General features: G+C 64.6%; 202 protein-coding genes, 19 pseudogenes and 1 riboswitch (2 of these 222 cut by a window edge). Of the genes and pseudogenes, 132 read left to right on the top strand and 89 right to left on the bottom strand.

Annotated features, from left to right (window positions below; all coding sequences use genetic code 11):
* Positions 1-357, top strand: the 3' portion of a protein-coding gene (locus tag H7K34_RS23725) for an SDR family NAD(P)-dependent oxidoreductase (RefSeq protein WP_264064428.1). 450 nt of this gene lie to the left of the window's left edge; only the last 357 of its 807 coding nucleotides appear in the window; its start codon lies beyond the left edge, outside the window; the stop codon is at positions 355-357.
* 16 nt (positions 358-373) lie between these two features.
* Here the strand turns inward: H7K34_RS23725 and H7K34_RS23720 are convergent, their stop codons facing one another.
* The 3 genes and pseudogenes from H7K34_RS23720 to H7K34_RS23710 form a co-directional block, all read right to left on the bottom strand.
* Positions 374-1,111 carry a class I SAM-dependent methyltransferase gene (locus H7K34_RS23720; RefSeq protein WP_264064427.1) on the bottom strand — a complete coding sequence of 246 codons (738 nt, stop codon included), beginning with the start codon at positions 1,109-1,111 and terminating at the stop codon, positions 374-376.
* 123 nt (positions 1,112-1,234) lie between these two features.
* Positions 1,235-1,399: pseudogene (locus H7K34_RS23715) on the bottom strand (adenylate/guanylate cyclase domain-containing protein); the annotation flags it as partial.
* Positions 1,400-1,514: 115 nt separating this feature from the next.
* Complete coding sequence (locus H7K34_RS23710; protein ID WP_108921922.1) at positions 1,515-2,114, bottom strand: TetR/AcrR family transcriptional regulator; 600 nt, start codon at positions 2,112-2,114, stop codon at positions 1,515-1,517.
* Positions 2,115-2,204: 90 nt separating this feature from the next.
* Here H7K34_RS23710 and H7K34_RS23705 point away from each other — a divergent pair, with 90 nt between their 5' ends.
* A complete protein-coding gene (locus tag H7K34_RS23705) occupies positions 2,205-3,173 on the top strand; it encodes an oxygenase MpaB family protein (RefSeq protein WP_264064426.1) in 969 nt (322 codons plus the stop codon).
* On the opposite strand, the gene H7K34_RS23700 is transcribed toward H7K34_RS23705, so the two are convergent.
* On the bottom strand, positions 3,170-4,159 hold the full coding sequence (locus tag H7K34_RS23700) for an amidohydrolase family protein (protein WP_264064425.1): 990 nt from the start codon (positions 4,157-4,159) through the stop codon (positions 3,170-3,172). The two genes, H7K34_RS23705 and H7K34_RS23700, sit on opposite strands and share 4 nt — an antisense overlap.
* Positions 4,160-4,248: 89 nt before the next feature.
* Between H7K34_RS23700 and H7K34_RS23695 the strand changes: the two genes are divergently transcribed.
* The 4 genes from H7K34_RS23695 (at position 4,249) to H7K34_RS23680 (ending at position 8,634) form a co-directional block, all read left to right on the top strand.
* Complete coding sequence (locus H7K34_RS23695; RefSeq protein WP_264064424.1) at positions 4,249-5,187, top strand: LysR family transcriptional regulator; 939 nt, start codon at positions 4,249-4,251, stop codon at positions 5,185-5,187.
* A gap of 93 nt (positions 5,188-5,280) precedes the next feature.
* Entirely contained in the window at positions 5,281-6,054 is a 774-nt protein-coding gene (locus H7K34_RS23690; RefSeq protein WP_264064423.1) for an SDR family oxidoreductase, read from the top strand.
* Between the two features lie 116 nt (positions 6,055-6,170).
* Positions 6,171-7,262 (top strand): long-chain fatty acid--CoA ligase, encoded by a 1,092-nt coding sequence (locus H7K34_RS23685; RefSeq protein ID WP_264064422.1) that lies wholly within the window; start codon positions 6,171-6,173, stop codon positions 7,260-7,262.
* 10 nt (positions 7,263-7,272) lie between these two features.
* On the top strand, positions 7,273-8,634 hold the full coding sequence (locus tag H7K34_RS23680; protein ID WP_264064853.1) for an aldehyde dehydrogenase family protein: 1,362 nt from the start codon (positions 7,273-7,275) through the stop codon (positions 8,632-8,634).
* Here H7K34_RS23680 and rpsR read toward each other — a convergent pair.
* The 4 genes from rpsR to rpmB are packed head-to-tail and all read right to left on the bottom strand — an operon-like array spanning position 8,631 to position 9,595.
* On the bottom strand, positions 8,631-8,888 hold the full coding sequence (rpsR, locus tag H7K34_RS23675) for a 30S ribosomal protein S18 (RefSeq protein ID WP_108921928.1): 258 nt from the start codon (positions 8,886-8,888) through the stop codon (positions 8,631-8,633). The genes H7K34_RS23680 and rpsR overlap by 4 nt on opposite strands.
* The gene (rpsN, locus tag H7K34_RS23670) at positions 8,889-9,194 is read right to left on the bottom strand and encodes a 30S ribosomal protein S14 (protein ID WP_264064421.1); all 306 of its coding nucleotides are present in this window, start codon (positions 9,192-9,194) and stop codon (positions 8,889-8,891) included.
* On the bottom strand, positions 9,195-9,359 hold the full coding sequence (gene rpmG, locus H7K34_RS23665; protein ID WP_036465848.1) for a 50S ribosomal protein L33: 165 nt from the start codon (positions 9,357-9,359) through the stop codon (positions 9,195-9,197).
* Entirely contained in the window at positions 9,359-9,595 is a 237-nt protein-coding gene (gene rpmB / locus H7K34_RS23660; protein WP_264064420.1) for a 50S ribosomal protein L28, read from the bottom strand. Before rpmB ends, rpmG begins: the two co-directional genes overlap by 1 nt.
* 118 nt (positions 9,596-9,713) lie before the next feature.
* Between rpmB and mrf the strand changes: the two genes are divergently transcribed.
* The 3 genes from mrf to H7K34_RS23645 all read left to right on the top strand — a co-directional run bounded on the left by mrf (position 9,714) and on the right by H7K34_RS23645 (position 13,507).
* On the top strand, positions 9,714-10,907 hold the full coding sequence (gene mrf, locus H7K34_RS23655; RefSeq protein ID WP_264064419.1) for a ribosome hibernation factor-recruiting GTPase MRF: 1,194 nt from the start codon (positions 9,714-9,716) through the stop codon (positions 10,905-10,907).
* Between the two features lie 153 nt (positions 10,908-11,060).
* On the top strand, positions 11,061-11,951 hold the full coding sequence (locus H7K34_RS23650; RefSeq protein WP_264064418.1) for an SDR family NAD(P)-dependent oxidoreductase: 891 nt from the start codon (positions 11,061-11,063) through the stop codon (positions 11,949-11,951).
* Complete coding sequence (locus H7K34_RS23645; RefSeq protein WP_264064417.1) at positions 11,948-13,507, top strand: AMP-binding protein; 1,560 nt, start codon at positions 11,948-11,950, stop codon at positions 13,505-13,507. Before H7K34_RS23650 ends, H7K34_RS23645 begins: the two co-directional genes overlap by 4 nt.
* Here H7K34_RS23645 and H7K34_RS23640 read toward each other — a convergent pair.
* Together H7K34_RS23640 and H7K34_RS23635 are read right to left on the bottom strand one after the other, a co-directional pair.
* A pseudogene (locus tag H7K34_RS23640) lies at positions 13,504-18,355 on the bottom strand (HAD-IC family P-type ATPase). The gene H7K34_RS23645 and the pseudogene H7K34_RS23640 sit on opposite strands and share 4 nt — an antisense overlap.
* Before the next feature lie 162 nt (positions 18,356-18,517).
* The gene (locus H7K34_RS23635; RefSeq protein ID WP_264064416.1) at positions 18,518-19,474 is read right to left on the bottom strand and encodes a sigma-70 family RNA polymerase sigma factor; all 957 of its coding nucleotides are present in this window, start codon (positions 19,472-19,474) and stop codon (positions 18,518-18,520) included.
* A 189-nt stretch (positions 19,475-19,663) separates the two neighbouring features.
* On the opposite strand from H7K34_RS23635, the gene H7K34_RS23630 reads away from it, so the two are divergent.
* The 3 genes from H7K34_RS23630 (at position 19,664) to H7K34_RS23620 (ending at position 22,949) form a co-directional block, all read left to right on the top strand.
* Positions 19,664-20,434: an SDR family NAD(P)-dependent oxidoreductase gene (locus H7K34_RS23630; protein ID WP_264064415.1), complete on the top strand. Its 771-nt coding sequence runs from the start codon at positions 19,664-19,666 to the stop codon at positions 20,432-20,434.
* A gap of 41 nt (positions 20,435-20,475) precedes the next feature.
* The gene (locus H7K34_RS23625) at positions 20,476-21,213 is read left to right on the top strand and encodes a DUF899 domain-containing protein (RefSeq protein ID WP_264064414.1); all 738 of its coding nucleotides are present in this window, start codon (positions 20,476-20,478) and stop codon (positions 21,211-21,213) included.
* 311 nt (positions 21,214-21,524) lie between these two features.
* The gene (locus tag H7K34_RS23620) at positions 21,525-22,949 is read left to right on the top strand and encodes an amidase (protein ID WP_264064413.1); all 1,425 of its coding nucleotides are present in this window, start codon (positions 21,525-21,527) and stop codon (positions 22,947-22,949) included.
* 131 nt (positions 22,950-23,080) lie between these two features.
* Here H7K34_RS23620 and H7K34_RS23615 read toward each other — a convergent pair whose 3' ends face one another.
* The 3 genes and pseudogenes from H7K34_RS23615 to H7K34_RS23605 form a co-directional block, all read right to left on the bottom strand.
* Positions 23,081-23,305, bottom strand: coding sequence for a hypothetical protein (locus H7K34_RS23615; RefSeq protein WP_264064412.1), 225 nt, complete (start codon positions 23,303-23,305; stop codon positions 23,081-23,083).
* A 43-nt stretch (positions 23,306-23,348) separates the two neighbouring features.
* Entirely contained in the window at positions 23,349-23,720 is a 372-nt protein-coding gene (locus H7K34_RS23610) for a nuclear transport factor 2 family protein (protein WP_264064411.1), read from the bottom strand.
* Between the two features lie 304 nt (positions 23,721-24,024).
* A pseudogene (locus H7K34_RS23605) lies at positions 24,025-25,085 on the bottom strand (agmatine deiminase family protein).
* A 288-nt stretch (positions 25,086-25,373) separates the two neighbouring features.
* On the opposite strand from H7K34_RS23605, the gene H7K34_RS23600 reads away from it, so the two are divergent.
* The gene (locus tag H7K34_RS23600; protein ID WP_264064410.1) at positions 25,374-25,844 is read left to right on the top strand and encodes an SRPBCC family protein; all 471 of its coding nucleotides are present in this window, start codon (positions 25,374-25,376) and stop codon (positions 25,842-25,844) included.
* Between the two features lie 22 nt (positions 25,845-25,866).
* On the opposite strand, the gene H7K34_RS23595 is transcribed toward H7K34_RS23600, so the two are convergent.
* The 6 genes and pseudogenes from H7K34_RS23595 to H7K34_RS23570 form a co-directional block, all read right to left on the bottom strand.
* Positions 25,867-27,009: an NDMA-dependent alcohol dehydrogenase gene (locus H7K34_RS23595; RefSeq protein ID WP_372510871.1), complete on the bottom strand. Its 1,143-nt coding sequence runs from the start codon at positions 27,007-27,009 to the stop codon at positions 25,867-25,869.
* 28 nt (positions 27,010-27,037) lie between these two features.
* A complete protein-coding gene (locus H7K34_RS23590) occupies positions 27,038-28,510 on the bottom strand; it encodes an AMP-binding protein (protein WP_264064408.1) in 1,473 nt (490 codons plus the stop codon).
* A pseudogene (locus tag H7K34_RS23585) lies at positions 28,507-29,289 on the bottom strand (SDR family NAD(P)-dependent oxidoreductase). The gene H7K34_RS23590 and the pseudogene H7K34_RS23585 overlap by 4 nt, the downstream one beginning before the upstream one ends.
* A complete protein-coding gene (locus H7K34_RS23580) occupies positions 29,282-30,892 on the bottom strand; it encodes an AMP-binding protein (RefSeq protein WP_264064406.1) in 1,611 nt (536 codons plus the stop codon). Before H7K34_RS23580 ends, H7K34_RS23585 begins: the two are co-directional and overlap by 8 nt.
* A gap of 1 nt (position 30,893) precedes the next feature.
* A complete protein-coding gene (locus tag H7K34_RS23575) occupies positions 30,894-31,643 on the bottom strand; it encodes a GntR family transcriptional regulator (RefSeq protein WP_264064404.1) in 750 nt (249 codons plus the stop codon).
* Positions 31,643-33,277 carry an SMP-30/gluconolactonase/LRE family protein gene (locus H7K34_RS23570; protein WP_264064402.1) on the bottom strand — a complete coding sequence of 545 codons (1,635 nt, stop codon included), beginning with the start codon at positions 33,275-33,277 and terminating at the stop codon, positions 31,643-31,645. Before H7K34_RS23570 ends, H7K34_RS23575 begins: the two co-directional genes overlap by 1 nt.
* 218 nt (positions 33,278-33,495) lie before the next feature.
* On the opposite strand from H7K34_RS23570, the gene H7K34_RS23565 reads away from it, so the two are divergent.
* The 8 genes from H7K34_RS23565 (at position 33,496) to H7K34_RS23530 (ending at position 45,184) form a co-directional block, all read left to right on the top strand.
* On the top strand, positions 33,496-34,359 hold the full coding sequence (locus tag H7K34_RS23565) for an SDR family NAD(P)-dependent oxidoreductase (protein ID WP_264064401.1): 864 nt from the start codon (positions 33,496-33,498) through the stop codon (positions 34,357-34,359).
* A complete protein-coding gene (locus H7K34_RS23560) occupies positions 34,359-35,759 on the top strand; it encodes an aromatic ring-hydroxylating oxygenase subunit alpha (protein ID WP_264064399.1) in 1,401 nt (466 codons plus the stop codon). The genes H7K34_RS23565 and H7K34_RS23560 overlap by 1 nt, the downstream gene beginning before the upstream one ends.
* Positions 35,756-37,615, top strand: a complete 1,860-nt coding sequence (locus H7K34_RS23555; protein ID WP_264064398.1) for a flavin-containing monooxygenase — start codon at positions 35,756-35,758, stop codon at positions 37,613-37,615. Before H7K34_RS23560 ends, H7K34_RS23555 begins: the two co-directional genes overlap by 4 nt.
* Complete coding sequence (locus tag H7K34_RS23550) at positions 37,612-38,562, top strand: SDR family NAD(P)-dependent oxidoreductase (RefSeq protein ID WP_264064396.1); 951 nt, start codon at positions 37,612-37,614, stop codon at positions 38,560-38,562. The genes H7K34_RS23555 and H7K34_RS23550 overlap by 4 nt, the downstream gene beginning before the upstream one ends.
* Positions 38,563-38,575: 13 nt before the next feature.
* Positions 38,576-39,769 (top strand): CaiB/BaiF CoA transferase family protein, encoded by a 1,194-nt coding sequence (locus H7K34_RS23545; protein ID WP_264064852.1) that lies wholly within the window; start codon positions 38,576-38,578, stop codon positions 39,767-39,769.
* A gap of 2 nt (positions 39,770-39,771) precedes the next feature.
* Complete coding sequence (locus H7K34_RS23540) at positions 39,772-41,484, top strand: thiamine pyrophosphate-binding protein (protein WP_264064395.1); 1,713 nt, start codon at positions 39,772-39,774, stop codon at positions 41,482-41,484.
* A 30-nt stretch (positions 41,485-41,514) separates the two neighbouring features.
* Positions 41,515-42,945: an aldehyde dehydrogenase family protein gene (locus H7K34_RS23535; protein WP_264064394.1), complete on the top strand. Its 1,431-nt coding sequence runs from the start codon at positions 41,515-41,517 to the stop codon at positions 42,943-42,945.
* A gap of 235 nt (positions 42,946-43,180) precedes the next feature.
* A complete protein-coding gene (locus H7K34_RS23530) occupies positions 43,181-45,184 on the top strand; it encodes an acyltransferase family protein (protein ID WP_264064391.1) in 2,004 nt (667 codons plus the stop codon).
* 4 nt (positions 45,185-45,188) lie between these two features.
* Here H7K34_RS23530 and H7K34_RS23525 read toward each other — a convergent pair whose 3' ends face one another.
* Entirely contained in the window at positions 45,189-45,848 is a 660-nt protein-coding gene (locus H7K34_RS23525; RefSeq protein ID WP_264064390.1) for an O-methyltransferase, read from the bottom strand.
* Between the two features lie 137 nt (positions 45,849-45,985).
* Positions 45,986-46,159, top strand: a riboswitch (M-box (ykoK) riboswitch).
* A 270-nt stretch (positions 46,160-46,429) separates the two neighbouring features.
* Between H7K34_RS23525 and H7K34_RS23520 the strand changes: the two genes are divergently transcribed.
* A complete protein-coding gene (locus tag H7K34_RS23520) occupies positions 46,430-46,663 on the top strand; it encodes a hypothetical protein (RefSeq protein ID WP_264064389.1) in 234 nt (77 codons plus the stop codon).
* Between the two features lie 106 nt (positions 46,664-46,769).
* On the top strand, positions 46,770-48,437 hold the full coding sequence (locus H7K34_RS23515) for an NRAMP family divalent metal transporter (protein WP_264064388.1): 1,668 nt from the start codon (positions 46,770-46,772) through the stop codon (positions 48,435-48,437).
* Positions 48,438-48,440: 3 nt separating this feature from the next.
* Here H7K34_RS23515 and H7K34_RS23510 read toward each other — a convergent pair.
* Positions 48,441-49,395, bottom strand: a pseudogene (locus H7K34_RS23510) (NADP-dependent oxidoreductase).
* Positions 49,396-49,522: 127 nt separating this feature from the next.
* On the opposite strand from H7K34_RS23510, the gene H7K34_RS23505 reads away from it, so the two are divergent.
* Positions 49,523-50,116 (top strand): hypothetical protein, encoded by a 594-nt coding sequence (locus H7K34_RS23505; RefSeq protein WP_264064387.1) that lies wholly within the window; start codon positions 49,523-49,525, stop codon positions 50,114-50,116.
* Between the two features lie 9 nt (positions 50,117-50,125).
* Here H7K34_RS23505 and car read toward each other — a convergent pair whose 3' ends face one another.
* Positions 50,126-53,707, bottom strand: a complete 3,582-nt coding sequence (gene car / locus H7K34_RS23500) for a carboxylic acid reductase (protein ID WP_264064385.1) — start codon at positions 53,705-53,707, stop codon at positions 50,126-50,128.
* A 161-nt stretch (positions 53,708-53,868) separates the two neighbouring features.
* Entirely contained in the window at positions 53,869-54,624 is a 756-nt protein-coding gene (locus H7K34_RS23495) for a L,D-transpeptidase (protein ID WP_264064384.1), read from the bottom strand.
* Positions 54,625-55,002: 378 nt separating this feature from the next.
* On the opposite strand from H7K34_RS23495, the gene H7K34_RS23490 reads away from it, so the two are divergent.
* Positions 55,003-55,935, top strand: a complete 933-nt coding sequence (locus H7K34_RS23490) for a LysR family transcriptional regulator (protein WP_264064383.1) — start codon at positions 55,003-55,005, stop codon at positions 55,933-55,935.
* Here the strand turns inward: H7K34_RS23490 and oxc are convergent.
* Positions 55,919-57,673 carry an oxalyl-CoA decarboxylase gene (gene oxc / locus H7K34_RS23485; protein ID WP_264064382.1) on the bottom strand — a complete coding sequence of 585 codons (1,755 nt, stop codon included), beginning with the start codon at positions 57,671-57,673 and terminating at the stop codon, positions 55,919-55,921. The genes H7K34_RS23490 and oxc overlap by 17 nt on opposite strands.
* Positions 57,674-57,916: 243 nt before the next feature.
* Here oxc and H7K34_RS23480 point away from each other — a divergent pair, with 243 nt between their 5' ends.
* On the top strand, positions 57,917-59,503 hold the full coding sequence (locus H7K34_RS23480) for a FadD7 family fatty acid--CoA ligase (RefSeq protein ID WP_264064381.1): 1,587 nt from the start codon (positions 57,917-57,919) through the stop codon (positions 59,501-59,503).
* Between the two features lie 53 nt (positions 59,504-59,556).
* On the opposite strand, the gene H7K34_RS23475 is transcribed toward H7K34_RS23480, so the two are convergent.
* The 3 genes from H7K34_RS23475 to H7K34_RS23465 all read right to left on the bottom strand — a co-directional run bounded on the left by H7K34_RS23475 (position 59,557) and on the right by H7K34_RS23465 (position 62,799).
* Complete coding sequence (locus H7K34_RS23475; RefSeq protein ID WP_264064380.1) at positions 59,557-60,030, bottom strand: DUF2231 domain-containing protein; 474 nt, start codon at positions 60,028-60,030, stop codon at positions 59,557-59,559.
* 42 nt (positions 60,031-60,072) lie between these two features.
* Positions 60,073-62,241: an elongation factor G-like protein EF-G2 gene (locus tag H7K34_RS23470; RefSeq protein ID WP_264064379.1), complete on the bottom strand. Its 2,169-nt coding sequence runs from the start codon at positions 62,239-62,241 to the stop codon at positions 60,073-60,075.
* A 132-nt stretch (positions 62,242-62,373) separates the two neighbouring features.
* Positions 62,374-62,799, bottom strand: a complete 426-nt coding sequence (locus H7K34_RS23465) for a TIGR03668 family PPOX class F420-dependent oxidoreductase (RefSeq protein ID WP_264064378.1) — start codon at positions 62,797-62,799, stop codon at positions 62,374-62,376.
* Positions 62,800-62,947: 148 nt separating this feature from the next.
* On the opposite strand from H7K34_RS23465, the gene H7K34_RS23460 reads away from it, so the two are divergent.
* The 4 genes from H7K34_RS23460 to H7K34_RS23445 all read left to right on the top strand — a co-directional run bounded on the left by H7K34_RS23460 (position 62,948) and on the right by H7K34_RS23445 (position 68,034).
* Positions 62,948-64,015, top strand: coding sequence for a S1C family serine protease (locus H7K34_RS23460; RefSeq protein ID WP_264064377.1), 1,068 nt, complete (start codon positions 62,948-62,950; stop codon positions 64,013-64,015).
* A gap of 108 nt (positions 64,016-64,123) precedes the next feature.
* Positions 64,124-65,908 (top strand): maltose alpha-D-glucosyltransferase, encoded by a 1,785-nt coding sequence (treS, locus tag H7K34_RS23455; protein WP_264064376.1) that lies wholly within the window; start codon positions 64,124-64,126, stop codon positions 65,906-65,908.
* Positions 65,905-67,254, top strand: coding sequence for a maltokinase N-terminal cap-like domain-containing protein (locus tag H7K34_RS23450; RefSeq protein ID WP_264064375.1), 1,350 nt, complete (start codon positions 65,905-65,907; stop codon positions 67,252-67,254). The genes treS and H7K34_RS23450 overlap by 4 nt, the downstream gene beginning before the upstream one ends.
* Positions 67,255-67,326: 72 nt before the next feature.
* The gene (locus H7K34_RS23445; RefSeq protein ID WP_276059915.1) at positions 67,327-68,034 is read left to right on the top strand and encodes a YoaK family protein; all 708 of its coding nucleotides are present in this window, start codon (positions 67,327-67,329) and stop codon (positions 68,032-68,034) included.
* Between the two features lie 56 nt (positions 68,035-68,090).
* Here H7K34_RS23445 and ag85C read toward each other — a convergent pair whose 3' ends face one another.
* The 5 genes from ag85C to H7K34_RS23420 form a co-directional block, all read right to left on the bottom strand.
* The gene (gene ag85C, locus H7K34_RS23440) at positions 68,091-69,110 is read right to left on the bottom strand and encodes a diacylglycerol acyltransferase/mycolyltransferase Ag85C (protein ID WP_108921960.1); all 1,020 of its coding nucleotides are present in this window, start codon (positions 69,108-69,110) and stop codon (positions 68,091-68,093) included.
* 234 nt (positions 69,111-69,344) lie between these two features.
* On the bottom strand, positions 69,345-70,172 hold the full coding sequence (locus tag H7K34_RS23435; RefSeq protein WP_264064374.1) for an ABC transporter permease: 828 nt from the start codon (positions 70,170-70,172) through the stop codon (positions 69,345-69,347).
* Positions 70,162-70,992, bottom strand: coding sequence for an ATP-binding cassette domain-containing protein (locus tag H7K34_RS23430; RefSeq protein WP_372510842.1), 831 nt, complete (start codon positions 70,990-70,992; stop codon positions 70,162-70,164). Before H7K34_RS23430 ends, H7K34_RS23435 begins: the two co-directional genes overlap by 11 nt.
* 2 nt (positions 70,993-70,994) lie before the next feature.
* Entirely contained in the window at positions 70,995-71,450 is a 456-nt protein-coding gene (locus H7K34_RS23425; protein ID WP_264064372.1) for a MarR family winged helix-turn-helix transcriptional regulator, read from the bottom strand.
* 58 nt (positions 71,451-71,508) lie between these two features.
* Entirely contained in the window at positions 71,509-72,006 is a 498-nt protein-coding gene (locus H7K34_RS23420; protein ID WP_264064371.1) for a metallophosphoesterase family protein, read from the bottom strand.
* Between the two features lie 35 nt (positions 72,007-72,041).
* On the opposite strand from H7K34_RS23420, the gene H7K34_RS23415 reads away from it, so the two are divergent.
* The gene (locus H7K34_RS23415) at positions 72,042-72,497 is read left to right on the top strand and encodes a MaoC family dehydratase (protein ID WP_108921965.1); all 456 of its coding nucleotides are present in this window, start codon (positions 72,042-72,044) and stop codon (positions 72,495-72,497) included.
* Between the two features lie 5 nt (positions 72,498-72,502).
* Here H7K34_RS23415 and H7K34_RS23410 read toward each other — a convergent pair whose 3' ends face one another.
* A complete protein-coding gene (locus H7K34_RS23410) occupies positions 72,503-73,834 on the bottom strand; it encodes an acyl-CoA dehydrogenase family protein (RefSeq protein WP_264064370.1) in 1,332 nt (443 codons plus the stop codon).
* 50 nt (positions 73,835-73,884) lie between these two features.
* The gene (locus H7K34_RS23405) at positions 73,885-74,973 is read right to left on the bottom strand and encodes a F420-dependent hydroxymycolic acid dehydrogenase (protein WP_264064369.1); all 1,089 of its coding nucleotides are present in this window, start codon (positions 74,971-74,973) and stop codon (positions 73,885-73,887) included.
* Between the two features lie 76 nt (positions 74,974-75,049).
* Between H7K34_RS23405 and H7K34_RS23400 the strand changes: the two genes are divergently transcribed.
* Positions 75,050-75,235, top strand: coding sequence for a hypothetical protein (locus tag H7K34_RS23400; RefSeq protein WP_264064367.1), 186 nt, complete (start codon positions 75,050-75,052; stop codon positions 75,233-75,235).
* A gap of 29 nt (positions 75,236-75,264) precedes the next feature.
* Positions 75,265-75,870: a GNAT family N-acetyltransferase gene (locus H7K34_RS23395; RefSeq protein WP_264064366.1), complete on the top strand. Its 606-nt coding sequence runs from the start codon at positions 75,265-75,267 to the stop codon at positions 75,868-75,870.
* A 3-nt stretch (positions 75,871-75,873) separates the two neighbouring features.
* Here H7K34_RS23395 and H7K34_RS23390 read toward each other — a convergent pair whose 3' ends face one another.
* On the bottom strand, positions 75,874-76,548 hold the full coding sequence (locus H7K34_RS23390) for a TetR family transcriptional regulator (RefSeq protein ID WP_264064365.1): 675 nt from the start codon (positions 76,546-76,548) through the stop codon (positions 75,874-75,876).
* A gap of 69 nt (positions 76,549-76,617) precedes the next feature.
* Here H7K34_RS23390 and H7K34_RS23385 point away from each other — a divergent pair.
* The 4 genes and pseudogenes from H7K34_RS23385 to H7K34_RS23370 all read left to right on the top strand — a co-directional run bounded on the left by H7K34_RS23385 (position 76,618) and on the right by H7K34_RS23370 (position 80,453).
* Positions 76,618-77,712 (top strand): annotated as a pseudogene (locus tag H7K34_RS23385) (ferredoxin reductase).
* A gap of 26 nt (positions 77,713-77,738) precedes the next feature.
* Positions 77,739-78,860 (top strand): fatty acid desaturase family protein, encoded by a 1,122-nt coding sequence (locus H7K34_RS23380; protein WP_264064364.1) that lies wholly within the window; start codon positions 77,739-77,741, stop codon positions 78,858-78,860.
* A gap of 22 nt (positions 78,861-78,882) precedes the next feature.
* Positions 78,883-79,407: an SRPBCC family protein gene (locus tag H7K34_RS23375; RefSeq protein WP_264064363.1), complete on the top strand. Its 525-nt coding sequence runs from the start codon at positions 78,883-78,885 to the stop codon at positions 79,405-79,407.
* Positions 79,407-80,453, top strand: coding sequence for an LLM class flavin-dependent oxidoreductase (locus tag H7K34_RS23370; protein WP_264064362.1), 1,047 nt, complete (start codon positions 79,407-79,409; stop codon positions 80,451-80,453). Before H7K34_RS23375 ends, H7K34_RS23370 begins: the two co-directional genes overlap by 1 nt.
* On the opposite strand, the gene H7K34_RS23365 is transcribed toward H7K34_RS23370, so the two are convergent.
* Positions 80,450-81,553 carry a DUF1214 domain-containing protein gene (locus H7K34_RS23365; RefSeq protein ID WP_264064361.1) on the bottom strand — a complete coding sequence of 368 codons (1,104 nt, stop codon included), beginning with the start codon at positions 81,551-81,553 and terminating at the stop codon, positions 80,450-80,452. The genes H7K34_RS23370 and H7K34_RS23365 overlap by 4 nt on opposite strands.
* Positions 81,550-82,125, bottom strand: a complete 576-nt coding sequence (locus tag H7K34_RS23360) for a TetR/AcrR family transcriptional regulator (RefSeq protein ID WP_264064360.1) — start codon at positions 82,123-82,125, stop codon at positions 81,550-81,552. Before H7K34_RS23360 ends, H7K34_RS23365 begins: the two co-directional genes overlap by 4 nt.
* A gap of 28 nt (positions 82,126-82,153) precedes the next feature.
* On the opposite strand from H7K34_RS23360, the gene H7K34_RS23355 reads away from it, so the two are divergent.
* From H7K34_RS23355 to H7K34_RS23345, 3 genes are all read left to right on the top strand, one after another.
* Positions 82,154-83,398: a sulfotransferase family protein gene (locus tag H7K34_RS23355; protein WP_264064359.1), complete on the top strand. Its 1,245-nt coding sequence runs from the start codon at positions 82,154-82,156 to the stop codon at positions 83,396-83,398.
* Between the two features lie 183 nt (positions 83,399-83,581).
* Positions 83,582-85,030, top strand: a complete 1,449-nt coding sequence (locus H7K34_RS23350) for a phenylacetate--CoA ligase family protein (protein ID WP_264064358.1) — start codon at positions 83,582-83,584, stop codon at positions 85,028-85,030.
* A gap of 348 nt (positions 85,031-85,378) precedes the next feature.
* The gene (locus tag H7K34_RS23345; protein ID WP_264064357.1) at positions 85,379-87,253 is read left to right on the top strand and encodes a glycoside hydrolase; all 1,875 of its coding nucleotides are present in this window, start codon (positions 85,379-85,381) and stop codon (positions 87,251-87,253) included.
* Positions 87,254-87,317: 64 nt separating this feature from the next.
* On the opposite strand, the gene H7K34_RS23340 is transcribed toward H7K34_RS23345, so the two are convergent.
* Positions 87,318-88,022, bottom strand: a complete 705-nt coding sequence (locus H7K34_RS23340) for a GntR family transcriptional regulator (RefSeq protein WP_264064356.1) — start codon at positions 88,020-88,022, stop codon at positions 87,318-87,320.
* Positions 88,023-88,551: 529 nt separating this feature from the next.
* On the opposite strand from H7K34_RS23340, the pseudogene H7K34_RS27010 reads away from it, so the two are divergent.
* Positions 88,552-88,851, top strand: a pseudogene (locus tag H7K34_RS27010) (RidA family protein); the annotation flags it as partial.
* Here the strand turns inward: H7K34_RS27010 and H7K34_RS23335 are convergent.
* Positions 88,833-90,035, bottom strand: a complete 1,203-nt coding sequence (locus H7K34_RS23335; protein ID WP_264064355.1) for an MFS transporter — start codon at positions 90,033-90,035, stop codon at positions 88,833-88,835. The pseudogene H7K34_RS27010 and the gene H7K34_RS23335 overlap by 19 nt on opposite strands.
* 17 nt (positions 90,036-90,052) lie before the next feature.
* Between H7K34_RS23335 and H7K34_RS23330 the strand changes: the two genes are divergently transcribed.
* Positions 90,053-91,195 (top strand): TPM domain-containing protein, encoded by a 1,143-nt coding sequence (locus tag H7K34_RS23330; RefSeq protein WP_264064354.1) that lies wholly within the window; start codon positions 90,053-90,055, stop codon positions 91,193-91,195.
* Between the two features lie 88 nt (positions 91,196-91,283).
* On the opposite strand, the pseudogene H7K34_RS23325 reads toward H7K34_RS23330, so the two are convergent.
* A pseudogene (locus H7K34_RS23325) lies at positions 91,284-91,738 on the bottom strand (cupin domain-containing protein).
* A 540-nt stretch (positions 91,739-92,278) separates the two neighbouring features.
* Between H7K34_RS23325 and H7K34_RS23320 the strand changes: the two are divergent.
* The 6 genes and pseudogenes from H7K34_RS23320 to H7K34_RS27075 all read left to right on the top strand — a co-directional run.
* Positions 92,279-92,479, top strand: coding sequence for a phosphopantetheine-binding protein (locus tag H7K34_RS23320; protein WP_264064353.1), 201 nt, complete (start codon positions 92,279-92,281; stop codon positions 92,477-92,479).
* A 48-nt stretch (positions 92,480-92,527) separates the two neighbouring features.
* A complete protein-coding gene (locus H7K34_RS23315; RefSeq protein WP_264064352.1) occupies positions 92,528-94,873 on the top strand; it encodes a beta-ketoacyl synthase N-terminal-like domain-containing protein in 2,346 nt (781 codons plus the stop codon).
* A 425-nt stretch (positions 94,874-95,298) separates the two neighbouring features.
* Positions 95,299-97,107 carry an aminotransferase class I/II-fold pyridoxal phosphate-dependent enzyme gene (locus tag H7K34_RS23310; protein WP_264064351.1) on the top strand — a complete coding sequence of 603 codons (1,809 nt, stop codon included), beginning with the start codon at positions 95,299-95,301 and terminating at the stop codon, positions 97,105-97,107.
* A gap of 11 nt (positions 97,108-97,118) precedes the next feature.
* A complete protein-coding gene (locus H7K34_RS23305) occupies positions 97,119-98,834 on the top strand; it encodes a fatty acyl-AMP ligase (protein WP_264064350.1) in 1,716 nt (571 codons plus the stop codon).
* A gap of 90 nt (positions 98,835-98,924) precedes the next feature.
* Positions 98,925-99,341, top strand: a complete 417-nt coding sequence (locus H7K34_RS23300) for an MmpS family protein (RefSeq protein WP_264064349.1) — start codon at positions 98,925-98,927, stop codon at positions 99,339-99,341.
* Positions 99,320-102,129: pseudogene (locus H7K34_RS27075) on the top strand (MMPL/RND family transporter); the annotation flags it as partial. The gene H7K34_RS23300 and the pseudogene H7K34_RS27075, both read left to right, overlap by 22 nt.
* 791 nt (positions 102,130-102,920) lie before the next feature.
* Here H7K34_RS27075 and H7K34_RS23285 read toward each other — a convergent pair.
* From H7K34_RS23285 to H7K34_RS23275, 3 genes are read right to left on the bottom strand one after another with little or no spacing between them, the layout of a single operon-like run.
* On the bottom strand, positions 102,921-103,499 hold the full coding sequence (locus H7K34_RS23285; RefSeq protein WP_264064345.1) for a NifU family protein: 579 nt from the start codon (positions 103,497-103,499) through the stop codon (positions 102,921-102,923).
* Between the two features lie 59 nt (positions 103,500-103,558).
* On the bottom strand, positions 103,559-104,608 hold the full coding sequence (locus H7K34_RS23280) for an amidohydrolase family protein (protein WP_264064344.1): 1,050 nt from the start codon (positions 104,606-104,608) through the stop codon (positions 103,559-103,561).
* Complete coding sequence (locus H7K34_RS23275) at positions 104,595-105,557, bottom strand: NAD(P)-dependent oxidoreductase (protein WP_264064343.1); 963 nt, start codon at positions 105,555-105,557, stop codon at positions 104,595-104,597. The genes H7K34_RS23280 and H7K34_RS23275 overlap by 14 nt, the downstream gene beginning before the upstream one ends.
* Before the next feature lie 702 nt (positions 105,558-106,259).
* On the opposite strand from H7K34_RS23275, the gene H7K34_RS23270 reads away from it, so the two are divergent.
* The 4 genes and pseudogenes from H7K34_RS23270 to H7K34_RS26830 all read left to right on the top strand — a co-directional run bounded on the left by H7K34_RS23270 (position 106,260) and on the right by H7K34_RS26830 (position 109,222).
* Entirely contained in the window at positions 106,260-106,817 is a 558-nt protein-coding gene (locus H7K34_RS23270; RefSeq protein WP_264064342.1) for a PPE family protein, read from the top strand.
* Between the two features lie 44 nt (positions 106,818-106,861).
* Positions 106,862-107,635, top strand: a complete 774-nt coding sequence (locus tag H7K34_RS23265) for a LuxE/PaaK family acyltransferase (protein WP_264064341.1) — start codon at positions 106,862-106,864, stop codon at positions 107,633-107,635.
* Positions 107,532-107,966 carry a LuxE/PaaK family acyltransferase gene (locus H7K34_RS23260; RefSeq protein WP_264064339.1) on the top strand — a complete coding sequence of 145 codons (435 nt, stop codon included), beginning with the start codon at positions 107,532-107,534 and terminating at the stop codon, positions 107,964-107,966. The genes H7K34_RS23265 and H7K34_RS23260 overlap by 104 nt, the downstream gene beginning before the upstream one ends.
* Before the next feature lie 85 nt (positions 107,967-108,051).
* A pseudogene (locus H7K34_RS26830) lies at positions 108,052-109,222 on the top strand (cysteine desulfurase family protein).
* A 45-nt stretch (positions 109,223-109,267) separates the two neighbouring features.
* Here H7K34_RS26830 and ampC read toward each other — a convergent pair.
* A pseudogene (ampC, locus tag H7K34_RS27005) lies at positions 109,268-110,378 on the bottom strand (class C beta-lactamase).
* A 289-nt stretch (positions 110,379-110,667) separates the two neighbouring features.
* On the opposite strand from ampC, the gene H7K34_RS23230 reads away from it, so the two are divergent.
* Positions 110,668-111,333: a GntR family transcriptional regulator gene (locus H7K34_RS23230; protein ID WP_264064334.1), complete on the top strand. Its 666-nt coding sequence runs from the start codon at positions 110,668-110,670 to the stop codon at positions 111,331-111,333.
* Positions 111,334-111,364: 31 nt separating this feature from the next.
* Here H7K34_RS23230 and H7K34_RS23225 read toward each other — a convergent pair whose 3' ends face one another.
* The 3 genes from H7K34_RS23225 to H7K34_RS23215 all read right to left on the bottom strand — a co-directional run bounded on the left by H7K34_RS23225 (position 111,365) and on the right by H7K34_RS23215 (position 113,784).
* Positions 111,365-112,123, bottom strand: a complete 759-nt coding sequence (locus H7K34_RS23225) for a xylulokinase (RefSeq protein ID WP_264064333.1) — start codon at positions 112,121-112,123, stop codon at positions 111,365-111,367.
* A gap of 272 nt (positions 112,124-112,395) precedes the next feature.
* Positions 112,396-112,815, bottom strand: coding sequence for an FGGY family carbohydrate kinase (locus tag H7K34_RS23220; RefSeq protein WP_264064332.1), 420 nt, complete (start codon positions 112,813-112,815; stop codon positions 112,396-112,398).
* Positions 112,816-113,595: 780 nt separating this feature from the next.
* Complete coding sequence (locus H7K34_RS23215) at positions 113,596-113,784, bottom strand: hypothetical protein (protein WP_264064331.1); 189 nt, start codon at positions 113,782-113,784, stop codon at positions 113,596-113,598.
* Positions 113,785-114,536: 752 nt separating this feature from the next.
* Here H7K34_RS23215 and H7K34_RS23210 point away from each other — a divergent pair.
* Both H7K34_RS23210 and H7K34_RS23205 read left to right on the top strand, forming a co-directional pair.
* The gene (locus H7K34_RS23210; RefSeq protein ID WP_264064330.1) at positions 114,537-115,181 is read left to right on the top strand and encodes a superoxide dismutase; all 645 of its coding nucleotides are present in this window, start codon (positions 114,537-114,539) and stop codon (positions 115,179-115,181) included.
* A 181-nt stretch (positions 115,182-115,362) separates the two neighbouring features.
* Positions 115,363-116,920 (top strand): annotated as a pseudogene (locus H7K34_RS23205) (P-type ATPase); the annotation flags it as partial.
* A gap of 8 nt (positions 116,921-116,928) precedes the next feature.
* Here H7K34_RS23205 and H7K34_RS27000 read toward each other — a convergent pair.
* The 8 genes from H7K34_RS27000 to H7K34_RS23170 form a co-directional block, all read right to left on the bottom strand.
* The gene (locus tag H7K34_RS27000; RefSeq protein ID WP_372510840.1) at positions 116,929-117,366 is read right to left on the bottom strand and encodes an L-tyrosine/L-tryptophan isonitrile synthase family protein; all 438 of its coding nucleotides are present in this window, start codon (positions 117,364-117,366) and stop codon (positions 116,929-116,931) included.
* Positions 117,294-117,923 (bottom strand): isocyanide synthase family protein, encoded by a 630-nt coding sequence (locus H7K34_RS23200; RefSeq protein ID WP_264064329.1) that lies wholly within the window; start codon positions 117,921-117,923, stop codon positions 117,294-117,296. Before H7K34_RS23200 ends, H7K34_RS27000 begins: the two co-directional genes overlap by 73 nt.
* Positions 117,920-118,870, bottom strand: coding sequence for a cytochrome P450 (locus H7K34_RS23195; protein ID WP_264064328.1), 951 nt, complete (start codon positions 118,868-118,870; stop codon positions 117,920-117,922). Before H7K34_RS23195 ends, H7K34_RS23200 begins: the two co-directional genes overlap by 4 nt.
* A 382-nt stretch (positions 118,871-119,252) precedes the next feature.
* On the bottom strand, positions 119,253-120,053 hold the full coding sequence (locus H7K34_RS23190) for an ABC transporter ATP-binding protein (RefSeq protein WP_264064327.1): 801 nt from the start codon (positions 120,051-120,053) through the stop codon (positions 119,253-119,255).
* Positions 120,050-121,024: a FecCD family ABC transporter permease gene (locus tag H7K34_RS23185; protein ID WP_264064326.1), complete on the bottom strand. Its 975-nt coding sequence runs from the start codon at positions 121,022-121,024 to the stop codon at positions 120,050-120,052. The genes H7K34_RS23190 and H7K34_RS23185 overlap by 4 nt, the downstream gene beginning before the upstream one ends.
* 95 nt (positions 121,025-121,119) lie before the next feature.
* Positions 121,120-121,944, bottom strand: a complete 825-nt coding sequence (locus H7K34_RS23180) for an ABC transporter substrate-binding protein (RefSeq protein WP_264064325.1) — start codon at positions 121,942-121,944, stop codon at positions 121,120-121,122.
* 197 nt (positions 121,945-122,141) lie between these two features.
* The gene (locus tag H7K34_RS23175) at positions 122,142-123,524 is read right to left on the bottom strand and encodes an MFS transporter (protein ID WP_264064324.1); all 1,383 of its coding nucleotides are present in this window, start codon (positions 123,522-123,524) and stop codon (positions 122,142-122,144) included.
* A gap of 182 nt (positions 123,525-123,706) precedes the next feature.
* On the bottom strand, positions 123,707-125,170 hold the full coding sequence (locus tag H7K34_RS23170) for a PPE family protein (RefSeq protein ID WP_264064323.1): 1,464 nt from the start codon (positions 125,168-125,170) through the stop codon (positions 123,707-123,709).
* Between the two features lie 211 nt (positions 125,171-125,381).
* Here H7K34_RS23170 and H7K34_RS23165 point away from each other — a divergent pair, with 211 nt between their 5' ends.
* Together H7K34_RS23165 and H7K34_RS23160 are read left to right on the top strand one after the other, a co-directional pair.
* Complete coding sequence (locus tag H7K34_RS23165; protein WP_264064322.1) at positions 125,382-126,287, top strand: class I SAM-dependent methyltransferase; 906 nt, start codon at positions 125,382-125,384, stop codon at positions 126,285-126,287.
* A gap of 58 nt (positions 126,288-126,345) precedes the next feature.
* Positions 126,346-127,230 (top strand): alpha/beta fold hydrolase, encoded by an 885-nt coding sequence (locus H7K34_RS23160; protein ID WP_264064321.1) that lies wholly within the window; start codon positions 126,346-126,348, stop codon positions 127,228-127,230.
* Position 127,231: 1 nt separating this feature from the next.
* Here H7K34_RS23160 and H7K34_RS23155 read toward each other — a convergent pair whose 3' ends face one another.
* The gene (locus H7K34_RS23155) at positions 127,232-127,444 is read right to left on the bottom strand and encodes a TOBE domain-containing protein (protein WP_108922005.1); all 213 of its coding nucleotides are present in this window, start codon (positions 127,442-127,444) and stop codon (positions 127,232-127,234) included.
* Positions 127,445-127,495: 51 nt separating this feature from the next.
* A complete protein-coding gene (locus tag H7K34_RS23150) occupies positions 127,496-128,113 on the bottom strand; it encodes a TetR/AcrR family transcriptional regulator (protein WP_264064320.1) in 618 nt (205 codons plus the stop codon).
* A gap of 128 nt (positions 128,114-128,241) precedes the next feature.
* Here H7K34_RS23150 and H7K34_RS23145 point away from each other — a divergent pair.
* A pseudogene (locus H7K34_RS23145) lies at positions 128,242-129,568 on the top strand (cytochrome P450).
* On the opposite strand, the gene msrA reads toward H7K34_RS23145, so the two are convergent.
* Complete coding sequence (msrA, locus tag H7K34_RS23140) at positions 129,565-130,086, bottom strand: peptide-methionine (S)-S-oxide reductase MsrA (protein WP_264064319.1); 522 nt, start codon at positions 130,084-130,086, stop codon at positions 129,565-129,567. The pseudogene H7K34_RS23145 and the gene msrA sit on opposite strands and share 4 nt — an antisense overlap.
* Positions 130,087-130,214: 128 nt before the next feature.
* On the opposite strand from msrA, the gene H7K34_RS23135 reads away from it, so the two are divergent.
* The 4 genes from H7K34_RS23135 to H7K34_RS23120 are packed head-to-tail and all read left to right on the top strand — an operon-like array spanning position 130,215 to position 133,007.
* Positions 130,215-130,724 carry a nuclear transport factor 2 family protein gene (locus H7K34_RS23135; protein ID WP_264064318.1) on the top strand — a complete coding sequence of 170 codons (510 nt, stop codon included), beginning with the start codon at positions 130,215-130,217 and terminating at the stop codon, positions 130,722-130,724.
* Positions 130,721-131,734, top strand: coding sequence for an NAD-dependent epimerase/dehydratase family protein (locus H7K34_RS23130; RefSeq protein WP_264064317.1), 1,014 nt, complete (start codon positions 130,721-130,723; stop codon positions 131,732-131,734). The genes H7K34_RS23135 and H7K34_RS23130 overlap by 4 nt, the downstream gene beginning before the upstream one ends.
* Positions 131,735-131,743: 9 nt before the next feature.
* Positions 131,744-132,583 (top strand): class I SAM-dependent methyltransferase, encoded by an 840-nt coding sequence (locus tag H7K34_RS23125; protein WP_264064316.1) that lies wholly within the window; start codon positions 131,744-131,746, stop codon positions 132,581-132,583.
* 43 nt (positions 132,584-132,626) lie between these two features.
* The gene (locus H7K34_RS23120; RefSeq protein WP_264064315.1) at positions 132,627-133,007 is read left to right on the top strand and encodes a DUF427 domain-containing protein; all 381 of its coding nucleotides are present in this window, start codon (positions 132,627-132,629) and stop codon (positions 133,005-133,007) included.
* Positions 133,008-133,022: 15 nt separating this feature from the next.
* Here H7K34_RS23120 and H7K34_RS23115 read toward each other — a convergent pair whose 3' ends face one another.
* Complete coding sequence (locus H7K34_RS23115) at positions 133,023-133,409, bottom strand: nuclear transport factor 2 family protein (protein ID WP_264064314.1); 387 nt, start codon at positions 133,407-133,409, stop codon at positions 133,023-133,025.
* 49 nt (positions 133,410-133,458) lie between these two features.
* Here H7K34_RS23115 and H7K34_RS23110 point away from each other — a divergent pair, with 49 nt between their 5' ends.
* Positions 133,459-134,385 (top strand): DNA-3-methyladenine glycosylase family protein, encoded by a 927-nt coding sequence (locus tag H7K34_RS23110; protein ID WP_372510869.1) that lies wholly within the window; start codon positions 133,459-133,461, stop codon positions 134,383-134,385.
* A gap of 74 nt (positions 134,386-134,459) precedes the next feature.
* Positions 134,460-135,008 (top strand): annotated as a pseudogene (locus tag H7K34_RS23105) (Dps family protein).
* A gap of 5 nt (positions 135,009-135,013) precedes the next feature.
* Here H7K34_RS23105 and H7K34_RS23100 read toward each other — a convergent pair.
* Entirely contained in the window at positions 135,014-136,459 is a 1,446-nt protein-coding gene (locus tag H7K34_RS23100) for a chloride channel protein (protein ID WP_264064312.1), read from the bottom strand.
* 77 nt (positions 136,460-136,536) lie between these two features.
* Between H7K34_RS23100 and H7K34_RS23095 the strand changes: the two genes are divergently transcribed.
* The 8 genes from H7K34_RS23095 to H7K34_RS23060 all read left to right on the top strand — a co-directional run bounded on the left by H7K34_RS23095 (position 136,537) and on the right by H7K34_RS23060 (position 145,280).
* A complete protein-coding gene (locus H7K34_RS23095) occupies positions 136,537-137,520 on the top strand; it encodes a pirin family protein (RefSeq protein ID WP_264064849.1) in 984 nt (327 codons plus the stop codon).
* 2 nt (positions 137,521-137,522) lie between these two features.
* On the top strand, positions 137,523-138,152 hold the full coding sequence (locus H7K34_RS23090) for a TetR/AcrR family transcriptional regulator (RefSeq protein WP_264064311.1): 630 nt from the start codon (positions 137,523-137,525) through the stop codon (positions 138,150-138,152).
* An 82-nt stretch (positions 138,153-138,234) separates the two neighbouring features.
* Positions 138,235-139,194, top strand: coding sequence for a class I SAM-dependent methyltransferase (locus tag H7K34_RS23085; RefSeq protein ID WP_264064310.1), 960 nt, complete (start codon positions 138,235-138,237; stop codon positions 139,192-139,194).
* A 33-nt stretch (positions 139,195-139,227) separates the two neighbouring features.
* Positions 139,228-140,169, top strand: a complete 942-nt coding sequence (locus H7K34_RS23080; RefSeq protein WP_264064309.1) for a class I SAM-dependent methyltransferase — start codon at positions 139,228-139,230, stop codon at positions 140,167-140,169.
* Entirely contained in the window at positions 140,170-141,093 is a 924-nt protein-coding gene (locus H7K34_RS23075; protein WP_264064308.1) for a class I SAM-dependent methyltransferase, read from the top strand.
* 84 nt (positions 141,094-141,177) lie between these two features.
* A complete protein-coding gene (locus H7K34_RS23070) occupies positions 141,178-142,749 on the top strand; it encodes an LCP family protein (RefSeq protein ID WP_264064307.1) in 1,572 nt (523 codons plus the stop codon).
* Positions 142,750-142,896: 147 nt separating this feature from the next.
* Positions 142,897-144,351 (top strand): aldehyde dehydrogenase family protein, encoded by a 1,455-nt coding sequence (locus H7K34_RS23065; protein ID WP_264064306.1) that lies wholly within the window; start codon positions 142,897-142,899, stop codon positions 144,349-144,351.
* 65 nt (positions 144,352-144,416) lie between these two features.
* Positions 144,417-145,280 (top strand): SDR family oxidoreductase, encoded by an 864-nt coding sequence (locus H7K34_RS23060; protein WP_264064305.1) that lies wholly within the window; start codon positions 144,417-144,419, stop codon positions 145,278-145,280.
* Positions 145,281-145,292: 12 nt separating this feature from the next.
* Here H7K34_RS23060 and H7K34_RS23055 read toward each other — a convergent pair whose 3' ends face one another.
* Positions 145,293-146,117, bottom strand: coding sequence for a tyrosine-protein phosphatase (locus tag H7K34_RS23055; protein ID WP_264064304.1), 825 nt, complete (start codon positions 146,115-146,117; stop codon positions 145,293-145,295).
* Complete coding sequence (locus tag H7K34_RS23050) at positions 146,110-147,330, bottom strand: acyl-CoA dehydrogenase family protein (protein ID WP_264064848.1); 1,221 nt, start codon at positions 147,328-147,330, stop codon at positions 146,110-146,112. The genes H7K34_RS23055 and H7K34_RS23050 overlap by 8 nt, the downstream gene beginning before the upstream one ends.
* Positions 147,331-147,439: 109 nt before the next feature.
* Between H7K34_RS23050 and H7K34_RS23045 the strand changes: the two genes are divergently transcribed.
* The 4 genes from H7K34_RS23045 to H7K34_RS23030 all read left to right on the top strand — a co-directional run bounded on the left by H7K34_RS23045 (position 147,440) and on the right by H7K34_RS23030 (position 150,829).
* On the top strand, positions 147,440-147,910 hold the full coding sequence (locus tag H7K34_RS23045) for a nuclear transport factor 2 family protein (protein WP_264064303.1): 471 nt from the start codon (positions 147,440-147,442) through the stop codon (positions 147,908-147,910).
* 73 nt (positions 147,911-147,983) lie between these two features.
* Positions 147,984-149,078 (top strand): Re/Si-specific NAD(P)(+) transhydrogenase subunit alpha, encoded by a 1,095-nt coding sequence (locus H7K34_RS23040; protein WP_264064302.1) that lies wholly within the window; start codon positions 147,984-147,986, stop codon positions 149,076-149,078.
* A complete protein-coding gene (locus H7K34_RS23035; protein WP_108922025.1) occupies positions 149,079-149,408 on the top strand; it encodes an NAD(P) transhydrogenase subunit alpha part 2 in 330 nt (109 codons plus the stop codon).
* Positions 149,405-150,829 carry an NAD(P)(+) transhydrogenase (Re/Si-specific) subunit beta gene (locus H7K34_RS23030; RefSeq protein ID WP_264064301.1) on the top strand — a complete coding sequence of 475 codons (1,425 nt, stop codon included), beginning with the start codon at positions 149,405-149,407 and terminating at the stop codon, positions 150,827-150,829. The genes H7K34_RS23035 and H7K34_RS23030 overlap by 4 nt, the downstream gene beginning before the upstream one ends.
* Here H7K34_RS23030 and H7K34_RS23025 read toward each other — a convergent pair.
* Complete coding sequence (locus H7K34_RS23025) at positions 150,826-151,431, bottom strand: TetR/AcrR family transcriptional regulator (protein ID WP_264064300.1); 606 nt, start codon at positions 151,429-151,431, stop codon at positions 150,826-150,828. The genes H7K34_RS23030 and H7K34_RS23025 overlap by 4 nt on opposite strands.
* Positions 151,432-151,504: 73 nt before the next feature.
* On the opposite strand from H7K34_RS23025, the gene H7K34_RS23020 reads away from it, so the two are divergent.
* Entirely contained in the window at positions 151,505-152,737 is a 1,233-nt protein-coding gene (locus H7K34_RS23020; protein ID WP_264064299.1) for a cytochrome P450, read from the top strand.
* Between the two features lie 193 nt (positions 152,738-152,930).
* Here H7K34_RS23020 and H7K34_RS23015 read toward each other — a convergent pair whose 3' ends face one another.
* Complete coding sequence (locus H7K34_RS23015) at positions 152,931-153,059, bottom strand: hypothetical protein (protein WP_201263506.1); 129 nt, start codon at positions 153,057-153,059, stop codon at positions 152,931-152,933.
* Between the two features lie 182 nt (positions 153,060-153,241).
* Between H7K34_RS23015 and H7K34_RS23010 the strand changes: the two genes are divergently transcribed.
* The 3 genes from H7K34_RS23010 to H7K34_RS23000 all read left to right on the top strand — a co-directional run bounded on the left by H7K34_RS23010 (position 153,242) and on the right by H7K34_RS23000 (position 155,760).
* Positions 153,242-153,877 carry a TetR/AcrR family transcriptional regulator gene (locus tag H7K34_RS23010; protein WP_108922028.1) on the top strand — a complete coding sequence of 212 codons (636 nt, stop codon included), beginning with the start codon at positions 153,242-153,244 and terminating at the stop codon, positions 153,875-153,877.
* Positions 153,878-153,964: 87 nt separating this feature from the next.
* Positions 153,965-155,266, top strand: coding sequence for an acyltransferase family protein (locus tag H7K34_RS23005; protein ID WP_264064298.1), 1,302 nt, complete (start codon positions 153,965-153,967; stop codon positions 155,264-155,266).
* On the top strand, positions 155,263-155,760 hold the full coding sequence (locus H7K34_RS23000; protein ID WP_264064297.1) for a hypothetical protein: 498 nt from the start codon (positions 155,263-155,265) through the stop codon (positions 155,758-155,760). Before H7K34_RS23005 ends, H7K34_RS23000 begins: the two co-directional genes overlap by 4 nt.
* Here H7K34_RS23000 and H7K34_RS22995 read toward each other — a convergent pair.
* The 4 genes from H7K34_RS22995 to H7K34_RS22980 are packed head-to-tail and all read right to left on the bottom strand — an operon-like array spanning position 155,715 to position 158,808.
* Positions 155,715-156,386, bottom strand: a complete 672-nt coding sequence (locus H7K34_RS22995; RefSeq protein ID WP_264064296.1) for a response regulator — start codon at positions 156,384-156,386, stop codon at positions 155,715-155,717. The two genes, H7K34_RS23000 and H7K34_RS22995, sit on opposite strands and share 46 nt — an antisense overlap.
* A complete protein-coding gene (gene macS, locus H7K34_RS22990; RefSeq protein ID WP_264064847.1) occupies positions 156,379-157,545 on the bottom strand; it encodes a MacS family sensor histidine kinase in 1,167 nt (388 codons plus the stop codon). The genes H7K34_RS22995 and macS overlap by 8 nt, the downstream gene beginning before the upstream one ends.
* A 27-nt stretch (positions 157,546-157,572) precedes the next feature.
* Entirely contained in the window at positions 157,573-157,863 is a 291-nt protein-coding gene (locus H7K34_RS22985; protein ID WP_264064295.1) for a YiaA/YiaB family inner membrane protein, read from the bottom strand.
* Positions 157,864-157,911: 48 nt separating this feature from the next.
* The gene (locus tag H7K34_RS22980; RefSeq protein WP_264064294.1) at positions 157,912-158,808 is read right to left on the bottom strand and encodes an alpha/beta hydrolase; all 897 of its coding nucleotides are present in this window, start codon (positions 158,806-158,808) and stop codon (positions 157,912-157,914) included.
* Between the two features lie 110 nt (positions 158,809-158,918).
* Here H7K34_RS22980 and H7K34_RS22975 point away from each other — a divergent pair, with 110 nt between their 5' ends.
* Positions 158,919-160,019, top strand: coding sequence for an NAD(P)H-dependent amine dehydrogenase family protein (locus H7K34_RS22975; protein ID WP_264064293.1), 1,101 nt, complete (start codon positions 158,919-158,921; stop codon positions 160,017-160,019).
* Positions 160,020-160,036: 17 nt separating this feature from the next.
* Complete coding sequence (locus tag H7K34_RS22970; RefSeq protein ID WP_264064292.1) at positions 160,037-160,780, top strand: glucose 1-dehydrogenase; 744 nt, start codon at positions 160,037-160,039, stop codon at positions 160,778-160,780.
* Here the strand turns inward: H7K34_RS22970 and H7K34_RS22965 are convergent.
* Positions 160,777-161,430, bottom strand: a complete 654-nt coding sequence (locus tag H7K34_RS22965) for a nitroreductase (RefSeq protein ID WP_264064291.1) — start codon at positions 161,428-161,430, stop codon at positions 160,777-160,779. The two genes, H7K34_RS22970 and H7K34_RS22965, sit on opposite strands and share 4 nt — an antisense overlap.
* 82 nt (positions 161,431-161,512) lie before the next feature.
* Here H7K34_RS22965 and H7K34_RS22960 point away from each other — a divergent pair, with 82 nt between their 5' ends.
* Positions 161,513-162,862 (top strand): FAD-binding oxidoreductase, encoded by a 1,350-nt coding sequence (locus tag H7K34_RS22960; protein ID WP_264064290.1) that lies wholly within the window; start codon positions 161,513-161,515, stop codon positions 162,860-162,862.
* A 66-nt stretch (positions 162,863-162,928) separates the two neighbouring features.
* On the opposite strand, the gene H7K34_RS22955 is transcribed toward H7K34_RS22960, so the two are convergent.
* Complete coding sequence (locus H7K34_RS22955; protein ID WP_264064289.1) at positions 162,929-163,735, bottom strand: hypothetical protein; 807 nt, start codon at positions 163,733-163,735, stop codon at positions 162,929-162,931.
* Positions 163,736-163,856: 121 nt separating this feature from the next.
* On the opposite strand from H7K34_RS22955, the gene H7K34_RS22950 reads away from it, so the two are divergent.
* Positions 163,857-164,357: a MarR family winged helix-turn-helix transcriptional regulator gene (locus H7K34_RS22950; RefSeq protein WP_108922265.1), complete on the top strand. Its 501-nt coding sequence runs from the start codon at positions 163,857-163,859 to the stop codon at positions 164,355-164,357.
* A 31-nt stretch (positions 164,358-164,388) separates the two neighbouring features.
* On the opposite strand, the gene H7K34_RS22945 is transcribed toward H7K34_RS22950, so the two are convergent.
* From H7K34_RS22945 to H7K34_RS22930, 4 genes are read right to left on the bottom strand one after another with little or no spacing between them, the layout of a single operon-like run.
* A complete protein-coding gene (locus H7K34_RS22945; protein WP_264064288.1) occupies positions 164,389-164,937 on the bottom strand; it encodes a TetR/AcrR family transcriptional regulator in 549 nt (182 codons plus the stop codon).
* 52 nt (positions 164,938-164,989) lie between these two features.
* Positions 164,990-165,811, bottom strand: a complete 822-nt coding sequence (locus H7K34_RS22940) for a thioesterase family protein (RefSeq protein ID WP_264064287.1) — start codon at positions 165,809-165,811, stop codon at positions 164,990-164,992.
* Positions 165,812-165,831: 20 nt separating this feature from the next.
* Positions 165,832-166,659 carry an SMP-30/gluconolactonase/LRE family protein gene (locus tag H7K34_RS22935; protein ID WP_264064286.1) on the bottom strand — a complete coding sequence of 276 codons (828 nt, stop codon included), beginning with the start codon at positions 166,657-166,659 and terminating at the stop codon, positions 165,832-165,834.
* Between the two features lie 55 nt (positions 166,660-166,714).
* Entirely contained in the window at positions 166,715-167,191 is a 477-nt protein-coding gene (locus tag H7K34_RS22930; protein ID WP_264064285.1) for an SRPBCC family protein, read from the bottom strand.
* Between the two features lie 144 nt (positions 167,192-167,335).
* Between H7K34_RS22930 and H7K34_RS22925 the strand changes: the two genes are divergently transcribed.
* From H7K34_RS22925 to H7K34_RS22915, 3 genes and pseudogenes are all read left to right on the top strand, one after another.
* Positions 167,336-168,217, top strand: coding sequence for an acyl-CoA thioesterase (locus H7K34_RS22925; RefSeq protein WP_276059913.1), 882 nt, complete (start codon positions 167,336-167,338; stop codon positions 168,215-168,217).
* Between the two features lie 5 nt (positions 168,218-168,222).
* Positions 168,223-169,137, top strand: coding sequence for an LLM class F420-dependent oxidoreductase (locus H7K34_RS22920; protein ID WP_264064283.1), 915 nt, complete (start codon positions 168,223-168,225; stop codon positions 169,135-169,137).
* A pseudogene (locus H7K34_RS22915) lies at positions 169,138-170,312 on the top strand (acyl-CoA dehydrogenase family protein).
* Here H7K34_RS22915 and H7K34_RS22910 read toward each other — a convergent pair.
* Complete coding sequence (locus H7K34_RS22910; RefSeq protein WP_264064282.1) at positions 170,296-170,970, bottom strand: DUF427 domain-containing protein; 675 nt, start codon at positions 170,968-170,970, stop codon at positions 170,296-170,298. The pseudogene H7K34_RS22915 and the gene H7K34_RS22910 overlap by 17 nt on opposite strands.
* A gap of 9 nt (positions 170,971-170,979) precedes the next feature.
* Positions 170,980-171,468, bottom strand: coding sequence for a winged helix-turn-helix transcriptional regulator (locus tag H7K34_RS22905; protein ID WP_264064281.1), 489 nt, complete (start codon positions 171,466-171,468; stop codon positions 170,980-170,982).
* Positions 171,469-171,594: 126 nt separating this feature from the next.
* Here H7K34_RS22905 and H7K34_RS22900 point away from each other — a divergent pair, with 126 nt between their 5' ends.
* From H7K34_RS22900 to H7K34_RS22840, 13 genes are all read left to right on the top strand, one after another.
* Positions 171,595-172,515, top strand: coding sequence for an NAD(P)H-binding protein (locus tag H7K34_RS22900; protein ID WP_264064280.1), 921 nt, complete (start codon positions 171,595-171,597; stop codon positions 172,513-172,515).
* A 59-nt stretch (positions 172,516-172,574) separates the two neighbouring features.
* Positions 172,575-173,744, top strand: a complete 1,170-nt coding sequence (locus H7K34_RS22895; RefSeq protein ID WP_264064279.1) for a CaiB/BaiF CoA transferase family protein — start codon at positions 172,575-172,577, stop codon at positions 173,742-173,744.
* Positions 173,745-173,912: 168 nt separating this feature from the next.
* Positions 173,913-174,494 carry a hypothetical protein gene (locus tag H7K34_RS22890; protein WP_264064278.1) on the top strand — a complete coding sequence of 194 codons (582 nt, stop codon included), beginning with the start codon at positions 173,913-173,915 and terminating at the stop codon, positions 174,492-174,494.
* The gene (locus H7K34_RS22885; protein WP_264064277.1) at positions 174,494-175,198 is read left to right on the top strand and encodes an NIPSNAP family protein; all 705 of its coding nucleotides are present in this window, start codon (positions 174,494-174,496) and stop codon (positions 175,196-175,198) included. Before H7K34_RS22890 ends, H7K34_RS22885 begins: the two co-directional genes overlap by 1 nt.
* 47 nt (positions 175,199-175,245) lie before the next feature.
* Complete coding sequence (locus H7K34_RS22880) at positions 175,246-176,421, top strand: cytochrome P450 (RefSeq protein WP_264064846.1); 1,176 nt, start codon at positions 175,246-175,248, stop codon at positions 176,419-176,421.
* A gap of 1 nt (position 176,422) precedes the next feature.
* Entirely contained in the window at positions 176,423-177,391 is a 969-nt protein-coding gene (locus tag H7K34_RS22875; RefSeq protein WP_264064276.1) for a zinc-binding dehydrogenase, read from the top strand.
* A complete protein-coding gene (locus H7K34_RS22870; RefSeq protein WP_264064275.1) occupies positions 177,388-178,134 on the top strand; it encodes an HpcH/HpaI aldolase family protein in 747 nt (248 codons plus the stop codon). Before H7K34_RS22875 ends, H7K34_RS22870 begins: the two co-directional genes overlap by 4 nt.
* A complete protein-coding gene (locus H7K34_RS22865) occupies positions 178,131-178,529 on the top strand; it encodes a nuclear transport factor 2 family protein (RefSeq protein ID WP_264064274.1) in 399 nt (132 codons plus the stop codon). The genes H7K34_RS22870 and H7K34_RS22865 overlap by 4 nt, the downstream gene beginning before the upstream one ends.
* Positions 178,526-179,254 carry an SDR family NAD(P)-dependent oxidoreductase gene (locus H7K34_RS22860; protein WP_264064273.1) on the top strand — a complete coding sequence of 243 codons (729 nt, stop codon included), beginning with the start codon at positions 178,526-178,528 and terminating at the stop codon, positions 179,252-179,254. Before H7K34_RS22865 ends, H7K34_RS22860 begins: the two co-directional genes overlap by 4 nt.
* A gap of 7 nt (positions 179,255-179,261) precedes the next feature.
* Complete coding sequence (locus H7K34_RS22855; RefSeq protein WP_264064272.1) at positions 179,262-180,785, top strand: flavin-containing monooxygenase; 1,524 nt, start codon at positions 179,262-179,264, stop codon at positions 180,783-180,785.
* Positions 180,782-181,699, top strand: a complete 918-nt coding sequence (locus tag H7K34_RS22850; RefSeq protein WP_264064271.1) for an alpha/beta hydrolase — start codon at positions 180,782-180,784, stop codon at positions 181,697-181,699. Before H7K34_RS22855 ends, H7K34_RS22850 begins: the two co-directional genes overlap by 4 nt.
* A gap of 36 nt (positions 181,700-181,735) precedes the next feature.
* Positions 181,736-182,221, top strand: a complete 486-nt coding sequence (locus tag H7K34_RS22845; RefSeq protein WP_264064270.1) for an acyl-CoA thioesterase — start codon at positions 181,736-181,738, stop codon at positions 182,219-182,221.
* Positions 182,222-182,276: 55 nt separating this feature from the next.
* Positions 182,277-182,717: an SRPBCC family protein gene (locus H7K34_RS22840; RefSeq protein ID WP_108922060.1), complete on the top strand. Its 441-nt coding sequence runs from the start codon at positions 182,277-182,279 to the stop codon at positions 182,715-182,717.
* 89 nt (positions 182,718-182,806) lie between these two features.
* Here H7K34_RS22840 and H7K34_RS22835 read toward each other — a convergent pair whose 3' ends face one another.
* On the bottom strand, positions 182,807-183,502 hold the full coding sequence (locus H7K34_RS22835; protein ID WP_264064269.1) for a GntR family transcriptional regulator: 696 nt from the start codon (positions 183,500-183,502) through the stop codon (positions 182,807-182,809).
* Between the two features lie 170 nt (positions 183,503-183,672).
* Between H7K34_RS22835 and fadD5 the strand changes: the two are divergent.
* From fadD5 to H7K34_RS22765, 14 genes and pseudogenes are all read left to right on the top strand, one after another.
* Positions 183,673-185,332, top strand: a pseudogene (fadD5, locus tag H7K34_RS22830) (fatty-acid--CoA ligase FadD5).
* 332 nt (positions 185,333-185,664) lie between these two features.
* Positions 185,665-186,381, top strand: coding sequence for an MlaE family ABC transporter permease (locus H7K34_RS22825; RefSeq protein ID WP_372510868.1), 717 nt, complete (start codon positions 185,665-185,667; stop codon positions 186,379-186,381).
* 1 nt (position 186,382) lies between these two features.
* Complete coding sequence (locus H7K34_RS22820; protein WP_108922062.1) at positions 186,383-187,252, top strand: MlaE family ABC transporter permease; 870 nt, start codon at positions 186,383-186,385, stop codon at positions 187,250-187,252.
* A 5-nt stretch (positions 187,253-187,257) separates the two neighbouring features.
* A complete protein-coding gene (locus H7K34_RS22815; RefSeq protein WP_264064267.1) occupies positions 187,258-188,559 on the top strand; it encodes an MCE family protein in 1,302 nt (433 codons plus the stop codon).
* Entirely contained in the window at positions 188,556-189,596 is a 1,041-nt protein-coding gene (locus H7K34_RS22810) for a virulence factor Mce family protein (protein WP_264064266.1), read from the top strand. Before H7K34_RS22815 ends, H7K34_RS22810 begins: the two co-directional genes overlap by 4 nt.
* Complete coding sequence (locus H7K34_RS22805; RefSeq protein WP_264064265.1) at positions 189,593-191,182, top strand: virulence factor Mce family protein; 1,590 nt, start codon at positions 189,593-189,595, stop codon at positions 191,180-191,182. Before H7K34_RS22810 ends, H7K34_RS22805 begins: the two co-directional genes overlap by 4 nt.
* Positions 191,179-192,792, top strand: coding sequence for a virulence factor Mce family protein (locus H7K34_RS22800; RefSeq protein ID WP_264064264.1), 1,614 nt, complete (start codon positions 191,179-191,181; stop codon positions 192,790-192,792). Before H7K34_RS22805 ends, H7K34_RS22800 begins: the two co-directional genes overlap by 4 nt.
* On the top strand, positions 192,789-193,961 hold the full coding sequence (locus tag H7K34_RS22795; RefSeq protein WP_264064263.1) for a virulence factor Mce family protein: 1,173 nt from the start codon (positions 192,789-192,791) through the stop codon (positions 193,959-193,961). Before H7K34_RS22800 ends, H7K34_RS22795 begins: the two co-directional genes overlap by 4 nt.
* Positions 193,955-195,505 (top strand): MCE family protein, encoded by a 1,551-nt coding sequence (locus H7K34_RS22790; RefSeq protein WP_264064261.1) that lies wholly within the window; start codon positions 193,955-193,957, stop codon positions 195,503-195,505. The genes H7K34_RS22795 and H7K34_RS22790 overlap by 7 nt, the downstream gene beginning before the upstream one ends.
* Entirely contained in the window at positions 195,475-196,332 is an 858-nt protein-coding gene (locus tag H7K34_RS22785; protein ID WP_264064260.1) for an Mce protein, read from the top strand. Before H7K34_RS22790 ends, H7K34_RS22785 begins: the two co-directional genes overlap by 31 nt.
* Positions 196,329-197,300, top strand: a complete 972-nt coding sequence (locus H7K34_RS22780) for an RDD family protein (protein WP_264064259.1) — start codon at positions 196,329-196,331, stop codon at positions 197,298-197,300. Before H7K34_RS22785 ends, H7K34_RS22780 begins: the two co-directional genes overlap by 4 nt.
* On the top strand, positions 197,297-197,854 hold the full coding sequence (locus H7K34_RS22775) for a mammalian cell entry protein (protein ID WP_264064258.1): 558 nt from the start codon (positions 197,297-197,299) through the stop codon (positions 197,852-197,854). The genes H7K34_RS22780 and H7K34_RS22775 overlap by 4 nt, the downstream gene beginning before the upstream one ends.
* The gene (locus H7K34_RS22770) at positions 197,821-198,558 is read left to right on the top strand and encodes a mammalian cell entry protein (protein ID WP_264064257.1); all 738 of its coding nucleotides are present in this window, start codon (positions 197,821-197,823) and stop codon (positions 198,556-198,558) included. Before H7K34_RS22775 ends, H7K34_RS22770 begins: the two co-directional genes overlap by 34 nt.
* A gap of 38 nt (positions 198,559-198,596) precedes the next feature.
* A complete protein-coding gene (locus H7K34_RS22765; RefSeq protein ID WP_264064256.1) occupies positions 198,597-199,295 on the top strand; it encodes a YoaK family protein in 699 nt (232 codons plus the stop codon).
* Here H7K34_RS22765 and H7K34_RS22760 read toward each other — a convergent pair.
* From H7K34_RS22760 to H7K34_RS22745, 4 genes are all read right to left on the bottom strand, one after another.
* Entirely contained in the window at positions 199,292-200,398 is a 1,107-nt protein-coding gene (locus H7K34_RS22760) for a phosphodiester glycosidase family protein (protein ID WP_264064845.1), read from the bottom strand. The genes H7K34_RS22765 and H7K34_RS22760 overlap by 4 nt on opposite strands.
* Positions 200,399-200,477: 79 nt before the next feature.
* On the bottom strand, positions 200,478-201,884 hold the full coding sequence (locus H7K34_RS22755; RefSeq protein ID WP_264064255.1) for a YhgE/Pip domain-containing protein: 1,407 nt from the start codon (positions 201,882-201,884) through the stop codon (positions 200,478-200,480).
* 34 nt (positions 201,885-201,918) lie between these two features.
* Positions 201,919-202,644: a pirin family protein gene (locus H7K34_RS22750; RefSeq protein ID WP_264064254.1), complete on the bottom strand. Its 726-nt coding sequence runs from the start codon at positions 202,642-202,644 to the stop codon at positions 201,919-201,921.
* Between the two features lie 26 nt (positions 202,645-202,670).
* Positions 202,671-203,537 carry a MarR family transcriptional regulator gene (locus tag H7K34_RS22745; protein ID WP_264064253.1) on the bottom strand — a complete coding sequence of 289 codons (867 nt, stop codon included), beginning with the start codon at positions 203,535-203,537 and terminating at the stop codon, positions 202,671-202,673.
* 63 nt (positions 203,538-203,600) lie between these two features.
* Between H7K34_RS22745 and H7K34_RS22740 the strand changes: the two genes are divergently transcribed.
* A complete protein-coding gene (locus H7K34_RS22740; protein WP_264064252.1) occupies positions 203,601-204,734 on the top strand; it encodes an NAD(P)H-dependent amine dehydrogenase family protein in 1,134 nt (377 codons plus the stop codon).
* Between the two features lie 7 nt (positions 204,735-204,741).
* Here H7K34_RS22740 and H7K34_RS22735 read toward each other — a convergent pair whose 3' ends face one another.
* Positions 204,742-205,710 (bottom strand): DMT family transporter, encoded by a 969-nt coding sequence (locus H7K34_RS22735; RefSeq protein WP_372510837.1) that lies wholly within the window; start codon positions 205,708-205,710, stop codon positions 204,742-204,744.
* Positions 205,711-205,866: 156 nt separating this feature from the next.
* Between H7K34_RS22735 and H7K34_RS22730 the strand changes: the two are divergent.
* Positions 205,867-206,717 (top strand): annotated as a pseudogene (locus tag H7K34_RS22730) (LysR family transcriptional regulator).
* Between the two features lie 9 nt (positions 206,718-206,726).
* On the opposite strand, the gene H7K34_RS22725 reads toward H7K34_RS22730, so the two are convergent.
* Together H7K34_RS22725 and H7K34_RS22720 are read right to left on the bottom strand one after the other, a co-directional pair.
* Positions 206,727-208,145 (bottom strand): alpha/beta hydrolase domain-containing protein, encoded by a 1,419-nt coding sequence (locus H7K34_RS22725; RefSeq protein ID WP_264064251.1) that lies wholly within the window; start codon positions 208,143-208,145, stop codon positions 206,727-206,729.
* A gap of 36 nt (positions 208,146-208,181) precedes the next feature.
* A pseudogene (locus H7K34_RS22720) lies at positions 208,182-209,313 on the bottom strand (sigma-70 family RNA polymerase sigma factor).
* On the opposite strand from H7K34_RS22720, the gene H7K34_RS22715 reads away from it, so the two are divergent.
* Genes H7K34_RS22715 through H7K34_RS22700 form a run of 4 tightly spaced genes read left to right on the top strand, consistent with a single transcriptional unit; the run spans position 209,306 to position 213,519 of the window.
* On the top strand, positions 209,306-210,100 hold the full coding sequence (locus H7K34_RS22715) for an alpha/beta hydrolase (RefSeq protein ID WP_261863717.1): 795 nt from the start codon (positions 209,306-209,308) through the stop codon (positions 210,098-210,100). The pseudogene H7K34_RS22720 and the gene H7K34_RS22715 sit on opposite strands and share 8 nt — an antisense overlap.
* 46 nt (positions 210,101-210,146) lie before the next feature.
* Positions 210,147-210,896, top strand: coding sequence for a DUF2786 domain-containing protein (locus H7K34_RS22710; RefSeq protein WP_264064250.1), 750 nt, complete (start codon positions 210,147-210,149; stop codon positions 210,894-210,896).
* On the top strand, positions 210,893-211,414 hold the full coding sequence (locus H7K34_RS22705; protein ID WP_264064249.1) for a TIGR04338 family metallohydrolase: 522 nt from the start codon (positions 210,893-210,895) through the stop codon (positions 211,412-211,414). Before H7K34_RS22710 ends, H7K34_RS22705 begins: the two co-directional genes overlap by 4 nt.
* Positions 211,402-213,519 (top strand): beta-glucosidase, encoded by a 2,118-nt coding sequence (locus H7K34_RS22700; RefSeq protein ID WP_264064248.1) that lies wholly within the window; start codon positions 211,402-211,404, stop codon positions 213,517-213,519. Before H7K34_RS22705 ends, H7K34_RS22700 begins: the two co-directional genes overlap by 13 nt.
* A 36-nt stretch (positions 213,520-213,555) precedes the next feature.
* On the opposite strand, the gene mymT is transcribed toward H7K34_RS22700, so the two are convergent.
* Positions 213,556-213,711, bottom strand: coding sequence for a copper-binding metallothionein MymT (gene mymT, locus H7K34_RS22695; protein WP_272896383.1), 156 nt, complete (start codon positions 213,709-213,711; stop codon positions 213,556-213,558).
* Between the two features lie 200 nt (positions 213,712-213,911).
* Here mymT and H7K34_RS22690 point away from each other — a divergent pair, with 200 nt between their 5' ends.
* Both H7K34_RS22690 and H7K34_RS22685 read left to right on the top strand, forming a co-directional pair.
* On the top strand, positions 213,912-214,577 hold the full coding sequence (locus H7K34_RS22690) for an O-methyltransferase (protein ID WP_264064246.1): 666 nt from the start codon (positions 213,912-213,914) through the stop codon (positions 214,575-214,577).
* Between the two features lie 158 nt (positions 214,578-214,735).
* Positions 214,736-215,173 (top strand): SPW repeat protein, encoded by a 438-nt coding sequence (locus H7K34_RS22685; RefSeq protein ID WP_264064245.1) that lies wholly within the window; start codon positions 214,736-214,738, stop codon positions 215,171-215,173.
* Positions 215,174-215,240: 67 nt separating this feature from the next.
* Here the strand turns inward: H7K34_RS22685 and ilvD are convergent, their stop codons facing one another.
* Entirely contained in the window at positions 215,241-216,953 is a 1,713-nt protein-coding gene (ilvD, locus tag H7K34_RS22680; RefSeq protein WP_108922083.1) for a dihydroxy-acid dehydratase, read from the bottom strand.
* 127 nt (positions 216,954-217,080) lie between these two features.
* Here ilvD and ricR point away from each other — a divergent pair, with 127 nt between their 5' ends.
* The 3 genes and pseudogenes from ricR to H7K34_RS22665 all read left to right on the top strand — a co-directional run bounded on the left by ricR (position 217,081) and on the right by H7K34_RS22665 (position 219,680).
* Positions 217,081-217,383: a copper-sensing transcriptional repressor RicR gene (gene ricR / locus H7K34_RS22675; RefSeq protein WP_108922084.1), complete on the top strand. Its 303-nt coding sequence runs from the start codon at positions 217,081-217,083 to the stop codon at positions 217,381-217,383.
* Positions 217,384-217,523: 140 nt separating this feature from the next.
* Positions 217,524-218,515: pseudogene (locus H7K34_RS22670) on the top strand (MFS transporter).
* A 118-nt stretch (positions 218,516-218,633) separates the two neighbouring features.
* Positions 218,634-219,680: a L,D-transpeptidase gene (locus tag H7K34_RS22665; RefSeq protein WP_264064244.1), complete on the top strand. Its 1,047-nt coding sequence runs from the start codon at positions 218,634-218,636 to the stop codon at positions 219,678-219,680.
* Here H7K34_RS22665 and H7K34_RS22660 read toward each other — a convergent pair.
* The gene (locus tag H7K34_RS22660) at positions 219,677-220,756 is read right to left on the bottom strand and encodes a carbon-nitrogen hydrolase family protein (RefSeq protein ID WP_264064243.1); all 1,080 of its coding nucleotides are present in this window, start codon (positions 220,754-220,756) and stop codon (positions 219,677-219,679) included. The genes H7K34_RS22665 and H7K34_RS22660 overlap by 4 nt on opposite strands.
* Before the next feature lie 462 nt (positions 220,757-221,218).
* Here H7K34_RS22660 and H7K34_RS22655 point away from each other — a divergent pair, with 462 nt between their 5' ends.
* The 5 genes from H7K34_RS22655 (at position 221,219) to H7K34_RS22635 (ending at position 226,927) form a co-directional block, all read left to right on the top strand.
* A complete protein-coding gene (locus H7K34_RS22655) occupies positions 221,219-221,545 on the top strand; it encodes a DUF485 domain-containing protein (protein ID WP_264064242.1) in 327 nt (108 codons plus the stop codon).
* On the top strand, positions 221,542-223,176 hold the full coding sequence (locus tag H7K34_RS22650; RefSeq protein WP_264064241.1) for a solute symporter family protein: 1,635 nt from the start codon (positions 221,542-221,544) through the stop codon (positions 223,174-223,176). The genes H7K34_RS22655 and H7K34_RS22650 overlap by 4 nt, the downstream gene beginning before the upstream one ends.
* A 26-nt stretch (positions 223,177-223,202) precedes the next feature.
* Positions 223,203-224,009 carry a TrmB family transcriptional regulator gene (locus H7K34_RS22645; RefSeq protein ID WP_264064240.1) on the top strand — a complete coding sequence of 269 codons (807 nt, stop codon included), beginning with the start codon at positions 223,203-223,205 and terminating at the stop codon, positions 224,007-224,009.
* Positions 224,010-224,088: 79 nt separating this feature from the next.
* Positions 224,089-224,664, top strand: coding sequence for a TetR/AcrR family transcriptional regulator (locus H7K34_RS22640; protein ID WP_264064239.1), 576 nt, complete (start codon positions 224,089-224,091; stop codon positions 224,662-224,664).
* A gap of 19 nt (positions 224,665-224,683) precedes the next feature.
* Entirely contained in the window at positions 224,684-226,927 is a 2,244-nt protein-coding gene (locus H7K34_RS22635) for a molybdopterin-dependent oxidoreductase (protein ID WP_264064238.1), read from the top strand.
* Here the strand turns inward: H7K34_RS22635 and H7K34_RS22630 are convergent.
* On the bottom strand, positions 226,911-228,893 hold the full coding sequence (locus H7K34_RS22630; protein WP_264064237.1) for a M13 family metallopeptidase: 1,983 nt from the start codon (positions 228,891-228,893) through the stop codon (positions 226,911-226,913). The genes H7K34_RS22635 and H7K34_RS22630 overlap by 17 nt on opposite strands.
* Before the next feature lie 78 nt (positions 228,894-228,971).
* On the opposite strand from H7K34_RS22630, the gene H7K34_RS22625 reads away from it, so the two are divergent.
* Positions 228,972-229,613 carry a hypothetical protein gene (locus tag H7K34_RS22625; protein WP_264064236.1) on the top strand — a complete coding sequence of 214 codons (642 nt, stop codon included), beginning with the start codon at positions 228,972-228,974 and terminating at the stop codon, positions 229,611-229,613.
* Positions 229,610-230,299 (top strand): hypothetical protein, encoded by a 690-nt coding sequence (locus H7K34_RS22620; RefSeq protein WP_108922092.1) that lies wholly within the window; start codon positions 229,610-229,612, stop codon positions 230,297-230,299. The genes H7K34_RS22625 and H7K34_RS22620 overlap by 4 nt, the downstream gene beginning before the upstream one ends.
* A gap of 4 nt (positions 230,300-230,303) precedes the next feature.
* On the opposite strand, the gene H7K34_RS22615 is transcribed toward H7K34_RS22620, so the two are convergent.
* Positions 230,304-230,686, bottom strand: partial view of a helix-turn-helix domain-containing protein gene (locus H7K34_RS22615; protein WP_264064235.1) — the 3' portion only. Its footprint extends 127 nt past the window's final position; 383 of the gene's 510 nt are visible here — the last part of the coding sequence; its start codon lies beyond the right edge, outside the window — the gene reads right to left on this strand; its stop codon occupies positions 230,304-230,306.

Here is a 230,686-nt window from a genome sequence, read left to right as displayed (position 1 = left end):
GGCCAAGCGGCATACGGCGCCGCCAAGGCATTCGTGCTGTCCTACACCCACAGCCTGCGCGGTGAACTGCGCGGCACCGGGGTTACCGCGACCGCGTTGTGCCCAGGGCCGGTGGACACCGGATTCGGTGAAGCCGCCGGCTTCGACAAAGCCGAAGCCGAAGCCGCCCTGCCGCGGATCATGTGGGTTCCCGTCGACAAGGTCGCCCGGGCCGGGATCGACGGGCTGGCCGCCGGCAAGGCGATCGTCGTCCCCGGTCGTGTCAACCGGATTGCCTCGGCACTTTTCCGGATCGCGCCACCCGAATCGCTGTTGCCGCTGCTGAGGCGCGGTCACCCGGCTTTCAAAAACGACTAATAACGAAAATTGGGCTTCAGCCGAATTTGGCGCGCACCCACTGGAACGTGCCGAGGGTCTTCACTCGCACGCTGACGAACCCGTTGTCTTCCAGGATGTCGCCGATTTCGTCCTCACCGAACGCATGCGCCCCAATGTTGGGTAACAGCTGCCAAATTCGCGCGGCACGCCCCGTAGACGGGACCATGATGGCCAGCCGCCCGCCCGGTCGCAACACCCGCCCCATCTCTGCCAGCGCGGCCGCCGGGTCGGGAACCAACTGCAGTGCCGCCATCGAAACCACTGCGTCGACGGTGTCGTCGCGCAGCGGAAGTCGTTGTGCGTCAGCCCGGATGAAGCCTACGTGCGGGCCTGCCTCGTTGCGGACGGCCCGGGCCAGCATGGCCTCGGAAATGTCCACACCCAAGGCCAGGCCGTCCTTGCCCGCCGCGCGGGCGAGCGACGCGGTGACGCTGCCCGGACCGGAGCCGACATCCAGCACGGTCCCGCCGGGCGGGATGTCCAGCCACTCGGCGGGGTGTTGCAACGCGGCGATCAGCCGCCGCGACAACGCCTGGGCGTTGTCGTAGAGCATCGACCCGATGGGTGATGCCCACACCGCCTGGATCGGGCCGGTGTTCTTCGGGACGTCCGGCGATTCGGTGCCGAGTAGATCGAGATAGCCCTTACCGGCATCCGGCTCGGCCGGCGGCTCGGCAAGCAGATCCACTGCCTTGCGCAGCGCGGGCGGAAGCGAGACGTGCACGTCAGTCATGCGTACTCCTTCGATCAAATATCAAGCTGTACGCCGAAATTCTGGAGCCGCGACGCTGACAGCCCCCAACGCAGCCTACGCGCGGCCGCCGGGCACCTCGACCCGCCGAAAATGTGGGGTTCGTTAACGGTTGACGACCGCGTGCTCACTCACCAGGGTGTACAGCCGCCACCGGCCAGGCACGCCTTTGAGTGTGCTCTCGCCGCGGTCGGTGAACCTGTGCCGCGATCCGGTGACGATGTCGCGCAGCGTCGACGACACCAATACCTCGCCGGGGCCGGCAGCAGCAGGTCCATCGGCTCATCGCCAAACATCTGGTAGGCGATGTCCGTCTCGCCACAACTGGCGTATCGGGTTCGTGGTGGCCCGGACGACCTGGTCACTGCTTCAGGCTAAATCAGGACTATGACAAGTCGCCGATGATGGGTACCAGATAGCGCGCGGCGTACTCCCGGACCGCGGCGTGATCCGAGATGTCGAGCCGGTCGGTGGGGAACACGATGATGCCGAGCGCTACCCGCAGCAGAATGTCGGCGATGTTGGCCAGGTCGGTGTCGGGACCGGCTGCCCCACATTTGCGCAGGTTATTGGCGATCCCGCCGGCGAATTGGCCGATCGGGAAGACGTGCGATCGGGAGAACAGGCCGAACAGCTCCGGTTCGCTTTCCACGATCCGGGAGTACAGCGGCGAGTCCTGGACCAGGCGCACGCCGAGCGTGAACGCCTCGATCACCGCTTGTCGCGGATTGCAACCGGCGGTGGCCCGGTCCAGGGTGGAGAAGAAGAGCTCACCCTCGCGGCGTAGCACCTGTTCGACCAGGTCATCCTTGGTGGGAAAACGCCGGTAGATGGTGCTGCGGCTGACCCCGGCGCGAGCCGCGACGTCCTCGATGTTGGCCCGTCGCACGCCGTAGGTCTCGAAGACCGACCGCGCGGTGTCCAAGATGGTGCGGTCAACATCGCTGATCTCAGCGAGATCGCCGCCAAGGCTGCGGTTCTGCATGGATCACGACCCTCACGGCAAACTCGACGCACGAATGCTAGCTTTGGAACAAAGATACACTTTTGTGTCAACGCTTCAGGGGAGGTGGGCATGACCGCCCGTAACGACCAATTAGCCGGCCCGACGGCCGGTGTCCGTTTCGACACCGGCGTTCGGGAAGCGATCCCTGTCTTAGCTGAGGGGCCGATCGACGACGAGGTCGCCGATGCGGCGCCGCGGCTGGGGCCGGAGTCCCTGATCTGGAAGTTCTACGGCGATCACCGCACCCAATTCTTCGGATTCCAGCGCGTCGCCGGTGTCGAGAACTGCATCGAGCAACTCGCCCAGGGAGTGCTCGATCACTCGGTGGTCTTCAGCGACACGTTGGGCCGAGCCAAGCGAACCGCACCGCCGTTGATGAACACCGTCTACTCCGACGACCCACACGAGTGGGGCCGCAAGGTACGCGATTTCCACAAACCAATCAAAGGCACCATCAGCGACGGCTCCAGGTATCACGCCCTGAATCCCGAGTTGTTCTATTGGGCGCACGCCACTTTCGTCGATCAGGTCATCTACAACACCGACATGTTCATCCGTCGGCTGTCGGACGCGGAGAAGGAACAGATCTACAACGAAGGCAAGCTCTGGTACAGCCTGTATGGAGTCAGCGAGCGTGGCCAGCCCCAGACCTATGCCGACTTCGTCGCCTATTGGGACGACATGCTCGAGCGGTTCGTGCCGCATAAGACCGTTCTGTACGGCACCGGCTACATCCGCAAAGGAATCCCGGGGCAGAGCTGGATACCCAAGGGGATCTGGAAGATCCTTTCCGCGCCGCTGAACGCCTACACCCGCCTCGTGCTGGTCGGAACAATGCCGCCTCAGATGCGCGATGTGTGTCAGATGCAGTGGGATGCGAAGAAGGAGAAGAGGTTTCAGCGATTCGCTGCCGTCGTCCGCGGGTTGAATCCAGTGTTCAACCGGCTGCCGCTGTGGTTGCTCTACACATCGTGGGCGGCTAAGGCATGGCGCCGGGCGGGCGTAGACCCGCGCCGGCTCTCCAACCGCGCGTCCTAGCTGATCCGCAGCAGCCGTTCGGCGTTGCCGTGTGCAACCTTTTCCCGGTCGGCTGCCGACAGCGTCGTCTGCTCGAAACCCCGCACCGCATCGTAGGACGACTCGTAGGGGTAGTCGATGGAGAACATCACCGCATCGGCACCGACCTCGAGCACGGCACCCAGCATCGCCGCCGGCGAAAACACGCCACTGTTGGTGAAAACGATGTTGGTACCGAGGTAGACCGACGGCGCGCGCTGCAGCGTGCTGGTCGCCCCCAACGACGTTGACGCGAAACGGGAGTCCAGGCGGCTGCGCTGGAACGGCAGGAACTCGCCCATATGTCCCAAAATCATTGTTGCGCCGGGATGCCGGTCGAACACGCCGCTGAACAGGATCCGTAGCGCGTGCCCGCCGACTTCGGCGGCCCAGCTCCAGGTCGCGCCGTACAATTCCGGACGTCCTTCGATGACCTGCCAGTTGTCGGCCGGCGGTGACCCGGGGTGCAAATACAGCGGTACGCCAAGGGATTCCGCCGCCGACCACACCTCGTCATACTCGGGTGCATCCAGGTAACGGCCGCCGGGTCCCGTCACGCAATCGTTGACCAGCGCGCCACAGAATCCGTCCGCGGTAACGGCGCGTTCGAGTTCTGCGGCTGCGGCGGCGGGATCTTGTAGCGGCAACGCGGCAAATCCGCGGAATCGATCCGGGTGCTCGGCGATGACCTTGGCCAGGTAGTCATTGGCGAACCGCGCGTTATCGCAAGCGCGCTCGGCGTCGATGTCGACCTGTAGTCCCGGAGCCGTCAGCGACAGCACCTGGATGTCGATTCCCGCATCGTCCATCTCCGCGAGCCGGTGCCCGGCGAAATCAGGAAGCCGGAGCTCGCAGCGCGCGGCGTACTGCGGCTGCATGCGCTTCCAAAGCTGCTGATGGACCACCGTGGGCTGGCGCTCGGCCAGCTCGGGGATGAAGAACGCTTCCTCTAAGGCGATGTAACGCATCGGTTTTCCTCACTGTCGTCTGCACTTTCTCCCTTCGACTCTGCGCCCCGAAGCACTTATTTGTGAAATGAATATTTAGTATTACAGTCATGCATGCAACGCATATCGGTCGGGTCGATCTGAATCTGTTGCCGCCGCTGGTGGCGTTGCTCGAGGAGCGCCATGTGTCGCGTGCCGCCGACCGCCTTGCGCTCAGTCAGCCCGCGATGAGTCGAGCCCTGCAGCGGTTGCGCCGGCACTTTGGCGACGAGCTGCTGGTTCGGGGCCCCGACGGCTACTCCCTGACGCCGCGCGCTGAGCGCATCAGAGACCAATTAGCCACCGTGGTAACCGAATTGGATCAGCTGTTCGCCAACGAGACGTTCGATCCCGCCACGACCCCGCAGTCGTTTCGCCTCGCCGTCAGCGACTACACCGTCGCGGCGTTCGGTCCCGCGCTGGTCCGGCGGATCCTGAGGCAATCGCCGAATTCGACGGTCATCTGTGAGGCCCTCGACGCGGGCGTGTTCGACAAATTGGACGCCGGGACGCTCGACCTGACGATCTACGGCCGTGCGACGCCCGAGCGGTACAGCAGCCAGCACCTGTTCACCGATCGGTTCGTCTGCGTGGTGGCCGCCGAACACCCGCTTACCGCGCGCACCTCGGTGTCGCTGTCGCAGTACCTGCGCTGGCCGCACTTGAGCATCGACGTCGGCCGGCCGTGGGTGGACCTGGCGCTCGAATCGCGCGGCGCCACCCGTCGCGTCGCTGTCGTCCTGCCGTACCACGTGGTGGGGTCCAGCATTCTGCCCGGCACCGATCTGGTCCTGACGGTTCCGGCCCGGCTGGTCTCGCAGTTTGCCGATTCGAGCCGCGTTCGGGTACTGCACGCCCCCCGCGAGCTGGGTGACGTGCAGTTCTACACGGTCTGGCATCCACGCCTCGACTCCGATCCCGCCCACAGCTGGCTTCGCGGGATCGTGCGCGAGGTAGCGGGTCCGGCTTCGCGCCGGCGGACCGCGGCGAAGTCCAACGCCGATTCCTGACCGTCAGAAGGTGCCTGGGGCGAAAACTGTGGGCTGGCCCACAGTAGATTGGGGCATCCCGCTACGTCAGCCCGAGCGTGAGGAGCACAAGCGATGCAAATGACGGGTAATACCGTGCTGGTCACTGGCGGCGGCAGCGGCATCGGCCGCGGCTTGGCCGAGTCGTTGCACCGACTCGGCAACCAGGTAGTGATCGCGGGCCGCCGTCGTGAGCTGCTGCAGGCCGTCGTGGCGGCCAACCCCGGCATCGAGTGCATGTCACTGGATCAATCCGACGCGGCCGACGTCAGGCGGTTCGCCGTCGAGCTGACCGACCGCTATCCGGAATTCAACGTCCTGGTCAACAACGCCGGGACACAGCGCGTCGAGGACCTCACCGCCAGTAACGTCGGTCTGGCCGAGCAGAGCATCGCGATCAACCTGATGGGCCCGATCCGGCTGATGTCGACGTTGCTCCCGGCGCTGTTACGCAAGCCGCGCGCGGCGATCCTGAACGTGACGTCGGGCCTGGGGTTCATGCCGAGCGCCCTTACGCCGACCTATTGCGCCACCAAAGCAGCGCTGCACTCCTACACCGAGTCGCTGCGCTTCCAGCTTCGCGATACCGCGGTGCAGGTCATCGAAGTTATTCCGCCGCATGTGCAGACCGGGTTGCAGGGCGAGCGCGGATTCGATCCGCGGGCAATGCCGCTGGATGACTACATCGCCGAGACGATGGCCCTGTTGCAGTCGCGGCCCGACGCCGACGAAATCGTGGTGGAACGCGTCAAGGCTTTCCGATACGCCGAGCGCGACGGCACCTATCACGACATCTACCCCGCCTTCAATGAGGCGATCACGGCCTGGCTGCGTAGCCGGGACAGCTGAAAACCCCGCTGTCACACAGAATTCGCTGCAGCATGGGCTAACGTTCAGTCGTTGTATGCCCGGTGCGGGCTGAGCCTGTGTGGCGGGCCCGACCGGCATGCGACAGGATCGATGGCATGGACGATGTCGACTTTTCGTTGTTGGACGTCCCGAGATCGGCACCGGTCGAAGACCCCGAGGCCTTTTTGCGCGCGGCGATCGCCTGGCACTTCGGTGCCGACACCGGATCCGCCTTCTGGCTGCGGACCGCCGGAACGCTGGATTTCGACCCGTTGACCGATGTGAAGACCTTCACCGATCTGCGGTTGTTTCTTAATCTGCTCAGCGAGCTGCGTCATGTGCCGGTCGAGGATCTGATCCCGCGCGGATACGGCTCACCGCCACCGGTACCGCAGGTATTCGAGTCCGGAGGTACCACCGGCGCTCCGAAACGTACTGCGCAGCTTCCGGATTGGATCGCGCAGGTCGTCGAATGGCAAACCGACGACTTCGCCACCGGCGGCTTCCAGCGTGGCCGGGGCTTCCTGTGCCTGATGCCGAGCGGTCCGCACGGCGTGGGCTACTTCTCGCGGCTGGTCGCCGAGCGGCTGGGCTCGGCATTTCACGCGATCGACCTCGATCCGCGCTGGGTGAAGAAGATCGCCGCGCGTGATGCCGCCGGGGAAGTGGCGGCCTACCTCGACCACGTCCTCGAGCAGGCGGTACACGTTCTGCGGACGCAGAACGTCGCGAATCTGCATGCCACCCCGCCGTTGCTCGAGGCGATCGCCCGCAACGACGATCTGGTGGATTTGGTGAATGCCAAGATCCGCTACCTGTTGCTCAGCGGTGCGCACGTGGACGCCGACACGCTGGATCTGCTGCGCGACATCTTCCCCGATACGACGATCACGATGGCCTTCGGCAGCACGATGATTCTCTCGCAGGCGATCACCCGAATCGATGGCGACGCATTCGTTTTCGACCCGCGAACACCGTATGTGGTGTTCTGGGTGATCGACCCCGACACCGGAGAGCAAGTACCCTACGGGCAGCTCGGCCAGGTAGTGATGAACCACATCAGCAAGGGCATGTTCCTGCCGAACAACCTAGAACGCGATTTGGCGATCCGGATAGCCGGGCCCGCAGGACAACTCAGCGATTCGGTCTGTGCGGTACGGCCGGTCGCCACCTTCGAAGGCGAGGCCGTGATCGAGGGCGTGTACTGACGTGACCAGCGTGCTGATCGACGCGCTCGGACCCAGCGGCGAGTATCGGACGCGCAACCGTGAGATTGTCACCAGCACAGCCGGGATGCCCGTCGCCGAGCTGAGTCTGGTTCCGCCGCTGTATGTGTCGCGCACCGTCAGCGCGCAGCGCAAGGTCGCGCCGCTGCCGGCCGCGCAGCGTGAAAAGGCTTTGGCCGGCGCGGCCGACAACTTCTCGACCGCCGTCATATGCGGCCTGGACTTTGCCTCATATGTCGAACTGGCCAGCCGGATTTCGGGAGTTCCGATCGCGGTCACCCGTGCCGGAGCCCTGGGCGTGGCCGACGCCGTTGCCCACGCATTCGACGCGGTGTGCCCGGCGCGACCGATTGGCGCGGCGCGCGACTGGCGCGAGGACCGCACCCGCCGCGGCAGCGCGGTCTGGACGCGTCGCGGCGAGGTGTTCGCCGTGCACGCCGCGGGAAACGGCCCGGGCGTACACGGCCTGTGGCCCCAGGCGCTGGCGCTGGGCTACCGGGTCGCGGTGCGCCCGTCGCGGCGCGAACCCCTCACCGGCCATCGACTGGTTAACGCTTTGCGCCAGGCCGGCTTTCGACCCGAAGACGTGGTCTTTCTGCCCACCGATCATGGGGGAGCAGACGAGATCATTCGCTGCGCCGATCTCGCCATGGTGTACGGCGGCCAGGATGTGGTGGACAAATACGCCGTCGATCCGGCGGTGATCGTGAACGGACCGGGTCGCGCGAAGATCCTGATCACCGCCGACCGGGACTGGCGCGATTACCTGGACCTGATCGTCGACTCGATCGCCAACCTGGGTGGCATGGCGTGTGTCAACACCACCGCGGTGCTGTTGGAGGGCGACCCGGCCCCGCTGGCGGCGGCGATCGCCGAACGGTTGGCGACGATCGAGCCGTTGCCCACCGAGGATGAGCGGGCGATCCTGCCGACCCAGCCCGTCGCTAGGGCGCAAGCGCTGGCGGACTACCTGGCGACTAAGGCGGCGGGCACCACCGCGCTGCTGGGCGCAGATCAGGTCGTCGCCACGCTGGGCGACGGCTACGCCGCGCTGCGTCCGGCCGTCCATCTGCTGGCCGAACCCGACGTCGACAAGCTCAACATCGAACTGCCGTTCCCCTGTGTGTGGGTGGCGCCGTGGCCGCGCGACGCCGGCCTGAGCCCGCTGCGACAGTCCTTGGTAGTCAACGCGATCACCGGTGACGACGACTTGATCGACGGCTTGCTCGCCGAACCGACCATCAGCAATGTCTACCGCGGAAACCACCCGACGTTCTTGCACGCTCCCGAAATCCCGCACGACGGGTTCCTGGCCGACGTACTGATGCGCAACAAGGGTTTCATTCGGGACTAGCGGGCGTTGACGTAGGGCAGCAGCGCCATCTCGCGGGCATTCCTGATCGCGGTGGCTACCTGCCGTTGCTGCTGAACCGTCAGGCCGGTGACGCGGCGCGAGCGGATTCGGCCGCGCTCGGAGATGAACATCCGCAACGTCGTGATGTCTTTGTAGTCAACGTGCTTGATCCCGAGGGTGCTCAGCAGGTTCTTCCTTTTCTCGAACGGCTGGGTCCGGCTCGGGCGGGTCTGCTGTTTGGACTTGCCGGCCATCTACCAACTCGCCTTTCGGACGCCGGGAAGTTGCCCTTCATGTGCCAGCTCGCGCATCCGCACCCGGGACAACCCGAACTTGCGCAGGTGCCCGCGCGGACGACCGTCGACCGAGTCGCGGTTGCGTACCCGCACCGCGCTGGCGTCGCGAGGCTGGCGAGCCAGCGCCTGCTGTGCGGTCAGCCGTTGTTCGGCAGTGCTCGCCGGAGATCGGATGATCTCTTTGAGGATGGCCCGGCGTTCCGCGTAGCGTGCGACGATCGCGCGGCGCTGGTCGTTTTTGACGATCTTGGATTTCTTGGCCATTTAGCGTTCTTCCCGGAATTCGACGTGGCGGCGGACCACCGGGTCGTACTTGCGCAGCGTGAGTCGGTCCGGGTCGTTGCGCCGGTTCTTGCGGGTGATGTAGGTGTAGCCGGTACCCGCGGTGGAGCGCAGCTTGACGATGGGACGAATCTCGTTGCGCGCCATCAGATCCGCTGCCCTTCTCGGCGCAGTCGCGCAACGACGGCCTCGATGCCGTCGCGATCGACGACCTTGATCCCTTTGGCGCTCACCCGCAGCGTGATACGCCGGCCCTCCGACGGCAGGTAGTACGACTTGGTTTGAATGTTGGGCGACCACCGCCTCCGGGTTCGGCGATGCGAGTGCGACACCGAGTTACCGAAACTCACTGTGCGCCCGGTGACCTGACAGTGCATGGACATGATGCCTCCCCTCCGCTGGGCGACCCACCGTTATTGAAAATCATTTTCGACAAGGCCCCGCCCGGCACTGTACCGTGGCGGAGGCGTTATTGAAAATCATTCGCAATAAGGAGTTGGGATGCGGACCCCGGTGGTGCTGGTGGCGGGTCAGGGCGACACCGATGCGGTGACGGGTGCGCTCCTGCGCGGTCCCGGAACCGTGGTAGTCGAGCACCGCTTCGACGGCCATGTCGTGCGGCGGACGACGACCATGTTGTGCAAGGGCGAATTGACCACCGCGCACGACGCACTGGAGTTGGCGCACGGGTGTGTGGCCTGCACCGTCCGTAACGATCTTTTGCTGCTGCTGCGCAAGCTGGCCCACCACGCCGGAGTCGAACGCATCGTCGTGCACTTGTCGCAGTGGATGGAACCCGAACCCATCTGCGTCGCGATCAACCACGTCCGGGTGCGGGTCGGTCCCGGCTACCCCGACGGTCCGGCCGCCTTGGATGTGGCGATCGCCTGCGTGGTGACGTGCATCGACTTCCGCAGTTGGCTCACTTGCGCGCTCGGCGAGGACGATCTGCCGGACGGGCGCACGATGGCCCAAGTCGTCGTCGGCCAGGCCGAGTTCGCCGACCTGCTGGTGTTGACCCGCCCGGAACCACTGACGCTGGCGGTGCTGCGCAGGCTTGCTCCGCGGGCGCGGATCACGGTCGGTCTCGACCGTGTCGACATAGCGCTGGCGAACCTGGAAGAGGATTCGCGGCGCGGCCGCAGCGACCATCCGCACGGCTGGCTGCTGGCCGGCCGGCCGCCCCTGGGCGCCGACGGGACGGTGCGAGTCGTCGAATTCAACGCCCGCCGCCCGTTCCACCCTGAGCGCTTACACGCCGCCGTGGATCTGCTGTTGACCGGCGTGGTGCGCGCCCGCGGGCGGCTGTGGCTGGCCAGTCGGCCCGACCAGGTCATGTGGCTGGAGTCGGCCGGTGGCGGCATGCGGGTCTCTTGCGCCGGAAAGTGGCTGGCGGCCATGACCGCGCGTGAGGTGGCCAATGTCGACGCGGAACGGCGTCTGTTCGCCGAGTTGCAGTGGGAATACCGGTTCGGCGACCGGCACACCGCCATGACGGTGCTGGTCTGTGGTGGGGAGCCACCCGACATTCTCGACGCCCTGCACGGTGCGTTGCTCACCGACGCGGAAATGGCGGACCCGCGTGAGTGGCGCGGTTACCTGGACCCCTTCGGAGAATGGCACGAGGATCCCTGCGACGAAATCTCCGGCACCGCAGAAGAAGTCGCGTCCGACTCCGACTGCCGGGAATCTTGAAGTCGTACCGCGTCTCACCGGCAAATTAGCGTTTAGCCAGAACCAGGGGTTCGGGCTGTGCGCATGATCTGGTAGCTGTAGGTTACGAGTCAGCGTTGGAAAAGCAGCGCTGCACCAGGACTCGGCACGCCTCTCGGTGAACGCGGTGTGAAGGTGAATTTGATAGGTCAGGCCTTTAGGACGGCGACAGACCGATTGGCCAACCCGGCGCGGGTATCGGACCCCGACAAGCTGCGCGCCGCGGTTACGGGCAAGACGGTGCTGGTGACCGGCGCGTCGTACGGAATCGGCGAGGCGACCGCCCGCAGGCTTGCTGCGGCCGGTGCGAAGGTGCTGCTGGTCGCCCGGTCGGCGGAACGGCTCGACGACCTCGCCGCGGCGATCAACGCGGGCGGCGGGCAAGCGGTCGCTTACCCGGCAGATCTGAGCGACGAGGCTGCCGTCCACGTCCTGAACAAGCAGATCACCGAGAACCACGGCCCGCTCGACATCGTGGTCAGTAACGCCGGCAAATCGCTGCGCCGGTCGCTCCATCACCAGTACGACCGCCCGCACGACTTCCAGCGCACCATCGACATCAATTACCTGGGGCCGATCTGGCTGCTGCTGGGACTGCTGCCGGCGATGCGGGAAAACGGCGCCGGCCACATCGTGAATGTCTCGAGTGTCGGCGTGCGCGTGGTGCCCGGTCCGCAATGGGGCGCCTACCAGGCGTCCAAGGGCGCTTTCGATCGCTGGCTGCGCAGCGTGGCACCCGAACTGCACGCCGACGGCGTCACTATTACGTCGGTCTACTTCGCGCTGGTCCGAACCCGGATGATCGCACCGACGCCGATCCTGGGCCGCCTTCCCGGGCTGTCCGCGCAGCAGGCCGCCGATGCCATCGCCAAGGCGATCATCGAACGCCCGCGCACCAACGAACCGCCGTGGGTGTTTCCGGCCGAACTGTTCTCGGTGCTGTTGGCCGGACCCGCGGATTGGGCGGCCAGGTTGTGGCATCGTCGCTTCTTCGCCGATTCCAGCGGCCGGAAGGACCACGGATGACAGACGGTGTGGCCGCCACCACCGCCCGCGCGTTGGTGTCCTCGCGGTTACTGAGTGTGCCCACACCGATCGCGGCGCTGCGGCTGATCCGCGAGGTGTATCGCGGTGGCACGAATCTCGCCACGCTGCCCGCTATCGCGGCCGCTCGCTGGCCGGATCGCACCGCGATCATCGACGACGACGGAGCGCTGACCTACCGCGAGCTGCAGGCCATCACCGAGGCGCTCGCGCACGAGCTCGTCGACGCCAGTGCGGGGCCGGGCGAGGCGGTGGGGATCATGTGCCGCAACGGCCGCGGCTTCGCGGCCTCAGTATTCGCCACAGCGCTGGTCGGTGCCGATGTGGTGCTAGTGAATACGGAGTTTCGCGCCACTGCCCTCGCCGGCGCGCTGAGCACGCACCAGGTCGTAACGATGTTTTGCGACAAAGAGTTTGCGGCCCAGATCCGCGAAGCCGCCCCGTCGGTCCGGGTCATCGATCCAGCCGGCGCCGAGATATCTCCAGGCAAGTCGCGGCCTAAGGTTGCATCTTCGGGCCGAATCGTGTTGCTCACCTCCGGCACCACTGGCATCCCCAAGGGTGCGCCGCGAACACCCCGGATCAGCTCGGGCCTGGGGGCGGGCGTGACCATCCTCGAACGCACCGGGTTGCGCAGCGGGTCACGAATCGCCTTGGCAACCCCCATGTTCCATGGTCTCGGATTCGGTATCATGACGCTCGCCGTCAGCCTGGGCGCCACAATGCTGACCCGCCGCCGCTTCGACGCCGAAGAAACACTCGCCCAGGCGTCGTTGCAGGGCGCCGATGCGATGAGCGCCGTACCAATCATGCTGGCGCGGATCCTGGATCTGCCGCAGCGGGTGCGGTCGCGAAACCCGTTGTCGCTGCAGGTTGTCATATCCAGTGGCGATCGGCTCGATCCCAGCCTGGCGCGGCGGTTCATGGACTCCTACGGCGACATCCTCTACAACCTCTACGGCTCCACTGAGGTCGGGATTGGATCCCTGGCAACACCTTTCGAGTTACGTCACGCCCCGGATACGGTAGGAAGACCGGTCGCCGGCTGTCCGGTTCGCATCCTCGACAAAAGCGGCAATCCCGTCGGGTCGCGGGTGACCGGCCGCATTTTCGTCGGCGGTGAGCTGGGCTCGGAAGGCTACACCGGCGGGGGCGGCAAGGCTGTCGTCGACGGCTTCACCGGTACCGGAGACATGGGCTATCTGGACAACTCGGGCCGGCTCTACATCGTCGGTCGCGAGGACGACATGATCGTCTCGGGTGGTGAGAACGTGTATCCCCGCGCGCTGGAAAACGCACTCGCCGAGCATCCTGACGTTGCCGAGAACGCGGTCGTCGGGGTGCCTGACGAGCAGTTCGGGCGCCGACTGGCAGCGTTCGTCGTTACCCGCGGGCAGCGCGACGTCGATGTGCCGGCATTACGGGAGTACTTGAAGGACAAGGTCTCTCGTTTCGAACAGCCCAGGGATATCCACATCGTCGACAGCATTCCGCGCAACCCTGCCGGCAAGGTCATACGTAGGGAACTGGCGACTTAGGCATCCGGCTGATCGTCGGGTTCGCCTTCGGGCGCGATGACGCCGACGGTCTTGTTCAGCCAGTTGGGCGCCAGCCACGAGACCGCGGTGGCACCTGCTGTCGCCCCCATCACGCCCGACCAGGCGACCGGTCCCAGCGGCGTGCATCCGAAGAACTGGCTGACCACCGGGGTTTGAATGATGCCGACCAGCACGCCCGCGCTGCCCAGTGCGGTCGCCACCACGAGTGGGCTGTGCTGGCGTGTCAGCAGGGTCTGGGCGAGCTGAGTCGTCACCAGCGCTGCCAATCCCATTGTCGCCGTGCGGCGTTCGCTGCCCGGCGTGTAGCGCCCGATGCCCCAGGCGGCCGTTGCACCGGCGGCGGTGACGACACCACGGGTGACGATCTGGCGCATCAGCGGGGCGTCCAGCGACGGCGTGGGCCCGGTCAACACCGCGAGCCGGTGTGCGGCACGGGCTTTTTCGGCCTGCTCTTCGGTCTCGTACTGGGTTTCGTCGGGTTCGACGTATTGCGACGTGACGGCAACCGCGAGCGCGGGGAACATGTCGGTGAGCAGGTTCACCAGCAGTAGCTGACGCGTTCCCACCGGCGCGCGCCCCTGGCCGAACGCGGTCCCGATGATGGTGAACAGCACCTCGCCCACGTTGCCGCCGACCAGGATCGTGACGGCATCGCGTACACTGGCCCACATGCTGCGGCCCTCGACCAGTGCGTCGAGCAGCACGGACAGATCGCGGTCGGTCAAGATGATGTCGGCGGCTCCCCGGGCGGCCGACGAGCCCCGACCGCTCACGCCGATGCCCACGTCGGCCATCCGAATCGCGGCGGCGTCGTTGGCGCCGTCACCGACCATTGCCGTCACCCGGCCGCAGCGCTGCAGCGCGGCCACGATCTGCACCTTCTGCTCCGGGCTGACGCGGGCGAACACCGCGACGTTGGAGACGACCTTGGCGCAGGCGTCCTCGTCGAGACCGGCAAGCTCGGCGCCGGTGATGACGCGCGCATCCGCCGGCAGTCCCAGCTGACGGGCGATCGCCCGCGCGGTGATCGGGTGGTCGCCGGTGATCAGCACCACCTCGCGGCCGGCGGCCTCCAACGCCTCGATCAACGGACGCGACGATGCCCGTGCGGTGTCGGCCAAACCGACATAGCCCAGCAGCTCGAGGTCCTGCGCGGTGGCCTCGACGGCATCGACGTCGGTGTCCTCGTCGTGGGAGGTGCCGTTGGGCCACGGGCGCCGTGCCACCGCTAGTACCCGCAAGCCCCGCTCGGCGAGGCTGTGAACCACCGATTCCGCATGTGCACGGTCGGCCTCCGGTTCGGCGAACCGGCAGCGCGGCAGAACCACCTCCGGGGCGCCCTTGAGCATCAGCACCGGCGCGTCCGCGTCCGCGCTCAGCGTGCCGATGGCGGCGGCGTAGCCACGGCTGGACTCGAACGGCACCTCGGCGAGCAACTGCCAACCCGAATTGTTCTTGGTGAGAAGGAAACTCGCTGCGGTGATGATCGCCTCGTCGGTGGCGTGCGCATGACCCTGGCCCTCTTGGGGCTGCGGCGACGCCCACGCGGCGGCCCGCAGCACCGCGGCCGACCGCGGATCCTCGGCCTCCGGGAACGGGTCGCCCGGTTTGGCATCGTGCGGCACGGCGCACAGCACGCGCAGCCGGTTCTCGGTGAGAGTTCCTGTCTTGTCGAAACATACGGTGTCGACCCGGCCGAGGGCTTCGATGGTGCGCGGCGATCGGACCAGTACCCCGCGTGCCGTCAGGCGCTGGGCGGCGGCCAGCTGGGACAGCGTGGCCACCAGCGGCAGGCCCTCCGGCACGGCGGCCACCGCGATCGCGACACCGTCGGCGACGGCCTGACGTAACGACGCGCGGCGCAGCAACGCCAGCGCGGTCACCGCGGCGCCGCCGGTCAGGGTCAGCGGCAGCACCTTGCTGGTCAGCTCGCGCAGCCGGGCCTGGACTCCGGCCGCCGTTTCGACGTTGGCGACTGCCGAGATCGCCCGGTGCGCAGCGGTGTTGACGCCGGTAGCCACGACGATCGCGCGAGCGCGGCCAGCGATGATCGTGCTGCCCTCGAACAGCATGCTGGCCCGCTCGCGGTCGTTGACGGCGACCGGCTCCACCTGCTTGTCCACCGGGAGCGACTCTCCGGTGAGCAGTGATTCGTCGACCTCCAGGTCTTCGGCCACCAGCACACGCGCGTCGGCCGGAACCACCTCCGGTGCGGCCAGGTCGATGACATCGCCGGGCCGCAGCGACTTGGCGGACACCGTGGCCGTGCGGGTGGCGTGTTGGGCAGCCTCCAGGCGGCGTCGCATGGTGGCCACTGCCGGGACTACCACGCGGCGCACCAGCTGATCCTGCTCGGCGAAAAGTTCGGCGGCCGCCGCCTCGGCCCGCAATCGTTGTGCCCCACCGGTTATCGCGTTGGCAGTCATGACACCGCCGACCAGCAGCGCGTCGATGTTACTGCCGACGATCGCCGACGCGGCCGCGCCGACGGCCAGAATCGGGGTCAGCGGGTCGGCGAGCTCGACCCGGGTGGCCGAAGCCAGCCGCGCCAGGGTGTGCAATGGTCCGCGCAGCCCATCGAACGGTGGGCTGTAGGACAGATCGTCGAGGCGGCGGCGCCAGGACGGCGTCAAGGTTTCCACCGCCAACGGTCGCGAGCCGCCGGCCAGCCGCGAGTACACGATCTCGGGATCCAGGGCGTGCCAGGCGGTGAGCGGCTGGGGGGTCGGGTCGGGAAGGCGCAGCACCCGGCCGGCCGAGAAGGTTCCGGCCACGATCGCGGTGGCCGCGGCGGTGTTGACCGGGTTAAGCCAGCGGCGGAAGCTCATCGGGTTGGTGGGTCGCTCCTGATCGCTGCCGGTGACCAACAGCAGCCCGGCCAGCGTGGTGCCGCCCTGGGCAAGGTGTACCGCCGATTCGCTGGCCGAGCGGGCCACCGGAATGGCGGACAGGATCCGAACCGCGTCGGCCAAGTCGGTGCCGGTGATGATGTCGGCGGTCCACGGCGTCGCGGCGCGCGGATCATCAAGTGCCACACCGATATCTGCGATAGCCAACGCGGCCAGCGTGTCGGTCGACGCGAAGTCGCGGTGCACCGCGGTGATCAGCAGCACCGGTCCGCGATCGGCCCGCAGCTCGCGCACCACGCCCAGCAGCGGCGTACCGGGCGGGTGCGTCGCGCCGACACTGGCGGTGAGGTCCTCGGTACCGGCCACGTGACGCAACACCACCCGGGCTCCGGTGCGATTGGCGGTCTGCAGCAACGGGATCGCGTACGGGTCGACTTCCCAGCCGACTTCGACCCTGCCGACGATCTCGCCGTCGACCACCAGGTCGGCACTTTCCAAGCCCTGCGCGGGGGTAGCCGACGGGCCTTGTACCGGAACCCATCTCAGATGCGCACCGGTGGCGGGCAACTCGTCGTGGTCGGGCTCCGGCGCTTCCTCGCCATGCAGCAGGGCGTCGGCGACCTCGTAAACCCGGTCGTCGTCCCAGCCGGGTGCCTCACCGATCGACTGCAGCACCGCGCGGTGGTCACCGCGCAGCGCGGCGCCGTCGATCACGACCACTCGCACCCGGTCCAAGCGGCGCAGCGCGCCCGGGTCGAGCACCAGCTGCCCGCCGTTCGCGAGGCCGCGACCCAGCGTCGAGGCGAACGCCTGGCGGCCCATGTGAGCGGCCCTGGGCACCCCGGCCTCGATCGCGGCGGCCGCGTCTTCGGTGCCGCCACCGGCGACCAACGCACTGGCCGCGGCGATCAGCGAGCCGTTGGCTGCCGAGTTGACATAGGCCTCCACCGGTCCGGCCATGGAGCCTTTTTCGGTGTCCATCGCGGCGTCGATGGCTCCGCCGACCACGACGTGTGAGGCTTCGCCCGCGGCTGCGGCGGCCCAGCTGTGCCGGGGTACCTGCGAGTGGGCTCCGGCCGACGAGATGACCGGGACCACCGGAGCCTGCGGGCGCTCGGGCGAGGCCAGCTGCGGCTCACGTTCACGCCAGACGCGACGGTGCGCGGCCGCCTCGGTGATTTGCAGGGTCCGTTGCGTCATGTCGAGCAGCGGGGTGCCGAGCGCTTGAGGTTGCCCTGGCCGCCGCGGTGGCTGCCGCCAGGGCAACGTCGGTGCCCACGCGACCCAGTCGCGACTCGAGGATCGCCACCATGCGCGGCTGATGGTTGATCAGAGCAGCCGCTGCCCGGGTGGTTTGCGGTGCGGCGGGCAGTCGGGTCACCCAGCCGGTGACCGCGGCGGTCACCGCGACCATGTCCATGGCCGCGGCGGTCAGCGGCACCAGAATCGCCAGCGGGTTACCCGGGTCGGCGAATGGCGCGGAAACTGGTACGTCCGACTTCGTGGAAGCCAAATCGGCGGCAATGGCCGCAACTGTCGTCCGCACGTCGTCCACGACGACTTCGTTGTCTGCGTCGTCGCAGAGTTCGACGACCAACCGGCCCAGGGCGCCCTCGACGTGGGCCTCGGCCACTCCGGGAATCCGGCGAACCGGCTCCTCGACCACCGCCGCGTATTCGTACCAGCGGGAGAACGGCAGCAACGGGTCGAGGTCCAGGTGTACCCGCTGCCCGCTCTGCCAGCGCACCGGCGGCCTGATGTGGTCGGGGGAGCCGTTGGGGGAGGTGTTGATTCCGAGCGCCCGGCCGGTGGAAGTGGCCATCGACTGCACGACAGGGCCGGCCAGTTCGGCTACCGGGCTCGCCAGGAGCTGCACCGCACCCGCAGCGCCGGCCGCGGTGGACACGCCGGCCTTCACCAGCTGGGCCGCCCCGCCGGTGACACCAGCGACAACGCTGGTTACACCCGGAATCTTCATTCACTCATCCTTCAGCTACGTTCGTCGCGCTAATAATCGTGGGGTGTCGGGGACCTGTCCACATATGCGTTCGAAGGCAGGCCGTGCGACGACACCAACAGTTCCGATGGGTGGGGATTCACTGGGTGAACAGCGGGTGTAATCGCGTCCCTTTGGGGCAGTTTACCGGCTGGGCGGCAGATCGAACGTGGCGAACAACACCGGGTCGAGGAAGACGGTAATGGCGGCGACGCCGGTGGCGCCCGGGGTGATCACGTGAATTGAATGGGCCCGCAAGACACCGTCGTCGGCGCGGCGGTACTCGGCCACCGCGGGTTGGGCATTCGCGGCTGTCTGAACCATGGAAATATCGCCGGCAGTCGTAAATGCCTGTGCAGCAAGGAATTCCATCACAGTGTCCCGCCCGGTAAACCATACGGGAAGCGGTGGCATTTCGAGTTTGACCTCCGTCTGTAGCAGTTCCGTGAGTGCGGCCATGTTGGAGTTCTCGAATGCCGCGCAGTAACGGTCGAGCAATTCGCGGCGCTTGGCATCGTCGGGCTCCAGCACGTCGTCGTCGGTGGGCGAAACCTCGGCGAGGCGGGCCCGCGCCCGCTGTAGGGCGCTGTTTACCGAGGCGGGTGTGGTTTCCAGGAGTTCGGCAACCTCGGCAGCGCTGAACTGCACGACGTCACGCAGAATCAGCACGGCACGCTGACGCGCGGGCAGCTCCTGCAGCGCGGTCATCACGGCCAGTCGCACGCTGTGCCGCACCGTCACGGTGTCTTCCGCGGTCGCGAACAGGTGCGTGTCGGGGAGCGGCTCCAGCCACTGATGGGCGCCGGCGCCGCCGGCGAGATCGGCCTCCGGATCGACCGAGCTGTCACCCAACCCGGCCGGCAGCACGCGCCGGGCTCGGTTCTCCAGCGCACGCAGGCACGCCGTGGTGGCGATTCGGTACAGCCAGGTTCGCAGCGCGGCGCGCTCCTCGAATGCCTGGTAGCCCCGCCAGCCGCGCAGGTAGGTCTCCTGGACGAGGTCCTCGGCATCGTGCACCGAGCCGAGCATGCGGTAGCAGTGCGCGATCAACTCGCCTCGATACGGCGCCGCCTGCACGATGAAATCCTCCTGAGCCGGCACGATCGCTCTCCCATCTCGGCCTCGGTCTCGGGTGGCCCGAAACGCTACTCCAGTACAGAGACGTCGGGACGGCGAAATTCATCGGCTTTGCGGCGATGAATTCGGGCGGTGCGCCGTATCTCAATTGGTGGATGTCTACCCACGCCGGCGTTCGCACCGGCACAGTTCTCCAAGGAAGCGAGTACGGAAATGAAACCGCCGAACCAGACCCACCCCGGCAGAGTTGCCGGCACCACCGCGATCGTGACGGGGGCCAGCCGCGGTTTCGGTCGCGCCATCGCGACCGCATTGGCCGAAGCGGGCGCCGAGGTCGTCGGTGTGGCGCGCAGCGCCGCCCTGCTCGACGAGGTCCGCGGGGAGCTCGGCGACGTCTTCATCCCGGTGGTCGCCGACGCCGCCGATGCGGCCACCGCGAGCCAGCTCATTGACAAGTACGCCCCGCGCACCCTGGTGCTGTGCGCCGGGTCCACGCCGCGGATGAGCCCGTTGCAGGAGCAGAGCTGGGCAACCTTCAGTGCCAACTGGAATGTCGATGTCGCGCAAGCTTTTCACTGGACCCGGCACGCGCTGGCGCGTCCATTGCCGCCGGGCAGCTCCGTGATCCTGATGTCCAGCGGCGCGGCGGTCAACGGGTCGCCACTGTCCGGTGGCTACGCGGGCGCCAAGGCAACCGTCAGGTTCATCGGCAGCTATGCCGCCGGCGAGTCGGACCGGGCCGGCCTGGGAATCACCTTCGTCTCGGTGCTGCCGCGATTGACGGCCGCCACCGAGCTCGGCGCCCAAGCCGCGGCGGCCTACGCCAAGCGCCAGGGTGTCGACGTCGACACCTTCGTCAAGCAGACCGGACCCGCGCTGACCGCCGAGCAGGTCGGCACGTCGGTATCGGCGATCGCCGGCGGCGAACCCGGGCAACACCGCACCTACCTGCTCACGGCATCAGGTCTGTCGGCGCTGAACTGAACTCACCCAAGGTCAGGCGAAATCGAAAGGCGGACAACGCAATGAACACACCACCGATCGTGTCGGCCCAGGAGTGGCAGGCCGAACAACAGCGACTGCTGGTCAAGGAGAAAGAGGTGCTCCGGGCACACGATGCACTGGCGGCCATGCGGCGGCGGATGCCGTGGCTGGCCGTGGACAAGCAGTATGAATTCGACGGGCCCGAGGGTCCGGTGAACCTGGCTGGACTCTTTGAAGGCCGGCGCCAGCTGATCGTCTACCGTGCCTTCTTCGGCTCCGACATTCACGGCTGGCCCCGGCACGCCTGCCGCGGCTGCTCGATGATCGCCGACCACATCGGGAACCTCGCCCATCTCAATGCCCGCGACACCACGCTGGTGTTCGCCTCGCGTGCGCCACAGCCCGACATCGAGCGGTTGAAGGCGCGGATGGGCTGGCATATGCCCTGGTACACGATCACCGACGGCTTCGACACCGACTTCGGCGTGCACGAATGGCACGGCACGAACGCGTTCATCCATGACGGCGACCGGGTTTTCCGCACCTACTTCATCAACAACCGAGGCGACGAGGTGCTGGGCAACACCTGGAGCTTCCTGGACATGACGGCACTGGGGCGCCAAGAAGCCTGGGAGGATTCGCCGCCGGGATACCCGCAGGCCGCCCCGTATGAATGGTGGGACTGGCATGCCGCGTACGGCCAGCACGAGCCCTCGCGATGGTTCGGCGAGCCCGACCCGAACGATCCGGATGACCAGCGGCCGCCGCGCGGCGACTGAACGGGACAGAATATTCGGGACCAACTGCAGCGCCACAAGTCAATGTGCTCGCGAATGACGAGCCGGACAAAGCGCGGTTCCGACGTCAAGGTGTTGATATGTTCGCCGCGATGTCCGGGACCGGACGAATTAGAGTCGGGTGTCAACTGCGCGCGAAATATTGATTTATAGCCGGCGAAAGTGTGTGCTGGTCGCGCCGACTCACCAGACAACACGACCTACAGCGGCCAACGCCGTTCGGGCCGTGCAGGATTCACCGATACCCGGCAAGCAGGAATATTGGTGTTTGACATGAATTTAGGGGACAAGACGTGGAGTTGTTTCGCCTCACGGCACAGCGGGCTCGTGAGATGTTCGAGATCCGGGAACTGTCTCCGGTGGAGCTTTTGGACGCGGTTGTTGCCCGTACTCGCTTCACCGAGTCAACCGTCAACGCGGTGACTGAAGAGTTCCTCGAGGAGGGCTACTCGGCGGCGCGCGAGTCCGAGGCGCGGTTCGGGGGGCGGGGTGGTGGAGCGCCGCGGCCGCTCGAGGGGATTCCCTTGATGCTCAAGGACGAGCAGCCGATCGCGGGGAGATTGGCTGAGTACGGCTCCTTGCTTGGCCGCGGGATGATGGCGAGTCATACGCATCCGATCGTTGATCGGATCTTCGAATCGGGTGCGGTCGTGCACGGACGTACCGCGACGCCGGAATTCTCTTGCACCGCGGTGACACATTCGAAGCTATGGGGCGTGACGCGTAATCCTTGGAATCTGCACGTCACGCCAGGCGGTTCGTCGGGCGGATCCGGCGCCGCCTTGGCCGCCGGATCGACCATCCTTGCCACCGGTTCGGACATCGGCGGGTCAATCCGAATTCCAGCGTCTTACTGCGGGGTGATTGGGTTTAAGCCGCCGTTCGGACGGGTGCCCAGTTTGGCGCCGTTCAACCTGGATTCCTACTGTGCCGACGGGCCCATGGCGCGCAGTGTCGCGGACGTCGCCGCCCTTCAGAACGTTATCGCGGGTCCCTGGGCTGAAGATCAGGCCTCACTTCGTCCGGCGAGTCCCGTCGTCGCAAAGGCGGCGCGACTAGATGGTGTCCGGGTGGCCCTGTGTCCCACCCTTGGCGACTACCAGCCAGATGATGCGGTCCTGGTCAACACGGCATCGGTAGCGGACGCGCTTCGAGCGCTCGGAGCCGAGGTAGTAGAAGTCACGCTGCCGTGGAGACGGGAACACATCCTAGAGACCGCAATCGCGCACTACGCTGCCGTGATGGGGGCGTCAATCGAGAGCGTTGTCGACAACGATTCTCGGCGCGAGGCGCTTCTGATGGACTATTCGCGCGAGGTCGTACGAGTGTCCGCACAGGCTGGCGACTACGCCTCGGGGTTAGAGGAAGAAGTGGCGATCTATCGACCCCTCGGAGAGATCCTGGTCGAATTCGATGCTTTGCTCTGTCCCACGGTTGCCGGTCTCGGACCGGCGGCTGACGATCCCGGTGACGACTTCAAAGCTATGTTCGACGGCCTTATGACGGTCCCGTTCAACGTGATTGGGCGCGTACCCGTGCTTGCAATTCCCTCCGGGATCGCGCCGAACGGGGTCCCCACGGGCGTGCAGCTGGTCGGCAAGACGTACGACGATGCAATGGTCTTCCGGATAGGCGCCGCAGTCGAAGCCGAATTGTCCCTGTGGACCTCCGAGGAGTGGTGGCCTACGGTGTCGCCGGCGGGGATATGTAATCTTTAGTGGCTCAACGAGTTTCCACGCTGATCCCGAGATGGCCTTCTGACGGTAGTGGCCGCAGCCGGGACCACGTGCTTTCCGGCTAAGCCGAAGCGGCGCTGCCGGCTCAGACTATTCAGTGCGAAAAGCGCGGTTTACAGAATTCGGTGGTGTGCCCTATCGACCTGGTAGCCGGCCGGGAATGACTTCTCGATGACCTGCAGCTGGTGGTCCACCCTGGACTCCAGCTCGAGAACTACGCAGCTATCGCCGAGTGCTTTTGATTCGAGAACTATGTACCGCTGACCACAATCGGTGATCGGGTCGCCCGAGTGCAATTTCTCGACCGGCACCGACTCCGGAGTTCCATTTGCCTCCATCCCTGACACGGTAGGTCAATTCCGGGGGTGAGGGAATAGACCGCTAGGTGTTGTCGGCTTGCCCTTGCTTGAAAAACACGCTCACCCGAGAGATCAGGCCATCGGTGTCTTGCTCGAAGAGGATGCATTCGGGCCACGTGATCGCGACGCTATCGATCTCGAACGTCTCGGACAGCTCGGCGTACGACACCCGGGAGTCCACGTACGAGACCCGCTGCACGTGGACTCGATGGCCCTTCAGATTGGTGCATAGCTTGCGCAGGTAGGCGAGATAGTGCGCCTTACCGTCGATGACATCGCAGAACGGCCCCTCCCGGGTCAAGCCTTCCTCGGCGATGGTGTCGGCCAGTCCGTCCCAGTCGTGAGCCGCCAGACATTCCAGGTAGCGCTCGACCATTTGACTTTGCGTGCCCATGCCTACTCCGCTCGCTGCTGGGTTAACGGTAGGCGCGGCGTGGTCGCAAGGCTAGGTTCACAGGCGGCCACCAGTCTTTCAAGCGCTTCGGAAGCGGAACCGTTGTTGCTTTCTACCGGCCAGGAATCAGTCTGCATTATCTTCGGGCGTTCTCTATGCGCGGCCAAGAGTGCACTTAACAATGCTGCGGGATGACACGAAGACGTAATAAGTACTCGGAAGGCGTGAGCACAATTCCCGAACAGCGGGCGCCCTCTAAGAGTCTTGACAGGATTAAAAGTCAAGCCGAGTAGTGTCGGCGACTTCATCGATGCAGCTGAGCTGGAGCTTGGCTCATCCAAGCTTGCAGAGCCGACGGCTGGTGCTGGGTCAGGCAATGGATACCGCCGCCGCGCTCGAACAGAAGCCGCGCGTCGACGGTTACGACCTCTCGTCCGGGGTACTGCTCGGCAAGGATCGCTACTGCCTGCTGGTCTGACGGGTCGTCAAAACTGCACGCGATGACGCCCCCATTGACTACTAGGTGATTGATGTAGCTGTAGCACACGAACCCTTGAGCGTCCTTGAGCGTCGTTGGTGCCGGAATCTCAGTGATCTCCCGTGACCTTCCGGCAGCGTCGTGGCTCGCCTCCAGTGCCGTGCGAATCTCCTGACAAACTCGATAGTCCGGATGCCCCTCGTCGCGCTGGGTGTGCAGTAATAACCGGCCCGGCGAAGTAATTGTGGCGACGAGGTCCACATGCCCTCGGGTGCCGCAATTACTGTGGTCTCGGGTGAGGCCCCGTGGCAGCCAAACCGCGTGAGTTGTTCCGAGCATGCGGGCCAGTTCGTGCTCAACATCGGCGCGAGTGATGCCTGGGTTGCGCGCATGGTCGAGTTGTACGGTCTCGGTGAGTAACACGGTACCTTCGCCGTCGACTTGAATTCCGCCTCCCTCGTTCACCAACCATGAGCTCATCGCTGGTAACCCGGCGCGCTGCGCGACAAAGCGGCCAATTTCGTTGTCCGCCATAAGCTGTGGCCATTGGGTACCCCAGCCGTTGAATAGCCAATCGATCGCTACCACAGATCCGTCGGTGTTATGCACGAAAGTTGGCCCGATGTCGCGCATCCGTGGCGCGTTGAGCGGTGCCGCAACTAAGTCGATCTCTGTCGAAGGTAGGACTGCGCTACGGAAATTTGGCTCGGATCCACCACCATAGTCACGGGTTCGAATTCGGCAACTGCGTGAGCTACGGCTGCCAACATGGTTCGTATCTTGTGGTGGCCACGTTCATCAATCCCCAGCGCAAGACTGCTGCTGGGAAACCCCATCCAAACCTGGTCCTGCGGTGCCGACTCCGCCGGCATTTTCCAGCCGTTCATTTCACTGCTCGCGCTCGAAGTGACGGAAACAAACGCCGACATGTCGCCTCTTTGATGTAGACCGCTCGTTCCTGTTCGAACGCCGTCGGACATACCGGGCGTAGAGGCAGATGCTGTTCGTTTAAGACGATAGCGTCTTATATGAGATAGTGATATCACAAGATGCCATGACTGTTGAAGCGGAGGCTGGTGTGGATTCGAGCTTTGGCTCATTCGAGCTTGCAGACCGACGGCAGGTTTGGGCGAGGCGATCGAGCGCGGCGTGGTCGCAAGGCTAGGTTCTCTGCTATGAGCTTGTGGACCGCGCACTCCGAACACGCGCTGTCAGAAGACGTGCCCGCGCCTTTAGAAGCGGTGCGTGACTTCTACGTCGATTTGGACAACATCAAACTCGTGCACCCGCTGATCGTGTCGGTGGAGTCGCTTGAGCGCAGCGAAGCCTCGGATGGCTACCGGCACAGCTACCGGGTGGTCGATCGAATTCCGCTGGGACCGTTCACCATGCAGATCACGTACCAGGCATGCCTGCATGTTCGCCAGAGCGGCTACGTGCTGACCGAGGCCGATCAATCCCACGGGGTGCGCCTGCGCGGAATGGTGAGCTTCGAGCCGATCCGGGAACCGGTAGTCGGCACCCGGATCACCGAGCACATCCGGATATCGGCACCCCGGCCATTGGCCCCGATCACCAGGAGCAAGGGAGTCAAGGCTCACATCGCAATGTTGGCCGGCATTCGTAGTCACTTCGAATCCTGCTGAGCCGCTGCGAATCCGGAGTTAGTTAGACGCCGGCGAAATCGATGACTCCGCGAATGTTGCTGCCCTCGCGCAGATCGGCGAATGCCTGGTTGATTTGGTCGAGCTGGTAGTGGCGGGTGACCAGCTCGTCGAGTTTCACCGCGCCGGCCTGATACATCGACAACAGCATCGGCACGCTGGTACGCGGATTCATCCCGCCGTACAGCGCTCCCCGCAGCTGTTTGGCCGACAGCGTCATCTCTTGCAGCACCAACCCGACCGGTGGCTCGGTGAACGGGGTGATGCCGGTGAGCACGCAGATCCCGCCCTTGCGAAGCAGCGTCATCGCCAAAGGAATCAGGTCCACATGCACCACGCCGGGACACACGACCACGCGGTCCGCCATCAGGCCCGCGGTGATCTCTGTGACCAGCGGTATTGCTTCCTGCGCGGAGGCGGCGGTGTGCGTGGCCCCGAAAATCTTGGCCGAATCTCGCTTGGACTCAACCGGATCCACCGCGACGACATATTTCGCGCCGACGGCCCGCGCTCCTTGCAGGGCGTTCATCCCGACGCCGCCGGCGCCGATGACGACGACGATGTCGCCGGGTTCGGTGCCCGCCGATATCGTCGCGGAACCCCAGCCGGTGCTGACCCCGCACGAGACGAGCGAGGCGGCGTGGAACGGGATCGCGTCGTCGATCTTGATGACCGACCTTTCCGACAGCACCGCATATTCGGCGAACGTGCCGAGTTGCCCATAGGCCAATAGGTTTTCGTCACCGAGATGCCGGCGGCAGGTTCCGTCGGTGGGCATCTCTCGCACGAACAGGCTGGCGCCGATATCGCAGATGTAGCTCTGGCCGTTCACGCAAAACCGGCAACTGCCGCACGCCGGAATGAACGAGAGCGCCACGTGGTCGCCCGGCTGCACCGTCGTCACACCCGGCCCGACTTCTTCGACCACCCCCGCGCCCTCGTGACCGCCCAGCAACGGGAACCAGTCCGGCGCCGGCTGACCGCTTGCGGCCACCGCCTCGGGAGTCGGCACCACGTCGCCGGTGAACAGATGGTCGTCGGAGTGGCAGATTCCGGCTACGGCGATCCGCACCAGGACTTCACCGCTGTGGGGTGGATCCAGTTCGATCTCGCGGATCTCCCAGTCCTGGCCGACCCCGCGGATCACAGCGGCACGACACTTCATTGCGATCTCCCTATTGTCTCGAGGCATTTGCAATACCAACGCGGCTGGGCGTCAAGCCGGGTCGCAGTTCCCGCTTGAGCACCTTGCCGTAGCTGTTTTTCGGTAGCTCGTCGACGAATTCGTAGCGCTTAGGCCGTTTGAAGCGGGCGATGCGCCCCAACACATACGCATCCAACGCCGCGGGGTCGACCGCGCCGACGATGAACGCGACCACCACCTCACCCCACTCGGCATCGGGTGTGCCCACCACACATGCCTCCAAGACGCCGGGGTGCTCGAGCAGCACCTCCTCCACCTCCCGGGGGTAGATGTTGCTCCCGCCGCTGATGACGACGTCCTTCGATCGATCTCGCAGCGTGAGAAAACCGCGCGCGTCGAACGAACCCATATCGCCGGTGTAGAGCCAGCCTTCTTTGAGCGTGGCGCGGGTCGCGTCCGGATTTTGCCAGTATCCGGACATGACCACGTCTCCGCGGCAAACGATTTCGCCGCGCAGCACCACGACCTGCATCCCCGACCGCGCATAGCCGACCGAACCCAGAATCGCGTCGTCGTCCGAGTCGTGATCGACACGGCGTAGCCCGGTGATAGTCATCGGTGACTCGCCCTGCCCATAGATTTGCGCGAAGATCGGGCCGAATGCCCTGATCGCCTTCCGCAGGCTTTCGACATACATTGGGCCGCCGCCGTAGACGATCGCCTTGAGATTGGCCGGACGGCCGTGGCCCGTATCGACCAGTCGCTGCACCATCGTCGGGGCCAGAAATGCGCTGACGGCCGGGTGGTGCTCGCACAGATCGAGGAACTCGTCGGGATCGAACGCACCCGAGGAGGGCACCACCTGGCGGGCGGCGCGCAACACGTACGGCAGCACGTAGAGGCCAGAGCCGTGCGACATCGGCGCCGCATGCACGAGGCTGCAGTCCTCGTCGACAGCGTCGATGTCGGCAAGGTGCGCGACCGTCATCGCCGTGAGGTTGCGGTGCGACAGCATCGCGCCCTTCGATCGGCCGGTGGTTCCGCTGGTGTAGAACAGCCACGCCGGCGCGCTCGGGTCGGCCTGTGGGTGTGCTGACGCGACGACGTCGAATCGCCGTGAGTAGTCTTGGGATTCAATGATTTCCGTTGACGTCGCGGTGATCGATGCAAGCTCGGCGCCAATCGTGGCGGAGGCGAACACCTGGGCCGCGCCCGCGTCGTCGAGGATCTGAGCCATCTCGCGCGGATGCAGCTTGTAGTTGATCGGGACGACGACGCACTCGGCAGCCCAGATCGCGAACATCAATTCGACGATCTCGGGGCGGTTCTGGGTGGCGATCGCGATGCGAGCACCCACGCCATGCTGTTGGCGGATCGACGCGGCCAGCCGCAATGCCCGGTCGTGCAACTCGAGCCACGTCCACAAACGGCGACTCCCGTGGTACACGGCGCCGCGATCGGGGAACCGGCTCGCGGCCGCATCGAGCATCGCAAACAGGTTCATCGCTCGATCCACTGCGATTCCAACGCGAACTCCGAAAGATACTTCGTCGAACTCCATCCGCCGTCGACGACGATCGTTTGGCCGTTGATGAAACTTCCACCCGGCGAGCACAGGAACGCGACGGTGCTGGCGATATCGTCAACGCGGCCCAGCCGCTGATGCGGAGTCATTTCGGTGTTGATCTTGCGAAATCGCGCATCCTCCAAACGCTTTTCGACCATGGGCGTCACCGTCACGCCCGGCGCGACGGCGTTGCAACGGATGCCGGATGCGCCGTACTGGCAGGCGATGTGAGTGGTCAGCGCGGTCAGTCCGCCCTTAGCGGCGGAGTACGCGCCGCCTCGCAGCCCACCGACCACCGCGAAAGTCGACGTCACATTGATGATTGCCGACCCGGCCGCCATGTGCGGCAGCACGTCGCGCGCGAGCCTAAACGGAGCCCGCAGCATCAAATCCAGGAAGTAGTCCAGGGTCTCGTCGTCGGTTTCGTGTAGCGGCTTAGGGTTGCCCACTCCGGCATTGTTGATCAGGAAGTCGACGTGGCCCTACCGCTGCACCGCGAGGTCCACGATGCGTCGCGGCGCGTCATCGTCGGTCAGGTCGACAGCGAGCGTCGCGACGCGATCCGGATCGTTGATCGCCCTTTCGAGCCCGGCCAGCCGAGCCCGGTCGCGGCCGATGCCCACGACCGCCATGCCCATCTCGGCAAGCTTTGTTGCGCACCCCAAGCCGATGCCGCTGCTTGCTCCCGTGACGATTGCGATCTGCATCTCACCCATCCTGTGTCAGCACCGCGCGGATCTGATGTTTGAGTATCTTGCCCGCGTCGTTCTTCGGCAGGGCATCCCAGATCACCACCCGTTCTGGTGCCTTGAATTTGGCGACCCCCTTGCTCACCAGCAGCGCAAGCAGGCTCGCGACGTCCGGGCTGGCCGCGCCCGCGGGGACGATCACCGCACAAGCCCGCTCGCCGGTGCGCTCATCGGGCAGTCCGACGACTGCGATCTCGGCGATGCCGGGATGGTCGGCGAGCAGGTCCTCGACCTCCTTGGCCGAGATGTTCTCACCACTGCGGACGATGATGTCCTTGGCCCGGCCAGTCACGACGAGGTACCCGTCATCAACCCAGCGCCCAAGATCCCCAGTGCGGAAAAAGCCGGCGGCATCGAAAGAGTCGGCGCCGTCTTTCCGATGTCGGTAACCCAGCAGCATTTGTGGGCCGCGCACACAGATCTCCCCGTCACCGGCGGGCGCGGACTCGTGTGGGACGAGTTTGATCTCAGCGATGCCGGGTCTGCCGTCGGTGTCCGCTGCGTGATCGGCCTCCGGTGGCCGGGGTGCGCCGACGGTCGCAACGGGCACTTCCGTGCAGCCGTACACCCTGGTGACCATCGCATGGTCGAAATACTCTGTGGCGCGACGGATCAGCGACGGAGATGCGGACGCGCCGCCGCAGATGAATACCTTCAGGTCGGGCAGCCGGGTGCCGGCGCGCTCGGCGGCAGCCAACAGTTGCTGCAGGAATGGTGTTGCCCCCGCGATGTGGGTACACCGCTCGGAGGCCATCAGTGCGACCGCTTGTGGCGGTTCCCATCGGTCCATCAGTATCGCGGCTGTGCCTAGCAGTAGCGGGCATTCGAACGCGTAAATCGAGCCACCGATATGGGCAACCGGCGACGGGACCAGGAACGTGTCGCCCGGGGCGATCATCCAGTGGTCGCGGATCTGACAGATCAGCGCGTGTATCGAATTATGGGTGTGTAGTACACCTTTCGGGCGGCTCGTGGTACCGGATGTGTAGAGGATCATTCGCACTGAATCGGGATCCAGCGCTGGCAGGGTTGCGGAATCCAGTGGCCGCTCCAGTAGGAGCCGATACGGTGTGTGCGAACCGGCTTGCCCGGTTTCGGAGCCGCGCAGCACCACCACCGTCGGCGCCGGGCTCATCGTGGCCGTCACGCGTTCGAGCATCGCCGCGTAGTCGTGGCCGCCGTGTTGGTGTGGGACGAAAATCAGTGCGGTTTTGGCGTCTTCGAGAATGAAGCGCAGATCGTGGTCGCGTAGCGACGGCAAGATCGGGTTCACCACCATACCGGCCAGCGTCGCGGCCAGATAGATGACGGCGGTCTCGTGCCAGTTCGGCAGCATGAACGACACGACGCTGCCCGTCGGCATGCGCGACAGCATGGCGGCAGCCAGCGCGCTGGCCTGCGTGTATAGCGTGGCACAATTCAGCCGAATATCCTTGTCCACCAAAACTATTCGCTGTGGCGAGTCTGCTGCGGCGGTGCGCAGTGAATCGGCCAGCGTGGTGTGCACCCACAGCCCGCGGCGGTATGCCTGCGCCGCGTGTGCCGTGTCCTGTGGGACCCGGGCGATCACCTCAACCAGCCTGACCAGTCACGCGACGCATGGTCATCGCATACCGGAATCTGGACGACAGGTGGGTGTTGATCGTTACTTGGGCCACCTCGCCGTCCGAGGTCGTGTAGGTGCGCCGCATCTCGAGCGCGGCCGTTCCGGCTTCCACGCCCAGGCTGTCGGCCAATTCTGCCGATAGCGCGACGGCGGCGATCTCTTGGTGCAACGCAGCGACGCTCACGCCGAACAGATCCTCGATCAACGGAAAAATCGGGCCGGTATGGCGCTGCAGCAACCTGCCGACCGCGGCGAAACTCCGGGTGATGTAGTACTCCGTCCGGCACATCGGCACCGACGCGCCGTCGGCTCGCCGGTAACCACGCACCGACAGCCACTGAGTCCCGACCTCGAGTCCGGTCCGAGCCGCGATGTCGTTGTCGATCGTCACCATCGCGTTGGATTCGATGGTCAGCTGCGCGCCGGCCGCGAATGCGAGGAGGTCGTCGATCGACATCGCGTCCTGGGCATAGGAACTCGACGCCGTCCGGGGAACTACCCGGGTACCCGCGCGGGGTCGCGACGCGACCAGGTTGTCCTCTCTGAGCCGGCGCAGGGCCTCGCGGACGGTGTAGCGACTCACCGCGAAGCGCTCGCACAGTTGGTGCTCGGTCGGTAGTTGCGAGCCCACCGGGTAAACGCCGTCGACGATCTCCTTGCGCAGCGTGCGTGCGATCTGTAGGTAGCGGTGGTCGCCCGCGATGGTCGCCGACATCAGTGGCCGTCCCTGGTATGACGCACTGCCAGCACGCTGCCGTTGCCATCGGCCGAGATGTAGAGCGTGCCGTCGGCCGCGGCGGTGATTCCGGCGAATGGGCCCTGCGGTCCGGAAAACGGTGGCATGCCGCGCAGCGGCTTGGGTGTCACGCCCGGCGGGGGACCGACCGGCAGCCCGGACGCGATCGTGCGCCGCGCGTGGCCGGTCAGGTCGAACGCGATCAACTCCTTGGCGCCGGCATCGACGATGTAGAGCACACCGCTTTGGACCGCAATGCCCTGCGGCCGTTGCAGATCGGCGACGACGGTGTCGATCCTCGACCCGTTCACCCTGACCACCCGTCCGGCTCCGGCCTCCGCGACCAGACACGCGCCGTCGGTATCGATCGCGACGCCGACCGGCTCACGCAGATCCGTCGCCAGCACCTCGATACCCCCCGACTGCAGCGACAGCACCCGCCCGGTGCCCAATTCCGCAACGACCACCCCACTCGGGCTCAGGGTGACACCATAAAGCTGGTCGAAACCGTCTGCCAGCACCTCGCTTTCGTTCACCTCCGGCCGGTAGCGGGCGATCTGGCCGCCCGATGTCGTGACGACGAATTCGCCGGGTCCGGTCGCGACGACGCCGCGCAGAAATCCGGGATAACCGGGGCTGAATAGCATTCCGGCGGTGTGTAAAGACCCGTCGGGCAATGCGACGTAGAAGTACGTGCCGTCGGCGATGTAAAGCTGTCCGTCATGGCCCACCGCCAGGTCCATCGGCCAGTTGAGTCCGCCTGCCAACACGGAGCGCGTTGTGCCGGCGGGCGATATCTCGGTGATCTCGCCGGTGAAGTTGGATACGAAGAGCCGGTCGCCGACGAAGGTGCAGTTGTCCAGCCCCGGATTCAGCTGGGCGAGCAGCTGCTGTTCGCCGCTGCGAGGATCGATGCGCAGCACCTGCCCGCTCGCCACCTGCGTCGAGACGAGGTAGCCGTGCTCGTCGAACTTGACCGAGTCGGGCACACCGAGATTGCCCGCGACACACTGCGGATCGCCGCCATCGGGGTCGATACGCCAGATTTCGTTGGCGCCCATCACCGGGAAATACAGCAGGCCGTCCGGGCCGACCTCCATCGCATTCGGCGAGGGCACATTCCCTAACAGCACCCGCGGCGGCCCGCCCGCCAGGTCGAATTCCAGCAGTCGCCCACCCTCGCGGCATTCACCGATGAACAATCGGCCTGCGTGAATGGTGATGCCGTTGGCTGAAGGAACGTCGTCACGTAACACCCGCGTTCGACCGCTGGTGTCGCGCACGCTGACCCGGCCGTCCATCACCTCGGTCGCGTACAGATTGCCGCTGGCATCGAACGCGACGTCGTCGGGCGCCACGATGTCGCCGCCCTTGGGGCTGGCGGTCACCAGTTCCCCGGTGCGGTGATCCAGCGCGCTGATCTGACTGCCGGTCACCTGGGCGATATAGATGCGACCGTCCGGGCCGGTGCGCAAGCCATTGGCGCCGAAGAGCCGGCTGGGTGCGGTGACCTGCTCGAGCTCCCAGCCCTGCGCGACTTCGATCGGGTGTGCCCCGGAATTCGAGGGGGCATACCGCGAGGGCTGCGTTGAGATGGCCCTTGAGATCGACATGCTCGCCGAGGTCCTTCCGTCAGCCGGTTGGGCTGGACGTTATCAACTCCTCTTAGTCCAGACAATAGCTACGAATGTGTTCCGGCTCGACCTTGACAGCGAAGTGCGCTGATCGGAATAGTGTTCTCCAATGGACAGAATCCCGTATTTTGTCCGGACAAAATGAGCAAGAGATCTCATTGCGGACGCTTGACGGCGGCGGTGGGTGGAAGCAGGTCATGGACGATCACGAGGATCACAGCGATCTTCTAGGGCTCGACGGTCGCATCGTGGTGGTTGCCGGCGCCGGCGGGGGCGGCATCGGTACGACCGTCACGGCCATGACCGCCCGGGCGGGTGCCACGGTGATCGCGGTGAGCCGGTCGAAGGAAAACCTCGGCGAGCACATCGCCCCGTTGGCGCAGCAGGGTCTGGCCGTGGTGCCGGTCGTGGCTGACGCATCGACCGACGAGGGCATCGCTGCGGTGCTTGACCACGCCCGCCGTGCCGACGGCGACTTGTACGGGCTGGTCAATGTCGCCGGCGGCGCGCAGCCGGCGACCTGGATGCCGTCGACCCGGGTGGCGCGCAGCGACTGGCGCAAGATCTTCGCAGACAATCTCGAAACGGCCTTCTTTATGAGCCAGGCCGTGGCAAGTGAGCTCGTCGCGCAGCAACAGCAGGGGTCGATCGTGTCGATCTCCTCGATCAGCGGCATGAACACCGCGCCATTTCACATCGCCTACGGGACAGCCAAAGCCGCGATCACGGCGATGACGCGCACGATGGCCCTCGAGTTGGCGCAGGCCGGAATCCGGGTCAATGCCGTGGCTCCCGGCGTCACCGAGACAGCGGCCTCGCGCGCCTATGTCGACGAGGACCCTGGCCGGGACCGGCAGGCGATCGCGATGGGACGCCGTGGGCGGCCCGAGGAGCAGGCCGGTGCCATCCTTTTTCTGCTCTCCGAGATGTCGAGCTACGTCACCGGCCAGACGCTGCTCGTCGACGGCGGGCTGGGCCTCAAGTGGAGCCATCTAGGCGCCGACAACACCTCACTTTTCTTGCATGACGAATCCTTCCGCGCGGCAATAAGGAGGATGTGATGACCGAGCCAGCCGAAGGTGTGAATTCCGAAGCGGCCGAAGAACTATCGAAACCAATGACGATCGGCGTCGAGGCATACATTTCCGAGGACTATGCCCGCGCCGAGCGCGACAAGCTGTGGCGCAAGGTTTGGCAGCAAGTCGGCCGCGTCGAGGAGCTGCCCGAGGTGGGCAGCTACCTGACCTACGACATTCTCGACGACTCGATCATCGTGGTGCGCAGCGGCAGTAGCGAATTCCATGCCCACCACAACGTCTGCATGCACCGTGGCCGCCGGTTGATCGACACCCCCGAGGGCGCCAAGAACGCATGTGCCCGAACGCGAAAGTCGTTCGTCTGCGGCTTTCACGGCTGGACCTACGGTCTCGACGGAGCGTGCACTCATATCCGCGAACAGCAGGACTGGCAGGAAGCGCTCAAAGCAGACAACACCCGCCTTCGACCGGTCAGAGTCGACACCTGGGGCGGTTGGTTGTGGATCAACATGGACCCCGACTGTGAGCCGCTGGCAGACTTCTTGTTCCCCGCCGCGAAGATTCTCGATCCGTTCGGTTGTGAGAACATGCGCTACAAATGGCGTAAGTGGCTGTCCTTCGATTGCAACTGGAAGGTCGCGCTGGAGGCCTTCAACGAGACCTACCACGTTTTCACCACGCACCCCGAGTTCAACAAGTTCGGCGAATTCAAGGGCTGGGCGAAAGCGCAAGGCAGACACAGCCACATCGGTTACGACGCGCCAGCGGAGATGGAGGCCACCAAGTCCAAGATCCGCCTCGGCATCGGCGCCGATCCGCGGGTTTCGACCGCGGAGATGCAGGTGTACACGATGGAGGAAACCAACGCCACCACCACGCAGACGCTGGTGAACGCGGCGAAGCGACTGGTTGATGAGTTGCCCGAGGGGACACCGGCCGACAAGGTTCTCGAACACGGGCTGGCGTCGGCGCGCCGTGACGACGAGGCCCGTGGCGTGCTCTGGCCGATAATTCCCGCCGACATCCTCGGGCAGGCCGGCACCGCATGGCAGATCTTTCCAAATTTCCAGATTGGGCAGGGCCTGACCAGCGCGCTGTGCTACGGGGCGCGGCCACACCCCAGCTACAACCCCAACAAGTGCATCTTCGAGGTGTCGGTCCTCGAGCTGTACCCGAAAGGTCAAGAGCCACAAACAGAGTGGGAGTACACACCGGTCGGCGACCCCCGATGGCGGTCGGTTCTACCGCAAGACTTCTCCAACATGGCCGCCGTGCAACAGGGCATGAAGTCGCTTGGGTTCCCGGGCACCAAACCCAATCCATACCGCGAACGCAGCACGGTCAATCTGCATTACCAATTGTCGAGGTACATGGGTGTCGGAGAACCCCAAAGCCTTTCAGATGAGGAGCACCCACGGGCATGACCCCGGATATCAAGGCGGCCCAAGAGGCCTGCGGGCCAACCCGGACGCCCGACGACTTAGACATCGACGCGCTGCGTGAGAAATACCGCCACGAGCGCGAAAAGCGGCTGCGCAAAGAAGGTTCCAATCAGTACATCGAATTGGAGGACGACTTCGCCGGCTACTACGAAGTCGATCCCCACACGCCGGTGGTCCCACGTGAGCCAATTGTCGACGACATCGACGTCGCGGTTCTCGGCGGTGGCTTCGGGGGCCTGCTGTCGGCGGCCCACCTGAAGAAGGCGGGCGTCGATGACGTACGAATCATCGAGCTCGGTGGTGACTTCGGCGGCGTCTGGTACTGGAACCGTTACCCGGGAATCCAATGCGACAACGAATCCTACTGCTATATACCGCTTCTCGAAGAGCTCGATTTCATGCCGTCGAAGAAGTTCGCCGACGGTGCCGAGATCTACCAGCATTGCCGCAACATCGGAAAGCATTTCGGCCTCTACGATTCGGCGATCTTCTCCACCCAGGTGCGTGACCTGCGTTGGGACCAGGAGATGAAGCGCTGGAGGATCAGCACGAACCGCGACGACGATATCCGCGCCCGCTTCGTGGTGCTGGCGTCGGGCCCCTTCCACCGGCCGAAATTGCCCGGCATTCCCGAACTCAAAGCGTTTGGCGGACACAGCTTCCATTCGTCGCGGTGGGACTACGACTACACCGGAGGCGATGTCAGCGGGAGCCTGGACAAACTGGCGGACAAACGCGTCGCGGTGGTCGGCACCGGTGCCACGGGCATCCAGATCGTGCCCTTTCTCGCGCGCGCCGCCAAACATCTCTATGTGTTTCAGCGGACACCGTCGACCGTCGACGAACGCAACAACGCTGCGACCGATCCGGAATGGGTGAAGACGCTGCGGCCGGGTTGGCAACGGGAGCGTCAGCGCAACTTCCACTCATGGACGTTCGAGGGTATGGCGCTGGGTCAGCCGGATCTGGTGTGCGACTTCTGGACCGAGCTGGGACGCAACACCGCGGCCCGGGTGCTCGCCCTGGACGACCCCGCGTCGATGACTCCCGAGCAGTTCGTTGCGCTCCGAGAGGAGGAGGACTACAAGATCATGGAGCGGCTGCGGCGCCGCATCGACTCCCTGATCGAGGACGGGGCGACGGCCGAAGCGCTCAAGCCCTATTACCGCTTCCTATGTAAGCGGCCCTGTTCCAACGACGATTACCTGGCGAGTTTCAATCGTCCGAATGTCACGCTGGTCGACGTGTCCTCGAGCAAGGGCGTCGAGCGGGCCACCGAAAAGGGTCTGGTGGCCAATGGTGTCGAGTACGAGGTGGACTGCATCATCTATGCCAGCGGCTTCGAAATCACCACCGAGATCAGCCGCCGCTATTCGATCGAGACGATCGAGGGACGCGACGGACTGTCGCTGTTCGACTACTGGCAAGACGGTTACCAGACGCTGCACGGGATGACCAGCCGTGGATTCCCGAACCAGTTCTATACGGGCTTCACCCAAGTCGGCATCTCGGCCAACATCGCCGCGAATTATGAACTGCAGGGCGAGCACATTGCCTACGTGATCGCCGAAGCGCTGAAACGGGGAATCAGCACCGTGGAGCCCAGTCAAGCGGCACAGGAGCAGTGGTGCGCGACGATCCGGGAGACCGCGATCGACAGTTCGGCGTTCGACGCGCAGTGCACGCCCGGCTATTACAACAACGAAGGTGGTGGCGGCGGACAGGGAATCCGGTCGCACCTGGGCGAACCCTACGGCCCCGGCTTTTACGCGTTCGAGGATTTGTTGCGGCTGTGGCGCGACAAGGGTGATCTGGAAGGGTTGGTGCTCGGCGGTTGAGCGAAACATGTGCGCCGCAACTGAGATTCGACGGTCGCGTCGCCGTGGTAACCGGCGGCGGCCGAGGACTCGGCCGCTCCTACGCCCTGCTGCTCGCCTCACGCGGGGCGAAGGTGGTCGTCAATGACGTCGGCGGCAGCCTCGGCGGTGCGGGCGTCGACACAGGTCCGGCCGAGCAGGTGGTCGCCGAGATCACCGCGGCCGGTGGCGAGGCCGTCGCTTGTAGTGCGTCGGTAGCCACGCGTGGAGGAGGCGAGGCCATCATCGCCACGGCGCTCGGGCACTACGGCGGCATCGACGTCCTGATTCACAACGCGGGCAACGTACGTCCCGGCTCGCTCAAGGAGATGAGTTACGAGGACTTTGACGCCGTGGTCGACGTGCATTTGCGTGGCGCGTTCAACGTTGTGCGGCCGGCATTTCCGCTCATGTGCGAGGCGGGTTACGGCCGCATCGTGCTGACCTCGTCGATCGGTGGCCTGTATGGAAACCACCACGTGGCCAACTACGCGGCCGCCAAGGCCGGCGTAATCGGATTGTCCAATGTCGCCGCGCTCGAAGGCGCCGCCGAAGGTGTGCGGTGCAACGTGATTGTGCCGGCCGCGGTGACGCGGATGGCGGAAGGCATCGACACCTCGGCGTATCCGCCGATGGGTTCGGAATTGGTTGCACCCGTGGTGGGTTGGCTCGCGCACGAGTCGTGCTCGGTGACCGGTGAACTGTTCATCGCGCTGGCGGGTCGGGTGGCGCGGGCGGTCGTCGCGGAGAGCCCCGGCGTGTGCCGGGCGTCGTGGACGATCGAGGAGGTCAGCAGCCATCTGGATGCGATCCGCTACGTCGAGGCGCCACTCATCTTTCCCGTCGTCCCGGATGGACATAACCAGCACATCGGATACAGCTTCGATCTTGCTCACCGCTCGAACGACCAAGGAGCGCTCAATGGCTAGCCCGACGGGCCCGATGGCCGGTCTGCGGGTGATCGATCTCACCGCGATGGTGATGGGACCGTACTGCACGCAGATCATGGCTGATATGGGTGCCGACGTGATCAAAGTCGAACCACCCCAAGGAGATAACACCCGCTATATCTCGGTAGGTCCGGCGCCCGGCATGAGCGGGGTATTCGTCAACGTCAACCGGGGCAAGCGCAGCATCGTGCTGGACCTGCAAACCGACGGCGGAACACGCGCCCTGCGCGCTCTCGTTGAGACCGCCGACGTGTTCGTCCACTCGATGCGCGCCAAAGCAATCGCCAAGCTCGGCTTCGGTTACGACGACGTCACCGCGATCAATCCCGCGATTATCTACACCAATTGCTACGGGTACGGACGACGTGGACCCGACCACGACCGCCCCGCCTACGACGACACAATCCAGGCGGAGTGCGGCCTGCCGGCGGTGCAACAGCAGTTGACCGGCGAGGCCGATTACGTCGGCACGATCATGGCAGACAAGATAGCCGGGCTGACGGCGCTGTACGCGACGACGATGGCGTTGTTCCATCGCGAGCGCACCGGGCAAGGGCAAGAAGTCGAGGTCGCCATGTTCGAAACCATGGCCTCGTTCATGCTCGTCGAACATGCCAACGGTGCTCTGTTCGACCCTCCGCTGGGACCCGCGGTGTATCCCCGCACCGTGGCGCCCAACCGTCGTCCGTACCGCACCAGCGACGGCTACATCGCCGCATTGATCTACAACGACAAACACTGGAACGCCTTCATGGAAGCCGTGCAGCCGCCGTGGGCCAGCGACCTGTATTCGACGCTGGAACAACGCGCTCGCGAGATCGACACCGTTTACGGGCTGGTGGCCGAGACGATGAAGGAGCGTTCTACCGCGGAGTGGTTAGCGCTGCTGCGCCGGCTCGAGATACCGGCCGCCCCACTGAACACGCCGGGCGCACTCTTCGACGATCCGCATCTCAACGCGGTCGGCATGTTCGAAACAGTGGACACCCCGCACGGACCGGTGCGCTTCCCGGGCGTACCCACTTGGTTCTCGCAGACACCGGGGCGCGTCGCGGGCCCGGCGCCAGAGCTCGGCGCCCACACCGCACAAGTGCTCGCCGAAATCGGCGCGAGCAGCCACAAAATCAGCCGAAATGACCAGCCAGAGCGCGATTTTGCGACTGCTCGCGACGGAAAGGAACTCTGACTATGGCCGTGCCCGTGTACCAGCGCATTCTCGACCTGTTCGAGGCCGAGGGGGTGAACACGCTGTTCGGTATCCCGGATCCGAACTTCGTGCACATGTTTGCCGAGGCCGACGCGCGCGGGTGGTCGGTGGTCGCACCGCATCACGAACTGAGCGCGGGATTCATGGCTGAGGCCGCGTCACGTATGACGGGCAAGCCCGGCCTGTGCATCGGCACGCTCGGCCCGGGCATGGCCAACATCGCCGGAGCGATCCAGTGCGCACTCGTGGAGAACTCGCCGGTGATCTTTCTCGGCGGCCAGCGCGCCCGCATTACCGAGCGCCGGGTCCGGCGCGGGCGGATCCAATTCGTCTGCCAGGAGCCGCTTTTCGCGCCGTCCGTCAAGTACAGCGCATCCATCGAGTACGCCGATCAGACGGACGAGATCATCCACGAGGCGATTCGCCGGGCCATGTCCGGCACTCCCGGCCCGGTTTACATCGAATACCCGTCGCACGTCATCCTCGAAGAAATCGACGTTGCAGAACCGTTGCCGCCCAATCGGTATCGCCTCGTCAACCAGGGGGCGGGCGCTCCTGAGATCGCCCAGGCCGCGAAGCTGATTCGCGAAGCGAAGAGTCCGATTCTGTTGGTGGGCCACGGCGTGCACACGTCGCGCAGCGGTCCTGCGGTCAAGGAGCTCGCCGACTTGATGGCCTGCCCGGTCATCCAGACCTCCGGTGGAACGTCGTACATCCCAGGCCTGCGGGAGCGGACATTCCCCTACCTGTTCTCCCCGGCCGCCAACGAGGCGGTCGAGGAATCCGACCTGTGCGTCGCGCTGGGAACCGAACTCGGCGAGCCCATGCACTACGGCCGGACCCAGCATTGGGCAGACAACGATGCGAACCGCAAATGGGTGTACGTCGAGCAGGACCCGGCCGCGATCGGCGTCAACCGCCAGTTCGACGTGCCGCTGGTGGGCGATCTGCGCGGCGTCGTCCCGCAGCTCGTCGACGCGCTGCGGGACACCCCGCGCACGCGAACGGCCAATCTCGAGAAGTTGGTCAACGCAGACGCCGAGGAACTCGCGCAGCTCGCCGAGAATGCGCCGTCGGGACGTTCGCCCATCCACCCGGCGCGCTACGTCGTCGAGGCCACCAGGGCGTTCAACGAACTCGAGGACGGCATCATGGTCCGCGACGGTGGCGCGACCGTCATCTTTGGTTGGACCTACTCGCAGGCCAAACCGCGCGACGTCATCTGGAACCAGAACTTCGGCCACCTCGGCACCGGTCTGCCTTACGCGGTCGGAGCATCCGTCGCCGAGGGCGGCAAGCGCCCCGTGATGCTGCTGACCAGCGACTCGGCGTTCCTCTTGCACATCGCGGAGCTGGAAACGGCTGCGCGGCAGAACCTTCCGCTGGTGTGCGTGGTGGGCGTGGACCACCAGTGGGGCCTCGAGGTGGGCGTGTACAAGCGCACCTTTTCCCAGCCGTCGCCGCAGCCCGGCGTGCACTGGAGCAAGGACGTCCGGATGGACAAGATCGCGGACGGCTTCGGCTGCCACGGTGAGTTCGTCGAGAAGGAGGACGAGATCCGCCCGGCGATCGCCCGCGCCTACGCCAGCGGCAAAGTCGGTGTGGTGCACGTGTGCATCGACCCGAAGGCCAACTCCGAGGAGATGCCCAAGTACGACCGATTCCGCACCTGGTATGCCGAAGGCACCCAGTAAGGCCCACCGAGCAAGAAAAGGATCGATCTGATGCGCGAATACTTGAAGTTCTACATCGACGGACGGTGGGTTGACCCGTTGCGGCCCAACACTTTCGACGTGGACAACCCGGCAACGGAACAAGTTTCCGGGAAGATCTCGCTGGGGTCGCAGGCCGATGTCGACGCGGCGGTCAAAGCCGCCCGGCGAGCCTTCGCCGGCTGGTCGCAAAGCACCCGCGAACAGCGCCTCGATCTGTTGCAGGCCATCCTCGCTGAATACCAGAAGCGTGCGGACGATCTGGCCGCCGCGGTCACCGAGGAAATCGGCGCGCCGCCCTCACTGGCGGCGGGGCCGCAGGTGTTTCTCGGGATCGGACACCTGACCACGGCGATCGACGCGCTGAAGAACTTCGCGTTCTCCGAACAGAAAGGGGCGACCCTGATTGCCAGGGAGCCGATCGGTGTCTGCGGTTTGATCACGCCCTGGAACTGGCCTATCAACCAAGTCGCGGTCAAGGTCTACCCGGCGTTGGCCTCCGGCTGCACCGTCGTCCTGAAACCCTCTGAGGTGGCACCATATTCGCCCTACATCTTCACTGAGATCTTGGCCGCCGCGGGCGTACCGGCCGGGGTGTTCAACCTGGTCAACGGCGACGGTGCGGGCGTGGGCGTGGCCCTGGCGAGTCATCCCGACATCGACATGGTGTCGTTCACCGGATCCACTCGCGCCGGTATCGAGGTGGCCAAGCTTGCGGCCCCGACGGTGAAACGCGTGACCCAAGAACTCGGCGGCAAGAGTCCCAACATCGTGCTCGACGACAGTGGTTTCGCCGAGGGTGTCAGCGCCGGCGTGGCCAACATGATGCCGAACTCCGGGCAGAGCTGTAACGCGCCGTCGCGCATGCTGGTCCCGAATTCGCGGATGGCAGAGGCCATTACCCTCGCGCGCGAGGCGGCCGAGCAAATCGAGGTGGGCCCTAACGGCGATAAGCGGGCGATCGGGCCAGTGGCTTCGAAGGCGCAGTTCGACAAGGTCCAGCGGCTGATCCAGCAGGGCATCGACGAGGGCGCGACCGTGGTGGCCGGAGGCCCGGGCCGGCCCGCCGGGCTAGACAAGGGTTATTACGTCAAGCCGACCGTCTTCGCGCATGTCACAAATGAGATGACGATCGCGCGCGAGGAGATTTTCGGACCGGTGCTGTGCATCCTCGGCTACGACGACATCGACCACGCTGTCAATATCGCCAATGACACCGAGTACGGTCTTGCCGGCTTTGTTTCGGGAGCCGACCTGGACAAAGCTCGTGAGGTCGCGCGCAAGATCCGCGCGGGATGGGTGACGATCAATCATGCGTTCGACATGAACGCGCCATTCGGCGGCTACAAGCGCAGCGGCAACGGTCGCGAGTGGAGCGAGTTCGGCTTCCACGAATATCTGGAAGTCAAAAGTACCCTGGGTTACGCGCCCGACGAAGGCTAAAACTCTAGGCCGAAATCCGAACGCACCACAGCGGAAACCGCTGCGTGTCCTCCACCTGATCCTGCGGCGACGCCCCTAAGCTTGCTGAGATCAAGAGGAGGGGCGACGACGTATCGGCAGCAACTATCGCGCTGGGCGCTGCGGTGGTCAGGGCGCGCTAAAAGCGAGAGCTGAGCCGGGCGGGGAGCATCCCGCACCGGCGCGTTCTGATCGGCCTACCCGGTGGGTAGCGCCCGTGCGTCGGGCCGGCCGGCTGGCGATCTGGGACAAACCCGAGCGTGCCAGCGGCATACCCGCGCTGGATGGGCTTCGCGCGATCGCCGTTGCGCTGGTGCTCGCCGACCACGGCGGCATTCCCGGCATGAGCGGTGGCTTCCTCGGCGTCGACGTCTTCTTCGTGCTCAGTGGATTCCTGATCACCTCGCTTTTGCTGGACGAGCTTGGGCGCACCGGACGTATCGACCTGACCGGATTCTGGATTCGCCGGGCCCGCCGGCTGTTGCCGGCGTTGGTGTTGATGGTGCTCGCCGTGGGCGCGGCCCGCGAACTTCTACCGGCCCAGGCGCTTAACGGATTGCGCGATGACGCGATCGCGGCGTTCTTGTGGGTGGCTAACTGGCGCTTCGTCGCGCAGAAGACCGACTACTTCACCCAGGGGGCGCCGCCGTCGCCGCTGCAGCACGCCTGGTCGCTCGGCGTTGAGGAGCAGTACTACTTCGTCTGGCCGGTCCTGCTGATCGTGGTCACTCTGCTGCTTGCGGCACGAGCCAAGCGCTACTTCATGCGGGCCAGCGTGGGCGGGGTGCGGTTCGCCATCTTCGTGATCGCCACGCTGGGGGCGCTGGCGTCGGCGGCGGCCACCATCGTCTTCGTCTCCGACACCACGCGTGACCGCATCTACTTCGGCACCGATACCCGCGCGCAGGCTTTGCTGGTCGGATCGGCGGCAGCGGCTCTGCTGGTTCGGGATTGGCCGTCGCTGAACCGCGGCTGGTGCATGATCCGCACTCGGTGGGGGCGGCGGGTCGCCCGCGTGCTGCCGGTCGTGGGTGTGGCGGGGCTAGCGGCGGCGGCGCACTTCGGGATGGGCAATGTCGGCGACTTTCGCCACGGCTTGCTGATCGGTGTCGCGATTGCGGCCGTCTTCGTGGTCGCCCCGGTGGCGCTGGAGCAGCGTGGGCTGATCGCCCGCATTCTGGCCGTACCCCCGCTGGTGTGGCTGGGCACGATTTCCTATGGCATCTATCTGTGGCACTGGCCGATCTTTCTGGCGCTCAACGGCGAACGCACCGGATGGTCCGGATTGCCGCTGTTCGCCGCCCGGTGCGGGCTCACGCTCGCGGTGGCCGGCGCGTCGTACTGGCTGATCGAACAACCCGTCCGCCGCTGGCGGCCGGCCCGGGTCGCGTTGTTGCCGCTGGCCGCCGCCACCGTGGCCAGCGCCGCCGCGATTACGATGCTGGTGATTCCGGTCGGCACCGGAACCGGTCTACGTGAGAACGGCCTGCACCCCGGCGTTTCGTCGGTCGCGGCGGTGTCCTCGGTGCCGCCGGGTGGCGCTCGCCCGGTCGGCCCGCGAAACCCCAACCGGCCGTTCACCGTTTCGGTATTCGGTGATTCGATCGGCTGGACCTGGATGCACTATCTTCCGCCGACGCCCGGATTCGCGTTCCTCGACCACACTGTCATCGGATGCAGCCTGGTGCGCGGTACACCGTATCGCTACATCGGCCAAACCCTGGATCAGCGGGCGGAATGCGACACGTGGCCGGGCCGATGGGCAACGCAGGTCAGCCAGGATCAGCCGGATGTCGCACTGCTGATCATCGGCCGGTGGGAAACGGTGGACCGCGTCAACGAAGGGCAGTGGACCCACATCGGTGATCCGACCTTCGACGCCTATCTCAACGGCGAGTTAGAGCGAGCACTGAACATCGTGAGCGCGAGCGGAGTTCGAGTGGTGGTCGCCACGGTGCCCTACAGCCGGGGCGGCGAGAAACCGGATGGCCGGTTATACCCAGAGGACCAACCGGACCGGGTCAACCAATGGAACACCATGCTGCGCAATACCGTTGCGCAGCATCCGAATGTTTCGATCTTGGATCTGAACAAAAAGCTTTGCCCCGACGGTGTTTACAGCGCCAAGGTCGACGGCATCAAGGTACGCAGCGACGGCGTCCATCTCACCCCGGAAGGGGTCAAGTGGCTGACGCCCTGGCTGGAAGAGTCACTGCGCTAGACGCCTAGTCGTCAGTGCGGCAGCTGATTTCCATGCTGTCGCTTTCCCGGACCAGAAAATTGAAGCTGATGTAGCCGTTGGCGGCATCGCGAACACGATCGAGATAGGGAGCCATATCCGACGAGCTGGCATTGTCGGCAACGACCAAAGCGCCTGTGGTAAGCCGGGGCTCGAGCATTTTGATGACCGGAAGGTAGAGATCTTTCCAGCCGTCGAGCAAGACGAATTCGACCGGCCCGTCCACCGCCTCCAGCGTGGTCAGCGCATCTCCCTCGAGAATGGTGATCACGTCGTCTAAGCCGGTCTCCGCGAACGTCTTCTTTGCGGCGGCTATCTTGCTCGCACTGAGTTCCGTGGTCACCACGCGCCCGACACCGTTGTCGCGTACCGCCGCCGCAAGATGAATGGCGGAGATACCGAAAGACATTCCGAATTCGACAACGGTCGTCGGACGGGTAGCCCGGATCAGCGCGTACAGCAGCCGCCCGGCCTCGGGAGTCACCGGGATGTAGAACTCGCTCATCGCCTCGGCGCGTTCCGCTGTGGTCATCGGTCGATCGAACTGACCATGCCGCTCACGCAGCAGCGACATCTGGTTCTTGGTTTCGGTGTACATCCGGTCGAGCACCGACTCGACGCGAGGGTCTTGCAAGGACGTGGCCATGCCCACGAGGGTATTCCTCGGCGATGTTCAGCCGTGCAGAGCTCGACGATCGGTAAATGTGACACGTGCCACGCCTGGTGTAAAAAGTCTGCAAAGACGTTTGACGAGCGGTGGGTCCTAGTGCCAGCATGTACGGGCAAGCACCTCGGTAGGTGAGGCGTCTGCACGGACACAGGCCACTGACCCCGAACGTCGAGAGACGCCCCGGGTCAGGACAGCTCTTCCCGGACCCAAGGGTTGAGCCCAAGTGGCTTCTGGACATGGTCCAGATACGCCGTGCAGTGCCGAAGCTCCGACGAGAGGGGTGCGGCCTGGTCGGCGCATGGTCCGGCCATTCGTTCGTCTTTTGCGTGTGATGTGACGACACCCTCGTGTGTCATGGCCGTGAGGAGGTGAGGGCGAGATGAGTCCCGGCGATAGTTGGTATCCAAAATCCATCTTGATCCGATCCGGTTCCGGCGTTTCTTTCTGCTCACGCAGCTCTTTGGATTTGCTGTCCCACAACCGTATTGACGGTGGCGGCACTAGCGAATGCTCGGCGCGCTGACGAGCCGAATCGGCCTTCCGAAAAGGGGAAGACCATGACTTTTGTTGTTGTGCACCGTATTAACGGTCGTGGAATGCTGCGCGGACGGGCAACGCTGCGCGGACGGTCGATGCTACGTGCGGGTCGGCTGCTGACAAACAGGTTGTCCGCCATGCACATTCCGACACCCGAAGAGCGGGCGAACCTGTACGCGTCGCTGACGCCGATCGGTGTGCTCTCGGCCGCGCCGGGTGCAGCGTCATCGGGCAGTGCGGTCAACTACCGATGATTCGTTGCGCCTAACGGTCCCAGCGGCGGGAGCGGGTTGCTCACCCGCCGCTGGGGCGCGTTCAACACCCGATCTGTGTAGCCCGACTACTGATAGCGAGAACGCCATGACTTTGACCTCCCCCCCGTCCCGCACTACCGGCGCTGTAAGCCCGGACACTTCCGGGCAAGCCACCCTGGATTCCGCGCACACCGGTGACATCGTCGGTGCGTTCGGTCGCATCAAGCGCGACGAGACCGGCTCGTTCAGCGGCCGCTGGCGGCGGTTGCGCACCCTGCTGGTGATCACTGGTCCCGGATTGATCGTCATGGTGGGCGACAACGACGCCGGCGGTGTCGCGACCTACGCGCAAGCCGGTCAGGACTACGGGATGAACCTGTTGTGGTCCCTGGCATTGCTGATTCCGGTGCTGTACGTGAACCAGGAGATGGTGCTGCGGTTAGGCGCGGTCGCCCGCGTAGGTCACGCGCGCCTGATCTTCGAGCGGTTCGGCAAGTTCTGGGGCGCTTTCAGCGTCGGTGATCTGCTGGTTCTGAATGCCCTAACGATCGTCACCGAATTCATCGGTGTCGCGCTGTCATTGGGATTCCTGGGCTGTCCGAAGATAGTGGCGATCCCCGCCGCTGCCGTACTGCTGTTCGCTGTGGTGGCTGGCGGCTCGTTTCGGCGCTGGGAAGGGCTGATGTTCCTGCTGATAGCCGTGAACGTTGTGATGATCCCAATGGTGCTGATGGTGCACCCGAGTCCGAAAACCACTGGTGGCGGCCTAATCCCGCACATTCCGGGTGGATTGAACTCCACGGTCCTGCTGTTGATCATCGCGATTGTGGGGACCACGGTGGCACCCTGGCAGTTGTTCTTCCAGCAGTCCAACGTGGTGGACAAGCGCATCACCGCACGCTGGATTCCGTACGCGCGAGCCGATTTGATCATCGGCATCGTCGTGGTCATTGCCGGGGGGACGGCGCTGATGGCTGTCACCGCCTTCGGCCTGCCCGGATCCGGGGTTGCCGGCAGCTTCACCGACGCCGGCGCGGTCGCGAGCAGCCTGCACCACCCGGTGGGGGCGCTGTTCGCGATCATCTTGCTGGACGGTTCGTTGATCGGGGCCAACGCGGTTGGGCTGGCCACTACCTATGCGATCGGTGACGCGATGGGCAAGCGGCACTCCCTGCACTGGAAAATCAGCGAGGCGCCGTGGTTCTACGGCGGCTACGCGCTCCTGCTTGGTGTGTCGGCCGCGGTGGCGTTCAGCCCCGATCACATCCTCGGGCTGATCACGCAGGGCGTGCAGGCGTTTGCCGGCATCCTGTTGCCCTCGGCAACGGTGTTCCTGGTTTTGCTCTGCAACGACCGGGCGATCCTGGGGCCGTGGGTAAACACGCTGCGGCAGAACATCGTTGCGTGGGCCATCGTGTGGTCGCTGGTGCTGTTGTCGCTGGCGTTGACGGCGGCGACGTTCTTCCCGGACATGTCCACGGCCACCCTCGAGGGAGGGCTCGGTGCCGGCGTCGCAGCGGGCGTCATCGGCGGTGCTCTGGCGATCATCGGCGCTCGCCGATCCAGCGATCCGCACGAGTCGAAACTCGCGCGCGCCGAGCGCCGAGCTCGGCGCCAAAAGGATCGGCTGAACTGGCACACCCCCAACCTTGCTTCCCTTGCCCGCCCGGTTATTTCGCCGCCTCGCCGGGCAGGACTGTTGATCCTGCGCGGTTACCTGGTGCTGGCGGTGGTATTTGCGATCGTCAAGCTCGTTGAGGTCGGCGTCGGCTGACGATTACCGCGAACCGTTGGGTAGCAGAACGATCTTTCCGTGCGTGTGCCGGTGTTCGAGTTCCTCGAAGGCGTCGGCCACCCGATCCAACGGATAGCCGGCGGCGATGTCGAAATCGACCGCGCCGCCGGCTATCAGTTCGGCGATCTCGGTGAGCACTTCCGGTGTGGACGCGTCGGTGCTGCCTTCAGTCTTGGCGCCGACTTCGCTCGCCTTCTGGAAAGAGATGATCGTGTCGATGCGCTGCGGTGCCACTCCCAGATCCACGGCTAGCTGAACGTAGTCCGGACCGAACAGGTCGATGAACGCGTCGATTCCGTTCGGCGCAGCCTCACGCAGCCTCACGCAGGCGCTCGGCCAGGCCGTCGCCGTAGCTGATCGGGATCACGCCGTGTGCTCGCAGCCAGTCGGCGTTGCCCTCTCCGGCGATGCCGAGCACTCGGGCCTTGAGCAGGATCAGCAGCTGGACGACAAGACTGCCGACGCCGCCGGCGGCCGCCGACACGGCGACGGTCTCGCCCGCCCGCGGCGCGACCGCACGGACCGCCGCGTATGCCGTCGCGCCGACGACGTAAAGCGAACCCGCTGCTTCCCAACTTAATTGGGAAGGCTTGCGGATCAGCTGATCGACCGGGACGGCAGCGTGGGTGGCATGGCTGGATCGCCGGAAGCTGAAGCCCAAAACCTCTTCTCCGACCGCGAATTCGGTGACCCCGGGCCCGGTCTCCGTCACCACCCCGGCCAGATCGCTGCCTTCACCGCAGGGAAACGTAGCCGGGAACATGTCGTGCATCGCCCCCGATCGAATGGCGGCCTCTCCGGGGTTGATTCCCGCAGCGCGGACCTCGACTACTACCTCACCCTCGCCGGGTGTCGGCATGTCGATCTTTGTCACGTACAGCACGTCACGGTCCCCATAACGGTCGAATCGCACAGCGCGCGCCATCCCAGCCGTCATCTCGATCTCCTTTTCGCGCGAGTTGCCCCGGCCCTTCGCCAGGATAGGCGCGGACCGGCGCCTATCGGTTGGAGCGTGCGCGTATGTTCATATGCGCTGACCCTTGTTCCCGCTGGAAGGAATGCCCATGGCACGTGCCCGGATGACCGCCACCGGCTGGGCGGTCGCCACCATTGTGGCCGGCGTCGCGATCACCGGCTGTAACAGCGGAAAGACTTCGGCGCCCGCATCCAAGAGTGCCACGACTTCGGTGGTGAGTACCCCGGCAGGGCCGCCGCCGGATTACAGCGCGTTGCTGATCCAGCCCGGTGATCTCGGCGGCGACTTCACCGCACCGGAACCGCCGGTGCTGAATTTCAACAACACGACCGGTGTCTCGCAAATGTTCGTCAATGCCGACAAAAGCCGGCGCATTGGGGACACCATCTTGGTCGTCGACGATCCTTCGATGGCGGCGGCTGGTCTGGAGAACACCAAGACGAACTACGCGAAGAAGGTCAGCGGCACCTGGCAGCCCGTCGACGTCGGCACCAACGGTGCGATGATTTCGGGCACGTCGCAGGACAATTCGCAGGCCATCGCCGTCTTGCTGTTCACCGAGGGTAGGGCGCTGGTCAACCTGGAATTCGACAGCGCGCCAGGCGATCCGATCGATCCGGGTATCGCCACCGATATCGCCCGCAAGCAAGCCGCCGCGGTCAAGAACGGTTTGCACGATTAGCTTTTCGGGCTAGATCAACCCGAGCAGCCGCAGATCCGAGATGTACTTCTCGATCAGCGCCTCAGACAGGTGCGGAATGTCTTCGTCCGCACCAATTTTGGCTTCGCGCACCGCTGCCCGGAACACATCCGTCGGAGCCGGCGCGCCGCGCAGCGGCGCCTCTGGCTTGCGGTAGGCCTCGAGCAGGGGCAGTACCGACTGCTGACGCTGCTTTTCGGGCAGGGCTCGAATGGTGGTTTCGAACCGTTGCAGCCATTCGCCATAGTCGTCGATGCGCTGGATATCGTGCCCGGCGGCGATCAACCAATCCACGAACACGTCCAGCGAAATGCCGTCGTCATGTGGGTTCATCACATCGAAGGATCGGTAACTAACGGAATCCTCAGCAGCCGTTGCCGTCTGCTCTCCCAGTGTGGTGACCGCGGCCGCCACAAAGTCGGCGGGCAGACCGTCGAAGTGCGCGACGGCCCGGTGCCCCTTGGCATCGGCTTCGTAGAAAGATGACGGTGCTACGCCGGTCACCAGCAGACTGAAAATCAAGCGGGTGAACATGTCTGGGACATTCAACTGTCCGGCGTATCGGCTGTGCGCGAGGATCAGGTCGGACCGGAAGACCGCGACCGGCAACCCGCACAGGTCGTGTGCCTCGCGGAGCAGCACCTCGCCGCCCCACTTGCTGTTCCCGTATCCGTTCGCGTAGCTGTCGTCGATGGGCCGCACCGGGCTAACGGTGCGGATGTCGCCGTCCTCGACGAACTTCGCGGGTTCGACCGACATGGCCACCGAGACGGTCGATAGATAGGTGACCGGCTTGATTCGCGTGGTGATCGCCAGGCGAATCAGCTCGGCGGTGCCCACGACGTTGGGACCGAACAGCTGGTCGTACGGCAGGACATGGTTGACGAACGCGGCCGGGTGGACGATCGTATCCACGCTCTGCGCCAGACGCTCCCAAGTCGCCTGGTCCAAACCAAGATTAGGCTCCGCGATATCGCCGAGGATGACTTCGAGGTGGTCGGCAGCCAGGCTGCGGAATTGCTGCAGCAATTGCGGATCCCCGCTGTCGAAAACGGCTTCCAGCCGCTTACTGGCGGCCGCGGTGTCGGTGCCGCGGATGATGGTGACGAGTTTTCCTCCGGTTTTGGCCAGCCTCTCGAGCCATTCCAGGGTTAGGAAGCGGCCGAGGTAGCCGTTAGCACCGGTCAGCAGCACCGTGTGTGGTGTGCCGGTCGCACGCGGGAGGGCCGGGGCCGCAGCCAGGGTTTTGGCGTCGATGAACTTGTCCAAAGTGAGATCGGATGCGTGGACTTCGGTCGCGCCGCGGCCGTGAACGGTCGAGAACGTAGGCCGCTTGGAGCCGGACTCACGTTCGGACTCAACATATTCCGCGAGTTGCCGCAGATCTGAAGCTGGGCTGATGATCTGGCCCACCGGGACTTCCACGTCAAAGATGTCCTGCAGCAGGTTGGAGAAGGTCAGGGCGGACAGCGAATCACCGCCGAGATCGAGGAATTGGGTGTCGGGGTCCGGTGGTCCACCGGGCAGGCCCAGCAACGCCTCGGCGGCGCGGGTCAGCGTGTCGATGACGGGCCGGTCCGCGGCGCCCTCGCGCAGCGCCCGTAGTTCCGCCGTCCGGGTGGCGGCGAGTTCGGCGTACAGTTCCTCGAGCCGTTCGCCGTAGTGTTCCTTGAGCTTTGGCCGCAATAGCTTGCCGACACCCGACAGCAGGCCGTTGTCCTCATTGAACGGCTCGGACTCGATCAGAAAGTCCGCAGGCACTTCGTAGGACTGCAGCTCGGCGAGTTTGGCAGTGCGCCGCAGGGATTCGCTGAGCGCGGCCTTGAGGCTGTCGGGATCGCCCGCGAACCGTTCCTCGGCTTCGACCGTCGGTACTGCGACGGCCAACAGGTAGGGCCGCTCACTGTTGCCGTAAACGAAGATCTGCCGGACCAGTGCGGCGCTGCTGAAAACAGCCTCCAGGCGGGCGACCGCCACAAATTCGCCCTGCGCCAGCTTCAACACGTTGTTGCGCCGGTCCACGTAAACGAGACGATCCGGCCCGATTTCGGCCATGACGTCGCCGGTGCGGTAGTAGCCGTCGGGGTCGAACGCATTCGCCGTCACATCGGGTCGCTTGAAGTACCCGCCGAAGGCGGTCTGCGATTTCACCAGTAGCTCGCCGCGCGGATAGGGCTTATCGGTGTGGAAGTAACCCAGTTCTGGGACGTCGATGAGTTTGTAGTCGGTCACCGGAGGCCGGGACACCAGACCGTCTTTGAATACCATGCCCACCTCGGTCAGGCCGTAGCCGTCGAGCACGTGGACGTCCAGGCAGGACTCGATGAAGATCTTCATCTCGGCGGCCAACGGCGCCGTAGTGGAGAAGCTGGTGATCACCCGCCCACCCAAAACCTGTTCGCGCAGTTCGGCTTTCGCCTGCGTGTCGGCTTCCGCGGGTTCGGCACCCTGGCCGACGAGCCGCTCCACCGCGCTTTGGTAACGCTGGTACAGCATCTCGACCACCCGCGGCACCATGCCCATTTCGGTGGGGCGCACCAGATTCCAGTCGTCGAACAATGTGGACAGATCACTTTCGGGCACGAAGTAACTAGTGCCGCCCGCCTGGAACGACGAGGCCAGCGGTATCCGGCCGCCCACGTGATTGAGCGGCATGAAGTTGACGTTCAATACCGGTATGTCCGCGAATTCGGGATAGAGCTCGGTGGTCCACAGGCTCAAAATCATGCGCTCGGTGTACATGGCGCCTTTGGGCAGCCCGGTGCTCCCCGACGTGTACATGATCATCGCCAGCCGCTCATCGGATTCGCCGGTGTACCACGGCTCCGGCGGCAATGCGAGGCCGCGTTCGACCAATTCGTCGAAGGTCTCGATGGTTACCGCCATGCCGGCATCGGCCAGCTTCGCCTGCGCGCGTTCCAGGTTCTCTCGCAGGTCGTCAATCTCCGGTTCGTAGTCGAAGACCACCAGGCGCCGCAGCGAGGTGCTACCCAGCGCCGCCTCGACGGCGAGGTCGAGGTACCCCGCCCCGGTAGCCAGCACTTGCGGTTCGATTTCCGCGACGATCGGCTGCAGCCGCGAGGCTGATGCGTTGTGTTGCAGCGGTACCGCCACCAGGCCGAGGTAACCCGTTACCAGGTCGACCGTCAGATACTCCGGGCTCGCGAAGCCGAGTGTGGCGACGACATCGCCCGGCTTGACCGGGTTTATCGAATCGTGGCGCCAGGCTGTCGCGACGGCTGCAACGTTCGCCCACAGGTCGCGGTAGCTGATGGTGTCGAATCGGTAAAGCAGCCGGCTGGTGGTGCGCCCGGTCACCGGGTCGGTCGCCAATTCACGTGCTCGCCAGCCCAACGCGGGGCGATCCGCGTAGCCGTCGGCGAACATTTTCAGGATCTGCGGAAGCCGAAGGCCGGGCTGGCGTGCCGCGGCCTGCAGCGCGGGATCCGGTTTGGCGTTCTGGTACTGGTCGTCGGCCGCCTCCAGCCGGAGGATGCGTTCTGCCACTTGTTGCCTCGGGGTGGCTTGCGAACCCGCACTGGTGCCGATCTCGCGCCTCGCGTCAACACTCATGTCCAGCCTCTCGTTCGGACGGCTTCTTAACGCAACCGTCCGCCCGCCACGAGTCTTCCCCCCGATCACTGTGACCATGGTCACAGTGATCGGGGGGTGCGCTAGCCAGCGCGGCATTGTGCCGCGTCACAAATCTGCTGGTGCCGGCCTAACCGGGACTGCTACGCCACGACCTGGATGGGATCGCCGACGTTGACGTTGTTGAAGTACCACGCCGCGTTGTCCGGGCTCAGGTTGACGCACCCGTGGCTGACGTTGGCATGGCCCTGCGAGTCGACCGACCACGGTGCCGAATGCACGTACACACCGCTCCAGGTGACCCGGACCGCGTACTGCGCGGTGATCTTGTATCCCTCGGGTGAACTCAGCGGGATACCGATCGTCCGCGAGTCCATCACGACGCTGCGTTGCTTCTCCAGCGCGGTGAAGTTTCCGATCGGCGTGGGGCGGCTGGGCTTACCCATCGAAGCCGGCATCGTGCGCAGTATCTCCCCGTCCCTGCTGACGGTGAAGGTGTGGCCGGAGATGCTGGCGACACCCAGGAATGCGTCGCCGGTGTCGAAGCCCGTGGTCATCTCTTGCACGCCCACCGAAACGTGGCTGTGAGTGGGCCAATACTGGTTCGGAACCCATTGCACGACATTGTTCTCGGGCCACTCGAAATGCCCGGTGGTGTTGCTCGGCGAGGTGACGTGGATGGACCGCTCGACGGAGGCACGGTCGGCCACCGGCGCGCTGAATCTCACCACGACCGGGTGCGCAACTCCCACCACCGCGCCGTCGGCCGGCAAAATCGCGACAATTGCGGGGGCAGGCTCGGGTACCGGGACCGTGGCGAGCGCGCGGGAACCGGATCCGACCACGCCCAAACCCGTGATCGCGACCAATACAAATAGATAACGAACCCCACGATGCATGGCGTCCACCCTCCGAGATGGTGCAATCAACACACGATATTCTACTGGCTGTCTGCTTATTACGGCTTTTAGCAAACAATGACACTCCCGCCCCGTCCCTACGATAACGGTGCGATCACCGGTTGAGTTCGATCCCGGCACGGGCGGTTCTCGCACAGGGAGTGGGTATGACGGCTCTGCCGGGCAGTTGCGCTTCACGGATCGCCGCGAAATGTCGCCCAAAGTCGTTGAGCCGGAACATAAATCGCTCTTTGGGTGTCGTCTGCGACACCGCGCTTGAACGGCGGCTACCTGAATGCGGCAGCAATACACTGGCTGGAGGGCTAGCAACGCGTTAACCTCAGCGGAATCGGTGCCGCCAGACCGAGGGAGGTGCGGGTGCTCTTCCGCCAACTGGAGTACTTCGTTGCGGTCGCCCAGGAGGGCCACTTCGCCCGGGCTGCCGAGAAGTGCTACGTGTCGCAACCCGCGCTGTCCGCCGCGATCGCCAAGCTGGAACGTGAGCTGAACGTCACGCTGATCAACCGCGGCCACAGCTTCGAGGGCCTCACCCCCGAAGGGGATCGACTGGTCGTGTGGGCCAAGCGGATTCTGGCCGAGCACGACGCGTTCAAGGCCGAGGTACACGCCGTGCTGTCGGGGATCACCGGAACGCTTCGGCTGGGCACCGTGCCCACCGCGTCGACGACAGCCTCCCTGGTGCTGTCGTCCTTCTGTTCGGCTCATCCGTTGGCCAAAGTGCAGATTCATTCCCGACTGGCCGCCACGGAACTGTACCGGCGGCTACGCGAATTCGAGCTCGACGCCGCGATCGTGCACGTGTCTCAGGACGACGCCCACGATGTGGACCTGGTGCCGCTCTACGCGGAGCGCTTCGTCCTGCTGTCGGCGGCCGACATGTTGCCGTCGGGCGCATCGACGCTGCGATGGCCGGATGCCGCCCAGTTGCCGCTGGCGTTGCTCACCGCCGACATGCGGGACCGCCAAATCATCGACGAAGCCTTCGGCGGCCACGGCATCACGGTCACCCCGCAGGTCGAAACCGACTCTGTGGCTTCACTACTCGCGCAGGTCTCATCCGGAAACTGGGCCTGCATCATTCCGCACACCTGGCTGTGGACGACTCCGCTGGGCGCAGAGATCCGTGCGGTCGAAATGGTCGATCCGGTGGTGAAAGCCGGGATCGCGCCGGCCACCAACGCCACCGGGCCCGGATCACCGGTCGCCCGTGCGCTCGTCGCTTGTGCGCAAGAGCTTTCACTCGACGAATTCTTCAACGCCGAGCTACTCGGCGTCACGCATCGGCGCTGACCGCGGGCTCCCGATTGGCCGCGCTGGTCGGGTTGAGACTGGCCAGGTGCCCGCTCTCCACCCCAGCCGCCGGGTCGAGTTCGCAGTCGATGAGTGACGGCCCGCGCGACGCGAGCGCATGGGTCAGGGCCGCCTGCAGCTCCACCGCAGTGGTGACGTGGTATCCGTTGCCGCCGAAAGCTTCTGCGATCATTTCGTGACGTGCACCGGCGTTCAGCACGGTAGGGGCCGGGGCGTGACCGGTGGGCTTCTCGTCACCGCGGTAGACGCCGCCGTTGTTGAGGATGACGACCGTCACCGGCAGCTGGTAGCGGCAGATGGTTTCGATCTCCATGCCACTGAACCCGAATGCGCTGTCGCCCTCGATCGCGACGACGGGCCTGCCGGTCTCGACGGCCGCCGCGATCGCGTAGCCCATGCCGATACCCATCACGCCCCAGGTCCCGGAGTCGAGTCGATGCCGCGGCAGCTCCATGTCGATCACGTTGCGGGCCAGGTCCAGCGTGTTGGCCCCCTCGTTGACCACGTAGACATCCGGATTCGCCTGCAGCACCGAGCGAATGGCACCCAGAGCGTTGTAAAAGCGCATCGGATGTGGATTCTCGGCGAGGCGCTCGCGCATCTTGGCGTCATTGCGGGCTCGGCGATCGGACAGCTCGTCCGTCCATTCCGTCGCCACATTGACCGGGTGCGTGGTCAGGCCGTCACGCAGCGCAAACATCACCGATCCGATGTCGCCGGCCAGCGGCGCCTCGATTCGCTGGTTGCTGTCGAACTCCGACGCCGCAATGTCAACTTGTACGAACTTGGCGTCCTCGGACCACTGCGGTGATTCTCCGTGTCCGAGCAACCAATTCAGCCGCGCACCGATCAGCAAGACCGCGTCGGCGCGGGCGATGGCCAGTGAGCGCGCGGCCGCCGCGGACTGCCGATGCGAATCGGGCAGCAACCCCTTGGCCATCGACATGGGCAGGAACGGAATTCCGGTGGTCTCGACGAAATCCCGAATCACGGCGTCGGCTTGGGCGTACGCGGCGCCCTTACCCAAAACGATCAACGGCCGGCGTGCCTGTGCGAGCACGCGCAGTGCGCGATCGACCGCTTCGGGTGCCGGCAGCTGGCGGGGTGCGGGGTCGATGACCCGCCAGACGCTCTCGGATCCGGCCGTGGCATCCATGGCCTGGCCCAGCACCGCGCCGGGGATGTCGAGGTAGACCCCGCCCGGCCGGCCGGACACCGCGGTGCGAATCGCGCGCGCCACGGCGAGCCCGATGTCCTCAACGCGGTCGACGCGGTAGGCGGCCTTCACGAACGGCCTGGCGGCGTTGAGCTGATCCAGGTCCTGATAGTCGCCGCGCTGCAAGTCGACCAGCGCTCGATTACTCGACCCGGAGATCTGGATCATGGGGAAGCAGTTCGTGGTGGCGTTGGCCAGCGCGGGCAGGCCGTTGAGAAATCCCGGCCCCGATTTCGTCAGGCACACGCCGGGGCGGCCGGTGAGAAACCCGGCGGCCGCGGCTGCATTGCCGGCCGACGTCTCCTGTCGGAAGCCGATATAACGCATGCCGCAGGCCTGCGCGACCCGCGCCAGATCGGTGATCGGGATGCCGACGATCCCGTAGAGGGTATCGATGTCGTTGACCCGCAGGGCATCGACGACGAGGTGGAAGCCGTCGGTCAGGGGAGTGTCCTGCGACCCCTCCGGTGCTCCGTCAGGTGATGCCGAACGTGTGGTCATGTCCCGACTCCTCGTGTCCGTGCGTGTTGTCCATCACTGTGGTCCGGGTGTCCCGCCGGTGTCCAAGACCCAGCCGCTATGCAGCGATTCACGCCGGTTATCGACGACTGAATCACGGATGGGACGCACTTGATAGCTACCGATTATCGATCCTGAGCGGAACAGTATTGGACGAACGCGGCGGTTTCTCTGCATCGTGCAATCAGGTGCTGCTACATATCGACAAGACGAAGGACTACTGCGATGACCGACTTGATCACCTACGTTCCGGAGGCGGAGTTGACCCACGAATCCCCGAGCATCGCCGATTTGGTCGTCGCGGCGGCACTGGCCCGGCCGGAGGCGGCGGCGCTCGTCGCCACTGCCGATCGCATACCGGTCAGCTACGGCGAGCTGATCGGGCTGGTCGACGACCTGGCCGGGCAGCTGCAGGACGCCGGCTTGCGGCCGGGAGACCGGCTCGCACTGCGGTCCGGCAGCAATGCCGAGTTCGTCGTCGGTTTGTTGGCGGCCTCGCGCGCGGGACTGATAGCGGTTCCGTTGGACCCGGCGTTACCCGTCGGCGACCAGCGTGCCCGCAGCGAGGTCGCGGGCGCCGGTGTGGTGCTTGTCGACGGCGCGGGACCCGGTGACGAGCAGGAACCGGGATTGGTGCGGTGGACGTTCACGGTGACCGTCGGCCGTGCCGGGGCGCCGTCGTCGGTCGATCTGGCCGCCGCCGCCGCGCCGAATCGAGACGTCGCGACACCCGACGGGCTGCACGACGACGACGCGATGATCATGTTCACCGGCGGGACAACGGCGATGCCGAAGATGGTCCCCTGGACGCGCGCGAACATCGCCAGTTCGGTGCGGGCGATCGTCGCCGCCTATCAGCTGGGACCCGACGACGCGACGGTGGCGGTAATGCCGCTTTATCACGGCCACGGCCTGATCGCCGCGCTGCTGTCGACGCTGGCATCCGGAGGGACGGTGCTGTTGCCCGCCCGCGGGAAGTTCTCGGCGCACACCTTCTGGGACGACATCGATGCCGTCAGGGCCACCTGGTACACCGCGGTTCCGACGATTCACCAGATCCTGTTGGAGCGCACCAATACTGAGCATCCTGACACCGGGCGGACACACTTGCGCTTCATCCGCAGCTGCAGCGCTCCGCTCACCACGGAAACAGCCCAGGCACTGCAAGACACCTTCGGCGCGACGGTCGTCTGTGCTTTCGGAATGACTGAGGGCACCCATCAGGTCGCCACCACGGGGATCGACCAAAGCGAAAACCCAGCTGAAACAACGGGTCTCGTTGGGCGGTCGACCAGTCCGCAAATTCGGATCGCCGACTCCAACGGACAGCCCGTTGCGGCCGACTCTGTCGGCGAGGTCTGGCTGCATGGGCCGACCGTGGTGCGCGGCTACCTCGGCGACCCGGCGATCACCGCCGCCAACTTCACCGACGGCTGGCTGCGCACCGGCGACCTGGGGTCACTGTCGACGGCGGGCGATCTGTGCATCCGCGGCCGGATCAAGGAACTCATCAACCGTGGCGGCGAGAAGATTTCACCGGAACGCGTGGAGGAGGTGCTGGCTAGCCATCCCGGCGTTTTGGAGGTCGCGGTGCTCGGGCTGCCGGACAAGATGTACGGCGAGACGGTGGCCGCGGTGGTCGTCGCGCGCGAATCGACTCCGCCGAGCCCCGAGGAGCTGACGGAGTTCTGCCGTGAGCGGCTGGCTCCCTACGAGGTGCCCGCAACCATCCTGGCGGCCAGTGAACTGCCGCACACCGCTAAGGGTTCACTGGATCGTCGCGCCGTGGCAAAGCAGTTCGGCGGAGTCTGACCTCCGGAGAGCGGCGCGAGAAGGGCTGTGCCTCAAGGGCTATCGAGACAGTCTCACGTTGTGGACGACGTCACGCTTCCCCAGGCGGCGCGGGCGCCCGAATCGCCGACTCGGTAGGTCTGCACCAGCGTCGCCACGGCCGCGATAACCACCAGAACCCCGACCACGGCGTGCAGGGTGAGTTTCATATCCACCCCGCGCGCCTCGCGAACGTGCAGGACGGCCAGCACCGTGACCGTCGCCGCCAGCGCCGCCACGATGTAGATCAGGGTTGAGCCGAGTTGCTCATGATTGGTGAGCACCGGCGACGGCGCACTGACGCGAGCCGACAGCCAGACGCCCGAGCTGGTCGTCAACGGGGTCAACACGAGTGTGCCCACCGCCAGCAGCAGAACCAGCCAGATCAGCCGGCGCCGCGCCGCGGGCCATATCACACACAGGATCGCCAGAATCGCGGTCAATGGACCTAGGACAACGACGAAATGGTTGAGCAAGATATGGGCAGGCAGCCCATTGAAGGTCGACATATTCGAATCCGGAATCCCAATCTGGCTGTTTATCAGGTGCTTTCAAACAGTAGCCTTCAGCCGGGTCGCGGCGGACTCCGGCATGGCTTCGTAGCGGGCGAACGAGCGGGTGAACGACGCGGCTCCATGCGCCAGTGAACGCAAGTCGATCGCATACCGGGTCAGCTCGACCTGGGGCACCTCGGCTCGCACCACCGTTCGGTCCTGGCCCGCCGTCTCGGTGCCGAGCACCCGGCCGCGACGACCCGACAAGTCGCCCATCACGGCGCCCACGAAATCGTCGGGCACCAGCACCGAGATCTCGTCGATCGGCTCGAGCAAGGTCACCTTGGTCGCGGCGGCGGCCTCCCGCAACGCCAGCGACCCCGCCATCTGGAACGCGAAGTCCGACGAATCCACGCTGTGGGCCTTGCCGTCGCGCAGGATGACCCTGATGTCGACCACCGGGTAGCCGGCGTGCACACCCTTGTCCATCTGCGCGCGGACACCCTTCTCCACACTCGGGATGAATTGTCGCGGTACCGCTCCGCCGACCACTTTGTCGACGAACTCGAATCCGGCGCCTTCCGGCAACGGCTCCACCTCGATGTCACACACCGCGTACTGGCCGTGCCCGCCGGACTGCTTGACGTGGCGGCCGTGGCCTTTCGCCTTGCCGCCGAAGGTTTCCCGGAGCGGGACGCGCAGTTCCACCGCATCCACGGTGACCCCGTACCGATTGGCCAACGCCTCGAGGACAACGCCGGCGTGGGCCTCACCCATGCACCACAGCACGATCTGGTGTGTTTCCTGGTTCTGCTCGATCCGCAGTGTCGGGTCCTCGGCGGCTAGCCGGCCCAGCCCGACCGACAGCTTGTCCTCGTCGGTTTTGGCATGCGCCGCAATGGCAATCGGCAGCAGCGGCTCCGGCATCGCCCATGGCTTCAGCACCAGGGGCTCGGCCTTATCGGAGAGTGTGTCGCCGGTCTCGGCGCGGCTCAGCTTGCCGATCGCGCAGATGTCGCCGGCCACCACCGCGGGTGCGGGCCGTTGCTGCTTGCCGAGCGGGAAGGACAGCACGCCGATGCGTTCGTCTTCGTCGTGGTCGGGATGACTGTTGCTATTGCCTTGATTGCCTTCGGAACTGCCGAAGAAAGACGAAAAATGGCCCGACACATGCACCGTCGTGTCGGGCCTGATGGTCCCGGAGAACACCCGGACCAGGCTCACCCTGCCGACGTAGGGGTCTGATGTCGTCTTCACCACCTCTGCCAACAACGGCGCTTCGGCGTCACAGGCGAGTTTGGCGTGCTTGGCGCCGTGCGGCGTAAACACTTCCGGTAGCGGATGTTCCATCGGAGACGGGAAACCGCGGGTGGCGATCTCGAACAGTTCCAGGGTGCCGACACCGGTACCGCTGCATACGGGAATCACCGGGAAGAACGACCCCCGGGCGACGGCGCGCTCCAGGTCGTCGATGAGCACGGCCTCGTCGATCGACTCGCCGTCGAGATAGCGGTCCATCAGGGACTCGTCCTCGGATTCCTCGATGATTCCTTCGATCAGCGTGCCGCGCGCGTCCTCGATCCGGTCGGCATCCGACGGGTCCGGCGGTTCGATGGTGCGCGTGCCACCGGAATACCGGTAGCGCTTCTGCGACAGCAAGCCGATCAGGCCTTCGCAGGATGGTGATCCGGTCGGCAGGTAGAGCGGTAAAACTTTGTCGCCGAACGCTTTTTGCGCGGCCTGCAACGCTTCCATATAGTTCGCGCGGGCGTGGTCGAGTTTGGTGATCACCACGGCACGGGGCATGCCGACCTGGCTGCATTCTCCCCACAGCGACTTGGTCGGCTCGTCGACGCCCTCGTTGGCGGCGATCACGAACAGCGCGCAGTCCGCGGCGCGCAATCCGGCTCGCAGCTCGCCGACGAAGTCGGCGTATCCGGGTGTATCAACCAGGTTGATTTTGATCCCGCCGTGCGACAGGGAGGCCACCGCAACGCCGACCGACCGCTGCTGGCGGATTTCGGCGTCGTCGTAATCGCAGATGGTGCTGCCCTCGGTGACCGAGCCCGGTCGGGTCAGCACGCCGCCCGCGACCAGCAGAGCCTCGACCAAGGTCGTCTTGCCGCCTCCCGAGGGGCCCACCAGGGCAATGTTGCGAACATCGCCAGGACAGGTCGCGGCGGGAGCGGCTCCCGTGCCCGCCGAAGCGTTCGCCTTGTCCGCCATGACCTTCCTCCACTTCGCTCGGTCGGCCACGGTGTGTCGTAGCTCACAGAACGTATTAGGCAACCTTTCTCCCAACTGCCGCCCAACACAAGGCCACGGACCAGCGACAATTGCGCGCCGCGGCGCGCCTGGTCAGGCGTGCCAGCTCGACCAGCGGCGCACCGCTATCGCGATGACCGGGCCGTTGAGCGAAACCGATTGATACTGAGGGTATTTGGCGCGTAACAGCCGGTAGCCGGTGTGCATCGCCTCGCCGTTGGAGTGGATGGATGCGTCACCGTCGACGCGGACCCACCAGAGCTGCGCCCAATCGTCGGCGTAGTGGTCGACGAGCAGGCTGACCCGTGCGTTGCCGGCGATGTTTGCCAGCCGGCGCAGCTGCTGCGTGCTTTTCGGTTTCGCGTCGATGGCGGTGTAGACCACTTCGTGGCCATCGGGGGAGTCCTCGTCGAACGCGAACACCACCGGCACCAGGTGCGGTTTTCCGCCGGGCGAGCTGGTCGCCAGTCGCGCCACCGCGGACCGTGTGAACCTGACCTTGGGGTCGAATTCACCCACCCCGCCAGCTTAGGTGCGCAATCGCTCACCAGCGCTTTGTGACGCCCGAACTAGCTACCTGCATTACGGTGAGGTACACAAAATTGTGCTGCCCAGACGTAGAGGCTGGGCAGCTTGTGGTTCGCACCCCGATGCAGGGAGGTACGGGATGGGCAAATGGCAGCACCGCTCGGTCAGGCGGTCATGGATGGTCAGCGTGCTGGCCGTGGTCGGACTGGGCCTGGGTCTGACCACGATCCCGGCGGCTGCGTCGCCGTCAACCCTGGCGCGGGAGCAGTTCCGCGACGCGCCCATGTTCCCGCTGGACCCCGCGGCGATCGCCGCCCAGGTCGGGCCGCAGGTCGTCAACATCACCACGAAGTTCGGCTACAACAGCGCGGTGGGAGCCGGGACCGGCATCGTCATTGATCCGGGCGGCGTGGTGCTGACCAACAACCACGTGATCTCGGCCGCGACCGACATCAGCGCGTTCGACGTCGGCAACGGTCAGACCTACGCCGTCGACGTGATCGGCTACTCCCGCACCGCGGATATCGCCGTGCTGCAGCTTCGGGGTGCCGGTGGCCTGCCTGCGGCCGCGATCGGTGGCGGCGTCTCGGTCGGGGAGCCGGTCGTCGCGCTCGGCAACACTCACGGCCAGGGTGGAGCGCCCAGCGTGGTGCCCGGCCGCGTCGTCGCACTCAACCAGACTGTGTCGGCCACCGACACCCTCACGGGTGCCAACGAGACGCTGGGCGGCTTGATCCAGGCCGACACCGCGATCAAGCCCGGCGACTCGGGTGGGCCGTTGGTCAACAATGCCGGCCAGGTGGTCGGCGTGGACACCGCCGCCACCGACAGCTACAAGATGTCCGGCGGCCAGGGCTTCGCCATTCCGATCGGTAACGCGATGGGCGTCGCCGGTCAGATCCGCTCCGGAGCCGGTTCGCCGACCGTGCACGTCGGCCCCACCGCCTTCCTCGGTCTCGGCGTCGCCGAGAACGGTGGCAACGGGGCCATGGTCCAACGCCTGGTGCCCGGGGGCCCCGCCGCGGGGACGGGTATCGCGGCCGGTGACGTCATCACCGGCGTCGACAATGTGCCGATCAACGGTCCCACCGCGATGACGGACGTGCTCGTCCCGCATCACCCCGGCGACACCATCGCCCTGCACTGGCGTTCCGGGGCCGGCGATCAGACCGTGAATGTGGTCTTGGGCGAGGGGCCTCCGGCCTGATCCGACATGCATACTGCCTGGCCGGCGACCAATTCGGTTGCTGGGCCGGCAAATTAGCGGCGTGATTCCGATCGGCTCGCCTCGGGTACACGTGGCATCGTGGAATTGATGAACGACGCAAACGACGCCTCGCAAAAGGAGTCAGAGCACGATCCCGCGGAGGGCAGTCACGTCGAAGGGGGTGTAGTCGAGCACCCCAATGCGGAGGACTTCGAGAACGCGGCTGCGTTGCCGGCCGATCCGACTTGGTTCAAACACGCGGTCTTCTACGAGGTGCTGGTCCGGGCCTTCCTGGACGGCAACGCGGACGGGTCCGGTGACCTGCGCGGGCTGCTGCAGCGCCTGGACTATCTGCAGTGGTTGGGAATTGACTGCATCTGGCTTCCGCCTTTCTACGACTCGCCGCTGCGGGACGGCGGCTACGACATCCGGGACTTCTATAAGGTGCTGCCCGAGTTCGGCACGGTCGAGGACTTCGTCGCGTTGCTCGATGCCGCCCACGAGCGGGGAATTCGCGTCATCACTGATTTGGTGATGAACCACACCTCCGAGTCGCATCCCTGGTTCCAGGAGTCGCGCCACGACCCCGATGGGCCCTACGGCGACTTCTACGTGTGGAGCGACACCAGCGAGAAGTACACCGACGCCCGGATCATCTTCATCGACACCGAGGAGTCGAACTGGACCTTCGACCCGGTTCGCAAGCAGTTCTACTGGCACCGGTTCTTCTCGCATCAGCCGGACCTGAACTACGACAACCCGGCCGTGCAGGAGGCCATGATCGACGTCCTGCGGTTCTGGCTGGACCTGGGTATCGACGGGTTCCGGCTGGACGCGGTGCCATACCTGTTCGAGCGCGAGGGCACCAACTGCGAGAACCTGCCCGAGACGCACGCCTTCCTGCGGCGGGTCCGCAAGGTCGTCGACGACGAGTTTCCGGGCCGGGTGCTGCTGGCCGAGGCCAATCAGTGGCCGGCCGATGTCGTGGAGTACTTCGGCGACGCCAGCACCGGCGGCGACGAATGCCACATGGCGTTTCACTTCCCGCTGATGCCGCGCATCTTCATGGCGGTGCGACGCGAATCGCGATTCCCGATCTCGGAGATTCTCGCGCAGACGCCCGAGATCCCGGACATGGCGCAATGGGGGATCTTCCTGCGCAACCACGACGAGCTGACGCTGGAGATGGTCAGCGACGAAGAGCGCGACTACATGTACTCCGAGTACGCCAAGGACCCTCGGATGAAGGCCAACGTCGGCATCCGACGCCGGCTGGCACCGCTGCTGGACAACGACCGCAATCAGATCGAGCTGTTCACCGGGCTACTGCTCTCGCTACCCGGCTCGCCGGTGCTGTACTACGGCGACGAAATCGGGATGGGCGATGTCATCTGGCTGGGAGACCGGGACGGGGTGCGCACCCCGATGCAGTGGACGCCGGACCGCAACGCCGGCTTTTCCAAGGCCAATCCCGGCCGGCTGTATTTGCCACCCAGTCAGGATTCGGTCTACGGGTATCAGGCCGTCAATGTCGAAGCCCAGCGGGACACGTCGACGTCGCTGCTCAACTTCACCCGCATGATGCTGGCGGTGCGCCGCCGCCACGACGCCTTCGCGATCGGATCGTTCGAGGAACTCGGCGGCACAAACCCATCGGTGCTGGCCTTTCTGCGCGAATCACCCGCCGGCGGCGACATCGTGCTGTGCGTCAACAACCTGTCGCGCTTCCCCCAGCCGATCGAGCTGAACCTGCAACATTGGAGCGGCCACACGCCGATCGAGCTCACCGGGCAGGTGGAGTTCCCCCGCATCGGACACCTGCCCTATTTGCTGACACTCCCGGGACATGGGTTCTACTGGTTCCAGCTGTGCGCATCGGAGGAGAAGGCATGAACCAGTCAGCCAAGCTGCCGTGGACCGAATGGCTGCCACAGCAACGCTGGTATGCCGGGCGCAATCGCGAACTTACCGGCGCCGAGCCCGCGCTGGTCGTTCCGCTGCGCGACAACCTCGAATTGGTCCTCGTCGACGCCAGGTACTCGAGGGGGCCGTCGGAGCGCTATCAGGTGCTGGTCGGCTGGGATGCCGAGCCGGTCACCGAATACAACACCGTGGCCACCATTGGCGCGGTCGGCGACCACACCGGCTACGACGCGCTGTATGGAACGGATGGCCCGAGGTTCCTGCTGTCGCTGATCGATGCGTCCGAGGCCCGCGGGTCCGTTGGCACCGAAGTGGTGTTCCGCAAGGAGCCCGACGTCAGGCTGCCGCTCGAGGCGTGGCCGCGGGTCGCCGACGCAGAGCAGTCCAACACCAGCGTGATCTTCGATCGGGACGCCATCTTCAAGGTCTTTCGCCGGGTTACCAGCGGCATCAACCCCGACATCGAGCTGAATCGGGTGCTCGGCCGCGCCGGCAACCCCAACGTGGCCCGGCTGTTCGGCACCTACGAGATCGCCGGAGCCGACGGCGCACAGGACACGGCGTGGCCGTTGGGCATGGTTACCGAGTTCGAGGCCAACGCCGCCGAAGGCTGGGCCATGGCCACGGCCAGCGTGCGAGACCTGTTCGCCGAGGGTGACCTGTACGCCCACGAGGTCGGTGGTGATTTCGCCGGTGAGTCCTACCGGCTCGGTGAGGCCGTCGCGTCGGTGCACGCCACCCTCGCCGAATCCCTCGGCACCGCACAGTCCACCTTCCCGGTCGACAACGTGCTGGCCCGGCTGGCGTCGACCGCGGCGCTGGTTCCCGAGCTGAAGGAGCACGCGGCGACGATCGAAGAGCGCTTCGGCAAGCTGGCCGGCGAGACGATCACCGTCCAGCGAGTACACGGTGACCTGCACCTAGGACAGGTGCTACGCACTCCGGAAAGCTGGTTGCTGATCGACTTCGAGGGCGAACCCGGCCAGCCGCTCGAGGAGCGACGGGCCCCCGACTCGGCACTGCGGGACGTGGCCGGCGTGTTGCGGTCGTTCGAGTACGCGGCCTACGGGCCGCTGGTGGATCACGAGGGTGACAAGCAGCTGGCCGCGCGCGCCCGGGAGTGGGTCGAACGCAATCGCACCGCCTTCTGCGACGGTTATGCGGCCGCGTCGGAGACCGATCCACGGGATTCGGCGCAATTGCTGGCCGTCTACGAACTGGACAAGGCGGTGTACGAGGCCGGCTACGAGGCGCGGCACCGGCCCAGTTGGCTGCCGATCCCGCTGCGGTCCATCGCCCGGCTGGCCGGCGGCTGATCATCCCCGTCGGGCAGGCCCGACATATGCGTCTCCTATGCGATCCTGCGCGCGTCGACGGCCTCTGCTTGCATGGTTGCCGTGGCGAATAAAATTTTTAACAGCGAAACACGGCTGTCCTGGGTGTTGGGGGCGCTGGCGGGTGTGCTCGGTGCGATCTCCTTTCTCCATTCCGCCGGGTATTTCGTAACCTTCATGACGGGCAACGCCCAACGTGCCCCGCTCGGGTTGTTCCGCGGCGAGGTGTGGCCTTCCGTAGCTGCGATGCTGCTGATCCTGTCCTTCGTTGCCGGTGTGGTAATCGCGTCGCTATGCCGGCGGCATTTCTGGGTGGCGCACCCGCACGGACCCACCGTGCTGACCACCTTCAGTCTGATGGCCGCCACCGCGCTCGACGTTATCGATGAGGGATGGAGCGAAAGTGATGTCGATTTCCCGCCGATCGCGCTGATGGCCTTCGGAATCGGCGCGTTGAACACCTCCTTCGTCAAGGACGGCGAGGTGTCGGTGCCCTTGAGCTATATCACCGGCACGCTGGTCAAGATGGGCCAGGGCATCGAACGCCACATCGCCGGTGGGCAGGCTGCCGACTGGCTGGGTTATCTGCTGCTGTTCTCCAGCATCGTGCTGGGCGCCACGCTGGGCGGCTTCATCGGCTCGGTCGTCAACGGCACCGCGATGCTGGTGGTCGCCACCGCCGTGTGCGCTCTGACGACCGTCTACACCTACTTCCACCAGGACCGCCAGGACGAGCTGAGCAAAAAGCGCGCGAAGGAATAAAAAGCATCGGCAGCAGGCCCTAACCGGGCACTGCTGCCGATGCTTTTGTTGGTGTATCAGCCGGCGGGAGGGGCTTCCGGCGGGGCGGCGGGAGCAGTGGGCGAGTTGAGCACCTGCAGCATGTCGGGCTTCATCGCCATCAGCTGTTGGTTCCAGTACGGCCACGAGTGCGTTCCGTTGGCCGGGAAGTTGAACACGCCGTTGCGTCCGCCTGCGGCCGCATAGGTGTTCTGGAACTGCTGGTTGGTACGCAGCGTGAGACCTTCGAGGAACTTCGCCGGCATGTTGTCGCCGCCGAGGTCGCTCGGTGTGCCGTTGCCGCAGTAGACCCAGACCCGGGTGTTGTTGGCGACCAGCCGCGGGATCTGGAGCATCGGGTCGTTGCGCTTCCACGCCGGGTCGGTGGACTGACCCCACATGCTGCTAGCGCTGTAGCCGCCCGCATCGCTCATCGCCAAGCCGATCAGCGTCGGCCACCAGCCGTCGGACGGGTTGAGGAAGCCCGACAGCGACGCGGCGTAGGGGAACTGCTGCGGGTAGTACGCGGCCAGGATCATCGCGGAGCCACCCGACATCGACAGTCCCACCGCGGCGTTGCCGAACGGTGAAACCTGCTTGTTGGCCTGCAGCCAGTTGGGCATCTCCTGGGTGAGGAAGGTCTCCCACTTGTAGGTGTAGTTCTGGCCGTTGCTTGCCGACGGCTGATACCAGTTGCTGTAGAAGCTCGACTGACCACCGACGGGCATGATCACCGAAATGCCGGACTGGTAGAACTCCTCGAAGGCTGCGGTGTTGATGTCCCAGCCGTTGTAGTCATCCTGTGCCCGCAGACCGTCCAGCAGGTAGACCGCGTGCGGTCCGCCGCCCTGGAACTGCACCTTGATATTGCGGCCCATCGACGGTGATGGAATCTGCAGGGTTTCCACTGGAAGACCCGGCTTGGAGAACGCCCCCGCAGTCGCCGAGCCGCCGACAACAGCGACCAGACCGGACAACAGGGCAGCGCCTACAACCGCGATAGCCAGTCGGCGCGGCATGGTTGCCGCAGCGCCACACAACTTCTCAACGAATGTCATAGCTCTTACCCATCCCAACTTTCATCTGCCGCATTCGCGGTGGAATCTGTTCTCGGGGAGTGAAACACAAACGTGGAATTTGAATCGCTTGTCATGGCCGGGGCGGCAGATCGCGGTTAGCTAACGATTGCGAGTCAGCCAGGAATCGTCTCGGTCGGGTCACGATTGATTCTCGGAACCATGCGGCCCTCTTGCCATGCGACAGCACATACGCTACCGCATCCCCACCATGACCTAGGTGACCAGGCGACGCAGAACTGTTGAGGCCGTGGCGATTCCGATCAAGGCCGCTGCGAGCAGCACGACAATGTCAAGCGGGTTCAACGGCGTGCCGATCAACAGCGCACGCAGGGCATCGACCTCGTAGCTCAGCGGGTTGACGGTGCTCAGCACATGCAGCCACGAGGGCATCACGCCGACCGGGTACAGCGCGTTCGAGGCGAAGAACAACGGCATCGTGATGGCTTGGCCGATACCTATCAGTCGATCGCGATTGCGGACCAGCCCGGCCAACGTCATCGACAGGCAGGCGAAGAACGCGGCGCCAAGCATCACCGTGGCCATGGCGGCCAGGATTCGCAGCGGGTTGACGGTCAGGCCGACCCGCATCAGATACGCCAGCGCCATGACGCCGACAACCTGGGCGACCGAGCGCACCCCGGCCGCGAAAGCCTTGCCGGTGATCAGCGCCGACGCGGGGGCCGGTGTCACCATCAGTTTGGCCAGCACGCCGGCATCGCGATCCCAAATGATCTGTATGCCATAGAAAATCGAGATGAACAGCGCCGACTGCGCGATGATGCCGGGCGCCAGAAAGGCCAGATACGACACCGATCCGGTGTTGATGACGTGCAACTTGCTGAACGTCGTACCGAAGATCAGCAGCCACAGCGCCGGCTGCACCATCCGGGTGACAAGCTCGGTGCGGTCGTGCTGCAGCTTCTGCAGTTCGACGATCGCGAAGGCGCCGATGCGGCGCAACGTTGCGCCGACTCGCTGCCATCCGCGCGGTGCGCGTACCAGCGTGGCTGCCGGGGCTTCGCGGGTGTGATCAACTTGCACGACTGGCAACCTTTCTGCTGGAACGGATTTCGCGGAAGTCCGACGATTCGGAAGATGTGGCGCTACGCAGGTCCGAGGATGCATAGTGACGGAATACGTCCTCGAGTGTGGCGCCGGGCGACACCTTGGATACCTGGTTCTTCAGCTCGGTGGGAGTGCCCACGGCGCGCAATTTGCCGTGATGCATCAGCGCGACTCGATCGCACAACGCGTCGGCTTCCGCCATGTAGTGAGTGGTCAGCAGCACGGTCATGCCGAACTGGGCCTGCATGCTCTGCACCTGCGACCACACGCCGTCGCGGGCGATCGGGTCCAGCCCGACGGTCGGCTCGTCGAGTACCAGCAGCGACGGGCGGTTTACCAGTGCCTGGGCCACCTCGAGCCGGCGCACCATGCCGCCGGAGTAGGTGCCCGCCAGCCGGTCGGCCACGTCGAGCAGCTCCATGGCGCCCAGTGCCTGCTCGACGCGGTCGGTGCGCTCGCCACGTGGTACGCCGTAGAGCCGGGCGAACCATGCCACATTTTTCCGGCCGGTCAGCGCGGGCTCGATCGAAAGCTGTTGTGGGACATAACCGATATTGCTGCGGATATCTATCTTCTGGCGCCGGGAGTCCAGCCCGAAGATGCGCAATTCGCCGTGCTGCGCCGGGGTCAGCGTGGTGAGCATCCGCACCAGCGTCGTTTTTCCCGCGCCGTTGGGCCCGAGTAGACCCAGCGTTTCGCCGGGCCGTACTTGCAACGTCAGATCGTCGACCGCGGTGAACTGGCCGTAGCGGAATGTTAGGTGCCGGCAGTCGATCGCTATTGGAAACTTCGTCATAGTCATCTCTCCTGTAATCTGCGGGCGACCATGTCAAGGACCTCCAACCCTTTTGTCAGAGAATCGATTTGGTCATCGTTCAGTTCGTCCAGCAGCTCGGAAAGCAGCGCGCGCCGGGCGGCCCGCGACGCGTCGACGATCTGCTGGGTGGGTTCGGCCAGCCGTAGTTGGCAGGCGCGCCGGTCTGTTTGGTCGACGGTCCGGACCAGCAAGCCGTTGGCCACCAGCTTGGAGACCATCGTCGAGGCGGTGTTGGGAACCAGCCCGAGTTCGTCTGCCGCGGCGCGGACCGAGATCCCAGGCCGCCGGCCGACCAGCCATAACAGTTCTGACTGCGACTCGGTGAACCGGCCGGAGTCGAAGCCCCGATCGACTGACCTGCGCAACTGGCGGCGGAATCGGCCCACGGCGCCGAATGCGTCGGCGGCTCGGTCGGCACCTGCTCTCACTGCTTGCATGCATAGCTCTGTTTACGAGCTATGCATGTGTGCCGGCTGTGTAGGGCCTTTACCTGGGCTACTTGTCGAGGTGGTGCAGCATGACGTCGGTCACTTTGCCGTCATCGACGCTGGTCGTCATGTAGCTGCAGAACGGTTGGCGGCGGCGATCCGTCGGAGAGCCCGGGTTGAGCAGACGCAAGCCGCTGGGCGTCGTGGTATCCCACGGGATGTGACTGTGCCCGAAAACCAGCACCTCGCTGTCCGGGTACAGCCGCGACATCCGGGCTCCGCGACCGGCCGAGCCGCCGGTCTCGTGCACGATCGTGAAGCGCACGCCGCCCAACGTCACGTCCGCTCGCTCCGGCAGTCGCGCCCGCAGCTGGGGTCCGTCGTTGTTTCCCCAGCACGCGATCAGCCGCGCGGCCCTGGATTCCAGTTCGTCGAGTAACTCAAGCGCTATCCAGTCACCGGCGTGGATGACGACATCGGCCCGCGCAACTTCCTCCCACACCCGCGCGGGCAGGTCGCGGGCCCGCGTCGGGACGTGGGTATCGGCAATCAACAGCAGCCTCACAAGTTCTATGCTTACCCGCGAGCAGAGGAGAAAGCATGCGCACCTTCGAGTCAGTAGCCGATCTCGCCGCCGCCGCGGGCGAGACGATTGGTCAAAGCGACTGGGTGACCATCACTCAGGAAGACGTCAACCTCTTCGCCGACGCGACCGGCGATCACCAATGGATCCATGTCGACCCGGAGCGGGCGGCGGCCGGCCCCTTCGGCAAGACCATCGCGCACGGCTTCATGACCCTGGCGCTGCTGCCGCGGCTGCAACACGAGATATACACCGTCAAGGGCATCAAGCTGGCAATCAACTACGGCCTGAACAAGGTTCGGTTCCCGTCGCCCGTGCCCGTCGGCTCCAAGGTGCGTGCGACGACTTCGCTGGTCGGCGTCGAAGACGTGGGCAACGGTGCGGTGCAGGCCACGGTGTCCACCACCGTCGAGATCGACGGGTCCCCGAAGCCGGCCTGTGTGGCCGAGATGATCGTTCGCTACGTTTCCTGACGCTGTCAGAACTCGGCGATCGAGTGCTCCAGCCGTTGCGCTAACCGGGCCTCGGCTTCCGCGCGCCGAGTCGGTATGTGCGCCGACGGGAAAGGCGTTGTCACAGGCGTGTATTCACGCAACGTCCGGCGGGCCACCGTCATCTTGTGCAGCTCGGTAGCGCCGTCGGCGATACCAAGCGACTCGGCGGCAACGAGCATTTTCACAAAGGGCATCTCGTCGGAGACGCCGAGAGCGCCGTGCAGGTGCAGGGCCCGCTGCGCGACGTCGTGGAGCACCTGAGGCATCGCGACCTTCACCGCGGCGATGTCGCGGCGCACCTTCTGGTAATCGTGGTGCTTGTCGATCAGCCAGGCGGTGCGCAGCACCAGCAGCCGGAACTGCTCGATCTGGATCCAGCTGTCCGCGATCTTCTCCTGGGTCATCTGGAAGTCGGAGAGATGGCCATGCCTGGTCTTGCGTGATACGGCGCGCTCGCACATCATGTCAAAAGCCTTGCGTGCCAGCGCGATCGTCCGCATCGCGTGGTGGATTCGACCACCACCGAGGCGGGTCTGCGCGATCATGAATGCCGATCCTTCACCGCCCAGCACGTGATCGGCCGGCACCCTGACGTCGTTGTAACGGACGTAGCCATGCGAACCGTGCTTCGACTCGCCTCCCACCCCGACGTTGCGGATGATCTCGATGCCCGGCGTCTCACCCGGAACGATGAACAGCGACATCTTGTCGTACGTCCGGGCGTCAGGTTTGGTCACCGCCATCACGATGAAGAACGACGCATGCTTAGCGTTGGAGGAGAACCACTTCTCGCCGTTGATGACCCAGTCGTCACCGTCGCGGGCTGCGCTGGTCACGAACATCCCGGGATCGGAACCGCCTTGCGGTTCGGTCATCGAATAACAGGACGAGATCTCGCCGTCCAGTAGCGGCTGCAAATAGCGCGCCTTCTGCTCGTCGGTGCCGAACAGTGCGAGGATCTCGGCGTTACCGGAATCCGGCGCTTGGCAGCCGAACACCGACGGCGCCCACCGGGACCGCCCGAGGATTTCGTTCAGCAGCGCCAGCTTGACCTGGCCGAAGCCCTGACCGCCGAGTTCAGGCCCTAGATGCGCGGCCCACAGGCCTTCGTCTTTCACCTGCTGCTGCAACGGCCGCAGGATGCGCATCATCTCGGCGTTCTGTTTGTCGTACGGATCAAGGGCGACCAGATCGAGCGGTTCGAGCTCGTCGACCATGAACTTTTCGACCCAGTCCAGCTTCGCCTGGTATTTCGGGTCCGTTTCGAAGTCCCACACCGTGGCCAACCATTCCCCGGCGCACCGTCGCGCCGGCATCGTTGCAGCAGCTCCCTCATCGTAAGTGGGCCCCGCGACACCGCCCAGAGCTAGTGCAGCTTAGGCAGCACGTAGTCGCGATAGAAGTTGATCGCGGCGATGGGGTCGCCCTGCGGGAAGTGCAGAAACGGGATGGCGCCGCCATCGAGAACCCATTGCACGGCGGTGATGTGCGTGCCGGCGTCGGTGCCGACCGTCCAGTTGGCGATCACCTTGTCGATCGGGTTCGACTCGGCGGCGCGCTGAATCTCGACCGGATTGGGCTGATCGACCGCCCCGGCGGTAAAGCGCCACAAGGCCGCCGTACGCGCGGCCTCCTCGGCATCGCCGACGATGGCGAACAGTTCGGCACGCTTGCCCAGAGTCGCGGGATCGCGCCCGGCAGCATGGGCGCCGTCGTTGAGCGCGGCCAGCAGCTTCGGGTTGACGAGATCGCGGGATTGGGTGATCCAACCGTCGCCGTATTGCCCTGCCAGCCTTGCGCTTTTGGGTCCGCTGGCCGCGACGAAGATAGGCGGCGGGGCCTGTGGTAAGTCGTAGAGTCTCAGGGAGTTGGTCTGAAAATAGCGGCCCGCGAACGAGATTCGTTGACCACTCCACAGCTGGCGAATCAGTTGGATCGCCTCGACCAGGCGGTCGTGACGCTCGGCGTATTTGCCCCACGTGTTGGTGGGGGCCTGCTCGTTGAGCCGTTCACCGGTGCCGACCCCCAGGAACACCCGGCCCGGACTCAGCATCGCCAGTGAGGCAAAGGCCTGCGCCACCGTCGCGGGGTGATAGCGGTAGGTCGGACAGGTAACGCCGCTGCCGAAGGCGATGTGGCTGGTGCTACTGCCCACCAGAGCCAGCGTCAGCCACGGGAACATCGAGTGGCCCTCGTTGTCCTGCCACGGTTGAATATGGTCGCTGGCCCAGACGTATTGAAACCCGGCCTTTTCGGCCGCCTGAGCTTGGGCCACCAGCTGGTCGGTGCGAAATTGCTCGTGCGACAAGGTGATTCCCACGCCCTTGGTCGTAGGCGGCGGATTGGCGGGCGCCCCGTGATGCTCGCGGGCACACCCGTCGGCCAATGCACCGGAGCCGAGCACGCCCACGCCGGTCGCGATCTGTCCGAAGGCTCGCCGTGAAAGTCCCCTCATCGCACTAAAGTACCCCCCGACTACACCCCCACCGCGGGGCAGTTTTACCTGGGATGCGAATGGGAATTGACAACAGATGGCCAGGAGTGATCATCCACACCGCACACCGCTTTACAGCGTGTGCCTGACGTGCGGCGCAGTGCTGCTGTGCTGGCTCGCGTCGACGATCGGCATGCTGTGGCTTTCGATCTTCGTCTACGCCCTGGGCGCCATCGCGGCGGTAACGGGCTTTGCCATGATGTTCCGGGGTTCTTCGTTCTGAGGCGGGTGGTTTAGCACTAGCCTGAAGTAATGGCTCCCCAGGCACGTGCCGCGCGCAAAGCCGACTTGCGCGAGCTATCGGCCACCTTGAGCGCGGCCTTCTTCGACGATCCGGTGATGGCCTGGATATTTCCCGAGAGTATGACGCGGACTAGGAATCTCTTCCGCATGTTCGCGGCCATGACCCGCCACCACCATCTGCCTCTCGGTGGTGTCGAGGTGGCCCACGACGGGTCCCGCATCGGCGCGGCCGCGCTGTGGGATCCGCCGAATCAGTGGCAGGAATCCCGCTGGGCGCAGTTGGCGATGACGCCAGCCTTCTGGCGGGTGTTCGGCTTGCAGACGGGGATGGCGCGCGGCATTCAGGAAATGATGAAGCGCATACATCCCGAAGAACCGCACTGGTATCTGGCCGCGATCGGTAGCGACCCGTCGGTGCGCGGCCAGGGCTACGGGCAGGCGTTGATGCGGTCGCGGCTGGACCGCTGCGACGCCGAGCACTGTCCGGCGTATCTCGAGTCGAGTAAGCCGGACAACGTGCCGTACTACATGCGTTTCGGTTTTACGGTCACCCAAGAGGTCCCGCTACCGAACGGCGGTCCGCCGCTGTGGGCGATGTGGCGGGAACCCCGCTAAAGGTCAGGGGCTGCTTTGCCAGCCGGCGATACCGACGGCGATCATGCGCAGCTGTTTGACCGCGAGACGTCGGATGTCCTCCATCGCCTCGGCGGTCTGGGTGTCCTCGATCGCCTCGGCGATCAGGATCATCGCGTTGACGAACAGGGACGCCAGCACGTTGAGGTCTTCGGTGCTCCACTCGTGCAGCCCCGGGAACCGGGCCAGATCGGTGGCCAGCTCGGACGTGATCAGCCTAATTTCGGTGCGGATCGCATAGCGCAGCACGGACAGGCCGCTGTTGCGTTCGCGGCCAATCAGACGCCAATGCTCGCGCCGGTCGGCAACGCTGGCGATCAGGATTTCGACGGACGACTCGATCACCCGGTTCGGGTCGAGCCTGCCGGCGCGGGCGTCGCGCAGGGTGTCGCGCAGGGCACGAAAGGATTCGTCGATGAGGACGAGCCCGAGGGCCTCCATCGACTCGAAGTGCCGATAGAAAGCCGCGGGCACGATCCCAACCTCGCGGGTCACCTCGCGCAAGCTCAGGCTGGAAAAGCTGCGGTCTCCCAGCAGCTTGAGTGCTGCGGCGATGATGGCGCGCCGAGTCGCCTCTTTGCGCTCTTCACGTGACGGACTTTCTCGGGAGCGTTCGCGGCTAGATCGGTGCGGCCGTGAGCTAGGAGTACGACCGTTCACTGTGTGAACCCTACCACAGAGCTGGGTAAACCCTTGACTAGCTGCGCCATGCGACCGCACGGTGTATATATGTTCACTCAAAGAAGTCAGACCTCGCGTCGTAGCTTCGCCAAGAATTTCCGGGACCGAATCCTCGGTTCCGACCTGGTTGACCTGCTCACCGGCCCGCACGGCGTGGACCGCTACACCGAGCTGGTCGCGCCCACCTGGACGCGCGGCGATGCCCGCGCCAAGGTCGTCGACGTGCGCCGCACCACGCCGCGCAGCGTCACCCTCACCCTCGCTCCGAACGAGAGCTTCACGTCCACCCACGCCGTCAGGGCCGGTCAATACGTCAACGTCACTCTCGACATCGACGGCCGCCGGCACACCCGCTGCTATTCACCGGCCAACGTTGAAGGCAGCACGACCCTCGAGTTGACGATCGGCCGCCACGACGGCGGGCTGGTGTCGAACTATCTGTACGAGTAGGCTCGCCACGGCATGGTGGTCGGCGTGGCCGGTGCCGGCGGCGACTTTGTCCTGCCGGAACAACGGCCGCGCCGGATCCTGCTGGTGTCCGGCGGCAGCGGCATCACGCCCGTCATGGCGATGCTGCGCACCCTGGTCGCCGAGGGCCACGAGGGGGAGATCGTGTTCGTGCACTACGCCCGCACGCCCGCAGAGTCCTGCTACCGCGATGAGCTAAGCGCGATACCCGGGGTGCGGGTGCTATACGGGTTCACCCGTTCGGGTTCGGGCGACCTCGAAGGACGTTTCGGGCCGCAGCATCTGGCAGCGGCCATGCCTGCACCGGACGCGGTATTCGTCTGCGGCCCAACCGCTTTGGTTGAGGCTGTGCGCGAGCACTGCGACAACGTGCACACGGAGAGCTTTGTGCCGCCGGTGATCACGGCGTCGGAAAATCCGTCGGGCGGACGAATTGCCTTCGCGGACAGCGGAGTTGACGTTATTGACGACGGCCGCTCACTGCTGGAGCAGGCGGAATCGGCCGGCCTGACGCCGGAGAACGGATGCCGGATGGGCATCTGCCACACCTGCACGCGCCGGAAGGTCTCCGGCACCGTGCGCAGCCTGACCACCGGCGCGGTCTCGACCGCCCCTGACGAAGACATCCAGATCTGCGTATCCGTCCCCGTCGGGGACGTCGATCTCGCCCTGTAAGCCCACAACCCTTAGCAGGAGGAGCCATGTCAAACGACAAGATCACCCTTACCCCCGAGCAGGCCGACGCGTTCGGCCGTGAACTCGACGCCATCAGAGACCGCGTGATGGCTGATCTCGGCGAAGTAGACGCCGACTACATCCGCCGCGTCATCAAAGCCCAGCGTGCGCTGGAAGTTGGAGGACGAGCGCTGCTGTTCCTGCCGCCGGCCTGGCTGTTGGGAACCGCGATGCTCGGTGTGGCGAAAATCCTGGACAACATGGAGATCGGTCACAACATCATGCATGGCCAGTACGACTGGATGCGCGACCCGAACATCTCCGGCCGCTCATTCGAGTGGGACACGGCGTGCCCGGCCGACCAATGGCGGCACTCGCACAATTACATGCACCACACCCACACCAACATCGTGGGATTGGACCGCGACATCGGCTACGGCATCATCCGGATGAGCGAGGACCAGCGCTGGCACCCCTACTACCTGGGCAATCCCGTCTATGCGTTCCTGCTGATGGTGCTGTTCCAATACGGCGTCGCGCTGCACGAACTGGAAACCGAGCGCATCCGCTCCGGTGAGATCCGGCTGCGCGACAAGCGGGACGTGTTGAAGGCGATCTGGAAAAAGACCAAGCGCCAGACGCTCAAAGACTACGTCGCGTTCCCGCTACTGGCCGGACCGTTCGCGCCGTTCGTCTTCACCGGCAATATGACGGCCAACCTGATGCGCAACGTGTGGTCCTACATGATCATCTTCTGCGGCCACTTCCCGGACGGCACTCAGGAATTCACCATCGACGAGACCAAGGACGAGTCCCGCGGCCAGTGGTATTTCCGTCAGGTGCTGGGTTCGGCCAACCTGACCGGGGGCCGGATCTTCCATCTGCTGTCGGGCAATCTGTCGCACCAGATCGAACACCACCTGTTCCCCGATATGCCGGCCCGACGGTACTCGGAGATCACGGCCGAAGTGCAGGAGATCTGCGAGCGCTACGGGATTCCCTATAACAAGGGCCCGCTGTTGCAGCAGTTCGGAACGGTGGTGCGCAAGATCGTCAAGCTGACCTTCCCGGACCCGGGCAAGCTGGCGTCGTTGTTGCCGAAGAACAAGGCCGACAAGCCAGCTGACCGGGAACCCGTCGCCGCCTGAGTCCCGCCCCGGGTAGGGGACAATGGGCTGCGTGGAGTGGACCGGTGCACGTTATGCGGATAAGCCGACGGTGGAAGTCTCGATGTGGATCGACGCCGATCCCTCCCGGGTCTGGAACCTGATCTCGGATATCAAACTGATGCCGACGTTCAGCAACGAGTTGCAGTCCGTCCAGTGGGTCGGCGGTGCCGATCGCCCCAAGGTCGGTGCCCGCTTCGTCGGACACAACCAGCACGACGCGTTCGGCGAATGGAGCACCACCTCGCACATCGTCGCCTGCGAACAGCCGAAGGAATTCGCCTGGGCGGTCGGTGATGCCGACCACCCGTCCTCGACCTGGCGGTTCCGGCTGGAACCCCGTGATGGCGGCACCAGCCTCAGCTTCTGCATGCAGATGGGACCGGGGCGCTCGGGGCTGTCGGCGGCGATCGACTCGATGCCGGACAAAGAAGAAAAGATCGTCTTCGTCCGGATGCGCGAGTTCGAGACGGCGATCGGCAAGACCCTGGCGGCAATCAAGAGGCTGGCCGAACACGGGGTGCGCTGATGCGTACCGCGACGACGGTCGAGTTGTCCGGCGGCAGTGCGGAAGTCGCCCAGGTGGTGACGCTGGCCGTCGAGGCGGAAAAGCTGGGGCTCGATGTGTGCTGGGTCGCCGAGGCGTGGGGTGCGGACGCACCCTCGGCGCTGGGCTACCTCGCGGCGCGTACCGAGAAGATGCTGCTCGGCTCCGGCATTCTTCAGGTTGGCACCCGGTCGCCGGTGCTGCTGGCGCAGACCGCGATCACGCTGTCCAACCTTTCGAACGGACGATTCCTGCTCGGGCTGGGCGCCTCGGGGCCCCAGGTGATCGAGGGCCTGCACGGCGTCTCGTTCCGCAGGCCGCTGGCCCGCACCAGAGAAACCGTCGACATCGCGCGGCAGGTGTTCGCCGGCGGGAAGATCTCCTATTCCGGCAAGGAGTTTCAGATCCCCCGCCCGGGTGAGGCGGTGCCGATGCGGGTATCGAACGCGCCGCAGCACGCCATTCCGATCTACCTGGCCACACTCTCGCCGGCGATGCTGCGGTTGACCGGGGAGATCGCCGACGGCTGGCTGGGCACCAGCTTCGTTCCGGAGGGTGCGGACGAGGCGTACTTCGCTCATCTCGACGCCGGTCTTGCGGCCTCCGGTCGCACCCGCGCGGATATCGACATCTGTCAGGGCGCCGAGGTGGCGTTCGCGGCTGACGAAGGCGAACTGAACACCATGATCGCCGGCCGCAAAACCGAACTCGCCTTCAGCCTCGGCGGTATGGGCTCGTCGAGCACGAACTTCTACAACCAGGCCTACAGCCGACAGGGCTGGGCCGAGGCCGCCGCTGCGGTGCGCGAGCGCTGGCAGGCCGGCGACCGCGACGGCGCCGCACAGCTGGTGACCGACGACATGGTGTTGGGCACCACGCTGATCGGGACCGAGCAGATGGTGCGCACGCGGCTGGCGGTATGGCGCGACGCCGGCGTCAACACCGTGCGGCTCTACCCCGCCGGCGACACCGTAGCAGCCAAGCTGGAGACGCTGGGCCGCGCGATCGAACTGGTCCGCGAGGTCTAGCTCACCGCCGTCGGTGCGTCGGCGACCTTGACGAGCCGCGCCTCGGGTCGCAGCGGCACGCCGTCGGACAGGAACCACCGGAACGCCAGGTTGCCAAGCGGATAGCCCAGCGTCGTCAGTGAATTCGGATGCGCGGTCGTCCCGTTGGACAACACGATCGTCACCGAGCCGTCGCTGTTGAGTGCGGCGCTGTGGTTATTGAGGGAAGAGCGCGCACTCTCGTCACCATAGGTGGCCATGAATTGGTTCCACACCACTAGATTCCAGAACCGGCAGGACGGCGGCCGATGTGTAATGACCAGCGCCTCGTCGTCGTCGAGCACGAAACTGCCGTAGGCATAGCACGCGTCGCGCGCCGACCAGCCGAAGTTGGCGTCGGGAACCTGATAGGGATCGGCGAATTGATTTGCGGCGTGGGCAGTTTCGTGACCCAGCCCGTGATGGTCGTCGACCCGGTCTCCGACCGGCAGCGGCACGATGGCGCCCATGGTGCGCATCCAGGCGGCGGCCGCACGCAGGCTGGCCGCGGTCTCGGCGTCGCCATGCCGGATTGGTTCAGGCTCATCGAGCGCCTCGATCTGCCACGTCACCGGGCGACCGGTCAGCGGGTCGGCCTGATAGTCGCGGGTCATCAGCACCACCGCATCGGCCGTCGCCGGGAAGTCGAAGGAGAAGTTGCCGTCGGAGTCGATGTCCAGATCGGTGTCGCGAACGATCGCCACGATCCGATCCGACCAGGCACCCGGGGAGGGTTCGTTGTACGCGGTCACCGAGAAGTACACGCTGTCGCCCTTATTGCCGCTGATGCGATACCGCCGCTTCTCATCTACCGGGCAGATGAAGTAATACGCGTCGGTGTTGTCGCCGCCCCACCGGCGATCGCGACGGAACGGGGTGTTGACCGCGACGAACTGCGGGCGACCGGGCTCCGGGAACAGATAGGTGTCAAAGGCGACGCCCAAGGTAGTGGCCAGCATGCGGTAACCGTCGGCGACGTGGCGGTCGTCGGTGACCGCGCGGTCACCCTCGGTGAAGTTGCGGTCGAGGTCGCCGATGGTGGCCAGCAACTCTTTCCACGCGGCCGTCGATTCGTGCGTCATGCGTTGATTCCTTTCAGGAGCAACGTGGTGGTGCGGTCCACCCAGGCGTCATTGAGTTCGTCCGGGCGGGTGAGCAGGCCGATCAGGGTGATGCCGGCGATGGCTTCGGTGAGTTCGGCAGCAGTCACGTCAGGGGAGACCTCGCCGCGGGCCGCAGCCCGGGCCAGCAACTCGGCGAGGCCAACACCGATGACGCCGGCGAACCGTTCCAGCAGCGCCGAATGCAGCGTGGGATCGGCTGCCATCTCGCCGACCAGGCCGGGCAGTGCCGCCCTGGCGGCCGGTGTCGTCAGGAAAGCCATTGAACGACAGACCATTTCGCGCAAATCCTCGGGTAGCGACCCGATGTCAGGAATCTCTGTCGCGGCGCCGATCGGGAACACCGCCTCGTGCACCAGGTGCGCCTTGCTGGGCCATCGGCGATAGATCGCGGGCTTGCTGGTGCCGGCTCGCTCGGCGATGGCGGAGACCAACAGCCCGGGGTAACCGGTTTCGGCGAGCAGCTCGACGGTAGCGCGTAACACGGCACCGTCGATACGCGGGTCACGGGGTCGACCAAAATCCACTACCATTACGAAACTCAGAGTAACATAAGTCGCCGTGACCGACGCCGTTCGCTCAGTTCGCCTTGACGACCTGACCCAGCCTCAATTCAGTGCCGAGGGCCAGCAGATCCTCGACATGATGGCCATGCTGGCCCCGCAATGCTCGTTGGATGCCGATGCGCTGCATGCACAGGCCAGCGCCGACACCGGCCTGCACGACTTCGGGCCCGACGACTATCGGGAACGCCTCGGCGTCTATCTCGCCGCACTGCGCGAGATCGACGGGCTGCACGACGCCGGGGTGGTGAACTTCTACGGGCAACTGCTGCAGCTGCTCAAGAACCGGTTGCTGCTGACCGACCTGCTCAGTCGGCATCCCGAGATCAACGACATCGAACTGCGCTCGCCGGTGGTGATCGCCGGGCTGCCCCGCACCGGCACTACACACCTGCACAACCTGCTGGCCGCGCCGCCCACCTTCCGCACCATGCCGTACTGGGAAAGCAACGAGCCGTTCCCGTTGCCGAATGAGGTTGGCGTTCAACCTGATCCGCGCCGGGCGCGGATGGATGTCGCGGTCAGTGTCGTCGACATGGTGACGCCGCATTTCCCGCTGATGCACGAGATGACCACCGATCACGTGCACGAAGAGATCCAGCTGCTGGCCAACGACATGTCCACGATGCTTTTTGAGACGCTGGCCGACGTGCCGCGCTGGCGCGACTACTACCGGGCGCACGACCAGACGCCGCACTACGAGTACCTCGCCACTCAACTCAAGGCGATGCAGTTCTTACGCGGGGGACAGCGCTGGCTGCTCAAGTCGCCACAGCATCTCGAGCAGGTGCGGCTGCTGGACCGGGTATTTCCCGACAGCATCGTCGTGTTCACCCACCGGGATCCGGTGCCGGTGGCGCTGTCGATGATCGCGATGATCACCTACTCCGCGCGCATGCACCGCTCGCCGGTCCCGGTGGAACAGATCGCCGGCTCCTGGATCGACCGCCTCGATCAGATGCTCACCGCACTTGTCCGCGACCGTGACGCGATCGGTCCGCAGCGCTCGATCGACGTCCGGTTCAACGACTTCATGGGCGACGAACTCGGTGTTGCCGAGCGGGTCTACGCTCTGGCCGGCGAATCGTTCACCGACGAAGCGCGTAAACCGATCGCTGACTACCTGGCGGGCCACCAGCGCGGCCGGTTGGGAAATGTCGAGACGTCGTTCGAAGTGTTCGGGTTACAGGAGAGTGCTCTGCGCGAACGGTTCGCGCCCTATGTCGAACGATTCCTGAAATAGTTTCAGCTCTCGCCAGACCCGCCGTCGCGCAGACTAACGAAACTTTAGGCCGCGCAACCGCTCGTACCGCGGCCGTAAGCCCGCCCGGCGTGGGGTGGTATCCTGCGGCCCAACCGAGAACATATATAATCTGGATTAAAATATATTGTATCGAACGCACGAGCAGGCAGGTCTTTGCAAGCAATGGACATCCGCAGATGGTCTAGGACTCTCGATCGGTGGCTGAGTGGCAGCCTTACGGCCAACGAACTTCACCAATGGCAGACCACATCGCTGCGTGCGGTGGTTGACCACGTCCAGCGGCATTCTCGCTTCTATGCCGACCAATTGGCCTGGGCTCGGGCCTCAACTCTGACGTTGGACAACCTCGCCATGCTGCCGCTCACCACTCACGACGACGTTCGCGATGCGCGATTCGACATGCTCTGCGGACCGATTGGCGACGCCCAGTTCTACTTCGAGACAATGGGAAACACCGAACACCCAACGCCGTGTCCCAAGGCCGAAATCGATTTCGACCTGAATTATCGTCCGGTGGCGCACGCCCTGCGCGCCATAGCCGACCATCACTTCGCGGACGGCCAGAAACCCATACTTGCCGTGGTCGTTCCCAACGAACTCCATCCGACATGCAGCACTATTGCTTACGCGGCCAAACATGCCGATATTACCAGGCTCGACATCTTTCCGCTATCGCCGACCGTGGGCTTTGATCGATTCTTTCAGGTGCTGCTTGACCTCGGCGTCAACATGCTGCTGGGCTCCCCGTCGATGCTGATGGGATGGGCGGAGTTGAGTCAACGCTACGGGGTCGACGTCCGCCACGACCTCGACATCAGATGTGTACTTGCCACGGGCGAGTCCTGTTCTGACGGGCTGAAGGCATTGCTGAGCCAAGCATGGGATTCCACCGTGTACAACTTTCTGTACGGACCTGCAGAGGTCGGGGCAGTCGCGGTCGCAACCGCGACGGGGGCGCTGGCTACCGTCGCTCCCAACTATCTCTTTGAAGTCCTCGACCCCGATACCGAACGGTCGCTTGGGCTTCAAGGCACCGGAGAATTGTGCTTGACCTCACTGATCCCTGGTATCAGACCATTGATTCGGTATCGAACCGGAGACCTCGTGACGGTCGCGTACGACGGCCGATCCGACCGAATGGCCATCGATATTCTTGGCCGGGTCAGCGCCAGGGTCTGCCTGGCCGGGCAGCAACGGACTGCCGCCGAGATCGAAAATGCAGTCCTCGTCGACGCGGGGCGTATCACCGGATACGTCCTGGACGTCTGTACCCGCAACGCCCAAGATCACCTCGAAATCCGGCTCAAGGCTCACGGTGACGCCGATCACGAGCGGCTCGAGGCCAGGGTTAGGGATCGGGTGCGCAATGCCCTGGGGGTCGGCGCTGACGTGAAGATCCTCTCCTCGCCGAGCATGGGTGGCTTGAACCAAGAAGACGGCGAAAGCAGTTGGGAAGGCTGGAAGTCGGGGCGAATCCGCGACCTCAGGAACCCTGAGATCGACAAAAGTGTCACCACCAGGCGCCGGCCATCGCCATCGCGGCGGAATTGGATCAGGCGCGAACAGCTGATGCACCGTGAGAATACCGGGAGCCCCGCAGAGGCGACCTAAATCGTCAGGATCCGCTGATTCCAGACCGGCCACGGTGATGGTGGGCCGGCCAAGATGCGGCGAATACATCCATCCCTTAAAAAGATGGTGCCGTATATCCACAGCAGCGTGATATATGATCGCTGGGTCGTCGGCATCGGCTGCAGCTCTCGATCCGTGGCGACCCGCGTCCTCGGTGCCGGCGATGTCGTGCGGCCCTGATATGCACGCACAGCGTCAGTCGTACGCCGCAGCAAGGGAGACGATAATGAATAGTCTTGTCGTCGTATCTATGCCGAGCGCAATGGTCGCCGGCGTCGACTTGTGACGTCATCGTGGCGAATACTCGCGCTGGTAACGGTGATCAGCATGGTCGCCGCTGGGTGCAGTGACGTTGCGGAGCGGCATCTGGATGCGGTTCAAGCCCACGGCCGCACGGTCACCGTCAATCTGCCTGACCATCCGATCACGATTGATACCACCGACCTCAGCGTGCGCGGGCAGGTATTGCTGTCTGACGCGGCACAAACGTCGCTGGGTGAGCCGACTCCCGTCATCGTGAATTCGGCTGGTGCCCATTGGTCTTACCCGAAGCTCGACCTTGAGGTTCAGGTCGCCGCGAGAGGCGGCCGTGTGGTGTTTGATCTGGCCACTCGTACCGACCAGACACTGGCTTGGCCCGTCACCGGGGCGGGGATGTCCGACTTGCAGATCCCGATCGGCGATGGCCTCGACATCCCCGCCGCTGATCCGTTCTGGACTGGACCCGCGCCACGATTGGCCGGCGGCGAGGGATTCAACGTGCCTGACCTCTCACTGCCGCTGTGGAGTTTCGGTCACGGGTCGGTGGGGGAAAGTTATCTTGTCCCAACAGACATCGGCACTACACTGCACTTCACCGCTGTAGCCGGGCGCATCGTGGGAACTGCCACGCATAAGTTCGTCGTTGCCAAAGGTCGCGGCGGATACACCGTCATGATTCGGGAAACTGACGGTTCCCCTTTGGCCGGCGCCTATGACTACCGCGAGCTGTTGCAGGGCAACAACGCGCTCACCACGCTCCGCGACAAGATCTCGAGGAACCCTGATGTCGCCAAACTCATCGGTGCCTACCACGCCTACAGTTTCGGTGAAGCGCGATCGAAAGCGGCCATCGAGAAGCTGCAGGCCCTTGGCGTTGACCGGATGTGGCTCGGCTACGACGATGGCCTGTGGCCCGCGGACTCAGTAATGGCCGCCAAATCAGCGGGATACCTCGTCGGTCCCTACGACAGCTATGCCAACGCCCAAGATTCCGTCCGGGCCGACAGCCCACTATCGATATGGCCCGGTGATTTGTGGCCTAACGGCTGCATCATCGACGAAAAGGGCAACCGCCAAATGGGTTTTCACAATCGCGGGTGCTATCTGAGTTCGCAAGCGTTGAAACAGCGGCCAAGCGTGCTCGAACAACGGGTGGCGACGATGACATCAAATGGAGTCAACAGCTACTTCCTGGATGTCGATGCCACGGGGGCGACCTTCGACGACTACAGCGTCGTCCACCCGATGAGCCAAGAGCAGGATCGGCGAAATCGCTTGGCGCGGATGCGAGAACTCGGGGAGCGGTTCGTGGTCGGTTCAGAGGCCGCGGAGCCGTGGGCAAATGACGTGGTCGACTTCAGCCACGGATCTAGTACGCCGGCACTGGCTCCACTGTGGGATGCGGAACGTGATCGCCAATACTGGGGAGGCTACGCCGGGCCAAACGGCGCGGACATCTTCCTGCGCAAGGTTGACCTGACTCCCACACTTCATACTGTCTTGTTCGATCCAAAATATCGGATTCCATTGTATGAAGCGGTGTTACACGACTCAGTGGTGAGCCTGGACCGATGGGAGCTGCCCTTCAACAAGTTCCCCGCTGAACAACCAACCCGCACGCTTCTCTCGATGCTGTACGTCACGCCGTTGATCTACGCCCTCGACATGGCGACTTTGAACGCGGAGGGCTTGCAGCTAGCCAGGTTGCAGCAATTCTTCGCCCCGTTAGCATCAACCGCGGGGGTCGAGCCGCTGACCCGATTCGCCTGGCTGACCGACGACCATCTGGTCCAGCAGACCTCGTTTGGAGACGACAACCTGTCCGTGACAGCTAATTTCGGATCATCGGATTATCACGACGCATCGCTTGGGACGCTCAAAGCGGGCTGCGTCACCGCAAGAGCGCGGGCCACGGACGAGCAATGGAATCTATGCACATGACGACGTAGTTGGGCGGGGTCGCAAACATTTGGTCCCCCGACGAGCCGCCAGGCTCCCAGCGAGATCAGCGCGCCGGGTTCTCGAAGGACTTCAACATGATATTGATAACGCGATCCAGGTGCTCTGCTCTTACCCGCGCCGCCCTGTCGGGATCACCCTTTCGGATCGCAGTCACAAGAGCTCGGTGGTAGCGGTTGGCTCTGACCGCCAGTGCCCGATCGTCTCGCATCATATTTGCCACCGGCAGCATTGATCTGTTCCGCAACGTTTCAATCATGTTGAACAACAGGGGCCATTTGGTACGAAGCGGTTCTACGAGGCACGCGTGGAAGTCGTGATTGCGAGTCGTCCAAGCGCCCATCTCCGACTCGCCGTCCGTCTCTTTGACCAGTCGCGCCGCAATAGTGCAGGCGACCACACGGTCCTCTTCCACCATCGCGGCCACCTCGGCCATTGCCCGCGATTCAAGTAGCGAACGCAACGCGTAGATCTCGGTCAACTCCGCGGCGCTGGATCGGTGCACCCGGGCGCCCTTATGGGCATCGATATCCACTAATCCGGACGCGGCAAGGTCGCGCAACGCCTCACGGACAGGAGTGACGCTTGTCCCGATCCGTTGCGCAACGTCGGCGAGGACTATACGGCCGCCGACATCGATCTCCCCGCGCAAAATCATGTCCCGCACCGTGTCGCGCGCAAGATCAACCCCGGTGCGATGAGTGCCGGGATCCCCGTCGCTCGTGCGAGTGGCGTAGGATACGCTGCCCATTTTCGTATGTACTCCTTGCCGCTGCGTCCGTCATAGGAAATCGTATATCTTCGTGGCGACTGGTTGCTACACAAACCGCGTGACAACATCGGACTGTTTTGTAAATTCTTCGTTGTCATGCGAAAGTCTGAGACCATCGGCCCGTGATGGCCTCGATTTCCTGCGCACGACGGCATCTCTTGACCGGCACATCCGCAACACCATCGCGCGTTCGGTACGCGGCGATGCGATGGACCGTGAGCAAGCCCGCACGGCTGGCGGTCAACAAACGACAATCCCCCGCTCATGACAGTACTCCGGTCGGCCCTGCACGGATTTCAACCTGGTGACAAACGACTTCATCGCGTCCACCGTCCGCGTCCGCGGGGTTTAATACCCCCGGCCGCAAGGGCTCTGGCGCTGAACACATCGCTCGTGCCGTCATCGTCCGTAGTATTCGGATGAGTTGGCTCGATTCGCCCATTCGCGGCGGGCGACCGCCGAGCCGGGCATTTCGGACACCGAAGCCCGTTGATCTGGCGACTGCGCCGCTCAAACACGGATGGCCTGCGACGAGAGCAAGACCGTTGTCGCCGATCACGGCGCAGACCTCAGCCACGTCATCCGAATCGTCATCTACCTGACCGACATGCGCGACGAGGCTGACTACGAGCGCGTGCAGCGCGAAGCGCTAGCCTGCGCCAAGCCGGCGCCGCGCTCTCTAATAGGCGTCGCGAGCCTTCGCCTGGCCCGACATGGTTGTCGAAGTAGAGGTAACCACGATCGCGCCGAACTGCATGCTCGTACTTCCGGCGCGGCCGGGCTGTCCGTCTACCGTCGGCCGCGATAAGCGCCCATATGAGGAGTCCGACCACGCCGTTGCCGGCGCCCAGGGCGCACAGTGCCGGCCAACCTCCGGTCTGATACGCCAGCCCGGACAGCAGTGATCCCGTTACCGCTGCGGCGCACAGCGCTGCTGAATTGACCGTGGTACTCGCGGAGCGCGTACCTCGCTGGGCGGCATACAGCGCCTGCTGATCGGATAGCTGAACAACCTTCACACCGAGACCGAAGATGAGTAATCCAGGCACCAGCGCATCCATGCAGGGGGAGTCCCACACAAACAGCCACCACCCGGCCGCAATCAGCGCGCAGGCAGCCGTGATCGCAGTCCGGGCGTGGGTCGCGGTCAGCGAAGCGATCGACACCCGAGACGCCCGGGGCTCCTGCTGCCCCAAATGCTCCGGGAAGGCCGACGTCAGGCTCGCTGAAGCGGTAGTTGGCGGAGCCGAGGCCGGCAAGCGCGAAGGCGGTCGAGGCCCATACAGTGATAAATCCCGGTGTGGCAAGGAAAGGTAGCAGTGTGCGCCCACGAAGCATCGGTGACAATGCGATCAGTCGACTCACTGAAGGTGCGAAGGCTGCGTAGGAGCGGCGTGCGCTGGCCGGTGCCCCAGCCGGGATGATCTCCACGACGATCATGGACAAGGCAAGTTGAACCCCGGCGGCAACCATGAAGACATCTCGCCAGGACAGCTCGGCGGCAATCAGGCCACCGGCCGTGCCGGACGCTGATATCCCCACCAGCAGGCCCGGCATCACGACTCCGACGGCGCGGCCGGGGTACTGACCATCGGCGAAGTTCGCAACTAGTCGCACAGCCACCAAAGCCGCGGTCGCGCTGATACCCACCCCGCCCATCGCTACGACAGCCCACCAAAACCCTGGCGCTAGCCCCACGCCGACAAGCGCGATCGTCGATAAGACGAGCAATGCGGCCAGCAGCGCACGTTGTTCGACATGGTCGATCACCAGCGCACCGAACGCGAGCGCGAAGGCAAAGCCCACCTGGGCCGCGACCACCGGTGGTACAGCAATTCCCATTGAGACACCGAACTGACGGGCAATCGCACCGAGCAGCGGCTCGATCAGGAACAAACCCGCGACGGTCACCCCGGCGACCGCACTGAGTACCAACAGCACTCCCCGCTCTGAGCGGGACTTCGCCGACAGCGTCTGGGCATCTAGCGTCATAGCGTTATCCATCTGTGGTGTCTCATCTTCTTCTGGCGAATTTCGGGATTGCGCGAGAGTTCGGTGAAATCAGCGGACTTGCTGCGACGAACATGTTCTTGGGGTCCACCGTTTACGGCTCGCCCGAGCAGTTGCAGGGGTTGGAGCTTGATGGGGGAGCCGACCAGTATGCACTCGGATGTACGGCGTTTCATCTGCTGACCGGGTATGCGCCCTATGAGGATTCCAATCCAGCAATCCTCATAGCCCAGCATCTCATGGAACTGCCGCCGCTAATTAGTGAGCGCAAGCCCGAATTGGCAGGCCTGGATGCAATTTTCGCTCGAGCCCTTGCAAAACGATCGGCGAATCGGTATCCGAGTTGTAGTGATTTCGCTGCAGCGCTCGGCGGCCTGCTCGGCACCGGGTCCGCGGAATTCCTCAACATCAACACCACGACGTCGGCGCCAACTCGGGTTGTCGAGGCAGACAGGACAACGTCGTCGACACCGAAGAAGCACCGGCGGAAGGGATTGGCCGTCGCCGCGGCCGCCGTTATCGCTCTGGCGGCCGGCGGCGCCTTCTTTGGATTCAAGATGTACGGCCAGTCCCAGCAGTCCTTCGGTGCCCTTCCGCAATCGGCGAGAGCTACATCGCCGACTGCCGATGCCGGGAAGCCGCTAGCGTCACCACCGAGCGCCGATACTCCACAGCTCGCCGAAGCACCTGAGTACAGCGGCGAACCCTCGGGCGAGGCAACGAGCACTCCTGCCTCCGGTGCCTCCGGATCATCCATCCAGCTATCGCGATACGTCACTGACGATTCCGGTGTGTTGAACCAGTTCGAGGCCGGTATCGTCCAACGGTCCTCGGAGAAGCTGTACAGCGACTGCGGCACCCGCTTCTGGGTGGTGTACGTCAACAGCTTCGCGGGCTCTAAACCGGCCAAGTGGGTCGAAAACACCAGGCACGCAAACGGGGTGAACTCATCGGATGCTGTTCTGGCCATCGCTACCGACGACAAGACCTATTACTTCACAGCTCCATCATTCACGGGGAACGGGAAAGCCACGCAAATCGACCTGATTCGCCGAGACCTGCTAGATCCAGCGGTGGCGCGGGGGGAATGGACTCGGGCCGCAATAAGCGTCGCCAATGGTTTAGACCTCATTCCTGGCTAGTGCTGGCGCGAATCGGGCGCAGCACTGCAGGCAGTCATGGGTCGCGCGGTGACTCGCTGCAAGGCGATCGCGGATCCCATCGGTCAGCTCAGGGAGCGTAGAGCGCCGGCAGATTGACCACGATCGCCTCTTGAGTGGTCCGCGCGATCACGACCTCGGCAGGTGTGATCGGGTCCGGATTCTCTTCCCGGTGCGGAAGGTACGGCGGGACGAAGATGTAGTGGCCGGGCTCGGTGGCTACACGGATCTCTTGCACACCATCGTGAAACACGAACTCGGGGTGGCCGCTCCGGACGTAAATCGCGGTTTCAGATTCGCCGTGATGATGATTGCCCGATGATGTCTCCGGCGCCACATGCGCCTCGCCCATCCAGAGAGTCTCCGAGCCGACCGAATGACCGCTGATGGCGGCGAACCGCCGCAGACCGCGGTCTGTGCGGTTTCTGAATCAAGCTCTGAGGCTTTGATGTGATGAACTTGATTCCGCGTCGGACCGACCTGCCGCGCCTCGAAGTCAGGATGGAATCCATCCGCCGTACTCATGAGCCCGACCTCCTAATGATCAGCTGTATTCATTTGCCGTCGAATGGAATACAGGCGCCGAAACATACCTGAAGCAGACGCAGCTGCGTCGACATTGGTATGTACATTTGGGCTGTCTCCAGCATATGTTATTTCCGGTTACTCAGGAAGCCTCGACCCGTTGCGGACAGGCCTGCGCAGCGTGCAATCGCTGGTATGGCACGTATTTGAACCAGTTCACCTAACCACCACCTGTCAGAGATGTTAGCTGCCAGCTGGTGAGTGTCGTCCACGGATCTACTCACGCAGGACGGCGGCACACCGCGGTTCAACGCGGTTCGGCCCGGCGACTACGTCACAAGTCATATAAAATCGGAATGATCGTATATTGTCGATGACCGTACGTGGATGTCAGTTGGGGGACTGTCGGCCAATGTGCCTGGTCGGCTAGCAGTACCTCCAGTTGTGGATGACAGTTCGATTGGAGAGACGGTTCGAATGACTATGCATGTGCCGCCGATCGAAGATGTCCTACACCTCATCAAGCTGAGTCTTGAGGCAGTGAGTGAGAATGAAATACCGCAATTGACAACAGATCTGGAGATCGACGACCTCGGCCTTAGCTCCGTGCAGACGTTGGAACTTCTGGCGTACATCGAGGAGTCGGCCGACGTTTCGTTGTCGCAACACGCGTTGATGACGGTCGAAACAATCGCCGATCTAGCCGCTTTGGTGTCTTCGACCATGTCGGAGACCTCGTGACCGTGAGTGTGCCCGCAGTCTGACTTCTAGAACACGAATAGGGGATAGATGACTCGAGATTCTCAGGATCGCCAGCGGTTGGCTGTGGTGGGAATGGCCGCAAAATTCCCCGGAGCCGCTGACGTCAAATCGTTTTGGGACATGTTGCTGTCCACAGAAACCGCCTTCGGAAAGGTACCGAAGGAGCGCTGGGACCATCGGCCGTTCTTCGACCCGGAGGGTCGCACACCGAACTGCGCCTACAGCGATGTAATGGCCACGGTCGGCGACATCGATGGGTTTGACGCGCTCGGTTTCGGGATTTCGCCTCGCCAGGCCGAGGTAATGGACCCACAGCATCGAATCTTGTTGACAGCGGCCCGAGAAGCGCTGGACGACGCGGGTTTAGATGCGCAGAGGCTCGCCGACAGCGTGGTCGGCGTCTACGTGGGAATCTCTACCAGCGACTTCCGTGAGGTGATGGCAGCTCCGTTACGGGCAACCCAGTTCGCGGCAGGTGCGTTCGGGGCGCGCAGCGACGGTGATCTAGGAGAGCTCGCCTCTGCCGTGCCGCCGGTGCGGACGTTCACGATGCCCGGCTCACTGTTGAATATGGCCCCGGCGGCCATCAGTCGCAGCTTCAACCTGCGCGGTCCGTCAATGGCAGTCGACGCCGCGTGCGCTTCATCATTGGTAGCCCTCTACAACGCAGTGCTGGCACTTCGTGCTGGACAGTGCGAAATCGCGATTGTTGCTGGCGTGCACCTCAACCTGGTGCCCGATGGGTTGGTTCTATTCTCCAAGATCGGCGCGGTGTCCAGGTCAGGCCTGTGTGCGCCTTTCGACGCCAATGCCGACGGCTTTGTGCTCGGCGAAGGTGTCGGCGTGGTGGTCATGACGCGCGAAGATGCGATTCCTGACGACAGCGAGGTTTTGGCCTGGCTACGGGGCATTGGGTGTACCAGCGACGGCGGGGGAGCCGGAGCGATGGCGCCACAGGTTGACGGCCAACGCGCGGCCATCGAATCCGCTCTTGCCGATTCCGGGCTATCGCCAGCTGATGTCGACTACATCGAAGCGCACGGGACCGCCACGGTGGTTGGCGACGCGGTGGAAGTCGAGTCTTTGGGTGCGTGTCTGCCCCCGAGGGACACGCTGCCGCGGTTTCTTGGCAGTGCGAAAGCCAATGTCGGACACGCGATGTCGGCCGCCGGAATCGCAGGATTCATCAAAGCGGTCCTGGTATTGCGCAACGGCCTTGTTCCGCCACATCCCCATCTGACGGAAGAACGGCCCGATCTGCGACTGTCCGAGCGGGGTATCTCGATCGCGCGCGAGCCTAGGCCATTACCACAGGTGACCCGGCCGCACGTGGCGGGCGTCAGCGCGTTCGGCTTTGGCGGCACGGACGTTCACGTGATTCTTCAGGCTGCCGAAGCCGAGCCGGCGGAGGAGAACGCACCGTCGAGCTGGATCATCACGCTGCGTGGACAACACCGCGACGTGATCGCGTTCCGGTGTAGGTCCCTACTCGACGACCTGGATTCGGATCCCGGATTGGACCTAGGCGGGGTCGCCACCACATTGGCGCGACGAGCCGACCGTGGCGCCGAGTTGTTGATCGTGTCCTCTTCCACCGCGGAACTACGCCGCCAGCTTGACGCCGCGCTAGTTGCCATGGACGGGGGCCAACTTGCCGACGTCGAGATCGGCGACGGCATCTGGTACCGGGACGACAAGCCGGCCGATGGCAATGCCCGCAAGCTGTGCTTTCTGTTTCCGGGCCAGGGTTCACAAAAGGTCAGCGACGCAGCGACTTTGCTGTCTTACGATGCCGGCCTAATTCGATCCATCGAATACCTGGAAGCTGCCGCAGATAGCCCCGGCTTGCTGGAGGCGATGTATCCGGCCCAGCCGTGCGATCAGTCGTCGGTCGCATTGGCAGCGACCGAGGTCTGCCAACCGGCGTTGCTGGTGAGTCAGCTTGCGGTGGCGTGCCAGCTACGGTCGGCAGGAGTCAGTCCGGACGTGGTGTTGGGCCACAGTGTCGGAGAGTTTTCCGCCGCGGCGGTCGCCGGTGTCTTGGCGCCCGAGGACGCGGTCCGCTTCGCCGCCAGGCGCGGCGAAGCAATCGCCGACACCGAGATACCTGGCGGGAGCATGTTGGCGTGCAGAGCCGATGAGCATACGGTGCGTACCTTGCTGGGTAACGAATCGTCGGCGTGGATCGCCAATGTGAACTCGCCCCGGCAAACGGTGGTGGCTGGCACTATCCAAGGGATTGCCCGGGCCGCCGAGAGGCTGGCCAATGCCGACTTGGCGTACAAAGAATTGGACGTTTCACACGCCTTCCACAGCCCGTTGATCGAAGGTGCGAACCTTCAAATCGCCGCGCACGTCGATACCTGGCGCTAGCTGATCCGAAGCTGCCGTTCATCTCCTGCCTCTTTGCGCGGCAGTATGAAGGTGCCGAGGATCTGCGCGCCGCATGGCGGCAGCATGCGCTACTTCCGGTCAGGTTTGCCGCCGCCCTTGCCACGCTCGACATCGATAACACGGTATTCATCGAGATTGGCACCGGGTCAACGCTATTGAATCTCGCCCGGGACGCGGGAGCACGGCGTCAGAATCTGATCGCGTCCGGTGACTTCGGGTCTGACGCCGGGCGCTCCGCAAACCATATTCGAGCGCACCCCCACGCACTTGGCGTACCCGTCGCGCTACCGTGCCACCACAAGCGTCGCGGCGCATTGCTATCCGCCCGACAGTATCCCGTTAAACCGTTGTGGAAGTTCAGATATAGAGCTAACACACAAACCCGGTCGATACCGGTTCTGCCCGTGCCCAGCGGAGTCGACGCGCCGTGTGACGCGCGACTCGGCGAGCCGGTCATCGAAACACGCGAATCGGACGACACCGTCGACCACCACGACGACAGGAAGGACCCCGTCATGGACGAACTTGTCGCTTTGTGGCGAGAACAGACCGCCCTCGTCTCGATGATGCTCGGCCGCAACGAGGACGAAGCTGCCGAGCTTGTCGCCGCATCATCACCGCAAATCGATGGTGCCGCAGCGCAGCCCGTCGCCTCCTCGGCGGCGGTTGCCGCCGAGAGTGACAAAGGCGTGGCATCACGGCAAACAGACGCAGTCCTGGCCCACATTGCCGAGGTCGGCGCCTATAGCGTCAATCACCTGAAACCCGACCAACTCCTGGTGGGTGATCTTGGGTTCGACTCACTGATGATGGCCCACTTGTTCAACCGCTTGCGTAGCCGCTATCCGGACCTTGAAGTGCAGAATGTCAATCCCGCGGAGCTAACCGTGCAACCGGTGCTCAGCTCGGTGACTGGGCGCCACCGCGCAATGGATGATTCCGATCAGCGGCCGATTGAGTGCAACGCTACCGAGCTGGACCGCAAACCCGTTGCTGCTGAACGTGGTATCAAAGACTTCCCGGAATGGCATGCGCTTAGCGAACGCCTCCAGGCAGCTGACGACGCCGGACTTCGCAACCCCTACTACACCGTGCACGAACGCGTCGTCAATGACACCACGCAGATTGGCAGGCGAGTGCTGATCAACTATTCCAGCTATAACTACCTGGGCTTGTCGGGCGACCTGAGGGTTACCCGCCGTGCCCAGGAGTCCATCGCCCGTTACGGCACCTCGGTTTCCGCGAGCCGACTGCTGTCGGGCGAAAAGCCGGTGCACCGGGAGCTGGAAGGTGCGATTGCCGCTTTGCTCCATGTCGAGGATGCCGTGACCTTGGTGGGCGGCCATTCGACCAACGTGACGGCCATTGGTCACCTACTCGGCGAGCAGGACATCGTGCTGCCCGATGCGCTGGCCCACGACAGCATCATGCAAGGCTGCCAGCTCTCCGGCGCGAGCCGGCGGCCGTTTCGGCACAACGACCCCGCGCACCTACGCGAATTGCTGACCAACGTGCGCGGCCGATACCGCCGAGCCCTGGTGGTTATCGAAGGCATCTACAGCATGGACGGCGACATCGCCGATCTACCGGCATTTATCGAGGTCGCCAAGGAACATGACGCAATGTTGATGGTTGATGAAGCGCATTCGGTCGGCGTGCTCGGATCGAAAGGCGGTGGAGTCGGCGAGCACTTCAATGTGGACCGGTCGCAGGTCGACATCTGGATGGGGACTCTCTCGAAATCCTTGTCTAGTTGCGGCGGCTACCTGGCCGGCTCAAGTGAACTCATCGAATATTTCAAGTACAGCTTGCCGGGCTTCATCTACAGCTGCGGTCTGCCGCCGGCCTCAGCCGCTGCCGCACTCTCGGCGATCGAAATTCTAGGGGCCGAGCCAGAGCGGATCCGTGCTCTGCACGCTAACGGCGATTACATGCGGTCACTGTTTTCCACCCATGGATTGGAGTTCGAAAAGAGCAAGGACACACCGATCATTCCATTCGTCGTGGGAGATTCGATGCTGTGCTTGTCGCTGGCGTCCCGGCTGCGCGACGCGGGAATAAATGTGGACCCAATCATGTACCCGGCGGTCCCGAACGACCAAGCGCGCCTTCGCTTTTTCGTAACCGCGAAGCACGAGCACGAGCAGATGGACAGGACGGTGGACATACTCGCCCGTGAATACCGGAATCTGGCCGATTGCGCGATCCTCTGAAAGGAAAAGACATGTCTGGTTCTTCTGCTCCGGTGTCGCTTGTCCAAGCTCTACAACGCAATGCCGAACGCAACTGGCGCGGATTCACGTTCGTCAGCGGCGATCGATGTGACACCGACACATTTGTCTCCTTCACCCAGCTGAAAGAGTCGGTCGCACGCGCGGCTGCCGCGCTGCGCGCCCGAGGAGTTCGCCAGGGCAATCTCGTGGCTCTGATCGTGCCGGATGCTCAAGAATTCGTGACCAGCTTTCTCGCCGCCGTGTGGGCTGGCGCGGTCCCGGTCCCGCTGTACCCGCCAGTGGGCTTGGGCAGTCAACAGGCCTACCTGGACTACATCTGCGGCCTGATGGATGCGGCGAGCGTCGATGGTCTCATCATCCCGCAGTGGCTCGACGATGCCCTGGGTCTCGGTGAGAGATTCCAGAAACAGCACAAGCCGGTGGCTCACGCTGACGCGTTGGATGTCGGCGAAGACCTACTGGAACCGGTGGTGCGTGGATCCGACCAACCGGTGTTCCTGCAGTTCACCAGCGGCAGTACCGGCAGGCCCAAAGCCGTGGTCGTCAAGGATAAATCGTTGTGGACCAACGCCGGAGCCTTTGTTTCAGCGCTGGGCTGCACTGATCGCGACCATGCTGTCAGCTGGCTGCCGCTGTATCACGACACGGGTCTGATCGGTAAAGTGCTTGCCCCGCTGCTCTTTTCGGTTGAGGTCACGTTCCTGCCGACACTTTCCTTCCTGCGGGATCCCGGTGTTTGGCTCGACGTCATTTCCCGCAAACGGGCCACGCTTTCGTTCGCGCCGAATTTCGCGTACGCCTTGGTGGCAAAAAGGGCAAAGCCGCGGGGGCGAGCTTGGGACTTGTCTAGCATGCGTGCGTTCGGCTGCGGCGCTGAGCCGATCAACGCCGAGACATTGGATCTGTTCATCGATACATTCGCCCCATATGGTTTACCACTCGAATCAATCATGCCGGCGTACGGAATGGCCGAGGCGACGCTGGCAGTCACGTTCGACCGCCTTGATCGTCGATTCACAGCGCTGAAGGTCGGAGCGGACGCTTACCACGCCGACGGCGAGATCAAGTCACCGGTCGGCGACGAAAAGACACTATCGTTTGTCAACTGCGGCAAGGTGTTCGAGGGACACTCGATACGGATCACCGACGATCAAGGAATCGACCTGCCCCCAGGTCGCGTCGGTGACGTGGAATTTCGCGGACCCTCGTTGGCGGCCGGCTACTACCACGACGAAGCAGCCACCCGCGCAACGTTTCGGGACGATCGCTGGCTGGTCACCGGTGACCGCGGCTTCGTCGTCGACGGCGACCTATACGTCACGGGCCGCAAAAAAGACATCCTCATCGTCAACGGCCGCAACTACGACCCGCACCACGTTGAATGGGCCGCGGCCGACGTGCCTGGGATCCGCAAAGGAAACGTCGTCGCCTTCTCGGTCCCCAGTGACGTCACTGAAAAGGTCGTGGTGGTCGCCGAAGGTGTTGCCCTCGGCGACAATCATCACCAACAGGTGCGGCGCGCCGTCTATAGCCAGACCCGACTGGCAATCGATGAGCTGGTGTTGCTAGAGCCCGGTCAGCTACCTAAGACCTCCTCGGGCAAGGTGCAACGATCGCGGACACGAGACCTGTACCTAACCGATGCACTCGAGGATGTCGCCGTCGCCACCCGCACGCACGCTCATACCGGTACCGCCGGCGGTTGATATGCGCGCTATACCTCAAGGGCATCAAACACTTTCGCGTTGAGACCCGATCCGGCGATACGAAAGGAGGCTAAGAAGATTCTTGCCGCAATGAAATCCGCCTGGCTGCCATTGGCTGCCGTGGCGGTGATCGCGCTATCTGGATTCGCCGTCTTCCGGCTCCATGGAATCTTTGGCTCACACAACATCAACACTGTCATCGACACCAAGGATGATTCGCGAAATACCGTCCCCAAAGATGTGGTGTATGAGGTCTTCGGGCCGCCGGCGACACACGGTGAGGTCAATTACCTCGACGAGCACGCCCAACCGCAGCGCGGGGAGTTCAACGAACTGCCGTGGAGATTCACCATCACCACAACACTGCCGTCGGTATTCGCCAACGTTGTCGCACAAGGAGATCGCGACAGCATCGGCTGCCGAATCATTGTCGATGGCGTTGTCCGTGACGAACAAACCGCTCACAATCGCGATGCCCAAACCTTCTGTCTGGTGAAAGCAGCTTAACAATGCATAGTCCGTCTTCGAGGCCCACGCGTTGCGCACACTTCGTCCGCCGTTACCCGATACTGATCATCTTGGCCTGGTTCGCGCTGACTGCGGCACTCAACGTCTTCGTCCCGCAACTAGAAGCGGTCGGTAAGGACAACTCGGTGTCGTTGGCATCCACGGCATCACAGTCCTATAAGGCGCTCAAACGCCAGGGCTCCCTGTTCCACCAGTTCAACTCCGACAGCATCGCGATGGTGTTGCTCGAGAGCGATACGCCGCTAGCGAATGACGCGCACGAGTACTACCGAGGTTTGGTGAGCCGGCTGCAGCGCGATGCCGCCCATGTCGAACATGTCCAAGACTTCTGGGGCGATCGCATCACCGCAGGCGGCGCGCAAAGTTCCGACATGAAATCGGCCTACCTGCAACTGAATCTGGTAGGCGATCAAGGCACCACCATAGGGAAGAACTCCGTGCAGGCGGTCCGCGACATCGTCGACCACGACCCGCCGCCCGCCGGCCCGAAAGTCTATGTAACCGGACAGGCGGCCCTGACGGCCGACATGAACAACGCCGGTGATCAAAGCCTGACCAAGATGACCGTGATCACCATGGCGGTCATCACCTTGGTCCTGCTACTGATTTACCGCTCCATCAGCACCGTGTTGCTCATCCTGTTGGTCGTCGTCATCGAACTCGGTGCATCCCGTGGTGTGGTCGCTCTATTGGGCCATTACCACCTGTTCGGCCTCTCGGTATTTGCCGTGAGTCTGATCACCTCGCTGGCGATCGCCGCGGGCACCGACTACGTGATCTTCTTCCTTGGCCGTTATCAAGAAGCGCGGGCAGGCGGGCAAGATCGTATGGCCGCCTACTACACCACCTATCGCAGCGTCTCGCACGTCGTCCTGGGATCCGGTTTGACGGTCGCGGGTGCGACCCTGTGTTTGAGCTTCACCAGATTCCTTATCTTCAAACACTCGGCGTCCCTTGCTTTATCGGAATGCTCGTCGTAGTAGCGGGCGCGCTCACGATAACCCCCGCAATGTTGTTGGTAGCCACGCGATTCGGCCTGATGGAGGCCAAACGGCCGCTCTCGACAAGAAGCTGGCGCCGAATCGGCACAGCTACCGTGCGCTGGCCTGTGCCGATTATCGCGGCGACATGCGTGGTCGCGTTGGTCGGCTTAGCGGTCCTTCCGTCCTACTCCGTAAGCTACAACGAGCGCTATTACGTTCCTGACCGGCTCGCGGCAATTCAGGGTCTCGAAGCCTCCGAAAAGCACTTCTCCCGGGCGAGGATGAATCCTGACATATTTTTGATCCACGCAGACCACGATCTGCGGACGCCGGCCAACATGCTGGTTCTCGATAAGATTGCTCGAAACATATTTAAGCTCAAAGGAATTGACAAAGTACAGACGATTACTCGGCCGCTGGGCTCACCAATCGAACACAGCTCAGTGCCCTTCCAGGTCAGTATGCAATCGATTCCGATCAACGAGAACCTGCAGTACTTGAAAGATCGTATGAAGGATCTGCACAAGATGATCGGCGACACCAGCGAGATGATCGCGATCATGGGGCGAATACGGAAGAGCATGGCCAAACTCACCCAGACCAACCATGTCGCGCTGCGAGATACCCGGGTTATGCAATCGAATACCACGGACATGCGTGACGAATTCGCCGACTTCGACGATACGTTCCGCCCGATACGTAGCTACTTCTACTGGGAGAAGCACTGCTTCGATATTCCGTTGTGTTGGGGCATACGGTCGTTGTTTGATTCGGTCGACAAAGTCGACCAGCTGAACGACAACATGACGGTGATGAACGACCACTTCGCTCAGATCGACGCGTACCTATCCAAGATCAACGACCAGATGCCGCCGTTGATCTCGGTGGCCAAGACGATCAGGGACACGATGTCGACCATGTACAGCAGCTACAGCAGCATGGTCGACCAGATGGGTCGTATGGCCGACACCGCCAGCGTGATGGGAATGGTGTTCGACGAAGCCAAGAATGCCGACCTCTTCTATCTGCCTCCCGAGGCGTTCAACAATGAAGACTTCAAGAAGGGGATGAAACAGTTCCTGTCGCCTGATGGCAAAACGGCACAAATAATCATCACTCACAAGGGGGATCCGGCCAGCAACGCGGCCCTAGCGACGACGACCGCTGAACTCGAAACAGCACAGAACGCGATCAAGGGTACGCCGCTGGCCGGCGCCTCTGTGTATCTCGGAGGCACCGCAGCGTCCTATCACGACATCGGCGAAGCGGTGAAATACGATCTCATGATCGCTGTGATTGCGTCATTGAGCCTCATCTTGATCATCATGCTGGTCATCACACGCTCGGTTGTCGCTGCAAGCGTGATCTTCGGCACCATCGCAATTTCGCTGGGCTCGTCATTCGACCTGTCAGTTCTGCTCTGGCAGCACATCATTGGCCTTCCGTTGCACTGGATGGTGATGCCGTTCACGGTCATCGCATTGTTGGCGGTGGGATCTGATTACAACCTGCTGCTGGTGTCGCGGATAAAGGAAGAACTTCAGGGCGGGCTGAACACCGCGATCATCCGTGGGGTCGGTGCCTCCGGCAAGGTAGTCACCGCCGCGGGCCTGGTGTTTGCCCTCACGATGGGTTCGATGATCGCGAGCGACTTGAAGGCCATCGGGCAGGTGGGTACTGTGATCTTCCTCGGCCTGCTGTTCGATACCTTCGTGGTTCGGGCTCTGATGACTCCGTCGATCGCGGCATGGTTGGGTCGTTGGTTCTGGTGGCCGATGAAGATGGGTAAGTAGGCCGCTGCGCCGGCCGAGCCGGTACCGGCACCGCCTGTGCCTGTGCCTGTGCCTGTGCCCGCATGGCAGCTCGTGTCGACGATGCCGATTCCTATCGTGGAGGCGCCTCGCGAACAAGAGCCGACTCTGGTGGGTAAGGCACTCACGAAACTTCGCGCGCTGGGCAATCGCGTTCGGCATATCGCGGTTATCCCACCGAGGCAAAAGGACTCGGTAACCGCGGGAGTGAGGGATGCAGCCAACGATTCGTTCCACCTGCGGAATAGAACGTGATTGGCCGCTCAACGGTGCCCTCGCAGACGTTGGCCGGGCTGGACCCTAGTCAGATGCGATCAGTGGAGGCTTTCCCATGCGAGTAGAGTTCGGCAAACCCCTCAAGAAGCTGTCGCTGACCTATGAGGTGTCCCACTGCAAGGACTTCCTTTCAACCCCGGACCTTTACCTGTACGACAACGGTACGTACTGGATTCGATCGGCCGGCGTGGACTTCCATGGCGTGTTCGTGGTGACCGAAGGCTCGTTAGCCGACCCGCGGTTCGAGATCAAGTTCATCGCATTTCCGTCCCCATACAGCGGCGGACAAACCGTGTATCACCATCTGCATTTTGACGCGACCACCGGCAGATTCACTCAGGACGCCGCGAACGCGCGTGACCCCGAAATACCCCACAGGGTGGGGTATTTCGTATCAATGACAACACGGCGATCATCCGCTGATTCGACTATAAGACCCTCGGTCGCGGGCGACGAGATATTAAGCGTAACAACTTCTTTGGTACGCGTCAGCCGCGACGGAATTGTCCCGCCGAGGTTGCCGTTGTGCCGAGCGCAACGGCCGAGTAGTCGTCGGCGCGGACAAACGTGCCGAGTTGATATGCGACTACGCCGAGTGAGTCTGCCAAGGCGGATTTAGTCAGCCGCGGCACGGCGGAAGCCGCCGCCGATCCTGAGGCAACCGTGGCTTTAATCCGTTGTAGGGCAAGCGCGATAGCTGCGATCGCCATGCTTCCAGGTGCTGACACAAATGACATCATGCTTTCTCCTTTGGGTTCACTATCAGGCTCAGTTGGTGACCGATCATTGGCATAGGACCTGAGATCGAGCGGGTGATCGCGATAGGCGGCCTCAACGCGTGCGATCGCTGTCCTCGACAACCGGACGTCGTCCATCACTACGTCGGTGACCCCCGGGATCTCCATCAGGCGTTGGCGAATAGAGATCGCGTAGGTGACCATTTTGAGTGGGCACGCGCGGCAAGCTGCGTGGAAGCAGAGGCGAACAACTCCCTGATCGGACACCGACAGCACTTCGAGGTCCCCACCGTGGATGTGCAGCAGTGGCCGAATCTGGGAATCGACCACCGCGGCAACATTCGACCGCGTCAGCGGGCCGGCGGTGCGATGGTCGGGAGTCTGCGTTGTCATGTCGCATCGCCGCCCGTCACGCCATGGCGCGTGGAGTCGATGATGACTTGGGGATCCACGCCGAAGAGCCGCGCCTGATTGAGTCCGAGAATGTTTCGTTTGTCGTTGTCGCTGATGGCCGGATAACCATGCCTGTCTTGCAACTCTTCGTCGATGTCCATGTTCCAAAACCACTCGATGGCCGGTCGTGGTGGCCCGGTTAGCGGGGCCTCTGATCCCCACAGCACACGATCGGAGCCCACATCGCGCAGCAGCCGACCGATATAGGTCTTGAAATCCCACGGTGCGACGAATGGCAGATGCATCGTCCCGGACAAGACGAGCACGATATTGGCATGGCGCGCAGCCATGTACACGCACTCCTCGAAGTACGGCAATGCGAGGTGATGTATTGCAAAGACCAAATCGGGGAAGTCCAGGGCAGCGCGCTCGATGTCGAGGGGGCGCAGTGATTCCAGCGGTGCTCGCGTGATCGGAAAGCCCTTATGGAATTGCAGTACCTTGATGCCCAGCGCTTGTGCCTTCTCGTACATGGGGTAGGCTACTTCGCGGTCGTCGCAACGCCATGAGTTGTCGAGGTGACCGTTGTAGAACTTGAACGATCGAGCGCCCAGCTCGACAACTTGGTGGGTCATGGCGTCACCCACGCTGCGATTCCCGACCAAATACAACGGATCCACACCACCGCAAAACAGAACTTTTTCGGGGTACGCTTTCGCGAACTCGTATTGGGCCCGCACTGGGGCGAATCCGTCTTTGTACACGTCGTAGAGAACTACGGCCTGAGCCATCGCCATGTCGGTGACTCCGTCGGCGAACACCACCTGAGCCATGTCGTCCACCGACCATCGGCGATCGTATCCGTGTCCGACTCCGGGGTTGCTCGGTGTCTTGCTACGCGAGCTGTCGTTCTCGCGACGCATGCGCGAGCCAATTGTGAGGTGTCCCTGGCGGTCTATGGCCGAGCTGGCGTGAATCAGGTTGCCGTCGGACAGGTCGTACATGTGCACGACGTTGTCGAAAACGAAGACATCATTGTTGAGCATGCGCAATCCCCTCCCGTCTTGGCTGGGGATCGCTGATGTACATTGGGCGCGCGTCTCGCCTGGACAGCCCGGCGTAAACGGCGTGTATTGCACTGCTGTCAAGACCGCCAAATCCCGTGGCCTTTGCGGTCCGATAGAGATCAGCAGCCGTATTTAGAAGGGGTGCAGGAGAATTAGCTGAACAGGCGAGTTCGCTGATGAGGTCGGCATCTTTGACGAACGTGGCGACAGTCGCGGTCATGGGCTTGTACGTACCCGATGCCATCATCGGCCCGCGCAGTTCCAGCTGGCGCGAGCCCGCACCCGTCCCGGACAATATGTCGACTGCCATTTCTGGATCGATACCGAGTCGTTGAGCCAGGTTGATCGCCTCGGCTGTCGCGGCGTTATGCACGGTGACAAGATGATTGGCAACTACCTTCATATTGGCGCCCGCCCCCAGTTCGCCCACATACTCGACTCGTTTGCTGAACGTGTCGAGCACACACTTGACCGCTTCAACTGCGGGTTTGGGCCCAGAGGCACACACAACAACGTCACGTCCATAGGCTTGAGCGCTGGTGCCGATGACCGGGCAGTCGAGCAACGTGATGCCGACTGTGCGCAAAGTGGCTGCGGCTTGGGCCTTGGCGTCAGCAGGAAGTGTGCTCAGATCAACCAGGTAACGCGTCTGCCCGTCGCGGCAATGCGTCAGCTGCGCGCACACCGCGTTGAGCGACTCGACGCTCGGCAACACCGTAATAGCAAGGCGGGCCGCATTGGCTGCCTCGGCGACAGTGCCCGCGATCGGAATACCGACAGCATCGGCCATCGCCGTTCTGCAGGGGTCGATGTCCACACCACCGACAAGCTGATGTTGGGAGCCGAGGATGTGAAGGGCAATCGGGATGCCGAGCGGCCCGAGGCCGATGACCGTTGTGGAAAGGCGTTGCGACTCTGCGATTGTCATGATGCCTTCTGATTGCGTGCAGCGACTGGGCGGGAGGCTGCGGCGATTCCGGCGCCAGTCCGGCGCATCGCCCCAGTGCGCGGCGCCGCGGCGCGCACCAGCTCAGCCGGACGCATCATGGCCAGACGTCGGCACATCCCAAGCAGCTGGCAGGCGCGGAAAATAGGTAAATCCATGGTTACCCGGGTCATCGATGCGTCCCGCGCACCGTATCGATCGCGATTGCCGGCGGCGCGCTCGACGGGCAGGACAACCGAACAACCTTCACGCGTCCACCGACCAATCAGATTTATGTATATAATCAAACCAAACGTATATGATCGGAAGAGGGGGGGCAAGCCTGGAGCTAGATTCCGATCAACGGCCTGGTTTTGCCAACAGAAGGTGCAGCCGACCCGACGTCTGCCGGCCGCGGCATAGCTACTCGGCAAGATCTGCAACATCGATGTTGCCCAGCGGCGTAGCGTGCTGCGCTTGTCGTCTAATCGGTTGACCTGAAGAACTATTCCGTGGCCCTTGTGGCCCCATCGCCATTTCTTGCAGCAGCTATGGGCAGGTTCGACTTGCAATGATGTGCGGCTGGCCCGTGTTGGTATGCCGCCGGTCGAAGATGAAGCCGAAGACAGCGTTGTCGAGCGTCGCTAGAAATAGCTTGACTGATTAGGAGAAACGATGGCTGATTGCGTTTCACCGTCGCCGGACATGAAATCCGCCGGCATGTTTGCTGTTCCGGCGACAGAACCGCTGTTTATGGCCGCGGCGGCCTGGGAAGATCTCGCCGCTGAGCTCGGGACCTCGGCTTCGTCGTTTGAAGCGGTAATCTCGCTCGCGCTGGGGAGTGGATCGTGGTCTGATCCAGAGTCGACGTCCATTTCCACGGCGCTGCGTGCGGCAGCGGAGTCGTGTCTGGACTTGTTGAAACTGGCCGCATCCCAGGCTTTGCGGTCCGCGCAAGATGCACGCCTCACAGCATCGGTGTTTGAAGCTACGCAGACCGGAGCTCTACTTCCAGCTGCCATGGCCGCGAACCGACAGATGTTGGCATCACTGGTGGAAACGAACTTCTTCGGTCAAAACGCTGCGGCGATCTCCTGCATCGAAGGGGTGTACGCCGGGATGTGGGCGCGGGATTTGCAGATGAGGAGCAACGACTCCAGTAACCAGTCGACAACTTCGACACTGAAGCCGGCACGCGCGTTGGCGGCCGATTCCGATTCGCCACCACGAGTTGACCCGTTGGGCCGCAGAGATGAGTCCTGATGTGGTACCCGGGAACGCGATTGGTCCCGTCCCAGGAGATGTCGGTGGATCTGAACACGATGCTGGGCATGCCGGGCGAGGCGCTGCGGACAACTCGCACAGAATGGAGACAATCACTCACCAATGCGGTTCAAGCGGCATTCGTATTTCACTACGAAAGAAACGACTTGTACCGGGCCCAATGCGACGCCGTTCGGGTATGCCCGCATGACATCATCGGCTACAACGACTTGCACCGGATCCCTCTTCTGCCTGCAGTGGTTTTCAAACAGGGTGCCGGACAGCAAATCTTGACCGCCAAGGCGGCAGATATCGAAATTGAAGTTCGTTCGGCAGGATCCAGTGGTGTTCCTTCAGTCTCGCGTCGTGACGCGATGACCGTTACCCGCGCCTCGGTGGGCACACTGGGCTGTTTTCGTGACTTCTTCGAATTATCCAACGGCACCGGGCTTTTTCTGTACTCATCGAAATCAGACGACGCCGGTTTTCGCATGCCTAAAGTGTTCGATCTGCTCACCTGCACGCTAGACGACTACAGCTATGCTACGCACAACCGCCCCTTTGACATTGGCGAGGCGCTGACGCAGTTGCGCAGCTGGGAAGGGGCGAAAGCCCGGCATATCATCGGGACGCCGCTCGCCATCACTCGGCTCATAAAGGTATTAGAACTGGAGTCGATTCGAATGAATCTCGGGCTCACGGTCACTAATTATCATGTTTGGCGGACGGCACCAATACACTCGGTATCTCGGCACCCGCGACGAGTTCGACGCCGAGGCCCAGCGAATCCTCGGAGTCGGGCGCTGTGGAATCCGTGACGTGTATAGCATGACCGAATCAACGATGGTTGCCATCGAATGTGATTACCAGCGCAAGCATGTTCCCCCTTGGTGCTACGCCTCGATTCGCGACAGTTCCAATCCCGCAGTCGAACTCGACCCCGCGCGTACCGGGATGATCGCCATCCTCGACGCCTTGAATACCGCTTATCCCGGCTTCCTGCTTTCGGACGACATCGGTGAGGTAGACGAAAGCGATTGCCCGTGCGGTCGTACCGGACAAACACTGACCGTGCGACGACCTTATCGGGCGGCTGAACGCGGGCACGGCAATGCTGGCACTGCAGCGATAGCGAACGGATGGGCGTAGCGATGCTTCGATCAACCGTTGGATACCGGTGCTTGGCGTCAAGATGATAATTTCATCTCCGCTCGCTGGTGTCGTCCGTGGGTCGATTCCAGCCACCGATCCTGCTGATGGGGTGTATCTCGACTACGCGGCGACGGCACCCCTACACCCGGCCGCGGCTCACGCCGCGGGCGTCGGTGCATCCCTGGCCGGGCATCCAGCGAGCCGTCACGGCGTTGGTCGCGCTGCCGCGGCGGCGTTAGAACACGCTCGGCAATCTATTGCCCAGCTACTCGGGGTAGCTGTTAGCGAGGTGGTACTGACTTCCGGTGGCACCGAAGCCAACGCGATGGCCCTGTGGGGACTTTCGCGGCGCATCGATTCTCGGGCCATCTCGTAACGACCGCTATTGAGCATCCATCTGTCCTCGAAAATGCTTACGCTCTAGCAGAATTCGGTATTGATATAACAGTCGTCAACCCTACCCGGTCCGGGCACGTCGAGGCATCGGCCATCGCGGCGGCACTGCGTCCCGATACGGTCCTCGTCTCGGTCATGCATGCGAACAATCACACGGGGGCGATTCAGCCGGTTGCCGAGATCGCGGCCTTGGCGGCGTTCAATCGGGTTGCCTTCCACTGTGATGCAGTACAAACTGCGGGAAAGCTCGACCTGGTGGCTCTCGCTGCAGGTGCCCCACTGATCTCCGTGGCCGCGCACAAGTTAGGCGGGCCCGTGGTATCGGTGCGCTTGCGGTCGGTCCTGGGCATCGAATATTGCCATTGATACGAGGCGGCCCAGAGGAAGATCGACGGCGAGCGGGTACCGAGAATCTCTCGGGAGCAATGGGAATGGCCGCGGCCGCCGAAGTGTGTCTGGCGCGCACATCGCCGACGGCCCGTGCCGCTGTCCGCGCGCGCCGTGAACAGCTAGTTGCGGGTCTGCTCCGCCTGGGCGGCGTTCACCTCAACGCCTCCGGGCCGATGCTCGAAGAGATAGTCAGCGTGCGATTCGATTGGGTGTGCGGCGAGGCTCTCGCCGAAGAGCTTGACATGCGGCACATTTACGTCTCGACAGCGTCGGTCGGCGACGCCGAGGCGGGATCGCAGGTGCTTACGGCGATGGGCCTCAGCCAGCAGGATGCCCGATCGACCATCCGCTACTCGTTGGGCCCCGAGATCTCTGACGATGACATCGATCGTGTTGTGTCGGTAACAGCACAAGCTGTGGAGCGACTGCGCGGCGTCGCAGGCATCCGGTCTGCGCTGCTGCTGTGAGTCGCGGTGTGGCCGCTCTTTGACATCGTCGAAGATGGTGAGTCACTACGCATGCTGAGCCGAAAGTACTTGTAATACGGTATAAGCAGCACTCACACGTGCGGCGTTGGGGACGTTCTTGTTGGCCAGCATGACAATGCCGATCCGCTTTTCGGGTACAAACGCGACGTAGGCGCCGAAGCCGTCGGTTGACCCGGTCTTGTTGAATAGCGTCGGTCCCGACTTGGTGGGCGACATGATCGGTGATAGCGGGTTGGGTTGCATAGCCATGGGGTCGGAGTTGCCGGCGAGAAGCGCATCGAGACTGACCGGGTAGTGATATTGCTCCCAGCCCAGCCCCTGGACCATGCCGTTGACGTCGAAATAGCCGACATGAGTTCCTGATACGGCCCCGCCAAACGGTTCCGCAAGACTGTTGGGCGAGATGTTGGCTTCGACGAAACGGAGCATATCCGCCGCGGAGCTCTTGACTCCGTACGCTTCGGCGGACAATACGCCTGGGGCAACCCGAACCGGTTCGTCGTCGGCGCTGTAGCCCCAGGCGTAGTCCTGCATCCGTGTCTGCGGCACCTCGATGTATGTGTCGGTGAGTCCGAGTCCGGGCAAGATATCACCTTGGACCAGATCGGTAAAGCTTTTGTTCATCGCGATCGCGGTGAGGTAGCCGAGTAGAGCGATACTGGGGTTCGAATAGCGCCGCTGCTGCCCGGGGGGGCGCGTCTGGCCTCCACTGCTGGAAGTAGCTCTGCATCTGTGCGTCGTTGGTCACTTCAGCCGGGAATTGCAGCGGTAGCCCTCCGACGGTATAGGTGCCCAAGTGCAGGAGGCTGGCTTGATCAACAGCGCTGCCCAATAGATTCGGCATGTACTTCCCAGGGTGATCGTCGAGCGAGATCCGGCCCAAGGCCAGCGCGTAGGACACTAGGGTGGCGGTGAATGTCTTGCTGAGCGAGCCGATCTCAAACAGCGACTCCGGGCGCACGGGGGCGCCGCCGTCTTTGGCAGCGACTCCATAGCTAAAATACCGATGTTTGCCATCGACCGTCACTGCGACCGCGATACCGGGGACGTCGTACCGCGCCATCAGCGGTCGAAAGGCACCATCCACCGTTGTCGCGACTAGGTCGGGACTTCCGGCAGCAGGACTAGCAACCATGCCAACTACGCATGCGATCGTCACGGAGACCGTCGTGATCGCTTTTGTGATCGTTCTCAATTGGTATCCTTCGCTGCGCAAGCCCGCAGGTGTCTTGCGCAGTAGCCGTGTTGATTTCAGTACGTTGTGCATGTTCGGGGCGCAGTGTCGTCGACAGGCCTTTGGGATGTTGTGCCACGAGTTGTGGTTCAAACAACCAGAAGTTGCTTACGCGTAAGTATAAGATCATATGCGAATTCCACTACCATATGAACTGTTAGTGAGGGGCGAGAGAAGGGATGGGCCGACAATGAGCGGCATCAGCACCGCAAGCCGACAAACCGGTGTCGATGTCGCGCGTGACTTGGTACGAAATTTGATTCTGCGCGGCGAGATTGCGCCTGGTAGCCGCCTCACTCTTGCGGATCTGGCGCGCAGAGTCGGCGTCAGCGTCACCCCGGTGCGAGAGGCACTACGTGACCTCGCTGCCAGCGGTCTGATTGACATCGATCCGCACAAAGGTGCGCGGGTTCACGCGTTCACCGCCGCCGAGATGGCAGAGACCTACGCACTGCGGTCCCTCCTCGAATCCCGGGCGATGGCAGAAGTCGCCAATCTAGAAGAAGAGGACCGGGTCGTGGCGTGCGCTCTGGCAGCCAAGCTGGCCACTCAGATGGAAGTGGAGTCGGACGTGGTGAATTGGGCGGCATTGAATCGAGACTTCCACGCTCGTCTGGCCGAACCGCTCCGCGAGGCTTGGCCGGTGTTGTTTGACTTAGTCGAGTCGCTTCGGAATAGATCGATGATGGCCATCGCAACCGCGTTGCGATCCCATCCTGACCATATGTCGCAATCTAATTGCGGCCACCGTGCCCTGATCGACGCAGTGCGCGTCGGCGATAGCGACTACGCGGGTCGCTTGACGACAAAGCACTTGGACCAGACCCCGAACGTGTTGTTGCGGTCGTTCGGCTGAGCGCACTGACATCGCTGTGCCGCAGCGCCTTTCAGTATCGAGCATTGAATGGGCGCAGTGTCTCGTAAAGTGCCGTAAAGTGCGCGAACTTCTCGTCGTAATAGCCTCGATAAGCCGTTGTTGGCTCGAAAGTGCGTTCCGGTCTGACGAATCGCTCAGCCGCGTCGCGCAGGCTACCTACCATCTGGATGCCCACCCCGGCGAGCATTGCAGCCCCCAGCGCCGCTGCCTCCGGCACCCTCATCCGCTCCAGCACGATGCCTAACGCGTCTGCACGAATCTGACACCAAATGTCCGACTTCGCGCCCCCGCCGGTGATATTGGCCTGTGAAACGACTTGACCGGACGAGCTCTGCACCGCCTCTAGTGCCCACCGTGCCGAGAAGGCGACCCCCTCCGCGACGCTGCGCGCCATTTCGGGCGCGCCCGTCTGGGAATTGATGCGGGCGAACACGCCCCGCGATGTCGTGTCCCAGATCGGAGCCCGCTCCCCCTGTAAATGTGGCAAGAACAGAGGCACGGCCTCTAGACGATCGCATTGAGCTGTCAGCGCAGACAATTGGTCAAGTGACTTACCCAGGATTTCGCTAAGCCACAGCAGCGCAGCTCCACCGGATTGCGTCGGCGCCGCATGCAGCACGATGTCCTGGTATGGAGGAAACACGACAACCCCAGGCGTCGGCTTTTCTTCCGTCGAGATGATGCCTACGATCTCGCTGGTTCCGCTCTGATACATCATGTCGCCGTGGCCAACCACCCCCGAACCAACCATTCCGGCCCACGCGTCCATCGTGCCGCCTACTACAGGCGTTCCAGCGCAGGGCATCCCTGCGCGTACCCGCCCGGCGATATGCTCAAGGCCGGCTAGCGGCGGTAGCAACTCTCGCGACCGTGGTACTAGCTCGAGGAATTCGTCGACATAGCCGCCGGGCCCCGCTAACCGCACAGCAGAGATCGCGTCGGAGACGACCGCCCCTGTCAACTGCATTACGCAATAATCCTTGGGCAACAACATATATCGAGCCGTCGCGTAGATGTCGGGATGAACTCGCGCCATGTGCGTCATCGTGACAACGCGTGACTGGCATCGATTGGGACAGGTCGGCCCAGCCAAGCGGCGCTCTGTGCCGCACCGATCTGACCGGCGAGCTCGGCGGCGTCTGGTGCGCAGCGGGTGTCCTGCCAGGTGATTGCGGGCACGAGTGCATTGCCACCTGAATCGACAAAGACGTGCGTATTCGCCTGCGAGCTGATGCCGATCGCACCGAGCCGCGACAAATCATGCCGGGATGTGAACTCAGTCAGCGCCCCGACCAGACCTGTCATCCAATCGGCGGGATCCTGTTCGGCGCAGCCGGGCAACGGCCGCGAGATCGGCACAGGCTGTGTGAAGCCGGCAAGGCGCCTCCCCGCACTATCGATCAGGATCGCCTTTACCACGCTGGTCCCGATATCAATGCCGATCAGGCAATCGCTCGCCACGGGTGCTAGTCAATCGCTGCGTTGATATGCATGAATCCCATTGAACCACTGATCGTTTAGCTGTCCCCGGGAGGTGACGAACCTAATCAATTGCGCAATAGGATCCTCTGGCCGCAGATGCACTCGAGAGGTTTCCCAGTCGTGAAGTGCGTGGGGCTGCACGGGTGTTCGAAGGTGCGTCAAGATCTCGTCGAAATTCGAGAGCACGGGGTTGGGCGCATTGTCATCGCGGGCGTAAGTGGTTGGGGCATCTGTGATCTGGGCGTCATCCGCCATGACCCAGTCTTGGGCCTGGCGTACCTGTCGTACCTGTCGCGCAATCGGGTGAGCTCCTGCCACACGTCAGTTACGCCACGTTTGATTGCTTCAGCGGGATTCCTGGCACCATCCAGCCTGGTCGCGACGAGGGCAACACTATCCATCACCTCGTCGAGGTCTCGCGTCAGTATTTCCAGCTGCCGGTCTTTATGGCGGACGACCAGCGCGATCACTGCTTCGCATCGATTGATCAAAGAAGTCAGGGCATCGTACAGAAATGGCACGGTCGCGCCCGGGGGTGGCGACCTGCTCGATCAATTCGATCCGCCTGCTCGTGCTGTGGTCCGCGCTATTCGGCGCCGGCAGCCGTGGGGCCTGTGGAAGTTCTGCACGGATCCATTGCCTTGGCGCGCAGTCTAGTCGCGCGGTCGTATTGAGCCGACATGATTGCGCGCTTGTAGTGTGGGTTCGCGTCGGCGCGCCGTAGCACGACCTGGGCGGTAACTCGGCCCGCTGGCGTCGTCATGGCGTGCCCTCGTAGCTGTTGCCGCGCTGGCTCTTTCGATCTTCCCGGCAGTTCAGTTGCTGTTTGAAGACACGATGCGTGCTGATCCATGTTGTCGTGCTCGCGGCAATGTTCAGGTGGCCATGCATGCCTGCGCCATCGCGCGCCAGTACCCCATGCTGGTAGCTCTCGAATGCCAGACTCATATGATGTTCAGATACTTGACTAAGCGTATAATATCCATACGTTATGATGTTTGGACACTGTCGACGGAGGTCGGACCAAGATCGCGGAGTTGATTGCCTAGTGCCGGCGAGGCCGCCGCCCACGTGTTGATGCACGTCCCGGGCGTGGGTCGCGATCGCAGGGCGCCGGGTAGGCCTAGCTTTCGAATCCGAATGACGGGGACCCCTGGTTGCCGGGTTTCATACGAAATATATAATCAACATATTCATATATGCCGAAGTGTCGGACGTGCATCGATCTTCTATGTAAGTAGGCCGCGTACTTGGGTCGACTTGAGAACGGGGCGAGAGGAGGCCGGTATGAGGATTTGCATCGTGAATATTGCTGCGTTGGTGGTGATCTCGCCGGTCGTGGTTAGCCCTGCGCCGGCATCCACCGATATTCAAGCGAAGGTAGCGTGCGTACAACTCGATCAACTCACGGGAAACCGGTGGCTGCCGGTAGCGTCTGCTACCAGCTGATTAATCGCCGATGGATTCAGTGAGCCCGTTCCCGCGCGGCACTTCCGCCGAATGTGTCTCGTGCCCGGGACGGCGCCGTAGCCATGAATTGGTCTTGAGGCCGGGACGTCGTCCGCCTTGTCTGACCTGGCACGGGGCATGGCAACCTGCCACGACCAGATAACTTTCAGCAGCCTAATAAAATAGTTCGGAACGCCAAACTTCTGAGCTACAGTCGGGTTGCACCATCGAAGCAAACGAGAGGTAACAGTATGCCGGGATATCGGTTGCCGGACCTGACCTACGATTACGCAGCGCTTGAACCAGTTCTTAGCAGACAGATCATGGAGCTCCATCACGGCGCGCACCACGCGGCCTATGTGAAAGGTGCGAATGCGACCGCCGCGCAGCTCGCAGAAGTTCGGGCCAGCGGCGATCTCGAGACTCTACCTGGTTTGGAGCGCACCTTGACCTTCTTTCTCGCCGGGCATGGCTTGCATTCGATGTTCTGGCGCAATCTTTCGCCCGATGGCGGCGGTGAGCCCGACGGGGAACTGGGTGCGGCGATCGGCGAATTCTTCGGCGGATTCGATGGCTTCCGTGCAGAGATGACATCCGTCACGACCACCGTTCAGGGTTCAGGCTGGGGCGCGCTGGCTTGGGATCCGATCGGGCAGCGTCTCGTGATACACCAAATTCACGACCACCACTTCAACCTGAACATAACCAGCGCTCCATTGCTCGTATTCGACGCCTGGGAGCATGCCTTTCATATGCAATACCGGAACGGCAATGACTACGTCCAGCAGTTGTGGTCACTGGTGGACTGGGCTGACGTCAGTGCCCGGTTCGACGCGGCCCGAGCCGGCCGAACCCTCGGTGTCGTCAGCTGCGCTGTGATGAGTGAATTGGGTTGAGCCGACGGTGCATACGCGATCTACTTACCAGGCATCCACAACCCGCTACGGGTCACCGATCACATTGAATTCAAAACAAGATGTATGACTGAACTCCATGCCTGATGGTGCGAGATTGCATCGTAGATCGTGATTCGTCACGCGGTCATGGCACGCGATTACTTCGTCACCTTGCGTCGAGACGCACTACCTGGAGGTGAATATCACTGTGGCGACTGTGAATGCGGCAGCCCGCCAAGCGCCGCACCAGGGGGGCTATCAAGCCAAACTAGGTAGCACTCTTGATACCCAGGATGATAGAGATCCCGACGCGGCCCACGCGAGGCCTCTGCTGATCCGGTTGGCCGTTGCCGCCCTTCTCTTCCTGCCCCTGGCCGACCTGGCCGTGATGTACCGCGGAGCCTCACACCCGATTCACCGGGTGGCAAAGGGTTTTGACCGCGCTTATCTTCCCGATCGTAACTTGGGCGGCATGGCCGATCCACCGCGTTGCGATTCGCAATGCGCGCCAACGTAATAGTTCGATGGAAACGCTAGCCGCGGTGGCTATCACCGCCGCCACGATCTGCTCGGCATACACCGTTTTTGTCTTCGGTGATCAGCGGCCTGTGGAGGCTAAGACTGCATGGCAGGCGTTGCTGTCAAGCGACGCCATCTATTTCGAGGTTGCCGCGGGTGTAACCGTTGTCGTGCTGGCCCAACGCTATTTCCAGGCGCGCGCCAAGGCGAAGGCAGGAAGCGCTCTGCGGGCCCTGGTCGCGCAGCGTGTCAAGGATGTTGGCGTCGTGGGGCCGGACGGGTCTGAGATCGTGATCCCTGTCGTCGAACTCAAAGAGCAACAACGCTTTCTAGTACGCCCCGGGCAGACGGTCGCCGTAGACGGCCTGGTTGTTGACGGGTCGGCCACCGTGCACGCCAGCGCCCAGATTGACGAAGCCGACCCGATCCGTGTCGATCCCGGCGCACAAGTAATCGGCGGCACCGCGGTGCTCGAAGGCAGGTTGGTCGTCGAAGCCGCTGGGCCAGGCGAGGACGCCGAATTCACCGACATCGTCCGCATGGCCGAGCAGGCGCAGACCCAGCAACCCGACGCACAACGATTCGCCGACCGCATCGGCTCGGTGTTCGTTGCCTTTGCCTTAGCCGTGGCGGCCCTGACAGCCGTCGAATGGCTATTCACCGAAAATGAACTCACGCGGGCATTCTCGGCTGCAATCGCCGTGCTCGTCGTAGCATGTCCATGCGCGTTGCAACTAGCGACCCCGACTGCGATGACACTCGCCTCGAGCCGCGGGGCCCAGCTCGGAATCTTCTTCAAGCGCTATCAATCGATGCAAACCGGCCGTGTCGCCGACACCCTGGTGTTCGTCGAAGTCGACGGTGAACCGTGCGATCCGACGGTCCACAACCGCGGCATCCGAACTGTCCTGGTGACCGCCCGCAAGGCTCCATCCCTAGCCCGCCAGGCTGACCACCGCGGATTCGACGAGGTTATTGCCGACGTTGCGCCCGAGTCCATCGAAGATGTCATAACGCAGCTGCGCGTGTTTTGGGCTGTGGGCTACCACGTCGTCGCGATCCCGATCGCCGCCGCGGGATTACTCAACCCCCTGGCCGCGGTCGCGGCGATGGCATTCTCGGCGTTGTTCGTGGACTTAAACAGCCTGCGGCTGTGCAACTTCGGGAGTGCACTGGGCACCGCGAATCGCCGCTCTCGCCTGCGAAGGTTTCGACGATAGCGCGGCCATCAAGCGGGGTTCACTCGATAATGCCAGATCCTGCCGTCGCGCATTTCTGGAAGGCCTTCCGCGCGAGCGGAATCGTGTCTGACCAAGCGCGGCCGGCCCCGCTGATCGTAAAGGACGACCGCATGCCATGGCGTGGTCCATCCGCTGTCGGGCTCTACGGAAGGGATAAGACTCACCCCGAACTTGTCCGCGCCCAATGGCTGCGGGTGGATCGAAAGCCGCACTGCGCGTGGCATGTAGCTGTGCACGATCGCCCCCCAAGCCTTGGATCGCGCCAATACCCGGTAGGCACGTCGCGTTGCTTCGCGCTGTTGCTGCGACGAGGTCGCGGTGCTGTCCCCGGCATCTTCGCGGAGGAATCGGGTCATTCCCCGGATGACCCGCGCAACCTCACGATCGGTCCGGGCTTGCCGGCGGAGGCCTTCAACCGAGCCCATCCATCCCCGCTCGAGGCGCAAGCGCTTGTTTCGATCTCCTCGGTACCCCACATGTCCTGCAAGTCGAATGTGTTTAGGCTACAGAGGTTCTCGTCCTGAATTAGCCTCGCGAGGTCGTCCTTGTAAACGGTGACAGTGCCGTCGCAGACGCCGACGATATCGGCGAACACATGCCCGTCCGAGCAGATTGTCAGCCGGGCGCCCGGAGCGTAGATAGCTGCGATTTCATCACATAGATTTTGGAGGGTCCGCAGGGCCAGCCGCTCGCCTTCGTCGGGACGTGTTCCGGCCACCTTGTTCAGATTCGGTGACTTGCAGGGAAATGCGGGCAACGCAAATTCGATGGGCTCATTGCCGAGTAAGAAGTCAAGAATCCGTATCCATTGGGGCCGCAGGCTAACCCATGCCGGGGCCTGGCGGGACTCGGAACCATGCTCGGCGAGGTCTTCACCAGCGAACACCCGCCGATACCTGACCAGGATCTCAATGATGGATTCGGTCAGTTCGGCGGCCTTGGTCGTGCAGAACTGGTATTCGGCCAGATTTGCAACAGTCATGGGCGGCCCAGCTTCTGTGAATAGGTGGCGGGTAGCGAGCTGACGGCTCGGGTCAGGGGCGCGGTTGACCATCGCAACTCGTTGCGCTGCGCGGAGATGGCAAGGTCGGGTAGGCGAATCAGCAGCGCGTGCAGTGCTTCACGCAATTCGATACGGGCAAGCGCCGCCCCCGGGCAGGCATGCGGTCCGAATCCGAATGCCAAGTGCGGATTGGGTTCTCGGTCGATATCGATGTCGTCGGGAGCGGGAAAGACCCGAGAGTCCCGGTTGGCGGCCCCGAGCGCGACAATGACCGAATCCCCAGCCGGAATGGGGGTTCCGAACAGATCTGTCGGCGCATCGAGGAAACGCCAGGTGGTCAGTGAGAATGCGCTGTCATGGCGCAGGAATTCCTCGACCGCGCGAGCCAGGTCTGTTGGTCGCGTCCTCAACCGCTCAGCCAGGCCCGGGACGCCGAACAGATCCAGCAGGCACAGTTGCAATTGTGCGGATACCGGATCTTGCCCGGCGACAAGCAGTTGGAAGATCATCGAATCGCGCTCGTGGCCGGTGATATTTCCGGTGTCGCTAGCGCCGATGACCTTCGCCAAGATGCTTTGATCGTCGCCGGAGTCTCGAATGGTCGTGACGACCTCGGCGATATAGTCCTGCAGTTCGTGCAGCCTCCTCTCGTAGATTGCGCGATCCGGGTGCCGCGGACCGACAGGTGCGACGACCGAGCCCCATGCTCGATCGAACTTGTTGCGCAATTGCGGGGGCAATCCGATTGCCCGCGCCAGCGCCAGAAGCGATAGTGGCGCAGCCAAAGCCGATACCAGATCCACCGTTGCTGGGCCCGACGCCGGGTCTGGGAAGTTGTCGATGAGATCGTCTATGTCCGACCGTATCTCGGTGCGTAGACCTTCGGTACGCCGCGACGACAGCGCTCCCGCGACAAGGTGACGCATGCGCTGATGACGCTCGCCATCGACATGGAGGAGATGGGCCTGAAGCTCAGAATGCTGTGGTTCGGGCATGATTGACGCGTTCGCAAGGAAATGGGGGTTCGCCCGGCTATGGTCCTTTCCCAGCCGGGGATCGGTGCAAGCACGTCGGGCCACGTCGTGCCCCGTGATGAGCCAGGCGTGGACCGCGGGAAACTGAACCGGATGTACGGCCCCGCTGTTGGTTAGATCACGAAACAACCGGTAGGGGTCCTCGTGATAAGCATCGCCCTCCAATCGAACGCGAGCCACCGCCGGGTCAGGGGCTCCGAAAAGTTCCTGCTGTGCTGGGCACCTCCCCGAGGACATACGCGGCCCCTTTCTCTCGCTGTTCTGTTGACTTCGGCTACCCATCAGTGGCGCCCGGTGATCTCCGACGGTGTCTTCGGCGAAGCAGTAGACGGGGCCTGCCGGTGATCTCGTCGCGTATCAACGAGCCGTCCACGCCGAAGACATGGCGAAGCGTCTCGGGGATAAAGGTGTGTTCGGGAGTGCCGACGCTATGAACGGTTCCCTCGTGAAGGACAACAACTTTCGCTGCGTACTGCGCGGCCAGGTCGAGGCTGTGCAGCGCAGCAATGACGCCGACTTGCAGCGACGAACAAAGTTCGAGCACTTCAATTTGATGTTCTGGATCCAGGTGATTGGTCGGTTCATCGAGCACCAGAACCTGTGGTTGCTGGGCCAGCGCCCGGGCGAAGAGGACGCGTTGCCGTTCACCACCGGAAAGCGTGGAAACAGAACGATCCGCCAGGGTGTTGCATCGGCACCGATGCAAGCAATCATCAATGATTTCTTCATCGTGAGAGCTGAGCCGACCAAATGCCCCTAGGTGAGGAGAACGCCCCAAACTGACGGTCTCGCGCACAGTGAAGTCGTATCCGCCATGGTGGTCTTGCCCTAGAGCTCCAATACTGCGCGCAATATCTCGGTGCCCCAAGGTATTCCACGCATCGACGCCGTCGAGCAGGATCCGTCCTGATCGCGGTCGCAGGGCTCGGTAGACGGACTTGAGCAGGGTAGATTTTCCACTACCGTTGGGTCCGACGAGTGCCACGAATTCGCCTGGATCGACGGTGAATCCAGCGTCGACGATCGCCGGGCGGTGTGAGTACGCCACCGCAACGTTGTCGATCGTCAATCTCACGCTAGACCCACCGTGCTAGTCCGGCTGCGGCCCAAGATGCCGAGGAAGACAGGAACGCCGATCGCCGCCGTCAGGATGCCGATGGGCAGCTCACTCGGAGCCAACACCAGCCGCGCCGCTGTATCGGACCACACCATGAGCAATGCTCCGAGCAAGGTGGCAACCGGAATCGATCGGCGATGGTTGGCACCGACCAGCAGTCGGGCCAGATTGGGGATGATCATTCCGACAAAGCCGATTGTCCCTGAAACGGCCACCGCGGTTCCGGTCAGCAAGGTGATGACCCCCAGCAACACCAAACGGGTCCGATGGGTGTTAAGTCCAAGTGCGGCAGCGGCATCGTCGCCGAGTACCAACAGATTCAATTTTCTGCTCAGCATTCCCGACGCGATGCAGACGGCGGCTACTACTGCCGCGCACGGAATGGCGAACAGCCATCGTGCGCCGGCGATGCTGCCCAGCAGCCAAAACAGCACCTGCTGTTGAGCATCCGATCGTCGGGTATGTAACAGCAGAAATGAGGTCAGCGCCGCAAGAAACTGACCAATGGCACATCCGGTCATCACCAATTTTCCGGGGACCAGTCGGCCCGATGACCTCGACAAGCCGAAAACCAGCAGCGCGGTTACCACGGCCCCCGCGACTGCCGCACATGGCACGGCAAGCATGCCTAGGCCGGCTGCTACCGTGGTCGTGACGACCAGTACCGCCCCCACGCTCGACCCCGACGAGAGTCCAAAGATGAACGGGTCCCCCAAGGGATTTCGGATCAGGGCTTGGCTTAGCAGTCCGGCTAACGCCAGGCCCGCTCCGATCGCGATACCCTCCACCACCCTCGGGGCGCGCAACTGCCAGATGATGAAATCATTTGGCAAAGAGCCGGCTTGCCCACCGCAGAGATGAGCGACGAGGACGCGAGCCACTGCAGTGGGCGAAACCCAGACCGGGCCCAAGCCAACCGAAACAATCATTGATGCCAACGTCGCAGCCAACAGCGGCCAGGTTAGTGCCCAAAGCGGAACTTTCGCGAGTGTGGCTGCCACGCGGTCGCCCCGGTGCTGCGTTTTCATGTCGGCGGTTGCCGTAGCACGCGGGCGATGCGAGCCACGGCCTCACCGTTGAGCACGCTCGGTGAGATCGCAATGCTTTGTGGGACAGCGACCAACCGCCCCTCGCGCACTGCGGTGGTTGCGGCTAACACGGGACTTTGGCGGATCGAGGCCGTCAATTCCTGGTCACTGACCGGTGCAAAACCGGTCACGACGACGATGGCTTGCGGGTCGCGCGCCACTACCACCTCGGGACTAAGGCTGGCGAAGTCCATGTCGATGTCGCCGGCGATGTTGCGACCGCCCGCCAATGCGATCACTCCGTTAGCCAAACTCCTTGCGCCTTGGGTCAAGACGGGTTGCCCGCCAACGGGCGCAGCCGACAAGACAAGAACACGCATCGGGGTAGCACCGGGTGCGGGCCGGACACGGTCGAGCTCTCCGCGGATGCGTGCGTTCAGCTCATTGCCGCGCTGGGTGACGTTGAGAAGCTTTGCCGTCTGATCGATGAATGTTGTGGTGACCGATAGATCTGGCACCGGCCCCGGAATCGCGGGGTCTTGACACGCCACGATCACCTCCGCCCCGGCTTCGTGTAGCTGCTGCACCGTGGGAGTGCCGTCGAAGCCGCCGAAGCTGTACAGCGAGACCCCGACGACGAGGTCGGGCTTTGCATTGATCACTGCTTCCGCGGAGCCGCGCTGCGAGTCGATCACCGGGATGCGAGCGAGCTGACTTCTTTGTGGTTGAGCGAACGCATCAAAGAAGTCCGGACTCGCCGTGCCGACGATGCGATCACCCACATCCAACTCGGTGAGGATTGCCGCAGCGCCGCCGTCCATCGTCACAATCCGCTGCGGCGGCGCCGATAACGACGGCGCTGAGGGGCAGGGGGGGGCTTGCGGATGCACAAGCATCGGTTTCGATGCATTCGCGCCGGTGTGATATGGGAGGGGGCCCGGCGAGCACGACGACAGCACGCAGGCGAGCGCCGTCACCCCCGCAGCTATCCGTGTTGATCGAAGTCGCGGCCGACCGGTCATCTCGCACATGCGGTTTGGTTCCCCCGTTGTCGCGACGCCGCGAGCGCGACGGTTCCTGCGAAAGCGGCGGTGCCTCCCAGTAATACGGGTGCCAGCGGAGCCACCAGGTGCATCGCCCCTACCGCGCAGGCTGGACCTGCTGTAAACCCGACATTGCGGGCTAACTGACTGCTGCCGCTGAGGATCGCGCGTTCCGCTGTGGTGTGAGCTCGGCTGAACAGCAATGCCTGGGTGGGAGCTCCGTACAGTCCCATGCCTACGCCGGCTATTGCCAGTCGCCAACCGGTTTGCATTGGGGTCCAGCCAGAGGGCATATCAAGGAAGAGCAGGGCGGCGACTCCCACGACCACACCGCCGGCACATGCGACCGTGGTGGCAGAAAGTCGATCGGCCAGTTTCCCGCCGATAAGGCCAAAAACGGCCATTGTCAATGGGAATGCCATCAGTGCTGCACCGGTGCCAGCGGGGTCTATGTGATTCGCGGCGTCTTGCATGGTCACCGAAACGGTGTAGGTCAAGACGACAAACCCCAAAGCCAGTAAGGCAATCGCGACATGGATGGACTTCGTCGCAGTGTGCCGCAGCACCGTAGTTTGGCTTCGCCCAAAAGCTTTCACCCACACCACCAACAGCGCCCCGCCGGCCACGGCAGCCACCACCATTGACCACCCGCGTGCGAATCCACCGATCGCAAACAACAGCAAGGCAATTCCGGCCGCGCTGATCACCGCGCCGGTGCTCTCCCGGCGCCAACAGAACGTCGGCGTCGTGGTGTGCCCCGGGTCGGGCGGGCGGGTCGATGCCGCCGCAAAAAGTACAAGCGCCAGTACGCATACGGGAACATGGAGTAAGAAGACGCTGCGATAGTCGAAGTGAGCCACCAGGAACCCGGCCACACCCGCGCCGACTGCGCCGCCGAGGGGGCCGCTGATCACGGGCACGCTCATCGCACGACCCAAAAATGCCGGAGGTGCGGCCGTAGCGGCAAGTAATGGCATCTGTACCAACAACGCCGACGCGCACACCCCCTGGGCGACCCGAGCCGCGACCAACCAGGACATCGTGTCCGCGACTGCGCACAGCGCCCCGGACACGGTGAACAAAATGATGGTGACAGGCACGGCGATTCGCATGCTGATCGAGGCGAATAGCGATCCGAAGAACAGTAGGAGTGCCGCAACTGGGATCTGGTACCCCAACAAGATGAACGACGCCACCGCAGTCGATGTGTCGAAGGCTTTCATCACCGAGGGGACGACTACAGTCGCGACATTACCGTCGGCCATGGCCACGAAAGACATCGCTCCGGCGACGGCGACCATGCGCCAGTTGACGCCCTCGATGTCCTTTTCAATCAGCGATTCTCGCGCGCTGCGCAAACTGCCCTCCTGGTTAACGGATCTTCAGACCCACTGGATTGGCTGCGGCAATCCGTCGAAATCTAAACTGCCCCTCGGGCGAATCCATCGACGCGATGGCGGGCACGTTCAATCGCCGTGGATGGCTGCCCGCTATGCATGGTCGACGCCCCAGGTGCTGGGCACTAGCGGCGCAGTCCGGTCTATGTCTTCGACAAAGGGTCGTAGATCAACCCCCTGGGTTCGCGTCCGGTGCGGGCGGCACCGGAGCAACCCATCGGGCCGGATCCCTTTGCGGACGACCATGATTCGGGAACGCCCGACAGGTCCTGGTGTGGTTCATATTCCAGGTACTCATGTCGGTGAGCGCGGTCGTTGATCTTGGTCTTTGTTCGCCGGCTTACCCCGGCTGATCCAGCAGTAACGCTGGTTGCCGACTGCGGCGCGCTGCTGGGTGCAGCGGCTCTGATCGCGGTAGTCGCCGGTGGGCCTAGCCGACCGCCGGGATCGGGAGTACCGGCCGCGGCATAGAGCGACGGCGCGTTGGGTGCCGGTGGCGCCGTGGCCGGTGCCGATGTGGCGGCGTGCGCGGGCGCCGCCGGAGCGGATGGTGGCGTGCTGGTGGGTCCCGTGAAAACGGACGGGGCGATCATCGGTGTGAGCCGCTGGAACGCGGACGGGCTGGGGACGGGCTGCAGTGGAGCGGCGGGCGGAGCAGCCTGGATGCCCGGTGGGATAGCGCCGAGGGCTGCCAGGCCGCCCACGCCCGCGGCCGCGAGAAGCGCGCCGGGGGCAATCAGGGGGAGCAAATAGGGCGCGGCCAATATCAGTAGCTGACTCGCATGTACGAGAGCCATCGAGGCATAGATAAGGACGAGGAAGAAGCTCCCGATGCTGGGATGTAGAAACAAGTCCGGGATCAGTTGGAAGAGCAGTGTCTTCAAAGTGCCGAGAAGACCGTTCAGGATCTGCTGTGGAGTAAAACTTGACGGATCCAGCAGCCATTTGATGAAAAACTCGTATTGCTGTAGCAGGGTTTGGATGAGCCACTTGATCTGGTTCCAGAAGCCGTCCGGCGGCGGGGGAGGTCCCATGCCATCGTGCATGCCGGACGAACCCGGCTCGTCCATGGCGAGGATGCGGGGGGCGGGTGTAGTGACTGGTGACGACGCCAACGCTATCGCAGATGTCACTTGGTAAAGCGACATCGTTTGAGCAGCCTGGATCCACATTCGGGCATAATCTGCTTCATTGAGAGCAATCGGAATAGTGTTGATGCCAAAGAAATTGGTGCCAACCAGGACGGCATGTAGGGCGTGGTTGGCGGCTAACTCCGGGAGGGTTGGCATTTCGGAGACCGCGGCGATGTAGGCGGCCGCGGCCGTGTCGTGTGCAACGGCCCTCATGGCGCTATCGGCGGCCGCCTTCTCCAGCCAGGCCAGGTAGGGGCCGTGTGCCGAGACGTAGCAGTCACTGCTCGGCCCCTGCCATGAACTCGTGCATGTCGCGGCGAGCAGGCAACTCAACTCGGCGGCGGCCTGGGCATATTGATCGCTCAGGTACTGCCACTGCGCCGCCGCAGCTAGCAACGATCCTGGACCTGGGCCGCTGTCCAGCAGGCTCGAATGCACCTCCGGAGGGAGGGCCATCCATATGGGCGCAGTCACACTACCTCCTCGCGCGATGCCATACAACATCGACTGAGCTAACTGTATATAAATCGTAAAATCACATAATGTCAGCGCGACGAGGCAACTGACGTTCCAGTGAGTAGTCGGTGCGAGAGGCAAAAAAGTTCCCGGCCACCCGCCAAACTTGACCAGAGCTCGCTGATTCTAAGCATTTTCAGCATGAGAAGTCCTGGTACTGTGCGCAAGCATGCGCACGGATAGAGACACGTGGGACATCACAACTGGTGTCGGTTCGACGGCGCTATTCGTTGCTGCAGCACGCGCCCTGGAGGCTCGCAAACTCGCACCGCTCGCCGTTGACCAGTACGCCGAACTCTTTTGCCGCGCCGCTGGAGGCGATTGGTTGGAGTTACTCGACGGGGCCGCCCCCCACCACAAGCTCTGCACCGATGACTTCGGTCAGCACTTCGTGAACTACCAGGGCGCGCGGACAAAGTATTTCGACAGGTTCTGTGCTTCTGCAATCGCGGCGGGGATACGCCAGGTCGTTATTCTAGCCGCCGGTTTGGATTCTCGCGCGTACCGATTGCAGTGGAACCCTGACACCGTGTTGTTCGAGCTGGACCAGCCGCTGGTTCACGCATTCAAACGACGAGTGCTGACGACGACCGGCGCCGTTGCGCGCACCACCCGACGCGAGGTGGCCGTCGATCTGCGGGATAACTGGGGTAAATCCTTACATGACAACGGTTTTGACCCCACGCAGCCGACTGCGTGGTTAGTCGAAGGACTGTCGATGTATCTCGGCGGCGATACCCAAGGACAACTCTTCGACGCTATCGCGACACTGTCGTCACCCGGTAGCATGGTCGCCCTCGAGCAGATGGCGGTTCAGCCAGATGTGGTGCTGGACAGGTTGTCCGACGACGCCGCCGAACGCGGCGACGCTGGCGAGCTGAGATTCCTGTCGCTGATCTGCAACCAGCGACGCGACGAGGCCGCCACGTGGTTTCGGTGTCACGGCTGGCAGGTCGAACGCATCGAGCTGCTGGACCTCTTGAACGCCAGCGACCGGGCAACACCGGAGATAGGCGGGCATGCCTGGTTCATGTTCAGTGCCCTTAGCCTCGTCACCGCCGTGCGAGCCGGATAGCTCTTTGCCGACGTCGAGCTGTTCGGCGAAGTAGCCTTTTCTGCGATAGCTTTCAAGCATGGTCACCATGCCCGCGTTAGATGGCGTTGAACATCGGTACGTAGATCTCGGCGACGGCGTGACAATCCACGTCGCCGACGCCGGACCGGCCGACGGGCCGCCCGTGATGCTGGTGCATGGCTTCCCAGAGAACTGGTGGGAGTGGCACGAACTGATTGGCCCACTGGCCGCCGACGGCTACCGGGTGTTGTGTCCGGATCTGCGTGGTGCCGGCTGGAGTTCGGCGCCCCGATCGCGGTATCTGAAGGCCGAATTGGCCGAAGATCTGGCGGGCGTGCTGGACAACTTGGGCATCGAGAAGGTGAAGCTGGTCGCCCACGACTGGGGTGGACCCGCCGCGTTCATCATGATGCTGCGCCATCCGGAGAAGGTGACCGGCTTTTTCGGACTGAACACCGTGGCGCCCTTCGTGAAGTTCGATCTGGCGGCGGTCCGTGACCTCTGGCGATTCTGGTATCAGGTTCCGATGTTGTTGCCCGTCATCGGGCCCCGGGTGATCAGCGATCCCAACTCGCGATTTCTCCGATTGCTGGGTTCCTGGGTCGGCGGCGGGTTCACCTTGCCCGACGACAGCGTCCGACTGTACATCGAGTGCATGCGCCAGCCCGGACACGCGGAGGCCGGTTCGCGGTGGTATCGCAGCTTCCAGACCACGGAGATGCGCCGCTGGATTCGCGGTGAGTACAACGACCATCGCGTTGAGGTACCGGTGCGCTGGCTAAGCGGTACCGAGGACCCGGTGGTTGTTCCGCGGCTATTGGACGGATACGCCGATCGCATCAGCGATTTCGACGTAGAGCTAGTCGATGGCGTCGGCCACTGGATCGTGGCGCAGCGACCAGACTTGGTGCTGGACCGGTTGCGCGCGTTTCTGGAACTCTGAGTTACTCGACGCCGATGGTGACTTCGGTGGACTTGATGAACACCGTCGCGGGCTGACCGACCTTGAGGCCGAGCTCGGTCGCCGCGTCCTTGGTGACCGACGATGTGATGACCTGATCGCCGCCGTCGAGCTTGATCTTGACGACTGCCATCACGGTCCCGAGATCGACCGCGGTGATGGTCCCTTTGAGCTGATTTCGTGTGGATAGCCGCATTGCAGTCCTTAGGTGTCTAGGGGTGCGATGAGCCTAACCCGGCGATCGGGCCTATTGCCGAGGACCGAGCAGCGCAACGCAAGCATCCACGGCCGGTTCGACGATCTCGCGGACCGGGTGAGCGTCTTCGACGGCGAGCGCGGTTAGTTCGCGCAGGCCGCCGAGCAGGATCACGGCCAGCGGCGCGGTCAACGGAGGTAGCTCAGCGCGCCGGAACCCGGCGCTGGCGCTGAGGTCGATCAGTAGGTCGGACAGCAGCTGTAGGCCGCGGCGCTGGACGGGGCGGCCGACGGGGCCCAGCGAGGGGAGCTCTCGAATCCAGCTCAAGGTGATGGCCGGCCGGGCTTCGATATAGGCGACGTAGGCCTCGACGGCCTGACGGATCTGCTGATGCCAGTCGGCATCGGGATCGACCGCGGCTGCGATGCTCTCGCCGAGCTTTTCGATGTCGGCGGCCAGCAGCTCGAGGAAGCACCCTTCCTTGCTGGCGAATTGGTCGTAGAACGTGCGCTTGGACGTGCGGGCGTGGCGTACCACGTCGGCAACGGTGCTGGCGCGGTAGCCACGTTCGCCGATCGAGGTGGCCAGGCCGTCGAGCAGCCGGAGCCGAAACGGATCGCCGAGCGGCGCGTCGTCCACCGCTGCGATCGCCGTCGTCGCGGATGGCATGGTTGGTGGCCCTTTCGGTGGATGCACCCTTGTCAGCTTTGGTACCACAGAGTACCGTACCAAGAAGGATCTGTGGTACACCGCGGTACCAACCCCGATCCGGGGCAGATATTGGGAGCAATGACGCTATGAGCGAAGTAGTCACCACCGCACCAGCGGCCTCCCCGGTCAGATTGCCCCCGGCGGCTCCGGTGCCAAAGATATTGCAGGGCTTTGGTTTTTCGATGTCATCGGCGACTGATGATGCGACGACTCTCGCGCCGCTACGGCAACGTCTTCACGCTGCGCCTCCCGATGTTCGGGCGCGCCATAGCGGTCAGTGACCCGCAGCTGGCCAAGCAGATCTTCACCACCAGTCCCGACGAGCTCGGCAACATCCAGCCCAATCTGAGCAGATTGTTCGGCTACGGTTCGGTATTCGCGCTCGAGGGCGACGATCATCGCCGCCGGCGAAGGCTGTTGGCGCCGCCATTCCACGGCAAGAGCATCAGGAACTACGAGAGCATCATCGAAGAAGAAACGCTGCGCGAGACCGCCGACTGGCCGCAGGACAGGTCGTTCGCCACGCTGTCGCCGATGATGCGGATCACCCTCAACGCAATCCTGCGGGCGGTCTTCGGGGCAGATGGCGCCGAACTCGACGAGCTGCGCCGGCTTATCCCACCGTGGGTCACCCTCGGCTCGCGCCTGGCGGCACTGCCGAAGCCCAAGCGGGACTACGGGCGGTTCAGCCCATGGCACCGGCTGGACAGGTGGCGCCGGCAGTACGACACCGTCATCGAGAAATTGATCGCAGCCGAGCAGGCGGACCCCAACTTCGCCGATCGGACCGACGTCCTCGCGCTGCTGCTGCGCAGCAGCTACGAAGATGGTTCGACCATGTCGCACAGGGAAATTGGCGACGAGCTCCTGGCGCTGCTGGCTGCGGGGCACGAAACCACCGCCTCGACGCTGGCTTGGGCATTCGAGCGGATCAGCCGCCACCCCGAGCTGCTGGCGGCGCTGGTGGCCGAAGCCGATAGCGGCGGCAACGAGCTGCGCCAGGCGACGATCCTGGAAGTCCAACGGGCACGAACCGTGATCGATTTCGCCGGTCGACACGTCTACCCGGAGACGTATCAACTAGGCGAGTGGGTGATTCCGCGCGGTTATTCGATCATCGTCGGTATCGCACAACTTCACGACAATCCCGATGTGTGCCCCGATCCCGGGCGCTTCGACCCGCAGCGATTCATCGGGGCGAAACCGTCAGCGCTGTCCTGGATTCCGTTTGGCGGAGGAACTCGCCGGTGTGTAGGGGCGGCATTCGCCAACATGGAGATGGACGTGGTGCTTCGAACGGTGTTGCGCGACTTCACTATTGAAACCACGGAGGAACCAGACGAGCACTGGCATTGCCGTGGGGTCGCGTTCACGCCGAAGGACGGCGGCCGGGTTGTGGTGCGGCGGCGCTAAGCCGACGCGCCCTTGCCTTCTCGGACGGGCAGCTTCCAGCCGGGGCGGATGTAGTGGCAGGTGTATCCGCTGGGGTAGCGCTCCAGGTAGTCCTGGTGTTCGGGCTCGGCTTCCCAGAAGTCCCCGGCGGGACTGACCTCGGTCACGACCTTCCCGGGCCATAGCCCCGAGGCCTCGACGTCGGCGATGGTGTCCAGCGCGACCTGCTGCTGCTCGTCGTCGGTGTAGAAGATCGCCGACCGGTAGCTGGCGCCGCGGTCGTTGCCCTGCCGGTCCTTGGTGGTCGGATCGTGGATTTGGAAGAAGAACTCCAGCAGCGTGCGGTAGTCGGTGGCCGTCGGGTCGAATTCGATCTCGATGGCCTCGGCGTGCGTGCCGTGGTTGCGGTAGGTCGCGTTGGGCACGTCGCCGCCGGTGTAGCCGACGCGGGTCGAGACCACCCCGGGCTGTTTGCGGATCAGGTCCTGCATGCCCCAGAAGCAGCCGCCGGCGAGGATCGCCTTTTGCGTGTTCGTCATGTCATCGCCTCGTTTCGCTCGGACCGAATGGTCGCAACCTCCCTCCGATTATCCTGATGTTCGCCACCGGGTATAGCGGCGAGGTGAAGCCCTCGACAAACCGCGGTAGAACGTGTTCTAGTTTTTGCGTGAACAGCCCGCAATTCTCCCGTAGTGAACTCGCCGATGCCTTTGCGAAATTCGAGGCGACCGTCGATGCGGCGGCGCAATCGCAGGACTGGGACGCCTGGGTCCAGCACTACACGCCCGACGTGTTGTACATCGAACACGCGGCGGGCACTTGGCACGGGCGCGACGAGGTCCGCGAGTGGATCAGTGCGACGATGGGCAGCTTTCCGGGCAGCCACATGGTCGCGTTTCCGTCGCTGTGGTCGGTCATCGACGAGGCAGGCGGGCGCATCATCATGGAACTGGACAACCCGATGCGCGATCCCGGTGACGGCACCGTCATCGGCGCGACGAACATCTCGATCGTCACCTATGCCGGCGACGGCCTGTGGCGTCAGCAAGAAGACATCTACAACCCGCTGCGCTTCGTGCAGGCCACGTTGAAGTGGTGCCGCAAGGCGCAGGAACTCGGCACTCTCGACGAGGCGGGCGCGCAGTTCATCGAGCAGTACGGAGGGGCCGCCCAGTGAGCGCCAAACCCAAATTTGTGATCGGCGCCAACGGCTTTCTGGGCTCACACGTCACCCGTCAGTTGGTCGCGGACGGGGCGCAGGTACGGGTGATGGTGCGCGAAGGTGCGAATACCCGGTCCATCGACGACCTCGACGTCACGCGCTTTCACGGCGACGTGTTCGACACCGCCACGGTGCGCGAGGCGATGGACGGCGTCGACGACGTGTACTACTGCGTCGTCGACACCCGCGCGTGGCTGCGTGACACGGCGCCGCTGTTTCGCACCAACGTCGAGGGGGTGCGCAACGTTCTCGATGTCGCAGTCACCCAGCCCCTGCGCAGGTTCGTTTTCACCAGCACCTACGCGACCGTGGGCCGCCGGCACGGTCACGTGGCAACCGAAGACGACGTGATCGCTTCCCGCGGGCTGACTCCCTACGTGCAATCCCGGGTCCAGGCCGAAGACCTGGTGATGCGTTACGTCGCCGACGCCGGGTTGCCCGCCGTCGCGATGTGCGTGTCCACGACGTACGGCGACGGGGACTGGGGCGGCACTCCGCACGGTGCCTTCATCGCGGGCGCGGTATTCGGCAAGCTGCCCTTCCTGATGAACGGCATTCAGCTCGAAGTCGTCGGCGTCGACGATGCCGCGCGGGCCATGATCCTGGCCGCCGAGCACGGCCGCATCGGCGAGCGCTACCTCGTCTCCGAGAAGATGATGGCGCTCAACGATTCGATCCGGATCGCGGCCGACGAGGCCGGTGTCGCGCCCCCGCAACGCGCGATCTCGGTTCCGATGCTTTACGCCCTGGCCGCGGCGGGCACGTGCAAAGCCAAGCTCACCGGCACCGACGCTCAACTCAGCCTCGCTTCCGTGCGGATGATGCGCGCCGAAGCGCCCGTGGACAGCGGCAAGGCAAAGCGGGAGCTGGGCTGGCAGCCGCGCCCGATCGAGGAATCGATCCGCGAGGCCGCCCGATTCTGGGCCGCGATGCGCACCCCGCGAACGGCCGCGCAACCCGAATAGGCTCGGTCCATGGACCGGATACGCGTCGATCTGAACGGGCCGCCGCAGACGATGCTGGCGACGCTGTACGCCAAAGCGCTCGACGCCGACGCCCCCAATTCGATCCTACGCGATCAGTACGCCAAAGCCGCCGTGGCGCGCATCGACTACGACTGGGCCGCAACGACTATCGATGCGCGCACTGCCCCGTCGGTCGCCATTCGCAGCGCGCATTTCGACAATTGGGCTCGCCAGTTTCTGGCCGTGCACGACGAAGCCGTCGTGCTGCACGTGGGGTGCGGTCTGGACTCCCGGGTGTACCGGCTGGATCCCGGTCCGGGAGTGCGGTGGTTCGACGTCGACTACCCCGAAGTGATCAGCCTGCGCGAACGGGTCTACCCGGTGCGCACCAACTACCGGATGCTGCCGGCCTCGGTGACCGACCCGTCCTGGGTGGCAGAGATACCCTCCGACCGTCCCGTGCTGTTCCTCGGTGAGGGCCTGACGATGTACCTGACGAAAGACGACGGGCTGGGCCTACTTCGACGCGTCGTCGATCGATTCGGATCTGGCGAACTTCAGTTCGACGCGTTCAACACATTCGGTATTCGGGCGCAGCTGATCAATCCCGTGGTCCGCCGGTCCGGCTCGAAGCTGCGCTGGGGTATCGATGGGCCGAGCGACATCGTCGACGCTGTTGCGGGGGTGCGGGTACTGGTGTGGGAATCGGTCTTCGACAGCGACACATTCGAGATGGTGTCACCGTTCGTACGCTGGGTAGGCGCAGCGATGGCGGCGGTGCCGGTATTGCGAACGATGTCGCAATACCATCGCTACGCGTTCGGGCCGGCGCAAGCCGGGAAGTCCTGAGCGCCTGCCGGTGTTGCACTGCAAAGCCTGAGGAGGAGCAAGCATGACCCACAAGGAAGTCCTGGAACCGAACGCCGGTCACCCGATCACCATCGCGCCGACCCAGGGGCGGGTCCAGGTTCGCGTCAACGGCGAGGTGGTCGCCGACACCACCGCGGCCCTCGAATTGCGGGAAGCCACTATCCCTGCGGTGCAATACATTCCGCGCAGCGACGTGGCGCAAGACCGGCTGACCCGCACCGAGACCGTCAGCTACTGCCCGTTCAAGGGCGACGCGAGCTACTACGCCGTGACCACGTCGGCCGGTGACACCGTCGAAGACGTCATCTGGACCTACGAGCAGCCGTTTGCCGCGGTGGCCGAGATCGCCGGGTACGTCGCGTTCTATCCCAATAAAGCCGACATCAGCGTCATCGCCGAGTAGGCTCGGGCACCGGCGCTATTCGCCCAGAAATTTGGCGTAGCCGCGGGTGTCCCCGTATTCGCGCATCGAGACGATCAGCCCGTCGCTGGTCTCGAAGATGCACACGAACGGGGTGTCGTATTGCTCGCCGTCGGGCTTGATGCCGGTGGCATGTGCCTCGACTACCACGGTGTCGCGTTCGTTGATGCAGCGGAGCAAGTCAATGGTGAGCTCGACGGACTGCGTGCGCCGGTCGGTCGCACGCCGCAGGGACTGTTTGTCGTAAGAGTTGCGGGTGTACAGGCTCCAATAGCTGAAGTTCTCGCTGAGCAGCGCGAAACCCTCGTCGAGATCGCCGTCTGCGCTCAGGCTCTGGAGGAACATCCAGGCCAGCTCGGCATTGGGAGCGTCGAACGGCGTCATCACATCGCAATATTGTCTTGGGTGGTAGTGGACGGTCAATCAGAATGGGATTCCGGAGTCGCCGGTGAACAGCGTGCGCATCGTGACGTTCCCCGGGGCGGTGAGCTTCGGGCACACGCTGGCGCCGCTTCGCCGTGGACCCGCAGACCCTTGCTTTCGCGTTCCGGGTGACGGGACGATCTGGCGGACCAGCCTGCTGCCCAGCGGACCCGTCACCGCGCGCCTGCGCCGGGTGGCCGTCGCTGCGGCGCACTGCGAGGCGTGGGGGAGTGGCGCCGCGGAATTCGTTGAGCGGCTACCCGCGCTGCTGGGTGCCTGCGACGACGCCTCGGACTTCGTGCCGACGCATCCGACGGTTGCCGCGGCGTACGGCCGTGTTCCACACCTGCGTCTGGGCCGCACCGGGCAGGTGCTGGAAGCCCTGATCCCGGCGGTCATCGAGCAGCGGGTGCCCGGCGCCGATGCCTTTAGGTCGTGGCGGGTGCTGGTGTCCAAGTACGGCACACCGGCGCCGGGCCCGGCGCCGGCCGGCATGCGGGTGCTGCCTGCGGCCGAGGTCTGGCGGGGCATCCCCTCGTGGGAGTTCCATCGCGCCAATGTCGATCCGCGGCGGGCCCAGACCGTGGTGACCTGCGCGCGCCGGGCGGACTCGCTGGAACGACTGGTGACCCGGCCGGCGGCGCAGGCGCGCGAAGCGCTCACCTCACTGCCGGGAGTCGGGGATTGGACAGCTGCCGAAACCGCGCAACGGGCGTTCGGCGATGCCGATGCCGTCTCGGTGGGCGACTACCACATCCCGAAGATGATCGGCTGGACACTGGCAGGCCACCCGGTCGATGACGACGGCATGCTCGAGCTGCTGGAACCGATGCGACCGCATCGCCACCGGGTGGTTCGCATGCTCGAAGCCAGCGGGCTGGCCTACGAGCCGCGCCGCGGCGCGCGACTACTGGTCCAGCAAATCCACGCTCTCTGACCGGTCGGTGTTTTCGAGCCGGCTCTTCGGGTACCCGTCGTGAATTGACGGATACGAAACGCAGGGAGCAATCGATGACTCAGTTCACCATTCCGGGATTGACTGACAAGCAGGGTGCGCGGCTGGCGGAACTATTGCAGAAGCAGTTGAGCACCTAAAACGATCTGCACCTGACACTGAAGCATATTCACTGGAATATAGTGGGCCCCAACTTCATTGGTGTGCACGAGATGATCGGCCCCCAGGTGGAGGCGGTACGCGGCTTTGCCGATGATGTCGCCGAACGCATTGCGGCCCTTGGTGCTTCGCCCGAAGGCACGCCGGGCGCTATCATCCGCGACCGTGCCTGGGACGACTATTCGGTCGGCCGGGACACCGTCCAGGCGCACTTGGCGGCGCTGGACCTGGTCTACAACGGCGTCATCGAGGACATTCGCCAAGCTATTGACGAGACAGACGAACTCGACCAGGTGACGCAGGATTTGTTGATCGGTCAGGCCGGTCCGCTGGAGAAGTTCCAATGGTTCGTCCGCGCTCACTTGGAGAGCGCCGGCGGCAAGCTGAGCCACGAGGGCAAGAAGACGGAAAAGGGCGCTGCCAGCACTGCGCGCCGTAAGTCGTAGGGCGGCTACTCGGGCGCGGTTTCGCGCCGGCGTTCGGCCTCGGCGGTCTCCCGATTCAGCCGCTGAGCCTCGTAAATGGTGACGTTGGTGCGCGATATCAGCAACGATGCGATGCCGACGGCGATGATCGCGCCCGGCACCACCGAGAACGAGCCGGTCATCTCCGCGACCATGATCATGATGGCCAGCGGCGCGCGGGCGACGCTACCAAAACACGTCATCATGCCGACCACGACGAAGATCCCCGGCCCGTCGGGAATGCCGGGCAATCCGGATAACTCGCCCAGTCGCCAGACGGTGGCGCCCACAAAAGCGCCGATCACGATTCCAGGACCGAACAGCCCGCCTGAGCCCCCGGTGCCGATCGACAGCGACGTCGCGACAATCTTGGCCAGCGGCGCGACGATGACGATCCACAACGGGATACCCATCAGCGAGCCGCGATCGGCCGCTAGCTGGGCCCAGCCGTAGCCGCTGCTGAGGATCTCGGGGATCAGCAGACCCAGCAGTCCGACCAGCAGTCCGCCGATCGCCGGCTTGAGCACCGGCCCGCCCGGAAGCCGGCGGGTGAGCCGGACCGAGGCGTGAAAGACCACGGCGTACAGGTAGCCGACCGCCGCCGCGACCAGACCGATCACCACGAACCACAGCAGCGGCCAGGCCTTTTCGAATCGGTACTCGGCGTCGATGTAGCCGAACAGCGGGTCGAAGCCCAAGAATGCTCCGAGCACCGCATACGCGGTTCCCGAGGTGATGAACCCGGGCAACAGGCAGCGATAGTCGAAGTCGTCGCGGTAGGTAATCGACGCGGCCAGCACCGCGCCGCCCAATGGCGCGGCGAAGATCGCGCCGATCCCCGCGCCGATGCCCAGCGCCACCGCGATCCGGCCGTCCTCGTCGGACAGGCCGAGGCGTCGGGTCAGCAGCGAACAGAAGCCGGCCGAGATCTGTGCCGTCGGGCCCTCGCGGCCGCCCGAACCACCCGAGCCGATGGTCAACGCGCTGGCGACCATCTTCACCAGCACCGCCCGGAACCGGATCGTGCGAGGATCGGTATGCACCGCCTCGATGGCCTCGTCGGTGCCGTGCCCGGTGGCTTCCGGCGCGAACTTGGCCACAACGAACGCCGACAGCAGCGCCCCGGCCGTCGTCACCAACGGGATTGCCCATGGACGGGTGAAGCCGCCCGATCCGTGGCTGCCGCCCTCGCCCACCGGGGTGGGGATGCGGTAGTCCGCCAGATAGCCCAGCAGGAAGTTGCCGGTGTATTTCAGGGCCAGGTAGAAGACGACCGCGCCCAGGCCCGAGATGACGCCGATCGTGCTGCCCAGCAGGAACCACTTGCGCAGGTAGCCCGAGTTTCTGATCGATGCTCCGAATCGCCCGCCGGCGGCGGCGACCGGGGCGACCGCGGGCTGGGGCTCGTCGTCGGATGGCTCGCTCCCAGGCATCGAGCCATCCTATGACAGCGCGGAATAAACGGACTCTGGTCCGGTTATACGGGTAGCTTTAGATGAAGGAGGTCGATATGCTTGCCATCACCGCAGACACGTTGACATTGCCCCGGGTCGGCACGCCCAGTCCGCAGGAGACCGAACGGCCGGTCCGATCGGTCACTACCGGCCCCCGCGGGCACGAGGGCGAGGGATTCCCCGTCGTCCGGGCATTCGCCGGGGTTCGTGCCGCGGCCCTGGACCCGTTCGTGCACATGGACCAGATGGGCGAGGTGAACTACGAGCCGGGAGAACCGCGGGGTACCGATTGGCATCCGCACCGCGGCTTCGAAACCGTCACTTACATGATCGACGGCAAATTCGCGCACCAGGATTCCCACGGAGGTGGCGGCCTGATCACCGACGGTGCGACGCAGTGGATGACGGCTGGGTCGGGCATCTTGCACATCGAAACCCCGCCCGCGGAATTGGTCGACAGTGGTGGTGTCTTCCACGGCATCCAGCTCTGGGTGAACCTGCCGAAGAAGGACAAGTTCGCAGCGCCGAGGTATCAGGCCATCGATGGCAACGACGTCAAGCTGCTCGCCTCCGACGACGGCGGAGCGCTGGTCCGTATCATCGCTGGAGAGGTCGATGGTCACCGCGGACCCGGCGCCACCCACACGCCAATCACGTTGGCGCATACTACGATTCAGCAGGGAGCCAGGATCAACATTCCATGGCGGTGCGATTTCAACGCTCTGGTGTACGTGTTGTCCGGGAGCGGATCGGTCGGTCCGGTCGGTTATCCGATTCACGCGGGCCAGTTGGCCGTGCTCGGGGCCGGCGATCGGATCACCGTGGCGGCTGACACTCCCGGCGATTCGTCATTGACCTCGGCTATTGAAGTGCTACTGCTGGGCGGGCAGCCGATTCGCGAGCCGGTTTTTCACTACGGGCCATTTGTGATGAACTCGCGCGCGGAATTGATCCAAGCGCTGGAAGACTACCAGGCGGGGAAATTTGGCAACATTCCGCCAAATGCTTTAATGCCGCATCACGTGGGTGGCACACTTTAGCGGTGTCGACGACGGCGAGGCGCCGGCCGGGCCGTCCACCCGCCGCAAAGGCTGACGAGACGCGCAAGAGGATCTTGCGCGCCGGGCGAATCGTGTTCAGCGAACGCGGATACGAGGGCGCCACTTTTCAGGCCATCGCGGTGCGTGCCGATCTCACCCGGCCGGCCATCAACCACTACTTTTCCAGCAAGCGGGTGTTGTACCGCGAAGTGCTGAGCCAAACCAGTGAGCTCCTCTTCGGCGCCGGCATTGCCCAGGCGGACCGCGAGACGACGCTGATGGCACGGCTGACCGGATTCATCTCAGCGGCGGTGGCGGTGAATTCCGAGCATCCGTCGGCCTCGGCCTTTCTGATCGGCTCGATTCTGGAATCCCAACGCCACCCGGAATTGAGCCAATCTGAAAACGACGCGATTCGGATTTGCCGGGATTTTTTGACCCAGGTCATCAACGACGCTATCGAACGGGGTGAGTTCGCTGTCGACTTCGATGCGAATGCGTTGATCGAGACACTTCTCGTGGTGCTTTGCGGCGCCGGGTTCTATGCCGGTTATGTCCAGAGCTACCAGGAGATGGAGGCCGTCACCGGGATGTTGGGCCAGTTGCTGCACGGGGCGTTGTTCAAGGGTTGAGCGGAAGGCCGCTCTGGTAGGCAGTGAGATCGCGCACAAAGCGTATAGGCTAACTAACTTTTTCGGGTAACATAGCCCCGAAATGACTGATCTTGACGATTCCTCCTCGTTGCAGCCCCCGCTACCACCCTCGCTGCGGACCGCGGGGGACTCGTGGGCCATCACCGAACTCGTCGGCGCCACCGCGTTAGGCGTCGCGGCCGCGCGCGCCGCGGAGACGGCAGGATCCGACCCGCTGATTCGTGACGAATTTGCCCGGAAACTGGTTTCGCCCGCGGGGCACGCGTGGGCACGGTTGACCGACCCCGAGCTGGCCTGGCTGGACGGCGATGCGCAGGGGCAGCGCGCGCATCGCCTCGGCATCGACTATCAAGCCGTACGTACGCACTTCTTCGACGAGTACTTCGCCGAAGCCGCCCGCGACGGAATCCGGCAGGTGGTGATTTTGGCCGCCGGCCTGGACTCCCGGGCCTACCGGCTGAATTGGCCAGTCGAGACCGCGGTCTACGAGATCGACCAGCCCAAGGTGCTGGAGTACAAAACAGCGATTCTTCAATCGCATGGCGCGGTGCCCACCGCCAGCCGGCGCACGGTCGCGATCGACCTGCGCGAGGACTGGCCGGCGGCGCTGACGGCGGCCGGATTCGACCGCACCCAACCGACCGGGTGGCTGGCCGAGGGCCTGTTGCCGTATCTGCCCAGCGACGCCCAGGACCGGCTTTTCGAGATGTTCACCGCGCTCAGCGCGCCGGGCAGTCAGGTCGCCATCGAGGCGTTCGGCATCAACTCGAGCAGCAACACCAACCGCTGGCAGCGGATGCGCGATCGGCTTGGCCTGGACGTCAACGTCGCGGCGCTGACCTTCCATGAGCCCGACCGATCCGACGTCGCCGACTGGCTGACCAATCACGGCTGGCAGGTGAAAGTCGTGAACAACCGCGAAGAGATGGCCCGGCTGGGCCGCGCGGTCCCCGAAGACCTGGCCGACGATGCTGTGCGCAGTGCGCTGCTGCGGGCGCGTTTCGACGGACCAACCCACTGACCCAACCGAACACCACAAAGACCGGAGCACGCGATGAGTTCACTGCGCACACATGACGACACCTGGGACATCAAGACGAGCGTGGGCAGCACCGCGGTGATGGTGGCCGCCGCCCGAGCCATCGAAACCGAGCAGCCCGACGCGCTGATCAACGACCCCTACGCCAGACTGCTGGTCAACAACGCCGGCTCCGAGATCTTGTGGGAGGCCATGCTCGACCCGGACGTCGTGGCCAAGATCGAAGCCATCGACGAAGAGTCCGCCGCTCGCATCCACCACATGCGCGGCTACCAGGCGGTGCGGACTCACTTCTTCGACAACTATTTCGCCGAAGCCGTCGCCGCCGGGATCCGCCAGGTCGTGATCCTCGCGTCGGGACTGGACTCGCGGGCCTATCGGCTGGACTGGCCGGCCGGCACGACGGTCTACGAAATCGACCAGCCCCAGGTGCTGGACTACAAATCCGCCACGCTGGCCGAAAGCGGCGCCACCCCTTCCGCCGATCGTCGCGAGGTGGCCATCGACCTGCGTGACGACTGGCCGGCCGCGCTGCGTGCCGCCGGCTTCGACGCGGCTGCGCCCACCGCCTGGCTGGCCGAGGGATTGCTGATGTACCTGCCCGCCGAGGCGCAGGACAAGCTGTTCACGCAGATTGGCGAGCTGAGCCCGGCGGGCAGCCGCGTCTCGGCCGAAACCGCGCCCACCCACTCCGATGAGCGGCGTGAGCAGATGCGGGAGCGATTCAAGAAGGTGGCCGACGAGATCGGCATTGAGCAAAGTGTCGACGTCGGCGAGCTGATGTATCGCGACGACCACCGGGCGGACCTCGCCGACTGGCTCAACGACCACGGCTGGCGCGCCACGGCGCAAAACTCGCTCGACGAGATGGACCGCGTGGGCCGCAGGGTTGCCAGTGTTGAGCTGGACGACGACAAGGACGCCTTCTCTGACTTCGTGATCGGGGAGCGTCGGTAGATGCCGCGCACCGCGGACGACTCCTGGGACATCGCCACCAGCGTCGGGGCGACCGCGGTGATGGTCGCGCTAGCCCGTGCCGCCGAGACCGGCAGCGCTGATCCGCTGATCCGCGACCAGTTCGCCGAGCCGCTGGTCTCGACGCCCGAACTCGAGGGGGTTCGAGAGCAGGTGACCGCCTGGTGGGCCGGGGCTGAAGAAGATGATCCGGACGGCGCGGTTCGCGCCCAGGAGATGATCAACTACCAGGCGGTGCGCACGCATTTCTTCGATGCGTACTTCGCCGACGCCACTGCCGCCGGTATCCGCCAGGTCGTCATCCTAGCGGCTGGTCTGGATTCGCGCGCATACCGCTTGGACTGGCCGGCCGGCGTCACCGTCTACGAGATCGACCTGCCCAAGGTGCTTGCATACAAGGCGCAGACACTGGCCGGCCATGGTGCGGCGCCAACCGCCGACCGGCGCCCGGTGCCGGTCGACTTGCGGCATGATTGGCCGCAAGCCTTACGAGACAATGGCTTTGACCCGGTCCAGCCGACCGCGTTCCTGGCTGAAGGGCTGTTGCCATTCCTGCCGGCGGCGGCTCAGGAGACCATGTTCGCCTCGATCGACGCGCTGAGCGGGCCGGGCAGCCAGGTAGCCGTCGAGAATTTCGGAGTCGACCTGGACAAGCGACAGCAGGCCGAGGCGAGGTGGGCCGAGCTTAAGGCCAAGCGCGAAGCGCGTGGCCAGGACACCTCGTTCAACCCGTTCGACCTCTGGTTCGAAGACGAGGGTCGGCCCGACTGCCGCGACTGGTTCGCCGCCCACGGCTGGACCGTTCAGACGGTGAATGCCCGCGAAGAGGCCACGCGCTTGGGCCGCGAGCCGCAAAACGAGGACCGGCCGTTCGCGAACAGCTTTGTGACCGCAATCAAGCGCTGACTTCCCGTCGCGGATTCTGCGGATTGGCTCGCGGCTGGGGTTACCGCGATTCCGCGAGTCCATCGGGAACAATGTGCAGTCATCATGGGCAGCGCTGAATCTGATCAATCGCACGGCTGGGTGCTGAGAAAAGGCCGCTTGGTCGCGGCGCTCGTTTCGGCTTCCGTCATGGCGATCACCGGTATGGGGTGGACGGGTTACCACACGGCCCTGGGCAAAATCATCGTCTCGCACGCGCTCCCGAATGCGTCGTCGCGCAGCGGCGATCAGAACATCCTGCTGATGGGCCTGGACAGCCGGCTGGACCAGAATGGTCGGCCGCTACCGCAGGACGTCTACGACGCGCTGCACGCCGGCGACGAAAGCTCCGGTGGCTACAACGCGAATGTGCTGATCGTCGTTCACATTCCAGACGGCAACGGGCCGGTCACCGCGGTGTCGATTCCCCGCGACGACTATGACGACTATGCCGAGTTGCCGGGCTGCCCGGGATCGGTCTGCGTGGGCAAGATCAAGCAGGCATATGGGCTGGCCTATCAGCAGTCGTTGAATGCGCAGGCGTCCGGCAATTCCGACGGGGCGGGCGCAAACGATTTGGCGGCTCGCGAGCAGACCGCTCGCGAGGCGGGCCGTAAGGCCGAAATCAGCGCCCTCAACGATTTCCTCGGTATCTCGGTCGATCACTTCGTCGAGGTCACGCTGGGCGCGTTCTTCCAAATCGCCAAAGCCGTCGAGCCAATCACGGTGTGCCTCAACGGCGATACGTATGACAGCTATTCGGGTGCGGACTTCCACCAAGGGGTGCAGCGAATCGACGCCGCACAGGCAATGGCCTTCGTACGGCAGCGACGCGACGAAAATGACGGCTCCTTCACCGATTTCGACCGGACCCGGCGGCAGCAGGCCTTCTTGGTGTCGCTGGTCAACGCGGCGCGCACCGGCGGTGCCCTGTCGAGCCTGAGCGGGTTGCGAAAACTGCTTCAGGTTGCCCAGGACAATGTCGCCGTCGACTCCGGGTTGGATCTGATGGACCTCGCCTCGCGGGCTTCGAAACTCAGCAGCCGGCCGTTGTCGCTTTACACCCTGCCGATCTCCGGCTTCGGCAGGGATCCGAACGGATCCGACATCAACGTCGTCGACCTGCCGACCATCCGGCGCATCGTCCACGAGCGCTTCTACTCCGATGCGCCGGCCGCGCTCGATACCGTCGCACCGACCACCTCGTCCGCACCTGCGTTGGCGCAACCGGTGATCCTCGACGTCGTCAACGCCACTGCGCGCGACGGACTGGCCGGCGCGATCGAGGAGGCCTTCGCCGGCCGTGGCTACACCCGCGGCAGCGCCACGACCGCCGCCAGCCCGGCCGACGAGAGCCTGATCGAATACGGCCCCGGAGCCGACCAGGGCGCCCAGGTGTTGGCCGACCAGCTGCACATGCCGGCGACCGCCAACAGCGCGGTAGCACCCGGAACGGTGCGACTCACGGTCGGAACACAGTTTCCTGCAGCTGACTACCTCACCCATCCAGGAGTTGGCGTGCAAACGCAGCAGTCCGGGCAGGTCAGCACCGTTCCCGCCACGGGCAGCGGCGATCGCGCTCCGGCGCCGACCGATCTCAGCCAGATGACGGCAGCCAGCGTTCCCTGCGTCAAGTAACTGCGTCGATCGGCAATGCTGTTGCCGCAATCTGCGGCGCCTTTACTTCCCAACCGACTGGATGGTTAGGATCGCGGTTATCGCCCGTTAGTGTCCGCGCACACAGTCGTGGGCAGCTCCGGGAGGGTGCGAGAAGGGAAGACAGCGATGACTACCGAATCGGTTGCACCAAAGACATCCGAGTCCGCCAATGGGTCGGTATCGGTATCGGTATCGGCATCGGGGTCGGCCCGGCCGGCCGATATCCCCGCGACGGTGGCCCGACTGCGCCAGACTTTCGCCGCCGGGCGCACCCGTGACGTCGAGTGGCGCAAGCGTCAGCTGCTGGCGCTGGCGAAGTTGATGGAAGAAAACGACGCCGAGATCAACGCTGCGCTTGCCGAGGACCTGGACCGCCACCCGTTCGAGGCGTTCATCGGCGACACGGCCGGCACCATCGGTGAAGCGAAGTATGCCGCCAAGAACGTGCGCAAGTGGATGAAGCGCAAGTACGCGCGCCTCGAGGCGGCCCAACTTCCCGGCCGGGGCTGGATTCAGTACGAGCCGTACGGCACTGTGCTGGTCATCGGCGCCTGGAATTACCCGTTCTACCTGACCCTGGGACCGGCGGTCGGGGCGATCGCCGCTGGAAATGCCGTGGTGCTCAAGCCCTCGGAAATCGCCGCTGCTTCTTCGCACCTGATGGCCGAGCTGGTGCCGCGCTATCTGGACAATGACGCGATCGCGGTGATCGAAGGCGACGGCGCGGTGAGCCAGGAGCTGATCGCGCAGGGCTTGGACCGGGTGATGTTCACCGGTGGCACCGAGATCGGCCGCAAGGTTTATGAAGGTGCCGCGCCGCACCTGACCCCCTGCACGCTTGAGCTCGGCGGCAAGAGCCCGGTGATCGTCGCGGCCGATGCCGACATCGACGTCGCCGCCAAGCGGATCGCCTGGATCAAACTGCTCAACGGCGGACAGACATGCGTCGCGCCCGATTACGTGCTGGCCGACGCGAAGATCCGCGACGAACTCGTCAGCAAGATCAGCGCGGCCATTACGAAGTACCGCTCCGAGGGGCCGGCCGGAATGCGGATGGCCAACCAGCGCCAGTTCGACCGGCTCAGCGGTTACCTCAAGGGCTCGGGCGGCGAGGTCAGCGTCGGTGGTGGCTGCGACCCGTCGACCCTGCGCATCGAGCCGACGGTCGTCGTCGACCCCGACGCGGACGGCCCGCTGATGACCAACGAGATCTTCGGACCGCTGCTGCCGGTGATCACCGTCCAATCCCTGGACGATGCAATACGTTTCGTCAACTCTCGGCCCAAGCCGCTGTCGGCGTATCTGTTCACAAAGTCGCGTGAGGTGCGGGAGAAGGTCATCAACGACGTTCCGGCCGGTGGCCTCGTGGTCAACCACCTCGCCTTCCAGGTGTCGACGGCCAAGCTGCCATTCGGTGGGGTCGGCGCATCGGGAATGGGTGCCTACCACGGCAAGTGGGGCTTCGAAGAGTTCAGCCATCGCAAGTCGGTGATGACCAAGCCGACCCGTCCCGACCTCTCCAGCTTCACCTACCCGCCGTACACGGACCGGGCGCTGAAGATGGCCCGCAAGCTGTTCTGACACACTGGCCCGGCGGCTTTCGCGAGCCGACCACAACCTTTGATCTCAACGTAGAGAGGAACCTGATGCCCGGAGTGCAGGATCGCGTCATCGTCGTCACAGGAGCCGGTGGAGGACTGGGGCGTGAATACGCGCTCACCCTTGCCAAGGAGGGCGCCAGCGTCATCGTCAACGACCTTGGTGGAGCCCGCGACGGCACGGGTGCCGGCCACAACATGGCCGACGAGGTGGTCAAGGAGATCAAGGACGCCGGTGGCCGGGCAGCCGCCAACTACGACAGCGTCGCCGAGCCCGAGGGCGCCGAGAACATCGTCAAGACCGCGCTCGACGAGTTCGGTGCGATCCACGGTGTGGTGAGTAACGCCGGCATCCTGCGTGACGGCACCTTCCACAAGATGTCGTTCGAGAACTGGGACTCCGTGCTCAAGGTGCACCTGTACGGCGGGTACAACGTCATTCGCGCCGCCTGGCCGCACTTCCGCGAGCAGGGCTACGGCCGCATCGTCGTTGCCACCTCCACCAGCGGCCTGTTCGGCAACTTCGGCCAGGCCAACTACGGCGCGGCCAAGCTCGGGCTGGTCGGTCTGATCAACACGCTCGCGCAAGAAGGCGCGAAGTACGACATCAAGTCCAACGCCGTGGCCCCGATCGCGGCCACCCGGATGACGCAGGACATCCTGCCACCCGAGGTCTTCGAGAAGCTCACGCCGGAATACGTTGCGCCAGTGGTGGCTTACCTGTGCACCGAGGAGGTGCCCGACACCGGTTCGGTCTTCATCGTCGGTGGCGGCAAGGTGCAGCGCACCGCGCTGTTCCAGAACGACGGGGTGACGTTCTCCAATGTGCCCTCGGTGGACGACGTCGCCGGCAAGTGGAACGAGATCGACGACCTGTCGGCCGCGAAGCAGGCCAGCTTCAAGCTGGGATAACGCCCCAGCGGGTCAGACGAGCAGCTCGTTGCGCAGGCGGTCCACATCCGCCTGCGTGACTCCTGCGTCGCGCAGGTAAGCCTCCAGCGAGCCGAACTCCTTGTCGATCGCTTGGCGGGCGGCTGCCAGATACTCCGGGCGCACGCCGAGGACGCCGTCTGCCAGCCGGGCCTTGGTGAACGTGACCACTTCCGGGGTCAAGTCGACGTCGGAGCGCTGCTGAATCATTTCGTAGATGTGGTCCCGCAGTTCGGGTACCGCGGCGTTGCTTCGCAGGTAGTCGGCGACGATGGTGTCGCGGTCGATGCCGATCGTCTCCAGCACGGTGGCGATCACGAAGCCGGTGCGATCCTTGCCGGCGAAGCAGTGCGTGAGCACCGAGCGCCCCGCTCCCAGCAACGAAAAGACATGCTGCACAGCGCGTTGCGCGCCGTTGCGGGTGGGAAACTGCCGATATTCGTCGGTCATGTGGCGGATAGCGGCCTCGTTGACGGCCTCGTCGGACTGGTCGGGATCGCCCTCGAACAGCCGACGAAACGCCGTTTCGTGCGGCGCGTCGTCGTCGGTCGGCTCTTCATCTCCGAGATCGTGAAAGGGCAATAGGTGGATATCTGTGCCGTCGGGAACCAGCCCGGGGCCACGCCGGGCGACCTCACGCGCGGCGCGCAGATCCGCGACATCGGTAATCCCCAACTCGCGCAGCGTATCCCGGCCCCCGTCGTCAAGCCGGCTCAACTCGCCGGAGCGGAACAGCCGTCCTGGCCGAACCGCGGACGCGCCGTCGGCGACATCGCGAAAGTTCCACGCGCCCGACAGTTCTCGCAGGGCCTCAGTCATGCGGTGTCACCGCCGCGCCGAAGGCGGACTGTTCGCGGCCGAGTTCGGTGCGCGCGATTGTCCGCATGTGCACCTCGTCGGGTCCGTCGAAGATCCGCATCGCTCGATGCCAGCCGTAGAGGCGGGCCAGCACCGTGTCGTCGCTGACACCCGCGGCTCCATGCACCTGGATCGCGCGGTCGATGACGTCGCAGGCAATCTGCGGCGCAACAGCTTTGATCTGCGACACCAGTAGATGGGCAGCCTTGTTGCCATGCTGGTCGATCGTCCACGCCGCCTTTTCACACAGCAGCCGAGCTTGATCGATTTCGTTGCGGGACTTCGCAATTGATTGCTGCACCAGCCCCTGGTCGGCTAATGGACGGCCGAACGCGATGCGGTTGTTCGCACGATGCACCATCAGCGCCAGCGCACGTTCGGCTCCGCCAAGCGCCCGCATGCAGTGGTGGATGCGGCCCGGCCCCAGCCGGGCCTGGGCGATCGCGAAGCCGCCGCCCTCTTCGCCGAGCAGGTTGGTGGCCGGAACCCGGACGTTGTCGTAAATGATTTCGCAGTGCCCGTGCTGGTCTTGCCAGCCGAACACCGAAGTCGAACGCACCACCGTCACGCCCGGGGTGTCCATCGGAACCAGGACCATTGACTGCTGCTGGTGGCTGGCCGCGTCGGGATTGGTGCGGCCCATCACGATCAAGACCTTGCAGCGCGGGTCCGACGCGCCCGACGTCCACCACTTGCGGCCGTTGATGACGTAATCGGCGCCGTCGCGCACGATGGCCGTCTGGATGTTGCGGGCGTCGCTGCTGGCGACCGCCGGCTCGGTCATCGAGAAGGCGCTGCGGATCTCGCCGGCCAGCAGGGGCTCCAGCCACTGCTGGCGCTGCTCCTCGGTGGCGAACAGGTGCAGCGTCTCCATGTTCCCGGTGTCCGGCGCCGCGCAGTTGACCGCTTCGGGGGCGAGCTCCAGGCTCCAGCCGGTCAGCTCGGCCAGCGGGGCGTATTCCAGGTTGGTCAGTCCCGACTCGGCCGGCAGGAACAGGTTCCACAGGCCGCGTTCCTTGGCCTTGGTTTTGAGTTCCTCGATGACGGGCGGAACGGTGTGATCGTCGGGGCCGGCCTCGTGGCGGTAGTTGTCGTAGGCGGCCTCAGCCGGAAAGACATACTCAGTCATGAAGTCGGACAACCGCTTGTGGTAGTCGGTGGCCTTAGCCGACATCGCGAAGTCCATGACCGTCACGATAGGACACCGAGAATCGGACAGCGCGCGCAGACGCAGCGGAGCAGGGATTCGTGCGAATTTGTGTCCGCTCGCGGTAGACATGGGCATGAGCGACGACGCCGAATCCCGTCCCCCATTCCCCCCGTTCACCCATGAAACAGCGCTACAGAAGGTCCAGGCCGCCGAAGACGCCTGGAACACCCGTGACCCCGAAAAAGTCAGCCTCGCGTATACATCCGACTCGCAATGGGGAAACCGCGGCGAGCACGTCGTCGGCAGGGCCGAGATCGTGGCGTTCCTGACCCGCAAGTGGCAGCGCGAGCACGACTATGCGCTGCGCAAAGTGTTGTGGGACTTCCATGACAACCGGATCGCGGTGCGATTCCAGTACGAGTGCCACGATGACACCGGTCAGTGGAATCGCAGCTACGGCAACGAGTTGTGGGAATTCACGCGGTCCGGATTGATGGCGCGGCGCGAGGCCAGCATCAACGACGTGCCGATCGAGGAATCGCAGCGGCGCTACTTCGGGCCGCGGCCGGCATCCGAACACGGCCAAGACATCCCGCTTTGGTAACGGCCGATAGGGTGTTCAAGCCAACGGAGTTCGTAAAAACGCAGCTGAGCTAAGGAAAGTAGATGTACGCGCCATGACAGATGCGCAGACGACGGTAGGGGTGGTTGCTGAGTCCGGGACCGATGAGCGCCGCGTCGCACTAGTACCGAAGGCGGTCGGCTCCCTGGTGGGCACTGGTGTGGCGGTGGTCGTCGAGGCCGGCGCGGGTGCACGGGCCCTGCTTCCCGACGAGCTCTACACCGAGGCCGGTGCCACCATCGGAGATGCCTGGGCTGCCGATGTAGTGGTCAAGGTGGCGCCACCGACAGACGCCGAGGTCGGCAAGCTGCACAGCGGTCAGACGCTGATCGGCTTCCTGACCCCCCGCAACGCCGAGAACTCGATCGGCGCGTTGAAGGCGGCCGGTGTGCAGGCCTTCGCGCTCGAGGCGATCCCGCGCATCTCGCGCGCGCAGGCGATGGACGCGTTGTCGTCGCAGGGCAACGTGTCCGGCTACAAGGCTGTGTTGCTGGCGGCGTCGGAGTCCACCCGATTTTTCCCGATGCTGACCACGGCGGCGGGAACGGTGAAGCCGGCCACGGTGCTGGTGCTCGGGGTGGGCGTGGCCGGGTTGCAGGCGCTGGCGACGGCCAAGCGCCTCGGTGGGCGCACCACCGGGTATGACGTGCGTCCCGAGGTGGCCGACCAGGTGCGGTCGGTGGGGGCGCAGTGGCTCGATGTCGGCATCGATGCGTCCGGTGAGGGCGGCTACGCCCGTGAGCTCACCGACGACGAACGTGCCCAGCAGCAGCAGGCACTGGAAAAAGCGATCAGCGGATTCGACGTCGTGATTACCACGGCGCTGGTCCCGGGCCGGCCCGCGCCGCGTCTGGTGACTGCCGCCGCGGTGCAGGCGATGAAGCCCGGCAGCGTGGTGGTCGACCTGGCCGGCGAAACCGGTGGTAACTGCGAGCTCACCGAGCCGGGGCAGACCGTCGTGCGCCACGACGTCACCATCGCCTCGCCGTTGAACCTGCCGGCGACGATGCCCGAGCACGCCAGCGAGCTCTACAGCAAGAACATCACCGCGCTACTGGATCTGCTGATCACCGACGGCAAGCTAGCCCCCGACTTCGACGACGAAGTTATCGCGGACTCGTGTGTGACCCGCGACCGAGAGGACTCCTAGATGTACGACGAACTTTTAGCCAACCTCGCGATTCTGGTGCTGTCCGGTTTCGTCGGGTTCGCGGTGATCTCCAAGGTCCCCAACACGCTGCACACCCCGCTGATGTCGGGCACCAACGCGATTCACGGCATCGTGGTGCTGGGCGCGCTGGTGGTGTTCGGCGAGGTTGAGCACCCGTCGCTGGCGGTGCAGATCATCCTGTTCGTCGCGGTGGTCTTCGGAACCCTGAACGTCATCGGTGGCTTCATCGTCACCGACCGGATGCTGGGCATGTTCAAGGGCAAGAAGAAGCCCGTGTCCGCCACGAGCGAGGAGTCGGCCGCCAAATGAACTACTTGGTGATCGGCCTCTACATCATCTCTTTCGCGCTCTTCATCTACGGCCTGATGGGTCTGACCGGGCCCAAGACCGCGGTGCGCGGCAACCTGATCGCGGCCGTCGGTATGGCGCTGGCCGTGGGGGCAACGCTGGTCAAGATCCGGCACACCGAATCCTGGGTGCTGATCATCGCCGGTCTGGTCGTCGGTGTCGCACTGGGTGTTCCGCCGGCGCGGCTGACCAAGATGACCGCCATGCCGCAGCTGGTGGCGTTCTTCAACGGCGTGGGCGGCGGCACAGTCGCGCTGATCGCGCTCGCGGAATTCATTGACACTAAAGGCTTTTCGGCGTTCCAGCACGGCGAGTCGCCAACCGTACACATCGTCGTGGCCTCGCTGTTCGCCGCGATCATCGGCTCAATCTCGTTCTGGGGATCGATCATCGCGTTCGGCAAGTTGCAGGAGATCATCTCCGGGTCGCCGATCGGATTCGGCAAGGCTCAGCAACCGGTCAACCTGTTGCTGCTGGTCGCCGCTGTCGGGGCCGCGGTCGTCGTCGGCTTGGGCGCACATCCCGGCAGTGGGGGAGCGTCGCTGTGGTGGATGATCGGCCTGCTCGCCGCGGCCGGTGTCCTTGGCTTGATGGTGGTGCTGCCCATCGGTGGCGCCGACATGCCGGTGGTCATCTCACTGCTCAACGCGATGACCGGCCTGTCGGCCGCCGCGGCGGGCCTGGCGCTGAACAACACCGCGATGATCGTGGCGGGCATGATCGTTGGCGCGTCGGGTTCGATCCTGACCAACTTGATGGCCAAGGCGATGAACCGCTCCATCCCGGCGATCGTCGCCGGCGGCTTCGGCGGTGGCGGGGTCGCCCCGAGCGGCGACGGCGGGGGCGACAAGACCGTCAAGGCCACCTCGGCCGCCGACGCCGCGATTCAGATGGCCTATGCCAACCAGGTGATCGTGGTGCCGGGCTACGGTCTGGCCGTCGCGCAGGCACAGCACGCGGTCAAGGACATGGCGGCTCTGCTGGAGGACAAGGGTGTCGAGGTGAAGTACGCCATCCACCCGGTGGCCGGCCGGATGCCCGGGCACATGAACGTGCTGCTGGCCGAAGCCGAGGTCGACTATGACGCCATGAAGGACATGGACGACATCAACGACGAGTTCGCCCGCACCGACGTCGCGATCGTCATCGGCGCCAACGACGTCACCAACCCGGCCGCCCGCAACGATGCCTCCAGCCCGATCTACGGCATGCCGATCCTCAATGTGGACAAGGCCAGGTCGGTGATCGTGCTCAAGCGGTCGATGAACTCCGGGTTCGCGGGCATCGACAACCCGCTGTTCTACGGCGAAGGCACCAGCATGCTGTTCGGTGACGCGAAGAAATCGGTGACCGCGGTCGCCGAGGAGCTCAAAGCCCTCTAGCCGGAGTTGTGCCGTAGCGCCGCCACGACGGGACCGATCCACACGCTGAGCAGGCGGCGCAGTTCGGTCCCCCCGCCAGTCGGCGGCGACATGATGAACGACTGCAAGGTGCGGAGCACGATCTGCAGGATGTCTTCGATCGCCCCAGGGGTGAACGCCGACCAGTCGACGTCGAGGCGGTCCAGAATCGACCGTCCCAGCACACGGGCGGTGTCGTTGGTGACAGTGACCTGTTCGGCGAACGCCGCGGTGCGCGACGTCCGCAGCAAAAGGCCGATATAGGGATCCTTCGGCAAGCGCTCCAGGGTCAGGCAGATGCCCTCGATCAGGGCCGCCGCCGGGTCGGTCATGCCGTGCAGCGCCGTTGCCAGGTGGTCCATGAAATCGGCGGTCGCGTCCAGCGCGGTCGCCTGGAGCAGCTCGTCGGTCGAAGCGAAGTAGTGATAGATCGTCTGCCGCGTCACGTTCAACGTGCGCGCGACGTCGGCCAACGTGATCTGGTCACCGCGCTCGTTGATGGTTTGGCGGGTGGCCGACAGGATGCGGGCTATCGCTTCCTCATCGCTGGCAGGAACGCTGCCGCCCCATCCACGGGTCCGCACACCGCGACGATAGCCGACGCGCGGGCATTCGGCCCAGGTCATACGTCTTGCAATTATCTGTATGATCGACGATATGAACACGATGACTTGTCCGTTCGGAGAGAATTTCGATTTCACCGACCCCGACGTATTGCTGGCCGGCCTTCCGGTCACCCAATTCGCCGAGCTGCGCCGGACGGCCCCGGTCTGGTGGAACGCCCAGCCCGAGTCGATCTTCGACGACGGTGGCTATTGGGTGATCAGCCGTCACGAAGATGTCAAGGCCGTCTCCCGAGACAACGAGCTGTGGTCGACCAACCGCAAGGGCGCGGTCATGCGCCTTCCCGAAGGCGTCACCGCTGATCAGCTCGAACTGACCAAAGCCTTGTTGATCAACCACGATGCGCCCGAACACACCCGGCTGCGCAAGCTGGTTTCACGGCTCTTCACCCCCCGCGCGATCACCCAGCTCGAAGAGAAGCTGGCCGGGGTGGCGGCCGAAATCGTGCGCACCGCCTCGCTGAAGCAGGACGGCAACTTCGTCGACGACATCGCGATGAACCTGCCCCTGCTGGCGATCGCCGACCTGATCGGCGTGCCGGAGTCCGATCGCGCCAAGTTGTTCGACTGGACCAACGCGATCATGAACACCGACGATCCCGACTTCGACAGCGATCCCACCGTCGCCAACGCCGAGCTGATGGCGTACGCCTACAACATGGCCGACGAGCGGCGCCGCTGCCCGGCCGACGACATCGTCACGCGCCTGATCGAGGCCGATATCGACGGGGATGCGCTGGGCGACGTCGAATTCGCGTTCTTCGTGATCCTGCTGGCCGTAGCCGGCAACGAAACCACCCGCAACGCGATGACGCACGGGATGAACGCGTTCTTAGACAACCCCGAGCAATGGGAACTGTTCAAGCGGGAGCGGCCGGCCACCGCGGTCGACGAGATCATCCGGTGGGCCAGCCCGGTGCATTGTTTCCAGCGCACCGCGCTTGCCGACGTCGAACTGGGCGGCGTCACGGTCGCCGAAGGTCAGCGGGTGGGCCTGTTCTACAGTTCGGCCAACTTCGACGAGGACGTCTTCGAAAACCCATTTCGATTCGACATCTCCCGCAATCCCAATCCGCACCTGAGTTTCGGTGGGAATGGCGCGCACTACTGCATCGGGGCCAATTTGGCCCGCATGGAGATCAAATTGATCTTCGATGAGCTCGCCAAGCAGTTGCCCGACATCACCAAGCTCGCCGAACCGCAGCGACTCCGATCGGGCTGGATCAACGGCGTCAAACGCCTCGACGTCGCCTACCAGTCCAAGTAGGTGTGCTGCGGGTAGCCCCGGCCGTTTCGGATTTCGTCGCTGGCGCCTTAGTCTGGTCTCGCGATGACCGGAAGACGCCGCTAGCGACGCGAGCGGCATCATCGAATTGCCATGCACCGCAAGGGCACACCTGGACTAACTGGCTGGCAAGTCCCTGCTGGAAAGTTGTGTTCTTCGGCGCGAAAAAGTCTCTCTAGACGGGCGGGTAAGCGGGCGGCGGGTATCCGTTGCCGTCCTGGACCCCGCGTAGGCCCCAGGTGAAATACTTCATGAAGAATTCGATTTCGTCGCTCGCGTCGTAGTCCGGACTCGGATCCATCAGCGCTACCTCTCCCCGCGCGACCAGTTCAAATAATGAAGTCTAGTCGCATCCTGGCCGGTGCAACAGGCGGCCGAAAGGTACCCAGGCTCTAAACTGTCCAACCAGTTGATTGGTACTTTGCTTGAACCGGGCCCGAAACCTTACCCATCCGGCCCCGCTGGCAGCGACGATAGTGAGTAGAGATGTCATCCGACAGCATCACCCGCAACGGGTTAACACGCCGCGAGGAGTTGCTGGCAGTTGCCACCAAGCTGTTCGCCGCCCGCGGCTACCACGGGACCCGGATGGATGACGTCGCCGACGTCATCGGCCTGAACAAGGCGACCGTTTACCACTACTACGCCAGCAAATCGCTGATCCTGTTCGACATCTACCGCCAGGCCGCCGAGGGCACGCTGGCCGCCGTGCACGACGATCCCTCGTGGACGGCGCGCGAGGCCCTCTACCAGTACACGATTCGGCTGCTTACCGGCATCGCCAGTGATCCCGAGCGGGCCGCGGTGTACTTCCAGGAGCAGCCCTACATCACCGAATGGTTCACCGAAGAGCAGGTCGCCGAGGTCCGCGAGAAGGAAGCCCAGGTCTACCACCACGTACACGGCCTGATCGACCGTGGAATCGCCAGTGGCGAGTTCTACCAGTGCGACTCCCATGTGTTGGCGCTGGGCTACATCGGGATGACGCTGGGCAGTTACCGGTGGCTGCGGCCCAGTGGACGGCGCAGCGCGAAGGAGATCGCCGCCGAGTTCAGCACCGCGCTGTTGCGCGGGTTGATCCGGGACGAGGCGATCCGCACCCAAGCTCCGCTCGGGACGTAGCACGCTCGCCTTTTGAGTAGTACTACTCAGCCTTGACGCGTAGATCTGCGCGGGCCTTCGCCTTTGCAGTTTCGCGATGCTTTTTCCATGACAACTTCCCTGGGCATTCCCAGCCCCGCCGAGCTCGCAGCTCGCACCCCGGCCGATCGAGACCGCGCCATCGACGTCATTCGCATCGTCTCCCTGATCGGCGTCGTGGCCGGCCACACCCTGATGGCGATCAGCATCATCGAAAACCAGGTGCTGATCTGGGGCAACATGCTCACCACGTCGGTAGCGTTTCAGATCCTCACCTGGATCTTCCAGATCATGCCGCTGTTCTTCTTCGCCGGTGCCGCGGCGAGCCTGTCGTCCTGGCAGCCCGGCACCAACTGGGGCGGCTGGCTGATGAAACGTTGCACCAGGCTGTTCCGGCCGGTGTTCTACTACCTCGGTTTCTGGGCGGTGGCGCTGACCGTGCTGTATCCGGTTCTGCCCCAACACATTTACCAGCCCGTCGCGGGTGTCAGCATCCAGCTGCTGTGGTTCCTGGGCGCCTACGTGCTGGTGTTGGCTGCGATGCCGGCCTTGGCCCGGATCACCACCCGAGCCTATTTCGCCGCGGGTGTGGTCGCGGTCTACGGGGCTATTGCCGCAATCGACGCGATCCGGCTGCACTGGCATGCCGTGTCGGCGTTGGGTTACCTCAACCTCGCGGTCTGGCTCATCCCCGCCATGTTCGGTGTCGCTTACCGGCGTGGTCTGATCACCGGGCGTGCCGGACTGGTCACCGCCGCGGCCGCGCTGGTCGTCAACGTCGCGCTGGTGCACTGGGGGCCCTATGCGATCAGCATGGTCGGCACGGGGGACCACCATCTCTCCAACACCAGCCCGCCGTCACTGCTGCTCGCCGGACACGCGATCATCCTGAGCGCGCTGGTTGTCGCGGCGATGCCCGCGATCGCCCGATGGGCGCGGCGGCCACGGGTGTGGTGGTGGACCGCGCTCGGCAACTCCGGGGCGATGACCCTGTACCTGTGGCACATGCCCGCACTGCTCGGCATGCACCTGCTCTTCGACCTGACGGGCCACCCTCGCTACCCCGGCCGGCCGGACTTCTTCGCCGTCAGCGTCATGCAACTTCTCCTGATGGTCGCGGCGGTGGCAGTGCTGTTCCTGGTGCTGCGGCCGCTGGAGAACAACCCGCTGTCCGGCTGGGACGGTGCGCCGGCGATCACCTCGGCCGGCCGGGGTGTGGCCACCGGCCTGCTGCTGTGTGTTGCCGGGGTGGCGACCCTGGCCGCGATCAAGTGGGGTCTCAAGGACGACGGGCTGATCTGCGTCGCGACGATGGTCGCCGCTTTGGTGAGTGCTCGGGCGCTCGCCGCGGCCGGCCGGGATGTGGCGTGAACCCCCGACCGCAGCCCATGCCCGCCATCGCTGTTGCCCTGCTGAGCCTGCTCGGCACGGCGGTGAACGGGCTGGGCTTCGTGGCAAGCGACCTCAAGCTGACGAAACTGGTACGCGGCGTTGGGTTTTTGGCCCCACTGCTGCTGGTGGGGCCGCTAGGAGTGGGCTTGCTTGTGGTGGGGTTGCTCGAGGCCGCCGCCGCGGTGGCATTGCTCGTCGGCGGGGTCATGCTGCTGTGCCGTCGCCGCGCCGGCACCTGGGTCAGCTCGCTGGCGTGTCTACCGGGCTTGCTCGCCGGGCTGCTGCTGGTGACTCAGATCGTCCCGGCCCCGCTGGTGTTCGGCAAAACCATGGCCGGACTGCCCACTCAGGTAGTGCCATGGGTCATCTTTGTCTACAGCTTTGTCACGGCGATATCTACTGTGGCGCTTATGGTTTCGCAGCCGGCTCACGCCGGCTCGGGATCGCCGTCCAGGCCGTGCTCGATGGCGTAGCGGGTCAGCTCCACACGATTGGCGACCTGCAGCTTGCGGAATGTCGCTTGAATGTGGTTTTCGACGGTGCGGTGGCTCAACGACAGCCGTTCACCAATCTGCTTGGCCGACAGACCTTTCGCCACATATCGCAGTACCTCGGTCTCGCGCTCGGTCAAGCTGGGGCCGGCCGGCTCCGTCTCCTTGTGCTGGGCGATCCGGCGGTATTCACCCAACACCAGCCCGGCCAGGCTTGGAGTGAACACGGCCCGGCCGGCCGCGGTGGCCGCTACGGCCTGAGCCAGTTCAGCTTTCGAGGCGCTCTTGACCAGGTATCCGGTGGCCCCGGCCTTGACGGCTTCCAAGACATCGTCGCGTTCGTCCGAAGCCGACAGCACCAACACCCGCGACGAGGGCGAGACCGCCAGCACCTGCGCAGTCGCCTGAGCACCGTCGCCGTCGGCCAGCCGCATGTCCATCACCACCACGTCTGGCTTCATCACAGCCGCGCGGCGCCCCGCGGCGGCCACGCTGTCGGCCGTGGCGACCACGTTGAACCCGTCGTCGGTGAGGTCGCGGGCTACCGCGTCGCGCCAGATGGGATGGTCGTCCACCACCATCACCGTCGGTGCTGTGTCATCAGTCATCGTGTCCCCCTGCGCGCGGGACGCACAGTTCCCACTCGGTGCCTTCGTCTGGACCACTGTGCAGTTGCGCGCTGCCGCCCAGCGCAATCAGGCGTCCCACAATCGATTTCGAGATCCCGAGGCGGCCTTGGCGGGCAGCTTCGTCGAGCCGGCCATCGGCGATGCCCACACCGTCGTCGCGCACACTCACCGTGACCGAATCGCCCAGATCTTCCAGTAGCACGAAGGCATGGGCACCCGGGCCCGCGTGCGCCGCCACATTGTCCAGGGCATTGCCCACCGCGGCGTCGAGCTCGGCGCCCACCCGCCGCGGCACGACCACCGCGGTTCCCGGCAGGCTCACCGATACCCGGTCGGACTCCCGGCGGCGCAACAGCGTGCGCAGGTCGATTGTCGTCCGGTCCCCGTACTCGTCGGTGGCGGTGGAGGTGACCCATCGCCGCAGTGCACGTTCCTGCTCACTGGCAAGTTCAGCTAATTCTGCTGTGGCACCGCCGATTTCGTGGCCACGCTTGGCGACCAGCGCCAGCACCTGAATGGCGCCGTCGTGCACCTCCCGCGACAGCCGCTCACGTTCTTGAACCGCGGCGGACAGTTGGGCTGCTCGTTGCAGGTCCGCGTGGGCGCGCCGCGCGGTTTGGGCGGCCAAGCCGATCGCCATGCCGATCGCCAGCTCGATGATGATGGTGGCGTTGTGCCCCATGTTGAGGTCGAAGTAGTTCTTGACGGCGAAATTAGTGGCCATCACCAGCAACCCGGTCAACATGCCGCGGACGGGGCCGAACTGGATAGCGGCCGAGATGGTGGGATTGCTGGCCCACAACGTCGTGGGCCAAGTCTGGTTTTCGGCTGCCCAGTGCCCGTAGGTGACCACCGTGTTGGACCACATCAGCGCGACGACGATCACGATCTCCGCGATCACCCACGCCGGCCTGCGGCCGAACCCGCGCAAGTAGGCCAGCGCGCAGGCCGCGCTCCAGGCGATCAGCACCGCAAAGAGCACCCAGCCCAACAAGGGGCGGCGCAGATCCGGGTTGATCGCAATCTGGAAGCCAGCCGCGTAAATGCAACTCAGCAGCCGGAATACCTGCGCCGCGCGCCACAGCGGCACGGTCGGATCGGGATTGGGCGCGTCATCGCGCTCAGCATAAGTTCGCAGACTCTCCGGCGCGGGCGCACCTGAGAATCAGGTCGCGCTGCTGAACGGGTTGTGTTCGGCGATCAGCTTCTCGATGCGCGCTTCGTCCAGGCGTACTCGCACGGTGGTGGCTTCTTGCTGATCGCGGATCACCTTTGCCAGTGTGAACGCGCTCGAGACGAGGAACAACACGCTGATACCGAGGAACAGCCGCTGCCATGCATCAAGCGGGAGAAAGAAGATCCCGCCGAGTGCGGCGACGAGACTGACCCCGAACGCGACGGCGGCCTGAATGAAAAAGGCGGCGGTGTTCTTCGACATGCCATTGGGAATTTCCATGTGTTCCAGGATGCGAAGGCAGCCGAGGGTCCGAAAGGGTAGGACTACTCAGATCTGGGGCCGCAGATGCTTGTCGAGGAAGGCGAGCTGATCGGCGACCACTCGCTCGAAGGCGTCGTCGACATAGATCGCGAAATGCTGCTCGGGGTAGGTCCGGATCTCACCGCGGGGTGCGTTGGCGGCGTGGCGCAGGGTGGCGTCCGCGGGGGCCAGCGAGTCGTGCTCGCACACGCAGAACAGGATCGGACAGCCGATCTTCGCGGTGAGCAGGCCGGGCCGATAGGTGAAGATGTTCATCGTGATGCGCGCGGCGATCTCGTTGCGCAGTTCGACGCCATCGGGCAGCAGTCGCAGGTAGCCGGCGTAAGAGTCGGGCGTATTCATCAACGCGACGTCCCCGGGCTTGCCCGCGGTCGCGATCATCACCGGGGGTCTGCCCAGCCGAGCGCCGATGACGTCACGAATCGCCCGCCCGGCGATGCGCGCGGTGGTCAGCGGGTTGGAGATCGTGCGCGCCGAGGCGAGGCCGTCGGTAAACGGGCATTGCGCGATGACGGCGGCGATTCCCGGCAACCGGGCTGCCGTGGCGATCACATGGCCGCCGGCAAAAGACGTGCCCCACAGCGCGATTCGATCGTGGTCGATCCCGTCCAGAGTGCCGGCGTAGGCCACTGCGGCGGCCCAGTCGGCGAGCTGCATCTCGATGTCGAGCACTTGGCGCGGCTGGCCCTCGCTGTCGCCGAAGTTGCGGTAGTCGAAGACCAGGCAGGCGTACCCGGCCGCGGTGAACCGCTCTGCGTAGGCATCGAGTCGCATGGTGCGCACCGCGCCCAAGCCGTGGGCCATCACCAGAAGCGGCGGGGCGCCGGCGCCGGCGGGTCGATAGAGCCATGCGCTGATCCGGTCGGTACCGGAGGTGAATTCGATATCTTCGCGCTGTGTCACGGCATTCCATTCTGCCTGGCCGAGGTTAAGTCCGGCCCCGTAGGCGGCCCGGAAGTTGTGGACTAGTGTCTAGAAAAGTTTTCCAGCGCTTCAAGGGACGGAGACTGAAGATGGCGATCCGCGTTGCGCACGTCGGTACCGGAAACGTCGGCGGCCTGGCGCTGGCCGAACTGATCGCCAACCCGCAGTTCGATCTGACGGGCGTGTGCGTGTCCACACCGGAGAAGGTGGGCCGCGACGCCGGGGAACTGTGCGGCGTGGGTCTGGACGCCCCCACCGTCACGGGCATCGCCGCGGTCAACGACCTGGATGCCATCATCGGCGCCAAGCCCGAGTGCGTCGTCTACTGCGCGATGGGCGACACCCGGCTGCCCGACGCGATGGCCGACGTGATGCGCCTCCTGGCCGCCGGCATCAACGTCGTCGGCTCGTCGCCTGGACTGCTGCAATACCCATGGGGCGTCATGCCCGACAAGTACATCGACCGCGTGGAAGATGCCGCTAAGCAAGGTAATTCGAGCATCTTCATCAGTGGTGTGGACCCGGGATTCGCCAACGACCTGATTCCGTTCGCTCTCGCCGGGACGTGTCAGCGCATCGAGCAGGTGCGCTGCATGGAGATTCACGATTACGCCAGTTACGACGGCGAAGAGGTGATGAGCTACATGGGCTTCGCCAGGCCGATGGATGAAATCCCGATGCTGCTGCAGCCGGGCATTCTCAGCATCGCCTGGGGTACCGCGATCCGTGCGCTGGCGGCCGGGCTCGGCATCGAGGTCGACGAGATCACTGAGTCCTACCAGCGCGAACCGGCGCCTGAGGATTTCGATATCGCGATCGGCCACGTGGCCAAGGGCACGGTAGCGGTGCTGCAGTTCGAGATTCGCGGCATGGTCAAGGGCCACCCCGTCGTCGTCATCGAGCATGTCACCCGACTGCGTCCCGACCTGCGCCCCGACCTGCCCCAGCCGGCCTCCGGCGACGGCTCGTACCGCGTCGAGATCACCGGTGAGCCGTCGTATGCCGTCGACATCATTCCGAGCAGCCGCAAGGGCGACCACAACCACGCCGCGATCGCCGGCGCCGCGGGCCGCATCGTCAACGCCATCCCGGCGGTCATCGCGGCGCCACCGGGCATCCGGACCACACTCGATTTGCCGTTGGTAACCGGCAAAGGACTTTACGCACCAAGCACTTTGGTGACCACCTAAATCGAAAGGAGACCCGCGTGGGTCGGGTAGACGGAAAAGTTGCTCTGATCAGTGGTGCCGCTGGCGGGATGGGAGCCGAAGACGCGCGCCTGCTCGTCGAGGAAGGCGCCAAGGTCGTTATCGGCGACATCCTGGACGACCAGGGCAAGGCGCTGGCCGACGAGATCGGCGACTCCGCGCGGTACGTCCACCTTGACGTGACGCAGCCCGAGCAGTGGGACGCCGCCGTCGCAACCGCGGTCGGCGAATTCGGGAAGCTCAACGTACTGGTCAACAACGCCGGCACGGTCGCGCTCGGCCCGCTCAAGAGCTTCGACCTGGCCAAGTGGCAGAAGGTCATTGACGTCAACCTGACCGGGACGTTCCTGGGCATGCGGGCGGCGGTCGAGCCGATGATCGCCGCCGGCGGCGGCTCGATCATCAATGTGTCGTCGATCGAGGGCCTGCGCGGCGCGCCCATGGTGCACCCCTATGTCGCGTCCAAGTGGGGCGTACGCGGGCTGGCCAAGTCGGCGGCCCTGGAGCTGGCGCCGGACAACATCCGGGTCAACTCCGTGCACCCCGGCTTCATCCGTACCCCGATGACCAAGCACCTGCCCGAGGACATGGTCACCATCCCATTGGGCCGGCCCGGGGAAGTGCGGGAGGTCGCGACGTTCATCCTGTTCCTTGCCAGCGACGAGTCGTCGTATTCCACTGGCAGTGAGTTCATCATGGACGGCGGGCTGATCACCGACGTGAACCACAAGGACCTGTTCTAGTCGTCGACGAACACCACCTTTTGCTCGACGGTGTCTCGGCCGAGACGGATATGGTTGGCGGGGAAATCCGGATCCAGATAGCCGACCGATAGGCCACACAGCACGGTCAACTCGGCCGGGATGTTCAGCTGTTCGCGCAGGACTTCGGGATAGCCGGCGATCGCCACCTGAACGCAGGTTCCGACCCCGCGTGCGGTGAGCGCCAGGATCAGGTTCTGTAGGAACATCCCGACCCCCAGGGCGTCGGTCAGGCCTAGTTCGTGGTGCATGCACACGACGCCGGCCAACGGTACGCGAAAGAATTCCCAATTGCGCAACACCGCGGCGCGCCGGCCCGCCTGGTCGTCGCGGGTGATGCCCATCGACCCGTAGACCACTTTGCCCGTGTCGCTTCGATAGTGAGCGAAGGATTCCGGCAGCGGCGGTACCTTCGGCGGTCCCGCTTCGGCGGCCTCGAGCAGCGCGGCCACCAGCCGGCCACGGGCCGCGCCGGAGGCGAAGTAAAGGTGCCAGGGTTGCACGTTTGAGTTCGACGGGGCGCAGCTGGCCAGGTCGAGCGCTTCGTGAAGCAATTCGCGCGGCACCGGCCGGTCGGGCAGGAACATCCTGATCGACCGGCGTCGCCTGATCGCGTCCTCGAGGTCGTACATTCGTCTCCCACCGTCGTGTGATTCCCGCAGTCTTCCAATCCGGTGTGATCCACCGGTGCCGGTGGGTGCTATAACCGCGAACATGCCAGGCAGCCTCGGGGATCTGAAAGGGATTGTCGGATCCAACCACGTCGTCACCGACCCCGACGTGCTGTCCGGGCACAGCGTCGACCACACCGGCCGCTATCGGGGCCGCGCCAGCGCGCTGGTACGGCCGGAGTCGGCCGAACAGGTCGCCGAAGTGTTGCGGGTGTGCCGTGACGCCGGAGCCCATGTCACCGTGCAGGGTGGTCGCACCTCGCTGGTGGCCGGCACCGTGCCGGAGCACGACGACGTGCTGCTGTCCACCGAAAGGCTTTGTGGGCTGGGCGATGTCGATACCGTCGAGCGCCGCATCGCCGTCGGTGCCGGAGCCACACTGGCCGCGGTGCAACATGCCGCGATCGCGGCCGGCCTGGTGTTCGGCGTGGACCTGGCCGCCCGCGACACCGCGACGGTCGGCGGGATGGCCTCGACCAACGCCGGCGGGCTGCGCACGGTCCGCTACGGCAACATGGGCGAGCAAGTCGTCGGCCTGGACGTGGCGCTGCCCGACGGCTCGCTGATGCGCCGGCACAGCCTGGTGCGCAGCGACAACACCGGATACGACCTGCCGGCGTTGTTCGTCGGCGCGGAGGGCACGCTCGGTGTCATCACCGCGCTGGATCTGCGGCTGCACCCGATGCCGTCGCACCGGGTGACCGCGGTCTGCGGCTTCGACGATCTCGACGCGCTGATCGCCACCGGCCGCGTCTTCCGGGATGTGGACGGCATCGCTGCGCTGGAGTTGATCGACGGCCGGGCCGGCGCACTGACTGCTGAGCATCTCGGCATTCCGGCACCGGTCGAGGCGGGCTGGCTACTGCTGGTGGAGCTAGCCGCCGACCACGACCAGACCGAGCGGCTCGCCGACCTGCTCGCTGATGCGCCGATGTGCGCGGAGCCCGCGGTGGGCGTGGATACTGCTGCGCAGCAACGCCTCTGGCGCGTTCGCGAGTCGCTGGCCGAGGTGCTGGGTGTATACGGGCCCCCGCTGAAGTTCGATGTGTCGCTGCCGCTGGCGGCGATCGCCGGGTTCGCCGCGGATGCGGTCACACTGATTCGCGAGCGGGTCGGCGACGCCGTACCGCTGTTGTTCGGCCATGTAGGCGAGGGCAACCTGCACCTCAACGTGTTGCGCGTGCCGCTCGACCAGGAGAAGGCGCTGTACGGTCCGATGATGGACTTGATCGCCGCGTGCGGCGGCAACGTCAGCTCCGAACACGGTGTTGGCAGCCGCAAGCGCTCTTTTCTCGAAATGTCAAGGGAAGCGATCGATATCGCGGCCATGCGAGCGGTCAAGACGGCGCTCGACCCGACCGGCTACCTGAACGCCGCGGTGTTGTTCGACTAGTCACGCAACGACATTTCAGGCGGCGGGCAATGCCCGCCACCTGAAATCGCCCGCGACTGTGCGGCACTACCGTCGACCGCCGCCGAAGCTGTGGCCACCCCCGCCGCCGAAGCCACCCCCGCTGTGGGAGCCCCCGCCGAAGAGGCCGCCCCCGCCGCCGGCGATCGACGGGCCTGCGGCCGAGCCGCCGCCGCCACCGGTCGATGGGCCGCCGGCGATCGACGGGCCGCCGGCGGGACCGCCGCCGGAGGGGCCGACGACAACGGTCCCACCGTCCGTGGGGCCGCCTGCCGAGGCTTTGCCGCTGCCATCGGGATTAGCGGGCACCACCGTTGCCGGCTGATCCGGCGCACCCGATGCCGGTGTAAGCGGCGTTAGGGGCACCGGCACCGGCGCAACTGATGCCGGTGTAAGCGGCGTTAGGGGCACCGTTGCGGGTGTAAGCGGCGTCCACGGCACCGATGGCGGCGGACCCGGAGGCGGACACCAGCCCGGGGTGAAGAAGAACGGGTCGTCGAGGTACCAGGGCCAGATCGGCCAGATTAGCGGGAGATTCTGCGCCTGCCGTTGGCAGTACGCCACGGCCTCCGGGCTGTTGTCATTGATCGGATTAGGGCCGATGCACAGCGGTGGCGGTGGCGGTGGATCCGGCGGCGTCTGGTCGGTTTCTGTGTCCACCAAATGGACAGATGTCGAGTCGACAGCAGTCCCCGGCGCACCAGGTTGCGCGGTTTCGAACACGGCAAACATCGCGGTTGCGGCGGTTCCGGCCAGAACTGCCGACTTCAGCCAGGATTGCCATCCGCCGCGGCTTCCGATTGTGTGCTGCCGGCGATGTTTTCCCCTCGCGGCCTTGATGATTCCCCTTGTCATGATCTGTGGTCCTATCCGAGCATTCGATCTCAATGTCATATGTGAAAGCATCGACAATATACAATCAGCTTAGTTATATGTGATCCGCCGAGGGTAAGCACGCTGCCCTATGCTGTCAACCATGGTTGTCAAATCTGGTTCACGGGCACTGCAGACCGATCTGGGTGAGGCGCTGCGGGTTGCCTGGTGGAGCTATGCCCAACGAATCGACGCAGAGCTGGCCGCTGCTGGTTTGCCAGGGCGTGAGTTTCCGTTGAACTACCTCTTCGCGCTGTGCGGTCAACCAGAGCCAATGACAATTTCGGAAATGGGTCGGCAATTTGCCGTCAGTCGTCAGGCTGCCAGCAAGATCACCGCCGAACTACGCCGGCGCGGGTACGTAGCGGTGGCCGCCTCGGCGACCGATCAGCGGGAGAAGGTGGTAGAGGTCACCGCAAAAGCCGTCGAGCTCGTTACAGCGCGGCGGCGCGCCGCGGCCGCGTTGGACCGGGAAATCGGTGAACGCCTCGGCCGCGCCGGGGTCGCCGAGCTGCAACGCGGGCTGGAGACAATAGCTGAGGTTTCCGTGGGCAAGAAGCGCGCCGAATTCGGCAACCTGTACCGCTCACCCAGGATGTGGTGAAGTGCGCTGCTACATTCGGTCGCCGCCCCGACTAGTCGGTGGTCGGTTTGATTCCGACGGCGTGGCGCAACTGCGCCAGGAACTGCTCGGCGTCGTCGCTGCGAACGATGTAGTGCGAGATGGCGATCCGGATCACCGTCGCCGCCTTCACCGCGGCGTTAGGCCCGGGCAGGTGCCGTTGCAGACCGTCGCGCATCTGCGGGATGACGTTGCCGAACTGGGCGATGGTGTGCTCGGGTTCGACGTCCACCATGCGCACGCCGGAATATGAATGCTGGTACTCGACAATGAATCTCAGCACGGCGTCGAGCTTCTCGTAGCCCTTGAGTCCCGCGGTGGCCTTCACCAGACCGCTTTCGAAAAGCTGGCGCTCGTACTGCGAGAACGCCGACAGCAACTCCTCTTTGGAGGCGAACCAGCGGTAGAGGGTGGGGCGCGAGACCCCAGCCTGGGCGGCGACCTCGGACAGGCTGAGTTTGGTCTTGCCGTTGCGCCCGAGCACCTCGGCGGTCGCCAACAGGATCCGCTGACGCGTCGAGGTGTCCTCGCTCGTGGTCGTCGCCCCGACTGGCTGCGTCATATCTGAGACTTTACGAAGTATTGCCGAACTAGCCACGTTTCTTTTGCCCCCGTCAGTTTGACCGCGGCCGCCGGCGCAGCAGCACGGACCGCTGGATGGCGCCGACCGCGCCTTGCTCGTCGAACAGCGTGCCGATCGTCGTCCCGATGCCGTCCGGCCCGTAACTGGTTTCCGCGCGAATACCGACCCAGTCGCCGTCGGGCGCGCGGAATACGTGCACGGCGAGATCGGTGTTCAAAAATGTCCATTTGGTGATGTCGAGTTTGCTGCCGATGCCGTTGGCGCAGTCGGCCACCGCGAACAGCCTTTCCAGCTGTGTCATGTTCTCACCCTGAACGACATCGACGGCTGGCTTGATCCACGATTCGCCGGGGCCCGGGCTCAACGGCTCGGTCAGCCAGAGCCACTCCAGGCTGTGCACGTAGTTGCGGTCCCACTCCTTGGCTTTGAGATTGCGGTTGCGGGCTTCGGTACGCGGCCGGGGCAGCTCGGCGGCGGCGTGCGCCACCGCCTGGGTGTCCTGCTGCTGCAGCCGCCAACCGCTGGCGCGAGCGACCGGGCGGGGCTGGCCGTCGGGCCCCGGGGCCAGCATCTCGGCGGTCACCAGCTCGATCTGTTTGCCGGCGCGCTGCAGCTGCGAACGGACCCACAGATCGCCTTCCGACGGCACCCCGCCCAGCAGGTCGATGACGACCCGGGACAGCCGGGCGTCGTCGCGCTGCTCGCACCGCTGCAGGGCCCGGGCCAGTAGCGCCGACACCGGACCCCCGTGCTGAATCGCCGCCGACCAGGTGCCGCGCGCCAGGTCGGTCGCCCGGAACTTCTCGCCCAACGCGTCGGCGTCGTCGATCAGCTCGTAGTAGGAGTCGGTCACGTGTCTCCCTCTCGGAGGTCTCAGGGCAGCCCGGCGCCGGGCGTGGCGACCTGCACGGCGTCGAGCCGCGATCCCCGGGTGCCCACCAGGCGCTGAGGATATGCGTCGGTACTCGACAGCAGAAACAGGATGCGGCGTTCGGGGCCGCCGAGCGTGCAGGCGATGGCGACCCGGTCGCCCATATCGATGCGGTCGGTCACGTCGCCGCCCTCGACGATCCGCTCGAATTGGTGCGCCAGCGTCATCGACGTCCAGACGCCGCCCGCGGCGTCCAGGGCGATGCCATCGGGCGGTCCGTCCAGGCCGTCGGCGAAGATCCGCCGGTCGTGTAGCGCGCCGGTGTCGTCGATGGTGAACGCGGTGAGTCGGCGGCCGATCGATTCGGCGACGATCAACGTCTTGCGGTCCGGCGTGATGACCATTCCGTTGGGAAAGTCGAGGTCCTCGGCGACGACAGTGGCCCCGCTGGCGCTGTCGTCGGCGTCGAGGCGCACGATGACGCCGCCGCTTCGGGCCTGGGATCCGATGTAGGCGCGCCCCGCGTCGTCGATGACCATGTCGCCCAGGCTGGCCGGGACCAGGGCGGTGAAATCGGCGATCTCCTCCACGGTTTCCCCGTCATAACGCAGCACCCGCCGGTCTTCGGCCGACGCGATCAGCAGCGACCCGTCGGGGCAGAAGCCCAGGCCCGAGGGGGAGTGCCCGGGCAGCGGCAGCGTGGTCAGTGCGCCACCCAGGGTCGAGGTGTGTACCGCTTCCCCCAGCATGTCGGAGAACCACAGCAGGCCCTCGAACCAGCGGGGGCCTTCGCCAAAGCAGAACCCGTTGGCCAGCGGCTCGGGGATCATCGGCTCAAGCCTTTACAAAACACCGCAAAAGTGTCATGCAATCCCGGCTCCGGTGTCAATCTGATGCCCGGGCGAGCTCGCGCGCGACGGCCTCGTGATAGGCGTCGATCCTGGCCGGGTTGGCCTGTTCGAAGAGCCGATCGGGCAGCGGGGCGTGCTTGGGCGCCTCAATCGTCATGGTGCGCGAAAACAGCGTCATGTCCTGTCCCGGCCTGCTGAACCGGTAGGACACCGTGATGCGGCCCGTTAAGCCGCCATTTCCGGCGCGGTCGTGGCCCAGGCGTCCGATCGAGGTGAACACGAACTGGATGGGGCGCACCGCGACGGCCAGCTGCCAGGTGAAGATTCGGTCCCCGTCGGGGCCCGCTTCCTCCCAGGTGTCGCCGACCTTGAGCGGCAGTGGTGGCAGCTCGCCGATGTGCGTGCTGCCGGGATAGGTCTTGGTCCAGTTCTGCGGATTGGTGACGAAGTCGTACACGGTCTCGGCGGACTGGGTAAACGCGGTCTCTGACGTGCTCGTCACGATGCCCAATTGTGTTGCCTCTCTGTGCTTTCCATTGGTCTAATCGGGGGTTGCCCGCAGTGTTCGGCCGAGTCTTGTTAGCCAAGCTTTACAAATCCTACTCAAAGTGTCACGCTGAGCCGGAAGCTGCAAGCGCGAGAAGTGGAGTCCGATTTGACCACGGAATCTGAGCAGACCGAGTGGACGGTGCAGGGCCTGCTGGATCTGTTCGACGTGCAAGCCGACGGGGACGACCGATTCTCCGGTGACACCGGCATCGCCGGCGGCGACGAACGACAGGTGGTGGAAGGCACCCAGGTGCTCGCCCAAGCGATTGTCGCCGTGTCCAAACGATTCCCGGACAAGTCGGTGCGCTCGGCACACGCGGTGTTCTCGCGTGCCGTGGTTGTCGGCCCGCCGATCGAGCTCGTCATCGACGTGGTGTCCGAGGGCCGGTCCACCGCGACCGCGGTCGTCGCCGTGCATCAGAACGAGCGGCGCTGCCTGAGCATCACGGTGCTGGCCGACGTTCCCACCGACGACGTCATCCGCCACCACCTGCCGCGGTCCGAGGTCGCGGCCCCGGCCGATGCGCACCACTCGCCGATGCCGATGGCCGGACGCGAACTACGCCTGGTCGACGTCGTCGACGTCAACAGCCCCGACGAGGTCGGGCCGCCGGAGCTGTACGCGTGGTTGCACTATGACCCGATCCCGGCCCGCGACGACCTGGCCAAGGCGCTGCTGGCGTACTTCACCGGTCATCTGGGGATCTCCACCACCATGCGTCCGCATGAGGGCATCGGCACCGCCCAGGCGCACCTGACCGTGTCCACCGCTCCGATGAGCATCTCGGTCGCCTTCCACGAGCCGATCAGCTGGAGCGGATGGCTGCTCTACACCCACGAGAGCACCCAGGTCGGCGCCGGAATGTCGTACGTACGCGGCACCGTGCATGCCGAGGAGGGCGAGTTGCTGGTCTCCTTCGCCCAGGAGGCGCTGATCCGGCCGCTGCGCACCAGCGACACCTCGATCGACTCGCGCGCCCGCTTCTAACCGCCATGTATTTCACCATCACGCACCCGATGCACAGCCATCCCTACAACCCGGAGCTGGTGAGTGGGGACGGCATCGGGAAGATGGCGGCGGCCACCGAAGCGGCCGGCGTACACGGGTTCGGCTTCACCGATCATCCGGCACCGTCGCAGCGGTGGCTCGAGGCCGGCGGGCACGACGCGTTAGATCCCTTTGTCGCATTGGGTTTCGCGGCGGCCACCACGTCCACGCTGCGATTGATCCCCAACATTGTGGTGTTGCCGTATCGAAACCCGTTCGTGGTGGCCAAATCCGGCGCCACCCTGGATCTGCTGTCCGGTGGCCGCTTCACGCTTGCGGTCGGCGTGGGCTATCTCAAGCGTGAGTTCGCGGCACTGGGAGTCAGCTACGACGAGCGCGCCGAGCTGTTCGAAGAGTCGCTGCAAGTGATCCGATCGATCTGGACCGGCGACGACATCACCTTTGAGGGAAAGCATTTCAGCGCGCGCGGCATCACCGCGCATCCCCGGCCGCCGACTAGCCCGCCGATCTGGATCGGCGGCAACACCACGGCGTCTCGCCAGCGGGTAGCGCAGTACGGCGACGGCTGGTGCCCGTTTCCCGCCCCGCCCCAACTGGCCCAGACCGCCGGGACCGCCGTCATCGACTCGGTGGCCAAGCTTGCCGACGGCATCGACGATCTCCGGCGCCGCTGCGATGCCGAGGGCAGGGACTGGTCCGCGATTGACATCACCTTCACCAACTTCGACGGCGGCAGCCCGACCGACGACGCGTTCAACGCCGACGCGTACTTGGAGGGCCTGCAGAAGCTGGAGAAGCTGGGGGTCACCTGGGTCAGTGTCCACCTGCCCGGCGACAGCGTGGCACACGCGCTCGAGACTCTCGCCCGTTTCCGTACGCTCGTGATCGACGCCGTCTAAATGGACTTCTCCCGCGTCGACCTTTCGCCCAAGGACCAGGAGTTCTACCACCAGTTCCGGGAATTCATCACCGAACATGTCACCGACGAAGTGCGACGGCGTGATCGTGAGACCGGTGAAAACTTCAGTGAGCCACTGCATTTGGCACTGGGCGAAGCGGGGTATCTGACGTCGGACTGGAAGCTGGAGTCCGAAGGCGGCTTCGATCCGGTGCGCCGCCGGATCTTTCACCTCGAGATCGGCCGTGCTCACGCGCCGTGGTTCCACTGGGGCACCACGGCGGTCGTCGCCCGGTTGGTGCAGCAGTTCGGGGTGCCAGAACTCGTCGACGCGGTGCTGCCCGGCGTGCTGTCCGGCGAGATCCGGCTGTGTCTGGGCTACACCGAGCCAGAGGGCGGCTCCGACGTCGCGACCTGCAAGACCCGAGCTGTGCACGACGGTGATGGATGGATCATTAACGGCTCCAAGATGTTTACCTCTAATGCGCAGAATGCCAAGTATGTCTTCCTGCTCACCAACACCGATCCGCAGGGACGTAAACACAAGAACCTGACCATGTTTCTGGTGCCGCTGGATTCATCGGGCATCGAAATCCAGGGCATCCGCACGCTGGACGGCGACCGCACCAATATCGTGTATTACAGCGACGTGCGGGTCGATGATCTCTACCGGATCGGTGAGGTCAACGGCGGCTGGACGGTGATGCGGTTCGCCCTGGACGCGGAGCATGGCATCACAGACCCGGCAGACCATGGCTTGCAGAATATTTCGATGATGTCAGAGCACGGCCACCTGATGGCGGAGGCGGCCGACGGGGTCGCCGCCATCCTGTCCGCGCCCGACGCGGACGGGCGGCGGGGCATCGACACTGAGGCGACGAAGTACCGGCTCGGCCGCAGCCTCGCCCGCATCGAGGCCGCGGTCTCCACTCCCGGTACGTACGGACGTGTCGCACTGATTCAGACGATGCGCGACGTCTCCCCGGAGCTGATGGACATGCTGGGGCTGCATCGGCATTGCCCACCGACACAACGGGTTCGGTGGATAACGGCGCCGTCGAGTTCATCTTCCGGCACGGCATCCCCGCTGGGATCTACGGCGGCACCATGGAAGTCTTTCGCAACATGATCGCCCAGCACGATCTGAAGCTCGGCCGCCCTAGCTACGGCGGATGAGAGGTAGCTCGGCCACTACATCCGCGTGCGTGTCGTCGAAGCTCAGAAAGCCTTTGATGGGCCAGCTTTCCGGCGGCGGTTCCGGATAGCTCCAGGCCACGTCGTCGATGCTATCCGCGGACCAGTACGTCGCGAAACCTTTGTAGTTGCAGTAGCTCGACGTCTCCGAGCGGCGCAACAGATCGATGCGCACGTGCGCAGGATCGACGTAAAGCCTTGGCTCGAGCGAGGTTTCGAAAACGATCACGGTATCGTCGGTGTCGACGAGCACGGTACCTGCGACGCTGACGCGCAGGCGCCGCGTGGTCGGGCGGCAGTCGACGCGGTGATACGGATTCGGCGGGTAGTGAACGAGTTCGCGGCCTTCCTCCAGCCAGGTATCGACGGCATCCCACGGCACGTGCACGAAACCCGGTGCTTCCGGCTCGGGTTCGGCGGGTAGGTCGCCCACTTCCCCGGCCCGGAACAGATAACTCAGCGGGCGGCCCTGCCGATGCACCATCAGCACCTGCTCCGTGTCGATCACCGGGCGGCCGCCCCGCAGCGCCTGCACGCGGCGTGGGTGCGGTTCGATGTAGACGACGTCGCCGGGCAGCGGGGGAGAGAACCGCCCGGCCGGATCGCTACCGAGCGGACCGCGTCCGGCCACCAGACTCATAGGCCTAGGTTAACGCCGCCGTCCGGCACCACTGGCCCGGATCTGGATGTCCGCCGAACGCTTCTTCGGGGCATCGGATTCGGCGGTCACTAGAACGGCCAAGGTTTGGCCGGTGCCGGCGTCGATGAACGACAGTGGCGGTGAGCCGTCCTGCAGGTAGGTGTCGCCCCACTGCACCAGCGACATGAACACCGGCAACAAGTCCTCCCCGGGCTCGGTCAGCCGGTACTCGTCCCGGGCCCGGCTGCCCGGCTCTTGGTACGGGACGCGCGCGACGATCTGGGCCGCTTCGAGCTGTTTGAGTGCCCGCGACACCGCCGGTGCCGACGTCTTGATCCGCTCTACGAAATCCTCGAAGCGCGTTGTGCCGAAGAATAATTCGCGCAGGACCTGAAACGTGGTCTTGGTGTTGAGCAGCTCGAGCACCTTGGACATCGAACAGGAATCGCCGGCCGACCACCACTGCCGGCGGTCCTGCCGCCTCTTCTCGAACTCCATCCGAAACTCCTATGGATAACGCTTGCGTTAGTCAGCGTACAGTGGTTTGATCTGACTAACGACAACGTTAGTCAGCATGGGGGTGCAAGCGCACCGACCAACGCCCATCAACGGCAAGGAGACAACATGTCGACCGAACGGCTGTTCCTGATCACCGCGCCAACCGGAAACACCGGGGCGCCCACCGTCAAGTTCCTGCTCAAAGCCGGTCACCGGGTACGCGCCTTCGTGCACCGCATCGACCATCGCTCCGCGGCGTTGGCCGACCTCGGCGCCGAGATCGTCGAGGGCGACCTGCTGGACTTCCGCGCGGTCAGCTCGGCCATGGCCGGTGTCGACGCCGCCTACTTCTGCTATCCGATTGCGCCGGGCACCCTGCTGCCCGCCACCACGATCTTTGCCCAGGCCGCCAGCGAGGCCGGGGTTGACGCAGTGGTCAACATGTCCCAGATATCGGCGCGTCGGGAAGCGAAAAGCAATGCCGCCCAGCAGCATTGGCTAGCTGAACGGCTGTTGGATCGCGCCACGTTCAAAACTATCCACCTGCGTCCGACCTTTTTCGCCGAGTGGCTCAAGTGGCAATGGCAGCGCGACGACAACGAGGGCGTGCTACGGCTGCCCTTCGGCGACGGCCGGCACGCGCCGATTTCTGGCACCGACCAAGCCGCGGTGATCGCCGCCATCCTGCGAAACCCTGCGCCGCACGACCGCCAGATCTACCCGCTGGTGGGGGCCAAGGAGCTCGACCATTACGGCATCGCCGCCGAAATGGCGGACACGCTCGGCATCCCGGTCCGTTACCAGCCGGTCGGAATCGCCGAATTCGCAATTGGGCTGGCCGCGGCGGGCTTCCCGGACTTCTTCGTGCAACACATCAGCAGCGTCGCCCAGGACTACCGGGACGGAATCTTCTCCGGCGAGAACAACCTGGTCGAGGTCATCAGTGGCCACCAGCCGATGACCGTGACCGACTACGTCAACGCCAACCGGGCCGAGTTCGATCACGACGGCCGGTTCGTGCAACGCGGTCAGCTCAAGGCGAGCTGACCGCGCGCGATCGGGGGCTTGTGCGCGGTCCGGTTGTGTCACGGAGTAGGAACTTAGCCATGGCAGGACCGGTGGAAGGCCTCAAAGTCGTCGAGCTCGGAGTGTGGGTGGCCGGACCGGCCGCCAGCTGCATCCTGGCGGACTGGGGTGCCGACGTCGTCAAGATCGAGCCGCCGGCCGGCGATCCGGGCCGCATGTTCGGCCGGATGCTCGGTTGCGACCTCGGCGTGAACCCGCCGTTCGAATTGGATAACCGCTCCAAGCGCAGCATCGTCTTGGACCTCAGCACCGACGAGGGCCGCGAGGTCGCCTTCGAATTGCTGACCGATGCAGACGTTTTCGTGACCAACGTCCGACCCGGTGCATTGCAACGCCTCGGCCTGGACTTCGAGTCACTATCGGCCCGCTGCCCGCGACTGGTCTACGGCCTGATCACCGGCTACGGCCAGACCGGCCCCGATGCCGACCGGGCCGCCTACGACGTGGCCGCGTTCTGGTCGCGTGCCGGGGTGGCGCACTTGCTCACCCGGCCCGGCCAGACGCCGCCGTTCCAGCGCGGCGGCATGGGCGACCACTCAGCGGGCATGACCCTGGCCGCTGCCATCTGCGCGGCGCTGCTGGCCCGCGAGCGCACCGGCACCGGTCAGCTGGTGACGACGTCGCTGTACCGCCAGGGCGCCTACACCGTGGGCTTCGACCTGAACACCTATCTGCTGACCGGCCAGCCGATCGCGATCGGTCAGCGCGAAACCATGGGCAACCCGTGCATGAACAACTACGCCGCCGCTGACGGGCGGCGCTTCTGGATCGTGGGCCTCGAAGGCGACCGGCACTGGCCGCCGCTGTGCCGCGTCGTCGGGCACCCGGAATGGCTCGAGGACCCGCGATACAGCGACGCCGGCGCCCGCTTCGCCAACGGTGTGGAGCTGATCGCCGAGCTGGACCGCATCTTCGCGACCCGCTCGCTGGACGAATGGGCGCAGGCCTTCGCGGCCGAGCCGGACTTCTTCTGGTCGCCGATCAACTCGATCGAAGACGTCGTGGCCGACGAGCAGTTCCGTGCGGCGGGCGGCATCGTCGATGTGCCCGATGGACGGGCCAGCATCTCGATGGTTGCTACCCCGGCGGATTTCCACGGCACGCCGTGGGCGCCGCGCGGGCCGGCACCCGAACTGGGCCAGCACACCGACGAAATTCTGGCCGAACTGAGGGCCCGCCGCGACTCCTGACGCTCCGGAGAAACTTTACAAATTTCGTTAGAAGTGTCACGCTGTGCGATGAGCCGCGTCGCCCGTCGTGTGAGGCGGCGTCAGCCCTTGAGAAGCCCATGACAAGCGCTGCAGCCAGATGTCGTAGAGCCAGTGCACTCCGCGGCGTGGCGGTGAGGAACGGATTTGATGGTCACTCCGACGTTTGACGTCAGCGCGAGCCGGCGGGTTAGCACCCCACGGGCAATCCACGGTAACCGCGAGTGTCTGCGATATCGGCTGGATGTGGTGGCGGGCAGCGCCGCCGACGTCGTGCACTCGGCCGGGGGATGGCTTTACGACCGGGTGATGGCGGGCTGGGAGGTGACCGTGTTGTTGCCGGGCAGCTGCGACACCCGGCCGCTGCGCATCCTCGGGGTGGCGGTTGTGGACACCGAATCGGAATTCGTCCCCACCGCGATGGGCTCGACGAGTCACACGCTGGCCGTCAGCGCCGAGGCATTCAGCGCGGATGCCCGACTGCGTGACAAGGTGCTCGAATCCCTGGGCGACCGGATGACCGAAGTCGCGCTGTGGGGCGACGGATGGCCGTTGGGCGTGAACCGCGGGATGACCCGAGCCCAGCATGTACTGTCCGCGGCGGCGCGCAAGTTCAAGGGCTACGCCCTTGCGGCAGCCGGGATCCCGGCTGCCTTGGTCGAACCGACCGAGACGTTGCTGTGTGAGGCGAGCTATCCGCGCGTCGATTCAGAGCTGGTCCGGCTCGACTGATGAAGAAGTATTACGGCCACACCCTGCTCTATCTGCACGAGACGATCTCGCTGGGATCCGGGCTTGCCGCCCGATTCACCGAGGTTTTCGCCGACATCTACCAGCCGATGATGGACGAGCTCGGTGCCCGGCTGTTCGCGATGTGGGAGGCCACGCCCTACAACGGTCACTGGCCACAGGTGACGATCATCTGGGAGATCGACGGGTTCGCCGACTACGCCAAGCTCGGGGTGGCCCGGGCGGCCGGCGGCAGCCACGAGGCCGCGGCTGGCAAGTGGTCGGCATTTCTGGCCGAGATCGGCGCCTCGGGGGAAGGGCGAATCATGTATCCCGGGCCCAGCAATAAGACCCTCCGCCAGCTGCGCGAAGCCAATTTCGCTGCGACGCTGGTGATTCAGGAGATCATGCAGACCAAGCCCGGACGCCAAGACGACTACATCCGCGAGCTGGAACGGCTGTATGTCCCGTGGTCGGAGCGCACCGGCAAACGGTGGCTGGGTTCCTTCACCACCACCTTCCGTTACAACGAGGTCATCCACTACTGGGCGCTGGACGGCGGTTGGGATTGCTTCGCAAATCACTACCCCTCGTGGAAGGACAGCCCGCCCGCCGAGATCGTCACCTGGATGAGCGTGGCGCCGGCATTGCGCGACGGCTGGGAGGATTCGATTCTGCAGGCCCTACCGCCCTCTCCGCTGCAGTGACCGCCCCGACCGCTGACTTCGCGTACGACCCCTTCGACGCGGATGTCATGGCAAACCCGTTGCCGTACTACCGCACTCTGCGCGATGAGCATCCGGTCTACTACATGCCGCAGTGGGACACCTTCGCCCTGTCCCGATTCGACGACATCTGGCAGGTTCTCGAAGTCAACGACGGAACCTTCGTCGCGTCGGAAGGAACCCTGCCCGCAGCGGCGGTGCTGGCCAAGCACAACGCCGGACCGGTCGAGGATCCGCCGTTGCATCCCTTGCCATTTCACGCGGTATTCGACGCCGACCTGTACGGCGAGATCCGTCGCGCGCATTCGCAGCCGTTGCGGCCCAGATCGGTGGCCGGGCTAGAGGCCAGGATCCGCGAGTTGGCCAACGAGCGCCTCGATCTGCTGCTGCCGCAGGGGTCGTTCGACCTGACCCAGGACTACGGTGGCATCGTGGCGGCCTCGATGGTCTGCGACTTACTGGGCATATCAACCGAACTCGCACCGCAGGTGCGGGCGGCGGTCAATGCCGGCAGCCTCACCGCACCGGGTGAGGGCGTCGACACCGCGCAGTCTCGCCCCGACTACCTCGAATACCTGATACCCGTGGTGCAAAGGCGCCGGGTGGACCAATCCGGCGACCCGCTTCCGGTCGTCGACGGTCTGCTGGGGTACCGGCTGCCCGACGGCAGCGCCCTGTCCGACGCCGAAACCGCCACGCAGATGCTGTGCATCTTCATCGGCGGCACCGAGACCGTGCCCAAGATCGTCGCCCACGGCCTGTGGGAGCTCAGCCGGCGGCCCGACCAGCTCGCCGCGGTGCGTGCTGATCCCGCCGCCAATGTGCCGGTGGCCCGGGAGGAGATGCTGCGGTACTGCGCACCCGCGCAATGGTTCGCCCGAACGGCGCGGCGGCCGTTCGGAATTCATGGCCAGACCATCGAGCCGGGCCAGCGGGTGATCACGCTGCTCGCCTCGGCCAATCGCGACGAACGGGAGTACCCCGACCCCGACGAGTTCATCTGGAATCGGCCCATCACCCGCTCCCTGGTGTTCGGCCGCGGCCAGCACTTCTGCATCGGCTATCACCTGGCCAGGTTGGAAGTGGCTGTGCTGGTACAGGAATGGCTGTGCAGAGTGCCCGACTTCGAGATCAAGAGCCAGGCCGCCACCCGCCTGCCGTCCAGCTTCCAGTGGGGGTTCAACCAGATCTCGGTGGAGGTCTGACGTGTGGTCCTACCGGATCATCGCCCCGTATGAGTTCGAGCGCACGTCGATCGCTGATAAAACCCCGGACAGCCTGGCCGACGGTCAAGTGCTGCTGCGGTTCCTGGCCGCCGGGGTCTGCGGCAGCGACCTGCCGGGCTTTCGGGGTGCCAAGGGCAGACTGCCGGGCGACGACGGGAAAAGCGCCGCCGAGAAGGACGGCTTCCCGATCCACGAGGTGGCCGGCGAGGTGATCGCCAGCCGGCACCCCGAACACCGGCCGGGCGACCGAGTGGTGGGCTGGGCCTCCGGTTTCGACGGTTTGATGGAGCGGGTGATCAGCGACGGCAACGGCCTCGCGCCGTACGACCCGGCGCTGACCGCCGCGCAGGCGGTCGGACTGCAGCCGCTGGCGTGCGTCCTCTACGCCTGTGAGCAACTGCCCGACCTGGCCGGCCGGCACGTCGCGATCATCGGCCAAGGTTCGATCGGGCTGCTGTTCTGCTACGTCGCCAAGGCGGCGGGTGCGCGGCGCGTCACCGGCGTCGACCCCGTCGACCGACAGGTCCTCGCAACAACATTCGGCGTCGATGAGGTTGTCCGCGCAACCAGCGATCGGTGGGTAAGCCAACTGGCGCCCACCGACCGCGCCGACATCGTCATCGAGGCCGTCGGTCATCAGGTCGCCACCCTGGGACACGCCATCGAAGCCGCCGCGCCCGGTGCAACCGTCTTCTACTTCGGTGTCGCCGACGACGAGGCCTACCCAATTAATATGCGTCTCATGTTGCGCAACAACCTGACCCTGAAATCCGGTGTGACGCTTGACCGGCGACGGGTACTCGAGGTCGCCGGCAAGTTCGCCGCCGAACATCCCGAGTTGCTCGGCAGCTATCTGACGCACACCTTCGGCATCGACGACGTGCAGGGTGCATTCGACCTCGCGTGCCGGCCGGTTCCCGAACGCGTGAAGATCGCGATTGCGCAGTGAGCATCTTCGGTGCGGCGCTTGACAAAACGACCCCGATCTGGGGCGGCTGGATCACCGGCCCGACGCTGATCGGGCCGGAGGAATTCGCGCGCGCAGGCTACGACTACGTGGGCTTCGACGCCCAGCACGGCTACCTCGACGACGCCGACATCGCCGGCATACTGCGGCGCCTCGAGCAGGTGCCCATCGCGACCGCGGTGCGGCTACCCAATGCCGACCCCGCGCCGATCGGCCGGGTGCTCGACGCCGGCGCCGACGCGATCTTCATCGCCATGATCGAATCGGCCGACCAGGCCGCCGCGGCAGTGGCCGCTACCCGCTACGCGCCGGCGGGCATTCGCAGCTTCGGCCCGCTGCGCGCCAGCCTGGGGCTCGACCCCGCCGCCCACGAAGCGCGGGCAAGCGTTTTCGCGATGATCGAAACCGCGGCGTCGTTAACGAATCTCGCCGACATTTGCGCGGTCGACGGGCTGGCCGGAATCTATATCGGACCCGCCGATCTGGCGATCTCGATGGGCCACGCCGCCGTCGGGTCGACCAGACACCCGGAAGTGCTCGACGCGATCGTGGGAATCCATCGTGTCGCCACCGACGCCGGACTGGTCACCGGGATTCACGCCAGCGAGGGCAAGACGGGTCACGCGATGGCGCAGCTGGGTTTTCGGATGATCACGCTCGCCGCCGAATCGCAGGCATTGCGGCGCGGCGCGGTCGAGCACTTACGCGAGGCGACCGGGCAGTGACCGACGACCAAACGGCGATTCGCGAACTGATAGCCGGCTATGCGCTCGCCCTGGACGCGGGCGACATCGATGCCTGCGTGCAGCTGTTCACCACCGACGCGGAATTCCTGGTCTATGGACGGTCTTTCGCCGGACACGATCCGATTGCCAAGATGTTCCGTGATGCGCCCCGCGGGCTGCACCTCACCGGGCTGTCACGCATCGACGTCGGCGCGGATACCGCGACCGCACGCTCGCAGGTGCTGTTCGTCCGAGCCGGCGACCTGCACCTGCGGCCCGCGCTGTATGACGATGAACTGGTTCGCCGCGACCGGCAGTGGCGTTTCCAGCGGCGTCGCTGCCAGTTCATCACCAGCCACGGCCTGTCCGACAGCCCCGAGGTTCCGTCATCATGAGCCAACATGTCGCGCTCGTCACCGGTGCCGCGGGCGGCCAGGGTTGGGCCATCGCGAAAAGGCTTCGCGCGGCGGGGTATTCCGTGGCAGCCTGCGACCTGCGGGCCGACGACGTCGTCGCCGCGGTCGGTGAATTGGGTGACGACGGCGTGATTGCGGTCGAGCTCGACGTGACAAGCGAAGGGCAGTGGCAGGCCGCCGTCGAAAAGACGGTGCGACGATTCGGGTCGCTGAGCACCCTGGTAAACAACGCCGGGGTGTTGCACCGGGCCGACCTGTCCGACGAGACGGTCGATGATTTCGAAAACGCTTGGCGGGTAAACTGTCTGGGGGCATTCCTGGGTATGCGGGCCGCAGTCGGTCAGCTGCGGGAGGCCGAACACGCGGCTGTCGTGAACATTTGCAGCACGGGAGCGATCCGCCCGTTCCCTGCGCACTGCGCCTACGGATCGTCGAAGTGGGCGCTGCGGGGTCTGACCCAAACCGCGGCTGCCGAACTGGCCCCGTCCGGTATCCGGGTCAATGCCGTATTCCCCGGACCGATTGCGACCTCGATGCTCGATGCGGACACGCAGAGCCGGTTGGTGACGACAGCGACGTTCGGGCGACTGGGGCGGCCCACCGAAATCGCAGACGCGGTGGCCTTTCTGGTGTCGGACGCGGCGTCGTTCATCACCGGTTCGGAACTGGTTGTCGATGGTGGACAATGCCTGCAGATTCGATGAGCACGGCATGAGAACGGACCTGTCGGTCGGAATTATCGGCGCCGGCCCGGGCGGATTGGCGCTGGGAATCCTGCTGGCCCGCTCCGGGTTTCACGACTTCACCATCTTCGACCGCGAAGACGACGTCGGTGGCACCTGGCGGATCAACACCTATCCGGGTCTGGCCTGCGACGTGAAGTCGCATCTGTATTCGTTCTCGTTCGACTTGAATCCGGATTGGTCGCGGCTGTGGTCGCCGCAGGCCGAGATCCTCGCCTATTTCGAGCGCTGTACCGACAAATACCGGCTGCGGCCTCACCTGAAGCTACGCACCGAAATCCGCACGGCGCGTTGGCTGCAAGACACCAGGCAGTGGTGTCTGACCACCTGCAGCGGCCAGGAACACCGCTTCGATGTGGTGGTCTCCGCCGTCGGGTTGTTCACCAACCCACTGTTCCCGGAGCTCGTCGAGCAGGAGCCGTTCACCGGAACCGTGATGCACTCGTCGCGGTGGGATCATTCGGTCGACCTCGAGGGCGCGCGGGTGGCCGTGCTGGGTACCGGATCGACGGCGTCGCAGCTGATACCCGAACTGGCGAAGGTGGCCGGGCAGCTGTATTCGGTGCAGCGCTCGCCGACGTGGATTCTGCCGAAGCCGGACCGGCACTACACGCGACGGGAGCGCTGGGCCTTCGCGAATCTGCCGTTCGCCAAGAAGCTGTACCGGACCCGGCTGTGGTTGCGCAGCGAATCCAACATCTCGGTGATCGAGCATGGCAGCGAAAAGACGCAGGATTTCACCGGGATTGCCCTGGGCCTGCTCGAAACGACGGTCGCCGACCACCAATTGCGGCAGCGGCTGACTCCGGATCACCCGATGGGCTGCAAGCGACTGGTGTTCTCGTCGGACTACCTGCCGGCGCTGACCCGGCCCAACGTCGAGGTGGTGTCCAGTCCGGCCCGCTATCTCAAGGACCGATCCTTCGTCACCGAGGACGGCACCGAACGCGAGGTCGACGTCGTGGTGTGCGCAACCGGTTACGCCGCGGCCGACTACCTCGGACAGTTGGATGTTTCCGGAGAAGGCGGCACGACACTGCGCGAGGTGTGGAGCGAAGGGGCGCATGCGTATCTCGGCATGGCCGTTCCCGGGTTTCCGAACTTCTTCATGCTGTACGGACCGAATACGAACGTCGGCTCCAACAGCGTGATCTTCATGCTGGAGGCTCAGGCGCGCTACATCGTGCGGGCGCTGAAGTACATGCGGCGCAGGGGCAAGACGTATGTGGCGGTGCGCCCGTCGGCGCTGGCGCGATTCATCGCCAAGATCGACCAGTGGATGGTCGGAACCGTGTGGAACACGCAGTGCAGCAACTACTTTCGTGCCGCGAATGGGCGCGTCGTCACGCAGTGGCCGCGCAGCGCCCGTAACTTCTGGGAGATGACACGTAGGTTCAAAGCCGCCGACTTCTTCTTCTCCAGCCGCCCACCGAAGCCCGTGTCCGCCCCAGACGGCGAGGCCGCCATCGCGCCGCAGGGGTCGAATCGATGACGGAATTGGACGGTGCGGCGCGCCTCGATCCCGTGCTGCGCGCGGTGGCGACCACCCGGACGGCCTTCTCCCCGGCAGCGATCGAGCTGATGCGCGGGCCGTTCGATCAGCGCCGCCGGGACGCCGCACTGCTCACCGAGCTGCCGGGTGTACAAATCACCAGCGAGAACGTCGGTGTGGTTCCCGTCCGCATTTATCGCGGTGGGCCGTCGCCGGCACCGGTGGTCGTCTACTGCCACGCGGGCGGATTCGCGCTGGGCAATCTCGACACCGATCACCGGCAGTGCGCCGAGCTCGCCCGCCGCGGCCGCTGCACGGTGGTGTCGGTCGACTACCGGCTGGCCCCCGAGCACCCGTACCCGGCCGCACTCGACGACGCGATCGCGGTGCTCAACTGGGTGGCCGGCAGTGCGGCGGAACTCGACGTCGACCCCGCGCGGCTGGCCGTAGCGGGCAGCAGCGCCGGCGGCACCTTGGCCGCATCCCTGGCGCAGCGCGCCGTCGACGGGTCGCTACCGCCCGTCGTGTTCCAGCTGCTGCACCAGCCGGTACTCGACGATCGCGCTACCGCGTCGAAATCGGAGTTTCGCACCAGCCCGGCATTCGACGGTGAGGCAGCCGAACTGATGTGGGGCTACTACCTGGGCGAAGGATCGCCGGATGCCGTGCCGGCGCGGCGCGCCGAATTGCGGGGTCTGCCATCAGCTTTGATCACCTGCGCAGAAATCGATCCGTTCCGCGACGAAGCGATCGACTACGCGCTGCGGCTACTGCGCGCCGGAGTCTGTACCGAGCTGCACGTGTTTGCGCGCACCTGCCACGGCTTCGATTCGCTGCTACCCGATTGGTCGGACTCGCAGCGGCTGTTCGCGCTGCAAGGCAATGCCCTGACGAACGCCTTCTACGGCAACTAGCGCGGCGTCCGGCGCGAAACATGCTGGAATACAGCCATGGCTATCCTCCCGCCGACACCAGCGCAGCTCACCAGCAGCGACTTCCCGGTGCTGTGGCCGGTGGGCACCCGGTGGGCCGACAACGACATGTTCGGCCATCTCAACAACGCGGTCTACTACCAGCTGTTCGACACCGCGATCAACGCCTTCATCACCATCGGCACCGGGCTTGACCCGGTCACCATGTCGGCGCTGGGCGTCGTCGCCGAATCGGGCTGCCGCTATTTCTCCGAGCTGCAATTCCCACAAAGCCTCGAGGTGGGCCTGGCCGTGACACGGCTGGGCCGCAGCAGCGTCACCTACCGGCTCGGCGTGTTCGAGTCCAAACAGGGCTCGCAAGAAGGCCAGCCGCCGCGACCGGTCACCGCGCTCGGACATTGGGTGCACGTCTACGTCGACCGGGCCAGCCGCAAATCTGTTCCGATTCCCGACCCCATCCGCACCCTGCTGTCGACGGCCTGCGTCGAGGACGAATCGGCTTAGCGCCCGAGATACCGCCCTGCGCCGGGACTTTCGCTTGCCCGGCTATGCTTCGCCCATGCCCGTTTTGAGCAAAACCGTCGAGGTCGACGCCAACGCCGACGCGATCATGGCCATCGTCGCCGACTTCGAGCGGTACCCGGACTGGAGCGAGGGGGCAAAGGGCTGCTGGGTGCTTGCCCGCTACGACGACGGCCGGCCCAGCCAGATTCGCCTGGACGCCGCCTACCAAGGCTTCGAGGGAACCTTCATTCAGGCCATCTACTACCCGGGACCGAACCAGATTCAGACCGTCCTGCAGCAGGGCGAGCTGTTCAAGAAACAGGAACAGCTGTTCAGTGTCGTGGAAATGGGCGCCGCGAGCTTGCTCACCGTGGACATCGACGTCGAACCGTCGATGCCGGTGCCCGCGCCGATGGTGAAGATGATGCTGAACAACGTGCTCGACCACCTGGCCGACAACCTCAAGAAGCGCGCCGAACAGCTGGCCGCCAGCTGATTGCGTATTGCGGCAGGCGAGATTGACGTTAGCGTGCTGACCCCTCGTGTTTCTTCGCGCCAACGTCAATCTCGATAAGCATCGCCGGGCTAACCGAAAATCCCGGCCCCGTTCAGCATTTCGGTGAGCCGCCGTGCGGCGTCGGTGAATTGCCAGACCGTGTGCTCGATCACCGCGGGTGTGTCGCGGCGGCGCAGCGCGGCGATCAACTGCCGATGATTCTCGACCGCGGCAACACCCCACTGCGGGTCGCCGGCGTACACCAGCACCGGCATATACCGGGCGGCGTTGAGCAGGAACCAGGCCAGTTTGATTCGCCCGCTGGCCTGGTTGAAGACGCGATGGAACGAGAACTCGATGCCCGCGATGGTTTCGGGATCGCTGGAGCCCACGGCCGCGACAAGCGAATTGTTGATGCGCTCGAGCTCGTCGATTTCGGTCTCGGTGATGTGATCGGTGGCCGCCTCGGCCAGTTCCCGGGCGATAGTCGCCTGCAGCCAGAAAATGTCGTCGATGTCCTGGCGGCTCAGCGGGAGCACCACGTGGCCGCGGTGCGGCTCCAGTTGCACCATGCCCTCACCGCGAAGCTTCAGCAACGCTTCGCGCACCGGTGTGACACTGACCCCGAGTTCTGCCGCGGTCTCGTCGAGGCGTATGAAGGTGCCCGGGCGCAACGCGCCGGACATGATCGCGGCCCTCAGGTGCCCGGCGACCTCGTCCGACAGCTGCGCCCGGCGCAGCTGTCGCCGCCTGCCGTGGGGTCGCATAGATAGAGGTACGTTCACGTGGGTTGCCAAGGCTTTCGGGGCGGTTTTCCCTGATTTTTCAGGGCGTTTTCAGGGCGTAACAGGGCTTGTCATCAGGGCGGTAAGGCCATAGTGTGACCCACACAACACTATGTTTTATCAAATATCAACCTGTCGCAAGCGGTGCGCGAGTGAAGGGAAGGCATTAGTTGACCGCGCAACTTGCTAGCCACGAGGCACAAGCATCGCAGCCGTCACACCCGCACGAGCAGCCGTATCTGGCCCGGCGCCAGAACTGGGTCAACCAGCTCGAGCGGCACGCGCTGATGCAGCCGCAAGCTGTCGCGCTGCGCTTCACCGGGAAGACTCTGACCTGGGCTGACCTGCAGCGACGGGTCGGCGCGCTGGCCGCAGCGCTGCACCGCCGCGGGGTCGGCTCCGGCGACCGGGTGATGATTTTGATGCTCAACCGCCCCGAGTTCGTCGAGGCGATGCTGGCCGCCAACTTGCTCGGGGCTATCGCGGTTCCGCTGAACTTCCGGCTCACCCCGTCCGAAATCGCTCTCCTGGTCGAAGACTGCGAAGCGCGGGTCATGGTCACCGAAGCCGTGCTGGCCCCGGTGGCCACCGGGGTCCGCGACATCCAGCCGCTGCTGGGCACGGTGATCGTGGCCGGCGGGGCAGGCGACGACAGCGTGCTGGGTTACGAAGACCTGGTCGACGAGCCCGGCGGCGCGGCCGAGTCGGCGGATGTCCCCAACGATTCGCCGGCGCTGATCATGTACACCTCGGGCACCACCGGGCGTCCCAAAGGCGCGGTGCTCACCCACACCAACTTGACCGGGCAGACGATGACCGGGCTCTACACCAACGGCGCCGATATCAACAACGACGTCGGCTTCGTGGGTGTCCCGTCGTTCCACATCGCCGGGGTGGGCAACCTGCTGGGCGGGCTGCTGCTGGGCTTGCCGACGGTGATCTATCCGCTCGGTGCGTTCGACCCGGGCCAGCTGCTCGACGTGCTGGCGGCCGAGAAGGTCACCGGCATCTTCTTGGTACCTGCCCAATGGCAGGCGGTCTGCGCCGAACAGCAAGCCCACCCCCGTGACCTGAAGCTGCGGATCATGTCGTGGGGCGCGGCGCCCGCCCCAGATGCGCTGCTGCGGGAGATGTCGGCGACATTCCCCAGGTACCCAGATTCTGGCCGCGTTCGGCCAGACCGAGATGTCTCCGGTCACCTGCATGTTGCTGGGCGAGGACGCGATCCGTAAGCGCGGATCGGTCGGCAAGGTGATCCCGACGGTCGCCGCCCGCGTGGTCGACGAAAACATGAACGACGTGCCGATCGGTGAGGTCGGTGAAATCGTCTATCGGGCACCCACATTGATGAGCGGTTACTGGAACAACCCGGAAGCCACCGCGGAGGCGTTTGCGGGCGGCCGGTTCCATTCCGGCGACCTCGTCCGGATGGACGAGGAGGGCTACATCTGGGTGGTGGACCGCAAGAAGGACATGATCATCTCCGGCGGCGAGAACATCTACTGCGCCGAGGTGGAGAACGTTCTCGCCGGTCATCCCGGCATCGTCGAGGTCGCGGTCATTGGCCGCACCCACGAAAAGTGGGGCGAGGTGCCGATCGCGATCGTGGCCATCACCGAGGACGGACCGCGCCTGGATGACCTGGACGGGTTCTTGACCGAGCGGCTCGCACGCTACAAGCACCCCAAGGCGCTCGAGATCGTCGATGCGCTGCCCCGGAATCCGGCCGGTAAGGTCCTCAAGACTGAGTTGCGGGTTCGCTACGGAAACGCGGACCCGGCTCAAAAGCAGGCTACTTCAAGGGATTTCACGGCAGGAGAGAAAAGCTGATCGATACTGTAACGTTTGCCCACCGTTGACGAAGGGTTAATTGTGCAGATGCAGTTCACACCTGCTTGGCCATCGGGTACATTCCTGTGGTCTCCGTTACTACTTGCCAGTAGGGAGTCGGTGGTCACACATGTGGATCCGGGGCAAGGTGGGGCATTCCCCAGCCGCCCGGCGGCGAAGGAGCTAGGCGTGCGACACGATTCGTGGCGCCGCGAGACGAGCGGTACCGGCGTAAGGGGGCAGTGGTGACGACGTCGTCGGGTCCGCACTTGGCCGGCTACCTGCGCGACCAGCTGGAGCCACCGCTGACGCTGATCGGCGGCTTCTTCCGGATGTGTGTTCTGACCGGCAGGGCGTTGCTACGTCGGCCATTCCAGTGGCGCGAGTTCATCTTGCAGTGCTGGTTCATCATGCGGGTCGCGTTCCTGCCGACAGTCTTTGTCTCGATCCCGCTCACCGTGCTGCTGATCTTCACCCTCAACGTGCTGCTGGCCCAGTTCGGTGCCGCCGACCTGTCCGGCGCCGGCGCCGCGATCGGTGCGGTCACCCAGCTCGGCCCGCTGACTACGGTACTGGTGGTGGCCGGCGCCGGATCGACCGCGATCTGCGCCGACCTGGGCGCGCGCACCATCCGCGAGGAAATCGACGCGATGGAAGTGCTTGGCATCGACCCGATCCACCGGCTGGTGGTGCCCCGGGTGCTCGCCGCGACCCTGGTCGCCACGCTGCTGAACGGCCTGGTCATCACCGTCGGCCTGGTGGGTGGTTACCTGTTCGGGGTGTACCTGCAGAATGTCTCGGGCGGCGCCTACCTGGCGACCCTGACCACGATCACCGGGCTGCCCGAGGTCGTCATCGCGACCATCAAGGCCGCGATCTTCGGCCTGATCGCCGGCCTCGTCGGCTGCTTCCGCGGGCTGACGGTGCGCGGCGGCTCCAAGGGCCTGGGCACTGCCGTCAACGAAACCGTGGTGCTCTGCGTCGTCGCGCTGTATGCGGTGAACGTCGTGCTGACCACGATCGGCGTGCGATTCGGGACGGGGCACTGACATGACCAACGTCGCCGTATTGCGCTCCCGCTTCCCGCGGGCAGCCGAAAACCTGAATCGCTATGGCGGTGCCGCCGGCCGCGGCCTCGACGACATCGGCCGGATGGCCTGGTTCGGCGCGGTGGCGCTCGGGCATGTCCCGCATGCGCTGCGCAACTACCGCAAGGAGACCCTGCGGCTTATCGCCCAAATCGGCATGGGCACCGGCGCCATGGCCGTTATTGGCGGCACCGTCGCCATCGTCGGCTTCGTCACGCTGTCCGGTAGCTCCCTGGTAGCTATCCAGGGTTTCGCGTCCCTGGGAAATATCGGCGTTGAGGCTTTCACCGGCTTCTTCGCCGCACTGATCAACGTCCGCATCGCCGCCCCCGTCGTCACCGGCATTGCGATGGCCGCCACCGTCGGCGCCGGCGCCACCGCCGAGCTCGGCGCCATGCGGATCAGCGAAGAGATCGACGCCCTGGAAGTGATGGGCATCAAGTCGATCTCGTTCCTGGCGACCACCCGGATCATGGCCGGGCTGGTGGTGATCATCCCGATCTATTCGATGGCGATCATCATGACTTTCCTGTCCCCGCAGATCACCACGACGGTGATCTACGGACAGTCCAACGGCACCTACGACCACTACTTCCGGACGTTCCTGCGACCCGATGACGTGTTCTGGTCATTCGTGGAGGCCATCCTGATCACGGGAGTCGTGATGATCACCCACTGCTTCTACGGCTACAACGCCGGCGGCGGACCCGTCGGCGTCGGCGAGGCCGTCGGTCGCTCGATGCGCTTCTCACTGGTTTCGGTGCAGGTTGTCGTGTTGTCCGCCGCGTTGGCGCTTTACGGCGTCAACCCGAACTTCGCCCTAACGGTGTAATGCCCATGACCCGACCTGGAAAAATCAACGCATCGCGGACTCCGCCCTACAAGTTGGCGGGCATCGGCTTGATGGTCGTTGGTGCGCTCGTTTTCGTGATGGTTTACGGGCAGTTCCGTGGCGACTTCACCCCTAAAACCAAGTTGACGATGCTGGCCGCGCGGGCCGGGCTGGTGATGGACCCGGGCTCGAAGGTCACCTACAACGGAGTCGAGATCGGCCGGGTGGACACCATCTCCGAGATCGTCCGCGACGGTAAGCCCGCGGCCAAGTTCACCCTGGACGTCTACCCCAGGTACCTGTCGCTGATCCCATCCAACGTGAACGCCGACATCAAGGCCACCACGGTGTTCGGTGGCAAGTATGTGTCGCTGACGACGCCGCAGAACCCGTCGTCGCAAAAGCTCAGCGCGTCGTCGGTGATCGACGCGAGGTCGGTGACGACGGAGATCAACACGTTGTTCCAGACCATCACCTCGATCTCGGAGAAGGTGGATCCGGTCAAGCTGAACCTGACGCTCAGCGCGGCCGCGCAATCGCTGGCCGGCTTGGGCGACAAGTTCGGGCAGTCGATCGTCAACGCCAACGCCGTCCTCGACGACGTCAACCCGCAGATGCCGCAGATCCGCCACGACATTCAACAGCTGGCCGGTCTTGGTGACACCTACGCCAACGCCTCGCCGGACCTGTTCGACTTCCTCAACAACGCGGTCGTCACCTCCCGCACGATCAACCAGCAGCAAAAGGACTTGGACCAAGCGCTGTTGTCGGCGGCCGGGTTCGGCAACACCGGTGCGGAGATCTTCGAGAAGGGCGGGCCGTATCTGGCACGCGGCGCCCAGGACCTGGTGCCGACGGCACAGCTGCTGGACACTTACAGCCCGGAGATCTTCTGCACGCTGCGTAACTACCACGACATCGAACCCAAGGCCGCCTCGTTCCTCGCCGGCAATGGGTACTCGCTGAACGCCCACACCGAGGCGCTCTCCGGCCTTGGCCTGTTGGCCAACCCCGTCTCGGCGGTAGCCACGATCGCCAGCTTGGTCGGCGGCCTCGCCGGGGTAGTCGGTGGAGCGCCGAACCCCTACATCTATCCCGAGAACCTGCCGCGAGTGAACGCCCGCGGTGGCCCGGGCGGTGCGCCGGGTTGCTGGCAGCACATCACCCATGACCTTTGGCCCGCACCCGAGTTGGTGATGGACTCCGGCAACAGCATCGCGCCGTACAACCACCTCGACACCGGTTCGCCCTACGTAATCGAGTATGTGTGGGGCCGTCAGGTAGGGGATAACACGATCAACCCATGAAAATCACCGGAACCATCATTCGACTCGGCATCTTCTCGCTGGTGCTGCTGCTTTTCACCGTGATGATCGTCGTGGTGTTCGGCCAGATGCGATTTGACCGCACCTACGCGTATTCGGCGGAATTCAGCAACATCAGCGGGCTGCGGCAGGGCCAATTCGTCCGCGCCTCGGGCGTGGAGATCGGCAAGGTCGACTCGGTGCAGCTGATCGACAGCGGCAAGCGCGTGCGGGTGAAGTTCAACGTCGACCGCTCGGTTCCGCTGTATCAGTCGACGACGGCCCAGATCCGCTACCTCGACCTGATCGGCAACCGGTACCTCGAGCTCAAGCGGGGCGAGGGCGAAGGCGCCGACAAGATGCTCTCGCCGGGTGGATTCATCCCGCTGTCGCGGACCTCGCCGGCACTCGACCTCGATGCGCTGATCGGTGGTTTCAAGCCGCTGTTCCGGGCGCTGGACCCGGAGAAGGTCAACACGATCGCGACCGCGCTCGTCACGGTGTTCCAGGGTCAGGGCGGCACCATCAACGACATCCTCGACCAGACCGCGCAACTCACCAGCCATATCGGCGAGCGTGACCAGGCGATCGGCGAGGTGATCAAGAACCTGAACATCGTCTTGGACACGACGGTCAAGCATCGCCAGCAATTCGATCAGACCATCAACAACCTGGAGGTGCTGATCACCGGGCTCAAGGACCACGGCGACCAACTGGCCGGTGGGACCGCACACATTAGTAATGCCGCGGGCACCGTGGCCGACCTGCTGAGCGAGGACCGCGCCCTGCTGCACAAGAGCATCAACTACCTGGATGGGATTCAGCAGCCGCTGATCGACCAGCAGGACCAACTGCAGGACTACCTCAAGAAGGTGCCGACCGCGCTGAACATGATTGGGCGCGCCATCGGCTCCTATGGAGACTTCGTGAACTTCTACGCCTGCGACATCACGTTGAAGATCAACGGCCTGCAGGGTGGTGGCCCGGTCCGCACGGTCCGGCTCTTCCAGCAGCCGACGGGTAGGTGCACGCCGCAATGAGAACGCTGGAACCTCCGAACCGGCTTCGGATCGGCCTGATGGGCATCGTGGTCACGGTGCTCGTGATCGGCGTCGGGCAGAGCTTCACCAGTGTCCCGATCCTGTTCGCCAAACCGGCCTACTACGGACAATTCTCCGACTCCGGTGGGATCAGTGTGGGCGACAAGGTGCGCATCGCGGGCATGGATGTCGGCAAGGTCGAGGGCCTCACGATCGACGGCGACCACATCCAGATGAAATTCTCGATCGGCACCAACACGATCGGCACCGAGAGCCGGCTGGCGATCCGCACCGACACGATCCTCGGTAAGAAGGTCATGGAGATCGAGGCGCGAGGCCCCAAACAGCTGCGGCCCGGGGCCACGTTGCCGATCGGTCAGAGCACCACGCCCTATCAGATCTACGACGCCTTCTTCGACGTCACCAAGGCCGCCTCCGGCTGGGACATCGACACCGTCAAAAAGTCGTTGCATGTGCTCTCGGAGACCATCGACCAGACCTACCCGCACCTGAGCGCCGCACTCGAAGGCGTTTCCAAGTTCTCCGACACCGTCGGCAAGCGTGACGCGGAGGTCAAACACCTGCTTGCCCAGGCCAACCAGGTGGCCAGCGTCCTCGGCGATCGCAGTGAGCAGGTCGACCGCCTGCTGGTGAACGCCAAGACGCTGCTGGCGGCATTCAACGAACGCGGCCAGGCCATCAACGCGTTGCTGAGCAACATCGCCGCTTTCTCGGAGCAGGTGAAGGGTCTGATCAACGACAACCCGAACCTGAACCACGTGCTGGAGCAGTTGCGCACGATCAGCCAGATCCTGGTTGAGCGCAAAGACGACGTGGCAGCGGGGCTGACCGAGGTCGGCCATTTCCTGCCGTCATTGAACGAGGCCATCGCGTCGGGACCCTTCATCAAGGTGGTCCTGCACAACCTGGCGCTCTACCAGATCATCCAGCCTTGGGTGGACGCCGCTTTCAAGAAGCGCGGCATCGACCCCGAAAACTTCTGGCGCAGTGCCGGTCTGCCGGAATACCGCTGGCCCGACCCCAACGGCACCCGGTTCCCCAACGGTGCGCCGCCGCCGGCACCGCCGGCGCTGGAAGGCACCCCGGAGCATCCCGGACCGGCTATCCCGCCTGGATCGCCGTGCTCGTACACGCCGGCGAACCCGGGCGGCAACGTCACCGTCGGCGACGAGGGTCTGCCACGGCCGTGGAACCCGCTGCCCTGTGCGGGTGCCGGTATCGGTCCGTTCGGCGGCCCCGGGTTCCCGGCGCCGGTGGACGTCGCGACGTCACCGCCGAACCCGGACGGTCTGCCGCCCACTCCCGGCATTCCGATTGCCGGGCGCCCGGGCGATCCGCCTCCGAATGTTCCGGGCACACCGGTGCCGCTGCCGACGCAAGCACCGCCCGGCGCGCGTACCGAGAACCTGGCGCCGGCCGGGCCGACGCCGCCGCAGTCGACGTTCGCGCCGGGCTTCCCGCCGGGTCCGGCGGCCCCGCCCGGGCCGGGGAACCAGTTGCCGGCGCCGTTCATCAATCCGGGCGGATCGGGTGGTAGTGGTGTCACGGGAGGTAGCCAGAATTGAGCACCATCTTTGACATCCGCAACGTGCGGCTACCGAAGTTCACCCGGACGACGGTGATCATCGGGTCGCTGGTGATAGTGGTGGCCCTTGTGGTCGGCTACGTCGGTTACCGGTTGTTCGAGAAGTTGACGAACAACACCGTGGTCGCCTACTTCCCGGCGGCGAACGCCCTCTACAGGGGTGACAAGGTCCAGATCATGGGTCTGCGGGTCGGCGCGATCGACGAGATCGAGCCGGTCGGCGACAAGATGAAGGTGACGTTCCACTACGAGAACAAATACAAGGTTCCCGCCAACGCCTCCGCGGTGATCCTGAACCCCACCCTGGTGGCGTCGCGCGCGATCCAGCTGGAGCCGCCCTACAAGGGTGGGCCGGTGCTGAACGACAACGCCGTGATCCCCGAAGAGCGCACCCAGGTGCCGGTGGAATGGGACGAACTGCGTAACAGCATCACCAACATCATCTCGAAGCTGGGCCCCACCAAGGAGCAGCCGACAGGGCCGTTCGGTGAGGTCATCTCGTCCTTCGCCGACGGACTGGCCGGCAAGAGCAAGCAGATCAACACCGCGCTCAACAGCCTGTCGTCGGCGCTGAACGCGTTGAACGAGGGCCGCGGCGACTTCTTCGCGGTGGTGCGCAGCCTGGCGCTGTTCGTCAACGCGCTACACCAGGACGACGCGCAGTTTGTCGCGCTGAACCAGAACCTGGCAGATGTCACCGGGCGGCTGGCGAGCTCAGATGGCGATCTGTCCAATGCCATCCAGCAGTTCGACAGCCTGCTGACCACCGTGCGCCCGTGGCTGAACAAGAACCGCGAGGTGCTGTCCACCGATGTCAACAACCTGGCCACCGCGACGAACACGCTGCTGCAGCCGGATCCGCTGAACGGACTGGAGACCGCCCTGCACGTCCTGCCGACGGCCGCGGCGAACATCAACCAGATCTATCACCCGTCGCACGGTTCCGTGGTCGCCATCCCGGCGATCACCAACTTCGCGAACCCGATGCAGTTCATCTGCAGCTCGATCCAGGCCGGCAGTCGGCTCGGCTACCAGGAATCCGCCGAATTGTGCGCGCAATATCTGGCGCCGGTCCTGGACGCGATCAAGTTCAACTACCTACCGTTCGGGTTGAACGCATTCAGCACCGCCGAGACGTTGCCCAAGGAAGTCGCCTATTCGGAAGATCGGCTGCATCCGCCGAACGGCTACAAGGACACGACCGTCCCAGGCATCTGGGTGCCGGATACGCCGACGTCGCACCGCAACACCCAGCAGGGCTGGATCGTGGCCCCGGGTATGCAGGGCCAGCAGGTCGGTCCGATCACCGCGGGCCTGATGACTCCCGACTCGCTTGCTGAACTGATGGGCGGCCCCAACATCGAACCGGTCCAGTCTCAATACCAGACCCCGCCGGGGCCGCCGAACGCCTACGACGAAAACCCGATCCTGCCGCCGATCGGGTTGCGGGCTCCGACGCCGATCGGTCCGCCGCCACCGGGACCGGGAGTGCTCCCGGGACCCGTGGCTCCGACGCCCGCGCCGGTCGGTGCACCGGCACCCAATGCCGGTGGTCCGCCAGCGCCAGTTGACGCAGGGCTGGGCCAGTGACCGCGGTGCGCGCAGCGAGCGCGCTGATTCGTCACCGGGCCTGGCAGGGCCTGGTGCTGCTGGTCATCGCGACGGCGCTGAGTTCCTGCGGGTGGCGAGGCATCTCCAACGTGGCGATCCCGGGCGGCCCGGGCAGCGGGTCGGGGGCCTACACCGTCTATGTGCAGGTGCCGGACACTCTGGCGATCAACGGCAACAGCAAGGTGATGGTCGCCGATGTGTTCGTCGGCTCGATCAAGGCCATCAACCTAAAGAACTGGGTGGCCACGCTGACTCTGGGTATCAAGGGCGGCGTCAAGCTACCGAAGAACGCCATCGCGAGGATCGGCCAGACGTCGTTGCTGGGTTCTCAGCACGTGCAGCTGTCGGCTCCGCCGAACCCGTCGCCGGAGCTACTCAGGGACGGCGACACCATTCCGCTGAAGAATTCGTCCTCGTATCCGACCACCGAGCAGACGCTGGCCAGCCTGTCGTTGATCTTGCGTGGTGGCGGCATCCCGAACCTGGAGGTGCTGCAGAACGAGGTCTACAACATCTTCAACGGGCGCGGGGAACAGATCCGGTCCTTCCTGGGCAAGCTGGATACCTTCACCACCCAGCTCAACCAGCAGCGTGATGACATCACCCACGCGATCGACTCGACCAATCGGCTGCTGGTCTACGTTGGTGGCCGCTCGGATGTGCTCGATCGAGTGCTGACTGACATTCCGCCGCTGATCAAGCATTTCGCCGACACCAAGAACTTGCTGATCAACGCCGTCGATGCGGTGGGCCGGCTCAGCGGATCCGCCGACCAGTACCTGTCGGAGGCCCGCGCGCCGCTGCACACCGATCTGCAGGCGCTGCAATGCCCGCTGAAGGAAATCGGCCGTTCGTCGCCGTATCTGATCGGCGCGCTGAAGCTGATCCTGACGCAGCCGTTCGACATCGACACCGTCCCGAAGATGTTCCGCGGTGACTACGTGAACATCTCGCTGACGCTTGACGTGACCTACAGCTCTGTCGACAACGCGTTCCTCACCGGAACCGGATTGTCGGGCGCGCTGCGAGCACTCGAGCAGTCCTTCGGTCGCGACCCGGAGACGATGATCCCCGACGTCCGCTACACGCCGAACCCGAATGACGCGCCCGGCGGCCCGCTGGTGGAAAGAGGGGACAGAAGTTGCTGACTCCATTCATTAGGCGCCAGCTGTGGTTATTCCTGGTCCTGACGGTTGTTTCGCTGCTGGTGCTGGGCATCTACTACCTGCAGGTGCCAAGCCTGATGGGGATAGGCCGCTATTCACTCAAGGCCCAATTGCCGGCGTCGGGTGGTCTGTACCCGACGGCCAACGTGACCTATCGAGGCATCACGATCGGCAAGGTCACCGACGTCGAGCCGACTGAGCACGGCGCCGAGGCGACGATGAGCATCGACAGCCAGTACAAGATCCCGGTCGACGCGATCGCGAACGTCCACTCGGTGTCGGCGGTCGGTGAGCAGTATCTGGACCTGGTCTCGACCGGGAACCCCGGAAAGTATCTCGCCGACGGGCAAACCATCTCCAAGGGCACGGTGCCCGCCGAGATCGGGCCGGCGCTCGACACCGCTAACCGCGGGCTTGAGGCGTTGCCCAGGGACAAGATCGGCAAACTGCTCGACGAGACGGCGGAGTCCGTCGGTGGCCTGGGACCGGCACTGCAGCGGCTGGTCGACTCCACGCAGGCGATCGTCGGCGATTTCCGAACGAACATCACCAACGTCAACGACATCATCCAGAACTCCGGTGGAGTGCTGGACAGCCAAGTGAAGTCGGGTGACGCGATCGAGCGTTGGGCGCGCAACCTGAACACGCTGGCCTCGCAGGCCGCGGCGCGCGACAGCAACGTGAAAAGCGTTCTCTCCCAAGCGGCGCCGACCGCCGACCAGGTCAACGAGGTCTTCAGCGACGTGCGGGAGTCGCTGCCGCAGACGCTGGCGAATCTCGAGGTGGTATTCGACTTGCTCAAGCGTTACCACACCGGGCTGGAGCAGGTGCTGGTGTTCCTGCCGCAGGGCGCCTCGACCGCTCAGACGGTGGCCGCGCCGTTCCCGAACCAGGCCGCACTCGACCTGGCGCTGTCGATCAACCAGCCGCCGCCATGCCTGACCGGCTTCATTCCGGCCCCGGACTGGCGGTCGCCGGCCGACACCAGCATCCAGCCGTTGCCGTCGGGTACCTACTGCAAGATTCCGATGGATACGCCGGCCAACAGCGTGCGTGGATCGCGCAACATCCCGTGTACGGATATCCCCGGCAAGCGAGCGGCGACGCCGCGCGAGTGCCGCGACCCCAACCCGTACGTCCCGGCCGGGACGAACCCCTGGTTCGGCGACCCGAACCAGATCCTGACCTGCCCCGCGCCGGGAGCGCGATGCGATCAGTCGGTGCGGCCGGGCATGGTGATCCCGGCGCCGTCGATCAACAACGGCATGAACCCGGCGCCCTCGGACCGAGTCGCGGGGACGCCCCCGGCCACCAGTGACCCCTTGACCCGACCCGGGTCCGGTACCGTGCAGTGCAACGGACAGCAGCCCAACCCGTGTGTCTACACCCCCACCGGACCTCCCTCGGCGGTATACAGTCCGCAGAGCGGTGAACTGGTAGGGTCCGACGGCGTCAAATACTCCGTCGAAAACTCGACCAAAACAGGAGACGACGGATGGAAGGAGATGCTGGCGCCAGCCAGCTGAACCCACCACCGATGTCGATGATTAGTCGTCTGCGTCGGAGGCGGCCGAAGATTCGTCAGGAATCGGACGACGTCACCGACGAGAGCAACACCGAGGTGAAGACCGAGGACTCGCCTGAGGCCGAGGCCGACCAAACCGATACCGAGGTGACGGTCGAGGATTCGCCTGAACCGCAAACCGAAGACACCGAAGCCGCCGAACCATCGGAGGCCGAAGCCGTGCCGGCGGCCGACGAAGCCGAACAGCCGGAGACCGAGCAGTCAGATGTCGACGCCGCGACGGGGGATCCGGCCGAGGCGGACGCCGATGCCACCGGCCCGGTGCGCGCTGCGTCGGGTCTGGGCCGCGCGTGGCTGGCCGGCATTGCCGCTGCGCTCGTCGTGCTGGCCGGTGGCATCGGCACCGGAGGCTACTTGGCGCTGCGGTACCACCACGACAGCCAGACCATCGCCCGTAACAACGACGCGGCGCTCAAGGCAGCGATCGACTGCGTTTCGGCGACGCAAGCGCCCGACACCAACGCGATGATCGCCAGCGAGCGAAAGATCATCGAGTGCGGCACCGACGCTTTCCGCGAACAGGCGATGGTGTACACCGGCATGCTTGTGCAGGCCTATCAGTCGGCGAACGTCCACGTTCAGGTCGCGGATGTGCGGGCAGCGGTGGAGCGCAACAACAAAGATGGCTCGATCGATGTGCTGGTGGCGATGCGCGTCAAGGTGGCCACTGATCAGTCGCAGAACGAAACCGGCTATCGGCTGCGGGTGAAGATGGCGATCGACGAAGGCCAATACCGAATAGCCAGGCTCGACCAGGTGACGAAGTGACGGTGGTGGTCGAGGAAACTCAGACCACGGTCGCCCAAGTGTCATCGGAGAATGCCTTGGCGCCCTGGCATATTCGCGCCTGCGCGTTCGCCGTCGACGTCCTGCCCACCACGGCCGTGGCAACGACCATGGTGTTGGTGTCGTTCAGCGTGCCGGCCCGCGGCCTGTGGTGGTGGCTCTGCGTCAGTGTTCTTGGCATCGCGATCCTGGCGATGTTGGTCAACCGGCTGCTGCTGCCGATCATCCTCGGCTGGAGCCTGGGACGCGCCTTATGCGGTATCGCGGTGACCCGTTCCGATGATGCGGCCATCGGCGCGTGGGGCTTGCTGCTGCGGGACGTGGCTCACCTGCTCGACACCGTCTCGGTGGTGGGATGGCTTTGGCCGCTGTGGGATTCGCAGCGCCGCACCTTCGCCGACATGCTGCTGCGCACCGAAGTGCGATCGCGGGTGCCCGAGCTGCCACGCGCCGATATCCGGCGATGGACGGGCATCGCGGTGCTCACCGCGGCCGGGCTGTGTCTGGCCGGTGTGGTCGTCAGTTACGCGGTCGTCTACTCCCGCGATCGGGCGACCGATGAAACGCGCGCACAGATCGCGATCCAGGGACCGAAGATCGTCGCGCAGATGCTGACCTACGACCCTATGACGCTGCACGACGATTTCGCGCGTGCCCAGTCGCTTGCGACCGATAACTATCGGGGCCAGCTCAAGGCCCAGCAGGACGTTGTCCAAAAGGGAAACCCGGTCATCAACGAGTACTGGGTGACCGACAGCTCGATCGAATCGGCATCGCCGGATCGGGCGACGATGCTGCTGTTCATGCAGGGGCGCCGAGGCGCAGCCCCCGAGGAGCGATACATCACCGCTACCGTGCGCGTGCAGTTCGCGAAGGACGGCGACGGCCACTGGCGCGTTGACAACCTCACCGTGCTGACGAAGCCGAAACCGCCGGGGAACGGAAAATGAGTCCCCGCCGCAAGTTTGAGCCCGGACAGGGAGCGCTGCTCGTCGCGACCGACTCGGTGACCGAGCGCCGGCCGTGGGGGCTGCCGCTGGTGACTTCGATCGCCGGGCTGCTGATGGCGATGGCGATCACGCTGACCACCCTGATGCTGATCTCGCATGAAACCCGTGAGCACGTCGCGTCCAAGGACCGCGAGGTGCTCAACTACGTGACGGGATTCATGACGGAGTTCACCTCACTCGACCCGTATCACGCCAACGACTACGTCCTGCGGGTATTGGCCCAAGCGACAGGCGATTTCGCCAAGCAGTATCACGAAAAGGCCAACGAGATCCTGCTGCAGGTCGCCCGGGCGGAGCCTGCGAAAGGCACCATCCTGGGTGCGGCCGTGGAGCGGTGGAATGACGACGGCAGCGCCACCGTGATGGTCGCGACCGAGGTCACGTCCAAGTCGCCGGATCAAAAGCAGGTGTTCGCGAACACCAATCGTTGGACGGCAACTGCTACGCGGGAAGGGAATCAGTGGAAGATAAGCAGCCTGCTGCAGGTGATCTGACCGCCGAGTCGGCCTCCGACGAGACCGCCGAGCGCGACGAAAATGCCTCCGCGGCAACCGAAGCCGACACGGACACCGCCGAAGCGACCGACGGCGCGGATGAGCCCGACGGTGACGATGAAGCGGACGCCGACGAGACCGGCGAGTCCGCGGCGGAGACCAAAAAAGGTCGCCGTCGGCGCACCCGGCTGGCCGGAAAGTGGATGGCCGTCGCCGCGGTGTTGGCCGCCTTGCTGTTCGTGGGCTCCGCGGCATTCGCGGGCGCGACCATGCAGCCCTATCTGACCGACCGTGCCGCGGCGGCAACCAAGCTCAATGCGGCCCGGACCGCGGCCAACGCGATTACAACGCTGTGGACCTATACGCCGGAGAACATGGACAGCCTCGCCGATCGCGCGTCGGCCTATCTCAGCGGCGACTTCGAGGCGCAGTACCGCAAGTTCGTCGACGCCATCGTGGCGCCCAACAAGCAAGCCAAAATCAGCAATCGGACCCAAGTCATCGGCGCGGCAGTCGAATCGCTGGACGGCGCGAACGCGGTCGTGATCGTGTACACCAACACCACCTCGACCAGCCCGCTGACCAAGAACATCCCGGCGCTGAAGTACCTGTCCTATCGACTGTTCATGAAGCGTGCGAACGGGCGTTGGCTGGTGACCAGGATGACGACGGTGACCTCGCTGGATCTCACGCCGCATACCTAAACCGGCCGAACCGCGGTCGCCGAAATATACTGCACCCCGTGGCCACGTCGCCGGTATCCGAGCGATCGACTGTTGCGGCATTGCTCCTGCTGACCTTCGCCACCGGCCTGGCCGACTCGCTCAGTATCTTGGTCCTCGGCCACGTGTTCGTCGCCAACATGACCGGCAACGTGATCTTCCTCGGCTTCTGGATGGCCCCGCGGACCAGCATCGACCTGACCGCGGTGTCGGTGGCGCTACCCACCTTCATCGCCACCACCATCTTGTCCGGCCGGCTGCCCCGCTACTTCGGAGACCGGGCCCGGACCTGGATCACCACCGTGCTGACCGCGGAAATCGGGCTGCTGGTGAGCTTGTCGATCCTGGCCGGCACCGGGGTGCTGCATTACCACGACAACACCAAACTGATCATGATCGGGTTCCTCACGGTCACGTTCGGTCTGCAGCATTCGAGTGCTCGTCAGTTCGGAATCCAGGAACTCTCCACCACGGTGCTGACGTCGACGATCGTCAGTCTCGGTTTGGACAGCCGATTGGCCGGTGGTACGGGTGAACGCCAAAAGCTGCGTTTCAGTGTGGTTTTCACGATGTGTGCCGGTGCTTTTCTCGGTGCGACATTGTCGCGGTTCGTCATCGCCCCGGTGTTCACGCTGACGGCAGCCGTGGTGGCGGCCAGCCTGCTGATCTTCCGACTAGCGCCTGGCGCCCCGGAAAATGTTGTCGCTGAGGATGTTTAGTTGAAGGCCAGCCAGCTGGGCAGTGCGCGTTCATGGGAGTCGCAGAGCACCTGGCGGGTATCGCATGATCCCCGCGGTGAACCCGCGCCGGCCCACATGCCTCCGGTGTCGCGGCGCAGCACGATCGCCGACGACCCGCCGCCGTCCAGCAGCACCGCGGTGTCGCTGCCCAGGCCGCGGAATAGGTCCTGCATGTTGTCCGGCGTGTAGCTGCCGCCCTCGAAGATGTACATCTCGTCGCGCTGTTTGACGTAGGCCAGGGCGGTTCGCGCCGCGCTGGGTCCGCCGTCGCGCAGCTGTTGGGTCTGGCCGGGGCCCAGCAGACCGATCCCGGACACCGCTACGAATTTCTCGTTCTTGTTGAGCAGGTCGGCCACCACCGGGGTGGCGGCGTCGTAGTCGTTCTTGCTGCGCGGCCAGACCACGTACGGCGCACCGCCGGTCGGCAGGATCATCGTGGTCAAGGAGGACCAGTTCTCGCCGCCGCCCGAAAGCCCTTGCTTGCCCGGGTAGGCGGCGGTGCCGGTGACCGCCTGGTTGGCGCGGCCCTGTCCGTTGGTGTTGTCCACGAACGCGCCCAGCGGCGAGCTGCAGCCGGTCTGCCGCCACGAACCGGCCTTCTGCGGGCGCACGTCAAAGAAGTTGGCGTTGATCGCGATTGTCGGCTGCCCCATCCGCTGCCATGCCTGCAGCGGGGTGTACAGCTCGGAGGCTTGCCACAACCCCTCGGCGGTGCGGGCACCGGGGTTGTTCTCGCAGCGCGCCTGGTCACCGCGATGCGTGTCGACCAGCAGGTGCGGTGCCAGCCGCGTCGACGCATTCTTGATGATCATCAGGTGGCCGCCGTTGTTCATCTCGTACCAGCGACCGGTGGCGTCCATCAGCGGCGTGGGGTGGCCGGGACCAAAGTTGTAGACCAGATACGAGCCCTTGGTGGCGCCGATCGCGCTGGCCAGCATTTCGCGGCCAGCGGCGTGGGCGACGGGCGAACCGATCGTGGCCGTCGGGATGGCGCAGCAGAGCATGGTCGTGAGGCTGGCGGCCAGTCGGCGCAACCCGGCGCGTCGTGTCAGCACGGCTGCCCTTTCGGCCCTGATACGGATGCAACATACACAGCATCAGTCACACCAGCCCCACTGTCAACATAAATAACAAACGTGTGACACTTAGGCAGCGCCCGAATTACGTTTGCTCGCTTGCGCTTTCGGGATCCGCTTGGCCGGGGTCCGCGTCGCTTGGTTGGCCCGAGCCTTCGCGCTTGCCCGTGCGCGCCTGGTGCTGCGATTGGTGTGCCTCGGCGATCGCCATCTCGACGGCCCCGGGAATCCGGTGAAACCCGCTGCGGTCGTACAGGTGGGTGACGATGCCACCCACCAACAGGCCGATCACCAGGCCGATCGACGTCATCATCAACGCCTGCGACAGCCCCGCGGCCCCCGAACCGTTGAGGTATAGCAGCGACCGCACGCCCAGAAATACCTGATGCATCGGCTCGAACTCGGCCAGCCAGCGGAAGAACGGAGGCACCGCCTCCAGCGGGACCGTGGCGCCCGCCGACGGCAACCCGAGGATCACGAAAATCAACATGCTGAACAGCAAGCCCATCGAACCCAGCACCGCGATCAGCGAACTGGACGTCACCCCCACCGCGACGATCGCGAAAACGCCGTACGCCCACAACTGCCAGCCGAGCGCAATGGGCATGCCCAGTCCATGGGCAATGGCCAGGTAGACCCCCGACGTCAGCAACGCCAGGACCACCATGATTCCCCACTTGACCAACAAGGTGCGGAAGCGGGAGATGTTGGCCTGCTCGGCAAATCGATACACCGGACCCCATTCGGCCGGTACATAACCGAGCAGTGAGTCCACCAACGTGGACACGACGATGCTGCCGGTGAAGCCGGCCAGCAGCAGCAACAGCGCGTAGTAGAACGCCGACAGCCCGTTGCCCGTGCCGTTGGGTAGCGGGTTGTACACGGCCGTCTTGATGTCGATCGGGCTGGCAAGCCCCGCCTGCGACGCGCCAGTCAACGGCGCCCCACCGGTCTGCTGCGCGACCTCCGACGAAAGGTACTGTCCCACTTTGGTATTAGCCGTCGCCATGGCCTGGGTCAGCGTCTGTCCGGCGATGCCGGCGCCCAACGTGCCCGCCCGCTGGTTGGTGAGGATCGTGACCGAGGGCCGCTCCGCCTTGGTGGGAGTGACGGCGCTGGCGCCGTACTCTCGCAAATTCGACGAGAACGTGGGCGGAATCACCAATTCGGCGTACACCTGCGCCCGGTCCAGCAGCCCTTTGGCCTCCTCGTGGCGCACCACCCGGAGGTCGAATTTGTTCTTATCCAGCCCGGACAGCAGGCCGTCGACGATCTTCGGGCCGGAGGTTCCGGCGTCTTCGTTCACCACAGCGATCGGGAAATGGTGCAGGTTGGTGGTCGGATTCAGGATGCCGCCCAGATACAGCGCACACAGCGCCGACATCAGGGCCAGCGTGGCGCCGACCGGCAATGCCCAGAATCGCACTGTTCCCAGAGCTTTTGCGTTCCGCTTCGGGTTCGGCACCGCGTGCCGCGGCTGCGTTTTGGACATGCCGGCTCCTGTCTGTCATGCCCACCCTATTGGTCTAGCCGCCCAGCTTCGCGTGCATCTCCCAGATCAGCAGGTCCGTCGGTTCGCTCGCTGTCAGCCGCGTGCCATCGGCGTCGGTGAGCCGCGCCGCATCGCCTTGCGCCAGCTCGCCGGCGCCATCCAGGTGCAGCCGGCCGCGTGGCACGAAGACATGCACAAACGGGGCGGCGGGCGCGCTGACGGTGTCGCCGGGTTGCAGCCGCGCCCCGTGTAGTGCCGCGTTGCGGTTGTGCAGCGTGATGGCGGCACCGCACCCGGGTATCCCCGACGCGATGACCACCAGGCCGGAGCGCAACGCCTGCTCATCGATCTCGTGCTGCTGGTAGCCGGGGGAGATGCCGGCCTCATCGGGGATGACCCACATCTGAACGAAATGCACTGGACGCGTGGAGGAATCGTTGCGCTCCGAGTGCTGGATTCCGCTGCCCGCCGACATGCGTTGCGCCAGACCCGGATAGATGACACCGTGATTGCCGGCGGAATCCTGGTGTGTCAATTCACCTTCCAGCACCCACGTCACGATCTCCATATCTCGATGAGCGTGGGTGTCGAAACCCGCATTCGGCGCCACGAGGTCGTCGTTGTTGACCACGAGTAGTCCATGGTGGGTGTTGTCCGGCTCATAGTGGTCGCCGAACGAGAACGAATGCCGGGATTTCAGCCATGGCGTCGTGGTGACGGCCCGGTCGGCCGAGCGCCGAATCTCGGAGTTGGCAGGCATGGCTTCAGGGTAATCGCGAGCGCCGGTCAGGCCATCGGGCCGCCGAGCAGGTGTTGCGCATGCGTGAGCGCGGTGTCGAGTGCGCCCAGGGTCAATCCCGGCGAACCGCCCAGATGGATCTCGATTTGGTATTCCGGTTGCCGGTCCTGGGCGAAGATCGGTAGGACGACGAATTCTGTTGATGCCAGGTCTGTTTCGAGTGAGTCGGTGATCGATTGCAGCGTTACCATCGTCATCAGTGTGGTGAGTTGCCGGGTGACCTGCGCTGTTGGCTCCAGCGACGCGAGCACTCCGGCCAGGCGGGTGTGCAGCGATTGATGGGTGTTGTCGAATCGCCAGGCGCCGTAGCCGCGGGCCCGGATATCGGCGAGTACCCGTTGATGCTGCGCGACTTCGGTGCGGGTCAACCGTGGCATCACCCGCTGCAGCCAGGCGGCGACGAAATCTTCGTCGCGCCAAGCCATCGCAACCAGCCCGAACGGCGGATCGATCGGGAAGCGCTGACCTACGGCATGCTGTCCGTCGGTACCGTGCCCGACGGCGTCAACCGTGGTCAGGTGCCGGCGACCGATCTTCGACATCGAGCAACCCGCGCCGAGGGTGTCATGCAGATAGGCCAGGGCATCGCGCCCGCGGTCCAGTAGCGGGAACTGCGTTCGTAGCCCATGTACCAGTCCGAACAGCCCGCTGCCCAGACAAAAGCGGCGGTCCCCGCGGCGCGTGACCCAGGACCGGCGTTCCAGCTCGGCCAGCACCAGGGCGCAGGTCGAGGTGCTGATCCCGCACGCCTTCGCCAGCTCCGCCGAGGTTCGTCCGTTCGGTGAATCCGCCAGGGCGCCAAGCACGTCCATCACCCGACCGGTGGGCGGTGACTTGGCGGTTGACGTACCCATGCCCAGCTCCCTAACATCCAGCCAAAATGTAAGAATAGTCATCCTAATATTAGGAGATATCTCGTGCTGAAGGTGGGAGTCTGGGGGCCGGGTTCGATGGGCATCATTGCCCTGCGCGGCGTGATCGACCACCCCGAGCTGCAGCTGACGAATCTCGTGGTTCACAGCGACGCCAAAGCAGGCCGCGATGCCGGAGAGCTGTGCGGAATCGCGCCCGTGGGCGTGGTGGCCACTCAGGACCCGGCATCGATGCTCGCCGGCGACGCCAACGTGGTGGTGTACGCCGCGGGCGCGAACCTGCGGCCGGTTGCGGCCATCGAGGACATGGTGTCGATCCTGCGGGCCGGAAAAAACGTGGTGTCGTGTTCGGTGGTGCCGCTGGTGTTTCCCGACGCCGTCGACGGGGCCTTCACCGATCCGCTGCGCCAGGCCGCGCTGGACGGGGCTGCATCGTTCTTCACCACCGGCATCGATTCCGGGTTCGCCAATGATGTTCTGCCACTGGTGCTTACCGGAGTATCCCGGGCCATCGAGTCGGTGCGGATGACGGAGATGTTCAACTACGCCACCTACCCGGATCGAGCCGCGGTGTACGAGACCCTCGGATTCGGCAAGCCGCCGGAGTATCCGGCTTTCGCCGCCCAGCCGGGAGTCTTCACCTTCGGCTGGGGCCCGGTGCTGCATCAGCTCGCCGCGGGCCTGGGCGTCAAGATCGACAACATCGAGGAGAGCAACGAACGCATCGCCGCCACCGAGTCCTTCGACACGCCCACCGGGCACATCGCGGCGGGAACGATCGCGGCGATGCGCTCGACGCTGACCGGATATGTCGCGGAAAAGCCCACTTTCGTCGTCGACCACGTGACGCGAATGCGCGACGATATCGCCGGAGACTGGCCGCAGCCGCACATCGGTATCGCGCCCAAGGACCTTGGCTACGGTCCGGCATCCGGGCGTGGCGTGTATCGCGTCGAGATCGAGGGTTCGCCGAGCATGCGGTGCGAGTTCGAGATGGCCGAGGACCATGACCACGATCTGGGGGCGCGCATCGCGGGCTCCTCGCGCATGGTCAACGCTATCCCCGCGGTGTGTGCGGCCGCGCCCGGGCTGCTGTCCGCGCTCGACCTGCCGCTGGTCACCGGCGCCGGCCTGGTCCGCGCGGTCGACGGCCCGTCACCCGACAGCCGCTTGTTCTAAAGCGCCGTTAGAAGCCGCTGTCGGACGACCGCGTGGAACAACTCACCATCGCCGGCGGCGCTGCCGCGGGCGCGGTCACCGGCGCAGCGCTTGGCGTGGCCGCGCGATGCCGGCTGGTTCCCTTGCTGTTCAGCCAGCACGCAAGGCCCCCGAGGAGCAGGCCGATCGCGACGCCGACGTCGGGGCGCTGACCGAGCATCAGCCAGGCCAGCACCGCCGCGGCCGCCGGGATGACGGCGAACAGCATCGCCACCGCCGCGGCGCCGTGCAGGCTGATGGCCCGCAGGTAGAGGCTGACCGCCAGCGTGGCGTTGAGCAGCACCATGCCGCCGACCGCGATAACGGCGTTGGTCGTGTCGTGCACGGCGAAGGGCGTGAGCAGCGCCAGCGCCGCCGCGGGCAGCAGCGCGACGGCATTTTGCACGGCGCTCATGGTGCGAAAGTCGACACCCGCGCAGAACCGCTGTTGGTACACGCCGCCGGCCGAAAGGCCAAGCAACCCAGCCACAAGCAGCAACAGGACCGGGTCGACGCCGTGCGTACTCAGCAGCCGTCTGGCGCAGGCGGCGAACACCGCGACGACGCCGAGGACCAGGGCGGCGATCCGCAGCGAGCCAAGCCGCTCGCGCAGGAACATCGCGCCCAGGATCGCCGTGGTGACCGGGTTCATCGCGATCACCACCGCACACAGCACCGCCGACGCTCCGAGCAGCAGCGCCTCGTAGAGACAGCAGAACTGCACGGCCTGGATCAACAGACCCGCGACGAGGACGTGACCGAACTGAGCCCCGCGCGGCCAGGCCGACCTGGCCAGCAGGGCCCAGGCCGCCAGAACGATTGCGGCTAAGCCGAATCGCAGCACCAAGACAGCCATCGGCGTCATGGCGGCCACCGCAAGCGCGCCCACCGGATAACCGATCGCGTAGAAAAACGTCACCGCCGAGGCGGTGGACAAGGGCATGCGCGGCAAGTGCATGTTCCCCATGGTCGCCAACCCCCAGCTATTCCGTCCAACGATTTTTGGCGATCAAGATCGATCACGGATTCTGATTGCTGGACCATTTTTAGCGGGGATAGCCGGCTCGTTATCGCAGCAATTGATCATCGATGCTGATCGAACTACGGTGGTCGGATGGCCCAGGTGCTGGACATCGCGCCGCTGCGCAGCCTCGTCGCGGTCGCCGATTGTGGCGGATTTCACCGGGCCGCCGCCGCGCTGCACCTCAGTCAGTCCGCGGTCAGTCAGCATCTGCGCAAGATCGAAAGCGTGCTCGGCGAGCCGGTGGTCCAGCGTTGCGGGCGCGGCGTCTTGTTCACCGAGATCGGTCAGCGGGTGCTGCGGCATGCGCGCACGATATTGGCGGCGCACGACGCGGCGCTCGACGATCTCGGCGCGACCGAACAGCGGGTGCTGACGGTCGGTGCCACCGAACACGGCGCGGACGTGATGCTTCCCGCCCGACCAGCGTACTGGCCGACCGGCTTCCCGACCGGCGCCCGCGCTTCCGGCTGGACCGCAACGTCTCGCTGGCGGACGCGGTCGACCGGGGTCTGGTCGACCTGGCGATCATGCTGGACGGGTCGGGTCTGGATCGCGCTAATGCGTCGGGAGTCGTTGCGCTGCAGTGGGTGTCAGCGCGGACCTGCACGGTTCGACGGGCTGATCCGCTGCCATTGGTGATCTATGCCGAACCGTGCACATTGCGCGAGCCGGCCTTCGCGCTGCTGGACAAGCAGGGGGTTGACTACGAGATCGTCGCCGAATGCGGTGATCTGGCCGGGCTTTACGCCGCGATGCGGTCGGGGCTCGGGTTGGCGCTGTTGCCGAAGATCGGCAAGCTTCCCGACGGATTGTGCCCGGCCGAGGGACTGCCGGCGCCCAGCAGCGCCTCGATACTGGTGCGCGGCCGCTCGGGCTTGGATCCCGATCTACCGAGCACCGTCGATGCTGCGGTGCGCGACGTGCTGGCCGCCGACAAGTAAAGGCCGACTTTATGAATCGCCGTCGGGGTAGCTGGCGGCGGCCAGCTCGAGGATCTCGGCACGGTCCGCGGGCAGGATGAAGCGAGATCGGATGGCCGTGTCCAGCGCCGAGCTGAAGCTGTCCAGATATTGGGTGGAACCGCCCGGGTAGAGCCGGCGCACCGTGCCCTCGTCGAAGGGCTCCCCGGAGCCGAAGATCGCCGACATCACGTTCTCGGCGGAATTGTCCCAGGCGCCGTCACCGGACGTCCGGGCCAACGGTACGTCCACCCATGGCGTCCGGAGACCGCCTTTCGCGAGACCGTTGGTATCCAGAATCGGTTGTGGCAGTTCGGTTTCGCCCATCTCGATGGGTGGGGCGGCCGGTGCCGCCTCGCCGGTGCGGACCCAGGTGTTCAGTGCGGCGATCGCCGCCTGCACCACATAGTGGTGCTGCGGGGCGAAGTTGATGTAGTGGTCGAGCTGCTGGCCCATCAGCATGTTGGTGGGCGCATAGGCGGCCACGATGTCCTCGAGCTGCGCCGCGCCGTTATCGATCGGCGCTACCTGGATCGTGTAGTTGTCGGCATGCGCGGCGCCCGGAATCTCCCAGACCCGCAGCCACTGGTTGTCGGGCTGCCGGGCGAAGTAATAGCCGTGCCGCACCGCGCCGAACAGGTCGGTTTCGGTGATGATCGTGAGGAGTGGGACGCGCAGGTCTGAACGGAAGTTGACCGCCTGCGGCAAGTTCACCTGCAATTCGTCGAGGACTGAGCCGCCGTCCAGCGGTGCGGCGGAACCGAATCGGGAATGCACCAGAAAACCGTCGTAAATTCCGGCGAGCGGGTGGACGGCGTTGACATAGCTGGTGAGGAACATCGCGGACTGCGATTCGCCCAGGGCGACAACGTGTTCGGCGCGCAACCCGCGCAAGATATCTGCACTGCTGGCGAGCGCTCCGGTCTGCGAGAACATGTCATAACAGAACGCGTCACCCGGGTGGCTCAGCGGTGCGTAGCGCGTCGGGTCCTGACTCTTGAGTGACATATCGAAGCCGAGCAGGCTGGCACCGCCGTCCCCCCCGACCTTTTGTGCCGAGACCGCGACATAGGCGTAGCCGGCGCGGACGATCTCGCGGTGCGCCATCATCCACACCGCCGGAGCATCGATGCCGCCACTGACGTTGAGCCATTCGACCAGCACGGTCCCGTTGAACCGGGTTTGATCGGACGGCGTCAGCACCACCACCCTGGTCGTGTAATCGGCGCTTCCCGAAGGGGTTACGGACCACCGGCCGTCGGGACCCAACTCGGCAGCCGGCTGGTAGGAAGTGGCCGTTCCGGAGACGAAGAACTCCTCGGCGACGTAGCCCAGGTCGCCGACGTCAAACCCGCCCAGCAATAAGAGTGGCTTGCCGGGAACCGGCGTGATGCTGGGGGACTCCGTCATGGGCTACACCCTTCTCACCGATCGGGATCTACCCCGTCACAGGGATGGGGGCAGCCCAAACTTCGTGAACAACGCGTTGTCCAGGAATGCAACCACATGCGACACCCCGTCGTTGCGGACATCGAGCACATGCAGCTGAAACGGCACGTGCGCAGGGCCGGCCCGTAGGTACATCGCCGCGGCGGGTTGCCCGTTGGCGACCAGCGGAATCATCCGCATATCGCCCGGCAATTCAGCGGGGCACTGTTGGTGAATCAGGGTGATGATGGCCGGTGCGCCCTGGTACCAACCGGTGTACGGCGGCATCTCCCAGACCGCCTCGGCGGTGAACAGTTCCACCAGCCGGTCGATGTCGTAGGACTCGAACGCGGCGATGTAGCGGGCCAGCAGGTCTTGGGCTTCGGTCGAATCCGGCGCCGCCAGCCGGTCATTCGCGCGGGGCCCCACGGTTTCCAGCTGGGATCGGGCCCGCTGCAGCAGGCTGTTGACCGCAGTCGTGGTGGTCCCGACCGCGTCGGCCACTTCGGCGGCCTTCCACTGCAGCACGTCACGCAGCAGCAGTACCGCTCGCTGACGGGGCGAGAGATGCTGCAGCGCAGCGACAAACGCCAACCGCACCGACTCGCGCGAGCCCACGATGACGGACGGGTCGGCGGGGTCCTCGGTCAGGTCGGGCAGCGGCTCCAGCCACGGCACCTCGCGGCGTTCCACCAGCTCGGCGGTCGGATCCGAGCTGGGTCCGCCCAGCCCGGTGGGCAACGGCCGTCGGGCCCGGCCTTCAAGCGCGGTCAGGCAGGTGTTGGTGGCGATGCGGTGCAGCCAGGTGCGTATCGACGACTTGCCTTCGAACCGGTCGTAGGCCTTCCACGCCCGCAACAGCGTCTCCTGGACCAGGTCTTCCGCGTCGTGCAGGGACCCGGTCATCCGGTAGCAGTGCGCCAGCAATTCGCGGCGATACGGCTCGGCATGGGCTGAGAAATCGCCGTGGCCCCCGCCCGCGGCGGGGAGTTCTGCGTCGTCGGAGTTCTCCGCGAGCACACTCACCCGAATGAGCCTACGCAGAGCCGCGGACCACCGCGCCCCAGGAGCCATTACGCTGCCCCTAATGACTAGGACGCGCCATGACCCGTACTGAACGGAATTTCGACGGCCTCGGCGGCGTGCGCATCGTGTACGACGTCTGGACGCCGGATGCACCGCCGCGAGCCGTGGTGGTGCTGTCGCACGGTCTCGGAGAGTATGCCCGCCGCTATGACCACGTCGCGCAGCGCTTCGCCGAGGCCGGACTGGTCACCTACGCCCTGGACCACCGCGGACACGGCCGCTCCGGCGGCAAGCGCATGCTGGTTCGCGACGTCTCGGAGTACACCGCCGACTTCGACACCCTGGTCGGAATCGCCACTCGCGAACACCCCGGCCTCAAGTGCATCGTGCTGGGACACAGCATGGGTGGCGGGATCGTCTTCGCCTACGGCGTCGAGCGCCCGGACAACTACGACCTGATGGTGCTGTCGGGGCCGTTGGTGGCCGCCCAGGATCAGGTGCCCGCGGTGATGGTGTTCGCCGCCAAAGTCCTCGGTGCCGTGCTGCCCGGCGTCCCGGTGCAGGACCTCGACGTCGACGCCATTTCTCGTGACCCTGAGGTGGTGGCGGCCTACAAGGCTGATCCGCTCGTCTACCACGGAAAGGTCCCGTTCGGAGTGGGCCGGGCGATGCTCGCGGTCGGCGAGACCATGCCGCAGCGGGCACCGGCACTGACCGCGCCGCTGCTGGTGGTGCACGGGGAATGTGATCGCCTGGTGCCCGTCGCCGGCAGCCGCCGACTGGTCGAATGTGTGGGATCGACCGACGTCACGCTGAAGGTGTATCCGGGGCTTTTCCACGAGGTCTTCAACGAGCCCGAGCGCGACCAGGTGCTGGGCGATGTCGTCTCGTGGATCACCGACCGGCTCTAGGCTCTGCCACCGACGCAGTGTCGGATCGCTCCCGTAGTTTGGCGCTATGACCGACGACAAAATGTTGGCGCGCATCGCCGCGCTGCTGCGTCAGGCCGAAGGCACCGACAACACGCACGAGGCCGACGCCTTTATGACCGCCGCGCAGCGATTGGCGACAGCGGCGTCCATCGACTTAGCGGTCGCGCGATCGCATTCGTCCAACCGCTCGGCCGCGCAGGCGCCGACCCAACGGACCATCACGATCGGGACGGCCGGCACCAAGGGACTGCGGACCTACGTGCAGCTCTTCGTGCTGATCGCGTCGGCCAACGACGTGCGCTGCGACGTGGCGTCGAATGCGACGTTTGTCTACGCCTACGGGTTCACCGAAGACATCGACGCCAGCCACGCCCTGTACGCCAGCCTGGTTGTGCAGATGGTGCGGGCCTCGGATTCCTATCTCGGCTCCGGTGCGCACCGGCCCACCCCGACGATCACCGCCCGGCTGAACTTTCAGCTGGCCTTCGGGGCTCGCGTCGGTCACCGGTTGAGCGAGGCGCGCGAAGAGGCCCGACGCGAGGCGACCAGGGACCGCAGCCGTCGGCCCGGTACCGCTATCGCCTTGCGGGACAAAGATGTCGAGCTACACGACCACTACCGTAGGGCGTCCAAAGCCCGTGGCACCTACCAAGTCAGCCGAGCGACGGCGGGGTATTCGTCGGCAGCACGGCGCGCGGGTGATCGGGCCGGCAAGCGGGCTCGGCTCGGCAACAGTTCCGAGTTGCCCGGAGCGCGGAGCGCGCTGGGCACGTGAGGACGGGGGCTGCGCCGAAGCGGGATTCCCAGCGCTCCAAGGTGTATGCGGCTGAGGAGTTCGTCCGCACGTTGTTCGACCGGGCCGCCGAGCACCAATCGTCGGCCGTGGAGTTCTTCGGCACGCAGTTGACGCTGCCGCCGGAAGCGCGGTTCGGCTCCGTGGCGTCCGCGCAGCGCTATGTTGACCAGGTGCTTGCGCTACCGGCGGTGCGAGACCGCTGGCCCGAGGTGTTGCCGCTGAGAGTGCGATCGCGGCGCGCGGCTACCGCCGCGCATTACGAAAACTATGATGACACAGGGATTATCGCGGTTCCCGACCGTGACACCGCCGACTGGGCACTACGTGAGCTGGTGGTACTGCATGAAGTGGCACACCACCTGTGCCAGGCACAACCGGCGCACGGGCCGGAGTTTGTCGACACGATCTGCACGCTGGCTGAGCTGGTGATGGGACCAGAACTAGGGCACGTGCTACGGGTGGTCTACGCCAAAGAGGGTGTGAAATGGGCGAACTAGACGACCCGGACGCCCGGGCGCGTGACATCGAGAGCCAAATGACGGACGACGAGCGGTTTTCGCTACTGGTCGCGGTAATGGGGGTCTCGGAACTGTGGCCGCTGCCGGATGACCGCATCCCGGCCGGCACCCCGATGAGTGCCGGATACGTGCCCGCAATCCCCCGTCTTGGTATCCCCGCGCTGCGGATGAGCGATGCCGGCCTCGGAGTCACCAATCCCGGCTACCGGCCGGGTGACACCGCCACCGCGCTGCCGGCCGGGTTGGCGCTGGCCGCCGGTTTCGATCCCGCTCTCGCGCGCGCCGCGGGAGAGGTGATCGGGCGTGAGGCACGCAGTCGCGGGTTCAATGTGCAACTGGCCGGCGCGATGAACCTGGCCCGCGACCCGCGAAACGGCCGCAACTTCGAATATGTCTCGGAAGACCCGCTTTTGACCGCAACGATCGCCGCCGAGTCGGTCAACGGGATTCAGCAACACGGCGTCATCTCGACGGTCAAGCACTATTCGCTGAACTGCAACGAGACAAACCGGCACTGGCTGGACGCGATCATCGCTCCCGACGCGCATCGCGAATCCGACTTGCTGGCTTTCGAGATCGCCATCGAGCGATCGCAACCCGGCGCGGTCATGACGGCCTACAACAAGGTCAACGGTGAACACGCGTCGGCGAACCGGCTGTTGCTCAACGATGTGCTGAAAGGGGTGTGGGGCTACCGCGGTTGGGTCATGTCGGACTGGGGTGCCACGCCCAGCTGGGAGTGTGCTCTGCACGGGTTGGACCAGGAATGCGGCGCGCAGATCGACACCGTGTTCTGGCAATCCGAGGCATTCACCGAACCCCTGCGATCGGCCTACGCCGACGGCCGGTTCCCCAAAGACCGCCTGTCCGACATGGTTCGGCGGATCTTACGGTCGATGTTCGCGGTCGGACTAGACCGGGAAGGAGTCGCGCCCGAACCGGATATGGACGCGCACAACCAGATTGCGCTGCAGATCGCGCGGCAGGGAACCGTGTTGCTGCAAAACCGTGGGGTGCTGCCGCTGGCGCCGGATGCCCGCATCGCCGTCATCGGGGGCTACGCGCAGTTCGGTGTGCCGATCGGCTGCGGGTCGAGTGCCGTCGTTCCACCTGGCGGCTACGCACACGTTGTCCCGATCGGCGGGCCGGGCCTGACCGGTGGCACCCGAAATCTCTACCTGTTGCCGTCCAGCCCGGTCGACGAGCTGCGCAAGTTATTTCCCAACGCGCAGATCGAATTTGATCCCGGTCTCAGCCCCGGGGAGGCGGTAGTGGCCGCGCGCCGGGCCGATATCGCGATCGTGTTCGGGATCCGGGTCGAAGGTGAGGGATTCGACGGTGCCGACCTATCGCTGCCGTGGGGCCAGGACGCCGTGATCGCCGCGGTTGCGGCCGCCAACCCGAACACCGTGGTGGTGCTGGAGACCGGCAACCCGGTGGCCATGCCGTGGCGAGACTCGGCAAACGCGATCGTGCAGGCCTGGTATCCGGGCCAGGCCGGCGGCCAAGCGATCGCGGAGATTGTTGCCGGCCAAGTGAATCCGTCGGGGCGGCTACCGATCACGTTCCCGGCGGATCTCGATCAGACACCGCGCCCGCAACTGACCGACCTCGGCTGCGGGTGGGGGACACCAACCACGATCGACTACTTCGAAGGGGCCGAGGTCGGCTACCGGTGGTTCGCCGGCAGGAATCGCGTGCCATTGTTCGCGTTCGGTCATGGCTTGTCCTACACCAGCTTTGAGTACCGCGACTTGGTGGTCACCGGCGGTGAAACCGTTACCGCGAGCTTCAGCGTCGTCAATACCGGCGATCGCAGCGGGGCCGACGTTCCGCAGCTGTATCTGACCTCGCTCGGTGAGCAAGGCCTGCGGTTGCTGGGATTCGAGCGGGTCGAGCTGGACCCGGGCGCGACGTGCCGGGTAACCATTACGGCGGACCCGCGCCTGCTCGCGCGTTACGACGGCGGTGCGCAAAGCTGGCGGATCACACCGGGCCGCCACACGGTGGCGGTGGCTGCCTCGGCGGTCGCATTAGGGCCGGCGGCCGAGGTCGAGCTGGCCGGTCGTGCGTTCGCGCGCTGATCGGCAACTCGAACGCAACGACCGGCCTGCAGCTGCTTACTTGACGGGCACCAATGCTTCGCCGCAGGTGCAGCGATAGTCCTCTTCCGTGCCGGAGCAATGGCATCCGACCTCGATGCGGACGCGACAACTACACCCGTCGTGACCGCAGGTCAGTAGAGTCCCCTCGTCATAGTGCGCCATCTCAATCACCCTTGTCGTTAGTTGGATTCCGGTGCACACACCGCAATCCAGTGGTTACCTTCGGACTGGTTGCCCGCTGAGCGGACCACCAAGATCAATGTATACCCCATACGGGTATCTGGTAAAGGCCACGCCGGGTGATTGTTATCGATCCGGTGCGTGAACAGGTGCGACGACAATCTGGCGCGCCCGCGACTAGCGTTGATCGCATGACCGGCAAACCCACCCCGCAAGATGTCGATGCCTTTTTGGACAGCACAGTCATCGGTGCCGACCCGGCGTTGTCCGCGGCGCAGGAGTCGAGCGACGCGGCCGGGTTACCTCAGATCGCCGTGTCCTGGCAGCAGGGCAAGTTCCTGTCCTTGCTGGCCGGTGCGATTGGCGCGCGCCGCATTCTCGAGATCGGCACCCTGGCCGGTTTCAGCACGATTTGGCTGGCGCGTGGGGCGGGACCGCACGGACAGGTGGTGACGCTGGAGTACGAGCCCATGCACGCCGAGGTCGCCCGGGCCAATCTGAAGCGGGCCGGTGTCGCCGATCGGGTACAGGTGATAGTCGGCGCGGCGCTGGAGACCTTGCCGGCCGTGACCGGTGATCCGTTCGATTTGGTGTTCATCGATGCCGACAAGGAGCACTATGTCGAATATCTGCAATGGGCGGTCAGGCTGGCCCGTCCCGGCGCACTCATTTTGGTAGACAACGTCATTCGCGAAGGCGGGATTCTGTCGCCGGAATCCGATGACGCCAGGATTGTCGCGACGCGTCAGACCTTGCAGGCGATGGGCGAGCACTCGCGGCTGGACACCGCGGTGATCCAGACGGTCGGTGCCAAGCACTGGGACGGTTTTGCGATCGCGTCGGTGAAGGCGTTCTAGCCCGACGGAAAACAGGCTGTTTCGCCGTTGTTCAGCGGCACCGATTCTCGTTGCTGGTACCCCGTGATCAGGCGTAATCTGGAAAAAGATGGATGGTCGCAGCGAGCCCAGAGTGCTTGTTGCATAACGCGCTTGCTGCATGACAGAAAGGTCGCAAAATGAGTACAGTCCATTCATCAATCGATCACCACCCGGACTTGTTGGCCCTGCGTGCGCGCTACGAACGCGTCGCCGAGTCGATGAGTGCGCATTTCACGTTCGGTCTAGCCTTGCTAACCGGCCTGTATGTCGCTGCGTCACCGTGGATCGTCGGATTCAGTGGGACGACATCGCTCGCCACGTCTGACCTCATCGTCGGGATCGCGTTGGCGTTCCTGGCATACGGGTTCGCGACGGCACTGGACCGGGCGCACGGGATGACCTGGACGTTGCCGGTGCTGGGCGTGTGGGTCATCGTGTCGCCGTGGGTCGTGCCGGGCGTTGCGCTGACTTCGGGCATGATCTGGTCGAATGTGGTCGCAGGTGCATTGATGACGTTCCTGGGTCTCAATGCCACCTACTTCGGCATGCGCACCCGCGCCGCTACGCACGCTTAGCGACGAAACCTGCTGAGCCAGGCAGTAATTCACTCTGCCTGGCCGAGTAATTTCGGCTGTCGTCGGGCTAGCCGCAGACTGCGCCGATCGCGGCCGAGCTGACCAGCTTGACGTACTTGGCCAGCACGCCGGTCTTGTAGCGCGGCGGTGGAGGCGTGAAACCCTCTTGCCGAGAATCGAATTCGTCCGGGTCGGCCAGCACGTCAAGGGTGCCACCGGCGACGTCGAGCCGGATTCGGTCACCATCGCGCAGGAACGCGATCGGCCCGGCGTCGACCGCCTCGGGCGCGACGTGTCCCACGCACAGGCCGGTGGTGCCGCCGGAGAACCGGCCGTCGGTGAGCAGCAGCACGTCTTTACCGAGCCCCGCACCTTTGATCGCACCGGTGATGGCCAGCATTTCACGCATCCCGGGTCCGCCCTTGGGGCCCTCGTAACGGATCACCACCGCGTCGCCCTTGGTGATGGTGCCGTCCTCGAGCGCATCCAGCGCCGCCCGTTCGCCGTCGAAAACCCTTGCGGTGCCCTCGAAAACGTCCGAATCGAAACCGGCCGACTTGACCACCGCGCCCTCGGGCGCCAGGGTCCCGCGCAGGATGGTGATCCCGCCCGTCGGGTGGATCGGGTCACCCATCGCGCGCAGCACCTTGCCGTCCGGGTCGGGCGGGTCGATGGTGGCCAGGTTCTCGGCCACCGTCTTGCCGGTCACCGTCAGGCAGTCGCCGTGCATCAGCCCCGCGTCCAGCAGTGCCTTCATCATCACGGGGACGCCGCCGATGTGGTCCACGTGCGACATCACGTGCCGGCCAAACGGCTTGACGTCGGCCAGGTGCGGCACCTTGGACCCGATCCGGCTGAAGTCCTCGAGTGTGAGCTCGACTTCGGCCTCGTGGGCGATGGCCAGCAGATGCAGCACCGCGTTGGTCGAGCCGCCGAACGCCATCACCACCGCGATCGCGTTCTCGAACGCCTCCTTGGTGAGGATGTCGCGGGCGGTGATCCCGCGGCGCAGTAGTTCGATGACGGCCTGGCCGCTGCGCCGGGCGAAGCCGTCGCGGCGGCGGTCGGTCGCGGGCGGCGCCGCGCTGCCGGGTATCGACATGCCTAGCGCCTCGGCGGCGCTGGCCATTGTGTTGGCGGTGTACATGCCGCCGCAAGCGCCTTCGCCGGGGCAGATCGCCCGCTCGATCGCATCGACGTCCTCGCGCGACATCAGTCCGCGCGAGCACGCGCCCACGGCCTCGAACGCGTCGATGATCGTCACTTCGCGCTCACTGCCGTCGGAGAGCTTGGCCACGCCCGGCAGGATCGAGCCCGCGTAGAGGAACACTGAGGCCAGGTCCAGGCGGGCGGCGGCCATCAGCATGCCGGGCAACGACTTGTCACACCCGGCCAGCAGCACCGAGCCGTCGAGGCGTTCGGCCTGCATGACGGTCTCGACACTGTCCGCGATCACCTCGCGGGACACCAGCGAGAAATGCATGCCCTCGTGGCCCATCGAGATACCGTCGGAGACCGAGATGGTGCCGAACTCGAGCGGATAGCCGCCGGCCGAGAACACCCCCTCCTTGACGGCCTTGGCCAGCCGGTCCAGCGACAGGTTGCACGGCGTGATCTCGTTCCACGACGAAGCGACCCCGATCTGTGGCTTGGCGAAGTCCTCGTCATCCATGCCTACCGCCCGCAGCATGCCCCGCGCGGCGGTCTTCTCCAGACCGTCGGTGACGTCACGACTGCGTGGTTTGATGTCGGCGACTGCCGAGTGGGTGTCCAGGGCCATTGACCAAGTATGCGCGGGGATGACAAGCGAATTTTCGCCGGTTATACCCCGCTGGGGTATAGGGTATCGTGGACATCGACCTGCCGCCGGTGCTGGGTGTGTAGTGAGAGGGGCTTGAGGGACCGAGATGACGACTCCACATGGCTATTCGCAGCAGAAAGACAATTACGCCAAGCGGCTGCGGCGCATCGAGGGCCAGGTGCGCGGCATCGCGAAGATGATCGAGGATGACAAGTACTGCATTGACGTCCTTACCCAGATCAGCGCCGTGAACAGCGCGATGCGATCGGTGGCGCTGAACCTGCTGGACGAGCACCTGGGCCATTGCGTGACGCGGGCGGTCGCAGAGGAGGGGCCCCAGGCCCCGGAAAAGGCTCAAGCCAAACTGGCCGAGGCATCGGCCGCGATCGCGCGTCTTGTTCGTTCCTGATTGGTGACGTAGTTGAGACCGGTTTTGCGGTCCTAAGTTGGCCGAACCCGTTGTTGTGGTGCGTACGGTAAGGCAGTGTGATCGCATTAGGCACGACAACCCAGGAAATGGGGAGCCAGGCCGATACCGTATCCCACGCCATGACTTCCGAAACCGGAACAGCCGCCGCCACTGCGCGAACGTGGACACCACGGATCGCCGCCCAGCTGGCGGTGCTGGCCGCGGCGGCCTTCATCTATGTCACGGCCGAGATTTTGCCGGTTGGCGCGCTGTCCGCGATCTCCCGGGATCTACACGTCAGTGTCGTCTATGTCGGAACCCTGCTGACCTGGTATGCCCTGGTCGCGGCCCTGACGACGGTTCCGCTGGTGCGCTGGACCGCACATTGGCCGCGACGCCGCGCGCTGATGCTCAGCCTGACCTGCCTGACCGTATCGCAGGTGATCTCGGCGCTGGCGCCCAACTTCGCGGTACTGGCCGCAGGGCGGGTGCTGTGCGCGGTCACCCACGGCCTGCTGTGGGCGGTCATCGCCCCGATAGCCACCCGGCTGGTGCCGGCCAGCCATGCGGGACGCGCGACCACCTCGATCTATGTCGGGACCAGCCTGGCGCTGGTGATCGGTAGCCCCCTTACCGCGGCATTGAGCCTGATGTGGGGCTGGCGCCTGGCGGTCGTGTGCGTCACCGTCGCGGCGGCCATCTTCACCGTCGCCGCCAGGGTGATGTTGCCGGAAATGGTGCTCACCGAGGGCCAGCTGGCCTGCGTCGGCCCGCGGTCGCGCCATCACCGCAACCCGCGACTGATCACGGTGAGCTTGCTCGCGATGGTCGCGGTCACCGGCCATTTCGTTTCCTATACCTACATCTCGGTCATCATCCGTGACGTCGTCGGCGTGCGCGGGCCCAACCAGGCCTGGTTGCTGGCCGCCTACGGCTTAGCCGGTCTGCTATCGGCATCATGGCCGGCTCTCTTTCCGGTGGCTTGCTGTACGAGCACAGCGTGGCGACGATGCTCACCGCGTCCGCGGGTTTGATGGGTATCGCGCTGGCCGGCATCGCGGTCAACAGACGGGTGCTGGACGTCAACAGACGGGTGCTGGACGTTGCCCCGTCAAGCTCACTCGATTCCTAGACTGGGCAGTTCACACCCCACAATTGCGTCCCTGAACGGTGTTGCGCCCGGCGCGAAATAGGTAGCTGGCCACGTCGCTGTGCCACACTGGATCCAGCTACTGACTGGAGGTATGCATATGTCGGGCTGGACGAGGGCAAGCCTCTTCGCGGCTCTGAGCGCAGCCGGTGCCGCCGCTTCTTTGGTGCTGGGCACCGGCCCCGCCATGGCGGATCCGGAGCCGGCTCCAGGCGATCCCGGCGTGGTTGCCGCACCCGCCGACCCACCCGCTCCGCCCCCGTTTGTGCTGCCAGGTTTGCCGCCTCCGCCGGGTGATCCACTGGCGCCGCCACCGCCCCTGCCGGGTGAGCCGCTACCGCCGCCGCCCCCGCCTCCGTGGGCGCCGCCGATGGCAGTGCCGGCCGCCGCGGGTGCCGCCGACGGGCAGGACCCGACCCCGTTTACCGGCACGGCGCCATTCGGTGCGCCCACGTTCGTCCCGAAAACCGGCTCAATGGTGGGCGTCGGACAGCCGATCATCATCAATTTCCCCGGCCGGGTCGATGACTCCGGCGCGGCTCAAGCTGCCGTGCACGTGTCGTCGATCCCGCCTGTCCCGGGCAAGTTCTACTGGATGACACCGACCCAATTGCGTTGGCGTCCAACGAGTTTCTGGCCCGCCAACACCGCGGTGAACATCGATGCCGGTGGCACCAAGTCCAGCTTTCGGACCGGAGACAGCCTGGTGGCGACGGCCGACGACGCCACGCACCAACTGACGGTCACGCGTAATGGCGTGGTGGAGAAGACCATTCCGATGTCGATGGGCATGACCGCCGGTAACCACCAGACCCCCAACGGCACCTACTACGTGCAAGAGAAGATGCCTTCGGTGGTGATGGACTCGTCGACCTACGGGGTCCCGGTGAATTCGACGTACGGCTACAAGGTGACTGTCGAGCTGGCTGTGCGGTTCGACAATGTCGGCGACTTCGTGCACAGCGCCCCGTGGTCGGTTAACGACCAGGGCAAGCGCGACGTCAGCCACGGCTGCATCAATATCAGCCCCAGCAACGCGAAGTGGTTCTTCGACAATTTCGGCACGGGCGATCCGATCATCGTGAAGAACTCCAGCGGCGGCTCGTACAAGAAGAACGACGGTTCCAGCGACTGGATAACCAACTAGCCGGACGGCAGGCGGTCCGGGCCGAGATTGTTCGTGACGACCAGGTGTTCGTCGGTGGTCGACAACGGCGCGTCGGACCGATTCGATTCGCTCGCATGGTGATTCGCACGCAGAATCAGCGGTCGGCTCATGTCGACTGACAGGCTGAAGATGTCCGCGCGGTTGTAGGTGCCCACGATGTCGTGGGCCTGCTTGGCGATGACCTCTTTGCTCAGGTCGACCTCGGCGTGCAGGATCCCTTCCGGCTGGGTCATCGGCCCGGCGACGACCTGACCGTCGGGGCCGATCACCATCGCGGCGGGAGGGGCTGCCGTCAATGCCTTTTCGATGCGAGCATCGCCGCGGGCGACCGCACGGATGGCAGTCTCGTCCAACGTCGTCGCGGCGACAACGACGAACACCTTGCCCTCGAACGCGTGGGCGGCGCTGCGAAGCCGGATGAACTCGGCGAGGTCGTAGTGGAAGTCCTCGGACCGGCCGTCGAACGGCCAAGCCGGTGGATAGGTCGCGATATGCAGCCGTTCCCCCTGGGCGAGCAGAGTGAATCTCGCCAGCGTATTAGTGTTTTCGCCGCAGATGAGCGCACCGAGGCGCCACCCGCCGAGTTCGACCGGCCGTAGGTCGTGAGCGTCTCCGTGGGACCAGGTCAGGCGCTCGTACCAGGTGGCCACGAGCTTGCGGCGGTGATTCACCAGCCGGCCGCTCGGGTCGAACACCAGGTTCGAGTTCCAGAGTTGGCCCAAGCTGTCCGGGTTGCGTTCGTTTATCCCCACCGACAATGTCACCCCGTGCGTGCGGGCGATGCGACCGAGTCGATCCGTAGCGGGACTGGGTACCACGATCGATTCGGCAACGAGTCGCTCGTGCCAGTCATGCTGATCGATCGGAGGCAGAACAGCGTTCCAGACCGGGAATCCGGCAAGAAACGCCTCACCGAAAACGACCAACTGCGCCCCGTCTCGAGCTGCGGTTGCCACCAGGCTATCGACCTTGTCGAGGCTGGCCTGCAGGTCGAGAAAGACGGGCGCCGCGTTCACGGCGGCGACCGCCACCTTCGGGAGGTCGAGTGATGACATGTCGTTGCCCTTCTCGAGACTGTTTTGATCTATCGACAATATTGCGGGTTCCGATCGACCCGCGAATCCCACCTTATCCCTGACCGATTGACTGTCAATTAGATTGTCCTGCCAACGATTCCGCTGCGATTGTCGACATTTCTCGACAACCACTAGCGGCTGGAAGTTTCTACCGACCAGCTAGGAGGTAAAGGCTTCCACCGCTGAGTTGCCGATGAAGAATCGCCACTTATAGTGATGCACAACACTATTCGATGCTGTCATCAAGTGTGTCGACATTTCTCGACACACTATTTTGCGCTGAGTTCGGAGGTTCACGTGTCACAGCCAACAACGAGTAGCGAGCAGCAACGTGGTGCTGCGGCGCCTGGTGCGCCGCCGCAGTTGCCCAATAATGGCTATGTAGCCAATAATTCGACTCCGGTAAGTCTCGATACCGGTCGGCCAGCAGAGCATCGCGCGGTGTGCATAGCGCCGAGTCTTGACGACTTCGCGCGAGTGCAAGCCTCCCCGGAGTTCCAGGAACTGCGGCACCGGCTGCGCCGATTCGTCTTTCCGATGACGGCGTTCTTCCTGGCTTGGTACCTGGTCTACATGTTGCTCGCCACCTACGCGCACGCGTTCATGGCGACAAAGGTGTTCGGTCACATCAATCTCGGTGTAGTGCTTGGCTTTGGGCAATTCGTCACGACCTTCGGGATCACGATCCTCTACGTGAGGTTCGCCGGCCGAACGCTCGATCCGCGGGCCGCGAAGATCCGCGCCGAACTGGAAGGAGCCGGCGCGTGACCGCCACGCTGGTGGCTGCCGCCAACGTCGGAAATCCACTGATCAATATCGGAGTCTTCGCGGTTTTCGTGATCGGCACCATGGCGTTGGTGATCTGGGCCGGCCGCAGCACCAAGAAGCCCAGTGATTTCTACACCGGCGGCGGTGAATTCACCGGAGCCCAAAACGGATTCGCCATCTCCGGCGACTACCTGTCGGCGGCGTCGTTTCTCGGCGTGTCCGGCGCCATCGCGGTCTACGGCTATGACGGATTCCTCTACTCGATCGGCTTCTTGGTGGCGTGGCTGGTGGCGCTGCTCCTGGTCGCGGAATTACTGCGCAATACCGGCCGATTCACGATGGCCGACGTGTTGAGCTTCCGGCTCAACCAACGTCCCGTCCGGATGGCCGCGGCGGTGTCAACCCTGACCGTGTCGCTGTTCTACCTGCTCGCCCAGATGGCCGGCGCCGGCGGACTGGTCGCGTTGTTGCTCGACGTCAAAAGTGAAGTGGGCCAGTCGGCGGTGGTCGCGGTCGTCGGCGCGTTGATGATCGCCTACGTGCTCATCGGCGGAATGAAGGGTACGACGTACGTCCAGATGGTGAAGGCCGTTCTGCTGGTCACGGGGGCGGCGATCATGTTTGCACTGGTCGTGATCGCGGTGCGCGGCAACTTCTCCCAACTGCTCGCCAACGCGCAAGGCGTGGTGGATCATTCGAAAAACCATGCTGTCGCCGGTCACAACATCCTGGAACCGGGTGCCAAGTACGGCGCCACAGCAATCACCAAACTGGACTTCCTGTCGCTGGGGATTGCTTTGGTGCTGGGCACCGCCGGATTGCCCCACGTGCTGATGCGCTTCTACACGGTCCCCACCGCCATCCAGGCACGCCGCTCAGTGACGTGGGCGATCGGCGCGATCGGCCTCTTCTACCTGTTCTCGTTGGCCATCGGTTATGGCGCGGCCTGGCTGGTCGGCCCCGACGTGATCCTTGCGACCGCGGGCAAGGAGAACTCCGCCGCGCCGTTGCTCGCGTTCAAATTGGGCGGGACGGTATTCCTCGGTGTGATCGCCGCCGTCGCATTCGCGACGATCCTGGCCGTGGTGGCCGGTCTGGCGATCACCGCAGCCACCTCGTTCGCCCACGACATCTACGCCGGCGTGATCAAAAGGGGTGCGGCCTCCGAGGCGCAACAGGTTCGGGTGTCGCGATTCATGGTCGTGGTGATCGGCATCCTGGCCATCGTTCTCGGAATCCTGGCGATGGGCCAGAATGTGGCGTTCCTGGTAGCTCTGGCGTTTGCCGTCGCCGCCTCGGCCAACCTGCCGACCCTGCTGTATTCGTTGTTCTGGAAGCAGTTCAACACCGCCGGCGCCTTGTTCAGCATCTACGGCGGGTTACTCAGTTGCCTGGTGCTCATCATCTTCTCGCCCGCCGTTTCCGGAAATCGCTCGGCGATGTTCCCGCACGCCGACTTCGCCTGGTTTCCGTTGGCGAACCCGGGCATTGTCAGCATTCCGCTGGCGTTCGCGCTCGGCATTGTCGGCAGCTACGTCGGGCGACGTCAGCCTGAGGATCCGGCCAAGCAAGCTGAAATGGAGGTGCGATCCCTCACGGGCGTCGGTGTGGAAAAGGCCCTGGTCCATTGACGCAGATCTGATCGGAGAGACACGCAATGTGGGCAGAGCTCGTTGAAGCCGGGCTTGAACCGAAGGAGGCTCAGTTCTACCTGGCCGCGCTCAACATGGACTCGGCAACCATTGCCCAACTCGCCGAGGCGTCGCGGATCGGCCGCACCAACGCGTACGACATCGCCAAACGCCTTGCCCAGCGTGGGTTGATCTCGCTGATCGAAGGCGGCAGCCATCACGATGACCCGAAAGCCAGCGGACGCCCCAGAATCATTGTGCGAGCGGCAGATCCGCAACGCCTGCTGGACGAATGGAGTCAGCGGCGCCGGGTCCTGGAATCGGTGGTGCCACAACTGCGCGCCTTTCATGCCAAGGCCGGCACGGCCCCCCGGATGCGATATCTAGAGGGCGCGACTGGCATCAGGACCGCCTTGTTCGAAACCCTGGACTGGTCTTCGCCGGTGCGCGGTGTGCTGTCGATGCGCGACTTGTTGAGTGTGCCGGGAGTCGAGGCGATGGAGGAGTACATCGCCGGCCGTCGTGCGCGTCAGTTGTGGCTGCATGTGCTGCGCTCACCCGAGAAGGACCTGCCCGGCGGCTGGCCCACCAGCCAGCGCGACTATCGCCGCACCCGGTATGTGCCCGCCGAATACGTCTTCACGATGTCGATGATCATCGGCGATGTGTCGGCGGCGATGATTTCGTCCAAGCGCGAAAACTTTGCTCTGGTGGTCGAGAGCCTCGAGTACGTCGAGATGCAGCGCAACCTGTTCGAGGTTCTTTGGGCCTCTGGTAGTGAAGCCGCGCAAGATCCGCCCGCGCCCGGTTCGCACGGCCGCCGCGACGACTGATCCCGCCAATTTGCTACCGAGAACTTCCGCTAGCAGGCGAATGATGTATAGCATCATACATAGGCTGAGAGGAGCCCCGATGCGAAGTCCCCGCGAGCGGATGGTCATCTCCGCTGCGTTGTTGATCCGGGAACGGGGCGCCCACGCCACCGCGATTTCGGACGTTCTGCAGCACAGCGGTGCGCCGCGCGGGTCGGCCTACCACTACTTCCCCGGCGGGCGAACCCAACTGCTCTGCGAGGCGGTCGACTACGCCGGCGATCACGTCGGTGCCGTCATCGACCGGGTCGGCAGCGGCATTGACCTGCTGGACACGCTGATGGACAAGTATCGGCGCCAATTGCTCGACAGTGACTTCCGGGCCGGCTGCCCGATCGTGGCGGTCTCCGTGGAATCCGGTGACGAGCAGGACCGCGAGCGGATGCTGCCCGTGGTCGAACGGGCGGCAGCGGTGTTCGACCGCTGGATCAGTCAGATAGCGCAGCGCCTGATCTCCGACGGCATACCGGCCGAGCAGGCCCATGAGCTGTCGGTGCTGACGACCTCGGCGCTGGAGGGCGCCATTGTGCTGGCAAGGGTGCGGCGCGACGTGGCGCCGCTGGATCTCATTCACCGTCAGCTGCGCAACTTGCTGCTGGCTGCGTTAGAAAAGTAATCCGGAAGGAAGTCCCGCGATGGCCGCTGAGTGGCAGTCAACCGCATGCATCCTCTGCGAATGCAACTGCGGCATCGTCGTAAACGTCGAAGATCGCACGCTGGCCCGCATCCGCGGCGACAAGAACCATCCGGCGTCGCAGGGCTACACCTGCAACAAGGCGTTGCGACTGGACCACTACCAGAACAACCGTGCTCGCCTGACCTCGCCAATGCGCCGTCGCGCCGATGGCACGTTCGAGGAAATCGACTGGGACACCGCGATCGTGGAGATTGCGGAGGGTTTCAAGCACATCCGTGACACCTATGGTGGGGACAAGATCTTCTACTATGGCGGCGGCGGGCAGGGCAACCATCTGGGCGGGGCATACAGCGGCGCCTTCCTGAAGGCCCTCGGGTCGAAGTATCGGTCAAATGCGTTGGCACAGGAGAAGACCGGCGAGGCTTGGGTCGACGCGCACCTCTACGGCGGGCACACCCGCGGCGAGTTCGAGCACGCCGAGGTGTCGGTGTTCGTCGGCAAGAACCCGTGGATGTCGCAGAGCTTTCCCCGAGCCCGGGTGGTGCTCAACGACATCGCCAAGGACCCCACGCGATCGATGATCGTCATCGACCCCGTCGTCACCGACACCGCCAAGATGTCCGACTTCCATCTGCGGGTGCGACCGGGCACCGACGCCTGGTGCCTGGCCGCCCTGGCCGCGGTGCTGGTTCAGGAAAGCCTTTGTAACGAAGCATTTCTCGCCGAGCATGCGCACGGTGTCGAGACCGTGCGCGACGCGCTGCGCGACGTCCCGGTCGCTGACTACGCCCAGCGTTGCGGGGTGGATGAAGAGCTGCTGCGGACCGCGGCCCGGCGCATCGGCACCGCCGAGAGTGTATCGGTATTCGAAGATCTCGGAATTCAGCAGGCGCCCAACAGCACGCTGAGTTCCTACCTGAACAAGCTGCTCTGGATTCTCACCGGAAACTTCGGGAAAAAGGGTGGCCAGCACCTGCATTCGTCGGTGGCGCCGTTGTTCAGCACCGTTTCGGGCCGCACCCCCGTCACCGGTGCGCCGATCATCGCCGGCCTGATCCCGTCCAATACCGTGCCCGAGGAAATCCTCACCGATCACCCGGACCGATTCCGGGCGATGATCGTCGAAAGCGGCAATCCCGCGCACTCGCTGGCCGACTCGACGGCGTGCCGGGCGGCGTTTGAATCCCTGGAACTGATGGTGGTCGTCGATGTCGCGATGACCGAGACCGCACGACTGGCTCACTACGTGTTGCCCGCGGCATCGCAATACGAGAAGACCGAAGCCACATTCTTCAATTTCGAGTTCCCGCACAACGGCTTTCACCTGCGCCGACCGCTGCTCAAACCGCTGGCGGGAACGCTGCCCGAACCGGAGATCTGGGCTCGGCTGGTGCGGGCGCTCGGCGTCCTGGACGACGCGGAGCTACGGCCGCTGCACGAAGCCGCCCAACAGGGCCGCGAGGCTTACGCCGAGGCGTTCCTCACCGCCGTCGCGGGCAATCCGACGATGGCGCGCCGGGTTCCGTACGTGCTCTACGAAACACTCGGGCCGACGCTGCCCGACGGCATGGCCGGGGCGGCCGCGGTGTGGGGGTTGGCCCAGAAGACCGCGATGACCTATCCCGACGCCGTGCGGCGGGCTGGACATACCGACGGCAACGCACTGTTCGACGCCATCATGAACAGCCCGTCGGGCGTCGTCTTCACCGCGCACAACTACGAGGACGACTTCGCGCTGATCAGCCATTCCGATCACAAGATCGCCCTCGAAATCCCGGAAATGCTAGACGATTTGCGGGCGCTCGCCGCCACGCCGCCGCAACTGACCACGTCGGAATTGCCGATCGTGCTCTCGGTGGGCGAGCGGCGCGCATACACCGCCAACGACATATTCCGTGACCCGTCCTGGCGTAAACGCGACACCGATGGAGCCCTTCGCGTCAGCGTCGAAGATGCGCAGAACCTCGGACTCGTTGACGGCGCTCGGGCTCGCATCACCACCGCGGCCGGCAGCGCCGAGGCGACCGTCGAGATCACCGAGACGATGCTTCCCGGACATGCGGCCCTGCCCAACGGTTTTGGGCTCGACTACGTCGACCAGGATGGGCGAACGGTCATTCCCGGCGTCGCACCCAACGCGCTGACGTCAACCGGGTGGCGCGACTCCTACGCCGGAACGCCCTGGCACAAGCACGTACCGGCCCGCATCGAGGCGTTGGCCGGGGTCAGTTCCAGATCCTGACCCGGCGCTGCGGCGCCAGGAACAACGCGTCGTCCTCGGCCACGTCGAAGGCTTGGTAAAAGGCGTCCAGGTTGCGGATCACGCCGTTGCACCGGAACTCCGGCGGCGAGTGCGGATCCACTGCTAGTCGCCGGATCGCTTCTGCCTCACGGGATTTAGTGCGCCAAACTTGGGCCCAGCCGTAGAGTACCCGTTGCACGCCGGTCAGGCCGTCGATCACCGGGGCAGGCTCGCCGCCCAGCGACAGCTGATAGGCCAGCAGCGCGATAGACAGCCCACCCAGATCGCCGATGTTCTCACCGACGGTGAAGGCGCCGTTGACGTGGTGGTTGTCGCCGAGCTCGCGGGGGATGTACGCCTCGTACTGCTCGATCAACGCCTTGGTGCGGGCGCCGAACTCGCTGCGGTCGTCGTCGGTCCACCAGTCGACCAGATTGCCGTCGCCGTCGTACTTGGCGCCCTGATCGTCGAAGCCGTGCCCGATCTCGTGTCCGATCACCGCCCCGATGCCGCCGTAGTTGGCGGCATCGTCGGCCTGGGCATCGAAGAACGGCGGCTGCAAAATGGCTGCGGGGAAGACGATCTCGTTCATCCCCGGGTTGTAGTACGCGTTAACGGTCTGTGGTGTCATGAACCACTCGTCACGGTCCACCGGTCCACCCAGCTTGGCCAGCTCACGGTCGTGATTGACGGCGTACCCCCGCAGGTAGTTGCCGTACAGGTCGGCGCGGTCGATCACCAGCGACGAATAGTCCCGCCACTTCGCCGGGTAGCCGACCTTTGCGGTGAACTTACGCAGCTTGGTCAGCGCGCGCTCGCGGGTCTGCGGCGTCATCCAGTCCAGGTCGCTGATGCTGACCCGGTAGGCCTCTTGCAGGTTGTCCACCAGCGTGTCGATGCGGGCCTTGGCATCCGGCGGGAAATGCCGCTTGACGTATAGCTTTCCGACGGAGTCACCCATCAGGGTCTCCACCAGCGAAACGCCGCGCTTCCAGCGGTCGCGGATCTGCTCGGTCCCGGTCAGCAGACGGCCGTAGAAGTCGAAGTCCGCGGCGACCAGAGCATCGGTCAGCCACGAGGCGCGGGCACGGATCAACCGCCAGCGCGCCCAGCACTTCCAGTCGTCGAGGTCTTCGCAGTCCCACAGCGCCGCGAAGGCGGTCAGATAATCAGGTTGGCGCACAACGATTTCCGCAACAGCGTCGGCAGTGCTGCCCAGCGCGGTGACCCAGCCGGTCCAGTCGAAACCCGCACCTTCGGCCTGCAGCGCCGCGAAGGTACGCAGGTTGTAGGTCAGATCGGCGTCGCGGCGTTTGACTACATCCCAGTGCGCGGCAGCAAGTTTGGTCTCCAGCGCCACGATCCTGGCCGCGGTCTCGGCATGGTCTTTCGCGTCCCCGCCGTACACCAGGTGAAACATCCGCGCGATGTGTCCGGGGTAAGCCGCGAGGACCGCGGCGTGCTGTTCGTCGCGGTAGTACGACTCGTCGGGCAACCCGATGCCGGACTGGTTGACGTGCACCAGGTAGCGGGTCGAATTCTTGGCGTCGGTGTCCACGTAGACGCCGACGCCGCCGCCCACCCCGGTGCGCTGCAACGCACCGACGACAGCGGCCAGGGCCGCGGCATCGACGGCGTTGTCGATGGTGGCCAGTTCGTCGTGCAGCGGTTGGGTGCCCCGGCGCTCGACGGTGTCCTCGTCGAGGAAGCTGGCGTACAGGTCGCCGATGCGTTGTGCGTCACCGTGGGCGGCGCCGCTTTCGCTCGCTTCGATGATCAGGTCGCGGACCTGCTCCTCGGCCTGGTCGAACAGGGTGCGGAAGGCGCCGTCGGTGGCCCGGTCCGGGGGAATCTGGTAGTCGGCCAGCCAGCGGCCGTTCACATAACCGAACAGGTCGTCCTGGGGACGGGCATTTTCGTCGATGTGGCTCAGGTCGAGGCCGGAGCGGGTGGCCGCATACGTCACCCTGCCATCCTTACCATCTTCCGCGTGCCGGGCGCCTGCTGCGCCGACCCCGAGCGGCGGCGGGGTAACCTCGCGCCCATGCCTGAGGCCGAACAGACCGAACCGGCGGCCGACGAAGACACGCAGGATGCCGAGGCCAGCGCGCCGGAGGCCGACGAGGCGCAGGATGCGGGTCTTTCCCCGTACGGCGTCGCCTCGGCAGTTCTCGGCGTGCTGTCGGTCGCCGCGGTCGTGCTCGTCGCGATCATCTGGTCCGACCACCGCGACGAGTCAGCCGAACGCAGCTACCTGAGTCGCGTCATGCAGACCGCGGCCGACTGGACCGGCGTGCTGATCAATATGAACAGCACCAACATCGACGCCAGCCTGCAGCACTTGCATGACGGGACCGTCGGCGAGCTCAACACCGACTTCGACGCGACGGTGCAGCCCTACCGCCAGGTGGTCGAGAAGCTGCAGTCGCAAAGCAGTGGGCGTCTCGAGTCGGTGGCGATCGAGTCGCTGCGCCACGACCTGGACACCCAGCCCGGTCTCGCGCGGCCGGTCGTTACCACCAAGCTGCCGCCGTTCGCCAGCCGGACGGATTCGGTGATGGTGGTCGCGACGTCGGTCAGCGAGAACGTCGGCGCCAAGCCGCAGACGGTGCACTGGAGCCTGAGCCTCGACGTCTCCAACGTCGACGGCAAGCTGATGATCTCCCACCTGGAGTCGATCCGATGAGAAACCTCTGGCGGCTGCTGGCCTTCGACGTGCTGGCGCCGTTGGCCACGATCGGCGCGCTGCTGATGATCGGCGTCATTACCGGCTGGCCGCTGTGGTGGGTGTCGGCGTGCTCGGTTCTGCTGGTGCTGATCGTGCAGGGGGTAGGAGTCAATTTCTGGCTGCTGCGCCGTGATTCGGTCAGCGTCGGCACCGACGACGAGGCACCGGGTCTGCGCCTGGCCGTCGTGTTCTTATGCACGGCCGCCCTGTCGGCCGCGGTGCTGACCGGATACACGCACTGGACCAGCACCGACCGTGCCTTCAAAAAGGACTCCCGGGACGCGGTCCAGGTCGCCAGCGGGATGGCCGAGGCGATGGCGTCGTTCACCCCGAGTTCCCCGACCAGCTCCATCGACCGGGCAGCGGCGATGATGGTGCCCGAGCGCGCGGACGCGTTCAAGGAGCAGTACCACAAGTCCAGCGTCGACCTCGGGCAGCGCAATGTCACGGCGCAGGCCTCGACACTGGCGGCCGGTGTCGAGGCGATCGGACCCACGGCGGCCAGTGTTGCGGTCATCCTGCGGGTAACCCAGAACACTCCCGGTCAGCCGCCGAGTCGGGCGGCGCCGGCGTTGCGGGTGGCACTGGTCAAGCGGGGCAGCGACTGGCTGGTCAACGACGTGCTGCCGATCAACGCCCGCTGACGAATCAGATTGAGTCGGACGTGGGTGGTGACTTCACCTTCACGAACCGGTCCGAGAGCCGGCGTATCCGGATCATCAGCGAGGCCGACGGGCTGACGCTGCCGTCGAGGTAGCTGGCCAGGTCGCCGGCCGCCACCCCGATGCGGGCCGCGAATTCCTGCTGGGCCAAGCCGGAGCGCTCGATCAGCAGCCGCACGTGGCGGGCCACCTCGGTGCGTTCGTTTGCCTCCAGGTGGGTGCGGGCGCGCTCCAGCACCTCCCACAGTGCCTTGGAGATGCCGTAGGGGCGGGTGCCCTCGAGGACTTCCTCCACCTGGCGGGCGGTGCGTCCGAACGGGTCGCGTTTCAGCGCGGCGGCAATCCGCTTCCAGGTGTCGATGTCGCCGC

Origin of the sequence: Mycobacterium montefiorense (assembly GCF_025823255.1) — a bacterium.
GTDB classification, from domain to species: domain Bacteria; phylum Actinomycetota; class Actinomycetes; order Mycobacteriales; family Mycobacteriaceae; genus Mycobacterium; species Mycobacterium montefiorense.
Note: the sequence above shows the minus strand (reverse complement) of the source record. Positions and strands in the feature narration are given on the sequence as shown.

Coding starts and splice junctions, on each gene's coding strand:
- H7K34_RS23720 (WP_264064427.1), bottom strand. CDS start 1,111: ATGACTGACGTGCACGTCTCGCTTCCGCCCGCGCTGCGCAAGGCAGTG.
- H7K34_RS23710 (WP_108921922.1), bottom strand. CDS start 2,114: ATGCAGAACCGCAGCCTTGGCGGCGATCTCGCTGAGATCAGCGATGTT.
- H7K34_RS23705 (WP_264064426.1), top strand. CDS start 2,205: ATGACCGCCCGTAACGACCAATTAGCCGGCCCGACGGCCGGTGTCCGT.
- H7K34_RS23700 (WP_264064425.1), bottom strand. CDS start 4,159: ATGCGTTACATCGCCTTAGAGGAAGCGTTCTTCATCCCCGAGCTGGCC.
- H7K34_RS23695 (WP_264064424.1), top strand. CDS start 4,249: ATGCATGCAACGCATATCGGTCGGGTCGATCTGAATCTGTTGCCGCCG.
- H7K34_RS23690 (WP_264064423.1), top strand. CDS start 5,281: ATGCAAATGACGGGTAATACCGTGCTGGTCACTGGCGGCGGCAGCGGC.
- H7K34_RS23685 (WP_264064422.1), top strand. CDS start 6,171: ATGGACGATGTCGACTTTTCGTTGTTGGACGTCCCGAGATCGGCACCG.
- rpsR (WP_108921928.1), bottom strand. CDS start 8,888: ATGGCCGGCAAGTCCAAACAGCAGACCCGCCCGAGCCGGACCCAGCCG.
- rpsN (WP_264064421.1), bottom strand. CDS start 9,194: ATGGCCAAGAAATCCAAGATCGTCAAAAACGACCAGCGCCGCGCGATC.
- rpmG (WP_036465848.1), bottom strand. CDS start 9,359: ATGGCGCGCAACGAGATTCGTCCCATCGTCAAGCTGCGCTCCACCGCG.
- rpmB (WP_264064420.1), bottom strand. CDS start 9,595: ATGTCCATGCACTGTCAGGTCACCGGGCGCACAGTGAGTTTCGGTAAC.
- mrf (WP_264064419.1), top strand. CDS start 9,714: ATGCGGACCCCGGTGGTGCTGGTGGCGGGTCAGGGCGACACCGATGCG.
- H7K34_RS23645 (WP_264064417.1), top strand. CDS start 11,948: ATGACAGACGGTGTGGCCGCCACCACCGCCCGCGCGTTGGTGTCCTCG.
- H7K34_RS23630 (WP_264064415.1), top strand. CDS start 19,664: ATGAAACCGCCGAACCAGACCCACCCCGGCAGAGTTGCCGGCACCACC.
- H7K34_RS23625 (WP_264064414.1), top strand. CDS start 20,476: ATGAACACACCACCGATCGTGTCGGCCCAGGAGTGGCAGGCCGAACAA.
- H7K34_RS23615 (WP_264064412.1), bottom strand. CDS start 23,305: ATGGAGGCAAATGGAACTCCGGAGTCGGTGCCGGTCGAGAAATTGCAC.
- H7K34_RS23610 (WP_264064411.1), bottom strand. CDS start 23,720: ATGGGCACGCAAAGTCAAATGGTCGAGCGCTACCTGGAATGTCTGGCG.
- H7K34_RS23600 (WP_264064410.1), top strand. CDS start 25,374: ATGAGCTTGTGGACCGCGCACTCCGAACACGCGCTGTCAGAAGACGTG.
- H7K34_RS23590 (WP_264064408.1), bottom strand. CDS start 28,510: ATGAACCTGTTTGCGATGCTCGATGCGGCCGCGAGCCGGTTCCCCGAT.
- H7K34_RS23575 (WP_264064404.1), bottom strand. CDS start 31,643: ATGTCGGCGACCATCGCGGGCGACCACCGCTACCTACAGATCGCACGC.
- H7K34_RS23570 (WP_264064402.1), bottom strand. CDS start 33,277: ATGTCGATCTCAAGGGCCATCTCAACGCAGCCCTCGCGGTATGCCCCC.
- H7K34_RS23565 (WP_264064401.1), top strand. CDS start 33,496: ATGGACGATCACGAGGATCACAGCGATCTTCTAGGGCTCGACGGTCGC.
- H7K34_RS23560 (WP_264064399.1), top strand. CDS start 34,359: ATGACCGAGCCAGCCGAAGGTGTGAATTCCGAAGCGGCCGAAGAACTA.
- H7K34_RS23555 (WP_264064398.1), top strand. CDS start 35,756: ATGACCCCGGATATCAAGGCGGCCCAAGAGGCCTGCGGGCCAACCCGG.
- H7K34_RS23545 (WP_264064852.1), top strand. CDS start 38,576: ATGGCCGGTCTGCGGGTGATCGATCTCACCGCGATGGTGATGGGACCG.
- H7K34_RS23540 (WP_264064395.1), top strand. CDS start 39,772: ATGGCCGTGCCCGTGTACCAGCGCATTCTCGACCTGTTCGAGGCCGAG.
- H7K34_RS23535 (WP_264064394.1), top strand. CDS start 41,515: ATGCGCGAATACTTGAAGTTCTACATCGACGGACGGTGGGTTGACCCG.
- H7K34_RS23525 (WP_264064390.1), bottom strand. CDS start 45,848: ATGGCCACGTCCTTGCAAGACCCTCGCGTCGAGTCGGTGCTCGACCGG.
- H7K34_RS23520 (WP_264064389.1), top strand. CDS start 46,430: ATGACTTTTGTTGTTGTGCACCGTATTAACGGTCGTGGAATGCTGCGC.
- H7K34_RS23515 (WP_264064388.1), top strand. CDS start 46,770: ATGACTTTGACCTCCCCCCCGTCCCGCACTACCGGCGCTGTAAGCCCG.
- H7K34_RS23505 (WP_264064387.1), top strand. CDS start 49,523: ATGGCACGTGCCCGGATGACCGCCACCGGCTGGGCGGTCGCCACCATT.
- car (WP_264064385.1), bottom strand. CDS start 53,707: ATGAGTGTTGACGCGAGGCGCGAGATCGGCACCAGTGCGGGTTCGCAA.
- H7K34_RS23495 (WP_264064384.1), bottom strand. CDS start 54,624: ATGCATCGTGGGGTTCGTTATCTATTTGTATTGGTCGCGATCACGGGT.
- oxc (WP_264064382.1), bottom strand. CDS start 57,673: ATGACCACACGTTCGGCATCACCTGACGGAGCACCGGAGGGGTCGCAG.
- H7K34_RS23480 (WP_264064381.1), top strand. CDS start 57,917: ATGACCGACTTGATCACCTACGTTCCGGAGGCGGAGTTGACCCACGAA.
- H7K34_RS23475 (WP_264064380.1), bottom strand. CDS start 60,030: ATGTCGACCTTCAATGGGCTGCCTGCCCATATCTTGCTCAACCATTTC.
- H7K34_RS23470 (WP_264064379.1), bottom strand. CDS start 62,241: ATGGCGGACAAGGCGAACGCTTCGGCGGGCACGGGAGCCGCTCCCGCC.
- H7K34_RS23460 (WP_264064377.1), top strand. CDS start 62,948: ATGGGCAAATGGCAGCACCGCTCGGTCAGGCGGTCATGGATGGTCAGC.
- treS (WP_264064376.1), top strand. CDS start 64,124: ATGAACGACGCAAACGACGCCTCGCAAAAGGAGTCAGAGCACGATCCC.
- H7K34_RS23450 (WP_264064375.1), top strand. CDS start 65,905: ATGAACCAGTCAGCCAAGCTGCCGTGGACCGAATGGCTGCCACAGCAA.
- H7K34_RS23445 (WP_276059915.1), top strand. CDS start 67,327: ATGGTTGCCGTGGCGAATAAAATTTTTAACAGCGAAACACGGCTGTCC.
- ag85C (WP_108921960.1), bottom strand. CDS start 69,110: ATGACATTCGTTGAGAAGTTGTGTGGCGCTGCGGCAACCATGCCGCGC.
- H7K34_RS23430 (WP_372510842.1), bottom strand. CDS start 70,992: ATGACGAAGTTTCCAATAGCGATCGACTGCCGGCACCTAACATTCCGC.
- H7K34_RS23425 (WP_264064372.1), bottom strand. CDS start 71,450: ATGCAAGCAGTGAGAGCAGGTGCCGACCGAGCCGCCGACGCATTCGGC.
- H7K34_RS23415 (WP_108921965.1), top strand. CDS start 72,042: ATGCGCACCTTCGAGTCAGTAGCCGATCTCGCCGCCGCCGCGGGCGAG.
- H7K34_RS23410 (WP_264064370.1), bottom strand. CDS start 73,834: ATGCCGGCGCGACGGTGCGCCGGGGAATGGTTGGCCACGGTGTGGGAC.
- H7K34_RS23405 (WP_264064369.1), bottom strand. CDS start 74,973: ATGAGGGGACTTTCACGGCGAGCCTTCGGACAGATCGCGACCGGCGTG.
- H7K34_RS23400 (WP_264064367.1), top strand. CDS start 75,050: ATGGCCAGGAGTGATCATCCACACCGCACACCGCTTTACAGCGTGTGC.
- H7K34_RS23395 (WP_264064366.1), top strand. CDS start 75,265: ATGGCTCCCCAGGCACGTGCCGCGCGCAAAGCCGACTTGCGCGAGCTA.
- H7K34_RS23380 (WP_264064364.1), top strand. CDS start 77,739: ATGTCAAACGACAAGATCACCCTTACCCCCGAGCAGGCCGACGCGTTC.
- H7K34_RS23375 (WP_264064363.1), top strand. CDS start 78,883: ATGGGCTGCGTGGAGTGGACCGGTGCACGTTATGCGGATAAGCCGACG.
- H7K34_RS23370 (WP_264064362.1), top strand. CDS start 79,407: ATGCGTACCGCGACGACGGTCGAGTTGTCCGGCGGCAGTGCGGAAGTC.
- H7K34_RS23365 (WP_264064361.1), bottom strand. CDS start 81,553: ATGACGCACGAATCGACGGCCGCGTGGAAAGAGTTGCTGGCCACCATC.
- H7K34_RS23360 (WP_264064360.1), bottom strand. CDS start 82,125: ATGGTAGTGGATTTTGGTCGACCCCGTGACCCGCGTATCGACGGTGCC.
- H7K34_RS23350 (WP_264064358.1), top strand. CDS start 83,582: ATGGACATCCGCAGATGGTCTAGGACTCTCGATCGGTGGCTGAGTGGC.
- H7K34_RS23345 (WP_264064357.1), top strand. CDS start 85,379: ATGGTCGCCGCTGGGTGCAGTGACGTTGCGGAGCGGCATCTGGATGCG.
- H7K34_RS23340 (WP_264064356.1), bottom strand. CDS start 88,022: ATGGGCAGCGTATCCTACGCCACTCGCACGAGCGACGGGGATCCCGGC.
- H7K34_RS23335 (WP_264064355.1), bottom strand. CDS start 90,035: ATGACGCTAGATGCCCAGACGCTGTCGGCGAAGTCCCGCTCAGAGCGG.
- H7K34_RS23315 (WP_264064352.1), top strand. CDS start 92,528: ATGACTCGAGATTCTCAGGATCGCCAGCGGTTGGCTGTGGTGGGAATG.
- H7K34_RS23305 (WP_264064350.1), top strand. CDS start 97,119: ATGTCTGGTTCTTCTGCTCCGGTGTCGCTTGTCCAAGCTCTACAACGC.
- H7K34_RS23300 (WP_264064349.1), top strand. CDS start 98,925: ATGAAATCCGCCTGGCTGCCATTGGCTGCCGTGGCGGTGATCGCGCTA.
- H7K34_RS23280 (WP_264064344.1), bottom strand. CDS start 104,608: ATGCTCAACAATGATGTCTTCGTTTTCGACAACGTCGTGCACATGTAC.
- H7K34_RS23275 (WP_264064343.1), bottom strand. CDS start 105,557: ATGACAATCGCAGAGTCGCAACGCCTTTCCACAACGGTCATCGGCCTC.
- H7K34_RS23270 (WP_264064342.1), top strand. CDS start 106,260: ATGAAATCCGCCGGCATGTTTGCTGTTCCGGCGACAGAACCGCTGTTT.
- H7K34_RS23260 (WP_264064339.1), top strand. CDS start 107,532: ATGTTTGGCGGACGGCACCAATACACTCGGTATCTCGGCACCCGCGAC.
- H7K34_RS23230 (WP_264064334.1), top strand. CDS start 110,668: ATGAGCGGCATCAGCACCGCAAGCCGACAAACCGGTGTCGATGTCGCG.
- H7K34_RS23225 (WP_264064333.1), bottom strand. CDS start 112,123: ATGGACGCGTGGGCCGGAATGGTTGGTTCGGGGGTGGTTGGCCACGGC.
- H7K34_RS23215 (WP_264064331.1), bottom strand. CDS start 113,784: ATGAGTCTGGCATTCGAGAGCTACCAGCATGGGGTACTGGCGCGCGAT.
- H7K34_RS23210 (WP_264064330.1), top strand. CDS start 114,537: ATGCCGGGATATCGGTTGCCGGACCTGACCTACGATTACGCAGCGCTT.
- H7K34_RS27000 (WP_372510840.1), bottom strand. CDS start 117,366: ATGGGCTCGGTTGAAGGCCTCCGCCGGCAAGCCCGGACCGATCGTGAG.
- H7K34_RS23200 (WP_264064329.1), bottom strand. CDS start 117,923: ATGACTGTTGCAAATCTGGCCGAATACCAGTTCTGCACGACCAAGGCC.
- H7K34_RS23195 (WP_264064328.1), bottom strand. CDS start 118,870: ATGCGTCACCTTGTCGCGGGAGCGCTGTCGTCGCGGCGTACCGAAGGT.
- H7K34_RS23185 (WP_264064326.1), bottom strand. CDS start 121,024: ATGATTGTTTCGGTTGGCTTGGGCCCGGTCTGGGTTTCGCCCACTGCA.
- H7K34_RS23180 (WP_264064325.1), bottom strand. CDS start 121,944: ATGGACGGCGGCGCTGCGGCAATCCTCACCGAGTTGGATGTGGGTGAT.
- H7K34_RS23165 (WP_264064322.1), top strand. CDS start 125,382: ATGCGCACGGATAGAGACACGTGGGACATCACAACTGGTGTCGGTTCG.
- H7K34_RS23160 (WP_264064321.1), top strand. CDS start 126,346: ATGGTCACCATGCCCGCGTTAGATGGCGTTGAACATCGGTACGTAGAT.
- H7K34_RS23155 (WP_108922005.1), bottom strand. CDS start 127,444: ATGCGGCTATCCACACGAAATCAGCTCAAAGGGACCATCACCGCGGTC.
- H7K34_RS23150 (WP_264064320.1), bottom strand. CDS start 128,113: ATGCCATCCGCGACGACGGCGATCGCAGCGGTGGACGACGCGCCGCTC.
- msrA (WP_264064319.1), bottom strand. CDS start 130,086: ATGACGAACACGCAAAAGGCGATCCTCGCCGGCGGCTGCTTCTGGGGC.
- H7K34_RS23125 (WP_264064316.1), top strand. CDS start 131,744: ATGGACCGGATACGCGTCGATCTGAACGGGCCGCCGCAGACGATGCTG.
- H7K34_RS23120 (WP_264064315.1), top strand. CDS start 132,627: ATGACCCACAAGGAAGTCCTGGAACCGAACGCCGGTCACCCGATCACC.
- H7K34_RS23115 (WP_264064314.1), bottom strand. CDS start 133,409: ATGACGCCGTTCGACGCTCCCAATGCCGAGCTGGCCTGGATGTTCCTC.
- H7K34_RS23100 (WP_264064312.1), bottom strand. CDS start 136,459: ATGCCTGGGAGCGAGCCATCCGACGACGAGCCCCAGCCCGCGGTCGCC.
- H7K34_RS23095 (WP_264064849.1), top strand. CDS start 136,537: ATGCTTGCCATCACCGCAGACACGTTGACATTGCCCCGGGTCGGCACG.
- H7K34_RS23085 (WP_264064310.1), top strand. CDS start 138,235: ATGACTGATCTTGACGATTCCTCCTCGTTGCAGCCCCCGCTACCACCC.
- H7K34_RS23080 (WP_264064309.1), top strand. CDS start 139,228: ATGAGTTCACTGCGCACACATGACGACACCTGGGACATCAAGACGAGC.
- H7K34_RS23075 (WP_264064308.1), top strand. CDS start 140,170: ATGCCGCGCACCGCGGACGACTCCTGGGACATCGCCACCAGCGTCGGG.
- H7K34_RS23070 (WP_264064307.1), top strand. CDS start 141,178: ATGGGCAGCGCTGAATCTGATCAATCGCACGGCTGGGTGCTGAGAAAA.
- H7K34_RS23065 (WP_264064306.1), top strand. CDS start 142,897: ATGACTACCGAATCGGTTGCACCAAAGACATCCGAGTCCGCCAATGGG.
- H7K34_RS23060 (WP_264064305.1), top strand. CDS start 144,417: ATGCCCGGAGTGCAGGATCGCGTCATCGTCGTCACAGGAGCCGGTGGA.
- H7K34_RS23055 (WP_264064304.1), bottom strand. CDS start 146,117: ATGACTGAGGCCCTGCGAGAACTGTCGGGCGCGTGGAACTTTCGCGAT.
- H7K34_RS23050 (WP_264064848.1), bottom strand. CDS start 147,330: ATGTCGGCTAAGGCCACCGACTACCACAAGCGGTTGTCCGACTTCATG.
- H7K34_RS23045 (WP_264064303.1), top strand. CDS start 147,440: ATGAGCGACGACGCCGAATCCCGTCCCCCATTCCCCCCGTTCACCCAT.
- H7K34_RS23040 (WP_264064302.1), top strand. CDS start 147,984: ATGACAGATGCGCAGACGACGGTAGGGGTGGTTGCTGAGTCCGGGACC.
- H7K34_RS23035 (WP_108922025.1), top strand. CDS start 149,079: ATGTACGACGAACTTTTAGCCAACCTCGCGATTCTGGTGCTGTCCGGT.
- H7K34_RS23030 (WP_264064301.1), top strand. CDS start 149,405: ATGAACTACTTGGTGATCGGCCTCTACATCATCTCTTTCGCGCTCTTC.
- H7K34_RS23020 (WP_264064299.1), top strand. CDS start 151,505: ATGAACACGATGACTTGTCCGTTCGGAGAGAATTTCGATTTCACCGAC.
- H7K34_RS23010 (WP_108922028.1), top strand. CDS start 153,242: ATGTCATCCGACAGCATCACCCGCAACGGGTTAACACGCCGCGAGGAG.
- H7K34_RS23005 (WP_264064298.1), top strand. CDS start 153,965: ATGACAACTTCCCTGGGCATTCCCAGCCCCGCCGAGCTCGCAGCTCGC.
- H7K34_RS22995 (WP_264064296.1), bottom strand. CDS start 156,386: ATGACTGATGACACAGCACCGACGGTGATGGTGGTGGACGACCATCCC.
- H7K34_RS22985 (WP_264064295.1), bottom strand. CDS start 157,863: ATGGAAATTCCCAATGGCATGTCGAAGAACACCGCCGCCTTTTTCATT.
- H7K34_RS22975 (WP_264064293.1), top strand. CDS start 158,919: ATGGCGATCCGCGTTGCGCACGTCGGTACCGGAAACGTCGGCGGCCTG.
- H7K34_RS22965 (WP_264064291.1), bottom strand. CDS start 161,430: ATGTACGACCTCGAGGACGCGATCAGGCGACGCCGGTCGATCAGGATG.
- H7K34_RS22960 (WP_264064290.1), top strand. CDS start 161,513: ATGCCAGGCAGCCTCGGGGATCTGAAAGGGATTGTCGGATCCAACCAC.
- H7K34_RS22955 (WP_264064289.1), bottom strand. CDS start 163,735: ATGACAAGGGGAATCATCAAGGCCGCGAGGGGAAAACATCGCCGGCAG.
- H7K34_RS22950 (WP_108922265.1), top strand. CDS start 163,857: ATGGTTGTCAAATCTGGTTCACGGGCACTGCAGACCGATCTGGGTGAG.
- H7K34_RS22945 (WP_264064288.1), bottom strand. CDS start 164,937: ATGACGCAGCCAGTCGGGGCGACGACCACGAGCGAGGACACCTCGACG.
- H7K34_RS22935 (WP_264064286.1), bottom strand. CDS start 166,659: ATGATCCCCGAGCCGCTGGCCAACGGGTTCTGCTTTGGCGAAGGCCCC.
- H7K34_RS22920 (WP_264064283.1), top strand. CDS start 168,223: ATGTATTTCACCATCACGCACCCGATGCACAGCCATCCCTACAACCCG.
- H7K34_RS22910 (WP_264064282.1), bottom strand. CDS start 170,970: ATGAGTCTGGTGGCCGGACGCGGTCCGCTCGGTAGCGATCCGGCCGGG.
- H7K34_RS22905 (WP_264064281.1), bottom strand. CDS start 171,468: ATGGAGTTCGAGAAGAGGCGGCAGGACCGCCGGCAGTGGTGGTCGGCC.
- H7K34_RS22900 (WP_264064280.1), top strand. CDS start 171,595: ATGTCGACCGAACGGCTGTTCCTGATCACCGCGCCAACCGGAAACACC.
- H7K34_RS22895 (WP_264064279.1), top strand. CDS start 172,575: ATGGCAGGACCGGTGGAAGGCCTCAAAGTCGTCGAGCTCGGAGTGTGG.
- H7K34_RS22890 (WP_264064278.1), top strand. CDS start 173,913: ATGGTCACTCCGACGTTTGACGTCAGCGCGAGCCGGCGGGTTAGCACC.
- H7K34_RS22885 (WP_264064277.1), top strand. CDS start 174,494: ATGAAGAAGTATTACGGCCACACCCTGCTCTATCTGCACGAGACGATC.
- H7K34_RS22880 (WP_264064846.1), top strand. CDS start 175,246: ATGGCAAACCCGTTGCCGTACTACCGCACTCTGCGCGATGAGCATCCG.
- H7K34_RS22860 (WP_264064273.1), top strand. CDS start 178,526: ATGAGCCAACATGTCGCGCTCGTCACCGGTGCCGCGGGCGGCCAGGGT.
- H7K34_RS22855 (WP_264064272.1), top strand. CDS start 179,262: ATGAGAACGGACCTGTCGGTCGGAATTATCGGCGCCGGCCCGGGCGGA.
- H7K34_RS22850 (WP_264064271.1), top strand. CDS start 180,782: ATGACGGAATTGGACGGTGCGGCGCGCCTCGATCCCGTGCTGCGCGCG.
- H7K34_RS22845 (WP_264064270.1), top strand. CDS start 181,736: ATGGCTATCCTCCCGCCGACACCAGCGCAGCTCACCAGCAGCGACTTC.
- H7K34_RS22840 (WP_108922060.1), top strand. CDS start 182,277: ATGCCCGTTTTGAGCAAAACCGTCGAGGTCGACGCCAACGCCGACGCG.
- H7K34_RS22825 (WP_372510868.1), top strand. CDS start 185,665: ATGTGTGTTCTGACCGGCAGGGCGTTGCTACGTCGGCCATTCCAGTGG.
- H7K34_RS22820 (WP_108922062.1), top strand. CDS start 186,383: ATGACCAACGTCGCCGTATTGCGCTCCCGCTTCCCGCGGGCAGCCGAA.
- H7K34_RS22815 (WP_264064267.1), top strand. CDS start 187,258: ATGACCCGACCTGGAAAAATCAACGCATCGCGGACTCCGCCCTACAAG.
- H7K34_RS22810 (WP_264064266.1), top strand. CDS start 188,556: ATGAAAATCACCGGAACCATCATTCGACTCGGCATCTTCTCGCTGGTG.
- H7K34_RS22805 (WP_264064265.1), top strand. CDS start 189,593: ATGAGAACGCTGGAACCTCCGAACCGGCTTCGGATCGGCCTGATGGGC.
- H7K34_RS22785 (WP_264064260.1), top strand. CDS start 195,475: ATGGAAGGAGATGCTGGCGCCAGCCAGCTGAACCCACCACCGATGTCG.
- H7K34_RS22775 (WP_264064258.1), top strand. CDS start 197,297: ATGAGTCCCCGCCGCAAGTTTGAGCCCGGACAGGGAGCGCTGCTCGTC.
- H7K34_RS22755 (WP_264064255.1), bottom strand. CDS start 201,884: ATGTCCAAAACGCAGCCGCGGCACGCGGTGCCGAACCCGAAGCGGAAC.
- H7K34_RS22750 (WP_264064254.1), bottom strand. CDS start 202,644: ATGCCTGCCAACTCCGAGATTCGGCGCTCGGCCGACCGGGCCGTCACC.
- H7K34_RS22745 (WP_264064253.1), bottom strand. CDS start 203,537: ATGGGTACGTCAACCGCCAAGTCACCGCCCACCGGTCGGGTGATGGAC.
- H7K34_RS22735 (WP_372510837.1), bottom strand. CDS start 205,710: ATGCACTTGCCGCGCATGCCCTTGTCCACCGCCTCGGCGGTGACGTTT.
- H7K34_RS22725 (WP_264064251.1), bottom strand. CDS start 208,145: ATGACGGAGTCCCCCAGCATCACGCCGGTTCCCGGCAAGCCACTCTTA.
- H7K34_RS22710 (WP_264064250.1), top strand. CDS start 210,147: ATGACCGACGACAAAATGTTGGCGCGCATCGCCGCGCTGCTGCGTCAG.
- H7K34_RS22700 (WP_264064248.1), top strand. CDS start 211,402: ATGGGCGAACTAGACGACCCGGACGCCCGGGCGCGTGACATCGAGAGC.
- H7K34_RS22690 (WP_264064246.1), top strand. CDS start 213,912: ATGACCGGCAAACCCACCCCGCAAGATGTCGATGCCTTTTTGGACAGC.
- H7K34_RS22685 (WP_264064245.1), top strand. CDS start 214,736: ATGAGTACAGTCCATTCATCAATCGATCACCACCCGGACTTGTTGGCC.
- ilvD (WP_108922083.1), bottom strand. CDS start 216,953: ATGGCCCTGGACACCCACTCGGCAGTCGCCGACATCAAACCACGCAGT.
- ricR (WP_108922084.1), top strand. CDS start 217,081: ATGACGACTCCACATGGCTATTCGCAGCAGAAAGACAATTACGCCAAG.
- H7K34_RS22665 (WP_264064244.1), top strand. CDS start 218,634: ATGTCGGGCTGGACGAGGGCAAGCCTCTTCGCGGCTCTGAGCGCAGCC.
- H7K34_RS22660 (WP_264064243.1), bottom strand. CDS start 220,756: ATGTCATCACTCGACCTCCCGAAGGTGGCGGTCGCCGCCGTGAACGCG.
- H7K34_RS22645 (WP_264064240.1), top strand. CDS start 223,203: ATGTGGGCAGAGCTCGTTGAAGCCGGGCTTGAACCGAAGGAGGCTCAG.
- H7K34_RS22640 (WP_264064239.1), top strand. CDS start 224,089: ATGCGAAGTCCCCGCGAGCGGATGGTCATCTCCGCTGCGTTGTTGATC.
- H7K34_RS22635 (WP_264064238.1), top strand. CDS start 224,684: ATGGCCGCTGAGTGGCAGTCAACCGCATGCATCCTCTGCGAATGCAAC.
- H7K34_RS22625 (WP_264064236.1), top strand. CDS start 228,972: ATGCCTGAGGCCGAACAGACCGAACCGGCGGCCGACGAAGACACGCAG.
- H7K34_RS22620 (WP_108922092.1), top strand. CDS start 229,610: ATGAGAAACCTCTGGCGGCTGCTGGCCTTCGACGTGCTGGCGCCGTTG.